Raw genomic sequence first — 225,995 nt, 5'->3', positions numbered from 1 at the left:
TCCGGCCGCCGCCCGTGGCCGGTCCGCCGTCCCAACTCGTCACGACCCCGCCGGCACCCTCGACGATGGGGATCAATGCGACGATGTCGTAGGGCTTCAATCCGGCCTCGACCACGAGGTCGATCTGGCCCGCCGCCAGCATGCAATAGGCGTAGCAGTCGGCGCCGTAGCGCGACATCTTCACGTCCGCCTCCACCGCCCGGAAGCGCTCGGCCTCCTCGCCCTCGGTGAACAGGCGCGGATCGGTGGTGGCGAGGATGGCCGCGCCGAGCGAGTCGAGGCGGCGGGTGTGTAGGCGGCGCTCGCCTTTCGCGGTGCGCACGCTCGCGGTCTTGCCGTCGCCGAGGAAGCGCTCGCCGAGATAGGGCTGGTGCATCAGCCCGCGCACCGCCGCGCCGTGATGGGTGAGCCCGATCAGGGTGCCCCAGGTCGGCAACCCGCTGATGAAGGCGCGGGTGCCGTCGATCGGGTCGAGCACCCAGACGCATTCCGCATCCGCCCGCTCGGAGCCGAACTCCTCGCCGAGGATGCCGTGGCTGGGCAGCCGGTCCTTGATCATCCGCCGCATCACCGCTTCCGCGGCGCGGTCGGCCTCGGTGACGGGGTCGAAGGCGCGGCCCGTCCCGTGGGACTTGTCGTCCAGGCCGAAATGCGCCCGGAAGAACGGCAGGATCGCCGCCCCGGACTGGGTGGCGAGGTCTTCCATGAACTGGGCGAGATCGACGACGCTCATCGAGGGGCAGCCTCCCGTTGCTCGCCCGAGACGAAGACGCCGGGAGGCCGTTCCGTCAAGCCGTCCTGTCAGGCCGGCTCGGGCAGGGCCTGACGCGGAGGGGTCGCCGCGTCGCGGCGCTCGGGTGCTCCCTCGGTGCCACCCTCATGACGGGCGATGGCGAGAATCGTCTCGATCAGGTCGCGCAGCGACGTGACGTGATCGTCCGCCCCGAGCTTGGCCCGCAGGGCCTCGTCGGAGAGCATCGGATCGTCGAGGCGCCACAACCCGGCGACGATCGGCACGGCATCGATCTTCTGGCGCAGCCGCGAGACGAGGCGGCGCAGATGGGTCGGCTCGCCCGAAAGCGCCAGCGAGATCACGCAGACGGCCTGGGCCGGGCCCGGCTCCCAGGCACCGATGCGCACCCGTGCCACCTCGGCGAAGGGTACCTGCCGCGTGCCGAAGCCGCGCTTGCGCAGGAGCTGGTCGGCGATGGCAGTCGCCGCGCCGTCGAGGAAGCCGCGGCCAGAGACGAGGAGCACCGCACCGTCGGCGCGCCACGCCTCGGGCAGGTCGTCGGGGTCGGGCTTGGGCATCGGATCGCTCTGGCAGGCGCTCTCTCCGTCGCCCGCTCCGTCGCCGAGCAGGCGGGAGGCTTTCGAGGTGGGATCGGGCACCGCGTCCTCGCGCGTCTCCAGATCCTCCACCAGCGCGGTGATCGAGGCGCGGATCTCGTCCTTCTGGTCGGGAGTGAGCACGCCGCGGGCGGCGTCGCGGGCGGCGAGTTCGAGGCCCCGCAGCACCACGTCGTCGTAATAGGCCGAGAGCGAGCATTCCCGCAGGATCAGATCGGCATGCTCCTGCGCCTCCTCAGGGTCGTCGGCGAGCATGCGCTGGTAGAAGTTCTCGACCGGGGTCAGCGCCGGTCGGTTGCTGAACAGGACGTCCAGGAATTCGAGCCGGTCGACGTGGCGCCCGAGCACGACGAGGCAGACGGTGAGCGGCGTCGAGAGCAGCAGCCCCACCGGTCCCCACAGCCAGGTCCAGAACAGGGCCGAGACCAGCACTGAGAAGGGCGAAAGACCGGTGGAATGGCCGTAGACCAACGGCTCGATGACATGCCCGACGATCGGCTCGACGAGGGCGAAGAGCAGGAAGGTCGCCAGCACCATGCTCCAGCCCGGATCGACGGCGGCCGCGAGCGCGATCGGCAGCACCGCCGAGAGCACGGCGCCGATATAGGGCACGAAGCGCATGACCAGCGCGAAGATGCCCCACAGCACCGGGCTCGGCACGCCGATGAACCAGAGCCCGACGCCGATGACGATTCCGAAGGCGGTGTTGAGAGCGAGCTGGCCCAGGAAGTAGCGCGAGAGGCGCCGCGCCGCGTCGTCCATCGCCACGGTGGTGCGGTGGAGGTCGCTCGAGCCGGCGAGCCGGATCAGGCGGTCGCGCAGATCCTCCCGCTGCATCAGGATGAAGAGAAGGACGACGATGACGATGCCGGCGGTGGCCAGCGGCTGCGCCACCGGCGAGAGAACGGTGGTGGCGAGTTCGAGCGGGCTCGGGCGCCGTTCCTCCACCTGCACCACCAAGGGCTTGGCCGGCTCCGGCTCGACCTTGCGGGCGTTGTCGCGGGCGGCCTGCTCGCGTTTGGCCCGCTCGGCGCTCTCCTTGTTCTCCTCGCCGCCCTGGTGGATCGCCCGGTTGATGTTGGCGATGTAGTCCATGGTCTGGCCGAGCGAGCCGTTGCGCAGGCCCTCGATCTTGCGCTCGACGGTGCGCTGGTAGCGCGGCACGTCCTGCGCGAGTTCGGCGACCTGCACCCCGATCACGGTCGACACTGCGCCGATGAGGCCGGCGGCGAACAGCACTGAGACCAGCACCGCCACCGCCCGCCCCAGCCGCAGCCGGCGCAGGAAGTTCACCAGCGGACCGAGCACGAAGGACAGGAGCACCGCGATCGCGATCGGGATCAGCACCTCGCGCGCGAAAAACAGACCCGCGACGATGATCGCGAACACGACGAGAGAGGAGGCGAGCGGACCCTTGGGCGTCTCGGCGGCGGCGACCCGCGTGGGGCGGGGCGGCACGATGAAGCCCTCACCGGGGGATATACGCTTCATGTCAGGCCGAACTTCTCTCTTACGCCACGCTTCGATCGAGGGCCCAACGGATCGCATCGCGATCGCGGGTCCTTCGTCCTGCTCAGGGGCCGCGCGGGCTCGCGCGGCAGGCGGCGCGCCAGGGCGCCTGAACTCAAGAAACCGTGAGCAGGCGGAATTCGATCCCGGAAACGTTGCCGTACCGGTGTGGTCGTCAGGACGCTGCGGATGATCGGGCGGAGGATTGAGCGAAGGGCCGGAGGCTAAAGCCCGCCCGCTCCAGCCCCGTGCGCACCGCGCGCGCCATCGCGATGGCCTCCGGGTTGTCGCCGTGGACGCAGACCGTGTCGATCGCGACCGGAATGCGGCGTCCGCCCAGCGTGAAGACCGCGCCCTCCCCGACCATGCGGACGACCCGCGCCGCCGCCTCCTGCGCCTCGTGGATCACCGCCCCCGGCGCGTCGCGGGGAGCGAGCGTGCCGCCCTCGGCATAGGCGCGGTCGGCGTAGATCTCGCGCACGAGGGTGAGCCCGGCCCGTTCTCCGGCGCGCTCGGCGGCGAGCCCCGGCATGACCACGAGGGTGAGGCCCGGATCGACGCCGGCCACGGCGCGGGCGAGCGCGTCGGCGACCGCCGCGTCCTCGTTCGAGAGGTTGGCGAGCGCGCCATGCGCCTTGACGTGGGTGATGCGGGCGCCCGCCAACGCAGCGCAGGCCTGGAGTGCGCCGATCTGGTAGGCGATGTCCCGCTCGATCCGTCGCGGACTCTCCTGGATGCGCAGGCGGCCGAAGCCGCGCAGATCCGAAAAGCCCGGATGGGCGCCAAGAGCGACACCTCGCGCCTTCGCAGCAGCCGCCGTCTCGACCATGATGTCGGGATCGCCTGCGTGGAAGCCGCAGGCGACATTGGCCGAAGTAACAATGTCGAGGAGCGCGGCGTCGTCGCCCATGCGCCAGGGACCGAAGCCCTCGCCGAGGTCGGCGTTGAGATCGATGCGGGCGCTCACCCGGCAGCCCGCATGGATCTCGACGTTTTCCCCTGAGGCGTCTCCGATGGATCAGGGCTCGCCGAGCTCGCGGCCCGCGGTCGCATCATCACGCCGAAGCCTTCCCTCTCGTCGCCGATGAAGCGGATGCCCTCCCCTTCGAGCACCGAGCGGATCGCGTCGAGAGTCTTGATCCGCGGGGCGACCTGATCGCTCTCGATCATGTTGAGCGTCACCGCCGAGATGCTGGCACGATGAGCCAGAACCCCTTGCGTCCATTTGAGAAGGCCGCGGCCGGCGCGGATCTGGGCGGGGGTGATGGCAGGCGGGTTGGCGGGGGTGAGCATAGGGCGGAGATGGTCGAAACTGAAAGAATTTTCAAGTTTCCGGTTGACGCACCCGCGGTACAACCTTAAGCACCAGCCCATCGGCTCAGCCGGGCCGGAGAAACGAGCGTTATCGCTTACCTGTACGGGAAAGCTTCGCTCCTTCGTACCCACACCCGGTTCTTGGCTCGAACAACATCACCGGCGCGGGCCGGTGGGCATCGGTTATCACCTGTCACGTGAAACCATCCGATCGCCCGTTCACATGTCCGCGTCTCCCATTGGCCCCGCCTCGACGGAGCAAGGCATGAAACACGACGATCTCTGCGTCGCCGCTTTCGCCCGTCTAGGGTCCGAGCGGCCAAGGTCGATCCGGTCGTATCCGGTCGCGCGAGATACGCTCGGCCACGCGGGCCGATAGCGGACGGTTATCTTAGGGAGTCGAACGCCTGACGCCTTCGGGCCGAGGGCTCGGTTGTCCGTAAGGACATTCCCGTCCGCACCACCATGCCCGCGTGGCCGCCGCTCCGGCTCGGCCCCTCATCCCTTCATCCCATCCCGGCGGCCCCTGCGGGCCGAACGGGGACGGTTACCGGTAGAGCGCCGCAGCCTGCGCTGCGGAGGTCGCGAATTCGACTTTCGCCGGGCATCACGCCCGTAGCTCAGCAAACCCGTCCCCGACACCCATGACCGCAGGGTCGCACACGGCTCAGTTGTAGGAAAAGATTCAAAAAGGCGCGGGCCGAAGAGGAATGGTTATCATTCTTAATGAGGTGGTCGCGGGTTCGAATCCCTCCGGGTCGAGAGGCCCGTAGCTCAGTTGGATAGAGCGCCCCGTTCCTCACCCCATGACCGCGCGACCCGGAGGCGGACGACCATCCGCCCGAGGGCGCAAATGACAGAAGATCGGCCGTGCGGGCCGATGGAGACTGGTGATCGTCGGCCGAAAGGCCGGGTTCGAATCCCACGGGCCGCGAGGTCCGATGCCCGGGTGGCGAACGGGCGACGCATGCCGCGCAAGCGGAGCCCTAGTCTCCCCACCATGCCCGCACGGCCGCTGACAAGACAAACGTATTCGGCCGCGCGGGCCGGATTGCGAGGGTGATCTGGTCCTGAGGTTCGAATCCTGAGCGCCGCGAGGCGCTGGAACCCCTTGCACGAATCACGACCGCGCGACCGCAACGAGCCTCGGGGACAATCCCAAAAGAACCCCGCGGAGAGAGGAGCGAGCAATGTTGAACTATGGAAAGCTGTTCTCGCTCCGGCGCACCCCGCAGTCGGAGCCCCTTCCCCGCACCGTGCCGAATTCGGCCGGCGGCCACGTCTTCGCGCTGAGCGATTGGGCGCGGCTCGACCGCTTCCTGGTGCTGGGCTCCGAGGGCGGCTCCTACTACGCGGGCGAGCGGGCGCTCTCGCGGGAGAACGCGGTCGCGGTGATGCTCTGCATTGCCGAGGACGGCCCGCGGGCGGTCGCGACCATCGTCGCGATGAGCGAGGCGGGCCGTGCTCCGAAGCAGGATCCGGCGATCTTCGCGCTGGCCCTCGCGGCCTCCGCGGAAGCGGAGGCGACCCGCCGGCTGGCGCTCGCCGCCCTGCCGCGGGTCTGCCGCACCGGCACGCACCTGTTCAAGTTCGCGGGCGCCGTCGAGGCGATGCGCGGCTGGGGCCGGGCGCTCCGGCGGGCGGTCGGCGACTGGTACCGGGTGCGTCCGGTGGAGGCGCTCGCCTACCAGGCGGTGAAGTACCGGGCTCGCCAGGGCTGGTCGCACCGCGACCTCCTGCGGCTGGCCCATCCGGAGACGGACGAGCCGGCGCGGAAGGCGCTGTTCGATTGGATCTGTCGCGGCACGCTGACCGAGGAGACCCCTGCCCTCGTCCACGCCTTCGCCTCGGTGCAGGCGGAGGGCGCCGACGGTGCCTTCGCGGCGGCCCAGGTGCGCACGCACAACCTGCCCTGGGAGGCGCTGCCGACGGGCCTGATGACGAGCCGCGCGGTGAACGAGGCCCTGATCGAGCGCATGCCGGTCGGTGCCCTCGTGCGCCAGCTCGGCCGGCTCACCGCGGCGGGGGCGCTCGCGCCCTTCACCGCGGCGACTGCGCACGTGGTCTCCGTGCTGTCGGACCGGGAGCGCCTGCTGAAGGCCCGCCTGCATCCGATGGCGCTGCTGGTGGCGCTGCGGACCTACGCGTCGGGCCGCGGCCAGCGCGGCCGGCTCTCCTGGGAGCCGGTGGCGGCAATCGTCGAGGCGCTGAACGCGGCGTTCTACACCGCGTTCGGAAACGTCGAGCCCACGGGCCGGCGTCTCGTGCTGGCGCTGGACGTCTCCGGCTCGATGAGCTGCGGCTCCGTCGCGAGCTCTTCGCTGACGCCCCGCGAGGCGGCCGCCGCGATGGCGCTCGTCACCGCGGCGACCGAGGAGCACTGGCAGGTTCTCGGCTTCACCGCCGAGCCCGGCCAGTCCTGGAGCCAGGGGGCGGCGCTGACTGCTCTCCCGATCGGGCCGTCGATGCGGCTCGACCAGGCGGTTGCGGCGACCGACGACCTGCCCTTCGGCGGGACGGACTGCTCGTTGCCGATGCGCTGGGCGCTGGAGCGGGGCGTCCGGGCCGACGCGTTCGTGGTCTACACGGACTCGGAGACCTGGGCCGGCCCGGTCCACCCGGCCGAGGCGCTGCGGGAATACCGGGAGAAGACCGGGATTCCGGCCAAGCTCGTGGTCGTGGGGCTCGTCTCCAACGGCTTCAGCATCGCCGATCCGGAGGATGCGGGCATGCTCGACGTGGTCGGCTTCGACACGGCGGCGCCCGCGCTGATCGCGGACTTCATCCGCGGATGACGCGAGGCATCGTTCCGAAAGGTGGCTTCCGGCTTTCGGACAGAGACGATGCACCATCGAGAGGGGCGGACGGCACCCTGCCGCCCGCCCCAATCCCGAAGATTTCAAGAAGCAAGACTTCACGAGGGCGGAGCGGCACCATGACCGCGATCAACGGACGCGACCTCATCGCCTGGGGCTTCCAGCCCGGCGAATGGTTCAAGCGGGCGGTTTCCATTGCCAACGCCCTGCGCCTCGAGGGCAGCGACGACGCGGCGATCCGCGCGCACCTGACTACCCACGACCCTGCCACCCACGCATTGCCGATGCGCACGAACAGCCTCGAATTCGGCGTCTTCCTCGACGCCGAGACGGAGGCCGAGCGGGCGAACGCGGCCGCGGTGATCACGCATATGGACGCGCTCATGCGGGTGCCGACCATCGTCAAGGGCGCGGTGATGCCGGATGCCTGCCCTTCGGGGCTGGCGGAGGGCACGATCCCCGTCGGCGGCGCGGTGGCCTGCGCGGACGCGATCCATCCGGGCTTCCACTCGGCCGACATCTGCTGCTCGGTGGCGATCACCGTGTTCCGCCGCGCCGACGACCCGAAGCGCGTGCTCGACGCGATGCAGGCGGTCACGCATTTCGGTCCTGGTGGCCGCAAGGGCGTGGTCCAACCGCCGGACGCGGTGATGGCGGGGGTCGCGGGCAACCGCTTCCTCGCCGAATTCGCGGGCATGGCGGTCGGGCACTTCGCCAGCCAAGGGGACGGCAACCACTTCGCCTCTGTCGGACACCTCGCCTCGACGGGGCAGGTGGCGCTCGTTACCCATCACGGCTCGCGGGGGCTTGGCGCCCAGCTCTACAAGAAGGGCATGGCGGTCGCGCGCCGCCACACGTCGATCGTCGCCCCGCGGGTTCCGGCGCACAACGCCTGGATCCGGGCGGAATCCGAGGACGGCCGGGCCTATTGGGAGGCTTTGCAGATCGTGCGGGACTGGACCAAGGCCAGCCACTTCGCGCTCCACGACCTCGTGGCGCGTCAAATCGGCAACGCGGTCGCGGACCGGTTCTGGAACGAGCACAACTTCGTCTTCCGCCGCGAGGACGGGCTCTACTACCACGGCAAGGGGGCGACCCCGTCCTGGGCAGGATTCTCGGCCGACGATGACGGGCGCACGCTGATCCCGCTCAACATGGCCGAGCCGATCCTGATCACCCGTCACCGCGATCACGCGGCTTCGCTCGGATTCGCCCCGCACGGGGCGGGCCGCAACATGAGCCGCAAGGCCTTCCTGCGGGAGCACGCGCCCGCCCTGCCCGAGGGCATCGACGTGCGCTTCTTCTGCGGGAAGCCGGACCTCTCGGAGCTGCCGGGCGCCTACAAGGATGCCGCGAGCGTGCGGGTTCAGATCGCCAAGTACGATCTGGCCGAGATCGTCGACACGGTGGAGCCCTACGGCTGCATCATGGCCGGCGACTGGGAGGCCGAGGCGCCCTGGCGGAAGAAGGCGGCGGCGAAGTGGGCGGCGAAGGCCGCCGCGGAACGTCAGTGAGGGCGGCGCCGGGTGGAGATCCGGCGCCGTCGTCCACGGCATGCCGACCCGTCGCGTTCATGATTGATCCGGCATGGAGGCCGGGTCGCGGGCGGCGTGCCGGATGCCGAGGATCACGACCTCCTCCTCGGTCGCCTCGTAGAAGACCAGGTAGGGGTAGGGTGTTGCTCCGATCCGGCGCATGGGCCGGAGGCTGGTCGGCCGCCCGCTCTGCGGATGCCGGAGGAGCAGGTCGATCACAGCCTGAATGCGGCGTTGGACGCGGCGGGCTCCTTGGAGCGATTCATCCGCGATCGACATCAAGACCGCGTCGAGTTCAGCGGCGGCGTCCGGCGTGAAGCGCAGTCTCACAGGCCATGCTTTGCCCAGATTGCCCGAACCTCCTCATCCGTCGCGAACTCGCGACGGGCAGCCTGGGCCCGAGACCGGACGAACGAGGCTTCCTCCTCCGGCGTCAGCGCAAGAGCCGCTTCCTCGTCCCCGGCAAGGCTGAAGAGGACGCGGGCCATGTTGTCCTGCGTTTCCGGCGGAAGCGCGCGGATACGCGCGATGGCCCTGTTGAGAAGCTCGGTCATGCGTCCATTATGCACGACTCAAGAGCGTTCGAAAGCCGGTTGAGCGAAGTCACTGCGATGGAGAACGGCCCGATTTCGGCAGCATGCGTCCAGGGAAATCTGGCTTACACCTCCACCGCCATCGCCGCCTGCTCGCCAACCCCGAACACCCGCTTGTAGCGCTCCACCTCCGCCGCCGGTCCCTGGGCCTTGCTCGGGTTGTCGGAGATCTTCACCGTCGGGCGGCCCTCGGCCTGCGTCACCTTGCAGACCACCGAGATCGGGTCGAGGCGGCCCTCCGGCACGAGACCCCGGAAGTCGTTGGTGAGCCGCGTGCCCCAGCCGTAGCCGATCCGCATGCGGCCGTGGAAATGGGCGTGGATCGCCTCGATGTCGTCGATGTCGAGCCCGTCCGAGAAGATTGCGAGCTTTTCGCGCGGGTCGCAGTCCCTTGATTGCCAGAAGGCGAGCGCCTCCTCGCCGCCCTCGATCGGTTCCTTCGAGTCGATGCGGATGCCGGTCCAGGCGGTGAGCCAGTCGGGCGCGTTGGCGAGAAATCCGGTGGTGCCGTAGGTGTCGGGCAAGGCCACCAGGAGGTTGCCGGCATAGTCCTGCTGCCAGTCGGCGAGCACCGCGTAGGGCGCCTGGGCGAGCGCCGCATCGTCGTCGCCACTGAGCGCGGCGTAGACCATCGGCAATTCGTGGGCGTTGGTGCCGACAGCCTCGACCTCGCGGCGCATGGCGATCAGGCAGTTCGAGGTGCCCAGAAAAGCCCGCTCGCCCAAGCCCTCGTTCATCGCCTGCACGCACCAATCCTGCCACAGGAAGCCGTGGCGGCGCCGGGTGCCGAAATCGGCGATGGAGAGATCGGGCAGGCGCTTCAGGCGCTCGATCTTCTCCCAGACGCGGGTCATGGCGCGGGCGTAGAGCACTTGGAGCTCGAACTTGCCCAGGCCGCGCAGCACCGCGCGGGAGCGCAGCTCGTTGAGGATGGCGAGTGCGGGCACCTCCCATAGCGTGGTCTCGACCCAGGGGCCGTGGAAGGTGAGCGCCACCTGCCCCTCGCGCACCTCGAGTTCGTAGTCCGGCAGGCGGAATTCCTCGAACCACGCCATGAAGTCGGAGGAGAGGATCTGGCGCTTGCCGTAGAAGGTGTTGCCGCGCAGCCAAGTGGATTCGCCCCGGCTCAAGCGAACCGTGCGGGCATGGTCGAGCTGCGCCCGCAACTCCCCGAGATCGATCTCGTCGGCCACGCGCACGCTCTTCGTGCGGTTCTGGATCGCGAAGGTGACGTCGACGTCGCGGTGACGGCGGAAGATCATCTGCGCCATCAGCAGCTTGTAGAAATCCGTATCGAGCAGCGAGCGCACGATCGGGTCGATGCGGAAGTTGTGGTCGTAGACCCGCTTCGCGAGGTCGATCATGGGCCGTCCGTGTTCGGGGAGCGTCGGCCGAGCTTGGGACGGATCGTTCCGGCGATCAACGGCGGCGGACGCGGGGCGTCATAACAAAAAAGGCGCCCCTGCCGCAGGCAGGGACGCCGAACATCCGTGGAGGGGCGCGAGGCCCACTCCCGAAAGGATCAGGCGAGGTTGACCTTCTTGGTCTCGGTCTTCGGGCTCTCGCCGGTGAGCGAGGCCTTCACGTAACCGTAGAGGTGGACCATCGTCGAGGACGGGCTGTCCCAGTACTCGCCCTGCTCAGGGTGAATGCGGATCAGGCCGACCTCGGGATCGTTCTTGCCGTTGGGGAACCACGTCTTGAGGCTCTCCTGCCACTTCTCGTCGATGAGCTTCTGGTCGCGGATCACCTCGGCCTTGCCGGCGATCGAGACGTAGGTCTGGCTCGACGGATCCGAGTAGGCGAGGTTGACCTGATTGTCGCGACCGATCTCGGCGGTCTTCGGGCTGTGCAGCTTGGTGAAGAACCAGATGTCGCCGTTCTCGTCGATCTCGTTGTTCCACATCGGGCGGCTGTTGAGCGTCCCGTTCTGGTCGGCCGTGGTCAGCATCGCGACCTTGACGTCCTTGGTCAGCTCAAAGAGCTTCTTCGCGCCCTCGTGGTCGCGATGGTTGCCCTGGTGCATGGAATGCGTACTCCGTCTGTCGTCAATGGCGCGAGCCGGGCTGAGCGGGCGACCCTGGTCGAGGGTTCGCCGCCCGGCGATTGCCTCGACAACGAGCGAAGCCGATCTTGGTTCAGGGGGCGCCCCCGAAGCTTTGCCGGAGAGTGGGATGAGGGTTGCGTTGCTTGCCTTGTTGCTGGTCACCCTGGCCGTGCCGGCCTCCGCCGAGGTGCGGTTCGGCCCCGGCGTGCGCATCGGCGGCCACGATTTCTCGAACCGGCGCTACCGAAGCGTCCATATCGAGCGGGTGAAGCGGCTGCGCGGCCCCGTCGGCTGCCGGCATGTCCGCCGAGGGGTCTACCGGCGCGGCGATGGTTCAGTCGTGCGCGGGCCGATGGAACAGTGCAACCTGATCGCGGTTCCGCCGGGACGGCGCTGAGACGGGTCGCCCGGGCTGGTGTTTCCCGCAGGCGCGGTTAGATGAACGGAAGCGGGCTCGATCCCGTCCCGGCGCCCGATGGAGTACGAGTTTTGGCGATCACGCGCGATGACGTGCTGAAGGCGCTCTCGACCGTCTCAGTGGACGACGGCAGCACCACCCTGCCCGGCTCCGGCCGGCTCTCGCAGGTGGTGATCGATCCGGGCAACCGGGTGATGTTCTCGATTCGGATCGATCCGAGCGAGGCCGAGCGGTTCGAGTCCGTGCGCCGCGAGGCGGAAGGGCGCGTGCTGGCCCTGCCCGGCGTGTCGAGCGTGCTGGCGAGCCTCACCGCCGAGCGCGGGTCGAACGTGCCGGCTCAGGGTGCTGCGCCGCGCCCGCCCGGACCCGGCGTGGCGCCGCCGCCGCGTCAGGGCAATGCGCTGCCGGGCGTGCGCCACATCGTGGCGGTGGCCTCCGGCAAGGGTGGCGTCGGCAAATCCACCACCGCCTGCAACCTCGCGCTCGCCCTCGGCGCGCAGGGGCTTAAGGTTGGCCTGCTCGATGCCGACATCTACGGCCCCTCGGTGCCCAAGCTGCTGGGGCTTTCCGGCAAGCCGCGGGTGATCGAGGGCAAGACCCTGGAGCCGCTGCAGGCCTACGGGCTGAAGGCGATGTCGATCGGCCTGCTGATCGAGCCCGAATCGGCGATGATCTGGCGCGGGCCGATGGTGCAGTCGGCCATCACCCAGATGCTGCGCGACGTGGCCTGGGGCGAGCTCGACGTGCTCGTGGTCGACATGCCGCCGGGCACGGGTGACGCCCAGCTCACCATGGCCCAGGCGACGCCGCTCTCGGGCGCCGTCATCGTCTCGACGCCGCAGGATCTGGCGCTGATCGATGCCCGCCGCGGCGTGACCATGTTCCGCAAGGTCTCGGTGCCGATCCTCGGCGTGATCGAGAACATGGCGACCTTCATTTGCCCGAATTGCGGACATGCCTCGGCGATCTTCGGCCATGGCGGCGCCCGCCACGAGGCCGAGCGGCTGGAGGTGCCGTTCCTCGGCGAGATCCCGCTCACCATGGCGATCCGCGAGACCTCGGATGCCGGCCGCCCGGTGGTGGCGACCGATCCGGACGGGCCGCAGGCCAAGGTCTACCGCGAGATCGCGCAAAAGCTCTGGGGCAACCTCACCGGCGCGCCCGCAGGCCGGGCGGCGCCCAAGATCGTCATCGAGTGAGTCTCCCCCCGGTCTCCGGGTCGCGTGTTTTGGGCCTGATCCTGGCCGGCGGCCTGTCGCGGCGGATGGGCGGGGGCGACAAGCCCCTGCGCCGTCTTGCCGGGCGCACCCTGCTGCAGCGCGTCGCCGAGCGCTTCGAGCCGCAATGCGCGGGCGGCCTCGCGCTCAGTGCCAACGGCGACCCGGCCCGCTTCCGCGACGTGTTCTCCGGCGCCATCCTGCCCGATACGATCCCGGATCATCCGGGGCCCCTCGCCGGTATCCTCGCCGGGATGGAGGCTGCCGCGGCTCTGCCGGGCGTCACTCATGTCGCGAGCGTGCCCGGCGACGCGCCGTTCCTGCCGCACGACTTCGTCGCCCGGCTCGTCGCCGCGGCGGCCGAGGGCAAGCCGATTGCGCTGGCGGCGTCGGGTGAGCGGTGCCACTTCACCTCCGCCCTCTGGCCGGTCGATCTGCGCCATGACCTGCGTGACTGGCTCGGGCGCGGCGAGCGGCGGGTCGGAGGCTTCATCGAGCGGCACGGGGCGGCCGTGGCGTCCTGGCCGGTGGAGCCGGTCGATCCCTTCCTCAACCTCAACGCGCCGGAGGATCTGGCGGCCGCCGAGGCGATGCTGGCGCGTGGGGGATAAGGGCGCGGCAAAGCGCGGTCCGCCGGCGCTCGGATGTTGTGCCGAAGCCTCGTAATTCATATTTAAGTAACTGAAACGACGGCCTTTGGCTGCTGGCGGGGTGTCCCGTCCGACGTCCTCCTCCTGAGGTGCCGCGAAGCGGCCTCGAAGGATCCTCCAGGTCCCGCGCGATGGCTGGATGATCCTTCGAGGCCCGCTGACGCGGGCACCTCAGGATGAGGGAGTGGATCGGAGGGGTCGCCCCGTGCTGGCCTTTCCGTCCGACCCGGTGGCGTTTGGCAGCGGGTGAACCGAACAGAAGAACGAGAGAACGACGTTGGCAGACGACAAGGACGCTCCCGGCGCCGGCACGCCCCCGCCGGCGACCGACATCAAGCCCGTCTCCATCACCGACGAGATGCGCCGCTCCTATCTCGATTACGCCATGAGCGTGATCGTGAGCCGGGCGCTGCCCGATGCCCGCGACGGACTCAAGCCCGTGCACCGGCGCATCCTCTACTCGGCCTTCGAGTCGGGGCATCTGCCGGAGCGCAAATACGTCAAGTCGGCCCGCATCGTCGGCGACGTGATCGGTAAGTACCACCCCCACGGCGACCAATCGATCTACGACGCCTTGGTCCGCATGGCGCAGGACTTCTCGATGCGCCTGATGCTCATCGACGGGCAGGGCAATTTCGGCTCGGTCGACGGCGATCCCGCCGCGGCCATGCGCTACACCGAATCGAGGCTCGCCAAGCCCGCCGTCGCGCTGCTGACCGACATCGACAAGAACACCGTCGATTTCCGACCCAACTACGACGAGGCCCACGAGGAGCCGACGGTCCTCCCCGCCCGCTTCCCCAACCTGCTGGTCAACGGCGCGGGCGGCATCGCGGTGGGCATGGCCACCAACATCCCGCCGCACAATCTCGGCGAACTGGTCGATGCCTGCGTGGCGCTGATCGACGATCCGGCCCTCACCATCGAGGCGCTCAACGAGATCGTGCCCGGCCCCGACTTCCCCACCGGCGGCATGATCCTGGGGCGCGCCGGGACGCGGCAGGCCTACACCACCGGCCGCGGCTCGATCATCATGCGCGCCCGCTCGCATGTGGAGGAGCTGCGGAAGGAGCGCGAGGCGCTGATCTTCACCGAGATCCCGTATCAGGTGAACAAGGCGACGCTGATCGAGAAGATCGCCGAGCTGGTCAAGGACAAGCGCATCGAGGGCATCTCGGACCTGCGCGACGAATCCGACCGCGACGGCATGCGCATCGTCGTCGAGATCAAGCGCGACGCCATGGCCGACGTCGTTCTGAACCAGCTCTACCGCTACACCCCGCTCCAGACCTCGTTCGGCGCCAACATGGTGGCGTTGAACGGCGGCCGGCCCGAGCTGATGAACCTGAAGGACCTGCTCCTGGCCTTCAACGACTTCCGCGAGGAGGTCGTCTCCCGGCGCACCAAGTTCCTGCTGAACAAGGCGCGCGAGCGCGCCCACGTCTTGTGCGGTCTGGCGATTGCGGTCGCCAACATCGACGAGGTGATCCGGCTGATCCGCACCTCGCCGGACCCGAACACCGCCCGCGAGCTCTTGATGGCCCGCGACTGGCCGGCGCACGACATCGCCCCGCTGATCGCGCTGGTGGACGATCCGCGCCACCGCGTCGCCGATGACGGCACCTACCGCCTGTCGGAAACACAGGCCCGCGCCATCCTCGATCTGCGCCTGCAGCGCCTCACCGCCCTCGGGCGCGACGAGATCGGCGACGAGCTGAAGAAGCTCGCCGACGAGATCGCCGACTACCTCGACATCCTGCGCTCGCGCGCCCGCATCCAGGCGATCGTCAAGGACGAGCTCGCCGAGGTGCGCGAACTCTTCGCGACGCCCCGCAAGACCGAGATCATCGATTCCGACTTCAGCGTCGAGGACGAGGATCTGATCGCCCGCGAGGACATGGTCGTGACCGTGTCGCACGCCGGCTACGTCAAGCGCGTGCCGCTCTCGACCTACCGGGCGCAGAAGCGCGGCGGCAAGGGCCGCTCCGGCATGGCCACCCGCGACGAGGATTTCGTCACGCGGCTGTTCGTGGCCAACACCCACACGCCGGTCCTGTTCTTCTCCGACCAGGGTCAAGCCTACAAGGAGAAGGTCTGGCGCCTGCCGGTGGCCGCGCCGAACGCGCGGGGCAAGGCGCTCGTCAACATCCTGCACCTGCAGAACGAGGGCGAGCGCATCACCACCATCATGCCGCTGCCCGAGGACGAGGCGTCCTGGGAGACGCTCGACGTGATGTTCGCCACCGCCTCCGGCAATGTCCGCCGCAACAAGCTGTCGGACTTCGTCCAGGTCAACCGCAACGGCAAGATCGCGATGAAGCTCGATCCGGGCGATCACATCGTCCATGTCGAGATCTGCCGCGCCGACCAGAACGTGCTGCTCACCACGGCACTCGGCCAGTGCATCCGCTTCCCCGTCGAGGATGTGCGCGTGTTCAAGGGCCGCGACTCGACCGGCGTGCGCGGCATCTCGCTGGCCAAGGACGACCGCGTCATCTCGATGGCGATCCTCAACGCCTTCGATGCCTCGCCCGAGGAGCGGGCCGGCTACCTGAAGATGCGCCGCGCCGTGATCGGCGATGCCGGCGACGAGGGGGATGCGGAGGCCGAGGAGAGCACGGCGGAAGCCGCGATCTCTCAGGAGCGCTACAGCGAGATGGGCGCTGCCGAGCAGTACGTGCTGACGCTATCCGAGCGCGGTTTCGGCAAGCGCTCCTCCTCCTACGAGTACCGCACCTCCGGCCGCGGCGGCAAAGGCATCACGGCGATGCGGGTCAACGCCCGCAACGGCCATCTCGTCGCCTCCTTCCCCGTGGAAGCCTCCGACCAGATCATGCTCGTCACCAATGCCGGCCAGCTCATCCGCGTGCCGGTGGACGACATCCGCATCGTCGGCCGCGCCTCGCAGGGCGTGACGGTGTTCAACACCGACAAGGCCGAGCGCGTCGTCTCGGTGGAGCACATCGAGGGCGAGGAGGAGAACGGCGAGGACGAGGCCTGAGGCCCGGCCCCTTCCGACGCCATGTCATCCCGGGGCCGCTTAGCGGAACCCGGAATGACGGCGGGATGTGACGAAGCGGCGCCGGCGGCGGTTCCGTTTGCGGGGAAAATGCTCTAGGCCCGTTCCCGTGACGACCCGCACCGCCCTCTACGCCGGTTCCTTCGATCCGGTCACCAACGGCCACCTCGACGTGGTGCGGCAGGCCTGCCGCCTCGTGCCGCGGCTGGTGCTCGCCATCGGCGTGCATCCGGGCAAGGCGCCGTTGTTCTCGGCCGAGGAACGCGCCGCCCTGCTCAGCGAGACCTGCGGGCCGCTGGCCGCCGCCGAAGGCGCGAGCCTGGAGGTCGTCACCTTCGACGACCTCGCGGTCTCGGCCGCCCGGCGCTGCGGTGCCCGCCTGTTCATCCGCGGCCTGCGCGACGGCACCGATCTGGACTACGAGATGCAGCTCGCCGGCATGAACGGCGCGATGGCCCCCGAGGTCCAGACCGTGTTCCTGCCCGCCTCCACCGGCGTGCGGCCGATCACGGCGACCCTGGTGCGCCAGATCGCGGCCATGGGCGGTGACGTCTCGCCCTTCGTGCCGCCGGTCGTGGCCGCGCAACTCGCCGCGCGTTTCGCGAAATCCTGATCCTCACCACGGAGCTTTTGCCCGCATGAATCGCCGCCACGCCGTCCTCGGCCTCGCCCTCTCCGCCATGCTCCTCGCCGCCCCGGCGCGGGCGGGCGAGAACACCGTCACCCTCGAGACCAGGGACGGTCGGGTCACGATCGAGCTGCGTCCGGAGATCGCGCCGAAGCACGTCAAGCAGCTCAAGACGCTGATCGGCCAAGGCTTCTACAACGGCCTGAAGTTCCACCGCGTCATCGACGGCTTCATGGTCCAGACGGGCGATCCCAAGGGCAACGGCACCGGCGGCTCCACCCTGCCCAATATCCCGGCCGAGTTCTCCTCGGCCCCGTTCAAGCGCGGCACCGTCGGCATGGCCCGTTCGGGTGATCCGAACTCGGCCAATTCGCAGTTCTTCATCTGCATCGGCGACGCCGAGTTCCTGAACAACAACTACACCGTCGTCGGCGTCGTCACCTCCGGGATGGACGTGGTCGACAAGATCAAGAAGGGCTCCAAGGCCAATAACGGCTCGGTGCAGGACCCCGACAAGATCGTGAAGATGACCCTTGGAGGCGGCCAATAGCGGCCGCACGCACCGGGCGTCGCCGGGCGGGCCAACTCGCCGGCCTCTTCACGGCCGGCTTCGCCCTGCTCGCACCGGGCAGGGCGTGTGCGTTCGAGGGCATTGAACCCTGGCACACGCTGCCCCAGACCTTGCGGGGCACGCAGCATGTGCCGCTGCCCGCGGCAGGGCCGGAGCCGGCCCCGGCCGACACCTTGCGAGCGCTCTATCCGGCGCTCGCTGCCTGCTGGCGGGTGCCGGAAGGCCTGAGCCGGTTCGAGCGGGCGGAAATCACGGCGCGTCTCTCGCTGCGCCGGGACGGTTCGGTGATCGGCACACCGCAGATCACCTTCGCCAAGGCGCCGGGCGACACGCGGACCCGGGACATCCTGATACGGGCGACGCTCGACGCGATCGCCCGCTGCACGCCGGTCCGGCTCACCCCGGCTCTCGGCGGAGCCATCGCGGGGCGCCCCCTGGCGCTGCGCTTCATCTACGACGGACCCAAAGGACAGGGAATTTAAGCCATGGCAGAGACGAACGAGACCATCGTCCTGGAGACCACGAAGGGCCGCGTCGTCATCGCGCTGCGCCCCGACCTCGCTCCCAACCACGTCGAGCGGATCAAGACCCTGGCCTCCCAGGGCTTCTACGACGGCGTGCCGTTCCACCGCGTCATCGACGGCTTCATGGCCCAGACCGGCGACCCGACCGGCACCGGTTCCGGCGGCTCCGAGCTGCCCGACCTGAACGCCGAGTTCAACGCCGAGCCGCATGTGCGCGGCACCTGCTCGATGGCGCGCACCAACTTCCCGCACTCGGCGAACTCGCAGTTCTTCATCTGCTTTTCCGACGCCCGCTTCCTCGACCGCCAGTACACGGTGTGGGGCAAGGTGATCGAGGGCATGGAAGTCGTCGACACGATCAAGCGCGGCGAGCCCGTGAACGACCCCGACCGGATCGTGAAGGCGACCGTCGCCGCGGCGTAAGCCCGCTTTTCCCCTCTCCCCGCTGTGCGGGGAGAGGCCCTCAGGCACCTTGTCGTGTCTGCGGGAAGCGTAGGCGCAGCCGGAGCGGCGGTGCGGGACGTCCGAGGATGAGCCTCCTCCGGCCAAGCCTTCTCACCGTCGGCTGCCGCCTCGCTTCATCCCCCGGCAGGGGGCATCTTGCAGTGAAGCTGACCTACCCCTCCGGAGGCTCCCGGAGCCCCGCGGCCTCTTCGAGCCACGTCAGAATCTCCGGTGCCCGCCAGGGCTTGGGCATGAAGGTCGCCGTGACGCGCAGGTCGCTCGGCTGGTCGCCCGCATCGCCCGAGGTCAGCAGCAGGCGGATGCGCGGCCAGGTCACGCCGATGATCCGGGCCAGCTCGAAACCGCCGATCGTGCCCGGCGTGCGCACGTCGGAGAACACCACGTCGATTCCGTCGCCCCGCTGGCGCAGGATGTCGAGGGCGCGCTCCGCCGTCTCGGCCTCGATCACCTCGAAGCCCTTCTCCTCCAGCAATTCGGCCGCGAGGTAGCGCTCGTCGGGCTCGTCCTCGACGACGAGGATGACGGGCCGGCGGTCGGTGGGTCGTGCGTCACTCATGACCGGTCACTCATGACCCTGGCTTATCTTGAGAGCTCGCGGGAGAAACGCAGATTGCGCATCCCACGCGACATCCTCCGGCAAAGTTCCCGGCAGACATTACGATAGAACGGCCGGGGCGAACGTCTGTCGTTCATCGGCAACAGCAGACAGTTTTGTTGCATCCGCCGCGGTGACGCATGCTGATTTGAGGTGGGGTAAGCCGTCGCACCCGCGTTGCGTGCAGGGCTTCAAGGCGAAAACCTCGTCGGTTTGGCGGTCAAGTCGAGAACCGGAATAAAATCCGCATTTTCAACAGGGATGGCAACGAACAAGCGGTTGACGGGTTACGGCTCAGGTGTGTTCACTCTTTGTTCTAAGAAGCGCCGTAGACCTCAACCCTCGAACCCGTAACCCATGCCCCCTCTCCGCTCCCCCGCTGCGCCGACCCTGGCCAAGCTTCGCCGGCTGACGGACTCTGTCGGGCTTGGCACGGGGCATGGCGCCGGGCCCGAAATCGTCCCCACCATGCCCTTCGGCGTCGCAGGGCTCGACGCGGCCCTGCCCGGCGGCGGGCTGGCGCTCGGTGCGCTCCACCAGATCCACGAGGGCGGGCCGCGTGGGCGCTACGCCGCCACCGCCGTGCTGTTCGCCGGCGGCATCCTCGCCCGGCTCGACGGGCCGGTGCTGTGGTGCCTGCACAGCCGCGACCTGTTCGCCCCGGCGCTCGCCCGCGTCGGCCTCCACCCGGATCGCGTCGTCTATTGCGAGACGTGGCGCGATGCCGAGGTGCTGCCGGCCATGGAAGAGGGCCTGCGCCACCGCGGGCTCGCCGGCGTCGTCGGCGAACTCACCCGCATGGCGCTCACGCCTTCCCGCCGGCTCCAGCTCGCCGCGGAGGGATCGGGCGTCACCGCACTCGTCGTGCATCGTCTCTGCGCGGGCGAGGCCGTCGAGCCGGAGCCCTCCGCCGCGCGAACCCGCTGGCGGGTGGCGCCCGCCCCGTCGGACGAAATCGGGCGTCGAATGGGCCGCCCGCGCTGGCGGCTCGAATTGCAGCGCAGCCGCGGCGGGGCGCCGGGAGCTTGGATCGTGGAGGCCTGCGATGCGCAGGGTCGTCTCGCTGTACCTGCCAGCCTGGCCGACCGACCGGCTGCGCCGGAGCGGGTCCCACGCCGCGCCGCCCGATGAGCCGCTCGTCACCGTGGCGCAGGACGGCGCGCGGCGCGTGCTGGCCGGCCTGGACGCCGCCGCCCGCCGCCTCGGCCTGTCGCCCGGCATGAGCGCCGCCCAGGCTCAGGCGATGATACCGGGCCTGCATCTCGTGCCGGCCGCGCCCGAGGCGGATGCGGCGGCGCTGGAGCGGCTCGGCCTGTGGTGCCAGCGCTACGCGCCGATCGTCGCCCTCGATCCGCCCGACGGTCTCCTGATCGACGTCACCGGCGCCGCGCATCTGTTCGGGGGCGAGGCGCCCCTGCTCGCCGACCTCTCCGCCCGTCTGGAGCGGACGGGCATCACGGCACGGCTCGCGCTCGCCGACACGCCGGGCTGTGCTTGGGGGCTGGCCCGCTTCGGCGCGGGCGGAATCGTGCCGCCGGGCGGTGCGACGCAGGCTTTGGCCCCTCTGCCGGTCGCGGCGCTGCGGCTCGGTGCCGAGGCGGTGCGGGCGCTTCAGGAGGTCGGACTGACCCGCATCGGCGGGCTGACGGACAAGCCGCGGGCCGCCCTGCGGCTGCGCTTCGGCGCCGAGATCCTGTTCCGCCTCGACCGGGCGCTCGGGCACGAGCCGGAACCGCTGACGGCGCTCGCCGCCCCGGAGACGCCGCTCGTGACCCTGCGCTTCGCCGAGCCGGTCGGCGCGCGCGAGAGCCTGGAGCGGGTCGTTGCCGATCTCTGCGCCCGGCTCGTGCCGGAGCTGGAGCGGCGCGGCCTCGGCGCGCGCCGGCTCGACCTCGTCTTCGCCCGTGTCGACCGCCTCGATCAGGCGGTCCGGATCGGTACGGCGCGGCCGAGCCGCGACGCCGCCCACCTCGCCCGGCTGCTGACGGAGCGTCTCGCCCTCGTCGATCCCGGCTTCGGCATCGAGGAGGCGTGGCTCGGCGCCTCCCGCGTCGAGCCCCTGGCCGAGAGCCAAGCGAGCCATCTCGCCGCCGGCCCGCAGGCGCCCGACCTCGCCGCCCTGGTCGATACCCTGCTGGTGCGCCTCGGGGCCGCCCGCGTCTACCGGCTGGCCCCCGTGGAGAGCGACCTGCCCGAGCGGGCGGTGCGCCGCGTGCCGGCGCTCGCCGCCCCCCTCGGCGCGGTCTGGCCCGCCGACCTGCCCCGCCCGGCCCGCCTACTGGCGCCGCCCGAGCCGGTCTCGGCCGTGGCCGAGATCCCCGACGCGCCGCCGCTTTTCTTCGTCTGGCGCAACACCCGCCACCGCATCGCCCGCGCCGACGGGCCGGAACGCATCCTCGGCGAGTGGTGGGTCGCGGAGGCCGAGGCCGACCTCACCCGCGATTATTACCGGGTCGAGACCGAGGCCGGCGAGCGCTTCTGGCTGTTTCGCGACGGGCCGATGGAAGCGCAAGGGCGCTGGTGGCTGCACGGGCTCGGCGAGGCGTGAGCACGCCCGAACTCCACGTCACGACGCACTTCTCCTTCCTGCGCGGCGCGTCGAGCCCGGAGGAGCTGTTTTCCGCAGCCAGCCTGCTCGGCATCCCTGCGCTCGGCGTGACCGATCACGGCTCGCTCGCCGGCATGGTGCGGGCGCATCAGGCGGCCAAGGCGACGGGCGTGCGCCTCGTCGTCGGTTGCCGGCTCGACCTCGACGATGGTGCCGCGCCGCTCCTCGTCTATCCGACCGACCGGCCCGCCTATGGCCGCCTTTGCCGTCTGCTCAGCCTCGGCAGGGCCCGGGGCGGCAAGGGCCGCTGCCGCCTGACCTGGCGCGATCTCGAAGCGTGGCAGGAGGGGCTATTTGCAATCCTGCTCCCGGACGCGACCGGGCCGTCGCTCGCCGAGAACCTCATCCGACTCAAACAAGAATTCGGCGCCCGCGCCTCCCTCGGGCTGACCCGCCGCTTCCGCCCCGACGACGCGGAACGGCTCGAGGCCCTGGCCGCCGCGGCGCGGGCCGCGCGGGTGCCGACCGTCGCCACCGGCGACATCCTCTACCACGTCGCGGGACGGCGCCGCCTGCAGGACGTCGTGACCTGTATCCGGCTCGGGCTCACCATCGACCGGGCCGGCTTTGCCAAGGAGCGCCACGCCGACCGCTTCCTGAAACCCCCGGAAGAGACCGCCCGCCTGTTCGCGCGCTTTCCCGAGGCGCTGGCGCGAGCGGGCGAGATCACGAACGCCTGCACTTTTTCGCTGGACGACCTCGCCTACACCTACCCGACGGAAGCCCGCGAGGATGGGCTCTCGCCGCAGGAGCGCTTGGAGGCGCTCACCTGGGCCGGTGCCGCAACGCGCTATCCGGCCGGCGTGCCGGAGACGGTGACGCGCCAGTTGCGCCACGAACTCGACCTGATCGGGCGGCTGGCCTACGCGCCCTACTTCCTCACGGTCGAATCGATCGTCCGCTTCGCCTCTGACAAGAAGATCCTGTGCCAGGGGCGCGGCTCGGCGGCCAATTCTGCGGTCTGCTTCTGCCTGCGCATCACCTCGATCGATCCGACGCAGCAGAACCTCCTGTTCGAGCGCTTCGTCTCCGAGGCGCGCCGCGAGCCGCCCGACATCGACGTCGATTTCGAGCACGAGCGTCGCGAGGAGGTGATCCAGTGGATCTTTGCGACCTACGGCCGCCACCGCTCGGCGCTCACCGCCATCGTCAGCCGCTTCCGCTCGCGCGGGGCACTTCGCGAGGTCGGCAAGGTGATGGGCCTGCCCGAGGACGTCACCGGCGCCCTCAACCGCATGACCTGGAGCTGGAGCAGCGAGGGCGTCGGCGAGCGCGAGCTGCGCGAACTCAACCTCAACCCCGAAGACCGGCGCCTGCGCCTGACGCTGGAGATCGCCCGCGAGCTGATCGGCACGCCGCGCCATCTCTCGCAGCATCCCGGCGGCTTCGTTCTGACGCTCGATCGGCTCGACGAACTGGTGCCGGTGGAGCCGGCGGCGATGGCCGACCGTCAGGTCATCGAGTGGGACAAGGACGACATCGACGCTCTGAAATTCATGAAGGTCGACGTGCTCGGGCTCGGCATGCTCGGCTGCCTGCGCCGCGCCTTCGATCTTTTGGCGGAGATCAAGAACGACCCGCACGATCTCGCCTCGATCCCGCGCGACGATCCGGCCACCTTCGCGATGATCCGGCGCGCCGACACGCTCGGCGTGTTCCAGATCGAGAGCCGCGCGCAGATGGCGATGCTGCCGCGGATGGCCCCGAAAGAGTTCTACGACCTCGTGATCGAGGTGGCGATCGTGCGTCCCGGCCCGATCCAGGGCGACATGGTTCACCCCTATCTGCGCCGCCGGCAGGGCCTCGAAGAGGTGACCTATCCGACGCCCGAACTGAAGGCGGTGCTGAGCAAGACGCTGGGCGTGCCGCTGTTCCAAGAGCAGGCGATGCAGGTGGCGATGGTCGGCGCCGGCTTCTCGGCGACCGAGGCCGACGAGCTGCGCCGCTCGATGGCGACCTTCAAGTTCACCGGCGGTGTCCACCGCTTCCAGGAGCGTCTCGTCGAGGGCATGGTCGCCAACGGTTACGCGCGCGACTTCGCCGAGCGCACCTTCCGCCAACTCGAAGGCTTCGGCTCCTACGGCTTTCCCGAGAGCCACGCCGCCTCCTTCGCGCTGCTCGCCTACGCCTCCTCCTGGATGAAGTGCCACCATCCCGACGTGTTCTGCGCCGCGCTGCTGAACGCGCAGCCGATGGGCTTTTATGCCCCCGCCCAGATCGTCCGCGACGCCCGCGCCCATGGCGTCGCGATCCGCCCGCTCGACGTGAACTTTTCCGACTGGGACTGCACCCTGGAGCCGCTCGGCGATGGCCGGACGCTGTTCGCGGTGCGGCTGGGCCTGCGTCTCGCCGGCGGCCTGCCCGAACGGGACGGTCGGCATCTGGCAAAGACGCGGGGCCGGCGCCCCTTCGCCTCCCTGCCCGAACTGGCGGACCGGGCCGGGCTCCCGGCGGCCAGTCTCACCTGTCTCGTGCGGGCCGACGCGTTCCGCTCCCTCGGCCTCAACCGGCGCGAGGCCGCCTGGGCGGTCCGGGCCCTCGGACCCGCCCCCCTGCCCCTCTTCGCCGCCCTCTCCGGGACGACGGGGGCCGAACCGGCGCAGGCGCCCGAACCCGCCGTGTCGCTGCCCGCGATGAGCGCGGGCGGCGAGGTGGTGGCCGATTACTGCGCCAAGGGCCTCAGCCTGCGCGCGCATCCCCTCGTCTTCCTGCGCGAGACGCTGGCCGGTCTCGGCGCGCGGCCCTGCGCCGCGCTGGAGCGGGCGCGCAACGGGGCGCAGATCGTCGTGGCTGGGGTCGTGCTGATGCGCCAGCGGCCGGGCTCGGCCAAGGGCACGATGTTCATGACCCTGGAGGACGAGACCGGCATCGCCAACCTGATCGTCCGCCCCGAATTGTTCGACCGGCAGCGCCGGGTCGTGCTCGGTGCCCGGCTGATGGCCTGCCGCGGCCGGGTGCAGCGGGTCGGCGACGTCGTTCACCTCGTGGCAGCGGAACTCTTCGATCGCTCCGGCCTGCTGCGGCGGATCGGCGAGGACGAGGCGGCCATCGCCCTGCGCACCGGCCGCGGCGACGAGACCGGCCAGAGCGTCCGACCCGATCCGCGCGCGTCGGCGCTGCCGGTCCGGGCGCGAAACTTTCGCTGACGGGCGGCGCTCCCTTTCAATGCATCGATCCTGCGTCCGCCGGGTTCCCGCACCGATGCCGGCCGCAGCTCCGCGGCATAGAGGAAGGGTCAGCCCACCGCATGCACACGACGTCTCCTAACCGCGACATCGCGCTCGTCTTCGGCGGCGGCAACGCGCTCGGCGCCTACCATGCCGGGGCCTTCGAGGTTCTGCAGGCCCGCGGCATCCGACCGGACTGGATGGTGGGGGCATCCATGGGAGCGATCACCGGCGCGATCATCGCCGGCAACGCGCCCGAGGAGCGGATCGAGCGGCTCCACCGATTCTGGAACGAGGCGACCCTGCACACCGGCTTCTCCGGCACCGATCTCCTCAAGCCGCGCCAGTACTACAACGCGCTGCACTCGCTCCTGACGCTGGCCTGGGGGCGGCCCAGCATTTTCACGCACCGCTATCCCGGCCTGTGGTCGGCGCTGCCCTGGGTGCCCAACGACGTTGCCCTGTTCGATCACCGGCCGCTCCTCGACACGCTCGGGCGGTTGGTCGATTTCGAGCGCCTGAACCGGGCCGAGATCCGGCTCACCATCGCCTGCATCGACGTGGCGACCGGCGAGGAGGTCTTTTTCGACAACACCCGCCAGACGATCCGGCCCGAGCACATCCTGGCGAGCGCGGCCCTGCTGCCGGCCTTCCCGCCGGTCGAGGTGGACGGGCGGCTTCTGTGCGATGCCGGCTACACCAACAACCTGCCCCTCGATCCGCTGTTCGAGCCCGAGCCGGCCCGCGATCTGCTCTGCATCGCCCTCGACCTGTTCTGCCTGCAGGCCGACCCGCCGCGCTCGCTCGACGCGGTGCTGGAACGGGCCAACGACCTCATCTTCGCCAGCGCCGCCCGGCGCGCGGTCTCGGGGCTCGCGCGCAACTACGCCCTGCGCGAGTGGCTCGACCCGGACGGGCCGGTGGCGACGCTGCTGCACCTCGTCTACCGGGCCGGTGCCGACCAGCTCGCGTCGAAAAGCTTCGACTTCTCGCCCTCCTCGATCCGCGACCGCTGGCAGGCGGGCGGGCGCGACATGGCGCGGGGCCTCGATCACCTCGCGGCCGCCCCGCCGGCATCGGGCCGCTTCCGCTACACCTGTCCATGATGCTCCGGGCCGACCACCCTATGCCAAGGGGCTTGATCGAAAAGATCGATGCCGGTTACCGCCCTGCCGCCCGGCGCATCCTTCCGAAGGTGTTCTAGATCTCGATCCGTCCGCCCCCCGGCGCGCCTCCTGCATCGAGTGCTACGCTCTTCACGATGGCGAAGACCGGGCGCCCGACCGTGAGACCCAGGTCGCGGGCGGACGCGCGGGTGAGGCGGGCGGCCAGCGTCGCCTCTCCGCAGGTCACCTCGACGAGGCAGGCCGTCCCCTCCTCCCGCATGGAGAGGATATGGCCCGGCAGGACGTTGCGTGCGCTCAAACCGTCCGGCCGCGCCAGCGCCAGCAGCACGTCGCGGGCGGGTACCCGCAGGTTGAGGCGGCGGCCCGCGGGGGCGTCGATCAACGGCAGGTCGAGCGGACCCGCCGGCCCGGTCAGGCGCGTCAGACCGGTCGCGGGGTCGTGGCGCTCGACCCGCATGGCGAGCACGCTGCCGGCTTCCGCGCCGTCGGGGATCAGGTCGGGCCGGCGCAGCACGGCATCGACCGGCCCGCTCGCCGCCACGCGGCCGGCCTCCAACACCACCACGGTGGAGGCGAGGCGCGCCACCTCCGCCACCGCGTGGCTGACATAGACGATCGGCAGGCCCGCCTCGTCGCGCAGCCGCTCGATATAGGGCAGGATCTCGCGCTTGCGGGCCTCGTCGAGAGCCGAGAGCGGCTCGTCCATCAGCAGCAGCCGCGGACGCGCCAGCAGAGCCCGGCCGATTGCCACCCGCTGCCGCTCGCCCCCCGACAGTCCGGCGGGCCGCCGCTCCAAAAGCGGGGCAATGCCGAGCAGATCCGCCACCGCCTCGAGGCTCGGTCCGCCCGGGCCGCGGGAGAAGAGGCGGCCGAAGCGTAGGTTCTGCCGTACGCTGAGATGCGGCATCAGCCGGGCTTCCTGGAACACGCAGCCGATCCGCCGCCGATGCACCGGCACGCGGATACCGTGCGCCGTGTCGAGCAGCACCGTGCCGTCGGCGACGATGCGTCCGCGCTGCGGCTGCGCCAGACCGGCGATCAGGTCGATCACCGTGGTCTTGCCCGAGCCCGAGCGCCCGAACAGGGCGGTGAGCCCGGCGCCCGCGCTGAAGGCGACGTCGAGCGCGAAGCCGCCGCGGCGGAGGGTGACGTCGACGTCGATGGTCATAGGGCCTCGACCAGGAAACCTTCTTGGAAACCGCTTTGGCGCTTCTCAGCAAAACCGCTGCCGAGACAAGGGGCGCGATGGGCGGACTGGCGCGTTGTCGGCGCAGGATCGAACAAGGCGCGCGATGATCACCGTCCACCATCTGGAGAACAGCCGCTCGCAGAGGGTGCTGTGGCTGCTCGAGGAACTCGGGCTCGACTACACCGTGAAGCGCTACGCGCGCGATGCCGCGACGATGCTGGCGCCGCGCGAGCTTCGGGCGGTGCATCCGCTGGGCAAGTCGCCGCTGATCGAAATCGACGGGCGAGTGGTGGCGGAGACCGGTGCCATCGTCGAATGCCTCACCGCCTATGCCGACGGCGCCCTGACCCCGGCGCCGGGCACGCCGGAGCGCGACCGCTACACCTACTTCCTGCACTACGCGGAGGGCTCGGCGATGCCGCCGCTCCTGCTGAAGCTCGTGTTCTCGCGGCTCGCACCCGGCAGCCCCGCGCTCCTGCGTCCGCTGGTGCGGGCGATCGCGGGGAAGGTGACCGGCGGCTTCGTCGATCCGGAGCTGCGCCGCCACGCCGCCTATTGGGAGAACGAGCTCGCCGAGCGGCCGTATTTCTGCGGCAAGGCCTTCACCGCCGCCGACATCATGATGAGCTTTCCCCTCGAAGCTTTCGCCGCCCGCGGGACGGGCACGGGGCCGCGGGTGACGGAGTGGCTGGCCCGCATCCACGCCCGGCCCGCCTACGGGCGGGCGCTGGAGCGGGGTGGGCCCTATGCCTACGCCTGAGGCGCGGAGAGCCGCTGATGCGGCGACCCGGCCCCTCGCCCGCGCCGTCGCGGTCACCCCTCCGACGACGGCGCGGGACACCGGACGCGCGAGCGGGTCCCCGCGGGATTGGCCTCATCCGGCTCGGCTCAACAGCCGACGCAGATACCCTTCATGAGAAAGCTGTCCTTGAACTGAGGGGTGAGCGTCTGCTCGGGCTCACCGCGCGTCTGTGAGTCCAAGGGGCGCGGGCGAGGCATGACCCTTCCCGTTGGTGCCACATGCGGGGCGGTGATCGTCGTCTCCGGGCCGCCACCCGTGCCGGTTTGGGCCGGGTGGTTCATGGCATTCGCCGCTGTGTTCGAGATCAGGCCGATCGATCCGGCCAGTGCGATCTTGGCCAGTGCGATCTTGGCCAGTGCGATCTTGGCGAGTGTAATCTTGGCGAGTGTGATCTTGGACAATCTTGTTCCGCTCACGCTTCGCCTCCCTTTTCGATGTGTGGTTTGTTTTCCGGAATTGATCGCGATGTCTGATGCGGTCGCGTCTTCAGCCGATGGGATCCCGAGCCGTGCTTTCAGCGGGTTCCGGGCAGATAGCAGATCAACGGGTTCGCTCGGCCGCCGCCACTTTGATGGCTCTTCGCGTGGCCGATGGAGCCGGTCATATCCTGCGTCGGGTTCCCGCCGGGACGTTTCACGACGATGTCGCAAGCGGTGCGGTTGGGATCGCCGGGGCCCTGGAGATCCAGCGTGCGCCGGGCCGCCGCCGATGTCGGCAGCAGGGCAGGTGTGACGGCTACGAGCAGGGTCAGGGCATAAATCCATCCGCGAGGCAAAGAATGTCTCCTGAATTGCAGGGCGTAGCCCAGGCATGAGGCATATTGCTGAAATATACGCCTAGTTTTATCGTCTAAGTGCGAAAGAACACATTCGAACAAATGCGATTAAATTGAGCATAGTTCAAATTTCAATCCGGATTAAATTACCTCATCACTCGTTGTAATAGATAAGTGTGTCGGATTTTATCGGAAAGATGGCTTCCGGTGCTCGGCCATGGATGAGCGGCGCAGCCTCTCACGCCCCGATCCTGCTTCTGGCCGCTCTCGGTTGATCGCTTCGGATCGATCCCACGCCGTCATCGCGCGGCCAGGCTGAAACGACGACCGGACGCCGTATGACGGAAACAGGAAGCGCGAAGATCGGGCGGAGGTCGGATCACACGGTGTCGTGCGCGTCGGGGGGCTTCAAAGCCTTGCCGGGAAGAGGGCGGCCCTTCGTTGCAGGCTGCCGCTCAGCGCCCTGCCCCAATCCGCCGGCTCATGCGCCGCGCCAGCGCCTCCGAGGCCACGAGCGCCAGCATCGAGACCCCGACCGAGATCAGCGTGAGGCGTAGCGCCCCCGCCTCCCCGCCCGGCACCTGGGTGAGCGTATAGATCGCCGACGGCAGGGTCTGGGTCTCGCCGGGGATGTTGGAGACGAAGGTGATGGTCGCGCCGAACTCGCCCATCGCCTTGGCGAAGGCGAGCACAGCGCCCGCGAGAATGCCGGGCAGGCTGAGCGGCAGGGTCACGCTGAGGAACACCAGCGGCGGCGGGGCGCCGAGCGTGGCCGCCGCCTGTTCAAGGCGCCGGTCCACCGCCTCGATCGACAGGCGTATCGCCCGCACCATCAGCGGGAACCCCATCACCGCGCAGGCGAGCGCCGCGCCGGTCCAGCGGAACGAGAAGACGATGCCGATCTCGGCGAGCCACGCCCCGAACACGCCGCGCCGGCCGAAGGCGAGCAGCAGCAGGTAGCCCGTCACCACCGGCGGCAGGATCAGCGGCAGGTGGACGAGGCCGTCGAGCAAGGCGTGACCGGGAAAGCGCCGACGCGCCAGCAGCCACGCCGCCAGCAGGCCCAGCGGCAGGCTCGCCAGCGTCGCCACCGTGGCGACGCGCAGGGACAACAGCAGCGCCGTCATCTCGTCGGGGCTGAGGCCGAGCCAGTCCGAAGGTCCGCTCACGGCGCCCTTCCCGGACGGGCCGACGGGGCGGGCGCGGCCATCCGGGCACGACCATCCGGCCGCACCCTCACGGACCCCGCCTCACAATCCGGCGGCGGCCTTGAGGGCGGCGTTGATGCGGTCCTGCCAGCCGGGGCCGTCCTTCTGGAAATGCTCCAGCACGGCCCGGTCGATGCGCAGCGATACGGTCTCGCGCGTGCCGGGGATCACCGGCGCCCTGGGCGCCTCGGGCGCGGCCTCGGGGGCCTTGCGCGTCACGGCACGAAAGGCGGCCTCGGCCGCTTGGCGCGGGTCGCTCGGGCGGCGGGTGCGGTCGATCGCCATGGGGCTCAGGCCGTCGCCTTCTTGCGGCCGCGCTTGGGCGCGGGCGGGTTGGCGGCCCGCTCCGCGGCCTCCTCGGCTTCCTTGGCGAGCCGCAGCGCCCGCAGGCGCACGGTGCGCTCGTCCACGGCTTTGACCGCGGCCAGATGCTCGGCCATCGCCTGCTGTCCCTCGCGGGCCATGCGCTCGGCCCGCTCGGCGCGCTCCGCGGCGCGGGTCTTGGCGTCGATGTCGTCGCTCATGAAAAATCTTTCGACGAGAACTCGCGCCGCATGAAATCCCGGCGGCGGCGCGCGGCGTCCCGACGCGGACAGGATCGGGCGTGGGACGGCAGAAGAACCCCGAGCGGGATCGTCAGGGATTCCTGCCTCAAGACTTAGCACGAAAGCGCCGGCAAAGACCAATTCAGCCCGAGCGGGGCAGGTTTTCCCCCGGTCTTCGCGGCCGGCTCAAGCAATCGCGGGGCCGCGGCGGCCTGCTTCCGCTCAATCCCGGTCCGCGCGCCGCAGGGACCAGTGCAGGATGCCCTGCGCATCGACGAGCCATAGGGCGTTCGCCCGCTCGTCCTTGGTCGAGAGATCCTGCGTATTGGCGAGGCGGACGGCGTCGGCCGGATTGTCGGCCGTGATCGCCTCCTCGAACAGCGTCGGCCCGATCTGACCATCGGCCGCGCGGTGGGCGCCCCTGAACACGAAAACCGGCATGCCTGCCCCCAGCTTCCTCTCGATCGACGCTGCATAGCCTCGGCGGCACCGTCGGTCACGATGAATCGATGTACGGACCGGACCCGCGCCCGCGGCGTCGGTTAGGAGGCCGCCGGCTCTGTGCTGCGTTGCCCCTGCAATCGGGCGAGGGCCGCGGTGGCCTGACCGGCCAGGGCTTCGAGGCGCGACACCGTGGCGGCGTCGAGCCAGACCATGGCGCACCAGTAGGCGCCGAGCGCGGCCACCGGCTCGGGCGTGCCGATCGGAACCATCACGAGGCTTCGGATCGCCTTGTAGGCGTAGGCGCTGGTCGGGATGCGGGGATCCGTGCCGATATCCGGAACCACGGCCGTCTCCCGGTTCTGCATCGCCCAGCCTGAGATGCAGGCATTGAGCGGGAAGCGGGATCCCTTCCACAGCGGCTCGATCGCGTCCTCGGCGACGTAGGCGCAGACGTCATTCTCGCGCAACACGACGGCAATCCCATCGGAGCCCGCGATGCGACGGCCCGTCCGCTCGAGGATGGACACGACGTCGTCGAGAGAGCTGGCCTCGGCCATGAGCTCGGCAGTCCGCATCAGGTGCGGGTCGGCCCTGGAACGCTCATCAAACATGAATGCAGCGTAAGGGTTTTGTCATGCCGCGTACAGGCGGCCCTCCACGGTCGCGCGCCGTTCCGAGCCCGGTTCGGGCGGCCGAGAGGGCGGCCATCGCCGCCGTATTGGCTCAGGATCGGGTCGGAAGCCGGGGCAAGCGTCCCCAGCGGGGAAATGCCGGGCCAACCGCGCATGATGACCGCCAAGCCGCGATCACGAGGTAGACGAGGGAGGCCAGGTGCCCGGCGCCCACCGCCGCCGCCGCGCCGCTGACACCGCCGGCGTGCATCAGCGGGACCACCACGGCGAGCGATACGACCATGCTCACGCAGAGCGACTCGAACAGCACGCGGGTGTTCTGCTTGGCGCGGAAGTAATTCGCGGTGAGGTCCCGGGCCAGAACGATCACGACGCTGACCGAGAGGATGCGCAGACAGGTCGCGTAGGCCGCGTACTCCGTCCCGAAGATCAGCCGCAGCCACATCTCGCCGGGAACGGCGAGAAGGGCCAGGATCGCGATGATCGGCACGCCGAGCTTCACGCCCGTGCGCAGCAGGTACGACCGAAGGGCTGCCTCTCCGCCCTCCGCATGGGCGCGTGCCGCGGCCACCGGCAGCACGTTCTCCGTGGCGGCCAGCAGCAGCAGCACCGTTCCGACGAGGTATTGCGCCGCCCGCAGGCCGCCGAGTTCCTCCAGGCCGAGCGTCGAACCGGCCATCAGCCAGATGAGCTGTTCCTGCACGAAGGTGATGAAGACGATGGGCAGGAGCCAGCGCGCGAGCGGGATGTGACGCCGCGTGACGGTGCCGGCCTAGACGCAGCCGGGCCGGCGCAGGATCGGCCGTCCGAACGCGACGACGAAGGGCAGGCAGGTGGCGAACGAGGTCGCGGCGAGCAGCCAGACGAAGCCGTTGCCGCCGACGACGTCGTGCCTCAGCCAGATCAGCAGGGCGACGAGGGGGAAGCTCGCGGCGCGGGCGGAATCCATGATCAGGGCCTGCACGCCCCGGCCCTTGGCAAACAGCAGGCGGCGCAGGGTGAACTGGAGGTTCTGCGCCAGCATCAGGGCGCAGGCCGCGAGCAGCGTCTCGCCCGACATCCCGGCGATCAAAAGGGCGGCCACCACGAAGACGGCGCCGGGCAGGCAGAGCAGGAAGGCGCCCGCGAGGATGGTCGCGCCGTAGGCCGTCGAGACGCCGCTGCGGGCACCGACGAGCGTCATCATCGGCGCGGTGATCAGCGCATTGTGCAGGGCTTGGGCGAAGCCGAGCACGATCAGGATCATCGCGAAATGCCCGAACTCGGCGATCCCGAGCAGCCGGGCGGCGGCGATGCCGCTGAGGAAGCCGAAACCGCTGACGACGCCCTGATCGGCCAGAGCCACGAGCGCGGCCGGCGGATGCCGGACGAGGCTGACGGACCGCCGAATGAAGCCCGTGGGCCGGGAGAACGCGGTCGGGGCGTCGGTCATCGCCGATCTCCTGCTCCTGGCCCTGTCACCGCGTGGCCAGGACGGCTGTCGCGGCGCGGCGCAGCAGCCGGGTCCGGCTGTAGAGCCAGAGCGGGTTGGCCGCGACGACGTTGCGGCTGACCCCGCGCTTGAACTCGTAGACGCCGGGATTGCCGGCCGGGTCGATACCGCCGAGATCGAGCACCGAAGCGCCCTCGCGCCGGGCCCGCTCGATCAGGCGCCACAGCGCGAGGCGGCCGGCCCCGGTCGCCTTGGCCCGCGCGTTCGAGGCGAGGTAGAAATCCGTCCAGCGTTTCGCCGTCCGGTGGACGATCCGCACCAGGATCGGTTCATTCCGCTCGCGCATCTCGAGAAAGAGAAGGTTCGGGTCGTTAGCGGCCAGATCGCGGAAGGCCTCGGTGTCGAGGCTGTTGCGGAAGCCCTTGCGCCGTTTCAGGGCGGCATAGAGGTGGCTGAAGGTCTCGAAGGCGGACTGCCGCTCCGCCGGGCCGGTCGGATAAAGGGTCACGAGGTCGGGATTGCTCTCGGCGGTCCTGAGTTCGTCGCGCCAGCGGCCCTCCATGCGGGCGCGGATCTGATCCAGGTCTCGGGTGAGATCGAGTTCGAGCGTATGCGTCCGCGTGGTCACGACCGGCGCAAATCCGTGGCCGAGCAGGGCCAGCAATGCGGCCTGCGACTGGAACTGCTGATAGTTCACGCCGAGCAGATCGAAGCGGCCGAGTTCGAGATGATCGAGGAGAACGCGGAACACGGCGTCCGCCCGCCTCTCTCCCAGCGGCGTCAGGATCGGGCAGCCCTGTGCCAGCACGATGTGGCCGAGCGTGCGGCGGCGGCGCTGAACCTGCGCGAAGGCGAGCGCCTGCCCGTCGCCGGTGCGGATCGAGAGCCGCCGCACGTCCCAGCCGATGAGCCGCTTGTACTCGCCCCAACGGCGCGAAGCGTAGATGTTGGCACTCGGCTGCTGCCAGATTGCCGCGTCCCATTCGGGATCGTCCGTCACATCGACGACCGTCGCCTGCCCCACCCTGATGCCCCTCGCGTGCCGGAATATCCCAGATCGGGACGATCCATGGCCTGCCCCGAGCCGCGGAGCAAGCGACGCGCCAGGCTGCCCTTATCAATAGTGAAACCAAGTTGGCTGATTAACCACGGTATTTGGGGACGATTTATACAGGTGCTGCCAGAACATTTTCGTGATAGGCGCCTGCTTCGAAGGATGGGGCCGGGATGAAACACTGGGTCAAGACGACGTTGCGCCGGGTGCCGGCTCTGCGTGCGCTCGCCCTGCGCGGCACGGCCCTGTTCACATCCCTGGCCCATGCCGAGGCCGGCCTCTACACCCTGTGCTACCATCAGGTGCCGGAAGCCGAGCAGGATCACTTCGCCGCGCAACTGCGCCATCTCGGCGGGCATGGCGACTTCATCGATGCCGACAGCGCCGCCGATCGTCTGGCCGCGGGATGGCCGGCCGGTGAGCGCGCCTTCCTGATCACGTTCGACGACGGCTACGCCGATACCTTCGAAGTAGCGCGCCCGGTTCTGAAAGCCCTGGGCGTTCCCGGCATCGTCTTCCTCGTCAGCGATTGGATCGATGCGCCGCCCTCGACCCCGCCCGGTCTCGATCGGGTGACGTCCCTGGCCCCGAGCGGACGCCTCTACATGAATCGGGCCGAGGTGGCGGCTTGGTGCGACGACGGGCTCGACATCGGATCGCACACCGCCACCCATCACCGCCTGAGCCGGCTCGGCCGTGATCGGGTGGCCGACGAGATCGCTCGCTCGCGCCGCGCGCTTGCCGCCCTCACCGGCCGGGAGATCCGCCATTTCGCCTGTCCCTGGGGCGTGGCCGGCCACGATTTCGACCCGGCCCTTGATCCGGCCCTGGCACTGGAGAGCGGCTACCGGACGTTCTTCACCACCCGGCGCGGCCGGGCGACCAGTGCCGCCGATCTTCCCATGCTGCCCCGCCACGTGGTCGAGCCGCATTGGCCGGTCTCACATTTCGAGGCCCTGATGGGTGGCCGCAGGACGGGATGGCGGGCGACGGGGCCGACCCGACGAAGAGCGGCAGGAACGGCTTGAGAAGATTTCGGAGCTATCACTGGTGACCGGCGCCGGACCCTTCACGCCCGCAGCGCCCGACCCGAGGTCCCCGCCCATGCGAGCCGGTGCCAGGCCGTCCGACATCGTTTCCGATGCGCCCGGTCCGCCCCCGGTCGTCGTCGTGACCGGGGCGCTCGCGCCCTACACCCATGTGCTCTACGAGCGTCTGGCGGAGCGGCTGGCCGGCCGGGACGGTCGGGCCCTGCATGTCCTGTCCTGCACACAGCGCGAGCGTGCGCGGCAATGGGTGATGCCGCCGCCCCTCCACTACCGGCACGCGGTGCTGCCGGGCCTGCGCTGGCACCGCTCCTCGATCCGTAACCTCTACGTCAACCCGGCGGTGGTGCCGCGGCTCGCCGCGCTCCGGCCGGCGGCCTTCGTCCTCAACGATTTCTCGCCGACCATGCTGATGGCGGCCGGCGCCGCGCGCCTGCGGCGCATCCCGACCCTGATCCGCACCGACTGCGTGCCCGAGACCGATCCCGGCCAGGGTTCCGCCCCGCATCGCTGGCTGCGCCGCGCCATCGTTTCCGGGGCCGCCGCCGGGATCGGGCCGAGCGCGGGCAGCGGTGCCGTGCTTGCCCGCTACGGGCTGCCACCCGAACGCTTCGTCCTCAGCCCGCTCTTCCCGGCCTGGACGCCGTCCGCCCCGCCGCCGGATTCTGCCCGGCCCTACGACCTCCTGTTCTGCGGCATGCTGAACGAGGAGGTGAAGGGCGCCCGCTTCTTCACCGACGTGGTGCTCGGCTGCCGCGCGCTGGGCCGGCCGCTGTCGGTCCGGGTCGCGGGCGACGGACCGCTGCGGGCCGAGATGGAGGCGCGTTTCGCCCAGGCCGGGCTCTCCGCCCGGTTCGACGGATTCCTCGGCCAGGAGGCGCTGCCCGAAGTCTACGCCTCGGCGCGGCTCTTCCTGTTCCCAAGCCGCGGCGACGTTTGGGGGATCGTGGTGCAGGAAGCGCTCCAGAGCGGCACGCCGGTGCTGGCCTCGCCCCATTCCGGCGCGGCCCGCGGCCTGCTCGAAGCCCATGGCTGCGGTGAGGTGCGGCCGATGATCGTAGCGGATTGGATCGCGGCGACCGTGAGACTCCTCGATGACGAGAGTCTCCGCCAGGGGCTGCGGCGCGCGGCGGAGCGCGCCCTCCCGCATTTCACGGCGGAAGCGGCCGTGACGGGCTACATCGATGCCCTTGAACCGGTCCTTGCGGGCTGCGCCTGATAACGATGCGGATGCCGCCTGCGGGGCACAAATCCAGTCGCCACCGGATGGGTTGAAGAAGCGGTTTTCACTCGGCGATCAAGTTAGCCGGCGCGAAAAATGTGAAATCGAGTAATCAGATAGTTGAGGCTGCGGACCCTGTACCAATAGAAAGGGGGTTGGTAGCCTCGCGTTGAGACGAACTTGCGCGCTGATATTCGAAATTTTTAAATAGGATCTGCCGATTTGCAAAAACAAGCATAGAGCAGATTTGTGATATTTTTACAACATCATGCTGTAAGGCAAACGTGGCTATTTTATCCTTAAAAAATTGACTTGCTTCGGCTGAATAACTTGAACGATTGTGTTTTTGCGGATCATACCTAGCCCGCATGTGTCCGCTGCGCCTCCATGTCTCGCTGGAAGCTTTTCAAAATGGATATTATCAAGAAGATGCGGTGGGAGCGTCCGCTTGATTTTGATCGCTCTGAGTCTCAAAATATGTCTATTGTATCTCAAGATCTGTCAAAGCCGGCCGATAGCCTGACGAGCATTCTGCGGCTCGTTCAGACGGATGCTGACGCGGGCATGTCCATCCCGGCCGCGGCGCCCTCGTCCTCGCAGGATTGGGCGAACCTGATCGATCGTGTGCGGGCGGCCGCTCACCGGACCCGCGAAGTCGAAGCGCAGGCCCAGGAGCAGGAGCAGCGGGTGCACGAGCTGCTGGAGCGCGTTCGCGAAGACATCAAGCTCGCCAGCGAGCGGGTCCGGACCGCCGAGACCAAGGCGGCCACCGTGCAGGCCCAGGCCGAGCAGCGCATCCGCGCGGCGGAGGAGCGGGCGGAGGCTGCCGAGGAGCGCGCGCGCATCGCCGAGGACTGGCTGAAGCAGGTCCACGAGGCCATCGTCAACGAGTTTTCCATTCTCACCGAGGCACCGTCCAAGGTTGCTTGAGCCCCTCTTGGACCGGCTGCCTCGGTATCAGCTCATCCCACTTTCCGCGCCTCGGAACGACGGATGTCTAACGGAGCCGATCAGCCGGAAACGGTGTGAGGCATTCGCGCAGAAGTCGGTCAGCGGCGCGCATCGGTGAACGGCGAGCCCGGCAACCCGTCGCGCCGCAGAACCCGCGGATCGAGCCCGAGCGTCACGCCGCGTCCGGCGGCGAAGCGGACCAGCGCATCGAGGTCGCCGGATGGCGGGGGCGGACCGTCGAGGCGGGTGTTGAACAGGATGATCTGCCGGCTCGCATCAGCCATGTCGGTGAGGGCGAGCCCGTCGCTGGCGATGGCGACGTTGTCGACGATCTGGTTGTTGCGGGCGACGCCCGGCTCGTCGGAAAGCGCCTGCGCAAGACTCGGATAGCGCATCCGCCAGGGCGGCGATGCGAGCGGCATCGCGGCAAACGCGGTGTGGAATTCCGAATCGGGCTCGTTCAGCGCCGGCTTCATCCAAGTAAGGCCTCGAGCATCGAGGGCCACCATCGGACTCGATGCGACGAAGACGTTGCGCGTGACGACGTTGTCGCTGCCGCCGCCGATGAAGACTGGCTGCTGGACATCGACGAACAGGTTGCGCCGAACGGTGAAGCCGCTCGCCATGTCGTCGAGGTAGACGCCCTTCACCTCCATCCCCGGCACGGTGCGGATGTCGTGGACGTAGTTGTCCTCAATGATCGAGCCGCGGGCGGTGAAGTCGCGGCCGGCATAGATCGCACCGGTGTCGCTCAGGCCGTGGATGAGCCGAGCCACCTCGTTGCGGCGGAAGACGTGATCGTTGCCGCGTAGGTAGACCGCGTAGCCGATCGCGTCGGTGATGAAGTTCCCGCTCGCCTCCGCGCCGACGCCGTCGAGTTCGATTGCCGAACTTTGGGTCTGGGCCAGCCGCGAGAAGCGGGTGAAGCGGGAATCGCGCACGAACAGGCCGCCCGGCCGCAAGGAGGCGCGATCGCCGCCGACGAGGCGGACCGCGCTTGCGCCGATGTCATGGATCGCGCTGCCTGAGACGCCGCCCCCGGCGACACCTTCGAACACCGCCGCGCGGCCCGCCGCCCAGGCCAGTGCGCTCGCCCGGATCTCGATATCTTCCCCGCCTCGCGCGACGAACAGGTCACCGCGGGCGCGCTCCAGTCTGAGACGCTCGATGCGCAGGTGGCGGGCGCCCTCCGCCCGAATCAGCGTCTCCGCGAGGCTCGCTTCCAGTTCGGCCGCGCCGGCAGAGGGCCAAGCGAGCAGCAGGCCGCTCTCGCTCTCGCGCCACCATTCGCCGGCCTCGTCGAGGGCGTCCAGCGCGTGGACCACCCGCATCCGCGCACCCTCGCGGATACCCTCGTAGGGCGGGACGTCGAGTTCGAGCCGGCGGCGGCGCTGATCGACCTGCGTGACGTGGATCGTCTCCAGAAGCCAGTCCCAGCGCCAGAAGCCCTCCACCCACAGGTCGCGCTCCTGCGACAGGTCGGGCAGGCCCGGCACGTCCCTTAGAATGAAGTCCAGGCCGCCGGCCGCGGCGCCGGCCACCGTCGTCCACCCGGTGTTCGGCCCGGGATCAGGACCGGGATTCGGCCACTGCGCCGGGCGCAGCGCCCCCCCGCATCGAAGATCTCGGTGACCCGCGGATGCGTCTCGCGCAAGGTACGCGGCGCGCGGAAGGCCGGCTCCCGGCGCAGGGCCTCGGGCAGGCGGTAGGCCCGCACCGCCGCGCGCGCGACCGCGGGCAGCCGCTCGCGCAGGCGCGGCGGCAACGCGGCAGGGACCAGGGGGGTACGCTGCCGACGAGCCGGCTCGATCCGTCGGCCGCGCCGCGCAGGGTCAGCGGCGCCCCGGCTGCACCGGAATGTTCGGGGCCGATCCGTACGGGCGCGGTAATCCGGTGCGTGCCGGGCTCCAGCTCCACGACGATCGCGCGCGCCTCCCCCTGCCGGCGCAGGGCCGCCACGCGGGCCAGGGCCTGCGGCAGATCGGCGAAGCGGTCCTTCCGGCCCGTTCCGGCTGCTCCCGTGGGCGCGACCTGCAGGACCACGGGCGCCTTCGCCTCGCCGGCCCGTCCCGGCGCGGCCGAGCCGAGGACGAGCACAGCGGTGAATAGGGCCGCGCGGAACGCCGCCACCGTCCGGTGCGGCTGAGGGCTCACGCCTCGGCCTCCGCGTCGGTGATCACGAGCTGTACCCGCCGGTCGCGGCCGGTGGCGTCGAGGGCCCGCTGCAGCCGGCTGACGGCGCTGCTCTTGGCACTCGCCGTCAGCAGCAGGGCGGGGAAGCGCTGGTCCTGGGCGAGGCGCTCGGCGGCAATGTCGGTGCCGATCAGCCCGATATCCACGAAGACCGTGTTGAAGGACGCCGCCGTTGCCAGGAGCGCGCCGGTATAGGCCGCGGTGCCGAGGCTCAGGGCCGCGTCGTCGAAGGGCAGGATCTTGACCCCGGTCGGGCCGTCCACCAGCGCGTCGCCGAGTCCCGATTGCGTCCGCAGCGCCTCGGCGACGCCGCGTTTGGCCGTCGCCCGCAGATCGCGCGAGATCATCGCTTCCGGATCGGCATCGACGAGCAGCACGCGCTGGCCGTCGAGGGCGGCCGAGGCGGCGAGGCTTCGCGCCAGTTCCGACTTGCCGGCCCGGTCGTCGGCGGAAGTGACGAGGACGAGCGTCGGACGCGCGGCGCCGAAGTCGCGCTGGAGTCGGCTGCCGAGGCGGGCCACGGCCAGGTCGTAGGCGGTGTCGGCCCGCAGCGCCCCGGTACCCCTGCCCTGCGTCCTGACTCGCGCCTGGGCCGGCAGGGCGGCGATGACCGGGACTCCCGCGATCTGCTGGAGCCGGCGGCGCGAGCCGATCCGTCCCGCGGCGGGCACGGCGAGGAGGGCGAGCGCGACGCCGAGGCCGAGGCCGGCCGCCGCCGCCGCGGCGAAGATCACCGGGATCGGCGGGCCGAGCCGGCGCTCCGGCAGCGAGGCCGGCGAGATGATGCGCGAGGTCGAGGTGTCGAGGCGCTGCTGCTCCTGAAGCTCGCGGGCACGGACGAGGAAGGCCTCGTAGACCGCGCGGCTCGCCTCCACCTGCCGCTCCAGCTCGCGCAGGCGCACGAAGCTCCTGTCGACGGACAGAGCCTCCTTCTTGCGGCTCTCCAGGGTGGCGGCGAGCGACGCCTCGTTGGCGAGCGCCGAGCGGTAGTCGTTGCGGGTGGCCGCGGCGATGCGCCGGATCTCGGCATTGATGTCGTTGCGCAGGGTCTGGACCTGCAACTCGCCGGTGCGCAGGGTCGGGTGGCGCGGCCCGAGCTGGGAGACCGTGTCGGCCCGGGCCGCCTCGATCTGGGCAAGCTGGGAGCGCAGCTGCGCGATGGTCGTGGACTGGACGATCTCGGTCACCGAGTTGAGGTCGGCCCGCCCGTTGGCGACCGCCTCGATCTGGGCAAGACGGCCGCGCAGCTCGCCGGCTCGGGCGCGGGCGGCGCCGAGCTGCTGGTTGAGCTGGGTCAACGCCTGTTCGCTGACGAGCTGGCCGCGGGTGCCGACGAGGTTGTTGGCCGCGCGGAACTTCTGCGCCTTGTCGTCGGCCGCGCGCAGGTCGTCCTGCAACTCGCCGAGCCGGCCTGCCACCGCATCGCCGGCCTTGCGCGTCACCTGTGCCTGCGCCTGCGAGACGGTCGCGAGGTAGGTCTCGGCAATCGCTCGGGCGAGATCGGCGGATTTCTGGCGCGCATCGGTGGTGACGGCGAGTTCGACCACGAAGCTGCGCTCCAGGCGGCGCGCCGCGGTGCGCTCACGCAGGGTGCGCAGGGCCGTGAGCCCGTCGTCGGAGGGACCGCCGGCGACACCGATCAGCGAGGACAGGCTCCCCTTGAGCCGATCCAGCAGCGAAGAGGGACGGACGAAGTCCGGGTCCTGATCGAGCTTGAAGCGGCTCACCACCTGCCGCAGCACGTCGTCGGAGACGAGGACGCGGATCTGGCTGTCCACGAGGAGCAGGCTCGCGTCGCTCGCCTGATCCGCGGGTGTCACGCCGTCCTTGACAACCTGAATACCGCGCGGGTCGATCAGGATCTGCGTCACGGCGGCGTAGAGCGGCGGCACCAGGGAGAGCCACGCCACCGCCGCCACCAGGAGCAGGACCGCCGGCGCCAGCACGAGCGCCCAGCGCGCGCGCAAAGCCCGCCCGATCTCCCGCGGATCGAGGAACCAGGGTTCCGGCGTCGCGTCGGGCTTGCCCGGCTCGGCGTCGACGAACAATCGCGAAGGCATCCGCTCGACCATCGTCATCGCAGGACTTTCGACCAAAGGGCGGATGCGGGCGCAACCGGCCCGCAGGGATCGATCCGGTCCGCAGCCTCCGTCCCGGAGCGGACCATTCGAAGATGATCCGTCCCGGTTCGGGACACCGGTCGCGGGCCGAGTGTCGAGTCAGGGCTCATGCTTCAAGATGCGCGCCATGCGGGCGCGAAGCGGAGGTCATGCGGCGGCAGCCCGGCGAAGATCGAAGGCGGCGGCCTCGGGCGCCGGCGCGGCCGCACCCGCCGGCCCACGGTGCAGGGCGCCGATGCGGGCATAGGCCAGCAGGGCCACGAAGGTCAGGACGTTGATGTTCCAGTCCTGGAAGATGCCCGGCGTGGTCATGCCGTTGAGGATCAGGAAGAACACGCAGGTGGCGATCAGGCGGCGCCCGGCGCGGTCGAGCTTCATCCCCCAGCGGAGCGCGGCTCCCAGCACCATCGCGCACAGGCCGATCCCGATCAGGCCGGTACCGGCCCAGGCGCTCAGCAGCATGTTGTGCGAACTCGAGATGAACACCGCGTCCCGCGCCAGCGTCTCGGCCAGCGCCGTGGTCGGGATCAGGAGCTGGATGAAGCGGTCGCCGGCCGCGTAGCCGGCACCCACGAAGCGGTCCTTGGTCGCCTCGATGAAGACCGGCCAGAAGGTGCCGCGGCCGGTGGCGTCGGCGAGTTCCTCCGGCGGCTTCTGCAGCACCACCGACACCACCTCGAGCAGGCCGGGGAAGGCGGAGAGGCCGACCATCAGCACGACGAACAGGACGAGATACACGGTGAAGGCGGTGTAGCCGAGGAGGCGCAGGCGGCGGTGGCGTGACGCCGCTATCAGGCCGGGCACCACCGCGATGAGCGAGGCGGTGCTCGTGGCCGAACCGGCGATGACGAAGCCGGCCAGGGCGAGCGCGAGGTGGGCGCCCCGGTGCCGGATGCGGTCGTCGAAGATGACGAGAAAGGCGTGCGCGGCTCACAGATAGGGCATCAGGTTGTGCTTGGCCGACGAGAAGACGATCCCGTGCGCGAGGTTGTCGAGGATGATCGGCGCGGTCGCGATCAGCCAGACGCAGGTGAACAGCGCGAAGAGGTTGGCCAGCCGCCGCTCGATGTCGCTGCGGTCGAAGATCAGGATCGAGACGAGGGTGAAGATCGCCAGTTCGAGCGTGCGGTAGGCGGTGTAGCTCGGCACGACCGACCAGGCGGTGCTGACGCCGTTGACGAGGATCATCAGCGTGAACGGCAGGTAGGGCATCGAGAAGGCAACCAGCAGCACGCGCCGGTCGACCGCGACGCGGACGGCGAGATAGAGCCCGGCCAAGCCGGTCATAACGACGAGGGCGATGTTGGAGGCGGTGAGGCCCTGATCCAGCACGGCGTTGCCGTCCTCTCGCGGGACGTTGAACACGAGCGGCAGCAGCGCGAAGATCGACATCAGCGCGAACGGAACCGCGACGGGACCGTCCAGTGGTCCCATCCGGGTCTCAAGGCGGTGGCGCGCCAGCGGATAGAGCAGCGCGAACCAGACCACCACGGCGACGACCAAGAGGAGGTTCAGCATTCCGGCGGTTCCATGGGGTGTTTCCTCAAATGGCGCCTCCGGTGGTCTCCTCGGTCCGGCCGGACCGGGAGTAAGCCGATCTCGTCCCGTGTCGATCCAATCTGCGCCAGGACTTCGTGGAGTCTTGGGAGTCTTGGTTTACGGCGTCATTCGGGCCGTCGGGGCCATGCGCGACCCCGTGACCCGGCGGCTCTAGGCCGATGGTTCGGTCGAAGCGCTCGCCCTGCGGGATGGCAGGTTTTTCGGGCGCCGAGACAGGCGGGCGGCGATGCGGTCGGGAAAGCCGTTCCGCAGCCGCCGCGACACGAAACCGGAGGTGCCCGCCTCGATGCTGCGGCCGCGGATCTCGATCGGCTCGGTCGGCTCCCCCTCCTCCAAGGACGGGACATCGACCAAGGCGTAATTCCCCCATCCATCGGCGGCCCCGTCGCCCCGTCCCGCGCACGGGAGGGAGCGAAATCAATGCCATTGAGCCAGTGCCGTCCTGAGACGTTTCCTCTGGTTTGATGGCCGATTGAGTGTCTCGCGCGAAGACTCTGCTGCGCTTTCCTCGCCAGAGCGAGAACGGTCGGCGTCCGAGAGTTGTGTGAGGCGCTCTTGAGGGATTCGTTTCGGCCGAGGCAGCTCGGGCGAAGACTGATTGAGAGGCATCAGTCAGAGATTGTCATCGTCTCTCGAAGGATGAATGCTTGTCGTCGACGCCGGAATGTAGCCTCGGTCGCCGGGGGCAGCGTTTCCCGGCTTCGCTGGTCGGAGGATGCCCCGAGAAACCCCTCGGTCAGGCCGGCTGGAGCCGGCCGACCGGCGTCGGAGCGGCTTTCAGCGCGCGCCGCAGCAGCCCGGCCAGGACGAGGCAGACCAGCACCTCCGCCGTGATCGCCACGGCGAGCAGGCCCTCGATGCCGAACCCGCGCACGGCCGGGTAGACTAGTGCGAGGTTGAGGGCGGCCGCCGCCGCCGTGGCGGCGAAGACTGCGCCGGTCCGCTCCAGGGCGCGGAAGGCGCAGATCTGCGCGAAGGAGACGAGCGAGACCGGGAACAGCAGGGAGTACCACGTCACGACCCAGGCATAGGCGGCCATTTCGGGCCCGAAGGCGGCCGCGAGCAGACTTGGTCCGGTCAGCGCCAGCAGTCCGGTGAAGCTCAAACCCCCGGCAAAACCGATGGCGGCGGTGACGCCGATCACCGGCCGCAATCCGTCGAGGCCGCGCGAGGCCAGCGCCCGGCCGGCGATCGGCGGAACGATGTTCTCCAGGGCGTCGCGGATCAGGTTGAGCACGCCGAGGATGCTCTGGGCCGCCCGCAGCACGCCGATCAACGTCACGCCGAGCAGCGCGCCGGCGATCAGCAGGCCGGCATACCCGCTCAGCCACTGCATCAGCCCGGTCAGCACCAGCCAGCGGCCGGAATGCCATTGCCGCCGGCTCGCGGAGCCGAATTCGCCGGCCCGCCGCGCCAGACGTCCGCGGAACGGGACCGCGCATAGGCAGGACAGGACGGCCGAGGCGGCGACGACCTCCAGGGCGCGGGCCGGCGACAGCATTCCGCTGCGGGCGAGCAGCACCAGCAGCGCGAGCTTGATCCCCTGATTGAGCGCGTCGATCCCGAGCACCACCGACGGGCGGCCGCGGGCAAACAGGTAGCGGCGGGAAAAGTCCTGGGCGAGGTGGGCGGCGCAGGCCATCCCCGCCGCAAGCGCAAGCGCGAGCGCCGGGTCGCCGAGGGTGAGCGCGAGTCCGATCGCGACGGCGCTGCCGGCAAGCAGCAGGAAGGCGGCCTCGTGGACGAGGACGATGGCGTAATAGGCATGCTCCGCCTCGCCGGGCAGGCCCGGCCCGATGCTGATCATCGGGCAGACGACGAGGCCGAGCTGCAGGCTGATGGTGAGCAGCACCGCGATCCAGGCTGTCGAGAACAGGCCGAAGGCCTCCAGGCCGAGGGCGTGCGCCAGCACGATGGTGGTGGCGAAGTTGCAGGCGCTCACCAGCGCCTGGTCGGCCACCGAGAGCACCGGACCGGCGGCCCCTCTCCCGATCGCCGCTCGCCCGGCAGCCGATCGGCAGGCGCCGGCCAGGGCACGGAAGTCGCGCGGGAGGGCAGGCATGCGGGTCCGGGTGAGGGAAAGGCGGCCGAAAGGATGGCGCGGCGAGCCTAGACGAGGCGGGCGGGTGCACCACGCGGACATCGGGAGAGGCGGACCGGATTCCTCGATCCTTCGGGGTACGTCGGAAGTACGGGCCGGCCCGCTCCCGATGCGCTGCCGGGCTCGATTGTCAGGAGGCGCCCTGCCCGCAAGACTTCTCCTCGCAAGACGTTCTCCCGCAACAACTCCCGTGAACCGGCCGGCGAGCGGCGGCCGACGGGCGGCTTTCGACAGGCGAGTGCTGATGGCGACGACGACGACCGTCCACGCTCTGCCGCGGGAGAGCCGGCTGCCGGACCTGTTCCTGGCCGCGCTCGGCATCGCGTTCGCCGGATACATGATCTTCGGCAAGAGCTTCGCCTATCTCGGCCTGCCGCCGCTCTATGCCGGCGAGCTGCTGTTCCTGCTGGGGCTGCTTGCCGTGGTCCTGACGCGCACGGGCCTCAACCTCGCCGCCGGGCTCGCCACCCCGCCCGCGCTCTGCGCCGCCGCGCTGATGGGCTGGGTGCTGCTGCGGACGCTCGCGGGTCTGCGCGAATACCGGGTCGATGCCCTGCGCGACGGGGCGGTCGCGCTCTATGCCGGCTACGCCTTCGTGCTGATCGCCCTGCTGCTCGACGATCCGCGGCAGCTCGGTGCGCTGCTGCGGATGTTCCGCTGGCTCGCGCGCTACGCCATCCCGTTCGCGATCATCGCGTTCATCCTCGGCGACGTGCCCTTCTTCGCGGCGCGGGCGGGCGAACTCTCGACCCACCTGACCGGCGCCGTCGTCCTGGCGCTTGTCGGCCTCGTCCGGGTCGGGCCGGGCTGGGTCGCCTTCGTCGGCCTCGGCGCGGTGCTGGCCGCCGCGCAGAACCGCGGCTCCATGCTGGCGATCGCGGTGCCGGTCTGCCTCGCTCTCGTGGCGATCGGCCAGTGGAAGCGGCTCGCGGCGACGCTGATCCTCGGCGCCGGCCTGCTCGGCGCGGCCGCCGCCCTCGATGTCGAAGTGGAACTGCCCAACAGCGACCGGCCCGTAAGTGCCGCGGCGGTGGTGAACAACATCGTCAGCATCGTTGCGCCGAGCAGCGGCGGCAATCTCGACGACACCAAGCAGTGGCGCTTGCGCTGGTGGAACACCATCGTCGGCTACACCGTGCACGGCCCCTATTTCTGGACCGGCAAGGGGTTCGGGCCGAACCTCGCCGAGACCGACGGCTACGTGGTCGGGCTCGAGAATGGCGGGCCGACCCTGCGCAGCCCGCACAGCATCCACATGACCTATCTCGCCCGCGCCGGCGTGCCGGGCCTCGCCCTGTGGCTCCTGACCTGCGCGGTCTGGATGGCGGCGATGCTCGCCGCTTTCTGGCGGGCGCGCCGGCTCGGCGAGCGCCGATGGGAGGGCTTCTTCCTGTTCATCGCCTGCTACGTCGCCTCGATCATCATCGATGCGAGCTTCGACGTCGCCCTGGAAGGGCCGATGCTGGCGGCGCCCTTCTGGACGCTGATCGGCATCGGCATCGGCGCCGCGATGATCTTCCGGGCGCAGGCCGCTCCCCTCCCGCCCGACACGCCGGTCCGGGCAAAACGGTGGCGCGGAGCCTCCTTGGGTGCGCTCGCCGCGCTCGTGCTCCTCGCCCCCTGGCCCGCGGCCCCCGCTCGTGCGGAAGAGACAGGCGCGAAGGCGGCGCGACGGACCCTCAGCAACCCGTCCGGTCCCTGCCTCGTCCTGTGCGAGGCTGTCGACCGGACGATCGAGAATCTCGACATCGGCCCCTGCGGCGGTGAGGGCGTGCGGGTCGAGCACGGACGCAACGTCACGATCCGGAACGTCACGATCCGCGACACCGGGAATGTCGGCATCTATGTCGAGGGAAGCGAGGGCGTACGCATCGAGGAGAACCGCATCGAGAACGCGCTGTCGGGTATCCGCGCCCTTTCCTCCACGGGCGTCGCGGTCGACTGCAACAGCGTGCGCAACGTGCGCGGGCCGATTCCCGCCGGTCAGTTCGTGCAGTTCGACAAGGTCACGGGACCCGGCAACGGCATCGCCTGCAACATCGGCGAGAACGAGCCCGGTCGCGGCGTGCCCGAGGACGCGATCAGCCTGTTCCAGTCGCGGGGCGAGCCGGGCTCGCCGATCCTGGTCGAGCGCAACCGTCTCGTCGGCGGCGGCCCGAGCCAGTCCGGCGGCGGCATCATGCTCGGCGATGGCGGTGGCGCCTATCTGGAGGCCCGCGACAACCTGCTGATCGATCCCGGTCAGTACGGGATCGCGGTGGCGAGCGGCACGCACATGACGATCACCGGCAACGTGGTGATCGCCCGGCCGCAGCCCTTCACCAATGTCGGCATTTCGGTCTGGAACCAGTACGCGGAGCCCTGCAACACGGTGACGGTGAGCGGCAACAGCGTCGATTGGCGCGCTCGCACCGGCCGGGCCAACCCCTGGTGGGATGGCAAAAACTGCCGCGGCACGGTCTGGACACTCAACCGGACGCTCCCGCTCGATCCCCAGCGCGAGATCGCGGGTCAGCCGGCCTGCACCTGCCGGAGCGCGGGACGCGTCGCGCCGCCCGAGACTCCACCGAAGACCCCGAAGGAAGCGGCGCGATGAACAACTCGATGAGCCCTGCGGTGAGCGAGGCGCGCCCCGACATCGCCGTGCTGGCGCTGACGCGCAACTGTGCCGCCACCCTGCCGGCCTTCCTGCGCTTCCTGGCTTCGCTGCGGGCGGCGGGACTCGCGTGCCGCGCCTTCGTCGGCGAGAACGATTCCCGCGACGGAACCGGAGCCTTGCTCGCGGCGGCGGAGGCGCGGGGCGAACTGCGTCACGTTCCCACCGGCTTCATGGCCGAGACGCGCGGCCGGCTCGCGCGGATGGCGCTCGGGCGCGAGCACCTGAAGCAGGTCCTCGACGCTCAGGGCCCGCCGCCGGCCTGCGTCTGCGTCGCCGACATCGACAACGTCATGGCCCGCCCGCCCGGGGCGGGGGCGGTGCTGGCAGCGCTGGAAAAGCTGGAGCGGCCGGGCCTGTTCGCGGTCTCGGCGGCCTCGCGACCGCACTATTACGACCTGCTCGCCTACGAAGACGAAACGGTGAGCTACGAGCACCTCCTCGACGACATCGCCCGCCACCGCCGCGGCGCGCTCGGCTACTACCGCTTCTTCTCCGGCACGGTCTATCCGGCCCAGAGCGCGCTGACGCGCGAGCGCGAGACCACCTGCTTCTCGGCCTTCAACGGACTGACGCTCTATCGCGGCGCCGATTACCGCCTCGGCTCCTACCGCGACGAGGCTTACGCGCGCTGCGAGCACCTCACCTTCAACCGCCGTGTCGCCGCCGCCACGGGCCGGCGCATGCTGGTCGATCCGGGTCTTGTCCTGTGCACCCCCGGCGACCATGCCCAGCGCGGATTCGTCTCGTTCTACGCCAGCCGTGTGCGCAAGCTGGCGGTGGCGCGGCTGCGGGGATGAAGGGCGCTGCGGACGGATCTGGGGGCAGCCGTCCGCTGCCAGTGAGGGAATTCAGTGGGTGGGGAGCAGTCATTCGCCTGACGCGATGGGCGGCCGGACATGACTCTTCTCGGACATTGTTCCCGCGAGTCTCGCCGAACACGATTCCGCCTGACAAACGCAGTCACTTGGAGGCATCTATAAAGCCCCCTAAGGTCTGTGTGGGCCGCCGCTTCGCGCCCATGCGAGTAGGCGAGGATGTCCGTGTCAGGAGCCCACGACAGCACCCTCGTCACCCTCTCGATCCTCATCGCGACGGTCGCCTCCTACACCGCTCTTGATCTTGCAGGCCGCATCCGTGCCGCGACGGGTTGGACGGCGCACGCATGGCTCGCGACCGCAGCCCTGGCCATGGGTGGTGGCATCTGGGCCATGCATTTCGTCGCCATGCTCGCCTTCAGCATGCCGGGCATGGAGGCGCATTACGACCTCAGCCTCACGCTCCTCTCGCTGATCGTGCCTGTCGCGGTCACCGGGATCGGCTTTGCCGTCGTGAACCGGCCCAGGAGGAGCCGCTTCGCTCTGGCTGCAAGCGGCCTTCTCATGGGGATCGGCATCGCGGCCATGCACTACACCGGCATGGCCGCGATGCATGTGCCCGCCTCCCTGCGCTACGACGCGCTGTGGGTTGCCGTCTCGATCCTGATCGCGGTCGGCGCCTCGACCATCGCGCTCTGGCTGGCCTTCAAGAACACGGGGCCGGTGCAGAAGCTCGTGGCCGCAGGTGTGATGGGCATTGCGGTCTCGGGCATGCACTACACCGCCATGTATGCCGCCTCCTTCACCGCTCACGGCGTGACCGACGGCGGCCATGGCTATGCAAGCATCGGCCAGACGAACCTCGCCCTTGCGGTCGCCGCCACCACGTTCCTGATCCTGTTCCTCTCGCTGATCGCGGCCATGTTCGACCGCCGCTTTGCTGTGCTCGCTGAACGAGAGGCTGTCGCCTTGCGCCGAAGCGAGGAGCAGTTCCGGGCGCTCTACCGCAAGACGCCGCTGCCGCTGCACGCCCTCGATGCCGAGGGCCGTGTCGAGGAGGTCAGCGACGCTTGGCTCAACCTTCTCGGCTACCCGCGCGAGAGCGTTGTGGGTCGCCCCTTGATCAACTTCATGAATGAGGAGTCAGCGCGCCGCCGTGTTCGGGAGGATTGGCCCAAGCTCCTGGCCAGCGGCGCGCTTCGCGACGCCGAGTACCGCTTCGTGACCCATCGCGGCGAGCCCCTTGACGTTCTCCTATCCTCGCAAGTCGAGCGCGACGCGCAGGGCGGGTTCCTGCGCGCGCTTGGCGGCATCGTCGATGTGACCGCCAGACGACGTGCGGAGGAGGCGCTGCGGCAGGCCCAGAAGATGGAGGCTGTCGGACGCCTCACCGGCGGCATCGCGCACGATTTCAACAACCTGCTTGCCGTGGTGATTGCCAATCTCGATCTGCTGCGCAAGCGCCTGCCCGACGACCCCAGGCTCACGCGCCTTGTCGAGCACGCGATCCAAGGGGCTGAGCGTGGAGCCTCGTTGACGCAGCGCATGCTGTCCTTTGCACGGCGGCAGAGTCTGAGGCCCGAGCCAGTCTGTCCCCCTGATCTCGTGCGAGGCATGGAGGACCTGCTTCGCCGCTCGATCGGCCCGCAGGTGCAGATCGAGACGCACTTCCCTCTGGGATTGCCCTACGCCTATGCGGACGCCAACCAGCTTGAACTGGCACTGTTGAACCTCGTCGTGAACGCGAGGGACGCCATGCCCAATGGCGGCACCATCACGATCGGCGCGCGCGAGCAGACGGTTGGAGCCGATCAGGTGCGGGGTCTCTCGCCGGGCAAGTACGTCTGCCTCTGGGTCTCGGACACGGGCACAGGCATGGACGAGACCACCCTGGGGCAAGCAATGGAGCCGTTCTTCACGACGAAGGGCGTGGGCCGGGGAACGGGCCTCGGGCTGTCCATGGTGCATGGCCTTGCCGAGCAGTCTGGCGGAGCCCTGGTCCTCAAGAGCCGCGTGGGCGCGGGTACGACCGCTGAGGTTTGGCTTCCCGTTGCCGAGACCAGAGAGAAGACCGTCGAGGTCGCCGCCGACTCGGTCCAGAAGGTCGGTGCAGCGACGCGCTCGCTGACCGTTCTGGCGGTCGATGATGACGCCCTTGTCCTGGCGAACACAGCCGCGATGCTGGACGATCTCGGACATATGGTACTCGAAGCCTCGTCCGGAGAAGAGGCGCTGACCATCTTGCGAAGGGGTCGCAAGGTCGATCTCGTAATCACAGATTACGCCATGCCGGGCATGACGGGCCAGCATCTCGCGGAGGCGATCAGGGCAGAGTGGCCGCGCATCCCGATCTTACTGGCGACGGGCTATGCGGAGGTGGAGCAGGACAGCCACCTTGCGCTGCCTCGGCTGAACAAGCCCTACCAACAGGCCGATCTCGCTAACGCGGTCGCGGACTGCCTCAAGCACGAGGACGGAGCGGATCGGGTTGTTGCGTTCCGGCCCGTGCGAGGCGGGTGAATATAACGACTTAAGGTTGAACGGGCGCGCTGGCTGGCTATCAAGAGCGCGACCGCTTCCAACTCACAGCCGGAGTTCGCTTTCCGGCGCGAAGCCCTGACAAGCCGGTCTTCCGCGGAGGGTCGAATGCGGGCCCTGTTCACCGGCACGAGCTACCGGGTCGCGGCCCTTCGTGAGGCTAGAGGCCGGGCGTTGACCCCCAAGCCCAGAACTCCCGGCTCCACAGGAATCACGGCTCCGGCGGCGCGCCCGGATTTTTCTCGGTGCGGTCGCGGTGGGCGGCGGCGCGGGAGAGCAGCAGCATCGTCACCGGCGTGGTGAGGGTGATGAACAGGCCGATCAGCGCGTCGCGCAGGACGATGTGGCCCTCGACCAGCGACAGCAGCAGCATCGAGCCGGTGAGGATCAGGAAGGCGCCCAGCGTCGCGCCGAGCGTCGGGGCGTGGACGCGCTCGTAGAAGGTCTTCAGGCGGATGAGCCCGAGCGCACCGGTCAGCGCGAAGCCGGCGCCGCCGAGCGTCAGGACCACGACGATCCAGGCCGCCCAGACGGGCAGGTCGGGGCCGTTCACTGGATCACCTCGCCCTGCATCAGGAACTTGGCCAGCGCGACGGTGGCGGTGAAACCGATCATGCCGAGGATCAGCGCAGCCTCGAAATACAGCCCGCTGCCGGTGCGCATTCCGTGGACGACGATCGCCAGCATGCCGTTGAGATAGAGCGTATCGAGGCCGAGGATGCGGTCCTGGGCGCGGGGGCCGCGCAGCATTCGCCACGCGGCCAGCGCCATCGCCAGCACCAGCATGCCTTGGGCGAGGCCGAGGCCCCAATCGAGGACGGTGGCGGTGCTCACGCGAAGATCTCCATCAGGGGGCGCTCGTAGCGGTCCTTGACGCGGCGGACCCAGCCCTCGCTGTCGGTATCGTCGATCAGGTGCATCAACAGGCGCCCGGTATGGGTATCGTACTGGACCCAGAGAGTGCCAGGCGTCGCGGTCAGGATGATCGACAGCACCGAGAGGCCGAACGGCGTCTGCATGTCGAGGGGGATCGAGACGAAGCCGGCGCGCCGCTCGCCGCGGCGCAGGCCGAGGATGATGCTGGCCACGTCGATGTTCGAGCGCAGCATGTCGTAGAGGACGATGAACAGCAGCCGGACGGCGAGACCGGGGCGGCGCACCCGAACCGGGGCGGGGCGCAGCGCCCGCATCACCGCCGGAACGATCAGTCCGATGAGGAGCGCCAGCACGATGTTGCCGGGGCTCGGCGGCGCGTTCAGCACCAGCCACATCAGCGCGAGGCCGGCGGAGAGGAAGGGATGGGGCAGCAAGAGGCTCATGATCCCGCTCCCGCCGCGCCATTGCCGGTGGCTTTGCTGGCACCTTTGCCCACGCCCGCATCGAGCACGGCGCGGACGTAGTCCTGCGGCTGGGACAGCCAGCGCACGGTGGCCTCGGTATAGGCGAGCGCAGGCCCGGCCCAGAGGGCGAGTGCCACGCAGGCCGCGAGCAGCACGGTGAGGCTCGCGAGTTCCGGCGAGCGCAGCACGGGCTGCGGGTCGTCGTGGGGCACCCAGAGGCTGAAGATGCCGAGCCGGACCAAGGGAATCAGGGTGCCGAGGCTCGACAGCGTGAGCACGGCGATCAGCCACCACGCCGCGGCGCTCATCGTGCCGGAGGCGAGGCCGGAGAACATCGCCAGCTTGCCGACGAAGCCGGCGAGCGGGGGAATGCCGGCGAGCATCAGCGTGCAGACGAGGAAGCCGCCGCCGAGGATCGCCACCGTGGCGGGGATCGCCCGGCCGATCTCGGTCGCGCCGGCATCGTCGAAGGGATCGCGGTACTCGTCGGCGAAGACGGGCTGCGCCACGTCCGCCGGGTCGCGGCTGCGCTGAAGGATCTCGGCCAGCAGGAACAGGGCGGCGGCGGCGAAGGTCGAGCCGACGAGGTAGTAGAGCGCGCCCGAGAGCGCCCCGTCGCTGCCGGTGCCGAGTGCGGCCAGCACGGTGCCCGAGGAGATCATCACCGCGTAGCCCGCCGCCCGCGTCAGTTCGCGCGCGGCGAAGATGCCGACCGTGCCGAAGGCGATTGTCGCGAGCCCGGTGGCGAGGATCCAGCTCTGGCCGAACCCTTCCGAAGAGCCGGCACCGAACAGGAGCAGGCTCAGGCGGATCACGACGTAGACGCCGACCTTGCTGAGGATCGCCAGGATTGCCGCCGCCGGAGCAGTGGCGGCGGCGTAGGTGGTCGGCAACCAGAAGCCGAGGGGCCATGCGCTGCATTTGATCAGGAAGGCGATGCCGAGCACTGCGCAGCCGACCTCGAACAGGCCGATCTCAGCCGGCGGACTCGTGAGCCGCCGGGCGAGGTCGGCCATGTTGAGCGTGCCCATCGTGCCGTAGATCAGGCTCACGCCGACGAGGAAGAACAGCGAGGCGACGAGGTTGACGGCGATGTAGCCGAGCCCCGCTCGGATCCGCGTCTCGCCCGAGCCGTGCAGCACGAGCCCATAGGAGGCGGCCAGCATCACCTCGAAGAACACGAACAGGTTGAACACGTCGCCGGTGAGGAAGGCGCCGTTCACCCCCATCAGCAACAGCAGGAACAGGCCGTGGAAGCGCGGCCCCGCACGGCCCCAGCGGGCGAAGGAGAAGACGAGGGCGGAGAGCCCCAACACACCGGCCAGCGTCAGCATCATCGCCGAGAGCCGGTCGGCCACCAGCACGATGCCGTAGGGCGCCGCCCAGTTGCCGAGCCGGTAGACCTCCGGCGCCTCGGTGACGCGGAAGACGAGAACGACGGCGGTGGCGAGCATCGCCAGCACCGTGGCGAGGCTGAGCACCGACTTCAGGCGGTGGCGCCGCTCGTCCATCAGGAACATCGCGCCGGCCACCGCGATCGGCAGCACGATCGGCAGGACGATGAGATGGTCGGACCACAGGACCGCGCCGGGTCCGCTCAGGAGGGGCGCGGTCATGGGTGCGGGTTCTCCGGGGTCGGTTCGGCGTGGTGCGGTTCGCGGCCGTCGACATGGTCGTTGCCGGTGACGCCGCGGGCGGCGAGCAGCACGACGAGGAACAGGGCGGTCAGCGCGAAGCTGATGACCAGCGCGGTGAGCACCAGCGCCTGCGGCACCGGATCGTCGACCGACACGGTTTCCGGCCCGGTCTTGAGCACCGGCGGCGCGCCGACGGTGAGCCGGCCCATGGCGAAGATGAACAGGTTGACGGCGTAGCTCAGCAGCGAGAGCCCGAGTGCCACCTGGAAGGTGCGCGGACGCAGCATCAGCCACACGCCGGAAGCGGCCAGGATGCCGATTCCCGCCGACAGCACGATTTCCATTACGCCGTCTCCTCGGCGGCCCGCTCGGCTTCCGCCTCCGTGCTGCGGGTGCGGCGAAGCGATTGGTGGGCGAGCGCGACCAGCATCAGGGCGCTCGCGCCGACCACCAGCACCATGATGCCGAGATCGAACACCAGGGCGCTCGCCGCCGGCACCTTGCCGATGAGCGGCAGCTCCCAATAGGCGAAATAAGCGGTGAGGAAGGGCCGCCCGAACACCCACGAGGCCGCGCCGGCCCCCGCCGCGATCAGCAGGCCGAGGCCGATCCAGGCGATCGGCTGGATCCGCAGCCGCTCCTCCACCCACTGCGCGCCGCAGGCCATGTATTGCAGGATGAAGGCGATGGTGAGCGCGATGCCCGCCGCGAAGCCGCCGCCGGGCAGGTCGTGCCCGCGCAGGAACAGGTGCAGCGACAGCAGAATGATGAAGGGGAACAGCCACGTCATCACCACCCGCGGCACAAGGAGCGCATCAGCAGCGGTGTCGCCGGGCTTGCGGCCCTCGCGGGCGCGGTCATAGGCGTCGTGACTGTGCTGCTGCTTGGGCCGCTCCAGGCTGTCGGGCGCCGGGCGGAAGCGGCGCAGCAGGGCGAACACCGTGAGCCCGACGATGCCGAGCACCGAGATCTCGCCCAGCGTGTCGAAGGCGCGGAAATCGACCAGCAGCACGTTGACGACGTTGCGCCCGCCGGCCTGCGGATAGGCCTCCTCGATGAACCAGCGGGCGATGCCGTCACCGGCCGGACGGGTCATCACGGCGTAGGCGAGTCCGGCCAGGCCGAGGCCGACGAAGGCGGCGATGCACAGGTCGATGATGCGGCGGCGGCGTGCCCGTGCCCGCTCCGCGGGAGGCGCCGGGATCGCCGCGTCGCGCTTCGGTAGCCAGCGCAGGCCGAGCAGCAGCATCACGGTGGTGACGATCTCGACGAGGATCTGCGTCACCGCGAGATCGGGCGCCGAGAGCCAGAGGAAGGTCAGACTGCTGACGAGACCCGCCCCGCCGACGAAAATAGTGGCCGAGAGGCGGTGATACTTCGCCCGCTCGGCGGCGCCGATCGCACAGGCCGCGCCGACGACCCACATCAGCGCGAAGGCGGGATCGAACGGCGTGAGCCGGCCCGGCGCGAGCAGGTCGAGACCGCGAGCGGTGCCCGCCGCGAGCGCGGCGAGCAGGGCGGCGAGGAACAGGATGCGCAATTGCGGCTGGAGCCGCTCGGCGCCGAACCACTGCTCCAGGCCGCGGGCGCCCTTGGTCAGGCCGGTCATCGTGCGCTCGAACAGCCGGCCGCCGTCGAGCCGGTCCATCAGCCAGGGACCGCCGCGGGGATTGGTGTCGATGCGCTTGCCGAACAGGACGTAGAGCAGCACGCCGCCGACGAGGGCGGTCATGCTGAGCACCAGCGGCAGGTTGAAGCCGTGCCAGATCGCCAGGCTGTAGGTCGGGGCGTCCGCGCCGAACACCGCGCTCACGGCACGCTCGAGCGCCGGGCCGATGGTCAGGTTCGGCACGAGGCCGATGGCGATGCAGGTGAGGACGAGCAGCTCGATCGGGATGCGCATCCACCGCACCGGTTCGTGCGGCTCGTGCGGCAGGTCGTGCGGCGGCGGGCCGAAGAAGGTCTGGCGGATGAAGCGCAGGGAGTAGAGCATGGTGAAGGCGCTGGCGAGCGTGGCCAGGACCGGCAGGGCGATGTGGATCGGGTGGTCGCCCATGTTGTCGACCGCCTCCGACAGGAACATCTCCTTGGAGAGGAAGCCGTTGAGCAGCGGCACGCCGGCCATCGCCGCGGCGGCGACCATGGCGAGCGTGCCGGTATAGGGCATCGCCCGCCACAGGCCGGAGAGGCGGCGCATGTCGCGCGTGCCCGTCTCGTGGTCGATGATGCCGACCGCCATGAACAGCGACGCCTTGAAGGTGGCGTGGTTCACGGTGTGGAAGATCGCGGCGACCACGGCGAGCGGCGAGTTGAGGCCCAGCAGCAGCGTGATCAGCCCGAGATGGCTGATGGTCGAGTAGGCGAGCAGACCCTTCAGGTCGTGCTGGAAGATCGCGCTCCATGAGCCGACCAGCAGGGTCGCCATGCCGGCGCTTCCGACCATCCAGTACCATTGCTCGGTACCCGAGAGCACCGGCCACAGGCGGATCATCAGGAAGATGCCGGCCTTCACCATCGTCGCCGAGTGCAGGTAGGCGCTGATCGGCGTCGGCGCCGCCATGGCGCGCGGCAGCCAGATGTGGAACGGGAACTGCGCCGACTTGGTGAGCGCGCCCGCCAGAACCAGCACCAGGGCCGGCAGGTAGAGCGGGCTGTTGCGGATCGTGTCACCCGAGGCCAGCACCGTGCCGAGGTCGTAGCTGCCGACGATGCGCCCGATCAGGATCGTTCCGACGAGAAGGCACAGGCCGCCCGCCGCGGTGATCGTGAGCGACATGCGCGCGCCGTCACGGGCCGCGGCGTTGTCGTACCAATAGCCGATCAGCAGGAACGAGACGATGCTCGTCAGTTCCCAGAACAGAACGAGTTGGATCAGGTTGCCGGAGAGAACGATGCCGAGCATCGCGCCGACGAAGGCGAGAAAATAGGAGAACAGCCGCGGCACCGGGTCGGCGGCGGCCATGTAGTAGCGCGCGTAGAGCACCACGAGCGCGCCGATGGCGAGCACCAGAACCGAGAAAAGCCAGGCGAGCCCGTCGAGCCGCAGGACGAAGTTGACGCCGAGGCTCGGCAGCCACTCAACCGCGTGGACGACGGTGCCGCCCCCGGCCAGTTGCGGCGTGAGGGCGAGGATGCAGCCGAGGCTGGCCAGCGTCACGAGCCCGGCGAGCCCGGCGGCAGCATTGCGCGCATGGCTGGGCAGGGCACCTGCGATCACGGAGCCCGCGAAGGGGAGGATCGCGGCGGCGGCGAGAAGGGCGTTGGACGACATCAACCCGGGCGAGGTGCAGGCTCGGGAGCGGCCTGAAGGACGAGAAGGGGCGGCGCGTGCGAGCGAGGCCGCCCGCCGTGGCGGACGCGTCACCCGTGCTTGCCGTTAAGGCATGCCCGAAGGGTCGACCGCAAGTGAAGCACGAGAAAAGACGAAATTGATCCGATGGTTGCGCGACGTGAGAAACCACACGTCGTTTCCCGGTTCGCCACAGACCCTTCCGACCGATTGGCGCGCACCCGTCATCGGGCCGACAAAGATCGGTCAACGGTTCCGGCCCGCTTCACTTGCCTCCCGACTCCCGGCCGGCGCCCGTCTGTCTTTCGCCCTCAGAGCGGGAACGCCGACAGCGCCTGTTCGAGTGCCCGACGCGCCATCTGCCGTGCGGCGGCCTCGGTCTGCGCCTCCGATTCGATGGCGGGCACCCGCACCGTCGCCGCGACCTCGACGACCTCCCGCCCCGCATCCGGCCGGCCGAAATGGACCCGCACCACGACCTGTCTCCGGCCGTCGATCACCTCCTGCGTTTCCTGGGTCATCCGAACCGGCATCCGCCTCTCCCATTTCGGCCGGCGGCGCCCGTTGCACCCGCCGTCTCCGGCAGAACGAACGACGCTCAGGGCGATGCGTTGCCTCGGCCCGGCGCGGAAGGGCTGAGGCTATGGGCCGCGCGAGATCCGCGGGATGAGGAATCCTCGGGGACGGCCGTCTTCCGACACCGCTCCGGAGCTCGACTAATCCTCCGGCCGACAAACGCCGATCCTCGACTGCGGGAAGTCCCGAAATCATCTGAAGCGGCGGATGAAGTGTCCGCGAACGGGCCGCTGATCCCGTTTTGATGCGGATTTCCCGAGGCACGCACCTTGCTGATCCGACGTAACGCAGTCGTCGTCGGTCCCGGTCGCCCGAGGGCCGGGGGATGATGCGGCGCCTGCCCCGCGCCGGATTTCAAGTCGGTTCAGAGACTCGCAAGATCGATCGCAAACGGGACCCCAACATGGACGTGAGAAAAGCTCCCAACGTCGTCATCATCGGTCTCGGATATGTCGGCCTGACCCTCTCCGTCGCGCTGGCTCGCCGCGGCGTGCAGGTCTACGGCATCGAGAAGCGGCCGGACGTCGTCGAGAAGACCAATGCCGGCGTCCCGCACTTCGCCGAGGTGGGGCTCCAGGCGGCGCTCGCCGACGTGGTGAAGAGTTGAAACGGCAAGAATCCCCCCGAGAGCTTGCGTAGGAACCCCCAAGACTGCCGTTCAGGCTCAGCAATTGATTGCACTGTAATGAGCAACTCTAAGAGTCTTTCCGATAAGTCACGGAGCGCGTCCGAGGCGTCGGACGAGGATCATGCGAGGATCATGGCAGCGGCGGCGTAGAGGAAGGCTTGGGCCGAGGCGAGAGTGGCCTCCGGATCCTTCCAGAGGCGGCGGTTGCGGCTGATCCAGGCGAAGAAGCGCTCGACGACCCAGTGGCGCGGTTGAACGGCGAAGCCGACCTGCCCGGGTGGCTTGCGCACGATCGCGACGGTGATGCTCGTGGCCGTGGCGGGTCGGTCTCCGGCATAGCCCGCATCGGCGAACGCCTTGATGATGAACGGGAAGGTGCGACGCGACAAACGCAGCACCGGCACCGCTCCGTCGCGATCCTGTACGTCGGCGGGCTGCGGATCGAGGACGAGGGCACGCCCGTCCGTGTCGACCAGAGCTTGGCGCTTACGGCCCTTCACCTTCTTGCCGGCATCGTAGCCGCGCGGCCCACCGCTCTCGGTGGTCTTGATGCCCTCATCCTGAGGCTCTCGAAGGATGGCTATCCAGAACCGCCGCCGACGGCGAAGCCTCGCGTCCGATCCGTTCACGGTCAGCCATGACGAGGTGGTGGTTGATCCGGCCGAACAGGCCGTCGTCGCGCCAGCGGCTGAAGTAGCTGTAGGTGGTCGAGCGGGGTGGCAGATCCTTGGGGATCAGCCGCCACGCGATCCCGCCGCGCAGCACGTAGAAGATCGCGTGCAGGATCTCCCGCATCGTCCAGACCGGCGGACGCCCGCACGGTGCAGGCTTGGGCATCAGCGGCTCGACCACAGCCCATTCGGCATCCGTTAGGTCGGTTTCGTAGCGCAGGCCCGAGCGGCTATGCTACCGCCGGGTGGTCGGGGTCCACATGGCACTTCCAGGTCAGGCTTCAGCACCCTTCTGGAAGCATCGCCATCCCGGCCACTCAACCCCAAACTCAACCCCAAACTCAACCCTTATCAGACGGGCTCTCAGAGCTGTTTCCGCTTACGTAGCGACGGCCAAGTCGTTGTCATAGCCGGCGGCGGCGAGGCCGTTGCGGCACTCGTCCGGGGTGAAGCGGGTGAAGGCCTGCCGGATGGCGTCCCAGAGGTCAGGCACGGTGCGGGCGGCTGCGCTCCGCAGCAGCGCTTTCAGCTTGGCGAAGATCTGCTCGATCGGGTTGAACTCGGGGCTGTAGGGCGGAAGGTAGAACAGCCGCGCGCCGGCCGCCTAGACCCGCTCGCGGATGCCGCTGACTTTGTGAGCTTGCAGGTTGTCGAGGATCACGGTGTCGCCGGGCCGCAGCACGGGGACGAGGTGGTTGGCGACGTAGTCGCGAAAGCGCTGGCCGTTGGTTGCGCCATCCGCGAGGTCGAGGGCGCACGGGCCGGTGGTGCGCAGAGCGGCGGTGACGGTGGTCGTTTTGTAATGGCCCTGCGGTACGAGGAGCTGGCAGCGCTTGCCGCGCGGGGCGCGGCCGTAGCGGCGGGCCATGTTGGTGGCAGCCGCCGTCTCATCGAGGAAAACGAGCTTGTCGGGGTCAAGGTCGGGCTGAGCCGCGAACTACGCCTCACGCTCCGCCTTCACGTCGGCCCGCTCCTGCTCAGCCGCGTACAGCGCCCCTTTTTACGGGTGATCCCGTGGCGAGCGAAGAAGCGTGACAGCCCGCTCGTGCTGGTCGGCACGCCCTGCTCGGCCAGGGCGTCGCGCAACTCGCCGAGCCAAGAGCTCGGGCTGGGCCTCGTCGAGGGAGGATCAGATCCGCATGCACCTCGATCGCCGGCAGGCTGTCGTCGCCGTAGGTCGGTTTGGGTAGGACGTGCCCCTGCTGCGCAAATCGTTGCGACCAGCGGCTGACGCTCGACACGCTCACCCCAAACCGCGCCGCCGCTCGATGGAAGGAGGCGCCCTCTGCCACGGCCGCCACGACGCGCTCGCGCAGATCGACAGACAACGGTGAAGGCATCGCGGACTCCTTTACCGGGTAACGCACCAGTCACTGTCCCGTCGCAACACCGCCGGGCACGACTCTAGCAGAGCCTGCCCCGCTGATTCCATTGAATGTTTTGGTGATGCGGGCGCTGCCATTTCCCGAGGGTCTGACGGGCAAGTCCTTCGTCCCCAGCACCACTGCATACAATAACAATATCTTACAATTAAGAGGCAATCATATAGCGGAAAATCTTTGCAATTTTTGGAAAGGCTGCGTGAAATAGCAACAAGATTACGATTAGGGCTAATAATATAATAAATTCGGGTAATTAAAATATGAAAATACAGCTAACTATAATATATAACAAAACTTTCACTATAGACTATTCCATCCTGTGGTCTTATATTTACAAAGATAAAATTTAATAATTATTAATATTTCTTATAATAGGAAACTTATCTCTCATCGACATTATTATAAGCAATACTGCTTGAAAAAGGCCCAATACTCTCACTAATATCTTATCATAATTCATAATCGCGGCTCAGACATCACGCGTTTCAGTTCCCTTCAAATTTTATTTAATATACTCTAATCCATATTCCAGATGACCAATTCGACTGTCGGTACAGATTACGTAAGAAACAATTGCATAATCACGACAATATGTCAAGCGGTTACTGATATAAACTGCAGCCCCAACCAATCCAAATATATGGTGAAGCTCTCGAGCATCAATATACCAAGAGGCAGATCTCACGCTCAAATTTGTCAGCCGTAGCCGCTTGATCGATCCATAGCCCTTGCCGTGCAATATTTCACCTAAACCAATCCTTGCAATACGATCAATTTTTAAGCATTAGCTGAGCAATATTATTATCGATATAAACAGCATGTACGAGCTCTGGCACATAATAATGTCTCTAATTAGCGAAATATAAACTTATTTATATCTCTTATAAGCTCATGAAAATTTCCCTGCTCACCACTATTGTGCCCAATACCTCAAAGACGGGCAGTGAAATTGCCACCCAGGCAATCTTGGCGGTACTCACGGAACTTGGCCACGATGTTACACTTTATGCATACGGGCGTGCACCATTTCGGGTGGCATCTCCTGTAGACAGTGTACTCTTGGGGACAATCCCGATTGAGACTGCAACGGCGCCCCCAGTCGATAAACTGTCCTGGGCATGGCGCAGCCTGCGCTCAGGTCATCCTATTTCCTCAGAAAAATTTAATTACCTGCCGGCCCATCGTCTTAAAGAGGAGATCATCCGTGCTAGGCCAGAATTGCTCATTGTAGATCACGTCAATCTTTATCCGTTCGTACGCGAACTCATTGGATCCATTCCTGTAGGGGTGATTTTCCACGATATCCAGGCGGCATCGTACGCCATGGTGGCCAAGGCGGCCCGACGCCTCTGGTGGCGGGCAATTTATGCACGGGAGGCCCGGCTCAACGCTGAACTCGAGCGGCATGCAGGGGCAGAGGGGTGTTTCGCGTGGTTCTTATCACAGGCTGACGCCGACCGCGCCAGACGCGACCTCGACATCACGCATGGGGCCGTGCTGCCTTTATTTTTCCCTCTTGGCTCCGATCCGGTGCGGGCGAGTGTTGACTACGACATCGGTCTCATCGGTACCTGGAGCTGGCCACCGGTGCGCGAGGGCATGACGTGGTTCCTCGAACATGTAGTGCCGCGCCTGCCGCCAGAAATGAGCATCGCGGTGGCGGGTGCAGGATCGGAGGCGTTACCGGAGGGGCGGATCCGGCGCCTCGGCCTCGTGCCGGACGCGCGCGCCTTTCTGGCCGGCGTGCGGGTCGCCGCTGTGCCGACCATCGCGGGTACTGGCATCCAGATCAAGACCCTGGAACTGGCCGCCACCGGCACGCCTGCCGTGTCCACCAGGCTTGGGGTCCGAGGACTCGACGTGGTGCCCGACAGCCTGCGGGTGGCCGAGACGCCCGAGAATTTTGCGGCTGCCCTAGTCGAGGCGGTGCGCCACCCGCGAACCCACAATCCGGAGGTGGGTTGGGCCTGGAACGAAGCACGGCGCCGCGCAGCCGTCACGATGATCGCTGACGCACTCGCTGGGCTCTGACGCCGTCCTACCCGGGAGGCGTCTTTGGCAGAGTTGTCTTGGCACGCGGGCCGCAGGCTCTAGCGAATCAATGGGTGGGCCTGTGCAGGATCGGTACGGGCTGACCCATTTCCACCCAGAGGAGCCCGATGCAGGACAGCCGGACAGACCTGCTGATCGACGAACCTAGCCGGATGCGCCGTCTGCTATTCCTTCGGCGGCTGCGCGCGGCCTGGGCCGGACTGGGGGAGCGCGGCCTTGTGCGAGGCTACGTCCACCTGCTCGGTGGCTCGGTAACCCGGCTCCTGCTCTCGCTCGTCTACTTTATCTCTTTAACGAGCGCGCTCGGCCTTGACGATTTCGGCCTGTTCGCCACCAGCGCTGCGGTCGGCATGGTGCTGTCGCGCCTCGCCGCTTTCGGGTACGGCGCTAACATGGTGGCGGTCTCGGCAACGCGCCCGCGGCTCCTCGGCCGCTATCTCGGATCCTATGCCGTCTGGCTCGCGGTCTCGCTGCCGTTCTGCCTTGGGCTGGCGCTGCTCGTCCACTGGGCCTTCTTCCCGGGCCAGCTCCTCGCCTACCTGACGGTCGTCGCGGTTGAGGTTGTGGTCTGGCGGCTCATCGACCTCGTGGCGGTGATCAACGGCGGCCTCGGCCGCTACGCCCGCTCCGCCGCGGCGTACAACATCGGCTTCCTCGCCCGAACCCTCGCGGCGCTCGCCTTCCTAGGATCGAGCGACCACAGCCTCGCAGCATGGGGGCTCGCCTACGCGGCGGCCAACCTCACCGCGCTCCTGGTCGTCGCCGCTACCCTGCTACCGCGAGCGCGCCTTCGCCTGCGCCGCCGCTCTCTGCTGCTGCGCGGTCGCAACGCCCTGGCGCTTGCGGGGGCCTACGTCGTATCAGCTGGCCAGGGGGAGAGCGACAAGGTGCTGGTCCTCGCCCTCGGGGGCGAGGCGAATGCTGGCCTCTTTGCCACCTGCATGCGCCTCGTCGACCTCACCGCGATGCCGGTGCGGGCGTTCAACGTGATCATGATTCGCGCCCTGTTGCGCGACCCAGCCGCGATGCGGGGGACCTGGGCCAAGCTAGTCACCGAGGTCGGCATCCTGATCGTCTCCACGGCGGTCTTCGCGGTCATCACCCTGGCGCTCCAAGTCTGGCCCAGCCTGCTCGGTCGCGAGGTCGCCAAGGCAGCCCCGATCTTGCCCCTGCTCTGGGCAGTGCCGGCCCTGCGCAACCTGATCGAGTACCAGGCCGAGCTGCTCTATGCTTGGCAGCGGATGTTCGGCCTGTTCTGGATCTCCAGTCTCTTGATCCTGCTGAAATCCACCTTGATCGCGGCCGTGTTCTGGCAGTTCCACGGTCCAGCGCAATGGGCCGGGATGATAAACGCCGTCTTCCTGGTCGCCTACTTGGCCTCCAGCCTCGGCACCTACGCCTTCGGCCGCCGGGGGCTGGGAGCGGCTGACCCTAGACCGCTGGCTTGAAACAGGAAACCGATTGTGACGCAGCCATCGCACATCGATCGCCGGGCGGCCCTGAAGGGCGTGGTCTTCGGCACCGCCGTCCTGGCAGCCGGTCCGGACTCATCCGCCGCCCCGGCAGCTCCAGCAAGCTCAAGTACCGGGAAGCCGGGTCCCGCGGCGCGAGCCCGGTCGGTGGCCCCGCTCGGCACACCGATTGGTTGCGCAGTCCAGGCTTCGCTCCTCGACCAGGACGCGGGCTACCGGCGGGCGATCCTGCGCGACTGCGACTTGGTAGTAACGGAGGATGCGCTGAAGTGGGACCGCCTGCGGCCGACCCGCGGCGCCTTCGACTTCACCGAGGGCGATGCCATCGTGCGCTTTGCCCGGAATGTCGGCCTCGCCGTGCGCGGCCACGCCCTCGTGTTCCACGGCCAAGTCCCGCCCTGGCTTGACACAGTGCGCAGCCGCGCCGAGGCCGAGGCCGAGCTGCGCAAGCACATCGCCAACGTGGTCGGGCATTACCGCGGCGCGATCACCTCCTGGGACGTGGTCAACGAGTTCACGGACGACGCGCCCGAGCGCGGTACCGGCTTGCGCAACACCCTCTGGCGGCGCCTGATTGGAGACGGATACATCGAGATGTCGCTGCGTGCTGCTGCGCAGGCCGACCCCGCCGCCCAGCTCCTACTGAGCGACTACTTCCTTGAATTCGAGGGCGAGCACTACGACTCCCGGCGCGCCGTGATGCTGCGCACGGTGCAGGGCCTGGTGGCGCGGGGCGTGCCGCTGCACGGGGTTGGGATGCAGGGCCACCTCTACTCGGACCGCGTGATCGACCGGGCCGCCGTGGCGCGCTTCGTCGCAGAGGTGCGGGCGCTCGGCCTCGTCGTGGTGGTGACCGAGCTCGACGTCATCGACCAGACCTTCCCGGCCGACCTACGCCAGCGCGACGAGCTCGTAGCGCAGCAGGCTTTCCAGCTCCTCGACGCTATCGCGGAAGGCGGCGGCGCCGACGCAGTGTTGACCTGGGGCCTGCGCGACCGCGACAGTTGGACTCGCTGGCACAAGCCGCGGCTGGACGGCCTGCCGACCCGCTCGCTCCCCCTCGACGATGACCTAAAGCCCAAGCCCCTGCACGAGGTGATGCAGCATTTCCGACGGCGGGTTCCCACAGAGGGGCGATCGCCCGGCCTTGGATGCTCTCAGGGTCGAGCGGGCGGCCTTGCGGGAACAACGCCTTGAGCACTGCACGGCGCAGATCTCGAACTTCATGCGGCACCCGACGTCGATCCGGTTCCGTCCAAATCCAGCGAGCGCGCCTGGCCGATCGTCTCAGGCGCGGTCTGATCGCTTTGAGACCAGGATGGTCACCATGACTGCATCGATGAACCACGGTGGAACCTGGCGAATGCCCTCCCGCCGGGACGAGTGTGCGGCAACGTATGAGGTCGTGCACCACGGCCCCGTCGAGGCGCCCGAGGTGGTCGTGTGCATACCAACCATGCGCCGGCCTCACCTTCTGACACGAACCCTGCAGTCGCTCGCAGCGCAAGATGTGAGGCTACCATTCGTCTGCCTTGTCGCAGACAATGACCCGTCCGGCCGCGAGGGTGCGGCGATCGCAAAGGCCTTCCTGCAAGGTTCCAGTCTCGCTGGCGCCGTCATCGTGGTGCCACGGGCCGGCAATTGCGAGGCCTGCAGCGCCGCATTCGCGGCTGCGCGCACACTCTATCCAAGCGCGCCCTTCATTGCGATGATCGACGATGACGAGGAGGCGGAGCCAGATTGGCTGCGCCACCTGCTCGAAGCCCAGGAACGCAGCGGCGCCGATCTCGTCGGCGGGCCGGTCGTCGCGAAGTTCGAGCGCAGCGATGCCGGCTTCTTCGCCGCTCATCCGGTCTTCTTGCCCTACTACAGCACCACCGGACCGGTCCCATTTCTCTATGGGAGCGGCAATGTTCTCATTCGGGCAACCGTCCTCGACAGGATAGGATATCCGAACTTCGATGACGCCTTCAACTTCGTCGGCGGAGGTGATATCGACTTTTTCAAGAGGTGCTGTGCCGCCGGATTTACGGCCTGGTTCGAGAACGGCGCCCGTGCGAGCGAGACGGTCCCAATCGCCCGCACCCAGCTTCGTTGGGTGCTAGCCCGCAGCCTGCGCTACGGTGCGATCAACTACATGATCGAGCGGAAACAGGTGCGGACGATCGGCGGCCAGGCGCGCATCCTGGCTAAGAGCATCGCTCTGCTCGGTCTCAGTCCCATCCGCGCCGCGCGCCGGCTCCTTGCCTCCCGCAACCCGCTGATCGCCAGCCATCCCATCGCAGAGGCAGTCGGCCGGATCGGAGCGCAGTTCCGCCTGCGTCCAGAGCAGTACCGGAAAGCGCGGTAAGCCTCGTGACCACTGCTTCTATCGCCTCCCAGGGTCGCGATACCGTCCAGCGAGCGGTCCTGTTCCTGGGCAGCCTCATGGTGTTCTGGATCACGCTCGACCCCTTGAGCGATCTTTCGCGACCGCCCGGCGACCTGAGTTCGGGCGACCTGCTGAACCAGGTCCTCTACGTGGCGCTCTACTGCCTCACGATGGCGAAGCTGATCGACCTCGGTTGGCGGGGCGCGCGGCCGCTGCTGCATCCGGCCTATCTTCTACTCCTTGCCTGGTTCGCAGTCTCAGCCGTTCTCGGGGTGAACCCGGGCACATCCGTGCGCCGGCTCGTTCTCTGCGCCATGGTGATGAGCATCGTCGGAGTGCTGCCAATCCTGCCTCGCACCCAGCGCGACCTCGAACTCTGGCTCGGCACAGCAGCCATGATCGTGGTCGTCCTGTGCTATCTCGCCGTTCTCCTGGTTCCGGCGCTCTCGGTCCATCAAGCCGATGCGCCGCGCGAGGCCGGTCTGGCGGGCGACTGGCGCGGCATATACGATCATAAGTCGACGGCCGGCCCGATGATGATCGTCTTTCTGTTTATCGGGGCCTTCCTGGCCGGACAGGGCAGGCATCTTTTCGGTGGCGTCCTCTTCGTCCTCTCGCTCGTCTTTCTGCTCTTCACCGGGACGAAGCAGCCGACAGCGCTGATGCCGGTCATCCTTCTGGTTTCGCGGCTCGCTCTTCGAACCCGCTCGCGGCTTCTCTTTCTGGCGCTCTGCCTGGGAGCACTTGCACTCTACAACTTGATGACCGTGGGATCGGCCGTCATTCCCTCCGTGTCCGATATTGTGGCCAAATTGATCTCGGATCCCACCTTCACCAATCGGACCGGTATCTGGAATTTCGCGATCGATCGTTTCCTGGAACGTCCGCTCACCGGTTACGGCTTCATGGGGTTCTGGAGCACCGATGCGGTTCTGCAGAGCGATCCGCTCGGACAACTCGCGTGGACGGCCGAGGCAACCGACTCGCACAACTCCTACCTGGACCTCGCTCTCACGACCGGGTTCCCTGGCCTCTGTCTCGCGCTGTGGGTGGTCGTCCTCATGCCGCTCCTGGATTTCATGCGAGCCCGTCTCGACCCAACCAAGCGCGGGCTCGCGCTCCTGTTCTTCAGGATCTGGCTGTTCTGCATTTTCGTAGCCGCTCTCGAGACGGTCTTCTTCCTGCGCGACAGCGCCGTCTGGGTCAGTTTCCTGATCGCGATCTTCGGCCTGCGCTATCTCGCCTGCTACCCGGTGAGGCCCTGACTGGTCCGCAGGATGTCCCGGACGGTTCCGATGCGGCAACCGCGGGCGCGGGCGCCCTCGATCGCGTAGGCGAGACGCTCCGGCGTGACGCCGAACAACGAAGGCTGAGCCGCCACGTCATGGGCGTAGAACACCAACCACGCCCGCCGCGCCACGGCGGCGTCGAGCCAGGCGTCGATCTCCACCTCGCCGAGGGCCGCGTTCTCCAGGGCGACTGCCTCTAGGCGACCGCGGTCGGCCGCGCCCGTGATCGGGCCGCCGTGGACGCCCCGGCAGGCGAGGAAACGCTCCTGAAGGCGCAGCTTGTGGGCGAGCCCGATGGCGCCGTACGGATAGGCGAAGGTCGAGAGCGGCCCGACGACCGGTTCCAAAATGCGCGCGTTGGCCTCGACGTCCCGCAGGTAGGCGCCCAGGCCCGTCCGGGCGGCGCTCGGATGCGTGGCCGTGTGACAGCCGATCTCGTGGCCGCGGCGGGCAAGATCCGCCACGGCGTCGAGGCTCGCCAGCGGGTAGAGTTCCGAGACGGTGCCGGCGATTCCGCCGCAGACGTAGAACGTGCCCCGCATGCCCCTCTCCTCCAGGATGCGTGCGCCGGTCCCGGCCGCCGAGACGGCGATGTCGTCGAAGGTGAAGCTCACGGCGGCGCGCGTATCCCGGAGGAGAGGGGCGAGGGGGATGCGGCGCGTCACCACCGCCCGTGCGAGACGCCGCCCGACTTTGTCGCGCAGCGTCTCGAAGGGTGCGAGCGTCTCCGACGAGGGCATGGATCTCAGACCTTGGCGAAGGTGAACCTACCGAGCCAGGCCCGCAGGCGCCGGTCGAGTTCGGGATGGGCGCGCAGGCGGCCGACGAGCCGGGCGCGCAGGGCCGGCGCGAGCCCCCGCCAGCCCAGCGGGGCGACGAGGTCGACGAGGGCGAGCGGCTCGGTGCCGAAGCGACGCTTGTAGTCGTAGTTGCCGATGCTGAAATCGACGCAGCGCACCCCCTCGGCGTGGAGGAACGCCATGGTGCGCTCGATAACGAGCCGGCCCGGCGAGCAGTTCGACCAGCGCCCGCCCGCCTGGCCGATGCGGATCATGATGTAGCGCTCGCCTAGGCGCAGACCGAGGAGCCCCGCCACGATCTCGCCGCCGGCCACGAGGGCGGTGACGACCGTGCTCCCGTCAGCGAGCCCGCGCTCCACGAGGCGGTGGTAGACCGCCGCCACGTCGGGCTCGTTGAGGAAGTACGTCGCCCCCAGCGCGTCCATCCGGCGCTTCTGCAGGTTCTCGATCGCCGCGAGCACCGCGCGGGCCCACGCAGGGTCGGTCACCCGCTCAAAGGCCGCGTCCGGATGCTTGGTGAAGACCCGCCAGATCCGCTCCAGCTCCTTGCGCGCCGTCCGCTCGAGCCCGGCATAGCGCCAGGCATCGTAATCCGGACCGAGGCGCACGAGGTTGCCGTTGAGGGCGCAGGCGATCGCCCCAGGCAGGAGAGCCAAGGGGTTCGGCGCTCCCCCGAAGGCCGTTTCCATCTTGGCGAGGCGCACGAGATCCGCGGGTGGCAGGGCGCGGCGCACCGCCCGCCACAGCCGCGCCGCCTCACGCCGGTCCCGGGGCGCGGCCGGCCCGATCAGCGGAGCGTTGTAGTCGGTCAGGTCGAGATCGGCGAACTCGATCAGCCGCAGCGATCCGATCCGCCGCAGCACCAGCGGCAGCACGAGGGCGAGCTCCCCCGTTCGGGCCTGGCGCACCGTGACGATGACCGGCGTCAGGCCGGCCCGGCCGGCCATGGCCTCGTACCAGCTCGCGAGCCAGTCGGCGCCCTGGAACGGCGTCGGCGCAGTGCCGCCCCGGAGGGCCGAGACCTCGAAACGGGTCGCAGTCTCGGCCCGATAATCCGTCGCGGAGGAGGCCCGGGCGGCCGCGAGCGGCCGGTCGAGGGCGGTCACGCGGTAGCCTGCGCGTCGATGATCTGGCCGGGATTGGCACCGTCCAGGCGGAAATCGATCCGGCGTCGGGCCCCGCGCTCGCGCCGGACCCAGCGGCTGTTGCGAAGGACCTTCTGGAGTACGGCCTTGGACCAGTAGGACGGGCCCGTGATCGCCCGGCTGCGTGGGGGCATGCCGAGGCGGTGGCGCAGGAGCCCGTTGGCGAGGTTGACAGTCTGGAGGCGGTGGATCTCCTCGTTGGTGAACGAGATCGTCATGGAGACGTTCAGGCAGTCCAGGTTCTCGACTCGGTGCGGGGCGTTGAGCGGCCAGCTGAGCATCTGGCCGGGCGCGAGATCGAGGATCTGTGCGTGCTCGTCGTACCAGGGCTCGTAGGGCATATCGACCTCGACCTCGAACAGGGCGATGTCCTCGAGGTGCCGCTCGGTCAGGAAGGGGGGTGAGTTCGGGTAGATGTAGACCCGCTTGTGGCCGATCAGCTGCCAGAGGTGCTGGCCGGGCAGGTCGGCGTGGTAATAGACCTGCGCCGAGGGCGACGAGATCAGGATGCCCGCGCTGTGGTGGCGGGTCGAGAAGCCCGGCAGGCGCTCGGCCATCTCGGCGAAGATGGCGTCCGCCACCTCGGCATAGCGCTTGTCGACCTTCAGCACGTTGCGCAGGTTGAGCCACATCCGGCCCTTGGCGATCGCATCGATCACCGCCTTGCCTGGCAGGCCGCCGATGTCGCCCTCGCGCCAGTAGCGGCGCTGACCGCTCGCGCCCATGTGGATTAGGCTGTACTGCTCGCGCGGGTAGGTATTGATCAGCTCCGCCAGAGCCGTGCGGGAGAACAGCGGCATAGTATGGAGCCGATGTTGCAGACGCAGGGGCTGATGGCTCCAGAGCGCGCCGTGCTTGTCGGCCCAGTCCGTAAAAATCGGATCGCGATCCATAGGTGTTCGACTCCCTGTAGCGGCCTGTGTCGTTTTGATACGGCGTAAGCGCCTGCTTCGGTACGCTTATGAGCCAAATGTAGAAGCTTATTCCCAGCGGCCTCCCGGCGGGATCTGCATAGCAGCTGCAGTGCCACAAAAGATCGCGCAAACATTAATTAAACCACTGACGAAGCGGCTGAATATTTCTGTCACAAATTATATCTAAGCCGCGTGCGTTCGTAGATAGCGGAGTTGGGATAAATCATCCGGCCGACGGGACATCAATGCATGCTACTGGCTGCGGCTGTCGCCGTGAAGAAAGCCTTACGCCTCCGGCGACCGCACCAACTCGCGCGCCGTGCCAGTTCTGACCGTGGCGCGAGGTTGGGCCGGCTCCCGGTCCCGTGCCAGGTAGCGCAGGAGGGCGATGCCGGCGCTGGCGATCATTCCAAGTAGAAGAGCCGCAGGTAGTACGATCCGCGGCCCGGGCGGCCATGTCCGCTGACGAGGCGCCACCGCTTCAGAGATGATACGCACGTTGAGGGTATTGAGGCGCTCCTGCTCGCTGGCCTCCCGGGATCGCCGCAAGACACTCTCGTACAGGGTACGCAGGGCCTCCCGCTCGCGTTCGAGTTCGCTGAGGTCGACGACGGCGCTTTCGTTGGTAACCATCTCGGATTTTGCCTGAGCTAGCTGGCGGCGGATGGCCGCCTCGCTCCCCACGGCACGCTCAGCGTCCTTGCGGGTAGAATCGACGATCCGGCGCTTCTCAGCTTCGATGCGCTGCTCTGCCTCCCGCAGTTGGGCGTTCAGCTCCACGATGGCGGGGTGACGCTCGCCAAGCCGGGTTGCCGTCTCGGCCTTGCTGCGGGAGATCGCCGCGTATTGCTGGCGCAGCGCCTGCATCTCTGGGGACTGCAGCATTTCCGGGAGGGCCGTGCCGGTTTCACGGGCACGCATCCGCTCGGCCTGAGCCAACCGTTCCCGAGCTTCGACGGCTCGGATCGAGGCTGTCACGAGCTGCCGGTTGAGGTCGCCAAGCTGCTGGTCGGTGAGCAGGCGGCCACTCGCCACCATGAGTCTATTGTCTTGGCGGTACTTAACCACTCGTCTGTCGGCCGCTTCGACCCCCCGGCGCAGAGCCTCGAGGCGAGCCGTGAGAGCGTCAGAGACGCGCTTCGCGGCTTCAGTACGAGCCGCACTCTCCTCAGCGAGGTAGGCGCTGCCAACCGCATTTGCGATATTGGCCGCAAGTTGCGGATCCGAAGCCTTTGCGGCAACCTCAAGCACGAAGGTCCGTTCTGGCCGCCGCACGCTGAGGACACTGCTCAGACTGTCGATCGCTACGTTGACTGGGTCGTTCGCGCTCGCGGATGGGGTCAGGCCGAGCAGGCCCTTAACCGCGACCACGATCGGATTCGTGGAGTTGGGTTTCGCAAAATCTGGATCTTGGTCGAGCCGGAGCTGCTCTACAACCCGCCGCAACACCGTACCAGACTGAATAACGCGCGCTTGGCTCTCGGCGAGAGAAACCCCCGAATCAGCCTGCGGCGTACGGGTAGTAACTTCGTTTTCCAGTACCCGCAGATCAGAAGGATCAAGCAGGATCTGGATCCCAGCCGTGTAGATGGGCCGCATTATCCCGAGGCTTGCCACAGCAAGGGCGAGGCACGCGAGACCGCCAAGGGCGATGAATCCGGCCGAGCGCCACAGCACGCCTAGCAGTGCGATGGTGTCAAAGCCCCGACCAGTTGTGCCGGATGCGAGCTTGGATCCGCCCGCTAAAGCGATCCGAACTGGTTCCGCGGGAGCGTGACTCTCGAACCTGAACATCTGCTCCGTCTCTTCGCTGCCCGAGCCCGTGTCCTTACCAAATTGGCACGTTGCGGAGGGCGTACAGGCTCGCGGCGCAAGAGTGATGCCGAGGACAGCATGAGGCTACAGACTGTAAATACGTGATTTCTGAACAAATACCACCACCAAACATGAACGAACACAACAGGCTGCTAGGCGCGCGTAACCCATTTATCGCAAACAGATCCAGGCCACAATCCGACTTGCACCTTTCTTGCTATCTTAAGCCGATCCCTTTGCCCGCTGTACCAATTTGGGCCATTGGTTTGCAGAAATAGCACTGAGGCTGTATCATGCGGCGCACAATAGATGATTCCGATGTTCTGGCACAAAATAATGGCGATCTACAATCTCATACAGAAGTCATCCAAGCTAATGACGGACTAGATCCGCCGTGTTTGCTCATCTTGGGCTGCCGCGGTATTCCGGCGGCTCATGGTGGCTTTGAAACCTTTGCGGAGCGTCTTGCCTTGTTCCTCGTTTCCCGGGGTTGGAAGGTCGGCGTCTACTGCCAGCGTGAGGTTCCAAAAATTGATCATCGGGTCTCAGTTGAGACATGGCGCGGAATCGAATTGATCCAGGTAGAGGTTGCATCCAAGGGGCCGCAGGCGACACTCGAGTTCGATGCCTACAGTGTATTGGACGCAGCCCGTCGCGAAGGTGTGTGCCTGGTACTGGGTTACAACGGAGCCATCTTCCTGCCCTACCTACGCCTACGTGGACGCAGGGTCGTCACTAATATGGATGGTATCGAGTGGAAGCGACCAAAATGGTCGTGGCCGGTGCAGGCGTGGTTCTGGATAAATGAGTGGATCGCCGCCTGGACCTCTCACCGTCTGATCGCCGATCATCCCCAAATCGCCAACCATCTTGCAACGCGCCGCCCCCGCCGCGCGATAGCGACGATTGCCTATGGCGGCGATCCGGTTCCCTTCGCAGATCCGGCGCCGCTCGCGAACATGGGCCTAACGCCAGACGGCTACCTCGTATCGATCGCTCGCATTGAGCCAGACAACAACATCTTAACTATGGTCGAGGCATTCTCACGCCGAAGGCGGGAATGTAAGTTTGTGGTGTTAGGCAGTTTTATCTTAGGCAATCGCTACCACGAAGCAGTTCTAGCGGCGGCGAGTGAAGAGGTAATATTTCCTGGTGCAATTTATGATCCAACTACCGTACGGTCATTGCGTTACTATGCTCGCGCTTACCTGCATGGTCACACAGTAGGCGGCACTAATCCTTCACTTGTTGAGGCCTTATGGGCGGGAAGCGTAGTCGTAGCACACGACAATCTCTTCAACCGGCACACAGCCGGAGAGGATCAAATCTATTTCTCTGATAATTTCTCTTGCGAAAGCGCTATTGAGTTGATCTTATCTGACGATGACCGGGTAACCCGAGCCCGCCGCGCCGCTCGCGTCCGGGCTGAGCAGAACTTTTCCTGGGACATAGTCCTACATGCCTACGAGCAGGAATGCCTTACTCTTATTGGCAAAAGGCAGTTCTGATGTTCTATTAAAAACTTGATGTACGCGTACGGGAGTGATTCATCGGTGATAACTACCCTGTGCGAGTAGCAACTCGTTTTGGACACAGGAGCTGCCGTCGAATAGCGCTGTATGGCTTGCTGCCGGTTTCACGGACACCCGGTTTAGGTGTGATGGTGAAGCCGGAGGTGCTCCATGTAGCGTCGCAAGTTTGGACGTGAGTTCAAGATCGAGGCGGTTCGACTGGTTCGGGAACGTGGTGTCAGTGTCGCGCAGGTCGCGCGCGATCTCGATGTTCATGAGACGATGCTGCACCAGTGGGTGAAGCAAGCGGCGGCCGATCCCCAACACGCTTTTCCCGGTAAGGGGCAGATGAAGCCCGAGCAGATCGAGATCGACCGTGACCTGACCGGTATTTTGGACCGAGCCAGTTGCGAGGCTACTGCATGGTGGTGGCCATGGGTAGCTGGAAGGCCAGATCCGGAAAGCTGACAGGCGCTTGCGGCCGGTAGCCCAAGGATGAGTACGGCCGGAGGCGGTTGTAGGTGTCCTGCCAGAGACCGATCACGATTTGTGCTTCACTCAGCGAGTAGAAAATCTCCTGGCGTAGGCACTCGTCACCCAGATTGCCGTTGAAGCTCTCGCAATACCCGTTCTCCCACGGCGAGCCCGGGGCGATGTACTGGATCTGAGAGCCCGTCATGGCGATCTATTTGCAGAGTGCCTTCGAGATCATCTCAGGACCATTGTGGAACCGGATATGCTCCGGGATGCCGTGTAGGCACATCGCGTCGGCCAGCGCCTCAATCACATCAAGGCTGTTGATGCGCCGTGCCACCTTCAACGCCAGGCACGCCCGGCTATGCTCGTCGATCAGCGTCAGGATGCGCAGGCTTCGCCCGTCGTGCGTCTGAGCCTGCACGAAGTCGAAGCTCCAGACGTGATTGCGGCGAAGCGGCCGTAGCCGAACGCACGAACCGTCGTTCAGCCACAAGCGGCTGCGGGGTCTCTGCCGGCTTGGGACCTTCAGCCCCTCGCGACGCCAGATACGCTGAACCCGGTCCTTGCCCACCTGCCAGCCGTCTGCTTGCAGCAGCGCGGTGACGCGGCGGTAGCCATAGCGCTCGTACTCGGCGCCAGGGCGACGATGGCACGGGTCAGCGCATCCTCGTCGGCCAGCACGGTCGGCACGTAGCGTTGCGTGTCGCGGTGGTAACCGACGATCCGGCAAACGTGACGTTCCGAGAGGCCGTACTTCTCCCGAATACCGTCGACCGCCTGCCGGCATCGCTCGGGGGCTAGATGGGGTATTCGGGGTGCCTGGCGCGGTGGAAGCGGCGGCAAGATGGCGCTTCGATTCAACCTTGGAGCCCCGCCATGGACCAGCAGCACCACGTCGGCCTCGATGTCTCCGTGAAGGAGACAGCGATTTGCGTCGTCGATACCCACGGCAAGGTCGTGCACCGCGCCACTGTCGAGAGCCACCCCGAGGTGATCGGCCGGCATCTGATCGATCTCGGCCATGCCTACGCGCGGGTCGGCCTGGAGGCGGGACCGCTCTCGCCGTGGCTCTACGCCGGCTTGGTCGAGGTCGGGCTGCTGGCGATCTGCGTCGAGACCCGTCACATGCACGCCGCCCTCTCGGCGCGCATCAACAAGACCGACCGCAACGACGCCCTGGGCATCGCGCAGATGATGCGGGTCGGGCCGTTCAAGCCGGTTCACGTCAAGACACCGGCCAGCCAGCAGCGCCGCCTACTCCTGACCTCGCGCAAGCTCCTGCAGCGCAAGGCCTACGACATCGAGAGCGACCAGCGCGGCCAGCTGCGCAACTTCGGCCTCAAGGTCGGCGTCGTCGGGGCGGTGGGCTTCGAGCAGCGCGTGCGCGACCTCGTGCTCAATCTGCCCTTCGTCGCCGCCGTGGTCCTACCGCTGCTGGAGGCGCGCGCGGCGCTTCGGACCCAAACTCGCCAAGCTGCACAAGATGCTGCTGGACCAGGTCCGCACCGACCCGGTCTGCCGGCGATTGATGACCGCGCCCGGAGTGGGGCCGGTCGTGGCGTTGACCTACCGCACCTGCGTCGACAACCCGGCCCGGTTTGGACGTTCGCAGTGCGTCGGGGCGCATTACGGTCTGACGCCGCGGCTCTACCAGTCCGGCGAGACGATGCGGGTCGGGCGGATCTCGAAGTGCGGCGATCGGATGATGCGCGCCGCACTCTACGAGGCCGCGCTCGTGCTGCTGACCGGCTCACGCGGCCGGTGGTCAGGGCTGAAGGTGTGGGGGTTGGCCGTCGCCAAGCGCCGGGGCATGCAGAAGGCCCTCGTGGCCGTTGCCCGCAAGCTGGCGATCGTGTTGCACCGCATGTGGCGCGACGGGACGGACTTCCGTTGGTCGGCTGCGGCCACGACAGCGGCCTGAGGTCCACCGACGCCACTACGTAACATCGAGCTCCTCCGGCGTGGAGGAGGTCCCTGCGGGGACGACGGGAGCGGGTGAGACCGAGGAAACTCGAGCGTCGGTTCTGCCGAGCGCGCGGCTTAGATGGCTCCGCCCACTCCCTCTGATCCCATCATGAGGCGGTACGCGCCGACCTCGGAGAGAAGCAAGAACTCCGCAGGACCGTTCACGCACTGGATAAGGATGAGCACGCGGGGAAATTGACCGATGAACCCCGAATAGAGAAGAAGTTTCCCGAGGCGCCTCCTGCAGGATCAACTTGTCGAGCGTGAGGTCGGCAATCGCCTTGCGCAGCCGCTGGTTCTCGACCTCCAAATCCTTCATCCGCCGGACCTGATCCGTCTCCAGGCCGCCGTACTCCTTGCGCCAGCGGTAATAGCTCTGCTCCGAGATCTCTGCCTCCTTGCACGCCAACGCCAAACTCTTGCCCTGGGCTGTCTGCACCTCGATCTGGCGCAGCTTCAGCACGACCTGCTCCGCGCTCGTCTTCTGACCTTGCTGCATGGCCGACTCCTTCAGTTCCGGCTGATCTCTAAATCAGCCCGGTCCAAAGCCAGCCGGTCAGGTCAGGCGGGCGGCAATGCCGGGTCGAGGGGGACGTAGGGAATGCCGGCGCGCAGCGCGCCGAGCATCGCCGTGACGAGTCCGGGCGAGCGGCGCATGAGGAGGCCGACGCGGGCCCCCTCGGGCAGCGCGCTGTCGAACAAGGCGGCGACGATCCGGTCGGCCCAGCGGTCGAGGGCACCGTAGGACACACGCTCCTCGCCGAAGCGGATCGCGATCCGGTCCGGGGCGCGCCGGGCGTGGAGCCGGAAGGCGCGCATCGCCCCGACATCGAGCGGGTGCGCCGTCTCGGTCGCGTTCCAGGCCACCAGCATGGTCTGGCGCTCGACCGGATCGAGCAGAGCAACCCGCCCGATCGGCTGCTCGGAATCGCGGGCGAGATGCCCGAGCAGGGTGAGATAGTGGCCGATCCAGCGATCGATCGTGGCGGGCTCGAACAGGGCGCGGTTGTAGGTGGCATCGACGGTCAGTCCATCGGCCGTCTCACTCAGGCTGAACGTCAGTTCGAAGGTCGAGAACCGTTTCGGGGCCGGCGCGAGCGCTCCGTGCAGGCCCGGCCCGAAATCGAGGGCGTCGGGGAAGCGCTGGAAATTGAACTGAACCTGCGCCAGCGGCGGGCGCGCCGGATCGTGCGACCGGTCGAGGTGGCGCAGCAGTCGCCCGAGGGTACAGTCGGCGTGGGCGGCGGCCTCGGCGAGCGCCGTGCTGGTGCGGGCGAGATGGGCGGCGAAGAGCTCGGCGGGGTCGAGCCGGGCCCGCAGCGGCAGGAGGTCGGCATGGTGGCCGACGAGTCCGGGCTCGCCGCGGCGCGGTTGCCCCGCCGCGGGCACGCCGACCACGAGGTCGTCCTGCCCCGAGAGCCGGGCGAGCAGCACCTGGAAAGCCGCGAGCAGCGTGGCGGTCAGCGTCTGCCCCTGCCCGGCCGCGAGGGCTCTCAACCCGGCGACGAGCGCCGGCGGCAGGGCGACACGGCGTGTATCGCCGGCAAAGCCGCGCAGCTTCGGCCGCGGATGATCGGTCGGAAGGTCGAGCGGCTCGGGCGGGCGCGCATGGAGCCCGGCCCAATAGGCCAGCGCCCGCTCCGCCTCCGAGGCGAGGCAGCCATCGGCCCTTTCGACCGGCGCCCGTTGCTCGGGACCGGAGCGGTAGGCGCTCGCGATCTCGTCGGCCAGGACGGCGAAGGACCAGCCGTCGCAGGCGATGTGGTGGGCCGAGAGGACGAGGACGTGATGCCGCTCGCCGAGGCGGACGAGGTCGGCCCGCGCCACCGGGCCGGCGACGGGATCGAACGACAGGCCGGCCAGCGCGTGAAGCTCGGCGCCGAGCGCGGCCTCCGGCTCGGCCTCGCGCGAGAAATCTTCCCAACGGACCGGGACCTCGCCCGCGGGATCGACCCGCACGCTCTCGCCGCTCGGGGAAAAGCGGCTGCGCAGGGCGCCGTGCCGACCGGGCACCGCGCGCACGGCGTCCAGCAGGCGCGCTGCGTCGAGAGGGCCATCGAGCCGGAGGGTGACGATCTCGGTCATCGCGGCGTTGGCATCCGCCCCGAATTGCGCGGCGAGCCAGATCTCGGCCTCGCCGTCGGTGAGAGGCCGCAGCGCCCCGCGATCCGCCGCCGGCGGCGCCAGCGAGGGCTGGGGCTCGGTCAACGGAGGCCGCGCGGCCGTGAAGGTCAGGGTGAGAGTGCGGAGCTGCTCCTCCACGACACGGCACACGGCATCGAGCTGGTGCCGGAAGACGTCCTGCAACTCCTCCGGCGACAGCGTTCCGGGCGGCACGGCCTGTCGCCTGTCCCTGCTTGCATCCGGCGCGGTGCGCCGGGCCGCTCGCGTCCCATCCAGGGTCACGGATCCGGGATGAGGCTCGATCGCCCGGAAACCAGCCTCGCCGTCGATGCAGGACATCCCGATCCTCGTCTGGCCGTGCGGCTCGTCGGCGAGGGTGGCGGATACGCGATCCGCCGGGCATGCCTCACCGGATTCCCGCCGCGCCGCCGGGCTCGAACCGGGCGCTTCCGACGATCGGGCTTCCGATGAGGCACGCCTGCCTTCGTCAAACGAGCAGGAGAGTCATCGCGTCGCCGGGAATGTGGTGGCCGGAGTTTCGGCCGGTCTCCGTCAAGCTCCCGGAAGACGTGGCCGCGACCATACCAGCGGGAGGACGACGATCATCTGCCTCCTTGGGAGTAGTGCTTCTCCGCTGCCGGTGGATCAGCCGTCTTTCGGAAGAGGCGATGCTTCATACCATGTCCGACTGATCCCTTCGGGATGGCGGACTTGGCCGTCGCTCAGGCGCCGCGCGGGCTGAGCGGTACGCTCCCCGCTCCGATCAAGCGGAGACCGTATCAGAGTGCGGAGTTCGGCCTCGCCTCCGTGGATGCGGTACCGGAGAGACGCGCCTCCAGCCGGTCGATCGCCGCACTGACCAGCGCCTTCGAGGCGTGCAGCGTGCCGAGTTCGACCGAGGACATCGCCAGCATCACCGGCAGGAGGTTGCCGGTTGGACGGCCGTCCTCGCGGAACAGGCGAAGGTCGTCGTCGGGCTTGAGGCCGACGCTGCCTGCGATCCGCGCCGCGTAGTTGCGGATGCGCGTCTCGTCGCTGGCGCAGACCGGGGCCGGAAGGCTCAGATCGAGCAGGCTGCCCTTCGGCAGCGAGGCGGCGATCGAGGGCAGCGCCGCCGCCTCCGCCGATAGCCGGTCGGGCGCCAGCAGCGCGGCGGGGTTGACCGCGCCCAAGGCGACGGACGAGCGGATTGCGGCAACCGGCGGCGTCGGAGACCGGGGGCCTGCGCCTTGCATGATCTTCGGCATCGCCACGGCGCTTGGCGAGGACGTCCCGCTCAGGCCCGTCGCGATGTCGGCGGCCGGCTTCGGCAGGGGGACGGCCGGTCGCGTCCCGGCCCGGGACGCGCGGCCGGGATGCCCGGCGAGGCGCGCGCGGGCCGACCAGGGTTGCACCCGCAAGCCCGCCGTGGCGGCGGGCGCCGCGCGCGCGACCCCGCCCCGCCCGTGCCGCGCCAGGAAGCGGGCGCGCAGCGTGCCGCCGATGCCTTGCGGTGCGATCGTGGTCGAGACGGCCGCCGCCTGCCGGGCCGGACGCCGCGGCTGGCCTGCGATCGGCGCCGCTGCCGCGACGCGGGGTGCGCCGCACTCGGCGGGTGCCCAGCGGCGCACGATGGCGAGCGCCGAGCGCCGTCCGTAGTCGCGCTGGTAGCGGCGCAAGAGCTGGGCGGCCGCATCCGCCCCGTCCGCGGCGGTGGCGAAGCCGGTATGGCCCTCCGCGTCACCGCCGAGTTCGCCGCTCCAGCCTGCCTGCTTGATGCACCAGTAATTGTTGAGCCGCACGCAGCGAGCGACGAAGCCGGGCTCGCTCGCCGCGTGCCGGACGACGAGGGCCAGCGTGCCCGGCGCAAGGTTCTCGCCGGCCTGTTCGCGCCAGTTGGAGACGGCCCGCGCCACTTGGCTGAAGCTCGGCGGCGGTGTCGGCGCCGCCTCGGCCGAACGCGGCAGAGCCGGCAGGCGCGCCCGCGCCGCGTCGAGCGCAGGTTCGATCCGCGGCATCAGAGCCGTCAGGGCGAGGAGCGTTTCGAGGAGCACGCCGGTCTTCCCTTACGCGGTGTCAGCTCGGCCGTTCTCGTCAGGGAACGATGCGAGGCGGCGAAGGGTTCGCTGAAGCCGATGGAAACCGCTCAATCGTCGTCCATCTCCGCCGCGAGCTGGCGCGGGCGCACGAACCGCAGAAGACGCCCGGTGCCGGGCGCGATGTCCTCCCAGCCCACCGCGTCGAATTCCAGCACGGCGAGCGCCGCGGTCGGGAATTTTTCGCGAAGGTCGTTTCTCAGCTCCTTCGGCCCCTCCCCGACGAGCCGGAGAGCGAGATCGCCGAGGCCGGGATTGTGGCCGATGACGAGCAGAGTCTGCGCCTCCGCCGGGGCGGAGCGGATCGCGTCGAGGATGCGGGAAGCGGGCGCCTCGTAGATCGAGGGCACCGTCTCCATCGGTGTCTCGGTCAGCTCGCCCCGCGCCGCCTCCCAGGTCTCCTGCGTGCGCCGGGCCGGCGACACCATGACGTGATCGGGTGCCAGGGATTCGCGGGCGATGTAGGCGCCCATCAGCGGCGCGGCCTCGCGCCCGCGGGGATTGAGCGGTCGGTCGATATCGCCCACGCCCTGCGGATAGGCGGATTTGGCGTGGCGCAGGAGGAGCAGGCGGCGCATCATTGGAAACCGACCACGGCATGCGGGACGTAAGGGGCTTCGAGTCGGGCGATCTCGTCCGGCGTCAGCGCGAGGTCGAGGGCAGCCGCCGCATCGTCGAGATGACCCGGCTTCGAGGCGCCGATGATCGGCGCGGCCACGCCCGGCCGCTGGATCACCCAGGCAAGCGCCACCTGCGCCCGCGGAACGCCGCGGTTCCGCGCCACCTCGGCCACCGCCTCGACCACCTCGCGGTCGGCCTCGACGGTGGCGTCGTAGAGCTTCTTGCCGACGAGATCGCTCTCCTGCCGGGCGCTACCCGCGTCGAAGTCGCGGGTGAGCCGGCCGCGGGCGAGCGGGCTCCAGGGCAGCAGCGGGATACCCTGGTCGGCGCAGAGCGGGATCATCTCGCGCTCCTCCTCGCGGTGGAGCAGGTTGAGGTGGTTCTGCATGGTGGCAAACCGCGTCCAGCCGTTGAGGTCGGCGGTGTAGAGTGCCTTCGCGAACTGCCACGCGAACATCGAGGACGCGCCGATATACCGGGCCTTGCCCGCCTTCACGACGTCGTGGAGCGCCTCCAGCGTCACCTCGATCGGCGTGGCGTAGTCCCAGCGGTGGATCTGGTAGAGGTCGACGTAGTCGGTGCCGAGCCGTTTGAGCGAGGCGTCGATCGCGGAAAAAATCGCCTTGCGCGAGAGGCCACCGGCATTGGGCCGATTCTTCAGCGGATAGTAGACCTTGGTCGCGAGCACGATGCTGTCACGGTCGGCATAGTCCCTGAGTGCGCGGCCGACGATCTCCTCGGAGGTGCCGTCGGAATAGTAGTTCGCGGTGTCGAAGAAGTTGATCCCGAGATCGAGCGCCCGCTTGATCAGCGGTCGGCTCTCCTCCTCTCGCATCGTCCATGGATGCGGTCCCCGCTCCGGCACGCCGTAGGTCATGCAGCCGAGGCAGAGCGGCGAGATGTCGAGGCCGGTGCGGCCGAGCTTTTTTGTCTGCATGGGGGCATCACGCGGGTGGACGACGCGCCCTTACATGGGGCGCCGCCGCCGATCGTCACCGCGGGATCGCGCGGTTCGCACCATCGGAGATCAATCAACGAATGACGACACCGTGACGGACATCGCGCTTGCAAAAGAGTTGCGCGCAACTCATGAAGAGGGGCCTTTTGCCTGGCGCGATTCTAAACTGAGAGAGTGTTCCATGATCCGGTTTCGCATGCTCCTCAGTTGCACCGCTGCCATCGGCTGTCTTCTAGGCCCGGCCGTTGCCGAGGAGGCCGATCCGGCCGCCATCGTCGCCGGGATGTTCGCCGCTGGCGGCAACCATACGGGTGTGCGCGCGAGCGGCGCCAAGGGCGTCTGCCTCAAGGGCGAGTTCACGCCCGCGCCCGGCGCCGCCGCCCTCTCCAAGGCACCCCAATTCCAGAAGGCAGCGCCGGTGACGGCCCGCTTCTCCATGGGCGGCAGCAACCCGAAAGTCTCCGACAAGGTCAAGCCGGTCACCCGCGGTTTCGCCATGCGGATGAACGATCCCGCCGGCGACATGGTGTTCGTTGTGATCTCCGCGCCGGTCTTCTCGACGCGCACGCCCGAGCAACTCCTCGCGGCCCTCCAGGCCCGCGCACCGGGGCCGGACGGCAAGCCGGATGCCGAGAAGGTCAAGGCGTTCGTGGCAGCCAATCCGGAGACGACGCGGCAGGCAGCCTGGCTCAACGCGCGGCCGGTGCCGGCGAGCTTCGCGGGCGTCGATTACTGGGGCGTCCACGCCTACACGCTGACCAATGCGAAGGGTGAGACCAAGACGGCGAAGCTGAAATTCGTGTCCGCCGACAAGGCCGGCCTCAGCGACGACGAGCTGAAGGCCAAGCCCGACAGCTTCTACGCCGACGAGTTGAAGGAGCGCCTGGGCCGCGGGCCGGCCCGGTTCGATCTCGTCGCGATCCTAGCCGAGCCGGGCGACCTGACGAACGACTCGACCGTCCAGTGGCCCGAGGAGCAGCGCAAGACCGAGACGCTCGGCACCCTCGCGGTCACGGCGATCGAGCCGGACGCCACCTGCGACGCGCGCACCTTCGACCCAGTGGTGGAACTGCCGGAGGGGATCGCCGGCCCGGCCGACGACCCGATGTTCGCGGTTCGCTCTCCGGCCTACGCCGTGTCGCTCTCCCGCCGGACGAACTGACCGGCCGCGGTCGGGGCGGCTCAGAGTGCCTCATGAAACTCCCGGTTATCGACCGTTCTTGCTCTGGCGAGGACCGTGCAGCGGGAGTTTCGTGAGAGACACTCAGCCGCCCCTGCCCTCGCGCCGCATCATGAAGGCGAGCTTCTCGAACAGGCCGACGTCCTGCTCGTTCTTGAGCAGCGCGCCGTGCAGCGGTGGGATCAGTTTGCAGCCGTCGCGCTCGCGCAGGGTCTCGGGCTGAACGTCCTCGGTGACGAGGAGCTTGAGCCAGTCGAGCAGCTCCGAGGTGGAGGGCTTCTTCTTGAGGCCGGGCACCTCGCGGGTCTCGAGGAACACCCGCAAGGCCTCCTCGACGAGGCGGTGCTTGATGCCCGGATAATGCACCTCGACGATGCGTTGCAGCGTCTCGGCGTCCGGAAATTTGATGTAGTGGAAGAAGCAGCGGCGCAGGAAGGCGTCCGGCAGTTCCTTCTCGTTGTTCGAGGTGATGATGACGATGGGGCGGTTTTCCGCGCGGACCGTCTCGCCGGTCTCGTAGACGTGGAACTCCATCCGGTCGAGTTCTGTCAGCAGGTCGTTGGGGAACTCGATATCCGCCTTGTCGATCTCGTCGATCAGCAGCACCGGCCGCTGCGGGGCCGTGAATGCCTCCCATAGCTTGCCGCGGCGGATGTAGTTGGCGATGTCCGAGACCCGCGGATCACCGAGCTGCGAGTCGCGCAGCCGCGAGACCGCGTCGTACTCGTAGAGGCCCTGCTGCGCCTTGGTCGTGGACTTGATGTTCCAGGTCAGCAGCGGCGCGCCGAGTCCGCGGGCGATTTCCTCCGCCAGCACCGTCTTGCCGGTGCCGGGCTCGCCCTTCACCAGCAGCGGGCGCTCCAGCACGATCGCGGCGTTGACCGCCGTGGTGAGATCGGGCGGCGCGACGTAGGACTCGGTTCCGGTGAAGCGCATGGGGTCTCGCGTCGGCATGGGGATCGCCCGCAGTAACCCGGCGCGAAGCGGATCGGCAACCGGTCGGGCGGCCGGTTCGAGGGGTCCCTGTCTACAGTGTCTTCCCGTCGTGCCACACGCAGTTGGTGGCGAGAATCCCGAGGTTCACGTCCGATTTCTGAGGCTGCGGCAGGGTCTTGCCGTCCATGGCGAGGTCGATCTTGATTTCGACCTGTCCCTTCGTCTCATTCGAGCGGCGGGAGAAGTAGCAATATTGCTGGAACGGCCGCTCCTCGTTGGCCTTGAAGTTCCAGCCGGTCACGATCTGCCCATCGAGATAGGGCACCTGCTTGAACACCGTGAAGGTCGTGTTCACCGGCGCCTGCGAGGCCGGGACGGCGTCGGCACCGAGCTGAGCCTTGGTCGGTGTCGGCACGCCGCTGGCCTTCTGGGTCGGTAGCCCTTCGAGCTTCAGAGTGTTGTCGGTCAGCGTCACCTCACCCTTGGTCTTCAGTGTCACGTCTGCGAGCGCCGCCTGCATCGCGCCGGCGATCTTCTCGGCGGCCGAGTCGAACTGGTTCATGTAGGCGTAGCCGTAGCAGGCCGCACCGATGCCGATCCCGGCGAGCGCCGAGAACGCGCCGGCGCCGATCGCTCGCAGCAGGAAGGCGCGGGCGAAATGCATCCGCGCCTCCGCCCGCAGGCGGCCGTTGACGTGTTGCGCGAGCACGATGTTCTCGTGCGTGCCCTCGGTGTGGATGCTCATGGCCGGGCGCTCGACTTGCGGGGCTTTACGCGGTCACGCCGGTCGGGGCGTTGCCGGAGGTGTTGGCGGGCGGCGGAGGCGGCGGCACCACGGGCGCGGTGCGTCGCTCCAGCGGGATCACCGAGGCGTCGCGCGTGACCGGTCTCGGCTGCGCCAGGGCCATCTCCTGGCGCACGCCCTCGGCGATGGAGGCGAGCAGGTAAGGCGTGGCCTCCGGGTTCACGGCAGCGCCAAGGTCGTCCTCGTCCATGAAGGTCCGGCGCACCGAAACGGCCGAGAGCGCCAGGATCGTCGAGGCGAAGGCCGCGCAGAGGGCCGGCACGAACACGAAGATGCGCAGGAAGGCGTGAACCTGCGCGTCGCTCACCTCGATCGGATCGACGCCGTAGACCATGGCGGTGAAGGAGTGGAGCTGCGAGCGGTTGACCGCGTTGCGGTAGGCCTGCTCGGCATCGGCGACCTTGCGGTCGGCCGCACCCCGGTCGAGGAGCCCCCGCGCCTTGCGCGCCTCCTCCAGCTCCTTGACGATGGCGCTGCGATCGGTGCCCGCCTTGGCCACCGCGGCGTTGAGGGTCGCGGTGCGCGGATCGGTGACGCATTTCAGGTTCGAGTAGCGCATGCCGCGGCTGTTGGTGCCGGTGACGCGCTCGCAGCGCTGCGCCGGGAGGCCGGCGAGCTGAGAGGCGTTCTCGGCCGAGCGCCGTTCGATCTGTTCCAGCTCATTCGTGTATTGCTCGACGCGGGCATTGGCGGCGGCAATCCGGGTATCGATGCTGTCGCGGTCGGCCTGTGCGTCCTTGAGCGCGGTCTTGGCCTTGGCCGCATCCATCAGGCGGGGATGAAACATCATCTCGCCGAGCTGCGACACCGACTTCGTGGTCACGCCCGCGGCGAAGATGATGCCGATGATCGCGAGCCCCTTCACGAACCACGAGCGCTGCGTGCGTGCCAGGATGCCGAGCGGCACGCGGCACAGCTCCACCGCGGCGTAGACCAGCGGCGCCAGCAGCATGAAGTAGAACGCCCGTTCGTCGCCGTCGCTGTAATAGCCCGCGAACAGCCACGCGCCCCACAGCGAGGCGCCGATCACCATGAATTCGACGAGGTAGGCGATGGCGACGTAGCCCCACTTGATGCGGTAGCCGCGCTCGATGTCGCGCTCGTGCTTCCACCGTTGCTGGTCGAGCACCCAGTCGCGCCGCTCGCGCTGCACGTCCCGGTTCGGAGGCTGTCTGCGGAAGAAATTCATGCGCTTCTTGGACTGCTGCGTGCCTTCGGAGGCGGCGAACCCACCACCTCCTAACAACGCGTTACCCGAGCGTAAGCGCGTATTGTGCCGAAGTTGTGCCGACTGAAGCGATAAGCGGTGGATGGCTGGATAGCCTAACCGCCTCCTAACATCGCGTTACCTGAGCGTAAGGGCGTATTGTGCCGAAGTCGTGCCGACTGAAGCGATGAGCGGTGGATGGCTGGATAGCCTGACCGCCACGGCCGAAGCGGCAACGCGAAAACCGCGCGCGGTCGCGGAAAACGATTGCTCCCCGACCGGCTCGCCGCCCATGATGCGGTTCGGTTCCCCCTGGCGGCATCGAGGCTGCAAGGCGCCGGGCCGCCGTCTTCTTCTTCCAGCACCAGCGTACACGCCCGATGACCGACCCCGTGCAGGCCGGAGCCCAGATTGCCGCGCAAGCTGGCGCGCATGCGGGCGCCTTTGCGGGCGGCTACCGGGAGGCGATCCTCTTTCTCGTGACCGCCGGCATCGTCGTGCCGCTGTTCCACCGCCTGCGGATCTCACCGGTGCTGGGCTTTCTCGGCGCCGGCGCGCTGCTCGGACCCTTCGGCCTCGGCCGCTTCGCCGACGCGCATCCGTGGCTGGCGCCCTTCACCATCGGCAACCGGTCGGAAATCGCGCATCTGGCCGAGTTCGGCGTTATCTTCCTGATGTTCATGATCGGGATCGAGTTGTCCTGGGAGCGCCTGCGGGTGCTGCGCCGCCTCGTGTTCGGCCTCGGCGTGATCCAAGTGGCAGCCTCCGCGAGCATCATCGCCGCGATCCTCGTCGCGCTCGCCCAGCCGGTCGCCGGGGCGGTGCTGGTCGGGCTCGCGCTCGCGCTTTCTTCCACGGCCGTCGTGCTGCCGGTGCTCGCCGAGCAGAAGCGGCTCGGCACGCCGGCCGGGCGCACCAGCTTCGCGATCCTGCTGTTCCAGGATTTGGCGGTCGCCCCGATCTTGTTCGCCATCGCCGTACTGGGCCGGAAGGACGGCGGCGATCTCGGCGGCGCGCTCGCCGTCGCCCTCGGTCAGGCGGCGATCGCCCTGGCGGTGATCGTGGTGGCCGGGCGCGTGGCCCTGCGACCGCTCTTCCACCTCGTGGCGCGCACCCGCTCGCCCGAACTGTTCATGGCCGCCTGCCTGCTCGTCATCGTGGCCACCGCGTTGGTGGCGGCCGGCAGCGGCCTGTCGATGACGCTCGGCGCCTTCGTCGCCGGCCTGTTGCTGGCCGAGACCGAGTATCGCCGGGCAATCGAGGCGACGATCGACCCGTTCAAGGGCCTCCTGCTCGGTGTGTTCTTCGTCTCGGTCGGCATGAACCTCGACCCGGCCCAACTCGTCGCCGCGCCCGGCGCCATTCTCGGCCTGTCGCTCGGGCTGCTCCTGATCAAGGGCGCGGTGGTGCTGGCGGGCGCCCGTGTGATGGGAATCTCCCGCGCGGTCGCCCTAGAGACGGCGCTGCTGATCGGCCCCGGCGGCGAGTTCGCCTTCGTGCTGATCGGTGGCGCCATGGTCGCCGGCCTCGTGCCGGAGCCGGTGGGCGGCGCGGCCCTCATCGTCACCTCCGTGACCATGATCGCGATCCCCGGCCTTGCGGCTCTGGGCCGCCGGGTCGGAAAGCAGGTGTCTAGGGAAGCGCTCGGCCGGGCAAGGGCCGAGCCGGTGCCGGACCCTCAGCAGAACCGGGTGATCGTGGCGGGCTATGGCCGGGTCGGGCGGCTGGTCGGCGAGATGCTCAAGCGCCACGCCATCCCCTACCTCGCCCTCGACTCGGACCCCGCCCGCGTCGCCGAACAGCGCCGCCTCGGCAGCCCTGTCTATTTCGGGGACTCGGCCAACACGGAGATGCTGCGCCGCTGCGACATCGCCACCGCCCGCGCCCTGGTCGTCACCCTCGACAATCCCCGCGCGGTGGAGGCTGTGGTGCAGGCTGCCCGCGCCGAGCGGCCGGACCTGACGATCGTCGCCCGCGCCCGCGACGCGCGCCACGCCACGCAGCTCTACGAGATGGGCGTCGATGACGCGGTGCCGGAGACGATCGAGGCCTCGCTGCAGCTCTCGGAAGCCGTGTTGGTCGATGTCGGCGTGCCGATGGGCCACGTCATCGCCTCGATCCACGAGCGGCGTGACGAGTTCCGCACCATGCTCAAGCGCAGGGAAGCGGAGGCGCGACCCGTCTTCCGCGCCCGCCGCACGGTCGGCAAGGGGCGTCCGACGGACACCGCATCCGAGGCCAAGGCCGCCGAACCTTCGGTCGAGGCGCGGCCGATTGGAAAGAGCGCCTGAGACGGTCTCCGCTCGATTCAAGCGGGGAGCGGATCGGCCAGCCCGCGCGGCGCTTGAGCGCCGGCCAAATCCGCCATCCCGAAGGGATCAACCGGATTTGGTATAAGACGCGACCCCCGATCGGTTTCGTTCCGCTCGCAATGACGGCGGGAGAAACCTGGGGCGATCAACCGGTGGCGGAATTACTCCACGCCGGCTTCCGGCAGCGCCGCGACAAGCGCGCGAAACCGGTCGCCGCGGACCTCGAAATTCGGGAACTGGTCGTAGGAGGCGCAGGCCGGCGACAGCAGCACGACGGGCGCCTCCGTTCCCGATGCGCGGGCAGCCTTCGCCGCCGCCGCCGTCGCGGCCTCGAGCGTGTCGCAACGGGTGAAGGGCAGGCGCCCGTCCAGCGTCGCGGCGAAGGCGTCGCTCGATGCGCCGATCAGATAGGCGTGAGTCACGCGGTCGAACAGCGGCGCCAGCGGCTCGATACCGCCCTCCTTCGCCTTGCCGCCGACGATCCAGTGGATGTCGCGGAAGGCCAGCAGCGCCTTCTCGGTGGAATCGGCGTTCGTCGCCTTGGAATCGTTGACGAACAGCGTCGCGCCGATGCGGCGCAGGGGTTCCATCCGGTGGGCGAGGCCGGGAAAGCTCTTGAGCCCCGCCGCGATCTCCGCCCCGGTGAGGCCGAGCCGGATCGCGGCGGCGACCGCGGCGGCGGCATTCTGGAGATTGTGGTCGCCGAGCAGCGCCTGGATGCCGGAGACTTCGGCGATCACGGCGCCGTCGGGCCCGCGCACCCTGCCGTCCGCGCCGACATAGTCGCCGGCCTCGTCACCGTGGCCCTCGACATGGAGGCGGATGCGCGCGCCCGCGCGGCGCTCGGCGATGGCGGCGCAATACGGATCGTCCACGCCGATTACCGCGAGGTCGGCGCCGGCCACCAGCCGCTCCTTGATGGCGGCGTAGTTCTCCATGGTGCCGTGACGGTCGAGATGGTCCGGCGTCAAGTTCAGCAGAATGCCGACGCTTGGCTTGAGCGAAGGCGTCAGGTCGATCTGGAACGAGGACAGTTCGACCACGTGGACGCGGTTCGCGGCCGGAGCCTCCAGAGACAGGATCGCGGTGCCGATATTGCCACCCATCTGCACGTCGCGGCCGGCATGGCGCAGCAGGTGGGCGGTGAGTGCCGTGGTGGTGGATTTGCCGTTGGTGCCGGTGATGGCCACGAACGGCGCCTCCGGCGCCAGCGCCGCGCGCTCGCGGCAGAAGATCTCGATATCGCCGATGATCTCGACGCCGGCCCCGCGGGCCAGCCCCACGGTCCAGTGCGGCTCAGGATGGGTCAGCGGCACGCCGGGTGCGAGCACCAGGGCTTCGAAGCCCGACCAGTCGGCCGCCTTGAGATCGGTGACGGTGATGCCCTGTTCGCGGGCGCGGTCGCGGCTGCCCGCGTTGTCGTCCCAGGCCAGCACGTCGGCGCCGCCCGCGAGCAGCGAGCGGACGGTCGCGAGACCGGACCCGCCGAGGCCGAACAGGGCGACCTTCCGGCCGGCGAAGGTGGTGGCTGGCGTCATGGTCTGTGTCTCTCGTCCCGGCTCAGCGCAGCTTCAGCGTGGCGAGGCCGACCAGCGCCAGGATGACGGCGATGATCCAGAACCGGATCACGACCTGCGGCTCCTTCCAGCCCTTCTGCTCGAAATGGTGATGGATCGGCGCCATGCGGAAGACGCGTTTGCCCGTGAGCTTGAACGACAGCACCTGGATGATCACCGACATGATCTCCAGCACAAACAGGCCGCCGACGATGGCCAGCACGATCTCGTGCTTGGCCGCAACCGCGATCGAGCCGAGCAGGCCGCCGAGCGCGAGTGAGCCGGTGTCGCCCATAAAGATCTGCGCCGGCGGCGCATTGAACCAGAGGAAGCCGAGCCCCGCGCCGATCACCGCGCCGCAGACCACGGCAAGTTCGCCGGTGTCGCGCACGTAGTTCACCTGCAGGTAGCCGGCATAGATGACGTTGCCGACGAGGTAGGCGATCACGCCGAAGGTGGCGCAGGCGATCATCACCGGCACGATGGCCAGACCGTCGAGACCATCGGTGATGTTGACCGCGTTGCCGGCGCCGACGATCACGAATGCGGCGAACGGCACCCAGAACCAGCCGAGGTTCAGCAGCGTGTCCTTGAGGACCGGGAAGGCGAGCTGGTTCTGCAGTGCGGGCGGCGAGTAGATCGAGATCAGCAGGCAGGCGGCGCCCGCGATCGCGAATTCGAGCAAAAGCCGGAAGCGGCCGGAAAACCCCTTATGCGACTGCTTCGTCACCTTGAGGTAGTCGTCGTAGAAGCCGATCGCGCCGAAGCCGAGGGTCACGGCCAGCGTCACCCAGACATAGTGGTTGTGCGGGTTGGTCCACAGCAGGATCGAGACCACGGCGCCGGCCAGGATCATCAGGCCGCCCATGGTCGGCGTGCCGCGCTTGGTCAGGTGCGTCGCCGGGCCGTCCTCGCGGATCGGCTGGCCCTTGCCCTGGCGCAGGCGCAGAAGCGAGATGATCCAGGGCCCGAACCAGAACACGAAGAAGCCGGCCGTGAACAGCGCGCCACCGGTACGGAAGGTGATGTAGCGGAACACGTTGAGGGGCGTGAGCGTGCCGCTCAGTTCCGACAGCAGATAGAGCATGCGTTCGTCCGCCCGCGGCAAGTCGTTGTTCGGCGTGCCCGGCGCCGCGCACGGAGCGCGGCCGGCTGAAACGGCCGGGCGCGAGGGCCTGGCCGGTGGATGAGGCTTATCGACCCGCGTTCAGTGCGACTTCGCGCGGGTCCGGGGCGACCGCGTAGCGGGCTTTGACCGCTTCGACAATGCGAACCATGCGCATGGAGTTGGAACCCTTCACCATCACCGCATCGCCCGGCCGCAGGGTCGCGAGAACGGCGTCGGTGACATCCTCCGCGGTGAGGCCGGCGGTGCCTCGCACCGGCATCGGGAGCGCCTCGAACAGATGCGCCATGAGCGGGCCGACGGCGAAGACGCGATCGATGCCGTTCGCGGCGACCGCGTCCGCCAGTTCGCGGTGCAGCGCCTCGCCGGCGGCGCCGAGTTCCTTCATGTCGCCGAGCACGGCGATGCGCCGGCCCTTGGGCCCGGTGTCGATGCCGGCGAGCGTTGCCAGGGCGGCGCGGATCGAGGCCGGGTTGGCGTTGTAGCTCTCGTCGATCAGGAAGGCCTCTCCGTCCTCGATCCGCAGCGCCGTGCGCTCGCCGCGCCCGACCGGCGGCTTGAGGCTCGCCAGCGACAGGGCGGCGCGGGCGAGGTCGGCGCCGAGCGCGTGGATGCAGGCCAGCACGCCGAGCGAGTTCATCGCGACGTGCCGGCCCGGCGTGCCGAGCTGGTAGGTCACGGGGACGCCCATCACCGTGGCATCGACCACCGAGACATCGGGCCGGAGCAGGATGCGGTGGGCGCACACATCCGCCGAAGCGTGCTCGCCGAAGGTGACGACGCGCCCGGCCCGCGAGGCATGAGCGTGGGCGAGCAATCGCTCGTAGTTCGGGTTGTCGCGGTTGATCACCGCGACGCCGCCCGGCTTCAACCCCGAAAAGATCTCGCCCTTGGCGTCGGCGATGGCGGACAGCGAGCGGAAATGCTCGATATGCACCGGCTCGACCGTGGTGATCAGCGCCACGTCCGGCCGCACCATGGCGGTGAGCGGCAGGATCTCGGCGCCGTGGTTCATGCCGATCTCGAACACACCGAAGCGGCTGTCTTCCGGCATCCGCGCCAGCGTCAGCGGAACGCCCCAATGGTTGTTGTAGGAGGCGACCGAGGCGTGCGTGGCGCCTTGCGCCGAGAGCACGTGGCGCAAAGCCTCCTTGGTGCCGGTCTTGCCGACGGAGCCGGTTACCGCGACGATCGCCGCCTCGGTGCGGGCGCGGGCGGCGAGGCCGAGGCGGCGCATCGCCTCCAGCACCGGATCGTCGCCCTCCCCCGGCACGGCGAGCACCGGGCCGGCGCCCTCGAATTCTTCTGCGCGCCCGGCCGTGACCACCGCGGCGCCAGCGCCCTTCCCGAGGGCGGCCGGCACGAAGTCGTGCCCGTCTCGCGCCTCGCCGCGGATGGCGAAGAACAGGTCTCCGGGCTCCAGGCTGCGGGTGTCGATCGAGGCGCCCGTGACGGCGCGCGGCGTGCCGATCAGGCGCCCGCCGGTGGCTGCTTCGAGGGCCGCGGGGGTCCAGAGGGGAGCGTCGCTCATCCGTTCAACTCCGCGATCGCGGCGCGCAGGGTGTCGTGATCCGAGAACGGGAGCACCCGTGGCCCGACGATCTGGCCGGTTTCATGACCTTTGCCGGCCACCACCAGCACGTCGCCGGCGCCCAGTGCTCGCACGCCGGCGCGGATCGCCTCGGCCCGGTCGCCGATCTCCTCCGCCCCCGGCGCCGCGGCGAGGATGGCGGCGCGGATCGCGGCGGGCTCCTCGTTGCGGGGATTGTCGTCGGTGACGATGACCCGGTCGGCGAGGCGTTCGGCGATGGAGCCCATGATCGGCCGCTTGCCGGCGTCACGGTTGCCGCCGCAGCCGAACACCACGACGAGGCGCGCGCTGGCGAAAGGGCGCAGTGCCGTGAGCACGTGTTCCAGCGCCTCCGGCTTGTGGGCATAATCGACGAGGCAGAGGCCCCCGTTCGCCTCGCCGATCCGTTCCATGCGGCCCGGTACGCCGGTGAGCCCTTCGAGCGCGGCGAAGACGCCGGCCGGATCGGCAGCACCCGCCGGTGTCGCCAGGGCGAGGCCGGCCGCGACCAGCGCGTTCTCGACCTGGAAGCCGCCGACGAGCGGCAGGCGAACCCGATATTCATTGCCGTCATGGGCGAGCGTCAGGCTCTGTGAGAAGCCTTCCGTGCCGGCTTCCATCAGGCGGATGAAGTCGCCGTTGCGCCCCGTGGTGAGGATCGTGTGCCCGGCGGCGTCGGCCGTGCCGATCACGCGCTCGGCATAGGCGCCGTCGGCGTTGACGATGGCCGGGCGTCCCTTCGGCAGCAGTGTCGTGAACAGCCGGAGCTTGGCTTCGAGATAGTCCTCGATCGTCGGATGATAGTCGAGGTGGTCGCGGCCGAGATTGGTGAAGGCGGCGGCCGTGAGTTCCACCCCGTCGAGGCGGCGCTGCTCGATGCCGTGCGACGAGGCCTCCATGGCGAGATCGGTGATGCCCTCATCCGCCAGCCGTGCCAGGGTCTCGTGCAGCGTCACGGGATCGGGCGTCGTCAGCGAGCCGTATTCCGCGCCTCGGTTCGTGACGATGCCGACGGTGCCGAGGCTCGCCGCATCTCGGCCGAGCCGCGACAGGATCTGGCGCACGAAGTCGGCGACCGAACTCTTGCCGCTGGTGCCGGTCACCGCCACCACCGTCTCCGGCTGGCGCCCAGACAGGCGGGCGGCGGCAAGCGCCAGGGCGCGACGGGCCTCCGCCACTTCGATCCAGGCCGTCGCATCGGGCAGGTCGTCCGGGCGCGTCCCCTCCCCGGCCACGGCGATCGCGCCGGCTCCGGCGGCGGCGGCGGCGAAGAGCCGGCCGTCGGCGGCATTGCCGGGTACCGCCACGAACACGCCGCCGGGCACGACCCGGCGGCTGTCGGCGGTGAGGCCGGCGACGGGGCGGGCGGCAATCGCCGCATCCGCCTCCGGGAACAGGTCGCCAAGCGTCGGCTGGCTCATCGGGACAAAACCTCGGAAGGGTCCGTGCGGGTCAGGCCGACGGGGTACAGGACACTGTCACTGCCCGTCCACCATGGTCGCGTGGTAGGCGCCGAGCTTCACCATCAGCGGGAACGGCTTAACCGGCGGGTCGAAGCGCGGCGCGAGCCCGAGGATCGGCGCGGCCCGCTCGATGATCTTGCCCGTCACCGTGCCCGAATTGTAGGCCGCTGTGGCGTAACCGCCGTTCTCGGGCAGGCCCTGCGGCTCGTCCATGATCGTCAGGAAGAGGTATTTCGGCTTGTCCATGGGGGCGGCCGCCATGAAGGTCGTGAACAGGCGGTTCTTGACGTAGCGCCCGTTGATGACCTTCTCCGCCGTGCCGGTCTTGCCGCCGACGTAGTAGAGTGGGATCGAGGCCTTCTTGGCCGAGCCCTCGGTGGCGTTGAGGCGCATGATGAAGCGCATCGCCTCGCTGGCCTCGGGTTTCAGCACGTGGCTGGCCTTGGCCCGCGCGGTCGGCTCGTCGGTCTTGAGGAAGGTCGGTGTCATCAGGTCGCCGCCGTTGACGATCGCCGCCACCGCCGCCGCCGCCTGGATCGGCGCTACCGCGATGCCGTGGCCGAAGGCGATGGTGATGGTGTTGATCTCGGCCCAGCGCGGCGGAAGGATCGGCGTGGCCGATTCCGGCAGCTCGGTCCGCATCCGGTCGAGCAGGCCCATCTTCTTCAGGAAGGCGCGGTGGCCGGGCACGCCGACGCCGAGCGCCATCTTGGCCGAGCCGATGTTGGAGGAGTGGGTGAACACCTCCGGCATGGTCAGCACGCGGCCGGTGGCGTGATAGTCGTGGATCTTCTGGCGGCCCCAGTGCATCACGCCGCCGCGGGTGTCGAAGGTCGAGTTGACGTTGTACTTGCCGGAATCGAGCGCCATGGCGAGCGTCATCGCCTTGAAGGTCGAACCCATCTCGTAGACGCCGACATTCATCCGGTTGATGCGGTCGTCGGCGAGCGCGTCCTTCGGCTCATTGGGGTCGAAATCCGGATAGGAGGCGAGCGCGACGACCTCGCCCGTGGTCACGTCGAGGATCATCGAGGCGCCGGCTTTGGCCCTGAACTTCTCCACGCCCTTCACGAGCTCGTCGCGCAAGGCGAACTGAGCGCGCAGGTCGAGAGAGAGCTGGATCGGCGAGAGGTCGGTCTGCTTGGCGATGAGGCCGAACTCGTTAAGCGCCTTGTTGCCGCGGTTGTCGATGTACTTCTCGATGCCGGCGATGCCGATATTGTCGAGGTTGGTCGCACCGATGATGTGCGCTGCCGCGACGCCGTTCGGGTAGACGCGCTTGTGGTCGGGCAGGAAGCCGACGCCCGGGATGCCGAGGCGGTGGACTTCGAGCTGCTGCTTCGGCGTGATCTCGCGCTTGATCCAGACGAAGCCCTTCTTCGAGGACAGCTTGGCGCGCAACTCCGCTGCGTTCAGCTCGGGCAGCACCGCGGTGAGGAGTTCGACCGCCTCGTCGGTGTCGAAGGTGCGCGCCATCCGCTTCGGCTCGGCGAAGACCGAGACGGTGCGGATGTCTGTGGCCAGGATCTCGCCGTTGCGGTCGATGATGTCCGGGCGGATCGCCGTGGTGGCCGCCGCCGCCACCCGGTGCTCGTCGCTGTTGTTGGCGGGCGTGGCCGCGATCACGATCAGCCGTACGCCGATCGTCGTGAACACCGCCGCGAAGGCGAGACCGACCAGGGCCACGCGGGCGTGGGAGCGTTCGATCGCGAGGCGGAACATCATCCGCGCGATGCGCGTGAGCGCCGAAGCCGGCGGCTCGCTCGTCACGACGCGCTCCGGAATCGGATCCGGCGCCGGCTGGGTCATATCCTGCGCGAACGCGTCCGATCCCTCCTGGGAAGGATCATGCGACAGAGCAGGCAGGGGATCGCGCGAAGGATCTTGCGACGGATCGTGAGACACGGGGACGCTACCTCGAAACCGCCGGCGGGCGGGTGGAGACGGTGCGGGTGGTGACCGAGCCGGTGGTGCGCGGCTCGTCGCGAACGCCTGCCGGCTTGTCCTTCGGCGTCACCGTCGGGGTCGCCGTGGAGGCGAGGAGGCGACCGATCTCGTCGCCCCGGTCGGGCCGGTTCGGCAGGTCGGTGAGGCGGGCGAGATGCCCGTCGCCGATGGGCTCGAGGGTGAGATGCCGCTCGACCGCCGCCTGGAGCCGGTCGGGCCGGGTCAGGAGCTGCCACTCGGCGCGCAGCACGGCGATGGCCTGCCGCTCCTTGTGCAGGGCGGTCTTCAGCTTGGAGACCTGCCCCGCCTGGTAGAGCGTATCGTACTTGATCGAGTAGGCGTAGACCGCCGAGCCGATCAGGCCGACGATCGCCAGCACGTTGAGAAGCCGGATCACCGCCGTGCCCCCCGTCCTTGTTGCGCCGGCAGGCTCGCCAGCGTTTCGATGGCGCTCAGCGGCGGCGGCGCAGGCGCGTCGGTCCGCTCCGCGGCGCGCAGCTTGGCCGAGCGCGCCCGCGGGTTGACGACGGTCTCCGCCTCCGAGGGCAGGACCGGCCCCTTGGTCACGAGCTGGAAGCTCTTGGGTGCCGGCCGCTCGACGCCCGGCAGATGGCGGGAGGCCTGCGCCGCCCGTCCGCTGCGGGCGGAGAAGAACTGCTTCACGATGCGGTCTTCCAGCGAATGAAAGGTCACTACGGCGAGCCGGCCGCCGGGCTTGAGCACCCGCTCGGCGGCGTGGAGGCCGCGCACGAGTTCGCCGAGTTCGTCGTTCACCGCGATCCGCAGGCCCTGGAAGCTGCGGGTCGCCGGATGGATCGGGGAACCGGGTTCGGGCCGCACCACGCCGGCGATGAGCTCGGCGAGCTGGGCCGTCGTCTCGATCGGGGCGCGCCGACGCGCCTCGACGATCGCGCGGGCCACCGCGCGCGAGCGGCGCTCCTCGCCGAAATGGTAGAGGATGTCGGCGAGCGTGCTTTCCTCCTCGCCGTTCACGAGATCGGCCGCGCTCGGGCCGTCGCCGCCCATGCGCATGTCGAGCGGCCCGTCCTGGCGGAACGAGAAGCCGCGATGCGCCTCGTCGAGCTGCATCGACGACACGCCGATATCGAGCACGACCCAGTCGGCCTGCTCCTCGCCCTGATCGGTGATCAGGGTGTCGAGATCCCCGAAGCGGCCCTGAACCAGCCGCAGGCGGCCGGCGGAGGCATCCACGAGGCCGGCGCCGGCCCGGATCGCGCTGGGATCGCGGTCGATGGCGATTACTCGGATCTCGGGCGCGGCCTCAAGGAGCGCGCTCGTGTAGCCGCCGGCACCGAAGGTGCCGTCCACGGCCAGACCCGGCCGGTCGAGGGCGAGCGCGGCGAGAACCTCGGCCAGGAGAACGGGAACGTGGCGGACGGCCTCGGCCGCCGAAGTCTCGGAACGCGCCCCGGCCTTCGACGTCCCGGACCTCGCCGGGCGCGGCGCCCGGCTCATCGGCCCCGCCCCGCGGCGCTCTCGCGGAATCCGGAGAAAGCTCGGGCGCCATCCGGCGAGGGAGGAGTCATGAGAGCCTGCTGAGTGGACGGACCGTCGGGCGGCCCGCTCGGAGGTGGCGACGCCGATCCGCGAACGGCTGTGGCCATGCGCGCGCAGTTCCGCGAGGCGACCTGAGCGAGTGTCGGCCGAACCAGAATAGGGCGTCAACGGGATGGCTCGGGGTAACATGGGCCCTCGAAACGCGTCAACGAGCTTGACCGTGCAGGCTGCCCTGATCTGACCGCATCAAGGTTAACCGAGCGTCAATGAGGCGGACGGTTTCTCGCGGTCTTCCAGTGAGGCGACCGCCAATTCATGCCCCTGCGCCCGTTTCGCGTCGGCGCGTTTTGCAAGATCCGGGAATCACTTCGCTGCGCCGGAGTTGGAAAGACGTTCATGGGAACGCGGGTGGATCAGCCGGCCTGTAAGCCGGGTTCTGTAGGGCCCGTGAGATGAACCCACGGACGTGGCAGCCATTCCTCTGGGACGGCCGTTGCCGGCCGCCTCGAGCAACCAACCCGGGCGACGAGCCTGGAGAGCGGGCCTGCCCTCCCCTCGCGGGAAAGGCGTGTCGCCCCTATTCGGTTTTGCTCCCGGTGGGGTTTGCCGTGCCGTCCGCGTTGCCGCGTCCGCGGTGCGCTCTTACCGCACCCTTTCACCCTGACCTTACGAAGGACAAGCCTCGGTAAGGCGGTCTGCTCTCTGTGGCACTTTCCCTGGGGTCGCCCCCGCCGGAGGTTATCCGGCACCGCCTCTCCATGGAGCCCGGACTTTCCTCCCCGTCTGACGACGGAGCGGCCGCCCGGCCGGCTGATCCGGGGCACGGCTTGCGCCTAAGGGAGGCGCGGGGTCAAGGCTGCAGCGCGAATTTACACCTCGGCCAGCATCGCCAGCCAATCGTCCTCCGAGACCACGCGCACCCCGTGCCGCTCGGCGTCCTTGAGCTTCGAACCGGCGCCGGGGCCGGCGACGACGAGGTCGGTCTTGGCCGAGACCGAGCCCGAGACCTTGGCGCCCAGGCGCTCGGCGGTGGCCTTGGCCTCGCTGCGGGTCATCTTCTCGAGGGTCCCTGTGAACACCACCGTCTTGCCGGCAAACGCCGCCGCCGAGGTGGTGGGGGTGGCCAGCGGTTCGGTGGTTACCTCTTCGAGCAGCGCCCGCACCGCCGCGTCGTTGTGCGGCTCGGAGAAGAACTGGATCAGCGAGTCCGTCGCCACGGGGCCGATCTCGCCGTCGTCAGCGAACAGGCGGTAGGCGTCGCCCGGCCGCTGCGAGGCGGCCCGCTCCAGGGCCGCGTCGGCCTCCGCCTCGCTGCCGTAATGGGCCAGCACCGCCTCGCGCTGGGAGGCTGTCAGCCGGCCGCGCAGGCGGGCGCCGAGGCTCAGATCCTGCATCGCCTCGCCCGGCAGCGGGTCGAGGGTCTCGAACAGCCGGTCGCGGGTGCCCGGTCCGATCCGGGGGAGCGCCGAGAGTTCGAGCCAGTCGCGGCCTGCCTGCGCCTTCGTCGCCGCGTCGAGCGCCGCCATCAGCGCCGGCATATCGGGGAAGCGCTTGGCCAAGGCCTTGGCGGTCGACTCGCCGATCTGCGGAATGCCGAGCGCGAACAGGAAGCGGTTGAGCGGGATCGTGCGGCGGGCGTCGAGCGAGGCGAGCAGGTTCTTGATCGCCTTGTCCTCCTCCTCGCCCTTCTTCTTCGTCGGCTTCTTCGGCGCCGCTTCGCCCTCGGCCCGGCGCTGGGCCGAGAGCGCCTCGCGCCGGGCGACGATCGCCGCTTTCAGCGGTTCGAATTGCAGGCGGAACAGGTCGGCGGGCTGCTTCACGACACCCGCCTCGAACAGCACCTCGATATAGGTCTGGCCGAAGCCTTCGAGGTCGAAGCCGTTGCGGGAGACGAAGTGCTTCAGCCGCTCGACCCCCTGCGCCGGGCAGATCAGCCCGCCGGTGCAGCGGCGGACCGCGTCGATCTTTTTCGTGCGCGGGTTGAGTTCGCGCACCGCCCGGCTGCCGCAGGCCGGGCAGGTCTCGGGGAAGACGAAAGGAACGGCGTCGGCCGGGCGCTTATCGAGCACCACGTCCATCACCTTCGGGATCACGTCGCCCGCGCGCACCACGATCACGGTGTCACCGACGCGGATGTCGCGGCCCTCGCGGATCGGCTCGCCGTCGGCGCCGACGCCCTGGACGTAGCCCTCGTTGTGCAGGGTGGCGTTCGAGACCACGACACCGCCGACGGTCACGGGCTTGAGTCGCGCCAGCGGATTGAGCGAGCCGGTGCGGCCGACATTGATGTCGATGGCCAGAAGTTCGGTGATCGCCTCCTGGGCCGCGAATTTGTGCGCCAGCGCCCAGCGCGGTGCCCGGCTGACGAAGCCGAGCCGGCGCTGGAAGCCGAGATCGTCCACCTTGTAGACGACGCCGTCGATGTCGTAGCCGAGGCCGGCCCGCTCCGCCTCGATGGCGCGATAATGCGCGATCATCTCCTCGGCCGAGCGGCACAGCTTGGTCCGCGGATTGACCGGCAGGCCCCAGCCCCGGAAGCGCTCCAGCACCGCCGATTGCGTGTCGGCGAAGGGCTCCGAGACCTCGCCCCAGGCATAGGCGAAGAAGCGCAGGGGGCGCGAGGCGGTGATCGCCGGATCGAGCTGACGCAGCGACCCGGCCGCGGCGTTGCGCGGGTTGGCGAAGAGCGGTTTGCCGGCCGCCTCCTGGCGCGCGTTGATGGCGGCGAAATCGGCGTGCGAGAGATAGACCTCACCGCGCACCTCCAGCACTTGGGGAATGCCCTCGCCCGACAGACGCTCGGGAATGTCGTCCACCGTCAGCGCATTGGCGGTGACGTTCTCGCCAACCTCACCGTCGCCGCGGGTGGCGGCAGTAACGAGTTTGCCCGCCTCATAGCGCAGCGACAGCGACAGGCCGTCGATCTTCGGCTCGGCGGTGAAGGCCACCGGCTCCTCGGCGGAAAGGTTGAGGAAGCGGCGCACGCGGGCGACGAATTCCTCCACATCCTCATCGGCGAAGGCGTTGCCGAGCGACAGCATCGGTACGGCGTGCCGGACCTTGGCGAACTTTTCCGAGGGCTTGGCGCCGACGCCCGCGCTCGCCTCGGTGGTGCCGGTGAGCGCGGGGAAGCGCGCCTCGATCGCCTCCAGCTCCTGGCGCAGGGCGTCGTACTCGGCATCCGTGAGTTCGGGCGCGTCCTCGTTGTAATAGAGGTGGTTCGCCCGCTCGATCGCCCGCGACAGCTCGGTATGGCGCGCCTGGGCGGCCTCCTCGCTCAGAGTTTCGACGGCGGCGGATTCTTGCGTGCGCGGCATGGACCGCGTTCTAGCCGATCTCGCACGACGGTGCGTTAACGCTGGCGCCTCCAACGCAGGTGTCCTCGCGTCCCATTCCCGCCACAACTCGACGGGCAGAACCGTCGCAGCACGGGCTTCAGGGACGGATCATGGCAGGACGCATCATCACGGCACTGGCGCTCGCCGGCCTCGCGGGACCCGTCGCCGCCGCCCCCTGCACCCCGCCGACGCCCCCACCGGCCGAGGCGCGGCCGGAAAAGCCGAAGCTGCCGGAAAAGCCCGCCTGCCTCGACAAGAAAGACGGCTGCCCCGGCTGGGAGGCCTACAGCTACAACGACGCGATCAAGGCCTACAACGCGCAGGCCCAGGCTTTCCAATCGATCGCAGGGGCTTACGTCCAGAAGCTCAACGCTTACGTCAAGGCGAGCTCGGATTACGCGCAGTGCGAGGTGAAGGCGCTGCAGCAGTAGGCTCCCGCCTTCGTGGCCACCCGCAACGATAATAGGCTCAGGCCTATGAGCGTGCCGCCCAAGGCCGGGCCGTCAGCCCGCATGAATTTCGACGAGTTCCTGGTCTGGGCCGAAGGCCGGCCGGGACGGTACGAACTCGTCGATGGCGAGGTCTTTGCCATCTCGCCGGAAGGCGTCCGGCACGCTGAAACCGAGCTCGCGACCTATCAAGCACTTGGAGCGGCGATTCACGCCACTGGCCTTCCATGCCGCGTCCTCCCGGACGGCGTCACCGTTCGAATCGATGCTTCCGCGAGCTTCGAGCCCGATGCTCTCGTCTATTGTGGGGGGGGCGCCTCGACCCGGATGCAACCGCAGTCCCTGAGCCGGTCATCATCGTCGAAGTTCTGTCGCCTCGCACCGAGCACGTCGATACCGGCGCCAAGCTCCTCGACTATTCTCCGCCTACCGAGCCTGCGGCACGACCTCATCCTCGACACCGAGCGGCGCACGGTCATCCACCACCGTCGCGGTGACGGCGAGTTGATCGAGACCCGCCTGATCTCGTCCGGCGACCTCTTCCTCGATCCGCCCGGCCTCACGCTGCCCGTCGCCGCCCTGTTCGCGGCGCCCTGAGCCGGCCCTTGCTTGACGCTTGTCGAGCAGGGTGCGACAGGCCCGGCCATCCCTCATGCGAGACCGGACGGCCCGATGTCCCAATCCCTCGACCTTCTCGTCCTCGGCAACGCCATCGTCGATGTCATCGCCCATGCCGACGAGGACTTCCTCGTCCAGCAGGGCGTGGCGAAGGGCGCGATGCAGCTCATCGACGAGCCGCGGGCCGAGAACCTCTTCGAGGTGATGGGCCCGGCCACCGTCGTCTCCGGCGGCTCGGGCGCCAACACCGCCGTCGGTGCGGCCCTGCTCGGCGCGAAGACCGGCTTTGTCGGCAAGGTGCACGAGGACGAGCTCGGCCGGCTGTTCAGCCACGACCTGAAGGCGACCGGCGTGCGCTTCGACGTGCCGCCGGCGACGGAAGGACCGGCCACCGCCCGCTGCTTCATCCTGGTGACGCCCGACGGCGAGCGCACCATGAACACCTATCTCGGCGCCTGCCAGGGCCTCTCCCCGGACGATGTGGACGAGGCGACCGTGCGCGCGGCCCGCGTCACCTATCTCGAAGGCTATCTGTGGGATCCGCCGGCCGCCAAGGACGCGTTCCGCAAGGCGGTCAAGGTGGCTCATTCGGCCGGCAATGCCGTGGCGCTGACCCTGTCGGACGCCTTCTGCGTCGGCCGCTACCGCGAGGAATTCCTCGAACTCATTCGCAACGGCAGCATCGACATCCTGTTCGCCAATATCGGCGAGCTGCAGAGCCTCTACCAGACCGACGATCCCGAAGCGGCGGTCGCGGCTTTGCGCGAGGAGCGCGGCGGACAGGGGCACCACCTGCTCGGCCTCGTCACCCGCTCGGCGGATGGTGCGCTCGTGGTGCGTGGCGGCGAGGTGCGGGCAGTGGAAGCCTTCCCTGCGCGCGAGGTGATCGACACCACGGGAGCGGGCGACCTGTTCGCGGCGGGCTTCCTGGCCGGCTACACCCGCGGCATCGACTACGCGACCTCGGCCCGTCTCGGCGCCCTGGCGGCGGCCGAGGTGATCGAGCATATCGGCGCCCGGCCGCAGCGCGATCTTATGGCGCTGGCGCGTGAGCACAAGCTCATCTGAAGCCGTCGCTGACGAGATCCGGCGCCCGCAGGGGCGCCGGAGGAACTATCGCGATCAGCGCGAGCCGATCAGCTCGACGTCGAAGATCAGCGTCGCGTTCGGCGGGATCACGCCGCCGGCGCCGCGGGCACCGTAGCCGAGCTCCGGCGGGATCGTCAGGATGCGGCGGCCGCCGGCCTTCATCGTGGCGACGCCCTCGTCCCAGCCGCGGATCACCTGGCCGGCGCCGATGGTGAAGGAGAAGGGCTGGCCACGGTCGCGCGAGGAGTCGAACTTCTTGCCCCGCTTGCCGCCGCCCTCGTCGAGCCAACCGGTGTAGTGGACGGTGACCTGCTGGCCGCTCTTCGGCTCGGCGCCGGTGCCGACCACCTCGTCGGTGTAGCTGAGGCCCGAAGGCAGCGTCACGGGCTGGGCGGCGGAAGCGGCACTGGTCATGGCGAGGACGATGGCTCCGGCAATGGGAAGAAACGAGCGCATGATGATGTCTCGGCACGTCGTCTGCGACGACGGGGCACGCGGGTTAGCACGCACCCGGCCGCATGGCTAATAGCGGGCGCTCAGCGCCGCGCGCTCCGCCGCCGGGCAGGCGCCGGCCTGCGGGCCGACGACGAGGTCGCCTTGGCGCGGGTTGTTGAGGGCGAGCGGCCCCGTCTCCTTCCGGCCGAGGAAACCGCCGCCGAGCTGATCCTCGAAGAAGCCGTCGCCGAAGCGGATGTAGCAGCGGTCGATGATCGCCACCGTGTCGTAGCTCGCCCGGTAGGCGGCCTGCTCCGGCAGGGCGCCGGGGCCGCAGGTCAGGGCCACATCGATGCGGCCGGACTGGTAGTAGTTGATCGTCTGCGAGCGGCCCGGCCGCACCGCCACCCAGGGGCCGCCGTCGCGGCTGACCAGGGCGACGTAGCCCGACTTGTTGATGATCCGACGGGCGCAGGACGCGTCCGCGGGTGCGATCCCCGCCGCCGTGACGGCCAGCGCCGCCGCAACTCCGAGTGCCGTGCTCAACCCGCGCATCGATCCCTCCGCTCGCCCGCGCCGGGCTGGAAGGGTACCATCCCGACGGCCACGCTTTCGCGACAACCGGGAGCGGGCCAAGGCGTTCCATCGGCCGGCTCGGATGAACCCGACTTCTTCCCCGCTCGTGAAAATCGCATGCAAAAGCGGTTGCCATTCCTTCTTGTGGGCTCATAAAACCGATTCAAAATGCGAGGGGCCGGAACGCGCTCGGCGGCTCGCCGGCGCCGTCTCGGAGCCGCTCGCGATCCAAGGGAGATTCGTCCAATGGGCCGGTGGCAGGCATCCGATCGACCGTTCGACTCGCTTCCTGCGTGCAGTCCTGATGCGCGGGTCGGCTGAGCGCGATGACGCAGGCTCGGAAGTCCGGTCCGCTGGCCGGGGTGAAGGTTGTCGAGCTCGCCCACATCATGGCCGGGCCGGTCTGCGGGCTGATGCTCGGCGACATGGGCGCCGAGGTCATCAAGGTCGAGAAGATTGAGGGCGGCGACGACACCCGCCGCTCGGTCCCGCCGGCCATTGAGGGCGAGAGCGCGGCCTACATGATGATGAACCGCGGCAAGCGCGGCATCGCTCTCGACCTCAAGAGCGCGGAGGGCAAAACGATCCTGCGCCGCCTGCTCACGGACGCGGACGTGCTCATCGAGAACTACCGCGCCGGCACGATGGAGCGCCTCGGCCTCGGCTGCGAGGTCCTGAGGCAGGAATTTCCGGGATTGGTCTACTGCTCGCTCTCGGGCTTCGGCCGATCGGGTCCTTACGCCGAGCGGGCGGGCTTCGATCTCGTGGCGCAGGGCATGAGCGGGCTGATGAGCATCACTGGCGAGGGGCCCGCCCGCCCGCCGATGAAGTGCGGGCCGCCGGTCACCGACATCACCGCCGGCATTCTGGCGGCGATGGGCGTGCTCGCCGCCCACGTCCACAAGCTGAAGACCGGCGAGGGTCAGGTGGTCGATACCTCGCTGTTCGAGGCGGGCGTCACCCTCACCTATTGGCAATCGGCCATCGCCATGGCGACCGGCGTCGCGCCGGGGCCCATGGGCTCGGCCCATCCGCTGAACGCCCCCTACGAGGCGTTCGAGACGGCCGACGGCTGGATCACGATCGGCGCGGCCAACCAGACCAACTGGCTGCGTCTCCTCGCGGTTCTCGGCGCCGAGGATCTGGCCGCCGATCCGCGCTTCTCGGCCAACCGCGACCGGATGGAGAACCGCGCGGCGCTCGCCGCGGCGCTCGCTCCGCATTTCCGAAACGCATCCTCCGCCGACTGGCTCGCGCGGCTGGAGTCCGGCGGCGTGCCGGCCGGGCCCGTCCTCGACGTGCTCGCCATGCAGGCCGATCCGCAGGCGCTGGCCCGCGAGATGGTGGTCGAGGTCGAGCATACCCGCGCCGGGCGAATGAGCACGCTCGGCCTGCCGGTCAAGTTCTCGGCAACGCCGGGACGGGTGCACGGGCCGGCGCCGCTGCTCGGCGAGCATAGCCGCGCCATCCTGGCGGAAGCCGGCTATGACGCGGCGGCGATCGACGATCTTGTCGCCCGGAATATCGTGCGCGAGACGGCGGCCTGAGACGAGATGAAGAGGGATGCCCGATGAACGCTGACGCCGAGACCGCCGCGACCGACGAATTGCTCTTCGCGGTGGATGCGGCGGGTATCGCCCGCATCACCCTCAACCGGCCGCAGGCGCGCAACGCGCTCACCTTCGCCATGTATCGCGGCTTGGTAACGCTCTGCGAGCGGATCGAGGCGGACCGCGCGATCAAGGCGGTGATCATCACCGGCGCCGGGGACAAGGCGTTTGCTGCAGGCACCGACATCGCCCAGTTCCGCAGCTTCAGCAATCCCGAGGACGCGATCGGCTACGAGCGCTTCATGGACCGGGTGCTCGGCGGGTTGGAGCGCTTGCGGGTGCCGACCATCGCGGCGATCGCCGGAGCCTGCACCGGCGGCGGCGCGGCCATTGCCGCCGCCTGCGACCTACGCATCGCCAGCCGCGACGCTCGCTTCGGCATCCCCATCGCCCGCACCCTCGGTAACTGCCTGTCGCAGAACACCCTGCGGCGGCTGGCGAACCTGATCGGTGCGCCGCGGGTGAAGGACATCCTGTTCACCGCCCGGCTCGTCGAGGCGCAGGAGGCGCTCGCCATCAGCCTCGTCAACGAGGTCGTGGAGGATGCGGCCGCCGTCGCCGCCCGGGCCGACGCGCTCGCCGCCCTGCTCGCGAGCCACGCACCCCTCACCCTGCAAGCGACGAAGGAAGGGCTTCGCCGCATCGCCGAGGAAGGCGCGGCGGCGGCTGGGGAGGGCGAACAGCCCGGCGACGACCTGATCCTGATGACCTACATGAGCGAGGATTTTCGCGAGGGCATGGAAGCCTTCCTCGGGAAGCGCCCGCCGTACTTCAAGGGGCGGTGACGGGCGCCTACCCGTCGTCGCTTTCGCCGAGCCTCGCGACGACCGCGGGTTCGACGCTGCGCCTCATATCAAATCCGGTTGATCGCTCGGGTTTTTGCCCGACGCCGTCATCGCGAGGCGAAGCCGAAGTAATCCAGAATGCGACATCTCCGAAAAGTGCGGAGCCCTGGATTGCCACGGCTTCGCCTCGCAATGACGAAGAGACACCGAAGCGATCAAGCGGACCCCGTATCATACCGATCCGGTTGATCCCTTCGTGATGGCGGATCTGGCCGTCGCTCAAGCGCCGCGCGGGCTGGTTGATCCGCTCCCCGCTCGGATCCGAGCGGAGACCGTCTCAGCTCTCCTCCTCGCCGTACATCGCTGCGATCACCGGCTTCTTGGCGCGGATGTGCCGCCGCATCAGCGTGGCCAGACCGTCACCGTCGCGAGCACGCAGCAGCGGGATCATGCTCTCGTGCTCCTCGACCGCCAGCGCCCACTGCGCCTCGGTCTGGTGGGCGCTGTAGCGGGAGCGCTGGATGCGGCCGGTGAGGCCGAGATAGAGGCTGCGCAGCTTGGAATTGCGGCTCGCCACCATGATGGCTTCGTGGATCTCACGGTTGAGGCGGAAATAGTTCGCCTCGTCGCGGGACTGCCACGCCGCCACCATGTCCCGATGCATCGCCTCGATCGTGTCCAGCTCGTCCTCGGTAATCGAGCGGCAGGCGAGTTCGCAGGCGGTCGCCTCCAGCCCGGCGATGATCTCGATCATCTCCTCGAGCTCGTTGCGCGAGATGCTGGCAACGCGGGCACCGCGGTTGGGAAGCAGCTCCAAGAGACCTTCGGTCGCCAGGATCTTGATCGCTTCGCGGAGCGGCGTGCGTGAAATCCCGAACCGCTCGGTCAACTCGCTCTCGTTGACGCGTGCACGGGGCTCCAGCTCGCCCTCATTGATCAATTCACGCATCCGGTCCGCGACCTCATCGTGAAGGTAGCGGCGGCTGATCCCGATACTGGGCTCAATTCTATTCATCGAGCTCTCAAAGAATTTTAAATGCGAAAATTCGCGTCGTAATTCCTAGACTTGCTGCTACCGCCTGTCGAGATACGTGACCGTTCCCACCTTCGTGAGCCACGTCGAATGTGCTGTGTTTCCGCGAGGGCGTCGGAGGCGCCGTGATCGGGCTTGCTTGCGGCCGATTGTATTCTTCATGCATTGAGCGATGCCGAGAAGGCCGGGCTCCGAGGATGATGCGACAGGACCCGACACCGGATGGATGCGCCATGATCGACCTGTTCAGCGACACCCAGACGCGGCCGACGCCGAGCATGCGCGAGGCCATGGCGCGAGCGCAGGTCGGCGATGAGCAGTCGAACTCCGATCCGACCACCAACGCCCTGTGCGAGCGGGTGGCCGCGATGCTGGGACAGGAGGCGGCCGTCTTCATGCCGTCGGGCACGATGTGCAACCTCGCTTCGATCCTCGTCCATTGTCGGGCCGGCGACGAGATCATCGTCGACGACCAGTCCCACATCTACAACACGGAAGCCGCGGGGGCGGCGGCGATCGGCGGCGTATCGGTGAAGGCGTTGCCGACGCGGGTCGGTCTGTTCTCCCTCGCCCAGGTTGAGGCGGCGATCCGGGTCCCGCAGCGCACGGCGCCGCGCTCACGGCTGGTCTCGATCGAGCAGACGACGAGCTTCTCCGGCGGGACGGTCTGGGACATCGGCGAGATGCGCCTGATCCGGGACTATGCCCAGGCGCGCGGTCTCAAGGCCCATATCGACGGGGCGCGGCTGCTCAACGCGGTGGTGGCCACGGGGCTCTCGGCGGCGGAGTACGCGGCCGGCTTCGACAGTGCCTGGATCGACCTGAGCAAGGGGCTCGGCTGCCCGGTCGGGGCGGTTCTGTGCGGCACGCGGGATTTCATCGAACAGGCGTGGCAGTGGAAATACCGGCTCGGCGGCGCCATGCGCCAGTCGGGCGTGCTGGCGGCGGCGGGCCTCTACGCGCTGGACCACCACATGACGCAGCTCGCCGAGGACAACGCCAATGCCGGCCGGCTGCATCGGCTGATCGCTGACGCGCCGGGCTTGGCCTTCGACCCGACGGCGGGGCAATCCAACATCCTGTGCTTCACGGTGGACGGCTTATGCATCACCGCCTCGACCTTCGCGAATGCCTGCCTTGAAGAAGGCGTGCGCGTGCGCGCGATCGGAACGCACCAGATCCGCGCCACCGCCAATCTCGATGTGGACCGCGCCGGCATCGACCGAGCGGCCGAGGTGATCCGGGCGAAGGCCGCGGCGTTCGCGGCGATGGCCGAATGACGGATTTGCCTCGATTTCGCTCGAGTGCCTGTTTGCGCGCAGTTACTGGGCGGCACCTCAGCATGAGGAGCGCTCAGGTTGCCAGGACAATCGCGTCCGACAGCCTCTTGCAGGACTGATCGTGAAACAGGCGGCGCTCGCCAAGGAACGCCGCCCAAAAACGCAAAAACTTACTTCTTGCTGGCGAGGTCCTGCGCCATCTTCAGGTGCTCGTCGAGATGCGGCTTGGTCTTGATGGCGAAGGCCTTCAAGGCCGCATTGTCGCCGCCCTCGGCGTAGCGCTTGTAGAGATCGGTGGCGTTCTTGTGCGCCGTCACCTGATCGTCGTGATACTGCTTGGTGAAGTCCTCGCCGCTCAGGCTCTTGAGCTTGTCGAGCTTGCTCTGGTGGCTCGAATCGAGCGCGGTGGGCAGCGTGAGCTTCATGTCACCGGTCTGGACCACGGATTTCAGCTCGTCCGAGGTCTTCTTGTGGTCCTCGATCATCTTCTTGGCGAAGGCCTTGGTCTTCTCGTCCGCCTTCTCCAGGGCGAGCTTGCTCGTCTGGTCCTCGAACATGTCGCTGATCACGGCCTGCGTGACAAAGTCCTGCGCCGTCGGGGCGACGCCGATCAGCGAATTCACGCCGGTCTTCTCGCCGACCGATTGGGCATGGGCCGGCATCCCCGCCGCGCCCAGCAGGAGCAGGCAGGCGGCAGCGGTGAGGGGCATTCTCATGGATGTCTCCTAAGGCAGAATCGGACCTGTCGGAGCAACCGGAGCGGGCGGGCGATGTTCCTGGTCGAGCCCGCCGGCGCCGTCACGCGTCGCAGTTCGCGGTCTCGCGGGCGAGCCAATCGATGACGCAGGAGAGCGCCTTGCGCTCGCTGCCGCCGGCCGCGAGTGACGCCTCGTAGGCGCGGATCTGTCCGTCGGCGCTGGAGCCGCACTCGGCGATGGTGAGCGCGTGGGCCACTTGCGCGGCGCAGCCCAGGGCCGCGGCGTCCTCCGCGACGAGATCGACCAGGCGCGCGACAAGGTGGCGGACCGGCACCGCCTCCTCCGCGGCCTCGTCGATGAGGGCCGCGTGGACGCCATCGCGCTGCGCCCGCCACAGGTTCTCCATCACGAAGCCGCGCGAGGCGCCCGTCGGCCCGGCGTTGAGATCGGGCCGGCGGACGCAGAGTCGCACGAGGCAGCGATAGAGCGCTGCGACGGCCAGCGTGTCCTTGAGCCGGGTGCAACTGTCGGCGACCCGCAATTCGAGGGTCGGATAGCGGATCGATGGGCGGATGTGCCACCAGAGATAGGTCGCATCCTCGATCGCCCCGGCCCGCGTCATCACCCGCACGTAGCGCTCGAAGTCACCGGCCCCGTCGAAGAGTTCGGGCAGGCCGGTGCGCGGCAATTCGGCGTAGGCGCGCAGGCGGTAGCCGGCGAGTCCGGTCCGGTGGCGCTCGTAGAAGGGCGAGGAGGTGGAGAGCGCGAGCAGCACCGGCAGAAACGGCATCAGCCGGTTGATCAGGGCGATGCGCTCGCTTGGTTCGGGCACCTCGACATGGACGTGCAGGCCGCTGACGATGGAGCGCCGCCCCACCATCTGCAGCGTCTCGATCATCTTGCGGTAGCGGACCTTGGCGGTCTCGCGCTGGTCGGTCCAGATCGCGGTCGGGTGGGTGCCGGCGGCGAAGATCTTCAGGCCGTGCTCGCGGCCGATGGCGCACAGGCCGGTGCGGAGCTTGGCCAGCGCCTCGTGGGTCTCGTCAAAGCTCGCCGAGGGCTTGGAGCAGATCTCGGTCTGGCTCTCCAGCATCTCGCGCTCGACGCCCTCCAGCCGGCTTCGCGCTGCCCTGTGGAAGTCCGAGACCGATTCGCGCGGCGCGGCCCGGGTCCGGCTGCTCGCCAGGAACAGCTCCTCCTCGATGCCGAACCGGTATTCGTGTGTCATCGTATGCCTCGCCTTCCCGGCCGGACCGGTCCGGATGGAAGCAAGCGTGGGCCCAATCGGTTCGCGCGTTAACGAACGATACGATCGAGGCGGTTGTTCACGAAGAAATACAGCTCCTTAGCGCCGGGCTCGGTGTAGAGCACCTGCACCTCGCGGCCGGACCGGCCCTCTCCGACCAGCACGTCGGTCGGCGGACGGCCCTTGAGCCGCACGAGGTCGCACTCGCCGATGCCAGTCTCGATGGCGGCGGCCGTTCCCGGCACCGGATCTGTGCAGGCACCGCTCCCATCGAGAACGGGGCCGAGCGCGGCGGCCGGCGCCCGCGGTGGCGCAGGCAGCACCGCGCTCGGCGGAGGCGGGGCCTGGATCGGTTCGCGGCGCTCGGCGCTGTTGCAGCCCGCCAGCAACAGGGCGGGCAGAAGTCCCAGAACGATTCTCAAGGTGTCGGTCTCTTCTCCGGCACGGTCCCGCTCAATCCGCTTCCTCCCTTCGCGCTTCCGTCGGAGCGCGTCTCCAGCGCCCGGGCGAACAGGTCGGCGGCGTCGGCGTGGAAGGCGTTGCGCGAGTCCGGCCGCGTGTAGAACATGTGGCCGCCGGGATAAACCGAGAGCTTGAGCCGGTCGGCCGAGCCGTAGACCGGCATCTGGTCGAGAAGCATCTTCGAGGTGAAGTACGGCGTGACCAGATCGGTGAACCCGTGGGCGACGAGCACCCGCATCCGCCCGTCGAGCGCCAGAGCGTCCTTCAGGGCGCCCATGGCTTCGGGGGGCGAACGGCCCGAGCCCCAGGTCCAGCCGCGGTTGACCGCGCTATTGAGCAACTCGTAGCGCATGTTCTCGACGCGCCAGTTCAGGCGGCTCTGATAGAGATGCACCATGGCGGTGGTGAGCGGGGCCTGCAGCGCGTCGAGCACCGGATCCTCGAAGCCCGATTGCGGCGCGGTCGGATCCGGGTCCCAGCCGGTCACGCCGGTATCGTAGGCCGAGAGCACGCGGCCGGCATCGCGGCCGATCTCGCGCTGATAGCTATGGGTGGTGAGCCGCCCGGCCTGACGCCGCACGGTTTCCGGATCGACCCCGGTCAGCGCCGAGACCCGCTCGGAGAGCCGCGCCACGGCTTCACCGTCGGCCGGGCCCTTGAGGAGGTCGGTGAGGTAGGCGCCCGACGCGTAGGTCTCGGCCTCCTTCACGAGTTCGCGGCTCGGCGTTGTGCCCGCGCGTTCCAGCGCCGCGGCGGCAAAGGAAGGAAGCCTGGTCACGAAGCCCCAGGGAGTCGTGCGGGGCTGCTGCAGCCAGCCGAAGTCGAGCACGGGGGAGAGCAGCACGAGGCCCGACAGGCCGACGCCGACATCCTGCTGGAGCTTCTGCGCGATCAGCGGTCCGCGGAACCCACCGTAGCTCTCGCCGACGAAGAATTTCGGCGAGGCGAGCCGGTCGTTCTGGCGCAGGTATCGGGCAATGGCGGCGGCCAGCACCGAGATGTCCGCATCGACGCTCCAGTACTTCTTGCCGTCGCCGTCCGCCGCCCGGCTGTAGCCGGTGCCGACGGGGTCGATGAAGACGAGATCGGTGAAGTCGAGCCAGGTCGCCGGGTTCGGCTGGAGCGCGATCGTCTGCGACGGGCTGATCGAGGCGCCGTCGGTCGGCAGGCGCCAGGGGCCGATCGCGCCGATGTTGAGGTAGGCAGAGGCCGCGCCGGGCCCGCCATTGACGCCGAAGGTGATCGGTCGCGCAGCGGCCTCCTCCGGCTTGCCCGCCTTGGCGTAGGCGATGAACGCGATCTCGGACTGGAGCTTGCCCTCCTCGTCCACCAGGGCGAGGCTGCCGGCGGTCGCGGTAAATTTGAGCGGCTGCCCGTTGGGTCCGTCGATGCTGTGCTCGGTGGTGGCATCCGGCGGCAGGCGGCGCCCTTCCGGCGCCTTGCGCGGCTGAGCCTGCCCCTTCGCTTGGCTCTGGCCATCCGCCGGCGGGCCGTGCTGGGCGAGCGCGGGCAACGGCCCCAGCCCGACCGACAGGGACAGCAGGCCAGCGAGGCAGAGCCGGGCCGTTCCGGTCCGGGCAGAGGGGAAGGCTTGCATCATCGGTGTCTCACGATCCTCGGCCGGTTGGTCGTGCGGATTATTTGCGCCTCGCCGCAGGACGACGCGTTGATCTCACGTCTCGATCTCATGCCTTCTTGGTCCAGCGTCCGCTCTCGTCCTGCTGCCAGTAGGCGACTGTGTGGCCGGCGGCCTTGGCGCCGCGCCACTGCTCGCGGGCATGCAGCAGCGCGTCGGTATCGGTGCCGTCGAACAGGATGCAGATCCGCTGGTAGCTCTCCGCATCCTCGGGCAGCCCGGCGCCCTCCACGAGGAAGCGGATCGAGGCGGCGTTGGGATTGGTCTCCCGCAGGGTCAGGACCACGGGCTGGGTCGCCGCGTCGGTGTCGCGGTCCGTGCCGTGGGGCAGGAAGCTCTCGTCGGTGTAGGTCCAGAGGCCATCGTCGAGGGCCTGGAGACGCTCCTCGCTCACCGCCTGGATGGCCGCCTGCCAGCCGCGCTCCAGCGACTTCTCGACGAGGCTCGGCAGCACCTTCTCGAGGGGCTGGCGCTGGAGGTGGTAGAACAGGATCTCAGTCACGGCATCGCTGCATATAGGGTCGCGCGGCGCTTCGGGAGGGCGGACGCAGCGTCGCGGCCGCTCGCCCCCGAAGCCGCAGGGGAAATCGATCGGCTCTGAACCATACGCCGAGCAGCGTGTTCGTTCTCGGCGAACGAAACCACGGAAGGAACGAGCCATGCCGATCAAAACCATCGCTCTGGCCGCCGCGCTGACCTTCGCCGTGTCCGGCGGGGCCTTCGCCCAGTCGAGCACCGGCAAGGGCGGGACCGGCGGTACCACGGACAGCGCGAGCCCAATGCGGAACAACACCGGCGACAGCATGCGGCCCACCACCGGCACGGGCGCCGGCTCGACCGGCACCATGGCTCCCGGTGCCACGACGGGCTCGACCACCGGCAAGGCGCCCGGCGGCACCATGGGCGGCGGCGCGGGCAGTGCCGGGGGCGGCAACAGCGCCGCCGGCCGCTGAGCGGCACACTGGCTATCATGGGAGGGGTCGGAGCCTATCCGGCCCCTCTTTTCACGACAAAGATCACGCTGGCTCGATCAGGTGCGGCACGAACAGCGCGCCGTCGCCGGTGATCGGACCGTCCGATTCGCGGATGCACAGCCCGGCCGGCGCGTCGCCGACGATCCAGGCGCCGATGAGCGGGCGGCGGCCGTCGAAGCACGGCAGTTCCGCCAAGCCCTGCCTAATGAAGCCCTCCGCACCGTAGGGGCCGGGCTCGCCGGCAAGGCGCGTGCCCTGAGCCGAGAATAGCTCGACATTGGCGCCCTCGCGCGAGAGCAGCGGCTTGCGTACGGACGCCCCCAGACTCGCGCAGGCGGGATCGCTCTCGAAAAAGGCCGGCAGCAGGTTCGGATGGCCGGGCTCGCGGGCCCAGAGATGGGCGAGAAGGCCCTTGTTCGAGAGAACCATCTTCCAGGGCGGCTCGATGAAGCGCGTCGGCGAGGCCGCGACCGCCGCGCCGAACGCGTCCTGAAACGCCCACTCCCAGGGGTAGAGCTTGAACAGGGCGGCAAACGCCCGCTCGTCCGGCCCGCAGAAGGCACCGTCCGCGCGCAAGCCGATCTGGGCGAGGTCGAGCAGGATCGTCTCGCAGCCGGCCTGGACGGCGCAATCCTGAAGATAGCCGGCGGTGCCGAGATCCTCCGGGCCGCTCGTGTCGGCGGCGAAGGCGAACAGGCCGGGCGGCGCGATCTCGGCGAGCCGCGCGATCAGCCGCTCGTGGACCGCGTTGAACTGGTCGCTGCCCGGTGGCAGGCGTCCCTCCCTTAGGCCCTGTTCGAGCCAGAGCCACTGGAACACCGCTGTTTCGTAGAGGGCGGTCGGCGTGTCGGCGTTGTATTCGAGGAGCTTGGCCGGCCCGGTCCCGCCGTAGGAGAAATCGAGGCGCCCGTAGAGGCTCGGATCGCCGCGGTGCCAGCTCGCCCGCACCGTGTCCCAGGCCGGCTCGGGAATGGCGAGCGAGGCGAGGATGCGCTCGTCCTCCACCGCGTCCCCGGCGAAGGCGAGGCAGAGCGCGTGCAGCTCGGCGCTCGGCGCCTCGATCGCCGCCTCGATCTCGGTCAGCGTGAAGGCGTAGGCGTGGCTCTCATCCCAGTAGGGCGCGCCGTCGATGGTGTGGAAGGCGAAGCCCGCCGCCCGCGCGATCTCCCGCCATCCGGGCCGCTCTCCGCAGGCGATGCGGCGCATCAGGTGCCACTGAACGAGGAGACGCTCTTGCCGCTGCCGCCGAAGCCGCCGAACTTGGTCGGTTGTGCGGCGGCCGACTTGAGCGTGGCCGAGGCGGCGTGCCCCCCGCTCCCGGTCGAGACCTTGCCACCCGATCCGGTGCAGTAAGCGCCGTGATGACCACCGTGACCCTGCCGATGCTCGTAAACGGGCTCGGGCGTCACCCAATCGGAGGCGCGGCGACCGAGCAGGTAGCCGGCCATCCGGGGAACGAATTGCGGCGGCGCATTCGGATCCGGCAGGCAGTGGGACGTTCCATGGTGCCCTTCGCATTCCGTCGATGAGGCGTAATGCGGCGCGGTCGAGGGATAGGCGGCGCGGGCGGTGATATAGTCGCTGCGGCACTCGTCGGCCGGGCGGATGCCGTCGGCGGCGCAGGCCTCCGCGTCGACGTAGACGAGGACGTCCCGCGAAGGTCCGGTCCGATCGAGACTGCCGAGGCCGAGCGCGACGAGACCCGCACTCGCCACCAGCACCGTGGAAACGGTTTGTGAGCGCTTGCTCGCGGCCCTGTCGGGCGGCGTCACGGCCGGAGCCGGCTCGACCGGCCTGCGCCGCCCGAAATTTTCCCGAGCCTCGCGGTCGTCCGCCACGGCGTCAGTAACTCATGCAGGCGGCGTTCACGAGCCCGCCCGCCAGGGAGGCGGCGCCGAGCAGCACGGCCGGCGCGGTTTGACCCTCGTCGATCCGCTTCGACAGGTTCGGCAGCAGCGGCCGCATCAGCCAGTAGATCGCGACCTGCACCACGAGGGCGACGAGGCCCCAGACGATGCAGTCGAGGAGCGAGCCGGCGTAGCGTACCGCCGCCGAGAGCGGGATCGAGTAGCCGAGCAGGCTCCCGCCCAGCGCCAGGGCGGCCGCGAGGTTACCCTCGCGCACGAGGGCGATCTCCCGATGCGCCGTCGCGGTGAGGTAGGTCACGAGGTAGAGGGCGGTCAGTCCCAGGGAGACGCCGAAGTAGGCAAGAAAGGCCGGAAGGCCCGAGATCGTCGTCAATGGCTCCCTCCAGCCTCAAGCGCCGGCGACCGCATCCGCGGCCTTGGCTCACGCTTCGCTCGACGCCTCGGCTGAGCCGAGGCCGCTCCGCGGGCGCTCTTCGCGCCTGGACAGCGATGCAATCGCTCTTCGAGGATCGCACCGCTTCCTGTCACACCAGCCGGCTCTGATCGATCGCGGCGGCGATGAACCCCTTGAACAGCGGGTGCGGCTCGAAGGGGCGCGACTTCAACTCCGGGTGGAACTGGACGCCGATGAACCACGGATGGCCCTCGTGTTCAACCGTCTCGGGCAGGAGACCGTCCGGCGAGGTTCCGGAGAAGCGCAGGCCCTTGGCCTCCAGGCACTCGCGATAGGCCATGTTGACCTCGTAGCGGTGCCGGTGGCGCTCCGAGATCTCGGTGTCGCCGTACATCTGCGCGATCTTGGTCTCCGGGCGGAGCGTCGCCTTGTAGGCGCCGAGCCGCATGGTGCCGCCGAGATCGCTCTCGGCCGCGCGCCGCTCCAGCTCGTTGCCGCGCATCCACTCGGTGAGCAGGCCGACGACCGGCTCCCTGGTTTCGCCGAACTCCGTGGAGTTGGCGTCCTTGATGCCCGCGAGCGAGCGCGCCGCCTCGATCACCGCCATCTGCATGCCGAAGCAGATGCCGAAATACGGGATGTTGCGCTCCCGCGCGTAGCGGGCCGCGCGGATCTTGCCCTCGGCGCCGCGCTGGCCGAAGCCGCCGGGCACGAGGATGCCGTGCAGACCCTCCAGGAACGGCGCCGGGTCCTCGCGCTCGAACACCTCCGCCTCGATCCATTCGAGGTTGACGCGGACGTTGTTGGCGATGCCGCCGTGGGTCAGCGCCTCGGTGAGCGATTTGTAGGCGTCCTTCAGGCCCGTGTACTTGCCGACGATGGCGATGGTGACCTCACCCTCGGGGTTGCGCACCCGCTCGAGGATGTTCTGCCAGCGGTCGAGCTTGGGCTCGCTCTCCGGCTCCATCTGGAAATGGGCCAGGATCTCCCGGTCGAGCCCCGCCTCGCGGTAAGAGAGCGGCACGGCGTAGATCGTGTCGACGTCGCGGGCCTCGATGACCGCGCTCTCCCGCACGTTGCAGAACAGGCCGAGCTTGCGCCGCTCGTCGACCGGGATCGGCCGGTCGCAGCGGCAGAGCAGGATGTCGGGCTGGATACCGATGGAGCGCAGCTCCTTCACGGAGTGCTGCGTCGGCTTGGTCTTCAGTTCGCCGGCGGAGGGGATGTAGGGCAGAAGCGTCAGGTGCAGGTAGCAGACGCTGCCCCGCGGGCGCTCCTGGCCGATCTGGCGGATCGCCTCGAAGAAGGGCAGACCCTCGATGTCGCCGACCGTGCCGCCGATCTCGACCAGCACGAAGTCGTAATCGTCATTGCCCTCGAGCACGAACGCCTTGATGGCGTTGGTGACGTGCGGGATCACCTGGATCGTGGCGCCGAGATAGTCGCCGCGCCGCTCCTTGGTGATAATGTCGAGGTAGATCCGCCCCGTGGTCACGTTGTCGGCGCGGGACGCCGGCAGGCCGGTGAAGCGCTCGTAGTGGCCCAGATCCAGGTCCGTCTCGGCGCCGTCGTCGGTGACGAACACCTCGCCGTGCTGGGTCGGGCTCATCGTGCCTGGATCGACGTTGAGGTAGGGGTCGAGCTTGCGCAGGCGCACCCGGTAGCCGCGCGCCTGAAGCAGCGCCGCGAGGGCGGCGGAGGCGAGACCCTTGCCGAGGGAGGAAACCACGCCGCCGGTGATGAAGACGTACCGCGTCATGGGGTTCGGTCCATAAAGGGGCTCAAGCGATTCGCCAAACCGCAACGGTTGCCGCACCCCGCTGGCCACACGGGAAGCGGCACGGGGCGATACCCCTCGTGCCGTTGAGGAATTCGTGGTTTCCATCCTTGCGGCCGATGCGCCGGCCGCAAGGGTCTTATCCGCAGACGGTGCGGCTCGACCGCGTCAGCGCGACTGCGGAGCTTCCGGCGTGGCCGGGGCAGCCGGCGGCGCGCTCGGAGCCGGAGCCGGCGTTGCCGGCTTGGCGGGTGCATCGGTCGGCACCGAGGCCGGCTGGCCGGAGGTGCCCTGGCCCGCGCCGCCGCGAAGCGTGTCGAGCAGGTTGTCCGCGTTCACCGGCTTGTCGGCCGGCTGGGTCTGGCCCGACTGCGTCCCGGCCTCGTCGAGGATCGAGCGGGGCGCGGCGCTGCGATGCGCCATGATCGCCAGCGCGATGCTGGTGGTGAAGAACAGGGCCGCGAGGATCGCGGTGGCACGGGTGAGCGCGTTGGCCTGACCCCGGCCGGTCATGAAGCCGGAGACGCCGCCGCTTCCGCCGCCGCCGAGCCCGAGCCCGCCCTCCGAGCGCTGCAGCAGCACCACGGCGATGAGCGCCAGCACGATGATGAGGTGGACGACGATGAGGACGGTCTGCATAGCGATTCCGGTGCCCGCTCGCGCGGACGCTGTCGGTGTGCCGAACAGGGGCGCGCGCCAAAGCGGCGCGCCCGCGTATCCGCTGCACGAAGTGGGGGCTCCTACACCGTTTGCCCACCCGCGCCAACCGGCCTTCGTGCCTCGCAGCGGGACAAAGCCCGTGCGCGCGGCCGAGAGCCCTGGGAAAACGCGGAGCGCGCATGGCCATGGGGGTACGGCCCGTGCAAGGAGTCGGAGATGACCGATTTCCAGACCGAAGCCGGGCGGCTCGCCGCCTTCATCGACCGCGCCGACCGCGAGGAGATGGCGGCCGTCCAGTCCGAGCTCCTGCGGATCGCCCTCGAACGGCCCGACCCGGCCGGGCGGGCGGGCGCCCTTGATGAAGTGCAGGCCGCTCTCTCCGACCGCATCCGCCCGGACGGGATGAGCCCGCTGCAGCAGGCCTTCTACGTCGCCGTGCTCGCGATGATCGAGCGGACCAAGGAGGCCGTGTCCAAGGCGCCGGCTCGCCAGGACTGATGGCGGAGCGGGCTACGCTCATGGCGCCGGAACGCCGCGCGCTCCTCGTCGTCGACGTGCAAGCGAGCTTCCGCGTGCCGGACGCGGTCGTCGTCGGCATCACCGCCCTGAGCCGGACGCTTCATATCGTCGTGACCGTCGAGCGGCACGACGAGGCGGTCACCCCGTTCTCGCAACAGCTCGGCTGGACCCCGCCGGCCGACGAGGCGCCGCTGGTCCCGGCCGACCAGGTCTTCGTGAAAAACGGCTACCTGCCGCCGCCGGCCCTGATCGAGCACTTCCGAGAACGTGCGATCGAGCGCGTCCTCGTCTGCGGCGTGCAGGCCGAGACCTGCTGCCTCGCCGCCGGCTTCATGCTGTTCGATGCCGGCCTGCGCCCCACCCTGCTCCGATGGCTGACCGTCGGGTCGTCTCTCGACCGTTCGGGCGGTCTCGGGGCCGAACTCTGGCGGCATCACTTCGGCAGCGTCCTGGACGATCCCGAGGCGCTGCACGGCGCGGCGTGAAAGAGGCCCGTTCGGGCCTCGGCGATGTCCTGCCGGCTCAACGAGGGTCGGCCCTTGCGCAGCGCGCTGCCGAGAGGGCCCGCCAGGCCGGTTCGAAATCCGGCTCGGCGCCGTCGTCCCGCTGTGTCCAGGCTTCGAGACGGATGGCGCCACCCGCCCCCGGCTTTTCGGCGACGAGCGTCGTTTCCTCGCCGCCCGACCCTTCCGTCAGGCGCGTCACACGGTAGCGGACGTAGGTCCCGCCGAGCGTGCGGATTTCGGACAGGGAGGCCGGGTCGCCGCCGGATTCCGGCGTCAAACTGATCTCGAAGACGGCGCGCCGGCCCGCCTGCCCTATGGGCCGCAGAACGACACCCTTCCCGCGCGGCTGCGCTGCGAACCCGTCGGGAACGTCCAGCGTCAGCCGGCACGCGCCCTTCTCCATCGTCGTGCCCTGGTCCGTCGCCCATGCGGTCGGAAGGCCCGGTATCGCGCCGGCCGCCAGCAGGATTGCCCTGAGGAGGCCCGGGACGCGGAGCGGTCCGGGGGCAATCACCCTTCGTAGGCGCGGCAGATCCCCAGAAAGTCCTCCGCCACGAGGCTGGCGCCGCCGACCAGGGCGCCGTCGACATTCTCCACCGCCATCAATTCACGGGCGTTGGCGGGCTTCACCGAGCCGCCGTAGAGGATGCGGATCTTGTGCGCCTCCTCGCCGACGAGCTTGTCGAGCATCTCGCGCAAGGAGGCGTGGACCTCGGCGATCTCCGTCGCCGTCGGCGTGCGGCCCGAGCCGATGGCCCAGACCGGCTCGTAGGCGATCACCGTGTCCTCGCCGGTGGCACCCTTCGGCAGGCCGATGGCGAGCTGCGCGCGCACGATGTCGAGGGCGCGGCCCTGCTGGCGCTCCTCCATGGTCTCGCCGACGCAGATGATGCCGCGCAGGCCCGCGCGGCGGGCGCCGAGCGCCTTGGCGTGGACGCCGTCATCGGTCTCGTAATGGTAGGCGCGCCGCTCGGAATGGCCGACGATGACGTAGGTGGCGCCGAGATCGGCGAACATCTCCGCGGAGATCGAGCCGGTGAAGGCACCGCTCGGACGGGCATGCAGGTTCTGGCCGCCGATGGCGACGGGCGAGCCGTAGACGGCGGCCACGCAGGAGGAGATCAGCGTCGCGGGCGGGCAGATCAGAACGTCGATATTATCCGTGAGCGCGGGCGAAAGCCCGTCGCGGATCGCCTCGACGATCGGCACCGAGGATCGCAGACCGTTCATCTTCCAGTTGCCGGCAACCAGCGGACGGCGTCCCTCGCTTGCCATGGCGTCCCGGTTCTCCGTGTCTCGTTCCAAGGGTTTCAACGTGTGGGCGGACCTATCAGAGCAAGCTTAGGCGCGCAAACGACCTTTGCGGCCGTTCCGCCCCGGATCGGGCACGCGGGATACATGCCCTTTGCGGCGCTGCCCTTTGCGCCGCCGCCCCGATCGTCTATCGCGTGGCTCGCATGTGTTCCCGGCCCTCGCAGGCCGGGCGTGATCGAGATCTAGGTCCGGGCGTCCGATGCTCCAGTCCATTCGCAGTGCCAGCCAGCATTGGCTCGGCAAGGTTGTGCTGTCGGTGATCTTCACCTTCCTGATCGCTGGCGTGGCGATCTTCGGTGTGGAGGAGTTCTTCCGCGGCGGGTCGAGCACGACCGTCGCCACGGTCGGCAAGACGCCGATCTCGGCCGAGGAGGTGCGCACCGCCTACCAGAACCAGCTTCAGCGCTATCAGGCTCAGCTCAAGCGGACGCTGACGCCGGACCAGGCACGGGCGATGGGCCTGGAGCGGCAGGTGCTGGCCCAGCTCATCACCGAGGCGGCGCTCGACCAGAAGACGCGGGATCTCGGGCTCGCCGTCTCCGACGCGGCCGTGCTGCGTGCGATCCAGGAGGAGCCGAGCTTCAAGAACGCAAACGGCAGCTTCGACCGGACCCTGTTCTTCCAGACGCTCCAGCGTGCGGGCCTGAACGAGGCGATGTTCGTGCGCGAGCAGCGCTCCGTCATCGCCCGCCTGCAATTGGCCGACGCCATCGTCGCCGATCCGCCGGTGCCGCAGGCCATGCGCGAGGCGGTGCACCGCTACAGCCTCGAGCGCCGCGACGCCGCCGTGCTGACGCTGGCGCCGTCCGCGGCCGGCGAGATCCCGGCCCCGACCGACGATGAGCTGAAGGCCTACTACGACAACAACAAGGCCTCGTTCCGCGCTCCCGAATATCGCAGCCTCAACCTGCTGGTGCTCGAACCGGCCGCGCTCGCCAAGCCCGACGAGGTCTCGGACGAGGAGGCACGCAAGGTCTACGACGCCAACCAGAGCCGCTTCGGCAAGGCGGAGCGGCGCACGATCCAGCAGATCAGCTTCCCCGACGAGGCGGCCGCGAGCGAGGCGCGGGCCAAGATCGAGAGCGGGCAGACGCCGTTCGAGGCGGTCGCCGCCGAGCGCGGGCTCGACCCGAAGCAGCTCGATCTCGGCACCCTGTCCAAGGCGGAGCTGTTCGATCCGGCGATCGGCAACGCCGCTTTCGCTCTGGAGCAAGGCAAGGTGAGCGAGCCGGTGAAGGGGCGCTTCGGCACCGTGCTCCTGCGCGTCACGGCGATCGAGCCCGGCACGGTCAAGCCGTTCGACGAGGTGAAGGACGAGATCCGCCGGGAGATCGCGCTGCGCCGAGTGCGCGAGGGCGGCTTCGACAAGGTTCAGGACGCGATCGAGGATGCCCGTTCGGCCGCCAAGCCGCTGGCCGAGATCGCCAAGGAACAGGGGCTGACGCTGCTCAGCATCCCGGCGGTGGACGCACAGGGCAACGACCCGTCCGGCCAGCCGGTCGCCGGTATTCCCGACAAGGAGACCACGCTGCCGGCCGCCTTCCGCGCCGATGTCGGCAACGACACCGAGGTTCTGCGCACCAAGACCGGCGGCGCGATCTGGTACGACGTCGTCAAGATCGACCCGTCGCACGAGAAGCCGCTGGCGGAAGTGCGTGACGAGGCGGTGAAGGGCTGGACCCGGGCCGAGATCGAGAAGCGCCTCGTGGCCAAGTCCAAGGAACTGACCGAGCGCCTGGACAAGGGCGAGGCGATCGAGACCGTGGCCCAGGAGGCGGGCCTTCCGCTGAAGACCGTCACCGACATCGCCCGCAACCAGAACAAGGACGACCTCTCCTCCGACATCATCGAGCGCATCTTCACGACGCCGGTGGGCAAGGCCGCCTCTGCTCCCTCCGGCGAAGGCCGCGCGGTGTTCAAGGTGACCGCCGCCACCGTGCCGGCCTTCGTCCCCGGTACGCCGAGCGACGGTCAGCTCGTCAATTCGCTGCGCACGGCGCTCGCGGACGACATGCTCGGCGAGTTCATCGCCGAGGTGCAGAAGAGCGCGGGCGTGAACGTGAACCAGACCGCCCTGCGCCGGGCGTTCGGCGGCGAGTACTGAGGCCGCTGATGACCGAGCCTGCGCACGAGGCGGTGGCGCGCGCCTACGAGGCCGGTCGGGCAAGTCTGCTCGGCCTGACCCTGGTGGCCGATCTGGAGACGCCGGTCGCCGCCTTCCTGAAGCTGAAGGCGACGCATGCCGGCCCCGGCTTCCTGCTCGAATCGGTCGAGGGCGGCGCGGTGCGCGGGCGCTACTCGATGATCGGGCTCGATCCCGACCTGATCTGGCGCTGCCGCGACGGGCGCCCGGAGATCGCCCGCGACGACAGCCTCACGGCCTTCGTGCCGGATGAACGGGCGCCGCTCGCCTCCTTGCGCGCGCTCATCGCCGAGAGTGCGGTGGGCGACGATGCCGAGAGCGCCGCGTTGCCGCCGATGGCGGCGGGTCTGTTCGGCTATCTCGGCTACGACATGGTTCGCGCCATGGAGCGGCTGCCCGAGCCGAACCCCGATCCGCTCGGCGTACCAGACGCGATTCTGATGCGGCCGCGGGTGATGGTGGTGTTCGACGCGGTGGCCGACGCGCTCACCGTCGTCACGCCGGTGCGCCCGGCCGCGGGTGTCAACGCGCGCGCCGCGCTCGAAGCGGCGCAGGCCCGGCTCGATCGGGTGGCGGAGGTGCTGGAAGGCCCGCTGCCGATCGAGGCGCGGGCGGATGCGGCGGGCCTCGCCCAGCCCGCCCCGGTCTCGAACACCGAGCCGGATGAGTTTCTGGGAATGGTGGCGAAGGCCAAGGAGTACATCGTCGCGGGCGACATCTTCCAGGTGGTGCTGTCGCAACGCTTCGAGGCGCCCTTCACCCTGCCGGCCTTCGCGCTCTACCGCAGCCTTCGCCGCACCAACCCGGCGCCGTTCCTGTGCTACCTCGATTTCGAGGCGTTTCAGGTCGTCTGCTCAAGCCCTGAAATCCTCGTGCGGGTGCGCGAGGGGAAGGTGACGATCCGCCCGATCGCCGGCACCCGCCGCCGCGGCGCCACGCCGGCCGAGGACCGGGCGCTGGCCGAGGAACTGCTCGCCGACCCGAAGGAGCGCTCCGAGCACCTGATGCTGCTCGACCTCGGCCGCAACGATGTCGGCCGCGTCTCGAAGATCGGCAGCGTCATCGTCACCGACTCGTTCTTCCTCGAGTACTATTCTCAGGTCATGCACATCGTCTCGAACGTCGAGGGCGACCTCGACCCGAAGCACGATGCGCTCTCTGCGCTGGCCGCGGGTTTTCCCGCCGGCACCGTCTCCGGCGCGCCGAAGGTGCGGGCAATGGAGATCATCGACGAATTGGAGCGCGAGAAGCGCGGACCATACGGCGGCTGCATCGGCTATTTCGGCGCGCGCGGCGAGATGGACACCTGCATCGTCCTGCGCACGGCGATCGTGAAGGACGGCCGCATGCACGTGCAGGCGGGTGCCGGCATCGTCTACGATTCCGATCCCGCCTCCGAGCAACAGGAATGCGTGAACAAGGCCAAGGCTTTGTTCCGGGCTGCGGAGGATGCGGTGCAGTTCGCGAGCCGGGCGAAGCGGGGGCAATAGTCAGCGGGCGCACGCCGCCTTGACTTGCCGGCTCCCCGTCGCCACCCCTTCCGCAAGGTTCATCCCATCCACCTCCTCATCCTGCGAGATCGCGAACGCGATCTCGCAGGATGAGGAGGTGGATGGGACGCAAAGCGCTACGGCTGAGTTCGATGTCCAACGTCCTCGTCATCGACAACTACGATTCCTTCACCTGGAATCTCGTCCACCTGATCGGCCCGCTCTGCGAGCGGATCGACGTGGTGCGCAACGATCAGATCGACGTCGCCGGCATCCGCGAACGGGCGCCGGATGCGCTCGTACTGTCGCCGGGGCCCTGCACCCCGAACGAGGCCGGCATCTGCCTCGAGGCGGTGAAGGAGCTGGGCGCCGAGATCCCGATCTTCGGTGTGTGTCTCGGGCTTCAGACCATCGGGCAGGCCTATGGCGGCGACGTGGTGCGTGCGCCCTCCCCCATGCACGGCAAGGTCTCGACCATCCGCCACGAGGCGAAGGGCGTGTTCCGCGGCATCAACGAGGGTTTTTCGGCCACCCGCTACCACTCGCTGGTGGTTGACCGTGCGAGCTGCCCCGACGATCTCGCGGTGACGGCCGAGGCCGACGGGCTCATCATGGGGCTGCAGCACCGCGCCCTGCCTGTACACGGCGTGCAGTTCCACCCCGAGAGCATCCTCTCGAACCACGGCACGCAGATCCTGCGCAACTTCCTCGACATCGCCGCCGCATGGCGCGGGGAGTCCGCGGCCTCAGCGTGACAAGGCCGGCCCCGGCGTGCATTGACGGCGCCACGCCCCCTCCCCCCTCGATCGAGGGAGTGAGGGCTCGAACAGAGCCACGACCCCGATGGATGCCTTCAAGACCCATCTCGCGACCGTCGCGTCCGGTGCCCCGCTGAGCCGCGAGCAGGCCCGCGCCGCCTTCGACGACCTGCTCTCGGGCGAGGTCACGCCGATCCAGGCCGGTGCCTTCCTGACGGCGCTCTCGGTCCGCGGCGAGAGCGAGGACGAGATCATCGGCGCGGTCTCGGCGATGCGGGCGCGGATGCTGCCCGTGGCGGCGCCCGAGGGAGCCATCGACATCGTCGGCACCGGCGGGGATCATTCGGGCAGCTACAACGTCTCGACGCTGGCCGCGATCCTCACCGCGGCCTGCGGCGTGCCGGTGGCCAAGCACGGCAACCGTGCCGCCACCTCGCGCTCCGGCGCCGCCGACGTGCTCGCCGCGCTCGGCGTGAAGATCGGCCTGCCCCCCGAGGCCCTGGCGCGCTGCCTCGGCCAAGCGGGGCTCTGCTTCATGTTCGCGCAGACGCATCACGGCGCCATGCGCCACGTCGCGCCGGTGCGCACCGAACTGCCGTTCCGCACCATCTTCAACATGCTCGGACCGCTCTCGAACCCGGCCGGCGTAACGGCGCAGGTGTTCGGCGTCTCGCGGCCCGCATGGGCCGAGCCGCTGACACGCGTGCTGGCGACGCTGGGCAGCCGCCGGGTCTGGACCGTGCACGGCTCGGACGGACTCGACGAGATCACCACCACCGGGCCGACCGCCGTGGTCGCACTGGAGGATGGCGCGCTGACGCACTTCACCATCGATCCGCGCGCGGTCGGCCTGCCGCTCGCGACTCTCGACGACCTGCGCGGCGGCGACCCCGAGCACAACGCCGCGGCGCTCGCCGCCGTGCTGGAGGGCGCCCGCAACGCCTACCGCGACATCGCCGTGCTGAATGCCGGCGCCGGCCTCGTCGTGGCCGGCGCTGCCGGCTCGCTTGCCGAGGGGGTGGCGCGGGCACAGGACGCGATCGATTCCGGCGCGGCGCGGGGCGCGCTCGCGCGCCTCGTCGCCGTGTCGAATGCGTGATAGACGGCTTCGAACGGTTCTAGAGCATCGTGCCGGATATCAGATCCAGGACCATGCTCTCTCCTCTTTTATGTGCATCGTCTTTTTCCGAAAGCCGGTGGCCACCTTTCGGGACGACGCTCTAAGGACAAGCCGATGGACGACATCGTGGCCGACGTGACCATCGGGCCTGCCGCCACCGCCCCGCAGCGGGCGAGCGTGCTGGCGCGGATCGAGGCCTACAAGCGCCGTGAGATCGCCGAGGCGAAGCTGCGCGTGCCGCTGGCCAAGCTGGAGAAGCAAGTCGCCAAGGCCGAACCGCCCCGCGGCTTCGCCGATGCCATCGCCCGGCATATCGGCGAGGGGCGTCCGGCGCTGATCGCCGAGATCAAGAAGGCGTCGCCCTCCAAGGGGCTGATCCGCGCCGATTTCAACCCCAAGACGCTGGCGAAAGCCTATGCTGCGGGCGGCGCCACCTGCCTCTCGGTTCTGACCGACACACCCTCCTTTCAGGGCGCTCCGGACTTCCTGACAGAGGCTCGCGCGGCCTGCGACCTGCCGGTCCTGCGCAAGGATTTCCTGTTCGAGCCGTATCAGGTCTACGAGGCCCGCGCCTGGGGCGCCGATTGCGTCCTCGTCATCATGGCCTGCCTCGACGACGCCGAGGCCGCCGCCATCACCGAAGCCGCGCACGATCTCGGCATGGATGTGCTGGTCGAGGTCCACGACGCCGAGGAACTGGAACGCGCCGTGCCGCTCGGCACCCGGATGGTCGGCGTCAACAACCGCAACCTCAAGACCTTCGAGGTCTCGTTCGAGACGGCGATCACTCTCAAGCCCGGCATTCCCGCCGACCGGATCGCAGTGGCCGAGAGCGGCATCGGCACCCACGCCGACGTGCTGCGGCTGAAAGAGCACGGTCTCGACACCATCCTCGTCGGCGAGAGCCTGATGCGGCAGGCCGACGTCACCGCCGCGACGCGGGCGCTGCTGTTCGGGGATTCCGGCCGGTGAGCGGCGCCACCCTCACCCATATCGACCGGACCGGCGCGGCCAACATGGTTGACGTCTCCGACAAGGCCGCGACCTCGCGCACGGCGATCGCCGAGGGCGTGGTGGTGATGCTACCCGAGACCCTGGCGCTGATCCGCGAGGGCGACGCCAAGAAGGGCGACGTCATCGGCACGGCGCGGCTTGCCGGCATCATGGCGGCCAAGCGCACGCATGAGCTGATCCCGCTCTGCCACCCGCTGCTGATCACCAAGGTGCGCCTCACCTGCGAGCCGGACGACGCCCTGCCGGGCCTGCGCCTCACTGCGGAGGTGAAGGTGCAGGGCCAGACCGGCGTCGAGATGGAGGCGCTCACCGCCGTCTCGGTCGCCTGTCTCACGGTCTACGACATGGTGAAGGCCGCCGATCGCGGCATGCGGATCGAGGGCATCCGCCTGCTGTCGAAGGAGGGCGGCAAGTCTGGTGCCTGGGCCGCCGACGCATGAGCCTGCTGTCGGTCACCGAGGCGCTCGAAAAGATCCTCGCTGCCATTCCCGAACCGGTGGCGGCGGAAGAGATCCTGATTGCTCAGGGCGCTGGCCGGACGCTGGCTGCCGACCTCACGGCACGGCGTACCCAGCCTCCCTTCCCCGCCTCCGCCATGGACGGCTACGCCGTGCGCGCTGCCGACGTCGCGGCGGTGCCGGCGCGGCTGCGTCGAGTCGGCACCAGCGCGGCCGGGCACGGCTTTGCCGGAACGCTGGGGCCGGGCGAGGCGGTGCGCATCTTTACCGGCGCACCGGTGCCCGAGGGCGCCGACGCGATCCTGATTCAGGAGAACGCCGAGACCGACGGCGACACCGTCACCGCCCGCGAACCGGTGGCGGCAGGCCGCTTCCTGCGTCGCGCCGGTCTCGATTTCCGTGAGGGCGAGACGCTGGTGCGGGCCGGCGAAACCCTCGACGCCCGCCGCCTCGCGCTGGCCGCCAGCGCCGGCCACGTCCTGCTGCCGGTTCGGCGCAAGCCGCGCGTGGCCGTGCTCGCCACCGGCGACGAACTCGTGCGACCGGGTGAGCCGGCGGCCTGGGACCAGATCGTCGCCTCGAACGGCCTTGCGCTCGGCGCGCTGAGCCTGGAGGCGGGCGCCGAGGTCGTCGATCTCGGCATCGTCACCGACGATCTCGGCGCCCTGCGCGAGGCGGTCGGCCGTGCGCGGGCGGCGGGGGCTGATCTGCTGGTGACACTCGGCGGCGCCTCCGTCGGCGACCACGACCTCGTCCAGGCGGCGCTCGGGGCCGAGGGGATGGAACTCGGCTTCTGGCGGGTGGCCTTGCGCCCCGGCAAGCCGCTGATGTTCGGGCGGCTCGGCGCCATGACGGTGATCGGCCTGCCGGGCAATCCCGTCTCCTCGATCGTCTGCGGCCTGCTCTTCGTGGTGCCGGCGGTCCGCGCCCTCCTCGGCGATCCGCGCGCGGGCGCGGACCGCAGTGAGCCGGCGATCCTCGGCCGCGACATGCCAGAAAACGACGCCCGCCAGGACTACCTGCGCGCCCGCCTCGACACCGCGCCGGACCAGCTGCCGGTCGTCCATCCCGAGACGCGCCAGGATTCCTCGATGCTTTCGGTTCTCGGCACCAGCGAGGCCCTGCTGGTTCGCTCTCCCCACGCGAGCCCGGCCAGGGCGGGCGATCCGTGCCGCATCATCCGGCTGGACCGACGGATTGTCTGAAGTCGCTCCGTTGCCCGTGCTTCCGCCCGTGCCGGATTGTGCAAAAGTCTTGCATCTGCCCGATTTTCTGACGAAGAGGACGGCCTTCACCGGATAGAGGCCACCGGCTAAGGGCACGGGAACGTGCGGCATATGCCGCCGGGCAAGCATGGGCGGGGAGCGTTGGGACCGATGAGCGAGACGCGGGAGCTGGGTTCGGCCGATATCCAGAAGGTGCTGGAACTGCTGCCCCATCGCTATCCCTTCCTGATGATCGACCGCATCATCGAGATCGACCGCGACGAGAGCTGCATCGGCATCAAGAACGTTACGGCGAACGAACCGCAATTCACCGGGCACTTCCCCGGCCTGCCGGTCTTCCCCGGCGTGCTGCTGATCGAGGGCATGGCCCAGACGGCGGGTGCGATCTGCTGCCGGCACATCATGAGCGATGAGCTGAAGACTAAGCAGGTCTTCTTCATGACCATCGACAAGTGCAAGTTCCGCAAGCCCGTCGTGCCCGGTGACCAGGTGCGCTTCCACATGACGAAGATCAACCACCGCAAGACCATGTGGTGGTTCCGCGGTGAGGCCCGCGTCGAAGGCACGCTCGTGGCCGAGGCTGAGATTGGTGCCATGCTGGTGACGGAGTGAGCGTGGTTCAGGAAGGCATTCACCCGAGCAGCGTCGTCGAGGATGGCGCCCGGCTCGGGGACGGGGTGCGGATCGGCCCGTTCTGCCATGTCGGGCCCGAGGTCGTGCTCGGTGACGGCTGCGAACTGATCAGCCACGTCGTCGTCGCCGGCCGCACCACGGTCGGCGCGCGGACCAAGATCTATCCCTTCGCCTCGATCGGCCACCCGCCGCAGGATCTGAAGTTCCGCGGCGAGCCCTCGACGCTGGCCGTCGGTTCCGATTGCCTGATCCGCGAAGGCGTGACGATGAACCCAGGCACCGCCGGCGGCGGCCTGGAGACCGTGGTCGGCAACGGCTGCGCCTTCCTCGCCAACAGCCATGTCGGCCACGATTGCCGGGTCGGCGACCACGTCGTTTTCTCCAACAACGTGATGCTCGCCGGTCATTGCACGGTCGGCAACTACGCCATCCTCGGCGGCGGCGCGGCGGTGATCCAGTTCGCCCGCGTCGGTGACCACGCCTTCGTCGGCGGCCTGTCGGGGCTTGAGAACGACTGCATCCCCTACGGCATGGTGCTCGGCAACCGCGCCTACCTGTCGGGGCTCAACATCATCGGGCTCCAGCGCCGCGGTTTCTCGCGCGAGGACATCCACGCGCTCCGCCGCGCCTACCGGCTGCTCTTCGCGCAGGAGGGCACGCTGATGGAGCGCGTCGAGGATGTGGCGGCCGAGTTCGATACCCATCCGGCGATCCACGAAATCCTGTCCTTCATCCGCGCGGGCGGCAAGCGCTCGATCTGCACCCCCCGCGCCGTCGCCGCGGCGGCCTGAGGCGACGGGCCGTGATCGATCCCGCCCGGCCCCTCGCCCTGGTGGCCGGTGCGGGCCACCTGCCGGAACTGGTCGCGGCCTCCCTCGACCGGGCGCGCCGGCCGTTCCGGATCCTGGCTGTCCGCGGCTTCACCGAGCGGGCGATGCGACGGCGCGCGGATGCGGTGGTCGATCTCCTCGACATTCCCGGCACTCTGCGCATCCTGAAGGAATGGGCACCCGCCGCTGTGGTCCCGGCCGGCGGCGTCACCCGCCCGAGCCCGGCCGCTCTGTTCAACGCGGCGCACGCGGTGCGCAACCGCGATATCCTGAAGAGCCTCGCGGGCGGCGACGACCGGTTGCTGCGGGCCGTGCTCTCGCTCCTGGAAGAGAACGGGCACCGGGTGCTCGGCGTCCACGAGGTCGCCCCCGACCTGCTCGGTCGGCTCGGTCGCCTCGGCCGTGTCCAGCCGGATTCCGATGCGACTCTCTCGATCGCCACGGGACGCGCGATGCTCGCGGCCTTGAGCCCCTTCGATGTCGGACAGGCGGCCGTGGTGGCGGGCGAACGGGTCATCGCCGTCGAAGGACCCGAGGGCACGGATCGCATGCTCGGCCGCGCCCGCGGACTTAACCGCAAGCCCTTCGGCCGCGGCACGCCCGCCAAGGGGACCGTGCTCGTTAAGCTGCCGAAGCTCGGCCAGGACCTACGCATCGACCTGCCGGCCATCGGCCCGCGCACCGTGCACCGGGCGGCGGAAGCGGGATGTGCCGGCATCGCCATCGGCGCCGGCCACACCCTGGTGATTGACACCGATCGCACGGTGGCAGCGGCGGATGCCGCGGGTCTGTTCCTGATCGGCGTGGAGGTCGCCCCATGACGCATCGGCGGATCTGGCTCGTTGCGGGCGAGGATTCCGGCGACCAGCTCGGCGCCAAGCTGATCCGGGCGCTGCGGGCGCTCTCGCCGGCCTCCCTGACGCTCGGCGGCGTCGGCGGCGAGGCGATGGAAGCGGAGGGGTTCCGCTCGCTCTTTCCCATCGATGACGTGGCGGTGATGGGCTACCTGCCGGTGCTCGCCCGCGCCCGCACCCTGTTGCGGCGCATCCGCGAGACGGTGGACGATGTCGTGGCGGCTCGGCCCGATGTGCTCGTCATCATCGACAGTCCCGGCTTTACCCACGCCGTGGCCACCCGCGTACGCAAGCGCCTGCCGGATTTGCCGATCGTCGACTACGTCTCGCCGAGCGTCTGGGCGTGGCGGCCGTGGCGGGCCAAGGGCATGGTGCCCTTCATCGACCATGTGCTCGCCCTCCTGCCCTTCGAACCGGAGGCGCATCGCCGCCTCGGCGGACCGCCCTGCTCCTATGTCGGCCACCCGTTGATCGAGCGTCTGGCCGAGTTGCGCCCCTCCCTCGAGGAGGCCGCGATCCGCGAGGGGCGCCCTCCGGTGCTCGCCGTGCTGCCGGGCTCCCGCCGCTCCGAAATCGAGCGGCTGATGCCGGTCTTCGGCCGCGCCATTGCCGAACTCAGCCAGCGGGTCGGTCCGTTCGAGGTCGAGCTGCCGGCCGTGAGCCGCCACCGCGCCCTGATCGAGCGCCTCGCCGCTGCCTGGGAACGGCATCCACGGATCGTCCACGGGGAGGCCGACAAATACGCCACCTTCCGCCGTGCGCGGGCGGCGCTCGCCGCCTCCGGTACCGTGACGCTCGAACTCGCGCTCGCCGGCGTGCCGATGGTGGTGGCCTACAAGGTCTCGCGGGTCGAGGAGGTGATCGCCCGGCGCCTGATCCAGGTGCCGACGATCGTGCTGCCGAACCTGATCCTGTCCGAGAACGCCATGCCGGAGTTCGTGCAAGGCGATTGCACGCCGGGGCAATTGGCCGGGACGCTGGCGCCGCTTCTCGCGGGCGGCCCCGCCCGGCGGACCCAGCTCGACGCGCTCGCCCGCATCGACGGCCGGATGCGGCTGCCCGGCGACGAGGAGCCGAGCCGGGCGGCGGCCCGGATCGTGCTGGAGGCGCGGCGGGCGGCATGAGCGACGACACGGCAAGGCCAAAGATCAGGATCTACGTCGATGCCGACGCCTGCCCGGTGAAGGACGAGGTGTACCGCGTCGCCGGGCGCTACGGCCTCCACGTCTTCGTCGTCTCGAACAGCTTTCTGAACCTGCCGCGCGAGCCCTGGATCGAGCGCGTCATCGTCGACGACAAGTTCGATGCGGCGGACGACTGGATTGCCGAACGGGCGAGTCCGGGCGCCATCGTCATCACGGCCGATGTGCCGCTGGCGAGCCGCTGCGTGAAGGCTGGCGCAGTCGCGCTCGCGCCGAACGGCAAGGCCTTCACGGACGCGTCTGTCGGCCTCGCACTCGCCACGCGCAATCTGATGCAGGATCTGCGGGAGGCCGGCGCCATCACCGGCGGGCCGAAGCCATTCTCGCCGAAGGACCGCTCGGCCTTCCTCGGCGCGCTGGACCGGGTGATCGTACGGCTGAAGCGCGACCTCAAGATCTGACGGCGTCACGCCTCCGGGCGGCGAGGCCCGGAGGCGGTGCTTGAGTCAGCTCCGCTGGCCGATCGGAACGTAGTCGCGCCGGTCGGGGCCGATATAGAGCTGGCGCGGACGGCCGATCTTCTGGGACGGATCCTCGATCATCTCGGCCCATTGCGCGATCCAGCCGACGGTGCGGGCCAGCGCGAACAGCACCGTGAACATCGAGGTCGGGAAGCCGAGCGCCTTCAGGGTGATGCCCGAGTAGAAGTCGATGTTCGGGTAGAGCTTCTTCTCGATGAAATACTCGTCCTTCAGCGCGATCTGTTCGAGCTGCACCGCGACCTCCAGCAGGTCATCCTTGAGGCCGAGTTCGTTCAGCACCTCGTGGGTGGTCTTCTGCATGATGCGCGCGCGCGGGTCGTAATTCTTGTAGACCCGGTGGCCGAAACCCATCAGGCGGAAGGGATCGTTCTTGTCCTTCGCCTTGGCGACGTATTTCTGCACGTTCTCGGGGTGGCCGATCTCCATCAGCATCTTCAGCGCCGCCTCGTTGGCGCCGCCATGCGCGGGCCCCCACAGGCAGGCAATGCCGGCGGCGATGCAGGCGAAGGGATTGGCACCCGAGGAACCGGCGAGCCGCACGGTCGAGGTCGAGGCGTTCTGCTCGTGATCCGCGTGCAGGATGAAGATCTTGTCGAGGGCGCGGGCGTAGATCGGATTGATCGCGTATTCCTCGCACGGCACCGCGAAGCACATCCGCAAGAAGTTCGACGTATAATCGAGGTCATTCTTCGGATACACGAACGGCTGGCCGATCGTGTACTTGTAGGCCATCGCCGCCAGCGTCGGCATCTTCGCGATCATGCGCAGGGAGGCGATCATCCGCTGCGACTCGTCCGAGATATCGGTCGAGTCGTGGTAGAACGCCGAGAGCGCGCCGACGCAGGCGACCATCACCGCCATCGGGTGGGCGTCGCGGCGGAAGCCCTGGAAGAAGCGGTTCATCTGGTCGTGCACCATGGTGTGGCGCGTGACCCGGTAATCGAAATCCGCCTTCTGAGCGGAGGACGGCAATTCGCCGAACAGCATCAGGTAGGCGGTCTCGAGAAAGTCGCCTTGCTCGGCGAGCTGTTCGATCGGGTAGCCGCGATAGAGCAGCACGCCCTCGTCGCCGTCGATGTAGGTGATCTTCGACTCGCACGAGGCCGTAGAGGTGAAGCCCGGGTCGAAGGTGAACTTGCCGGTCTGGGCGTAGAGTTTGCCGATATCGACCACGTCCGGGCCGATGGTTCCGGTCTTGATGGGCAATTCGACGTTCTTGTCGCCCACGATGATGGTGCTGGCGGAAGCGCTCATGGGATCGCGGACCCTTTCTCGCGACGGGAACAGCACTGGCGCGGAAGTCGTCGCCTTCCGCTCCGTTGTGGCGCCGCAGCAGAGCACTGCGCCCACTCACTGAGGCACCGGGTTAGCGGATCGATCGGCGGCCAGCAACGGCAGGCCGTTCCCCGCGTCTTCGCATATGCGAAAAACAGGCCGAGTCTGTCACTTTCCGAGCCGAATGAAACGCGATGCGACCGGACCTTGGACGCGAGTTTCGAGCTGTCTCAGCCTCTTGGCAGCGCAAAGGTGGATGAGAAATCGTCCTCGGACCAAGACCTTCCGGATTTTCATCAAACCAGCGCCTGAGACCGGAAGCTCCGGATGTCATTTGCCTCGCATTGTCATTCGGGTTGTTACGCGTGTCCGCGCTGCCGAACTCGTGGCCTGGCACATCGATCCGATCAACGCACCTCAAATACCGGATGCGTTGATCCGTCGCGTGGATCGCATTCAGGTCGGTAGGCGGTCCGCCAAGCGGGCGAGTGCCTCGTCGCGGCCGAGCACGGCCATCACGTCGAAGACTGGCGGCGAGGTGGCACGGCCCGTGAGCGCTGCCCGCAGGGGCTGGGCGACCTGACCGAGCTTGACGCCCTGGCTCTCGGCGAAGCCGCGCACGGCGGCTTCCGTCGTGGTGGCACTCCATTCCGGAAGGGCCTCCAGCGCCGGAAGAAGGGCGCGCAGCCGCTCCGGCGCGTCACCGGCAAGCAGGCCCTCCGCCTTGGCGTCGAGGGCGAGCGGGCGGGGGGCATAGAGGTAGTAGGCGCTGTCGAGGAGTTCGACGAGGGTCTTGGCGCGCTCCTTCAGGCCGGGCATCGCCGACAGGAGTTTTTCGCGCAGATCCGGCGTCAGCTTGGTCGGCAGGCCGCGCTCGGGCCCGCGGGCCGGCAGGATCGCATCGATGGCATCGACCAACTCCGCGTCGTCGCTGCCGCGGATGTAGAGCCCGTTGAGGCTCTCCAGCTTGGTGAAGTCGAACCGCGCCGCCGAGCGGCCGATCGCCTTCAGATCGAAGGCGGCGATCATCTCTTCGGTGGAGAAGACCTCTTGGTCGCCGTGGCTCCAGCCGAGGCGGACGAGATAGTTGCGCAGGGCCGCCGGCAGGTAGCCGCGGTCGCGGTACTCCTCGACGCCCAGCGCGCCGTGGCGCTTGGACAGCTTGGCGCCGTCCGCCCCGTGGATCAGCGGAATATGCGCCATCGCCGGCACGTCCCAGCCGAGCGCGCGGTAGATCTGGCTCTGGCGGGCGGCGTTGGTGAGATGATCGTCGCCGCGGATCACCTGCGTGATGCCCATGTCGTGGTCGTCCACCACGACGGCGAGCATGTAGGTCGGCGTGCCGTCGGAGCGCAGCAGCACGAGGTCGTCGAGGTCGCGGTTGGCCCAGGTCACGCGGCCCTGCACGGCGTCCTCGACCACGGTCTCACCCTCGGTCGGTGCGCGCAGGCGGATCACCGGCTTCACGCCCGCCGGCGCCTCGGACGGGTCGCGATCGCGCCAGCGGCCGTCGTAGCGCGGGGCGCGGCCCTCGGCGCGGGCGGTCTCGCGCATCTGCGCCAGCTCCTCGGCGCTGGCGTAGCAGTGGTAGGCGTTGCCCGAGGCGAGCAGGCTCTCGGCCACCGCGCGGTGCCGCTCGGCGCGGGCGAATTGGTAGATCACCTCGCCGTCCCAATCGAGGCCGAGCCAGCGCATCCCGTCGAGGATCGCGTCGATCGCGGCTTGCGTCGAGCGCTCCCGGTCGGTGTCCTCGATGCGCAGCAACATCCGACCGCCGAAGCGGCGGGCATAGAGCCAATTGAACAGGGCCGTGCGCGCTCCCCCGATATGCAGGAAGCCCGTGGGCGAGGGCGCAAAGCGCGTGACGACCGGTGACGACATCGGCGGCTGGGAGGCTTCTTCGGAAAAAAGTGCGGGATGGCGGGAGGGCGGCTGCGGCCGGTCTCGCCGGCCGTGTAGCACGAGCGAGCGGATGCGTTAAGAATTCGTCACGATTGCCCGTCACGCGGGCATCGCAGGTCTCGGGACGTGGCGGGGCATGGCGCAGGGCGGCGGCAGAGCGGTGGGCGGGGCGGTTCCGGCCCTCCTCGCCGGCCGCGTTCCCGCTCCCTCCCAGCTCTGGCAGGGCACGATCGAGGGATTGGGCGCGTGCCTGGCCCGCGAGGCCGAGCAGCGCCGGCTGTTCCCCTGGCTCGCTGTCGCCTTCGGGGCCGGCATCCTCGTCTTCTTCACGGCGACAGATGGGGCGCCCGCCCTCGCCGCTCCGCTGACCGCCGCTCCACTCTGCCTCGCGGTCACCTTCGCCCTGCGGGCGCGTCCAATCGCGCTCGCGCTGATGCTCGCCCTCGCCGCCCTCTTCCTCGGCTTCGCCGCCGGCGTCTGGCGCGTTTCGTCCGTCGCGGGGCCGGTGTTGAGCCGCATCACCATCGCGCCGCTCGCGGGCCTCGTCGAGGGCCTCGACGAGCGGGAGGGCGGTGCGCGGCTGATCGTGCGGGTCGCGAGCTTCGGCGACCTCGATGCGGAAAGCCGCCCGCGGCGGGTGCGGGTCTCCTACCGCGCGGCGCAGGCGGTGCGGCCGGGCGACACGATCCGCGCCACCGCCCGCCTTCTGCCGCCGCCGGAAGCGGTGCGGCCGGGCGGCTACGACTTCGCGCGGGACGCCTATTTCCGCGGGATCGGAGCGGTGGGCTCGCTGGTGGGCAAGGTCGAGGTCGGGGTCCCGGCCGAGCCGCTTCCCTGGCCCGTGCAGGTGGCGGCCAGCATCGATGCCGCCCGCAACGCCTTCACCCGGCGGATCACCGATGCGATCGGCGGACAGGCCGGCGCCGTCGCGGCTGCTCTCGTCACGGGAAAGCGCGGGCTGATCACGAACGAGACCAACGACATCTTGCGGGCGGCGGGCATCTACCACGTCGTCTCGATCTCGGGGCTCCACATGGTGCTCGCCGCCGGCGTGGTGTTCTGGCTGGTGCGGGCGGGGCTCGCCCTGGTGCCGGTGCTGGCACTCTCCTGGCCGATCAAGAAGATCGCGGCTGGCGCGGCGATGCTGGGCGTGACCGCCTACTGCGCCTTCTCGGGCTGGGACGTCGCCGCCGAGCGGGCGCTGATCATGACGCTGGTGATGCTCGGCGCGATCCTCGTCGATCGTCCAGCGCTCAGCATGCGCAATCTCGCGCTTGCCGCGATCCTGGCGCTCGCCCGCGAGCCGGAGGCGCTGCTTGGCCCGAGCTTCCAGATGTCGTTCGGGGCGGTGGCCGGTCTGATCGCCTGCGCTCCGCTCATCGACGGGCGCGTCTTCCGGACCGACAACCCGTCCCGCATCGCGCGGGCCGCCTCGTGGGTCGCGACGGCGGTGGTCGGCACGCTGGCGACGACTTTGGTGGCGCAGATCGCCACCGCCCCGTTCGCGACCTACCACTTCCAGACCGTGCAGCCCTTCGGCCTCGTCGGTAATGCGCTGACCCTGCCGCTCGTCTCGCTCGCGGTGATGCCCGCGGCGGTACTCGGGATGCTGGCCTATCCCTTCGCCCTCGATCGCCCTGTCTGGTGGCTGATGGGGCTCGCGGTGCGGGGCATGCTCGAAATCTCGGCTTGGATCGCCGGATTCGGACAGGCCAACATGGTGTTGCCCGCCTTCGGGACCGGCGCCCTGGTGCTCCTCGCCGCCGCCCTCCTCCTCGCGACCCTGCCGGTGTCGCGGCTGCGGCTGCTCGCCCTTGTGCCGGCCGGGCTCGGCGTTGCGATCGCCGCGAGTCCGACCCGCTACGACATCTACATCGATCGCGACGGGGCCGGCGCCGCAATCCGCGGCCAGGACGGGCGCCTCGTCGTCCTCGGGCGCCCGCCCGGCTTCGTGCTGGAACAATGGCTGAAGGCCGATGGAGACGGGCGGCGTCTGGACGCCGTCACCGGAGCTGCCGGGCCGCGCTGCGACCGTCTCGGCTGTACCCTCGCGGCCATCGACGGGCGCACCGTCGCCCTCGTCACCGACAAGCGTGCCTTTGCCGAGGATTGCGCCCGGGCCGACATCCTGATCACCCGCATGCGTGCCCCAGCGGGCTGCGCCGCGCCGCTCATCGCCGACCGCAGCTTCCTAGCGGCGCGGGGAGCCACCGCGATCCGCCTTGGTGCGGCCGGGCTGGATGTTGTCACTGTGCGCGGGATCGGGCCGCCGAAGCCTTGGCAGCCCAAACCTGTCAGCGAGACGACACCCGCGGCTCAGTCGCTGTCACCATCATCCGGTGATTCCGGTGCGGCGGATCCGTCGGACCCGCCGCCCGGCGAAACGCCTCAATAGCGGCGTACGAGGCTGACGAGCTTGCCCTGGATGCGCACCCGGTCGGGCCCGAGCACGCGGGTTTCGTAGGACGGGTTGGCGGCTTCGAGCGCGATCGAGGAGCCGCGGCGGCGCAGGCGCTTGAGAGTCGCCTCCTCGTCGTCGATCAGCGCCACGATGATGTCGCCGTTATTGGCGGTATCCTGCTTGTGGATCACCACGAGATCACCGTCGAGGATGCCGGCCTCGATCATCGAATCACCGCGCACTTCCAGCGCGTAGTGCTCGCCGCCCGAGAGGAAATCGGGGGACATCGAGATCGAGTGGCTCTGGCTCTCGATCGCCGAGATCGGCGTACCGGCGGCGATCCGGCCCATCACCGGCACCATCACCGACTGGCCGTTGCCGTCATGGGCCTGCAGCATCGGCGGCTTCGGTGCGGGCGGCTTGCCCGACAAACCACCCTCGACCACGCTCGGGGTGAAGCGGCGCGGCTCGGGGGCCGTTGCCGGCTTGGCGGCCGGCATGTCGGGCATGCGCAGGATCTCGATGGCCCGGGCCCGGTTCGGCAGACGACGCAGGAAGCCGCGCTCCTCCAGCGCCATGATCAGGCGGTGAATGCCGGACTTGGATTTGAGATCGAGCGCGTCCTTCATTTCGTCGAAGGACGGCGGCACGCCGCTCTCCTGCATCCTCTGCTGGATGAACTGGAGCAGTTCGAGTTGCTTGCGGGTCAGCATGCGGCACCTGCTGTCGACCGCGGCCGGGGGCGCCGCAGAATCATTGAAAACAAAGCACGAACAGCCTAGACGTTCCTCTCCTGTTCCGCAAGACGACCGCAAACACACGAAGGGCGGCGGCACCTTCGCGCCGCCGCCCCTCGTCGCCCCTCGTCGCCCCATGAGGGATTCGGATCAGGCCGGGATGACGTCCACGATCTCGTAGGTATCGGGATCGATGATGACGATATCGTCCCCGACCAGGATGAATTGGAGGCCGCGATAGGCCGGTACGAGCGAGAGGATCGCCGGCGGCAGCGGGTTCAGCGAAACCGAGCGCGGGATTGCCGTGCCGACGCGAACCGCGAAGTTCACATTCGTGACCGCCCGGACATTGGAGCGGGTGATCGATTGGCGGAATTCGGTGCGCTGGGTCGAACTCAGGCTTTTGGAGGCGCCGCGGGCTTCCGTGGCAGCCCCGCGGCCGCCCCGCTCGCCGGCTCCTTCGCGGGCACCGCGCTCTCCGGCCGCATCACGGCCACCCCGGCCGTCGCGCTCGCCGCTGCCGTCGCGGCCCGTTTCACGATTGCCGCGCTCGCCCGGCTCTCCGGCGCGGCCCGGGTCGCCGTCTCGACCGCCGCGCGTGCCGGCCCCTCCCGGCTCACCGCCGCGTCCCGGGGCGCCTGCCGCGCCGCCGGTCTCACCTCCGCGGGTGCCGCCGACCTCGCCGCCGCTGCGGACCCCTCCGGCACCACCTGCGTCACCGGCACCGCCGCGGGGGCCGCTCGCCGCTCCGCCGCCCGCGCCGCCGCCCGCGCCGCCTACGCCGCTTCCAGCACCTCCACCGGCACCTCCGCCAGCACCGCCCGCGCCGCCGGCTCCCATTCCGGCGCCACCGCCCGCGCCACTGCCGCCGCCCGCGCCTCCTCCGGCACCACCAGCGCCGCCGCCCTGGGCCAAGGCGGTCGCTGCGCCGAGCACGAGGATTGCGGCCGTCGCCGTACTGCGAAAGAACTTGGTCATGTTCCGTCCCTGTCTTCTGCCGGCCGGCGACGTGACGCCGACGCCCGGTTCGCAACGGCGATGTCGCGAAAACCGTTCCCGAAGGACGCGTGAGGAACAATTGTTCGGGCAGAGCGCCGCGAATGCGCGAGGGTTGCCCTGCATCGCTGCCAAGTTGCTTCAGATCGATGTGATGTGTGTTTGCAGTTAAGAATGTAGATCGAGATTTTTATTTGCGCGGCTGCGCCGTTGCCGGGGGTCGAGCCGCCGCCCGGACGGATACCCTACGGCGCCTTGGGCGCGGCATCCCCTCACCCTCCCCTGAGGCGTCCATTTCATCGGCACGGTCTGGTGTCTCGCCGACTGACATCTGCGAGGACCTGTGCCGCGCTGGCGGCTAGCCGCTCCCGATGCGGCGCTTAGCTTCACAACCCTCATCGCCGCCCGAGAGCTGAAGCGACAGGGGAAACGCATGTCGGACATCACCGCGACGGCGGCGACAGGGGACGATGCCGCCGACCGCCGCCGGCGTATCATGGCGATCGTCGGTTCCTCGTCGGGCAATCTCGTCGAGTGGTACGACTTCTACTGCTACGCCTTCTTCGCTCTCTATTTCGCCCCGGTCTTCTTTCCCGCGGGCGACAGCACCAGCCAATTGCTCAATACGGCGGCGGTGTTCGCAGTGGGCTTCTTCATGCGACCGATCGGCGGCTGGCTGTTCGGGCGCATCGCCGACCGGCTCGGGCGCAAGACCTCACTGATGATCTCGGTGCTGATGATGTGCAGCGGCTCGCTCGCCATCGCCGTGCTGCCGACCTACGCCGCCGTCGGCACGCTCGCGCCGGTGCTGCTCGTCCTCGCCCGCATGGTGCAGGGACTCTCCGTCGGTGGCGAGTACGGCACCAGTGCCACCTATATGAGCGAGGTCGCCGCCAAGGGGCAGCGCGGTTTCTACGCCTCGTTCCAGTACGTCACGCTGATCGGCGGCCAACTCCTCGCCTCGCTGGTGCTCGTCGTTCTGCAGGGCCTGCTCACGGCGGAGCAGCTCACCGCCTGGGGCTGGCGCGTCCCCTTCGTCATCGGGGCGCTGGCCGCGGTGGTCGCCCTGTTCCTGCGCCGCTCGCTCACCGAGACGATGAGCGAGGAAAACAAGGATTCGAAGGATTCGGGCACCCTCGCCGGGCTGTTCAAGCACTGGCGCGCCTTCGCCGTGGTGTTCGCCTTCACGGCCGGCGGCTCGCTCGCGTTCTACACGCTGACGACCTATATGCAGAAATACATCGTTAACACCGCCCATATGGACAAGGTGGTTGCCTCGCAGGTCACCACGGTAGCGCTGTTCGTCTACATGGTGATCCAGCCCTTTTTCGGCTGGCTCTCGGACCGGATCGGCCGGAAGACGAGCATGATCCTGTTCAGCGGGCTCGGCATGGTGATGATCGTGCCGCTGATGCTGGCGATCGGCGCCACCACCGACCCGGTCCTGTCCTTCGGGCTGATCATGGTCGGGCTCGTCGTCATCAGCTTCTACACCGGCATCAGCGGGATCGTGAAAGCCGAGCTGTTCCCGACGCAGGTGCGCGCGCTCGGCGTCGGCCTGTCCTACGCGGTTGCCAACTCGGTGTTCGGCGGTACGGCGGAGGCGGTCGCGCTCTGGCTCAAGCGGGCGGGCGCGGAGAGCAGCTTCTTCTGGTACGTCGCCGTGATGCTGGCGGTCGCCTTCGTCGCCTCGCTGCTGATGCCGAACCCCAAGCGCCACGGCTATCTCGACGGCGACGGCACCGTCGAGGAAGCGCTGGGGCGCAAGACGCGACCCGCCTTGGCCTGAGGGACGGGCCGCTGAGAGTGCCTCACAAAACTCCCGGTCATCGACCGTTCTCGCTCCGGCGAGGACAGCGCGGCGGGAGTTTTGTGAGAGACACTCAACCGAGGCGCAGCATCGCCCGCGCCTCGGCCGGCGTCGCCGGACGGGCTCCGTGCTCGGCGCAGATCTCCGCGGCCAGACGGACGAGATCGGCATTGCCGTCGGCGAGTTGCTCCTTCGAGCGGCGGATGTTGTCCTCCAGGCCGGTGCGAACGCCCTGCGCGCCCCGCGCCAGTGCCCAGCCCATCACCCGGCTCTGGAAGCGGCCGATGCCGAAGGCGCCCCAGGTCGCCCCCGGCAGCAGGCGCCGGGTCTCCGCCAGCAGGATGTCGAGGAGGTGTGGATCGGGCGGCAGGGCGTTGCGGATGCCCATCACGAACTGCAGGTGGGGCTCGGGGCCGATCACGCCCTCGTCCACGAGGCGGCGGGCGTTGTGGAGATGGGTGAGGTCGAACACCTCGATCTCCGGGGAGACCCCCTCCTCCCGCATCCGTCGCCCGAGCGCCGTGAAGGAGGCGGCCGGGTTCTCGTAGACCCCGTCGCCGAAATTGACCGACCCCGTGGTGAGCGAGGCCATGTCCGGCCGGTGGATCAGGCAGGCGCCCCGCTCGAGAGGGTCGGAGCCTGCCCCGCTCGTCGAGAACTGCACGATCATGTTCGGGCAGTGCCGGCGGATGCCGGCCTGCACGGCATGGAAGCGCTCGGCATCGAGCGACGGGCTCTCGTCGTCGTCGCGCACGTGGATGTGGGCCAGCGCCGCGCCCGCCTCGTAGGCGGCGTGGGTGGATTCGATCTGCTCGGCAGGGGTGATCGGCACGGTCGGGTTGTCGGCCTTGCGCGCGACCGAGCCGGTGATCGCCACGGTGACGACGACGGGTCTCATCGCTCTCGCCCCGTCAGCCCAGCGCCTGCTCGACCGCGCGGCCGCAGGTCTGCGTGTCGGCATGGCCGCCGAGGTCGCGCGTGCGCAGCGTCTGCTCGGAGAGCACCCGCTCGATGCCGGCGACGATCTCGGCCGCCGCCTCGCGCTCGCCGAGATGCTCCAGCATCATCGCCCCCGACCAGATCTGGCCGATCGGGTTGGCGATCCCCTGCCCGGCAATATCCGGGGCCGAGCCGTGCACCGGCTCGAACACCGAGGGAAAGAGCCGGTCCGGGTTGATGTTGCCCGACGGTGCGATGCCAATGGTGCCGGTACAGGCCGGCCCGAGGTCGGAGAGGATGTCACCGAACAGGTTCGAGGCCACCACCACGTCGAACCGGTCGGGGTTCAGCACGAAATGCGCGGTCAGGATGTCGATGTGGTACTGGTCCCATCGGACGTCGGGGTAGCTTTCCGAAACGGCCCGCACGCGCTCGTCCCAGTACGGCATGGTGATCGAGATGCCGTTCGACTTGGTCGCCGAGGTCAAATGCTTCTTCGGCCGGCTCTGCGCCAGGGCGAAGGCGAATTTCAGCACGCGATCGACGCCGTGGCGGGTGAAGATCGATTCCTGCACCGCGAACTCGCGCTCGGTGCCAGGAAACATCCGTCCGCCCGCGTTCGAATACTCGCCCTCGGTGTTCTCGCGGACCACCCAGAAGTCGATATCGCCGGGCTTGCGGCCGGCGAGCGGGCTGGCGACGCCCGGCATCAGCCGCACCGGCCGCAGGTTGACGTACTGGTCGAACTCACGCCGAAACTGGATCAGCGATCCCCACAGCGAGATGTGATCCGGAACGCGCTCGGGCATGCCGACAGCACCGAAGAAGATCGCGTCGTGGGAGCCGATTTGTGCCTTCCAGTCTTCGGGCATCATCCGCCCGTGCGCCTCATAGTAGTCGCAACTCGCGAAATCGAACCAGTCCTGCACGATCTCGAAGCCGTGGCGGGCAGCGGCCCGCTCCAGCACCCGCACGCCCTCCGGCACCACTTCCTTGCCGATGCCGTCGCCGGGAATCACCGCGATCCGGTAGCTGCGCTTCGTCCCGCCCATGCTCGTTGCCTCGTGTCGGCCCCCGCGCCTCACTCGCGCCGGGAGCCGGCGACGTCAATGGCAAGCGATGGTCGGCAAGGGACAATCGGCTGGCGACGGATCAGTTGATCGAGCCGGTCGTCTCGCCGGGGCAGGCTTGCCGAGCGCCGGTGCGCAGAACCCGCTTCAGGCGCAGCGGCTGCGCGCCGCCGGCGCTGTTCAGCGTACCGACGAGCGCGTCGGGTCCGGCCGTGCCGCGGAAGCTGACCGGGCCGGCGCTCGTTTCGATCTCGAACGCCACCGCCTTGGTGCCGTCATCGACCGTCACCGCCGTCTCGATCGGCGCGGGCAGGCCGGCGCCCTCGTAGACGAGGTTGTCGCTCCCGGGCCAGCGCTTGAGGGTGATGCGCCGACCGGTTTGCGCGCCGTCCTCCGGTATCGTGCAGAGGTCGGCGTAGATGTAGGTACCGGCGACCCAACGCGGCTGTGCCGAGACCGGAGCGGCGGAAGCGGCGAGGAGCGCGAGGCCGCCGAGGAAACCAGTACGGGTGAGCTGGCCGGCTGACGGCATGTCGATCCTCTCCTGCAGGTGGTCCGCGCCACGCCGCAGATGAAAGAATCGCGCCAGACCAAGTTCCTTCACGCCGACCGGCAGGTGTGCCGCAGCACGCGTGCCCTATCCCGCGCTCGTGCTCTGCCACGCCTCGCGCCCCGCGTGGTCGAGGATGACGAAATCCTCGTCGCTCAGGCGCAGGTCGGCGCCGGCCGCGTTCTGCGCGAGGTGGCCGGGATCGCCGGTGCCGGGGATCGGAAGCATGACCGGTGAGCGCTTCAGGAGCCAGGCCAGCGCCACCGCGCCGCCGCTGGCGCCCAGGCGCCCGGCAATCGCTTCCAGGGCGGAACCCGGACCGGTCAGCGATCCCTTGTCGAGGGGCGCCCAGGGAATGAAGCCGATGCCGTGCTGCTCGCAATGGGCCAGCACCGCCTCGCTGGTGCGATCGACGAGGTTGTAGCGGTTCTGCACGGTCGCGACCGGAAAGTACTTTTTGGCCGCCTCGATGTCCTCGACCGAAACCTCGGAGAGGCCGACATGGCGGATCAGCCCCTCCTCCCGCATCCGGGCGATCGCCTCGAACTGCACTTCGCGGGGACAGTCCGGCCCGATCCGGTGGAGCTGCCACAGGTCGATTCGCTCGAGCCCGAGGCGTCGCAGGCTCATCAACACGCATTGGCGCAGGTAGTCGGGATTGCCGACCGGCCGCCAGATATCGGGACCATGCCGGGTCAGGCCGCCTTTCGTGGCGACGACGAGTCCATCGTAGGGGTAAAGCGTCTCGCGGATCAGGTCTTCGCTGACGAAGGGGCCGTAGCTGTCGGCCGTGTCGATGAGATCGATCCCGAGGCCCGGTACCGCCCGCAGGGTCGCCTTCGCCCGTTCGCGGTCCGGCGGATCGCCCCAGATGCCCGCCCCCGTGGCGCGCATCGCGCCGAAGCCGAGACGGTGAACGATGAGATCCCCGCCGATTGCGAAGGTGCCGGATGCCTCGACGCTCGCCATGCCTGTCTACCTTTCAAAGCGCCCCTGTTGCGGGAGAACCCAAAAGGTTGCCGCAGGGTCCGCCGGAAGACCGCGCCGAAATCCTGCCCCCTCCGCGCCGGGGGCGTAGGCGGGGCGAGCCTCATTGACTTCGCGGCGGCGCCGGGTGGTCGGTCCCGACCCCGCCGCGAAGTCGGCCGCTCAGGCCGCCCGGATGGCGGCGAGGAAGTCCTCGACGTCGCGCCGCACGTTCTCGGATTGAACCGACAGTTCAGACGAGGCCATCATCACCTGTTGGGCCGCCGATCCGGTCTCGCTCGACAGGGCCTGCACCTGCGCCACGCTCATCGAGACGTCCTGAGTGCCGCGGGCCGCCTCGGCTGCATTGCGGGCGATCTCGTTGGTGGCGGCCGTCTGCTGGACGACGGTGGCCGCGATCGACCCCGTGATGTCGTTCACCGAGACGATGGTCCGGCCGATTTGCTGGATCGCGTCGAGAGCCTGCGCGGAGGCCGACTGGATCGCGGCGACCTGATCGGAGATCGCCTCCGTGGTGCGGGCGGTCTGCGCAGCGAGTTCTTTCACCTCGGTGGCGACGACCGCGAAGCCGCGTCCGGCTTCCCCGGCCCGCGCCGCCTCGATGGTGGCGTTGAGGGCGAGCAGATTCGTCTGGCTTGCAAGGCCCGAGATCATCGTCACCGCCTCGCCGATCTTCTCCGCCGCCCGGCTGAGATCGGTCATCGAGACGGTGGTCACGCCGGCCTCGTGGCTGGCATGGCTGGCGACATCGTTGGATTGCTGGACACGCCGTTCGATCTCGGTGAGCGAGGCGACCATCTCCTCGGCCGCGGCGGCGACCGTCTGCACGTTCATGGTGGCCTCCTCGGCCGCGGCGCTGGAGGAGACAGCGCGCCCGTTGGTGCTCTCGGCGACCTGCGTCATCGAGCGGGCGGTCGTGTCCAGTTCGGTCACGGCCGACGTCACGATCGCGATGGAGGCTGCGATCCTCTGCTCGAATCCGCGCACGAGTCCATCGACGCGATCGGCCCTGCGCTGGCGGTCGGAGGCCTGCGAGGCCTGCTCCGCTTCGAGCGCGATGCGCGCCACCGCGTTCTGGCGGAACACCTCCACGGCCTGGGCCATCCGGCCCATCTCGTCCGTCGCGTCCTGAGACGGCACCGCGACGGCGGTCTCGCCCGCCGCGAGGCGGCTCATGGCGGCGGTCATGCCGGCGATCGGGCGGATCAGGCTGCGCGCGATCAGGAAGGCCAGGGTGGCGCCCGCGGCCAGGATCAGGCCGAGCAGGGCGAGCTGAACGGTCTGGGCCCGCTGCATCAGGGCGTTGCTCTGCTCGACACCCTCCGTCAAGGCCGCTTCAAGCTTGCCACGCACGGAGAGGCCGACGGCGTTGATGCCGTCCACCTTCGGCTTCAGCTTCTCGTCGAAGAAGGCCTCGCTCTCGACGATGGCTCGGGACGCGGCGGCGAAACTCGTATTGAGACGGTTCAAAGCCTCGCCGACAAGTTTCAAGGTTTTCTGGTCGGCGGCGGTGAGGCTGAGCCCACTCAGCTTCGCCAGGGCCGCCTCGGCGTTGGCGAAGGCGCCGGCGGAAAGGCCGCGCCCCTTCGGGTCTTTGGTGGCGAGGAAGCGCCAGTTCATGATGCGGAAGAGGAGGATCGTGCGCTCGACCTCCACGGCCTGCGCGATCACCGCATCCTGGCCGGTGGCCCGCATCTGAGCCACGAGCGTGCCCGAGGCCTTGGTCAGCTCATCCCCATTCACGTAGACGCCGGCTCGGTTCTCGCGGATCTGGGCCCCGAGCTCGACCAATCTTGGCAGCGTCTGGCGGAGGTCGGTGGATTGATCCCGAAGCCGCTCGTAGGCCGCGCGGCGCTCAGGGCTCGGCGTGGTCGCGATCAGTTTCTCGGCGTTCTGCCGGATCGCATCGAGCGATGCGAACATCCCCGTCGTGTAATCCGGCTCCTGAGTGAGTCTGTACTGGGCTGCTTGGCCGATCAGCCGGTCCGATAGGCCGTTGATGGTGTAGAGGTTCCGGGCAGCCGACTCGAGCTGGGCCCGGCTCTCGAACATTTCGTCGAGACTATCGAGTTGCGTGTAAGCGAAGACACCCATGCCGCAGGATATCGCAACCAAAAACGAGAATCCGCCGTACAAACGCGTGCGAATACCTGTCTTCATCATCATGCCGCCAATCAATTGAGGTTGATTGGATTGTGTCCATCTCCGTCTTTCCGCCCGATTAACATATGACCATAAGGGCTGAAAAATGATGCAATCGCATGATAAAGATGCGGATAATACCTCAGGATGGCTGCGCAACCTGAGAGATTGCCAGAGACCCGAACGGCATTTTTCAATTGCGCTGACGATAGATTGCGCTGTGCAGGTCGGAAAGTCAGCTTAGCCTCCACCCCATTCGAGCCATCGAACGCGTTCGAGGCGAGGGTCTGTCGCCCGTGACACGCGAGGCGCGGGCGAGAACGAAAAAGCGCCCGCTCAAGGAGCGGGCGCGAAGTTGAGGGGATCGACTGAGGAAAGGCGGCGGAGCCGAAACGGTTCCGCCGGAACAAGCGAAAGGTCAGCCCTCCTTCTTATTGAGCGACACGGCGACGAAGCGGGTCTGGCCCTTGGCGCTCTTCACGCGCATCAGCACGGCCTTGCGGCCGTTCGACTCCGCGGCGCGGATCTGGGCCTGAACGTCGGAGGGCTTCGAGACGCTGGTCCCGGCAACATCCAGGATCACGTCGCCCTGCGCGATGCCCTTCGCCGCGGCCGGGCCGTCGGGATCGACATCCATCACCGCCACGCCCTCGTCGCCGAGGCCCGTTTCGCTGGCCGGCGCCAGGCTCAGGCCGAGCCGGGTCTGGCCGCCGGAGGAGCTGTCGCCGCGGCTCGCAACCTTGCCGTCGCTTGGCAGCGTGCCGAGTTCGACCGTTGCGGTGTCGCTCTTGCCCCCACGCAGGTAGGCGAGCTTCACCTCGGTGCCGGGCTTGAGGCCGGCGATGCGCCGCGACAGGTCGCGGGCATCGTTGACCGGCGCGCCGTTGACCGACTCGATCACGTCGCCCGACTTCAGCCCGGCCTTGGCGGCCGGCGTGCCGCTCTCGGCGTGATCGATCAGTGCGCCCTTGGCCTTGTCGAGGCCGAGCCCCTCAGCAATGTCCTTGGTCACCGGCTGGACCTGCACGCCGAGATAGCCGCGCACCACCTTGCCGTCGGTGCGGAGCTGATCGACCACCGTCTGCACCGTCTCGGCGGGGATCGCGAAGGCGAGGCCGACCGAGCCGCCGGACGGCGAGGCGATCGCCGTGTTCACGCCCACGACCTCGCCATTGACGTTGAAGGTCGGTCCACCGGAATTGCCCTTGTTGATCGGCGCATCGATCTGCAGGAAGTCGTCGTAGGGACCGGCGCCGATGTCGCGGCCGCGGGCCGAGACGATGCCCGCCGTCACGGTGCCGCCGAGGCCGAACGGATTGCCGATCGCCACGACCCAGTCGCCGACCCGCGGAGCGGCTTTGCCGAACTGGACATAGGGGTAGCTGCCGCTCTCGGTGATCTTCAGGAGCGCGATGTCGGTCTTGGGGTCCTTGCCGATCACCTTGGCGTCGAGGGTGCGGCTGTCGTCGAGGGTGACCTGCACGGTCTTGGCCTTGTCGACGACGTGGTTGTTGGTGACCACGTAGCCGTCCGCCGAGATGATGAAGCCGGAGCCGACCGCGCCGCGCTCACCGCGCTGCGGCATGCCGCGCCCGCCGGGTCCACCTTGTCCGCCGCCCTGGCCGAAGCGCTTGAAGAACTCGCGCAGTTGCGGCGGCACCTGCTGCATGTTGGGGCCGCCCGCGCTGTCGTCGTCATCGTCGAGGCTGTTGTCGAGCTTCACCTTCACGGCGACGACGCCGGGCTTCACCTTGTCGACGACGTTGGCGAAGGAGCCCGGCGGGTGCTCGGGGGCTTCGATCGGGGTCTTGGGCAGGGCCTGGGCATAGGCCGGCATGGCGGATTCGGTCAGGCCGAACCCGGCGGCGCCGCCCGCGACGAGGGCGGCCGCGGCGACCGAGGCGAAGGCGCGGCGACGGACGGTCATGGTCATGAGTTTCTCCGACGGACAAATCTTGGGGTCGTCTGCCCTTCGATGCCGAGGCATCGGGCAGCGATCCGTGGGATGAGTCCTAGAGACGCCAGCCTGACCGCCGGATGGCGTGAAGATTACGGTTTGGACAGGTCCGGCTCGGCGGGAGCACGCTCCATGATCTTCAGGCCGGCCCGCCAGCGCAGGTCTGAGAGCAGGCCGGCCGGGTGCGTGTCGAGCACCGGGGTGATCGGCAACCCCGCGGCGTTCAAGAGACCGGCCACCCAGTGATTGCAGACATTGCTGTACGAAAAGCGCTCCTCCCCCGCGTAGAACAGGCTCGGGCCGTAGAGCCCCGGTCCGAGGTCGGCAGGCTGGCCGTCAGCCAAGCGAAAGCCGCCGTCGAGGCGGGCGAGGAGCCGGGCGAATCCTTGTTGCGACAGCGAGACCGGGACGATGTCGGCTTGCGGGAAACTCGCGCGAACGGGCCTCGCGAGCCCGACAACCTGAATCACCCCGTCGCTCCCGCCGGGCGTGAACAGGGCCGAGAGGGCGAGCCGCCAATCGAAGGCGGCGAGGGTCGGCGTTGCCTGGTAGAAGCGCGCCTCGCCCCATCCGAACTCGACTGCATCGTAGGCGCGAAAGCGGATGGCGATGTTGCGCAGAGCCGCGCCCGCGCCCTCCCCCGTCAGGCTCTCGCGGCGCAGGACGAGGCCCGAATGCCAGCCGTGGCTGACAAGGAAGACCGCTTCCGTATTTGGGCCGGACGACGGGTAGAGGCTCGGATCGCTCGGTCGCGCCGTCCAGAGCGTGAGCGCGAGAAGGGCCGCAGCCAGCCCGGCAAGCGCCAGAGCGAGCCGCCGCAGCCCCTTCATGCGTCGCTGAGGCGGGCCAGGGCTTCCTCGATCTTGGCGAGCCGGGCGGCTTCCGCGTCGCGGCGCTCGCGCTGCTCGTCCACCACCTCTTCCGGGGCGCGGGCGAGGAAGTCGGCATTGCCGAGCTTGCCCTCGATCTTGCCGATCTCCGTCCGTGCCTTGCCCGCCTCCTTCTTCAGGCGTGCGACCTCGGCCGCGAGATCGACGATGCCCTCCAACGGAAGGGCCGCCACGCTGCCGCGCACGAGGAGCTGGACCGCGTTCTTCGGTGCGGCCTCGGCGAAGCCGATCTCGGAGAGCCGGGCAAGCCGGGTCAGGGTCTCGCTCCAGCGCTCGACCCGGGCGCGGACGCTCTCGTCGGCACCGACCAGCACGAGCGGAATCTGGGCGCCGGCGGGCACGTTGGTCTCGGAGCGGGCCGAGCGGATCTCGGAGATCAGATCGACGAGCCAGCCGATCTCGGCCTCGGCCTGCGCGTTCTGATAGGCCGACAGCTCCGGCCAGGATTCGAGCGCGAGCAGGCCGCGCTGGGTCGGCAGCGCCTCGCCCTTGATTGCCCACAGCTCCTCCGTGAGGAAGGGCATGAACGGGTGCAGCAGCTTGGCGATCTGGTCGATCAGGAAGGCGACCGTGGCTTGCGTCTCGGCCCGCGCCGCCGGATCGACGCCCTCGCCCTGGAGCACTGGCTTGGCGAGTTCGAGATACCAGTCGCAGAACACGTTCCAGACGAAGCGGTAGGCGGCGGCCGCCGCATCGTTGAAGCGGTAGACCGTGATGCCCTGCGCCACCTCCGCCACGGCCTTGGCGGCCTCGGTGAGCGCCCAGGCGTTGAGCGTCTCCTTGACCGTTTCGGGTCGGAAATCGGCCTTGAGCGCGCAGCCGTTCATCTCAGCAAAGCGCGCCGCGTTCCAGAGCTTGGTCGCGAAGTTGCGGTAGCTCTCGACCCGCTGGGGACCGAGCTTGATGTCGCGGCCGGGGGCGGCAAGCGCGGCGAGCGTGAAGCGCAGGGCATCCGCGCCGAAACGGTCGATCAGATCGACCGGATCGACCACGTTGCCCTTCGACTTCGACATCTTCGCACCCTTCTCGTCGCGGACGAGGGTGTGCAGGTAGACGGTGTCGAACGGCGCCTGATCGGTGAGGTGCAGGCCCATCATCATCATCCGGGCAACCCAGAAGAAGATGATGTCCTTGCCCGTCACCAGGGTGTTGGTGGGGTAGAAGCGGGCCAGATCCGGTGTCTTGTCCGGCCAGCCGAGCGTCGAGAACGGCCAGAGCGCGGAGGAGAACCACGTGTCGAGCACGTCGGGGTCGCGGGTCAGCGCGACCTCACGGCCGTGCTTGGCCTTGGCCTGCGCGAGCGCCTCCGCCTCGCTTTCGGCGACGAAGATGCCACCCTCCGCATCGTACCAGACCGGGATCTGGTGGCCCCACCAGAGCTGGCGCGAGACGCACCACGGCTCGATGTTCTCCAGCCACTGGAAGAAGATCTTTTCGTAGTTGTCCGGCACGAAGCGGGTCTTGCCGTCGCGCACCGCCTGGAGCGCGCGCTCGGCCAGCGGCTTGACGTTCACGTACCACTGATCAGTCAGGTAGGGCTCGATCACCGCGCCCGAGCGGTCGCCGTGCGGCACCGCGTGGGTGTTCGGCTCGACCGCACGCAGCAGGCCGCGCTCCTCCATCAGGGCAACGACCGTTTTGCGGGCCTCAAACCGGTCGAGGCCGTCGAGCGCCAGCGCGGCAGCCTCCGGGGCGGCGCCTTCCAGGAAGTCGGCATTGCCGGCGATCTGGATCCGCGCCTCGGCATCGAGCACGTTGATCGGCCGGCACCCGGCGCGGCGCCCGACCTCGAAGTCGTTGAAATCGTGGGCCGGGGTGATCTTGACCGCACCCGTCCCCTTCTCCGGATCGGAATACGCGTCGGCGACGATCGGGATCAGCCGATTGACCAGCGGCAGCCGAACGCGTTTCCCCACGAGGTCACGGTAGCGCTCATCGTCCGGATGGACCGCGACCGCCGTGTCGCCCAGCATCGTCTCGGGGCGCGTGGTGGCCACCGTGATGACCGCGCCCGTCTCGGCGCCAGCCTCGTCCACGACCGGATAGTCGAAGTGCCAGAGATGGCCCTTCACCTCGATCTGCTGGACTTCGAGGTCCGAGATCGCCGTCTGGAACTTCGGGTCCCAGTTCACGAGGCGCTTGTCGCGGTAGATCAGCCCCTGCGCGTGCAGGTCGACGAAGGTCTTGAGCACGGCGCGGCTCAAACCCTCATCCATGGTGAAGCGCTCGCGCGACCAGTCGCAGGAGGCGCCGAGCCGCTTGAGCTGGCCGATGATCGTCCCGCCCGACTCCTCCTTCCAGGCCCAGACCCGGCGCAGGAACTCTTCGCGGCCGAGTTCGCGTCGACCGGGCTGCTGCGTTTCTGCCAGCCGCCGCTCGACCACCATCTGCGTGGCGATGCCGGCGTGATCCGTGCCCGGCTGCCACAGCACGTCGCGCCCCCGCATCCGCTCGAAGCGGACGACGATGTCCTGGATCGTGTTGTTGAGGGCGTGGCCCATATGCAGCGAGCCCGTCACGTTCGGCGGCGGGATCACGATGCTGAAGGGCTCGGCGCCGGCCCGCTCGGGACGGCCGGCGCGGAAGGCCTGGCCCTCTTCCCAGGCCGTGGAGACGCGCGCCTCGACGGCGGCGGGGTCGAAGGTCTTGTCCATCATGGGCGGGCGGGCTTTTCGAGACGGCGTTCTGGAAACAATGTCGCCGTCGCTATCGGCCCGCCACGGTGCCGCCGTCAACCGTCGGCCCGTTTCGGCCGGGGTTCGTCCGCTCCGCCAGCGGCCGTGGAGAGGTCAGCGTCCGCGGGCGACCCGTTCGATCTCGACGCGCACCAGCCGCTCGACCATCAGCGGAAGGTTGTCGTCGAGCCAGCTCTTCAGCATCGGCCGCAGCATCTCCTGCACGAGATCCTCCAGCGTGCGGGCGTTCTGCGACAGCACCGTCTGAGCCAGGAGCTGGAAGTTCTGTCCGACGCTCTCGACCGTGCGCGACGAGACCAGCCGCTCCGTCGCTTCCTCCTCGACCGCCGCGCGGATCCGCTCGCTCACTTTCGGAGCGGGGACGGGCTCGGGCTCGAAGTCGAAGGGATCCGGCTTGGAGGCCTCGAAAACGGGCTCGGGTTCCGGCCCGAAGTCCGGCATCCGGAAATCGATCTCGGGGATATCGAAGCCCATGGGATCGGGCTTCGGCTCGGGCTTGCGCAGCGGCTCGGCGACCTCGGCAAGGTCGAGCACATCGTCCTCTTCCGGCGGCGGCGGAGCCCGCGGGGGCGGCGCCGGCTCGACTTCGGCCGGCTTCGGGGCCTGATCGTCGGCGATGATGCGGCGGATCGAAGCCAGGATCTCCTCCATGGAGGGTTCCTGCGTCTTGTCCTGAACCTTAGGGCTCGCTGCGCTCATCGGGACGATACTCGGTGACGATTGACAAGACGACGATGAGGTTAACGAACTATTTCATCGCCTCACCCGGCATCAACCTTGGTCCGCCGCCGGCCAACAGGAAAACGCCGCCCGCACGCGTCCGTCAGCGCCCGTCGGGCGTGCGCACGCCGAACCAGAGATCCCGAACCTGATCGAGGTGCTCGCGGGAGCTGTAGGGGGTGACCGGCAGGCTGGTGAAGCGCACGGTGAGACGGCCGACCGCCTGGACCACGTCGTAGGAATTGACCACGCGATCGCGTTGCGCGCGGATCAGGGCGACGCGGGCCGAGAGCAGTTCCTGCTGCGCGTTGAGCACGTCGAGGGTGGTGCGCTGGCCGACGCGGGCCTCCTCGCGCACGCCGTTCAGCGCCACCTCGTTGGCCTGGACCTGGGCCTGCGAGGCGATCACCTGCGCCTTCGAGGCTTCGAGGTTGCCCCAGGTCCGCACGATCGAGGCGCGGATGGTGTCGCGATCCTGATCGGCGATGAGACGGGCGCGCCCGACATTCTCCTTGGCCTGCCGGATCGCCGCGTACTCGCCGCCGCCCTGATAGAGCGGGATGTTCACCCGGCCGACGATCGAGGCGGTGACGCCGTTGTCGCCGGGGAATTGCTGATCGTAACGCTGCTGCACAGCGCCGGTGACCTGTGCCTGCGGGTAGAGGGCACCCTCGGCCACCTTCACCTGCAGCTCTGCCACGTCGACGGCGTGCAGCGAGGACAGGATCTGCGGGTGCTCCTTCAGACCGATCAGGATCGCCTGATCGAGCGAGCCGGGCACGTAGCGGTCGAGCGGTCGGCCGGGCGCGAGCTGGCGCGGCTCGACGCCGATGATCTGACGGAAGATGCCGATCGAGGCGCGGAGCGCCGCCTCCGCTGCGCTGACCTGCGAGCGCGCGCCGGCGAGGCGCGCCTCGGCCTGGGCGACGTCGGTGCGGGTCACCTCGCCGACGTTGAAGCGGTCGCGGGTCTGGCGGAGCTGCTCCTCGAGCACCTCGACGTTGTTGCGCTGCAGTTCGAGCGTCGCCGTGTCGCTCAGAACGTTCATGTAGGCCTGGGCCGCGTTGAACAGCGTGTTCATCTCGGTCTGGCGCAGGCCCTCGCGCGTCCCGAGCACGGTCGATTCGGCCGCCCGGACCCGGTTGTCCGTCTGAAAGCCGTCGAACAGGTTCTGGTTCACCGTCAGGCCGGCGCCGCCGGGCACGGTCAGTCCGCGGCGGCCGTTGATCTGCACGCCGGAGACCGAACCCTGGAATTGCTGAACGCCGATATCGGCGGAGATCGCCGCGTTGGGCCGGTAGCCGGCCTGGAACCGGTTCACATCCTCATCGGTCGCCCGCAGGTTCGCCCGCGCCGCGTTCAGCGCCGGGTTCGCCTGGTAGGCGCGCGACAGCGCGCTCTCAAGGGTCTCAGCGGCGGCCGGACAGGCCACGACCAGTACCGATGCAACGGCACCAGCCAGCCGGAGCGCGGACCGCGCCGCAGGGTTGCGTTCTTTCACGTCGATCAGCCCTTGCGGTTTCTCGATTTACCGTACCGTCGCACCGCCGTGCCCGCCCGGTCCGCCGCCGCCGCATCTGTCCTTCCGGACATCTGCGGGGCAGCCCTTTCCGTGAGGGTCGCGACAGGGGTGCCGCATGCACGCCCGTGCGTTGGAAGGGTCAGCCCGCCTCGTGCGACAGAGTAGCCGAGCTTGAGCGGTCAGCGACAGAGATTCCCGCAGCGCGGCGTCGGATTGGCGTCGGGTGCCTCAAAAAAGCGACACCTCCGCGGGCTTAATCCCTCATCGCCAACAGAGATGCGCGGGGGCGCAAGCCGGCCCCTCGCCGCGGCGCGCGGCCGGGCGTTTCGCGATGGCATGCGTAAGGGGCGTTTCGGGTACGAATCGCCCGATCTGCAGCGGCTCGGCAGGCGCGAGACGCTCCGGCTCAGAATGCGAAGCCGGGCTCGGTCGCGAAGCTTTTGAGGGCGGGCAGCGACGCGTCGAACAGCGCGCGCGACCCGAAGGCGTCACCGGCCCGCACGAACAGGGTCGCCTTGGCGTTCCGGTGAGGACCGAGCACGCAGACGAGGCGGCCGTCATCGGCCAGTTGGTCGAGCAGGGCCTGCGGCCGGACCTCGACGCGGCCCTCGACCAGGATCGCATCGAACGGCCCGCCCTTGACCGGGGCGGTCAGGGCACCCTGGACCAGATCGGCGCACTCGCCGAGGCGCTCACGGGCGGCGCCGGCGAGATCGGCGGCGGATTCGAGAGCGACGACTTCGGCGCCGAGGCGGGCGAGAATCGCCGCGCCGTAGCCATAGCCGGTGCCGACATCGAGGGCGCGGGTGCCGGGGCGGATCTTAAGAGCCTGGATCATGCGGGCCAGCACCATCGGGGCCGGCATGCTGCGGACGCCGTCCTCGCCCGCGTCGAAGGTGAGGGTCTGGTCGATATAGGCGAAATCCTCGCGGCCCGGCGGGACGAAGCGCTCACGGGGCACGGAGTCGAAGGCGTCGAGCACTGCGACGTCGTTCACGTCGAAGGTCCGGAGCTGACAATCGACCATGAGGCGCCGCGCCTGGGCATAATCGAGCATGAGCCGTCCATTCCCTGCCGCTGCGTCGGACGCTTCGCTTGCTCGCCCGTCGAGCGGCGCCGGTTCGAGCGGGTCGGGTTGTCGTGGATCGTTCCTGGAATTGCAAGGCTTGCGCGGGCGCTCTGCACCGCAGGGCACGAGCCGATTGTCAGGACGACCGAGAATTCTTGACGACTGAGAATTTTGGAGGCCTCGCCCGGAATCGAACCGGGGTGCAAGGATTTGCAGTCCTCTGCGTAACCACTCCGCCACGAGGCCTCGCCGCGTCGATGCGCGACGCTCCGGGCCGAGCGGCCGCTCCGGAGCGAGGCGTCTCTAGCAGAGGCTCGGCCCGCTCGGCAACGGTCTTATCGCGTGATCGATCGAATGGCCGCCCTTCGACCGCGACACGGTGGAAAAAGCGCCTCGCCGGCTCACAAGACGCAAAAAGCGCCGAAAGGACCCTTGCGCCCGCCTCCGACCAAGGCTAATGACCCGCCAGCGCCGCCAAGGCGGCCCGGTGATCCCCGATAGCTCAGTTGGTAGAGCAAGCGACTGTTAATCGCTTTGTCGCAGGTTCGAGTCCTGCTCGGGGAGCCAAATCTCCTAAATCGTTGAGATGGCAGCGATCTTCGCGCCTCGTCTGACGTTGATCCGATCGTTGTCGCGGTCGGGCGTCGCTCGGTTCTCTCCGCGAAATCCATGCATTCGGTGCTGTTGGCGATGCCAGCTCTCTGATGGGCTGCAGTCCGAGGCGGACCGGCGTCCGAGCGGATACCGGCCGCCATCGATGGTTGCCGCATTGCACGCGACAGGTCCGTCAGTGCGCCTCATCGACCACAGGGGCGAGGATGCGCGGAGTCTGCTGATGTTGCACCACCCGCCACTCCTCATGTGAGAGCCGGCGATAGGTCGAGGTGCAGTGCGCCTCGTAGGTCTCCTCGCTGCGTTTGGCCTTCACCGTGTAGGCGATGACGATGAGGCCCTCTTGAGGGCGTGCGATCCGACCGTCCTCGATCTCGACATCCGACCAGCGGGGTGTGTCCGAGACCGCTTCGATCGCTTGCGTGCCGCTGAAAACGTAGGGCGGCTGCGGCAGTGCCATCAGGCACTCGTCATCGACCAATTCCCGATAATGGTCAGACCCTCCGGTCCAGAGGCTTTTCTCGAACGACCAGACACGATCATCGTCCACGCGGCTCTCCTCAGGCTCTCGACGTGCCGAGACAAGATTCGCATGCGGTGATCGTTCCTGAGATGGTCGTCGCCTTTGCGGCAACCGACTCTTTCCGGACGGACGGGAGCGGGCCGAATGACGTCGCCGAGGTTCGAGGCCGCGGATGGGTTCAGAACGGCCAAGGCTCCGCGTCCGCCTCGACCGGCAGCCGTTCACCCGGTGAGATCAGCGGCACGATCTCGTCGAGCGGCTGCGGTACGCGGATCGTCCGGCCGGCCGCGGTGATGAAGGTCTCGTTCCGCATGAGATCGGTGTCGCTGACCGCCTGCACGCTGGAGACGCGTAGCAGATGGCGGCAGCCGTCACCGTCCTGGACCTGAAGGTAGGCGCCGACCCGGCGCACGGCTTCCATGGCGGGCTTTTCCGGAACTGCCGCGCGCTCAAGCGTCGGCGACCGTGAATTCCATCCCGCGTCCCGGCCCCTGATCGGCATAATCGATCAGCGTCAGCCCGCGCTCGGTCAGCGTCTCTTCGATGATGTCGCGGTGCTTTCGCACCATCTGCCCAATGGCCAGCGGCGTCAGGCGCGGGCTGGCTCGGCGCAGGGCATCCACGCCGACATGGGCCGGCATGCCTTCGCTCTCGGCGATGCGCGCCAGCGCCAGGCCCAGATCGCGGGCTTTCGTCTCCGCGGCCGATTTCGGCTTGAAGGCCATGTGATCCTCTTTCCTAAATCCTCTCGTCAGGCGGCCTGCAGCGTCTCGGCAAAATCATCGGGCACGTCGCCGAACCGGCCGAGAATCGTCGCGCTTTCCAACTCGCCCGTCTCGTCGTCGGCGACGATCTGGATGGCGGCCGTACCCGGCAGCCGCGCCGCCATCGCCTCGGCCCGCTTCAGTGCACCGCTCACTGTCGGCGACACCTGCTGATCGCCCGGACACAGCCGTTTGCGCTTCAGCACGAAGGTTTGCACGAGATAGGTCGTTCGCATCGTCACCCGCGTTCTCCCTCACCAAGGCCGGGTCGGCCGTCATACACGCTTGCGACGGGCGCTCGGACGGAACGCCGTGGCCACGCTCGTGCTCGCCGGAGAACGGCTGCCTGCTCGTTCTATTTTCGTTCTATCATAGAACGGGGCGGGGAGTGAGCCTATTTCGCGGCGACGATTCGACGAAAATTGCCTTACCGCGCTTCGGCGCGGCCCCTGCTGACGCGAGGTGCGTCCGGGCTGTTGTCCGACCGTGCTGATGAGGAGCGGAGGCAGCCACCGCGAAGCGGTTCGAGGCGCGCCGTCCTCGACCGTGATGGTCGACCTTCTGCAGAAGGCGGCGACGGACTCGATAACGTGGTCGGCCGGCCTCGACAGCGGAGCGTTAGCCGCCGCCGATTCCGGAGACGACCTTGCCGGTGCCTTTGCAGTCCGGGCAGCTTTCGGCTTCCAGGCGACCGCTGCCCCCGCACCGGGGGCACAGGTTCTCGCCTGTGCCGGGCGTGCCGGGCGGCGCATCGTCGCCGGGTTTCGTTGGCTCCGCCTGCGTCATGATCGCCCTCCCGGATGTGAGGTAGGGCAGAACCCTCGCGCTTACGGTCCTGTTCCCGGCCTCGCAACTCTTATAGGAGGGCCGGCCTCAAACCTCGCGCAGGATCGCAGGAACCTCGTCGGCGATCTCCCGCGCCAGGAACCCGACCGGCCCCACCCGCTCGGCGAGCCGCCGCCCCGCCTGCCCATGCAGGTAGACGCCCCAGAGAGCCGCTCTCATCGCCTCGGCGCCCCGTGCGAGAAGGCCGGCGATGATGCCGGATAGAACATCGCCCGAGCCGGAGGTGGCGAGCCCCACGCCGCCGCCGTCATAGAGCCACGCCGCTCCGCCGGGATCGACGATCCAGCTCTTTGCGCCCTTCATGATCACGACGCATCCGAGAAGGTCGGCAGCGCGGCGAGCCGCTGCCAGAGGGTCCGCCTCGACGGCCCCGCGCTCCATATCGAGAAGTTGGGCCATCTCGCCGGCATGCGGTGTGAGCACCGCGCGACCGCGGCAGGATCGAACCGCCTCGGCCTGCCGGCCGAGACCGGCGATCACCCCTGCATCGAGCACCAGCGCCGCTTTCGCCTCGGCTGCCAGAAAGGCATGGGAGAGAGCCTCCGCGGCCTTGCCGGCGCTCAGGCCCGGCCCGACCAGCACCGACTGGCAGCGTTCGGCCATGGCCGGCAGTCGGGTTTGCGCCCCCGCCGGATCGATCGAGCCCTCCTCCGTCTCAGCCAGCCCGATGACCCGTGCCTCGGGCACGGCGAGGGCCATGATCGCCGCGCTGCTCGCGATCGTCGCGATCCGCAGGCGTCCGGCTCCGGCACGGAGTGCGGCGACGCCGGCCAGGAGAACGGCGCCCGGGACCTCGACGGACCCACCGGCCACAAGGACGGTGCCGCGTTGCTCCTTGCTGCCCTCCTCCGGCACCGGAAGAGGCGATTGCCGAAGGCGATCAAGCGTCAGGCGGTTCTCGGTCATTGCGCGGCCGTGTTCGCGGTCGGGGCTGTCGAATGACGCGGCGCCCACCGCGATCTCGGGCGACGCCGGAGCGTAAATCCGACACCGGGACAACCGTTTCCTCCGGCCGATACGCATGCACGGTGACATTGAGCACGCAGGGCCGGCGATTGGATACAAAAGCGCAGCGCCGGGTTTCCCCGTGGATCAACCCTCGGGGTGCCCTATGAAGACCTTTCTGACGTTCGCAAGCGCGGCCGGATTCGCCGCCGCGTGCCTCGTGCCCCTCACGGCCAGTCCCGCCGATGCCCGCTCGCGTCACAAGAGCCGCAGCATCGTCACGAACGACGGCAGCGTGACCGGCGGACGCGGCCGCAGCCAAACGATCTCGCGTGGAGCGACCGGGGCCAGCAGCATCAACAGAAATTCCGCGGCCGGCGGCAACGCGAACCAACCCGAGCGAGCGGTCCCGCAGGGCAGCGGCGGCGGAGGAAGCGGCGGCGCCGGCGCTCAATGAGATCCCGAACGCGCGCATCGTCGTGACGGACGGCGCGAGCTGCGAAGTCGAGAGCAAGCGAGGCGTCTGATCGATGGCACTCCGTTCCGAGACACCGCCCCCGCCCGCTGATCGTGTGCCGGAGGCACCGCCCTCTTCCGGGCGGCCGACGACTGCGCAGTTGAAGGCCGAGATCGATGCCGGCCGGACCGGCGACAAGATCCCCGCTCAGGATCCCGGCCTGTCGCCGCTCGGCACCGATGACGAGGCGGCCGGCATGCCCTCGGACGCGTCCCGTGTTTCTCTGGCGCGAGAGGAAGAAACCCGGCCGCGTCGCCGGAGGGCCGCCAGGATGCAGACGGGACACGGCGCCAATCGGTGGGTCATGCCCGCCTATTATGGAGTGATCGCAGCCGCTGCCGTGACCGTTGGGTTTGTCGTCTGGTTCCTGAGGTGAGCAAGGCGTGACGCACTCCGCCGGATCGGGCCGGAAACACGTCCGTATTCCGTTCGCGTCGCGGGCCGCTGACACTTCATTGGCCGATCGTTCGAAATTTAAATGCCGGCTCAACGGCATCTTCGTCTGTGCAGGCCACGCTTCGGTGCTCACGCGAGGACATCGATGTCCGATCATTCAGGATTCCGGTTCGACCAAGCACAGATAGCCGGTGGGGCCGGCTTGATCGCGGTGGATGAACACACCTCGATCGGTTGCTGGGTGCACGGCATCTCGGCGCAGGATATCGAGATTACCGTTCCGGACACCTCGCTCATTCCCGACGTGTTCATGCTGACCTCCTCGCCTCTCGATCCCCTCAAGGTATGCTGCACCCTGTGGCGGACGGACGAGACGATCGGCGCGCGCTTTCGCTAGATCGCTATCCGATCGAGCGGATGCCGGCCGAGCCGCGCTCACGAGCGTTCACTTGCGAACCCTCGCGGCCCCTGCCCGGTTGACCAGGCCGGAGGTGCCTCATGGCCGAGACGAGAAAGCCCGACGAAGTCGAAGCCCCGGACCGACCGCGCCTGACGCCCCAGGGCCATAGCAGCGGCACGGCTTCGGGCGAGGACAGCACCGATCCGAACGGCGGCGCGAAACAGGGTCAGGGGGACAAAGCTGAGGGTGAACGCGACAAGCCGGAGCCCTGATCCGCCGCCGAGCGCCGCCGTGAGCGCGGGTTCGTGAGTTGGAAGGCGCGTGACGGGCCGGCTTTCCTGAGAAAGGCCGGCCCGTCTGTCGCCTGCGTACCGCATTGGGGGCGGGCAGCCCAACGACATTGAAGCAAACGGCGTCGGCGGGTGCGCTCATCCCGAGTGCCGGGACGTTCATCCGGGCGTGCTGAAGTGGCTAAAACCCTTCGGCGGTTCGATCTTCCGGCTTGATACGGATCCGCAGCGAAAGAATACCGCGTCGCTCAGGTGCGCTAGCGCACAAAGAACATCTCTGCGGCGGCTGCTCGGCAGAAGAATTTTTCTGCGGTCCGCGCCGTGCCCGCCCCGGCTGTCGCGGTCTTGCGCACGCGTCCGGGTGAGACGAGGAGCGAAGGAATTCGCCTGCCAAGGTCCTGCGCGGGCGGCCGAGCTGGCCATCACCGAACGTCAAAGTCATCCGTTCGCGCTAAGTCTTTGTTAACCATCCTCCTTCAATCTGAGCCACCATCGCTCCTCCTTGCCAGTTGCGATACGGTTCCTTCAGATTTGGCCTCGTCGGTTCATGGCACAACTCGTGACGGACTACCCCGCTGGATCGCTCATCGACGCCGCCATGCCCGCGCTGAACGGCGAGAGCCGTGACCGGATCGGGCAGGGACTGCGCGACGTGTATGTCGAGCGCTGCGACGCGCAGCCCATCACGGATGCGCAGGTCCAGCTGTTGCTGCGGCTTCGCCAGAAGGAGCGCGATCGCCGCCGCAGCGCCTGACCGTCCTCGGCTCAAGGCGGAGGAAAGTCCTGTTTTCGGCCTGGATTATTGCCAGCGTCGGGCGATCGGCTGTTGGCGTCGGATTTCGGCGGCGCGAATCAGAGTGAGCACACGGTCGAGATCCTTCAGAAGAGATGATTCCGTCGCCCGTGCCGAGGCGATGCCATGCTCGTCGCTGCCGAAGCGCTGAAGCTGTTGCTGACGGGTCAGTTCTTCCTCGAGCGCCGCCCGCTCGGCGTGGAGCGCCAGATACGCCGCCTCCTGAGGATCGGCCGGATCGAGCAGGATTTCCTTCTCGCGCGTTGAATGCGGCTCCGTCACGCTGACGGTCTCCTCGATTTCTCTCGTGCAGGTCCGCCGCTGTCCCGGTTCTCACGGGGACCGATCCCGCCGGGATCGTTCTCGCAAGGCGGCGCCCGCATGCACCTGAACGGATAACGCCGAAGCGCTCCAAGCGGTGCCATCCTCGATGAAAATCCGCCTCGTTGAGGTCTGTCATGTCAGCGTCATGTGGCCGTCATAGAGGCGGCGCGTCGGCGCACTAGATGGCAGCAGTGTCGCAGAGAGATCGATCCGAGATCAGGATCAGTCCCGGCAAATGCGCCCGACACTTACGGAGATGCTTGTGAAACCCTTCGCTTACGCCTTGGCGGTCGGCCTCGCTGCCGCTCAGCTCGCGACCTCGGCCCTGGCTGCCGATATCACCGGCGCCGGCGCCACCTTCCCCTTCCCCGTCTATTCGAAGTGGGCCGAAGCCTATCGTAAGGACACCGGCACCGGCCTCAACTATCAGTCGATCGGCTCGGGCGGCGGCATCAAGCAGATTCAGGCCAAGACCGTCGATTTCGGCGCAACCGACGCGCCCCTCAAGCCGGCTCAGCTCGAGAAGGACGGTCTCATTCAGTTCCCCACCGTGATGGGTGGCGTGGTTCCGGTCGTCAACATCGCCGGCCTTGAGCCCGGCAAGCTCAAACTGACCGGTGAGATCATCGCCGAGATCTACGCCGGCAAGATCCTGAAATGGTCCGACCCGAAGATCACCAAGCTCAACGAAGGCCTTAAGCTGCCCGAGGCGAACATCACCCCGGTCTACCGCTCGGACGCCTCCGGCACGACCAACATCTTCACCACCTATCTCTCCGCGGTGTCCGAGCCGTGGAAGAAGGAGTTCGGCGCCGCCACCACCGTGAGCTGGCCGGTCGGACAGGGCGGCAAGGGCAACGAGGGCGTCACCGCCACCGTCAAGCAGGTCCCGAACTCGATCGGATACGTCGAGTCGGCCTACGCCAAGCAGAACAAGCTCGCCTACGCCCTGATCGAGAACAAGGCCGGCAAGTTCCCGCAGCCCGACGACAAGGCCTTCCAGGCCGCCGCCGCCAGCGCCGACTGGAAGTCGACCCCCGGCTTCGGCATCGCCCTGACCAACCAGGCCGGTGCGGACGCTTGGCCGATCACCGCCGCGACCTTCATCCTCGTCTACAAGGAGCCGGCCGACGCGGCTAAGGCCGCCGACGTGCTGAAGTTCTTCGATTGGGCCTACAAGAACGGCGACAAGCTCGCGAGCGAACTCGATTACGTGCCGCTCCCCGACAACGTCGTCGGCCTCATCCACGAGGAGTGGAAGGCCGTGAAGGGCAAGGACGGCAAGCCCGTCTTCGCCGGTAACTAAATCCGAGACGAAGGGCCCTCTCCCGCGGCGGATGAGGGCCCTTTGCGATGTGGTCCGCTCGCCTCGCGCCTGACGGCGCGCTACACGCTCACCAGACGAAGAGCCTTCGCGGATGACCGCCTTGACCCAGACCCTCGCCGTCGACCGCCAGACCGCGGTGGCCCGCACCGCTCCGAGCAAGAGCGCCGACCGCCTCTTCCACGGAGCCGCCTACGCCTCCGCCCTGCTCGTGCTCCTGGTGCTGGCCGGAATTCTCGGCTCGATCATCTACGGTGCGTGGCCGGCCTTCTCGGAATTCGGCTTCGGCTTCCTCACTTCCAGCGCCTGGAACATCGGCACCGAGCAGTTCGGCGCTCTACCGGCCGTCGTCGGCACGGTCGCCGCCGCAATGCTGGCGCTGATCATCGGTGTGCCGGTCTCGCTCGGCATCGCCGTCTACCTCACGCAGCTCTGCCCCGGCTGGGCGCGCAAGCCGGTCGCCATGACCATCGAGCTGCTCGCCTCGGTGCCCAGCATCATCTACGGCATGTGGGGCCTGTTCGTCTTTGCCCCGCTCTTCGCCCGCTTCGTGCAGGTGCCGGTCTCGAACGTCGTCGAGGGCATGCCGATCCTCGGCACCATCCTCTACGCGCGCATCCCCTCGGGCGTCGGCGTGCTCACCGCCGGCATTATCCTCGCCATCATGATTGTGCCCTTCGTCGCCTCGATCACCCGCGACATGCTCGATCAGATCCCGACCGTCCTGCGCGAGAGCGCCTACGGCATCGGCTGCACCACCTGGGAGGTGGTGCGCCACGTCCTCGTGCCGCAGGCCTCGGTCTCGATCATCGGCGCGATTATGCTCGGCCTCGGCCGAGCGTTGGGCGAGACCATGGCGGTCACCTTCGTGATCGGCAACGCCAACCGCCTCTCCGCCTCGATCTTCGATCCGGGCTCGACCATCGCCTCGCGCATCGCCAACGAGTTCAACGAGGCCGATGGGCTTCAGCTCTCCTCGCTGATGGCGCTCGGTTGCCTGCTCTTCATCATCACCTTCTTCGTGCTGATCATCGCCCGTCTGCTGGTGCGGCGCGCCAAGGTCGCCTGATCCAAGGTCGCCTGACAACGTCGCGCCAGACCGCCCGAGCCCGAGGGACGCCGAACCATGGACGCCAGCAACCCCATCGCGACGGCCGAGCGCACGCCGATCGTCAGCCGTGTGCGCTCAGGCCGGCGGGTCGCCGACCGCGTGCTGATCCTCGCCAGCACGATCGCCACCCTACTGGGCATCGTTGTCCTCGGCTCGATCCTGCTCATGCTGATCGTCGAGGGTGTGAAGGGCTTCTCGCCCTCGCTGTTCACGGCGCCGACGCCTGGCCCCGGCTCCGAGGGCGGCGGCATCGCCAACGCCATCCTCGGCAGCCTCATCATGACGTTCCTGGGCATCCTCATCGCCACGCCGATCGGGCTGATGGCCGGCACGTACCTCGCCGAGTACGGCCGCACCTCGAAGCTCGCCGACATCATCCGCTTCCTCAATGACGTGCTGCTCTCCGCGCCGTCGATCCTGATCGGGTTGTTCGTCTACACGCTGATGGTCCGGCCGATGGGCACCTATTCCGGCTGGGCCGGCGCGGTGGCGCTTGCCATCATCGCCACGCCGGTGATCGTGCGCACCACCGAGGACATGCTGCGCCTCGTGCCGGGCCAGATGCGCGAGGCCGGCGCGGCGCTCGGCGCCCCCCGCTCCCTCGTCATCCGTGCGGTGACCTGGCGCGCGGCGAGCGCGGGCATCGTCACCGGCATCATCCTGGCGCTCGCCCGCATCGCCGGCGAGACCGCGCCGCTCCTGTTCACGGCGCTGAACAACAACAGTTGGTTCAACACCAACCTGCTCGGCGGCGTGCCGAACCTGCCGGTGATGATTTACCAGTTCGCCCTCTCGCCCTACCCGAACTGGCAGAGCCTCGCTTGGTCGGGCGCACTCCTCATCACTGTCACCATCCTTGCCCTGTCGGTGGTGGCCCGCTTCGTGATCAAGGACCAGCGGCCGCGCTGAAGGCCCCGGGACAGACCTCCTACCGACGAGAGATCCGATGAGCGCCTCCCCCGCGATCCGCAGCCAGTTCGAGGGCCGTAGCCCGGCCGACGTCAAAGCGCCCGTGCGCATCGCCGTGAAAGACCTGAACTTCTACTACGGCAGCTTTCACGGCCTGAAAGACATCAACCTCGATTTCCGCGACCGGCAGGTCACGGCGCTGATCGGCCCGTCCGGCTGCGGAAAATCGACGCTGCTGCGCACCTTCAACCGCATCTACAGCCTCTACCCGGAGCAGCGCGCCGAGGGTGAGATCCTGCTCGACGGGCAGAACGTTCTCGACTCCAGGGTCGATCTCAACGAATTGCGCTCGCGCATCGGCATGGTGTTCCAGAAGCCGACGCCCTTCCCGATGTCGATCTACGACAACGTTGCTTTCGGCCTGCGCCTCTACGAGAAGCTGCCCAAGTCGGAGCTGGATGGCCGCGTCGAGGAATCGCTGCGCAAGGCGGCCCTGTGGGACGAGGTGAAGGACAAGCTCAAGCAGCCCGGCACCGGCCTGTCGGGCGGCCAGCAGCAGCGCCTGTGCATCGCCCGCACCGTGGCCCAGCGCCCGGAAGTGATTCTGTTCGACGAGCCGACCTCGGCCCTCGACCCGATCTCGACCGGCCGCATCGAAGAGCTGATCGAGCAGTTGCGGGCTGATTTCACGATCGTCATCGTGACCCACAACATGCAGCAGGCCGCGCGCATCTCGCAGTTCACCGCCTTCATGTATCTCGGCGAGCTGATCGAGTTCGACGCCACCACGAAGATCTTCATGAATCCGGCCAAGCGGCAGACCCAGGACTACATCACCGGCCGCTTCGGTTAAGCCCGATCGCGACTGCAATGCCGTCGCGATCCACCCTGCGTCCTCGTTTCGAGGCTCTCACCGTCGCCGGACCCGCGTCCACGTCGATCCGAGAGCGCTCTCGTCCGACTGCCTGATCGGGAATGCGCGACATGGCCGAGCACATCGTCTCCTCTTACGACACCGACCTCGAGAACCTGCGCCGCTCCATCGCCGAGATGGGCGGCGTGGCCGAGAAGATGATGACGGATGCCACCGACGCCCTGGTGCGTCGGGATACGACGCTCGCCCAGGCGGTGATCGTCGCCGACAAGCGCCTCGACCTGCTGCAGCGGGAAATCGAGGAGCGCTCGGTTCTCCTGATCGCCCGGCGCCAGCCGCTGGCCATCGATCTGCGCGAGACGATCTCCGGTATTCGCGTCTCGGGCGACCTCGAGCGGATCGGTGATCTCGCCAAGAACATCGCCAAGCGCGTCGTGGCGATCAGCGATCAGGCGCAGCCGCAGAAGATCGTGCTCGGCGTCCAGCACATGAGCGACCTCGTGCAGGAACAGCTTAAGGACGTGCTCGATGCCTATGCCAGCCGCGACGTGACCGCCGCCCACGAGGTGTGGCAGCGCGACAGCGCCATCGACGCGCTGTACAATTCGCTGTTCCGCGAACTCCTGACCTACATGATGGAGGATCCGCGCAACATCTCGTTCTGTACCCACCTCCTGTTCTGCGCCAAGAACGTGGAGCGCATCGGCGATCACACCACCAACGTGGCGGAGACGATCGAGTACCTCGTCACCGGCGAGACGCCGACGGCTGAGCGGCCCAAGAACGACGCTTCGAACTACGCGACAGTGACGCCGGGCGCCTAACGAAGGTGCTCGAGACGCGCGGCGTCGAAGACGCGTCTCCGGCCTGCCCGATCGAGGGACCGGGCCGGACGCAACGGATGGAAAGACGGACGATGACGAGTGCGCGCATCCTGATCGTCGAGGACGAGGAATCGCTGACGACTCTGCTGCGCTACAACCTCGAAGCGGAAGGCTTCGCGGTCGATGTCGCGATCCGCGGTGATGAGGCGGACCTGCGTCTTCACGAGATGACGCCCGATCTCGTCCTGCTCGACTGGATGGTTCCGGGGCTCTCGGGGATCGAGCTGTGCCGCCGCATCCGGGCGCGGCGCGAGACGGAGCGGCTGCCCGTCATCATGCTGACCGCCCGCGGCGAAGAGACTGACCGCGTGCGTGGCCTCTCGACGGGGGCCGACGACTACGTCGTCAAGCCGTTCTCGGTGCCGGAGCTGCTCGCGCGCGTGCGCGCCCTGCTGCGCCGATCCAAGCCTGCTCATGTCGCCGACATGCTGGTGGCCGGGGACATCGAACTCGACCGCGTCAGTCACCGCATCCGCCGCCAGGGCCGCGAGATCCATCTCGGGCCCACCGAGTTCAAGCTGCTCGAATATCTGATGCAGAGCCCCGGCCGGGTTTTCTCGCGCGAGCAATTGCTCGACGGAGTGTGGGGCCACGACGTCTATATCGACGAGCGCACGGTCGACGTCCATGTCGGCCGCCTGCGCAAGGCGATCAACCGCCCGCGCCAGAGCGATCCGATCCGCACCGTGCGCGGCTCCGGCTACTCGTTCGACGAGATGTTTGCCGGCGCCGAGTGAAGGCGGGAGCGCTCGGGGACTGATCGACCGATTGGATCCGATCTCGGCGAAGGCACAGGAGGCCGGCGTCAGACCGCGCAGCCACCAGACTTGTGCGGTTTCCGGTCGATTGCCTCGGATCTCGCCGCACCTGTCACCACGAACGTCGGCGAAGCGATCAATTGGATTCGATTATCAGCCTGACGAGATTGTACGGCGCTGGCCGACTGGCTTTCGCGAGCTGGGCCTTAGAGATCAGGACACTGCGCGGTCCCCGGCGGAACCGCGCAACGCTCTTCGAATGACTCAGCGGAAGCCGGCGACACGACGGTCGCGCTTGCGCTCGGCCGCCGGCTGATAGGCGACCTGCGCGTGCTGGGTGCAGTAGGGCAGGCCCGTGATGGCGCGGGCGCCGCAGAAGCGGAATTCCGGCGACGTCGGATCGCCCATCGGCCAGCGGCACATGGAGTCGCGCAGATCCATGATCGTGACCCGCTCGGAGACAGCGAGCGCTACGGGCTCCGGAGCCGGCGTCGGAGGCAGCGGGAAGTTCGGAGCGGGGCGATGCGCCACGATCGCCGGCGGCTCCGGCAGCGTCGGCTCTTCGACGATCACCGCCTCGATCTCGACCTCGGCGGCCAAGTCATCCTTGCGACGCCCCTGGACCGCGGCCGGACCGATCGGCTTGACGCGACCTGCGAGCCCGAGGCGGTGGACCTTGCCGATGACGGCATTGCGGGAGACGCCGCCGAGCTGAAGGGCGATCTGGCTTGCGCTCAGGCCATCGTCCCACAGGCGGCGAAGCAGCTCGACGCGTTCATCCGTCCAGCTCGGGACCGCTTCCGTCATTGCCCCCTCCACGTCGACACGTCCTTTGTACGCAAAACCGACCGACCGCGCGGCGTCTCGGCCCCGCGGAGCGACAGCAGACCTCGCCAGGGCTCTTGATTCGGCCCTGCACATGTCGGTTAACAGACGCCAAAGCTGCCGTTGGCGACGCTGTGGAGACTACAGGACAGCTCGGCCGCGGAGCAAGGGTCGCAGCGTTCCACGAGCCGGTTTCCACTGCCATTCCGACTCGGCCGACGAGGCCCTTCAACGGTTCCGGCGCTCGAGTGGCCAAGTCTGGTGGGCGGCTTAACGCGTTGCGTAAAATTGCTCTTTTCCGGATCCGACAATCGCCGAAGGCGCGATGTGCCAACACTTTCGAGCGGGCGTGACGGCCATCACAGCGCCGCCGCCCTTGCTCGAACGACCGCCGAAAAAGATTGTCCCGGCAGGCACAATGCCTATGTCACGGGCGTCATCCGCCGGCCTGTCGACTGTGGACAACCCTTCTTGAGCGGATCTTGGGAGATCGCATGCGACTGCGCCTCGCGCCGGCCCTATTCCTTCTCGCCGTGTTGCCCGGACCCGCTGCGGCCGCCGGGCCGGCTGCGCCGGTTCCGGACGAGACCGCGATCCGGCTGACCAACCACCGGGCGGTCTACGACCTGTCGCTGGCCCGTTCCACCGGCACGCGGGCGGTCGAGGGTGTGCGCGGGCGTATCGTCATCGATTTCTCGGGCGATGCCTGCCGTGGCTACACCATGCAGACGCGGCAGGTAACAATGATCGATTCCGGCGAGTCCGGCGATCGCACCTCGGATTTGCGCAGCACGACCTTTGAGAACGGCGACGGCAAGAGCTTCCGCTTCCGCACCACGACCATCCTCAATAACGCGCCGTCGCCGGCGGTGGACGGGACGGCGGAGTCGGGCGACGCCCTCAAGGTGAAGCTCAAGGAGCCCAAGCGCGACCAGTTCCAGACGGACGGCGCGGTGATGTTCCCGATCCACCACATGATCCGCCTGATTCAGGCGGCCAAGGCGGGCGAGACCACTGTGGCGGCGAAGGTTTTCGACGGCTCGGACGATGGGCGCAAGGTCTACGATACGCTGGCGATCATCGGCCGCCCGAGCGCGGCGCCCGCTTCCGACACCGAGCGCGACAAGCCCCTGCGCGAGGGCGACCACGCCGGCATGCGGCGCTGGCCGGTGACCTTGAGCTACTTCACTCCCGGCGAGGGCGAGCGGACGCCGATCTATACCCTTACCTTCGACCTCTACGAGGACGGCGTCAGCGGGCGGTTGAACCTCGATTATGGGGATTTCGCCATCAACGGCACCATGAGCCGCCTCGACCTCGCCAAGGCGGACGCGAAATCCGGGGCCGATTGCAAGAAATAGCCTTGAAATAGCTTTGGGTCGTCGAAGCGACATCGTCGACGGATCGGGCTGACCCTGAGGAACGTTCATGCTGCCGGAGCCCCGAGCGGCGGCGGCAGCGTGTGGCGAGATGGCGGGCCTGAGGCAGAGTCTGCGGGAGCTCTACGAGGGAAGCAGTGACCGCGCGCATCGCTTCCGCTACGGCCTTCTCGCGTTCGATTTCGCCACCCTCCTGTTCATCATCGTCTCCTCGTTTCTTCCCCGGCCACCGCTGATCGAGGGAATCGACGTGTTGATCGGTGTGGCCGTTGCTGCCGACTTCGTCTCACGGCTGGCGATCTGCCCGCGGCCGGTACGCGAGTTCGTGCGGCCGACGACCTGGGCGGACGTGGCGGCGATCGCCTCCTTTCTCGCACCCATTGTCGGTGAGGGGGCCGGCTTCCTGCGCATCCTGCGCACGCTGCGGCTGCTGAGGACCTATCAACTGCTCGACAGGTTGCGGGCGGACCTTCCGTTCTTCCGTCGCAACGAGGAGGTGATCATCGCGGTGGTGAACCTCGCGGTGTTCATCTTCATCATGACGAGCCTCGTCTACGCGACGCAGCACGGCTCGAACCCGAACATCGGCAACTACGTCGATGCGCTGTACTTCACCGTCACCTCGCTCACGACGACGGGCTACGGCGATGTCACCCTGCAGGGCACGGGCGGCCGCCTGATCTCGGTCGTGGTGATGATCTGCGGCGTCACGCTGTTCCTGCGCCTCGCACAGGTCCTGTTCCGGCCCTACAAGGTACGCTTCCCCTGTCCCGCCTGCGGCTTGCAGCGGCACGAGCCGGACGCGGTGCACTGCAAGGCCTGCGGCACCCTGCTCAACATTCCCGACGAAGGGGCGGATTGAGCCGCATCGGCCCGAGACCCTGATGCGTTTCTCGTCGAATGACGGCCGTTCCCTGTGCGCGCAGCGACGCAACGGGCGCACGGTCGTCCGAGGCGGTTGAGCGAGGCGGAGGGGCGAATGCCCGATTGGCGAGCATTGTTCGTGCCGGAGCACTCCCTGCTGGAGATCGCCCTGCGCGGTACCGTCATGTACCTCGCGCTGTTCCTCGTCATGCGCTTCGTCATGCAGCGCCAGGCGGGCGCCGTGAGCCTTGCCGACCTGCTGGTCATCGTCCTGATCGCCGACGTCTCGCAGAACGCCTTCTCCAACGAGTACAAGTCGCTGACCGAGGGCATCCTGCTGGTGCTGACGATCGTCGGGTGGAACTACGCCATCGACTGGCTCGCTTTCCGCTTTCCCGCCTTCGAGCGCTTCATGACGCCGAAGCGGCTCCCCCTCGTCGTCGATGGTCGCATCTGCTGGCGGAACATGCGTCGCGAGATGATCACGCATTCCGAACTCATGACCCAGCTGCGCCTGCAGGGAGTCGACGATCCGGCCTTCGTGCGGCTCGCCTCGCTGGAGGGGGACGGCAGCATCAGCGTCATCCGCGGCGACGGCGAGGAGACCGCGCCAGGGCCGCAGGACCGCCGGGAGCCGGCCTGAGCCCCGCGACCTCAAGCCCTGGGCTTTGCCGGCTCCGTCCGGCGCCGCTCCGGTTCGCCGGTGAAGACGAGGCCGCGTTGGATCGCCCCGCTGCCGAACTTCTCGCGCAGCCGGTCGAGGGCCGCCTCCCGGCGGGCGACGCGCTCGATGCCCTGATCGGCGAGGTCGCCGCGGTCGGCGTGGATCGCGCCGCAGAGATCGCCGCCGCCGATGCCGATCAGCCGAAAGGCGGTGCCGTCGCAGGCGGCCCGCAGCATCGGCTCACCCTCGTGAAACAGCCGGTCGGCGAGCTGCGTGGGTTTGAGGCCGCCGCGGGTGCGGGTACGCAGCCGGAACCGCGCGTCCTTCAGCTTCAGCGTGACGCTGCCGGCGGCGAGTTCCGCCCGCTTCAGCCGGGCCGACACCTTCTCGCACAACCGCCACAGGATCGGGCGCAGATCCTCGAACCGGGTGAGATCGGTCGAGAAGGTCGTCTCGGCCGAGACGCTCTTGGCCTCGCGGGTCGGGCGCACCGGCCGCCGGTCACGGCCGGCCGCGAGATCGATCAGACGCAGGCCGTCACGGCCGAGCGAGGCCTGCAGGCGCACGGGATCGGCGCGCAGGATGTCGCCGACCCTGTGGATGTTGAGCGCGGCGAGCCGGTTGCGGGCGCTCTCGCCGATGCCGGGCAGGATGCCGACGGGCTTGTCGGCGAGGAAGGCGGCGGCCTCCTCGCCGCTGATGATCGAGAAGCCGCGGGGCTTGTCGAGGTCGGAGGCGATCTTGGCCAGGAACTTATTGACGGACAATCCCACCGAGACCGTGATGCCGACCTCCGTCTCGACCCGCGCGGCGAAGCGGGCGAGCGTCAGGGCCGGGCTGGTGCCGTGCAGGCGCTCGGTGCCGGACAGATCGAGGAACGCCTCGTCGATGGAGACGGGCTCGACCAGCGGGGTCAGCGCCAGCATCATCGCCCGCACCTCGCGCCCGACGCGGGCATATTTCTCCATGTCGGGCCGCAGCACGGTGGCGTCGGGGCAGCGCTTCAACGCCTCGAACATCGGCATGGCCGAGCGCACGCCGGAGATCCGCGCGAGGTAGCAGGCGGTCGAGACGACGCCGCGTTTCCCGCCGCCGATGATGAGCGGCTTGTCCCGCAGCGACGGGTCGTCGCGCTTCTCGATCGCCGCGTAGAACGCGTCACAATCGACATGGGCGATGGTGAGCCCGTCGCGGACGGGGTGAGCGAGCAGGCGCGGCGAGCCGCAGCCGCGGCACCGTAGGGCGCCCTCGGCTTGCATCGTCAGGCAATCGCGGCAGAAGGGTCTCACGTCGAAAACCTTGCCCGACTCGTGCCGGGCTGATCGCGGGCGAGACAGGTTGTACGAATGTCCGGAGCCGCCGACCAGGGTTCTCCCGCGCGCCATCCCAAGCCGATTCCCGCCCCTCCTCCGATGCGGGTGCTCGTGCTCGGCGGCACCACCGAGGCGAGCGCGCTCGTCGCCCGGCTCGCCCCCGAGACGGACTTCGCGGTGACGCTCTCCCTTGCCGGCCGCACGGCCGCGCCGCGGCCCGAGCCGGTGCCGATGCGCGTCGGCGGGTTCGGCGGGGCCGAGGGGTTGGCGCGATGGCTGACCGGAAACGGCATCGACGCGGTGATCGACGCGACCCATCCCTTCGCCGCGCGGATCTCGGCCAATGCCGCTGCGGCCTGCCGGGCCGCCGCCGTTCCGCTACTCGCCCTGCGCCGCCCGGCCTGGGAGCGGCAGCCCGGCGACGACTGGACCGAGGCCGCGAGCGTACCGGCCTGCCTCGACGCGCTCGGGCCGGCGCCACGAACGGTGTTCCTCACCATTGGCCGGCAGGAGCTGTCCGCCTTTGCTCCCGCCCCGCAGCACGCCTACGTCGTGCGCACCATCGAGCCGGTCGGCGATGCGCTGCCGGTGCCGAACCTCGTGACGGTGAGCGCCCGCGGCCCCTTCGCGCTCGCGGACGAGATCCGGTTCATGCGCGAGGCCCGGATCGAGGTGCTGGTGACGAAGAACTCGGGCGGCGCGGCGACCTATCCGAAGATCGAGGCGGCGCGCCGGCTCGGCTTGCCGGTGGTCATCGTCGCCCGCCCTGCCCTGCCCGACGTACCCGCCGTCTCCGACGCCGCGGGCGCGCTGCACTGGCTGAAGACCGAACGCGGGCGACACCGGCCCGCATAGATCCGGCTCGACGCTGGCCGGCGTCGGTGCCATGGCAGGATCATGCCCGCGCTCGACACGAAGAACCGCCGATGACCCGCGCCCTGATGATCCAGGGGACCGGGTCCGATGTCGGCAAGTCGCTGCTGGTGGCGGGGCTCGCCCGCGCCTTCACCCGGCGCGGCCTGACGGTGCGTCCATTCAAGCCGCAGAACATGTCGAACAACGCTGCCGTCACCGCGGATGGCGGCGAGATCGGCCGCGCCCAGGCGCTCCAGGCCCGCGCCGCGCGGGTCGCGCCCTCGGTCCACATGAACCCGGTGCTGCTCAAGCCCCAGAGCGAGGTCGGCGCGCAGGTGGTGGTGCAAGGGCGCATGATCGGCACCGCCAAGGCGCGCGAGTATCAGGCCTGGAAGCCGCGCCTGATGGAATCGGTGCTCGACAGTTTCGAGCGGCTGCGTGGTGAGGCCGACATCGTGCTCGTGGAGGGCGCGGGCTCGCCGGCCGAGGTGAACCTGCGCAAGGGCGACATCGCCAATATGGGCTTTGCCCGCGCCACGGGGACGCCGGTGGTGCTCGTCGGCGACATCGACCGGGGCGGCGTCATCGCCAGCCTCGTCGGCACGCAGGCCGTGCTGGAGCCGGACGATGCGGCGATGATCCGCGGCTTCATCGTCAACCGCTTCCGCGGCGACCCGACGCTCTTTGCCGACGGCATGGCCCTGATCGCCGCACGCACCGGCTGGTCGCCGTTCGGCCTCGTGCCGTTTTTCCCCGACGCCGCCCGCCTGCCGCCGGAGGATGCGGTGGCGCTCGATGCCCCTCAAGGTCGCCGCGACGGCGCCGGTCCGCTGATCGCGGTGCTGCGCTTTCCCCACATCGCCAATTTCGACGACCTCGACCCTCTGCGACAGGAGCCCGGCGTCGGTGTCGTCTTCGTACCGCCCGGCACGCCGGTCCCCGCGGAAGCCGACCTCCTCATCCTGCCGGGCTCGAAGACCACGATCGACGATCTCGAATGTCTGCGCGCGCAAGGGTGGGACATCGACATCCGCGCGCATCTGCGCCGCGGGCGGCGGGTGCTCGGGTTATGCGGCGGCTACCAGATGCTCGGTCGCTCCATCGCCGACCCGAAGGGCATCGAAGGGGCGCCGCGCACCCTGCCGGGCCTCGGCCTGCTCGATGTCGAGACGGTGATGACGGACGCCAAGCGCCTCGTCGCCGTCACCGGCACGACGCTGGCGGACGATGAACCGTTTGCCGGTTACGAGATGCATGTCGGCGACACGACCGGGCCGGACACCGCCCGGCCCCTGCTGCGCTTTTCCGACGGCCGGGCCGATGGGGCGGTCTCCCGCGACGGGCTCGTTGCCGGCACCTATGTCCACGGCCTGTTCGCCGACGACCGCCAACGGGCCGCCTGGCTCGCCCGGCTCGGCGCCGCGCCGGGCTCCAGCCGCTACGAGGCGGGCATCGAAGCGGTGCTCGACCGGTTTGCCGACCATCTCGAGGCGCATCTCGACTGCGACGGGCTGCTGCGCCTGAGCTGACAGCCGACTTCGTTACTCCTCGATCATCAGCTTGGCCGGCACCTTGTAGGCGCGCGCTCCGCCGTTCTTCAGGCTGTCGAACAGGATCAGGACCCGGTTCGATCCGATCACGGTGACCGCCTCGGGCTTGCCGGCGCGCTCGGCATCGTCGAGTTCGTCCAGTTCGCCGACGAGCTGCGGCTCGCCGCCCTTGCCGGGATCGAACAGGAAGAGCTTGTAGGCGACCTTGGGCTGCTCCTGGGCCGGTCCCGTGAGCACCAGCAGGCGCCCGTCGTCGAGGGCCGTGAGATCGCGGATCCCGGCATCCTGGCCGACCTTGATCGGGATCGTCCTCCGCTTCCCCTGATAGGCGCCGTGCCCGTCCGCGAACAGGCCATCGACATCGGCCTCGACGAGGAAGGCTTCCCCGTCGATCGAGGGCGCGCGTAGTCCGGCGTAGAGCCGGTCCTTCACCACCGCGATTCCCTCGATATTGAGGCCGTTCGCTTCGCTCAGACTCTCGAGGAAGGACGCGCCGACCCTGTCCGCCCCTGCCAGGACTTCGCCGAGGCGATAGGTGGTCTCGATGGCACCCTCCGGCTCATCCTCGTCCTCCACGTCCGGCTTGCCCTGCCCATCGACGCGGATGCGAGCGAGGATCATCGCCGAGGTGTTGAGCGTGTCCTTCTTGCGGCCGCATCCGTGCGAGCCGACGACGTAGAAGTACGGCTTGGCGTAGGCGACGCCCTCGCCGTCGAATTCCTTGAACTTGGCGGGGCTCTTGTCCGGGCATTGCTTGCCGGCGAACACCGTTCCGCGCGTCTTCGGGTCCGGCGCCTTGCCGATCAGGTCGATCGTCTTCTTGGGCTCGATGCTGCGCTCGTCGATCTTCAGGAACTGGGCCTTGCGCCCCTCGTCGTTCACGACGAGGCAGCGCCGCTTGCCCGAGTCGCGCAGGATGCAAGCGATACCGCTGACATCGTAGGCGCCCGCCGCATCGTCCTTCTTGCCCGCGCCCTTCAAGTCTTCCTTGAAGGTATAACGCCTGTTCTCGGGTTCCAGGATCGTGTCCTTGGCACCCGCCGCGGTCGCGCCCGATCCGAGGAGGAAAGCAAGACAGATGCTACTGGCGAGGCGCATGGCCGCGATCTCCTGTCTATTTCGGACAGCGTGAAACATATATTCGGAAATACTGCGTCGATCTCAGAGTGTTTATAAAACGTAGAGCCAGATCCCGGTCGCGGCAACGACTATTGTGAATTGCAACGCGCAGGCGGTCCGGTAGAGCTTCAACGCGCGAACGATGTCGTCGGCGTTAGCCTCCGCCCGTCCGTCGCCCATCCAGGCGTCCTCGACGCGCGTGGCCCCGTAGATGCGCGGGCCGGCGAGCCGCAGGCCGAGCGCGCCGGCCATGGCCGCCTCCGGCCAGCCGGCATTCGGCGAGCGGTGCTGGCCCGCGTCGCGGCGGATCGCCCGCCACGCACCCTTGGCGGAGACGTTCCGGCTCAGCGCTGCGGATACGACCAGCAGCAGCGCCGTGAGCCGCGAGGCCGGCAGGTTGACGAGGTCGTCGAGGCGGGCGGAGGCCCAGCCGAACGCCTCGTAGCGCGGTGTGCGGTGGCCGATCATGCTGTCGGCGGTATTGATCGCCTTGTAGAGCGCGCCGCCGGTAAGGCCGCCCGCGCCGATCCAGAAGGCCGGCGCGACGATGCCGTCAGAAAAGTTCTCCGCCAAGCTCTCGATCGCCGCCCGGCACACCGCCGCCTCGTCGAGGCTGTCGGGATTGCGCCCGACGATCATCGAGACGGCCGTGCGGCCGCCGGCAAGGCCCTCCGTTCGCAGGGCGGCGGAAACGCGCCGGACATGGACGAACAGGCTGCGCTGCGCCGGAAGGCTCGCGGCGAGAAGGGCGAGGACAATCAAGCCGGCGCCGTAGCCCGCGAGGGCGGCGATCGCGGTCAGGGCGAGGGCGACGGCGGTCGTGACCGTCAGCAGGAGCACGAGCGCCAGAACACCGCCGAGCCGGCGTGCGGCAGGAGCGCCCCGGTTCAGTCCGCGCTCCAGCGCGGCGATCAGCCGGCCGATCCAGGTGACAGGGTGGCCAAGCGCCCTGTAGAGGCGTTCGGGATAGCCCGCGACGGCCTCGATCAGCAGCGCGAGCGCCAGGATGCCGAGGGTGTCGGGCGGATGAGTTAGGGCGATCCAGGACATCGTTGGCAGGGTCGGTGCGGAGCGGAAGGGACGGAGGCGAGGTGCGGGAGGACGGTGAAAAGGATGCAATCGCGCATGGTGGCGATCTCGACGCCGCCCGCCGGCTGTTTCCGGACGCGCCCGAGCCGTGGCTCGACCTCTCGACCGGCATCAACCCGGTGCCCTATCCGCTGCCGCCGCTCGAAGCCAGTGCCCTGCACCGCCTGCCCTCCCCCGGCGACCTCGCCCGGCTCAAGGCGGCGGCGGCGGCGGCCTACGGCGCGCCGGGGCCCGACCATGTCGCGGCCGCGCCCGGCACGCAGATCCTGATCGAGACCCTTCCGCGGCTCCTGCCGCCCGCCCGCGTTGCGGTGGTCGGACCGACCTATGCCGAGCACGCCGCCGCCTGGACCCGCGCCGGCCATGATGTGCGGATGGTGGATGATCCGGCCGAGGCCGCCGAGGCCGACATTCTGGTCGCGGTAAGCCCCAACAATCCCGACGGGCGCGTGTTCTCGGTCGAGGCGCTGGCGCAGGCCGGCAGGGGCCTTGTGGTGCTCGATCAGGCCTTCGCCGATTTGGAGCCGGTGGAGGCGGCCTCTCCGCGGCCCGGCCTCGTAGTTTTGCGCTCCTTCGGCAAGACCTACGGGCTCGCCGGGTTGCGGCTCGGCTTCGCCCTCGCCGAGCCGGACCTGGCGCGGCGCATCGAGACCGCCTTGGGGCCATGGGCCGTCTCGGGTCCGGCCATCCTCGCCGGCCTCGCGGCGCTGCCGGACGCCGCGTGGCGCCGCGAGGCCGCCGCGGCGCGCGCGCAGGACGCGGCTCGCCTCGACCGGATGATCGCGCGGGCCGGAGGACGGATCGTCGGCGGCACCGCCCTGTTCCGCACGGCGGATTTTCCCGACGGGCCGGGCCTGTTCCGGGCGCTCGGCGCGGCGGGGATCTACGTGCGGCGGTTCAGGGAGGCGCCGGCGCGGCTGCGCTTCGGCCTGCCGCCCGACAAGGCGGCGTGGTGCCGCCTCTCGCGGGTGCTCAGGTAGGCCGCGACCGGCCGCCGCGCCAGGACACCGCCAGGGCAGCCAGTGCGAAGGCGCCGCCGACGGCGCAGACTCCGAGCCAGCCCGCCAGCAGGAAGGCCCGCGAGCCGAGGAAGGCGCCGGCTGCCCCGCCGATGAAGATTGCGGTAAACAGCACGGTGTTGATCCGGCCGCGGGCGCCCGGTGCGAGAGCGTAGGCGCGGGTCTGGTTGGCGATCAGCGCGCCGTTGATGCCGATGTCGAGCAGCAGCACGCCCGCGCCGATGGCGACGAGCGAGACCTGCCCGGCGAGCGCCAGCACGACGAAAGCTGCTGCCACGAAGAGGCTGCCCGCGATCACCACCGGCCGGGCGCCGCGCCGGTCGCTGTAGCGGCCGGAATAGGGGGCGATCAGCGCCCCCGCGACGCCGATGACGCCGAACAGTCCGGCGCCGGCCGCGGTGAGGTTGAAGGGCGGCGCCTCGACGAGAAGGGCCAGCGTCGCCCAGAAGGCGTTGAAGCTGGCAAACAGCAGCGCCTGCGACAGGCTGGCGTTGCGAAGGATCGGTTGGCTGCGCACGAGATGCAGCAGCGAGGTCATCAACGCGCGGTAGCGCAGGCGTCGGGTCGGCGCGCTGCGCGGCAGGGTGCGCAACGCCACCCCGGCCATGACCACGGCGAGGCCAGCGGCGGCGAAGAACACCGCGCGCCAGCCGAACTGCGCACCGACGAAGCCGCTCGCGGTGCGGGCCAGCAGGATGCCGGAGAGCAGGCCCGTCATCACGCCGCCGACGATCCGCCCCCGACTCGCATCGGGCGCGAGTTCGGCGGCGAAGGGCACCGCCTGCTGCGCTGCGCAGGCGAGCACGCCGATGACGAGGCTCGCCGCCGCGAGCACGGCGAGATTCGGGCTGAGTGCGGCGGCGACCAGCGCGGCGGCCAGACCGAGCAATTGCCAGACGATGAGGTCGCGCCGCGGCAAGGCGTCGCCCAGCGGCACGAGAAACAAGATGCCGAGTCCGTAGCCGACGAGGCTGGCGGTCGGCACGAGCAGCGCCGCTCGCTCGCCGAACTCGGTGACGAGGACCGCGAGCAGCGGCTGGTTGTAGTAGATGTTGGCGACCGCACCGCCTGCGATCAGGGTGAGTCCGATTCGCGTCGTGGTCGACAGGGCGCGTCCGTCGTTCGTGGCGCCGCTCATCGGTGAGGCGCCGGAAGCACGGGGAAACGGCCCCGTGGGGCGCTGAGAGGCGAAGCGGTTTGCATGGCCCGCCCCATACGGCAGGCTGCAGCCGGAAGACCAGCCCCGGACAGGCGGACAGCTCTGCAATTGCCGCGCGGCAGAGTGTCCGCTCCCGTTCAGATATCCAGTGGTAGCATGCCTCCGCCGTCACACCCATATAAAGGGCTGTATGGAAAAGGCACAGCCTTTGCAGCGGCTTGGCCGGGTAGACAGTTGCGGATGGGCGCGCGATGGCGCACATCTTCTGCAAGCGCCTGGCAGCCGCTTCAACAGAAGGAGTCGTGTATGCCGAACTACCGCGTCCACTTCGCGAAGCAGATCCTCGGAGTGCCCTTCACGGTCGGCTTCGTGGAGATCGCCCGCGCACGCGATCCGGAGCGCGCACTGAAGGCGGCGGAGATCCGCTTCGCCCGCGCGCGCGGCGTGACTGACTGGCGTGAGCGGGCCGATACGGTGGATCTTGCGGCCCCTGCGGAGGCGGAACTTTAGCGGCGCCGGCCGATCGACGGGGAACGCGTCGAGACTCGTCACGTCCGGCGGACTCGCATCATCGGCGCGGCTCGACGCGGGGTTGCCACACCCTGTACGTCTGGCGTCGACGCGATGCAGGCCCTAGGTTCTGGAAACAGCCGAGCCTGTGACGGGTCGGCTCGGCAGATCCAGGGGCTTGTTCGGTCATGGCGGCGATCTCGTTCCTCGGTGATCTCATCCAGACCATCAGCGACCGGGGCCGCGATCTTATCGGCCTGGCGCGCACCGACCTCGCGCGGACGGCCAATCCGGCCGACCTTGCGCGACTCTGCGAGGATCTGATCTCCCGAAGAGGTGAGGCCTCCGGGGTGGCGCTGGCCCGGTTGATCCTCGACCGCTACGCCGTCTTTCCCCTGGAAGAGCGGCTCGCCTTCCTCGAACACATCGCGACCGAGTTCGGCGCCGACCACGATTCGGTCGATGCGGCCATCGCGGCCTACCGCGCCGAGCCGACGCGGGCGCGTCTCGGGATGCTTCACGAGGCCGCCGAGCCCCGCTCTCAGGAGCTGATCCGGCGCCTGAACCTCGCCCGCGGCGGCACCCTGGCGCTGGTGCGCATGCGCGAAGATCTGTTCGCCCTGCGTAAGCGCCTGAAGGAGCGCGAGGCCGCGCCGGATACCATCGACGCGGCGGCGAGCCTCGACAGCGATTTCGAGCACCTGTTCGCCTCCTGGTTCAACCGGGGCTTCCTGGTGCTGCGCCCGATCGACTGGTCGACGCCGGCCCACATCCTGGAAAAGATCATCCGCTACGAGGCGGTCCACGAAATCGCCGATTGGGATGAACTGCGTCGGCGCATCCAGCCGACGGACCGGCGCTGCTTCGCCTTCTTCCACCCGGCCCTGCTCGATGAACCGCTGATCTTTGTCGAGGTGGCGCTCACCAACGCGATCGCGCCGGCGATCCAGCCGATCCTCGCCGACGGCCGCGAGCCGGTGCCCGCGCGGGGGGCCACGACCGCGATCTTCTATTCGATCTCGAACTGCCAGAAGGGTCTGGCCGGTGTCACCTTCGGCAACTTCCTCATCAAGCAGGTGGTCGAGGATCTCGCCCGCGAGATCCCCTCGCTGAAGACCTTCGTCACGCTCTCGCCGGTGCCGGGCTTCCGCACCTGGCTCGACCGCGAGCGCGGCGCGGACGCGCCGCAGGGCCTGACCCGAGAGGACGTCGAGACGCTGCGCCTGCTCGACACCGAGGATTGGCGAACCGACAAGGCCAAGTGCGAGGCCGTGCGGCGGGCGATGCTGCCGGCGGCGGCGGCCTATTTCCTGCGCGCCAAGAACGAGAAGGGCCGCCCGCTCGATCCGGTCGCCCGCTTCCATCTCGGCAACGGCGCCCGGCTGGAACGGGTGAACTTCTTGGGCGACACCTCGAAGAAGGGTCTCAAGCAGTCCTACGGGCTGATGGTGAACTACCTCTACGACCTCTCGGCGATCGAGAAGAATCACGAGACCTACGTCAATCTCGGCACCGTCGCGGCCTCCTCGGCGGTGAGCCGCGAGCTGCGCTCGAACCTGCCGCCGCCGCGGGCGGTCGCGCTCGCCGAGGCGGGCTAAAGCATCGTCCTGAAAGGTGGTCACCGGCTGTCGGAATAAGGCGACCCAGCAACAGGAAACGAGAGCATCGTTCCGAAAGGTGGCCACCAGCTCTCGGAAGGAGTCGATGCTCTCGTCGGCGACCCATTCAGCGCGTCGAGTCCCGCTTTTTCGCTGCGGCGCGGGACCGTTTCCGTCCTCGAACGTTCTCCTGACCGACGCCCGCCTAAACTCTCAAGGTAGCGGGCAGGGTTTGGACAACGAGGAGTACCGCCATGGTTGACACGGATCGCGTCGTCGGCGCTGCGAAGGATTTCGGTGGCCGGGCGCAAGGGGCGGTGGGCGACGCGCTCGGCTCGGACCGGGACTCGCTGGAGGGCCGCTATCGGGAGGCCGAGGGCCGGGCGCAGCGCATCTACGGTCAGGCCAAGGACACGGTGCGCGACATCGCCGACGATGTCGGCGGCTATGCCGAGGATGCCTACGACCGCGTCAGCCGCCACGGCGGCACCTATCTGCGCGACGGGCGCGAGCGGGTTCAGACCCAGGTCGGCGAGAACCCCTTCCTCGCCCTGCTGATCGCCGGCGCTGTCGGCTACGGCCTCGCGCTGCTGCTGCATTCGCGCCGCTGAACGAGGCATCGGAGCGCGGCACCGGCTGCGCTCCGGTTTCGGGCGGACGGCGCTACTGCGCCGTCCAGCCGCCGTCCATGGCGATGTTGGCGCCGGTAATCTGGCTGGCTCCATCCGAGCACAGGAACACGGCGAGCGCCGCCACCTGATCGACGGTCACGAATTCCTTGGTGGGCTGCGCCTTGAGCAGCACGTCCTCGATCACCTGTTCCTTGGTCAGGCCGCGCGCCTTCATCGTGTCCGGGATCTGGCTCTCGACTAGCGGCGTCCAGACGTAGCCCGGCGAGATGCAGTTCACGGTGATGCCGTGGGTGGCGAGTTCGAGGGCGGCGGTCTTGGTCAGCCCGACGATGCCGTGCTTGGCCGCGACATAGGCCGACTTAAAGGGCGAGGCGACCATCGAGTGCGCCGAGGCCGTGTTGATAACCCGGCCCCAGCCCTTCGCCTTCATGTGCGGCACGGCCGCGCGCAGGGTATGGAAGGCCGAGGAGAGGTTGAGGGCGATGATCTGGTCCCACTTCTCGACCGGAAATTCCTCGATCGGCGAGACGTACTGCACGCCCGCATTGTTCACGAGGATATCGATGCTGCCGAACGTCTCGACCGAGAGTTCGATCAGCCCGCCGATCGCGTCGGGCTTGGTGAGGTCGGCGGGTGAGTAGGCCGCTTTGACGCCGAACTCGCTCTCGATGCCGCTGCGCGTCCGCTCGATCTCCTCGGGCTTGCCGAAGCCGTTGAGGACCACGTTCGCGCCCTCTTTCGCGAAGCTGCGCGCGATGGCGAGGCCGATGCCGCTTGTCGAGCCGGTGACGACGGCGGCTTTCCCTTTCAGGCTCATGAATTCCCTCCGGTGCGCGGGCCGCGCGGACCCTCTCGCCCCATGGCTTGCCCCAACGCCTGCGCGAAGTCGATCTTGCTGCGCCGCACGCCCTGACGCAAAGCGGCGGTTGACACCCATGCCCGCTTCCCCGAACACCTCGCGCCAGCCGGCCGCAGGATGCCGGGCGAATGCACGGCTGCCGAACAAGAGTTGGACCGACGATCGATGGCGGTGATGCGCTCCTATCTCGACTTCGAGAAGCCCGTGGCGGAACTCGAAGCGAAGCTCGAGGAACTCAAGGCTCTGGGCCAGCGCGACGGCGCCGTCTCGATCAGCGAGGAAGTCGGCCGGCTCGAGGGCAAGGCGGCCCAGGCGCTCGTCGAGATCTACGCCGCGCTCACCCCCTGGCAGAAGACGCAGGTCGCCCGCCACCCCCAGCGGCCGCACTTCGTCGATTACTGCGCCGGGCTGATCGAGGAATTCACGCCGCTGGCCGGTGACCGCAGCTTCGGCGAGGACGAAGCGATCATCGGCGGCTTCGGGCGCTTCCGCGGCCGCCCGGTCTGCGTGATCGGCCAGGAGAAGGGCGCGACCACCGAGGCGCGCCTGCGGCATAATTTCGGCATGGCCCGCCCAGAGGGCTACCGCAAGGCGGTGCGCCTGATGGAAACCGCCGACCGCTTCGGCCTGCCGGTTCTCGCCTTCGTCGACACGGCCGGCGCCTTCCCCGGCATCGAAGCGGAGGAGCGGGGCCAGGCCGAGGCTATCGCCCGCTCCACCGAAGCCTGCCTCGCACTCGGCGTGCCGAACGTCGCCGTCGTCATCGGCGAGGGCGGCTCGGGCGGGGCCATTGCGATCGCCACCGCCAACACGGTTCTGATGCTGGAGCACGCCATCTACAGCGTGATCTCGCCCGAGGGCGCCGCCTCGATCCTGTGGCGCGACCAGGGCCGCGCGCACGACGCCGCCACCGCCATGAAGATCACCGCGCAGGATCTGCTGCGCCTCGGCATCATCGATGCGATCGTGCCGGAAGCCACCGGCGGTGCCCACCGTGACCGTCAGGCCGCTCTCGACGCGACCGGCGAGGCCATCGCGCGCTCGCTTTCGACGTTCGAGGGCCTGAGCCGCGACGAGATCCGCGACCGGCGCGCCCAGAAGTTTCTCGAGATCGGCCGCAAGCTGTGACGCGCGGCTTCGGCGCGGGCCTGCTCGACGGCCTGCGCCGCCTCGGCCGACGAGACACCCGAGAGCCCGGCCCCGTCAATCACATCTCGCTCGGCAGCCATTGCCACACCGCGCAGATTCTGAAGGGACTCGGCTTGCGGACCTGGTCGGCCCCGTTCGATTGGATCTTCTCGTCGCCGGGCATGGTCCGCGATTGCCTCGCCGACGATTTTGCGGCGCTTCTCGACCGGCGGCACTACGAGAGCACACCGCTCGCCGAGCGGCAGGCGCCGAATGAAACCCGCTGCCGCCATCTCCTCTACCGGGACCGTCACGCGATCCCGTTCGTGTTCAACCACCACGACCCGGCGACCAGCGACGAGGATTACCGCTTCCTGCAAGCCGGCGTGCGGCGGCTGCGCGCGGCTCTGGACCGGCCCGGCGCCCGAAACCGCTTCTATCTAATGACCGCTCTCCCCACCGAGGCGGCGATGGTGCATTTCATCCGCGACGCGCTCGTCGAGAGGGCGCAGGCGCGCGGTGCGGACAATCACCTCACGGTGCTTCAACTCCATCAGGGCGACGATCGGGCCGCGAGCACGCTCGAACAGGATCCTCATTTGGACTGGCTCAAGGTCGAGGTTTGTTCGGCCTCGGTCGGCCTCCGCTTCGCCGATCCAGCCGATGACGCCTTCGTGAAGGATCTGCTGCGGGTGCGCGATCACGTTTCCGCGGAACCGTGACCGCCCTGCAACGCCTGTCCACAAAGTGGATGACTGGATTGCGGTAAGCTCCGGGTAAGCTTAGCGAGTCTATTGGGTTCGGGGAGTGACGTCCGCAAAAGGGCCGGAAGGCGCCCTGCGGGCAAGGACACGTAAGGACGGGTTCCCCATGGCTGTGCGTCCGTTTGTGGCGGCTGCTGCCGTTGCCTTGGCGATGACCCTCGGCGCCTGTCAGGACAGCGCCATGCTCGGCGGTGCCTCGACACGCAGCCTGACACCCATCCCGCCGCAGACTCTCGCGCTCATGCAGACCAAGGGCATGAGCCAGTCCGACCCGATCCTGATCCGCGCCTTCAAGAAGGAAGCGGAGATGGAGGTGTGGAAGCGCGGCGCGAACGGCCAGTACGCGCTCCTGAAGACCTTCCCGATCTGCCGCTGGTCGGGCCAGCTCGGGCCCAAGCTGAAGCAGGGCGACCGGCAGGCCCCAGAAGGTTTCTATACGATCACGCCGGGCCAGATGAACCCGAACTCCAGCTACTACCTGTCCTTCGACGTCGGCTACCCCAACGCCATCGACCGGGCCAAGGGCAGCACCGGCAACTACATCATGGTGCACGGCACCTGCTCGTCGTCAGGCTGCTTTGCCATGACCGACGCCTCGATGTCGGAGATCTACGCGATCGCCCGCGAGGCCTTCAACGGCGGCCAGCGCGCCTTCCAGTTTCAATCCTATCCGTTTCGGATGACGGCTTCGAACATCGCCAAGTTCCGCAACGATCCCAACGCGCCCTTCTGGAAGAACCTCAAGGAGGGCTCGGACTACTTCGAGACCCTCAAGGAGGAGCCGCGGGTCGCGGCCTGCGGCACCCGGTACGTGTTCGGCGGCGCTGACGTGGCGGCTGGCAATTGCACGCCGCGGGTCGATCCGCTGGTCGCCGAGAAGCGCGACCGCGACAGCCACGAGGTCGCCGAGCTGATCGCCAAGGGCACGCCCGCCACTCGCGTCGTCTACGACGATGGCTTCCAGAACCCGGTCTTCCGTCCGCAGAAGCCGGAGAACCCGACCTTCGCCAGCCTGATCGAGAACGAGAAGGACAAGGAGAAGGAGCTCGCCTACACCGCCAAGGAGTATGGCCGCTACCATCTCGGCGAGGTCAGCCGCCCGGAGAGCCTCGCGCTCGGGCCGAACGAGTTCGAGGTCGACACCAAGGGCAAGCCCGTCCTCGTTGCGGCGGCCTCCACCGACGCACCCGGCCCGACCAAGGCCGCGGCCGCCCGTAAGGAGCGGGAGAAGCCGACGACGGTGGTGGCGGTGCGTGAACCGGCCAAGCCGGGTGAGACGACGCCGGGTTCCGCAAAGTCCAACCGCATCGCGGTCGCCGATGCCGACGGCGACCTGAGTGCCTTCAGCAAGGTGCTCGCCAAGAAGCCGGGCAAGGATGAGAAGTCGGGCAAGGACGAGAAGAGCGCCGATTCTTCGAAGCCCAAGCCTGCGACCGCCGGCACCGCCAAGTCCCATGTCTCGGTGACCACCACGGGCTCCGTCCGCAACTGAGGCGGACCGCTCGAACCCGAGATCCTGTGACGGGTCGGGTCGAAGCGCTTTCTGTAGGAGGGTGATCGGGTATGGCGCCGATCGGCGCTTTCGCGCGGGCGCGGCTCGACGGCAGACCGGCCTCCTTCGCCGCTGTGTCACATGAGGATGCTCTAAGGCGTCGGGTACGAGCCGACGACCGGACTGAGCCTCCATGCGCGACGACAGCCGCCCGAACCCCAGTGATTTCGACGCGATCCGCCGGGAGCTGGCCGACAGCTACGACGAGGAGCTGGAGCTCAGCTTCGACGAGGACCATGACGACGGCGAAGCGCCCTCCCGCCGCACCTATTTTCGCGAGCTGCTCCGGCTCCAGCACGAACTGGTCCGGCTTCAGGATTGGGTGAAGACCGAGGGCCTGCGGGTCGTCGTGATCTTCGAGGGCCGCGATTCGGCCGGTAAGGGCGGCGTGATCAAGCGCATCACCCAGCGCCTCAATCCCCGCATCTGCCGCGTGGCGGCTCTGCCCGCCCCGAACGAGCGCGAGCGCACGCAATGGTACTTCCAGCGCTACGTCGCCCACCTACCGGCGGCCGGCGAGATCCTGCTGTTCGACCGCTCCTGGTACAACCGCGCCGGCGTCGAGCGCGTCATGGGCTTCTGCACCGAGGCCGAGGTCGAGGAGTTCTTCCGCTCCGTGCCGGAATTCGAGCGCATGCTGGTGCGCTCAGGCATCCGGCTGGTGAAGTACTGGTTTTCGATCACCGACGCCGAGCAGGCCCTGCGCTTCCGGATGCGCATCGCCGATCCGCTCAAGCAGTGGAAGCTCTCGCCGATGGACGTCGAATCGCGCCGCCGCTGGGAGGACTACACCCGCGCCAAGGAGGATATGCTGGCGCGCACCCATATCCCCGAGGCGCCCTGGTGGGTGGTCGAGGCGGACAACAAGCGCCGCGCCCGCCTCAACTGCATCAGCCACCTGCTGGAGCAAATCCCCTACGGCCCCGTCGAGCACCCGCCGGTGCTGCTGCCGGACCGCGTGCGGCATGCCGACTACATCCGCGCGCCGATCTCGCCCGCGATGATCGTGCCCTCCCGCTACTGAGGCCTCCGGCCCGTCGAACCCATCGACAAAGCCGCGCGCATCGGGTACAGGCCCGGCCAACTCACAACAGGATGCCGAAATCCTGACGCCCGGACTTTACCGGACGGGCGCTAACGGCCGGAGCGTTTCCAATGAACATCATCGAGCAGCTCGAGCGGGAAGAAGTCGCCCGCCTCGCCAAGACCATCCCGGATTTCCAGCCGGGCGACACGGTCATCGTCAACGTCCGCGTCAAGGAAGGCGAGCGCACCCGCGTCCAGGCTTACGAGGGCGTCTGCATCGCCCGCAACGGCGGCGGCCTCAACGAGAGCTTCACCGTCCGCAAGATCTCCTACGGCGAGGGCGTGGAGCGCGTCTTCCCCGTTCACTCCCCGATGATCGATTCGATCAAGGTGGCCCGCCGCGGCAAGGTCCGCCGCGCCAAGCTCTACTACCTGCGCGACCGTCGCGGTAAGTCCGCCCGTATCGTCGAGCGCAACGACCGTCCGGCCAAGGCCGAAAAGGCTCCCGCCGCCGCGGAGTGATTTTTGGATGAGGGCGGCTCTGCGGAGCCGCTTTCGCCGACGCGCCCGTCCCGAGATGCTCGGGGCGGGTTTTTTGTTGTCTCGGCCGTGCCGTCCTTGCGGACGGCAGCAAAGCGCGTCCGTTGGTCGAATCTCGCAAATTGAAAAGGCCGCGGATGACCCGTGCGACGGAGCGCACGGACACCACGCGGCCCGCGATCGAGCAATGAAGCGCGGCGCTATCCCCGCCGCAGCGCCTCCAGCACCTTCCCTCCCGGCCGGCCCGTGGCCGGCATGCCGAGCTGGCGCTCGACGTCCTTGATCGCCTCGCGGGTCTTGGAGCCGACCTTGCCGTCCGGCTCGCCGACATCGTAGCCGCGGGCGATCAGGCGACTCTGGAGGTCGCGGCGCTCGGCGCGCGAGAGCGGCGGGTCGTCGGTCGGCCAATCGGCCTGGACGCCGGGGCGCCCGCGCAGGCGGTCCGAGAGGACGGCGATGGCCAGTCCGTAGGATTCGGCGGCGTTGTAGGAGTAGATCGCGTCGAAGTTTCTGGTGACGAGGAAGGCCGGGCCGTTGATGCCGGCGGGGGCCAGGATGCCGGCGGGTCCCTCCCCCGTCAGCGGCCGGCCGTCGACGCGGGTGACGCCGAGCGAGGCCCAGTGGCCGACGGGGTGCTTGTTTTTGCGACCCGCGGCCGCGACGTTGAAGCCGCGCGGCAGCCGCACCTCGTAGCCCCAGGGCTGGCCGTTCGACCATTTGGCGGCGCGCAGAAAGTTGGCGGTGGAGGCAACCGCATCGGCGACCGAATCGACCACGTCGCGCCGACCGTCGCCGTCCCCGTCCACGGCGAGGCGCTGATAGGTGGTGGGCATGAACTGCGTCTGGCCGAACGCGCCGGCCCAGGAGCCGGTGAGGCGCGAGGCCTCGATGTCGCCGCGCTCGATGATCTTCAGGGTGGCGATCAACTCGGTGCGGAAGAAGTCGCGGCGGCGGTTGTTCGAGCAGGCGAGCGTGGCCAGCGACTGCACCAGCGGCATCTTGCCGAGATTCTTGCCGAAATTCGACTCGACGCCCCACACCGCGGCGATGGTGTGGCGATCGACGCCGTAGCGCGCCTCGGCATTCGCCAGCGCCTGCGCATGCTGGCGCATGGCCGCGCGCCCGTCCTCGACCCGCTCTTCGTCCACCAGCGCCGACATGTAATCCCAGATCGGCGTCTTGAATTCGGGCTGTGCCTGGGACAGCTCGATCACCTTGTCGTCGTAGGCGATATTGGCCGTCGCCGATCGGAAGGTCTGCGCCGAGACACCGGCAGCGGCGGCCTGCGCCTGGATGCCGGCAAGGCAGGACTGGAAATCCGCGCGGGCCGGGCTGGCGAGAAGGCTGCCGGCGAGGCTGGTGGTCAGCGCGAGACCGAGAAGGCTGGCACGGGTTGTTGGCGTCGGCATGGGTCGGCGCTCCGTAAAATCTGGGGGATTCTCTCGCGCGATTCAGGCGATACCAGGGTTAACGAAGGGTTGAGCTTCGGGGTGCAGCGGCGTCGCGGTCCGCTCGCGGCATTGACGGTCCCGGCGTTCTCGTCTAGGCACCCGCTCGTGTACGGGGCTCCGGTTTGGGGCCCCGTCGCATTTAATGCGCACCCGTGGGCGGTAACAGCCGCCCTGTCGCCCTCACCGCTCCGGCGAAGAGGGAGAGGAGGGCGCGTTCCTCAAAAATTTGTTCCAGAGGAACAGCGATGTCAAAACGCGTCCAGGCGAAGCACAAGCTCGATCGCCGCATGGGCCAGAACATCTGGGGCCGCCCGAAGAGCCCCGTGAACCGCCGCGAATACGGCCCCGGCCAGCACGGCCAGCGCCGCAAGGGCAAGATGAGCGACTTCGGCACGCAGCTGCGCGCCAAGCAGAAGCTCAAGGGCTACTACGGCAACATCACCGAGAAGCAGTTCCGCCGCTACTACGCCGAGGCGATCCGCCTGCGCGGTGACTCCGGCGAGAACCTGATCGGCCTGCTCGAGCGCCGCCTCGATGCCGTGGTGTACCGTTCGAAGTTCGTCGCGACCCCGTTCGCCGCGCGCCAGTTCGTCAACCACGGGCACATCAAGGTCAACGGCCGCCGGGTCAACATCCCGAGCTACCAGGTTAAGGCCGGTGACGTGATCGAGGTGAAGGAAGCCTCTCGCCAGCTCGAGATCGTGGTCGTGGCCTCGCAGCTCGCCGAGCGCGACGTGCCGGACTACATCGAGGTCGATCATCAGAAGATGACCGCCCGTGTCACCCGGATCCCGGGCCTCTCCGAGGTGCCCTACCCGGTGCAGATGGAGCCGAACCTCGTCATCGAGTTCTACTCCCGCTAATTTATAATCCGGAGCTTCTTCGGAAACCGAAAGGGCCGCCCCTCGGGGCGGCCCTTTTTTGTTGTCAGAGGCTCGGCACGCCGGTCGCCAGCAGGCGGGTCAGTTCGGCCGCCGGCCGTTCCCGCGAAAGCCCGACGGCCTGGCCCGACCAGAGCGGTGAGAAATCGCCCGAGCCTTGCGCCTCGGCAGCCGTGCGAAGGGGCTGGAGCGCAACCGCGGCGCCGGGAAAGGCCGGAGCCGCCGCGCTGAGCGGGCCGAGTTCCCGCACGACACGGTTCAGGAGGCCACGGGCCGGACGGCCGGTGAGCACGTTCGTGAGCGCCGTATCCTCGTCCCGCGCGGCGTTCAGGGCGGCGCGGTAGGGCGCGGAAATGCCGGCCTCGGGGCAGCGCAGATAGGCGGTCCCGACCTGGACCGCGCCGGCACCGAGGGCGAAGGCCGCCGCCACGCCACGGGGTTCGGCGATCCCGCCAGCGGCGATCACCGGCACGTCCACGGCGTCCACGATCTGCGGCACCAGGGCAATGGTGCCGACCTGCGAGGCCGGTGCGTCGGTGAGGAACATGCCGCGGTGACCGCCGGCCTCCGCGCCCTGTGCGATCACCGCATCGACGCCACGCTCAGCGAGCCAGCGCGCCTCCCGGACGGTCGTCGCCGAGGACAGGATCAGGCAGCCCGCCTCCCGCACCCGCCGTAGCAATGGCTCGGCCGGCAAGCCGAAATGGAAGCTGACCACGCGCGGGCGCAGCTCGGCCACCACCTCCGCCATGGCGTCATCGAAGGGGGCACGGTTGGCCATCGTGACCGGCGCCGCCGGATCGAGACCGAGCTCTTCGTAGTAGGGAGTGAGCGCCGACCGCCACGCCGCTTCGCGCCCCGCATCGGCAGCGGCGGGCGCGTGGCAGAAGAAGTTCAGGTTGAACGGCGCGTCCGTCGCGACCCGGATCTGCGCAACCTCGGCGCGGATCTGATCGGGCGTGAGCGCGGCGCAGGCAAGCGAGCCCAGGCCCCCCGCGCCGCTGACGGCGGCGGCGAGCCTCGCTTTCGGCCCAACCATCGGCGCTTGGACGATTGGAAGGGCGATGCCGACGAGGCCCGCGAAAACGCTCGGTCCCGCTGTCGGTCCGGTCACAACGGCCTCCTCGATCCTGTTGGCCGGTACGGGATAGCCACGACCGACTCGCCCGCATCCTTAACCCGATCATCGAATCGGCCGTGAAGGGCGGATCCTGGATACTCCGGGTTATGGCTTGGACATCACGAGCTTTGAAAGCCGGCGTCCCCTTTTCGGGATGGTGCTAAACCTTCGGAGCGGACGGGCTGTTCTGAGTCGGCACGACCGGCGCGCTCGCCTCCTGCTTCAGCCGCTTGCGATACTGTGCGGCGCCGAAGGGAAGGCCCGCGAGATAAGCGACGCTGACCGCCGCCATCGCCTCGAACGGGAAGCTGATGACGAGGCCGAAGCCCACCACCACGACGAGGAAGATCGGCACCACGAGGTCGCGCGGCACCCGCTTGCCCCAGGTCTTGCCGGAGAAGGTCGGTACGGTCGAGACGACGAGGAGCGCGATGACCAGCACGTAGACGAGGATCACCGGCCGGCCCCAGGCGCTGAAATCGAGGCCGAGGAAGTGCAGGTAGAGCGGCAGCATGCCGGTGATGGCACCGGCCGGTGCCGGCATGCCGACGAAGAAGTCCTTCTTCCATTCGGGGCGATTGGGATCGTCGAGCATCGCGTTGAAGCGCGCGAGCCGCAGGCACATGGCGATGGCGAAGACGAGCGCCACGATCCAGCCGACGGATTTCAGGTTGTGAAGGGTGAAGCTGTAGAGGATCAGCGCCGGGGCGCAGCCGAAATTGACGAAGTCGGCGAGCGAATCGAGCTCGGCGCCGAAGCGCGAGGTCCCCTTCAGAAGGCGCGCCACGCGGCCGTCGATGCCGTCGAGGCCGGCGGCGACGATGACCGCGATCACCGCTGGCTCGAACCGACCCTCGAAGGCGAGCCGAATTGCGGTCAGCCCGAGGCAGAGCGCGAGCAGGGTGATCATGTTCGGTGCGATCAGGCGGAACGGCACCGGCCGGAACCGGCGCGGCCGATCGTTCACGTCCGGCGCGAAGGGCGGGAACAGATCGTCCATGTCGTCCCTCGACTCGTCTCTCGACGTGTCTCTCGGCTCGTCGCTTCTGCCCATGGCGCCCTTCTGCACGAAAGATCAGATGCGGCGGAAGGCCCGCTCGGCCCCGCCGCCGAGATCGGCCAGCACGGTCTCGCCGGCCACCGCCTTCTGGCCGAGGCCGACCATCACGCGGGTGCCGACCGGCAGGTAGACATCGACCCGCGAGCCGAAGCGGATGAGGCCGAAGCGCTCGCCGACCTGCTTGGTGTCGCCCGCCGAGACGAACCCGACGATGCGCCGCGCCACGAGCCCGGCGATCTGCACCACGCCGATGCGCACCGGCTGGCCGCGATGGGTCGTCTCCATGACGAGGCCGTTGCGCTCGTTGTCCTCGCTCGCCTTGTCGAGCTCGGCATTGAGGAACAGGCCCGGCGTATAATGGATTTGGCCGATCTTGCCCGAGACCGGCACCCGGTTCACGTGACAGTCGAACACGTTCATGAACACCGAGATCCGCAGCATCGGCTCGTGCGAGAGGTCGAGTTCCGGCGGCGGCAGCACGGTCGAGATCAGGTTCACGCGCCCGTCGGCGGGCGAGACGATGAGTCCGTCGCCGACCGGCACCACCCGCTCGGGGTCGCGGAAGAAGTAGCAGACCCAGAGGGTGAGGATCAGGAAGATCCAGCCGAAGAACTGCGAGAAGTAGCCGAGCACCACGGTGAGCACGATGCCGATCAGGATGAAGGGGTAGCCTTCCTTGTGGATCGGCACGAGCGTCCGGCGGATCGTCTCGATGAGGTCGGTCATGGGCTCCCGTTGGACTCCGGCGGGGCGAATCGTCCCCGCCGGATGGCAGGGGGGCGCGGTTCCGTCAACCGCTGGTCAGGGCACCGGCACCGGCTCCGGCCGGACGGATTCGGCCAGCGAGCGCTCGTCCTCGGCGCGCTTGAGCGCCTCGCGGGCGGCGTCCGCCTCGCGCTGGCGGTTCCACAGGGCGGCGTAGACGCCGCCGCGGGCGAGCAGGCTGGTATGGTCGCCGCGCTCGACGACGCGGCCCTGATCGAGCACCAGGATCTCGTCAGCGTTGATCACGGTCGAGAGCCGGTGGGCGATCACGAGCGTGGTGCGGCCCTGGCTGACCCGGTCGAGGGCGGCCTGGATCTCGCGCTCGGTGAACGAATCGAGCGCCGAGGTTGCCTCGTCGAGGACGAGGATCGGCGGACCCTTCAGGATGGTGCGGGCGATCGCCACGCGCTGCTTCTCGCCGCCCGAGAGCTTCAGGCCGCGCTCACCCACCGGCGTGTCGTAGCCCTCCGGCAGGCTCTCGATGAAGCGGTCGATCTGGGCGAGGCGCGCGGCCTCGCGCACCTCGGCCTCGGACGCGTCCCAGCGGCCATAGCGGATGTTGTAGCCGATGGTGTCGTTGAACAGCACCGTGTCCTGCGGGACCATGCCGATCGCCGCGCGCAATCTGTCCTGGCGCACGCTGGCGATGTCCTGCCCATCAATGGTGATGCGCCCTGCATTCGGCTCGTAGAAGCGAAACAACAGGCGCGAGAGCGTCGACTTGCCCGCCCCCGAGGGGCCGACGATGGCCACCGTGCGGCCCGCCGGCACCTCGAACGAGATTCCGCGCAGGATCGGCCGCTCCGGGATGTAGGCGAAGCGCACGTCCTCGAAGCGGACGGTGCCGGCCTCGACCTTCAGCGGTGGTGCGCCCGGCCGGTCGGCGATCTCGGGATTGCGCTGGAGGATCAGGAACATGTCGTCGATGTCGATCAGCGCCTGTTTGATCTCGCGGTAGATCATCCCCATGAAGTTGAGCGGCATCGAGAGCTGCACCAGCATCGTGTTGACGAGCACGAAGCCGCCGATCGTGGTGCGTCCGGCCATGATGTCGCGGGCGGCGAGCCACATCACCGCCGTCATACCGAGGGTGAAGATCACCGCCTGGCCGGCGTTGAGCACGGCGAGGGAGACGTAGGTCTGGGTCGAGGCCTTCTCGTAGCGCTCCATCGAGGCGTCGTAGCGAGCAGTCTCGCGGTTCTCCGCGCCAAAATACTTCACCGTCTCGAAGTTCAGCAGCGAGTCGACCGCTTTGGTGTTGGCCTCCGTGTCGGAGTTGTTCATCCGGCGGCGGATGCCGATGCGCCACTCGGTCGCCTTCCAGGTGAAGCCGAGATAGGCGGCGATCATGCTCGCCACGACCACCGAGTAGAGCCAGTCGAACTCGTAGGCGAGGATGCCGAGCACGAGCACCAGCTCGACGATGGTCGGCACCAGGGTCAGCACCATCAGGCGCGACAGTTCCTCGATGCCCGAGCGGCCGCGCTCCAGCACGCGAGTGAGGCCGCCGGTCTTGCGCTCCAGATGGAAGCGGAGCGACAGCCGGTGCATATGCTCGAAGGTCTGCAGCGCGAGCTTGCGCACCGCGTGCATCGCGACCTTGGCGAACAGGCCGTCGCGCACCTGCGTCAGCCCGGCCATGGCGATGCGCGACAGACCGTAGAGTCCAATCAAGAGGAAGGGCGCCGAGACGAGGCCCGCCGGCACGGCTGCCGCGGCACCCTTCTCGCCCACCGCCGCGACCAGCGCGTCGGTCGCCCATTTGAAGGTGAACGGCATCACCATCGTCGCGGCCTTGGCGACGAAGAGCAGACCGAAGGCGATGAACACCCGGCGCTGGAGGTCGGCGCGGCCGTGCGGCCAGAGATAGGGCCAGAGCCGGCGATAGGTTGTCAGGAGGCCGGGGCGTTCGAGGGGCGCGGACGCACCCTCCCCCGCCGGCGCGGGTGCTTTTGCCATCGTGAGGTTCGGAAAATTCTCTCGGCGCGAGGCGGCCGTCGCGTGGCGCATATAGGCGCTTGCGAAGGATCGCGCACCCTCTGCGGTGCCGGAGCCTCCGTCCCTTCCGTCAGGTGCGGCGATCCGAGCCGCTTCGCGCCGAGGGTGCGTCCTTCGCGGGGGCGTCTTTCGGCAGCACGAACATCTGGCCGGGATAGATTCGGTTCGGGTCGCGGATCTGATCCTGGTTCGCGTCGTAGATCACGGTGTAGCGGTTGCCGCGCCCGTAAGCGCGCCGGCTGATCTGCCACAGGCTGTCGCCGCGGGTGATCCGGGCGGTGTTGATCTCGGGCACGAACACGGCGCCTGCTTCGGGTGCGGGGGGCGTTCCGCCCGGAAGGCTTGGCGCGAGGGCGGTGGCAGCCCTGCGATCCGCCCCCGGCGTCGGCGCCGTGGCCCCCGAGGACGCGGCCAGCGACGGCGTGCCCGATGCCATGGGACGATCCGGCGCGGTGCCGGCCGCCCTGGGCGAGGCGGCCGCGAGGCTCGGCGCGGGACTGACCTCCGCCGTCTTGGTTTTCGCTGCCGGCGCCGCCGGGCGGTTTGCGCCGTCGGGCTCCGGTGCCCTGGAGCGCGGTTCGGCCGCCGCCTGCTCCCGGTTCGGAGCCGCCGGCACACCTTCGGGCTTCGCGGTGCCGGCTGAGCCCGCATCCGCATAGCGCGTCGGCGGCACGCTGTCGGGATAGGCGAAGGCGACTTCGGCGCGGGCCTTCACCTTCCCGCCGGCCGGATCGACGGAATCGACGCGGATCCGGTAGGCGCCCGGCTTCACGCCACGCCCGATGGTGAAGGCGACCCGCCCGTCGGCCCCTGACTGGCCCGAGGCCACCATGGTGTCGTTGAGGTAGAGACGCAGGCTGCTCCACGCCGTCGCCTGACCGGTGACGTGAAGGCGCCCGCCCTCCTGCGCGTCCACGCTGACGATGCGGACGGGACCCGCCGCCTTGTCACCCTCGCGCGGCCCCGCGGCCGGTGCGGATGCGGCCGGGCCGGGCGTTCCCGCGAGTGCCTTCGCGGGCTGCCGGCCGGCAGACTCGGGCGCGTCGGGCTGGGACAGCACCCGCGTCGGCGCGTCGGGGGCGCTCAGGGCGATCAGCGGCTTGGTATCGCGCTTCTCCGCCACCACGACCGTCACGCTCTCGCGCCCCGGCAGCGGCTTGCCGTCGGCGCCGGTGGCGCGCAAGGCGATCTCGCTCGTGCCCGTCGGCAGGTCGGGCGGCGTCAAGGCAAACTGTCCGGCCGCATCCGCTTGCGCCGTGGCGAAGGCTCTTCCGTCGCGCAGAAGCTCGACGCGGCTGTTGGGGGCCGCACGCCCCGCGATGACGCTCGCCCCGTCCGGCTCGACCCGCACGATGTCGAAGCTCGGTGTCCCGTCGTCCTGGCGCGGCTGTGCCTCACGTGCCGGGGACGCGTCCGCCCCTGCGCCCTCTTGCGATAGGGCTCCGAGGGCGGCATGAGGGGAGCTCGTGGAAGGAGCCTTCGAGGGGCCCTCGCTCGCGCGGTCGCCGGTCTCCGCTCCGGCCGAAGGTTGTTCCGGCTTGGCCGGTGTTTCGGCAGAAGGATTGACCGCCGCGTTGCGCTTGAGAAGCTCCCCGGTCCCGAACAGCGCGACCACCATGGCGAAGCCGCCGAGCAGCCCCGCTGTCGCGAGGACGATGCTTCGCCGCACCTCAGCCGTCATGGCCGGTCACTCCCGTACGCCTCGGGCTGCCGCGGGCGAGACCACTGCGCCGCCGATTGTCGACAACCCGTCTAAAACCGGTGACATATTAACGAACATGAGAAGAACACCAAAGCTCGATCACGCGCCTACCCATTTTTGCCGCGCGACCTCAGCAGTCTTTCGCTTGGACGGGCGCAGGAAGCCGGGGCTGGACGCATCCCTCGATCGCCGCCGGGGAGACGCGTGATGGCCCAGCTCACCTCCGTCTGTGTCTATTGCGGATCCGGCTTCGGCGGCGATCCGGCCTTCGCCGACGCCGCGCGCCGGCTCGGCACCGCGCTCGCCCGCGCGGGCGTCAAGCTCGTCTATGGCGGCGGCAATGTCGGCCTGATGGGCACCGTCGCGGGCGCGACGCTCGATGCGGGCGGCACCGTCACCGGCATCATCCCCGACTTCCTGAAATCGCGCGAGCGCATGCTCGACGCGGTGCAGGAGACCATCGTCGTCTCCGACATGCATACCCGCAAGCGGCTGATGTTCGACCGGGCCGACGCCTTCGTCGCCCTGCCCGGCGGCATCGGCACGCTGGAGGAACTGGTCGAGCAGCTCACCTGGGCGCAGCTCGGCCAGCACCGCAAGCCGATCCTGCTGCTCTCGGTGAACGGCTTCTGGGACCCGCTGATCACTCTGATCGACCATATGCGCACCCACGGTTTCATCCGCGAGGGCCTCGACCTGAACTACCTCGTCGGCGAAGATCCCGACCGTGTGGTGGAGACGCTGAGCGAGGTTCTGGCCCGGTCGGAGCCGGCGCCGCTGGCGGACGAACTGATCGAGAAGCGCTTCTGATGACGGCATTGGTCGAGCCCGGACACACCATCGCCGGCGAGCACCGGGGTGAGCATTACGGGTCGGTGCTGGCCAAGCTCTCCCGCAACGCCGCGGTTCGGCGCTACCTGGAGATCGGCGTCGCCTTCGGCGACATCTTCTCCGGCATCGCCTGCCGACACGGCGTTGCCGTCGATCCGGAGTTCCAGCTCAAGACCAACATCGCGGCCAACAAGGCTCGGGTCTCGCTGTTCCAGGTGATGAGCGACGTTTTCTTCGCGAACCTGAACCTGCGCCGCCACGTCGGCGGCCGGATCGATCTGGCCTTCCTCGACGGCATGCACCTGTTCGAGTTCCTGCTGCGCGACTTCTACAACACCGAGGCGATCTGCCGGCGCGACTCGATCATCGTGATGCACGATTGCCTACCGGTGGCCGCGCCGATGGCCGACCGCGACCCGATGCAGGCCGGCATCCGCGGACGCGGCACCCCGTTCGAGAACTGGTGGACCGGCGACGTCTGGAAGGTGATCCCGATCCTGAAGCGCTACCGGCCGGATCTCGACGTAATGCTGGTGGACGCCGCGCCCACCGGCCTCGTCATCGTCACCGGGCTCGATCCCGCCTCGCGCACGCTCAAGACCCACTACGAGGCGATCGTCGAGGAGTTCTCGCGGCTGCCCAACACGGCCGAGGAGATCGGGCAGGTCTATGCCGAGCACCCGCTCACCTCGACGGAGGAGGCGCTGCGCCGGCTAAGCGGGCGTTCCTACGCCCATGGCGGCGGGTGGCTGCAGCGGTTGAGGGGCTGAGGCCCAGGTTGAGGCCCCAGGACCAGCCCACTCATCTTGGCTCTGTGAAAGGGCCGTGTGCCACCTGACGCGGCCCTCGGGACGGTCCGCATCTGCTCGAGATCGAGCAAGAAGCGGACCTGTGGGTGGTGGTCGATTCGTATCGCGAGCGATAACTCCGAGGAGCGCAGGTCAGGCGGCGCGGACGGTGGCGAGGAAGCGGGCGACCTCCACGCCGAGATGTTCGGACTGCCGTGACAGTTCGGACGCTGCCGACAGGACTTGGCTCGCCGCCGCTCCCGTCTCCTCGGAGGCCTGCGCGACGCTGGTGATGCTGCTGGTCACCGCATTCGTGCCCGTCGAGGCTTGGCTCACATTGCGGACGATCTCCTGAGTCGCCGCGCCCTGTTGCTCCACCGCCGCGGCGATCGAGGTCGCTACGTTGTCGATCTCGCGGATCCGGGTGGTGATGCCGCCGATCGCCGTCACGGCCTGCCCGGTTACACCCTGCACCTCGCCGATCTGACGGGCGATTTCCTCGGTGGCCTTGGCGGTCTGCTCGGCCAAGGCTTTCACTTCCGATGCCACCACGGCAAAGCCGCGACCGGCGCTGCCGGCGCGCGCCGCCTCGATCGTCGCGTTGAGCGCCAGCAGGTTGGTTTGGCTGGCGATGGAGGAGATCATCCCGACCATGTCGCCGATGCGCGACGCGTTCTGACTCAGCGCCCGAACCAAGGTGGCGGTCTCGCCGGCCTCGCCGACCGCCGATTGGGCGAGTTGGGCCGAGCCGGAGACCTGTCGCCCGATCTCTTCGACGGACGAACCCAGCTCCTCGGCCGCGGCCGCGACGGTCTGCACGTTGGCGGCGGCCTCCTCGGCGGCGGCGGCCACGGTGTTGGATTGCGAGGCGGTCTCGGTGGCCGTGGCTGTCATCTGCTGGGCGGTGGCCTGCAACTCAGTGGCGGAGGACGAGACCATCCCGACGATCCCGCCGACCGCCCGCTCGAAGCCGTCGGCGAGCTCGATCATCGTGCGCTTGCGCTCCTGCGCGGCGGCGGCTTCGGCGATCTGCTTGACCTCGGCTTCCTCGGCGGCCTTCCGCGCCACCATGGCCTTGATGCCCTCGACCGCCTTTCCGACCGCGCCGATCTCGTCGCCGCGGGACGCTTCCTTGATGTCCGCATCGGTCTCGCCCTTGGCCATCGTCTCGAGTGCGCCGACCAGACGTCCGAGCGGGCGCGTGAGGAGAACCTTGGCCGATGCGAAGATCACGCCCAGAACCACAATGAGAATGACGACGCCGCCGAGGGCTGTTTCCAGAACACGGGTAAAGATCGGCTGAGAGAACGCCTTGGCCGGCACGTCGAGCAGAAGGGCCCAGGTCGTGTTCATGCCGGGCGCGGCAAAGGGATACACCAACCGGACCGCGCCGTCCGAGCCGTCGGTTAGCACCTGCATCCGGCCGTCGCCGATGGCCGCCTGGATCTCCTGCTCGCCGACGCCGGCATAGGTCTTCATCCGCAGATCGGCTTGGGGAGGGACGATCCATCGGCCCGCGTTCGAGAGGAGCATCACCCGCCCGCCTTCGAACGGGCGCATCGCCGCGACCATGTCGGCCATCTTTTGCAGGCTGATATCGACACCTGCGGCACCGACGGTCGTACCCTTGATCCTGAGAGGCACGGTGATCGAGGTCACGACATCGCCCATACCGGTCGTATAGGGTTCGATGAGCACACTCATGCCGGATGTAATCGACGCGGCGTACCATTGCTTGGCGGGGTCGACGGTGAATGTCGACAGCTCCAGGTTTCCCGAGTCCGCTCGGGTCCAGTACGGGGCGAAGAGACCTTTGTCGTTGGTGCTGTCCGTTCCGGCAAACCGCTTTCCGGCGCGACCATCGACGGTGTCGGAGATCCAGGCTCCGAACAAATTGGGATAGTCAGCGAGGAGCGCCCTGGTCGCCACGATGACATCGGATCTTTTGGCGTTGCCGCCTTCTGCATAACCCGCGAGCGTGGCTGCCAGCGATCTGCCGGCCGACATCGCCTCGGTAAGGTGGACCGAAACCTGCCCGGCTGTGCTCGCGGCCTTCTCGCTCGCGAGCGTCAGAATTTCCGTGTTCGTGCGTTCAGCAGCTTTCCATCCGGCAAAGCCTGTAAAGCCGATAAGCGTCAGGCTGACGGCAGATCCTGCGATCGCCATAAGTTTGTTGGACAGGCGGCGAGTTATAATATTCGGGATCATCAAATTTGCCCAGGAGCCAAATCCGCATCTGACATTTGGTGATCTAAATTAAGTTTGTGTAAAAAATGAATTGGGACGGACGAATATTAAGTCGTGCCGATGGTTGCTTTTCAGACATAAAAGGTCGTTTTTGGACAAGCATACGGTATCCGGAGTGCCGTTCGCGCGATGTGCGGCACGCCATCGACTGACTCAAGCCTACGGCTTTTCGAAAGAGACTTCCCGGCATCGGCGAAGACGGCGACCGTGCGAGGGCCTATGGTGGGTCGAAGACCAAACTTACGTTTGTAGGATGAGCACCGAAGTTCCGTCGCCGACCCTCAGCCGAGTTCCAGATGGTCGAGACAACGGGGTGGGGTCCGTCGAGACGTGCCCGGCCTGATCAATCAGGTCGGGCAAGGCTCTAGCCCGCCACCGTCCAAGTGGTGCTGCCGTCCTTGTTGTCCTTCACGCTCACGCCCATCGCGGTGAGCGCGTCGCGCACCCGGTCGGAGGCCGCCCAGTCCTTGGCGGCTCGGGCCGCCTTGCGCTCGGCGATCAGCGCCTCGACCCGCGCCACGTCGATGCCGGCCGCGCCGACCCGCTCCGCTTCGCGTTGCGCCTTCGTTGCCGGAAGAAAGCCCATCAGTCCCGCGCCGGCCTTGAGCGCACCCGCGTCCGTGCCGGCCAACCGGTGCAACTCGCCGATGGCGGCCGGCGTGTTCAGGTCGTCGCCGAGCGCCTCGACCACGCCGCCGGGGGCCTGCGCGTCGGGCGCCGCCTCGCCCGCCGCCTCGTACCAGCGGTCGAGCATCCGGTTCGATTCCTCAAGCCCCCGCAGGGTCCAGTCGATCGGCTGCCGATAGTGGGTCTTGAGCATGTTGAGGCGCACGACCTCGCCCGGCCAGTCGTCGAGCACCTGGCGGATGGTGATGAAGTTGCCGAGCGACTTCGACATCTTCTCTCCCTCCACCTGCAGGAAGCCGTTGTGGAGCCAGACATTGGCCATCACGTCGGTGCCGAAGCAGCAGCGGGACTGCGCCACCTCGTTCTCGTGGTGGGGGAAGATCAGGTCGATGCCACCGGCATGGATGTCGAAGGTTTTCCCGAGGTGCTTCCACGACATGGCCGAGCACTCGATGTGCCAGCCGGGCCGGCCGGGTACATCGATCCCGCAAGGGGAAGGCCAGGAGGGTTCGCCCGCCTTCGAGGGCTTCCACAGCACGAAATCTAGCGGCGAGCGCTTGTAGGGCGCAACCTCGACGCGCGCTCCCGCCTCCATCTCGTCGAGCGGACGCTTCGAGAGCGCGCCGTAATCGGGCATGGACGGCACGTCGAAGAGGACATGCCCTTCCGCCACATAGGCGTGGCCGGCCGCGACCAGACCCTCGATCAGCCGGTGCATCTCGGCGATGTGGTCGGTCGCCCGCGGCTCGATGAAGCGTGCCGGGGCGCCCGCCCGGTTCACGTCCTCGGCCATCAGCACGCCGAGGTCGCGGATATCCCGGTGGAACTGCGCCAGCGTGCCGTCGGTAAGCTCGCGGATGGAGATTCCGCGCTCCAGCGCGCGAGCGTTGATCTTGTCGTCCACGTCCGTGACGTTGCGGGCGTAGGTGACGTGCGCCTCGCCGTAGAGATGGCGCAGCAGCCGGAACAGCAGGTCGAAGACGATGATCGGCCGCGCGTTGCCGATATGCGCCGCGTCGTAGACGGTGGGCCCGCAGGCATACATCCGCACCTTCGCCGGATCGATCGGCGCGAAGGCCGTCTTCTCGCGGGTCAGCGTGTTGTAGAGGCGCAACATCGGCGTCATCGACTGCGTTCTGCCGGGATCGCCCGGCCTCCCCTGCGGCGCACGCCGCCCTCGTCGTTTGTCGTTGCGGCGCAGCGCTTTCCGCCGGCCGGCTTGTGGCCGCGAACAGTGGCGCTGCCACAGTCTCGTCCAAGCCGCCGGCCGCCGCTGTTGCGCCGCCGCGACGGTCGCCGCCACGAGGTTGGGCTACCCCAAAACGGTGATGAATTCGAGAAGGGCGGAGAACCTGCCGCCTCTCAATCGACCGTGGGCGGACCGGCAAGGGTTTGTTTACCGCGCCGTCCGAACACTCCGCACTCGAACGAACCCGTTCACAAGGTCTTCACCATGCGCCGACCGGTCGCCGTCCTTCTCGCCCTCGTTGTCGCCACCGCTGCCCTGCCCGCGCGCGCCGGCACCGAAGCGGCCACGCGCAAATCCGTCGAGAAGACGTTCCTGATCCCGGCCGAGGACGGCTACGGAGTTGGTGAGTGCCTGAGCGGCGGTCCGAGCGAGTGCGGACAGGTCGTCGCCAACGCGTGGTGCGAATCGCAGGGCTTCGCCAGCGCCGCCAATTACGGCGTCGCCGCACAGGACGAGTATACCGGTGCCATCGGCGACGCCGCCCCGGTGAAGAGCGCGCCGCGCCCGCTGCGCATCACCTGCCAGGACTGACGCCGGTCGGGGGCCGAACCGCGGTCGCTCTACTTCACGAAATCCGCGCATTTCGCCGGCGGCTCGGTCCCCCACGGGGCGAGCGGGACGGCGGAGGTGGAGTTCTTGGGCGAGCCCTGGATCACCTTGTCCGAATAGACCATGTAGATCAGGGTGTTGCGCTTGACGTCGCAGCCGCGCACGATCTGCATCGACTTGAAGATCAGCGAGCGGCGCTCGCTGAACACAACCTCGCCCTGCTTGAACTTGTCCTTGAACTGGACCGGGCCGACCTGCCGGCAGGCGAGCGAGATGTCCGAGACATCTTCCGCCATCCCGAGCGTGCCCTTGATGCCGCCCTTCTCGGGCTGTGTGTACCAGCAGGCGATTCCGGCCACCGCCGGGTCGTCGATGCCGTAGACCACGAGCTTGTCGTTGGGGGTCAGCGGCCGCCACACCGTGGACTTGTCGAAGATCCGGTCGGGCTCCTGCGCCAGGGCCGGCGCGGCCGAGCCGAGGCAGAGGATGATGCCTGCCGCCAATCCGGCCGCCGCCTTCCGACCGCGATCCCCATTGGTGCCCGTGAGCCACATCATCGACGCAATCCCCTCAAAGCTTGGCCGCAGAGACATGGTGTCTCTGTCCCGAAAGGGCGAGGGGCTTTAACACATGTCGACGATCGCTTGTGCCGCAACGTGCGGCCCGGCATCCTCTCCGTCCTCCCCCGCGACCTCCTGCCCGAAATCCCCAGCATCCGCACCATGCCGATGATCGGAACGCAGTTTCGCCGCGTGCTCGCGCTCGCCGCGCTCATTCTGGCTACGGCGTCGCCGGCCGCGGCCGCGCCCGATGTGTGGGCCTGCCAGCGCTATCGCACGGAGCTCGCCAACCTCAACGCGAGCGCCTCGACCGCCTCCGCGCTGCAGAGCGAGGTCGCGCGGCTGCAGACCTACTATCGCAGCCTCAATTGCGAGGGCGGCAAGTTCCTGTTCTTCGATACGCGCCCCCCGCAATGCGGGGCCGTCGAAGCGCGGATCCGCTCGCTCAACGCCACCTATGGCGGGGGCGACGGCGAGGTGGTGGCCGCCCGCCGGAGGCAGCTCATTGCAGCGGTGTCGAGCGCCTGCACCGGCCTGATCCCCGGCGAGGGCCAGGAGGGACAGGTCGCCGGCAACCAGACCGCCCGCGGCGGCGCGCAGGTGATCTGCGTGAAGACCTGCGACGGATCCTACTTCCCGATGGCGAACCTGCCCGACGGGCGCGGGGGGGCCGACGAGATGTGCCAGGCGCTCTGCCCCGGCACCGAGGCGGTGGCCTACTCGATGCCGCACGGCGACGAGGCGCTGAAGTACGCCGCCACGATCAAGGGCAACCGCGCCTACACGGCGTTGCCGGCCGCCTTCAAGTTCCGCAAGAGCTTCACGGCGGACTGCTCCTGCAAGCGGGAGGGCCAGAGCTGGGCGCAATCGCTCGCCAAGGCCGAGAGCATGCTGGTGCGGCACAAGGGCGACATCTTCGTCACACCGATGACGGCCGAGAGGCTCTCGCGGGCGCCAAAGGTGCGCCTCACCCTCGTCGGGCGGGCCGACCGGACGGCGGCGAGCCTCGCGGCCGACGCGGCCAACCGTGAAAGCGCGGTGCAGCTTTCGAAGGAGTCTGATGAGCAGACCGGCTCGGCCAGCGAGACGCGCAGCGGCATCCGCGTCATCGTCCCGAGCCTCCTCCCGCCTCCGCCGCTGACACCCGTCCCGTAGGCGACGCCGCGGCGGTTGGGCAGGCTTATCGGCCGGGAAAGAGCATAGAAAATCCCTCTGTCTCGACCAGTCTCCGTCGCTCTTCGACGGGAATGGAAAGGGAACCAATCCGGTCCAACCGTGTTCGGAACCGCCGATTGCGTTTCACGAGGCTGACTTCATGCGGATGACCCGCTCACTGCTCCTGGCCGGCACGATGCTGCCGGCGCTCGTCCTGTCCGACCTGTCTCTGGCGCGGTCGCTCGGCGACGGTGGGCGGATCGAGCTTGCACAGCGCGAGAACGACGGTGAGGGACCACGCGGTGGCGGCCGCGGACCCGGCGGTCCGGGTGCGCCGGGCGGCGCTGGTCCGGCCGAGCGGGGTGGCGTGGAGCGCGGCGGACCGCCGGCACGGGAGCGGCCGGATCGACCCGAGCGGCCGGAGAGGCCGGAGCCGCGTCAGGCGCCCGCCGGCCGTGAGCGACCGGAGCCCGCTGAACGTCCGGCCCGTCCCGAGCGGCCGGCGCCTCAGGAACGACAGGAGCGTCCCGAGCGTCAGGAGCGCCCCGAGCGCCCGCCGGCGCCCGCTCAGAGGCCGGATCGATCCGACGAGCGCCCAACCCCGCCCGCTGCCCGCGAGCGGACTCCCGATCGCGAGGCGCCCGCCCGCCGCGAAGCGCCCGAGCGCGAGGCACCGGCCCGACGCGATGCGCCGGATCGGCCGGACCGTGATGGCGCCGACCGTCCGGCCCGGCCCGCCGGCCGCGATCGCGACACCGACCGCCCCGACGCCGCGCCGAGCCAGCGCCGAGCCCCGGAGGCGCCGACGCCACCCTCGTCGGAGCGCCCAACCCGTCCGACGCCGCCTTCCGTCCCGAACCCATCCGCTCCCGAGACGGCACCGAACCAGAGGCCCGGCGTTCCCGGGCGCCCAGTGGCGCCGAACGCGCAGCAGCCCGCCCGTCCGGATCAGCCAACGCCGCCGACGGCGGCCCAACCCGATGCTGCCCGCGAGGCTCCCGGTGGGCGCACAGCGCCGAACCAGCAGCCGGGTGTTCCCGGTCGTCCGGTTCAGCCCCCCGGCACGCCCACCGATTCTACGGCGCCGACCCAGCTCGACAGAGGCTCGGATCAGCGCGGCCTCGATGATCGCCGCGACGGTGAGCGGCGCGATGGCGACCGGCGTGGCGACCGGTTCGATCGCCGTGACGACGATCGTCGCGATGATCGGCGTGATGACCGCAGGGACGATGACCGGCGCGGCGACCGCACCGATCGCCGCGACCGCTTCAACGTTCCCGGCACGCCCGCCTACGTGCCTGGCGGCTTCCGTGACGACGATTATCGCGTGCGCGACTACGACACGATCCGCCGCGATCGCCGCGAGTACGACGTCGGTGGCCGCACCTATTACCGCGAGCCGGGCCGCATCATCGTGCGCGACCGCGACACGACCTACATCCGCCACGATGAGAACGAGCGCTTCCGCACGATCTACGGTGAGCGCGGCTACCGCAGCGAGCGCCGCGGCGGCGAGATCTACAGCTACGTCGACAGCCCGGCGGGCGGCCAGATCATAACCGTGGTGGACGACGACGGCCGGCTGCTGCGCCGGTCCCGCCGCACCCGCGACGGGCGCGAGGTGATCCTCATCAACAACGCCTATGGCGGCGCGCCCCGTCCGATCTACGAGGACGTGGTGGAACTGCCGCCGCCCGACATCCGCATCCCGCGCGACCGTTACGTGGTCGATTACGATGGGGCCGACGCGCGCACCGTCTACGAGACCTTATCCGCGCCGCCCGTGCAGAAGCTCGACCGGCGCTACACCCTGGATCAGGTGCGCTACAGCCCGCAGCTTCGGGCACGGATGCCGTCGGTGGACATCAACACCATCACCTTCGACACCGGCTCGTTCACGGTCACGCCCGATCAGGCCAAGCGCCTCTCCACCATCGCCGAGGCGATCAACCGGACGATCAAGGACAACCCGCAGGAGGTCTTCCTGATCGAGGGCTACACCGACGCGGTCGGCTCAGACATCGACAACCTCTCACTGTCCGATCGCCGGGCCCAGTCGGTGGCCGCGGTTCTCACGCAAAACTTCCAGGTGCCGCCGGAGAACCTGACCACGCAGGGCTACGGCGAGCAGTATCTGAAGGTGAACACGCAGGAGGCCAACCGCGAGAACCGCCGCGTCACCGTCCGCCGCATCACCCCGCTGCTGCAGCAGCAGGCGGAGGGGCAACAGCCCGCGGCGCCGCGTTAACGGACGCTCTTGACCCTCCCCCACCTGCGGCGCAGGTGGGGGATGTTACGCGTGGGCTTGAGAGCACGGGACGGCGATGGCGGACGACAGCGACCGGTTCATCGAGGCCGGGACGCCGACCTTCCGCCGGGCGACACTCGCCCTGTTCGCGGCGGGCTTCTCCACCTTCGCGGTGCTCTACGGCGTCCAGCCTTTGCTGCCGGTCTTTCACGACACGTTCGATGTCTCCCCGGCCGAGAGCAGCCTCGCGCTGTCATTGCCCTGCGCCACGCTCGCGGTCTCGCTCCTGATCGTCAGCCCGCTGTCCGAGGTCTGGGGACGCAAGCGGGTGATGGCGGCCTCGCTGTTCGCCTCTGCGCTCCTCACCATCGGCGCCGTCCTGATGCCGAGCTGGCACGGCTTCCTCGTGCTGCGGGCGCTCACCGGCATCGCCGCGAGCGGCCTGCCGGCCGTGGCCATGGCCTATCTCAGCGAGGAGATGCACGGGCGGGCCATCGGCCTGTCGATGGGGCTCCTCATCGGCGGCAACGCGCTCGGCGGGATGGTCGGGCGGCTGCTCGCGGGCGTGATCGCCGACCACGCCTCCTGGCGCTGGGGCCTCGGGATCATCGGCGTGCTGGCGCTGTTCGCAGCCCTCGCCTTCCAGTTCGCCCTGCCGGCCTCCCGCCACTTCCTTGCCCACCGCATGCGCTGGCGCGAGGTGCCCGGCACCTTCACCCACCATTTCCGCGATGCCGGCCTGCCCTGGCTGTTCGTCGAGCCGTTCCTGCTGATGGGCGGCTTCGTCTGCGTCTACAACTATATCGGCTTCCGCCTGCTCGAACCGCCCTTCTCGCTGAGCCAGACGGTGATCGGCCTGATCTTCGTGGTCTACCTCGCGGGCACGGCGAGTTCCGCCATCACCGGCCACGTCGCCGGAGTGCTGGGGCGGCGCAAGGTGCTGTGGCTGGCGATTCTGTTCGGCATTGGCGGCATTGCGCTCACGCTCGCCGACAACCTCGTCCTCATCATCTCTGGCATCGTCGTCGTCACGGTCAGCTTCTTCGGCGCGCATTCGGTGGCGTCGAGCTGGGTCGGGCGACGGGCCTTCAGCGACCGGGCGCAGGCCTCGGCGATCTATCTCTGCATGTACTATCTCGGCTCGTCCCTACTCGGCACGGCGGGCGGCTGGTTCTTCCAGCATTACGGCTGGCCTGGCGTTGCGGGGTTCTTCGGCAGCCTCTACGTGGCTGCGCTCCTCATCGCGCTGCGCCTGACGCGGCTCGCGCCGCTCCCACCCGCCGGCGGGCCGGCCGTGTGATCCGGCTTCCGGCGAATTGATCGATTCAATCCCACTTCCGTCATCTCGGACACCGGTCAGCGAATCCGAAGGGCGGCGAGAAGGGACCGGAGGGCGTTCATCGAATGGTCCGGCGGCGGTCGGAGCCCCGCGAGCGAGCACGCCGACGATTGAATTTCGGCGACTGCGGCCGTTATCCTGCCGGCGGAGAGGGAGAGCCCGGCATGGCCCACGTCAGCACCTGTCTCTGGTTCGGCAAGGACGCGGAAGCGGCCGTACGCCTTTATGTGTCTCTCGTGCCCGATTCGCGCATCGTCCACGTCCAGCCTGCGCCGGGGCCCTGGCCAGGCGGCGAGGCCGGCGAGCCAATTCTGATCGTCTTCACCCTCGGCGGTCAGAGTTTTCAGGCGCTGAACGGCGGCGCGCCGGCCGATTATGGGACCGCGGCGTCGATCTCGGTCACCTGCCGGGATCAGGCCGAGGTCGACCGCCTGTGGTCGGCGCTCACCGCCGAGGGCGGTGCCGAGATCGCTTGCGGCTGGCTGCGCGACCGCTGGGGCGTGCCCTGGCAGATCGTGCCGGAGAGGCTGCCGCGCCTCCTCGCCGATCCCGATCCGGAGGTGGCGGCCCGCGTCTTCACCGCCATGCAGGGCATGGTGAAGCTCGATGTCGCGGCGCTCGAACGCGCCGCCGAGGGAGGAGCGTTGCCGTGACCGCCGCTTTGAGCCACGACGCCCATACGGAAAAGCAGTTCGGAGCCCGCGCCGCCGATTACGTTGCGAGCGCGGTCCATGCCGCGGGAGAGGACCTCGCGGCACTGGCCCGCTTCGGTGCCCTCCCCCATTCCGCCGTGCTCGATCTCGGCTGCGGTGGCGGCCACGTCACCTACGCGGTGGCTCCGCATGTCCGCGCCGTCACCGCTCTCGACCTGTCGCAGGCGATGCTCGACGCCGTCTCCGCCGAGGCGCGGCGCCGTGGACTGACGAATGTCACCACGCGGCAGGCCAGCGTCGAGGCGCTCCCCTTCGCCGATGCGAGTCTCGACTGCGTGCTGTCGCGCTACAGCGCTCACCATTGGGCCGACGTGACGGCTGCCCTGCGGGAGGCGCACCGGGTGCTCGCACCCGGCGGCCGCCTCGGCCTCGTCGATGTCGTGCATCCGGGGCCGCCGCTGCTCGACACCCATCTCCAGGCTTGGGAATTGCTGCGCGATCCGTCCCACGTGCGCGATTACGGCGAGGCGGAGTGGCGCGCGATGCTGGCGCAGGCGGGTTTCGTGCCCGGCGCCGACCGGCGCTGGCGGGTGCGCATGGATTTTCCGTCCTGGGTCGCGCGCATGGGTACGCCCGGGCCGAGCATCGCGGCGATCCGCGCACTTCAGTCCGGCGCCCCCGAGCCGGTGCGGTCGCATTTCGCGATCGAGGAGGACGGCAGCTTCACGCTCGACGTGATGATGATCGAGGCCGAGCCCGACGGCGTCTCGGATTAGAGCATCGTCCCGAAAGGTCGTCGCCGGCTTTCGGAAAAAGATGATGCAAAAACAAATGCCTAAGGCTCTGCCCTCGCTCGGATATCCAGGATGAAGCTCTAGGCAGCTTCGCCGCTCAGCCGCCGTACCGCTCGTGCCCGTCCGATCAGCGGGAGCAATCCGGCGAGATCCGGCCCGTGGTCGAGGCCGGTCAGCGCGAGGCGCAGCGGCATGAACAGGGCGCGGCCCTTGGCGCCGGTCTCGGCCTTCACCGCATCGGTCCAGGCCTTCCACGTCCCGGCGCCGAAGGGCGCTTCCGGCAGCAGGCGGGCGGCCGTCGCGATGAAATCAGGCTCGGCGATGACGGGCGTCACCGGTCCGTTCACCACCCGCCACCATTCGGCGGCGTCCGAGACGCGGCCGAGATTGGCCCGCACCGCGAGCCAGAAGGCTTCCGCCTGATCGGCCGGGACACCGAGGGCAGCGAGCCGCGCGCGGACGTCGTCGAACGGCATGTCGTGAACGAGGCGGGCATTCATCCCGTCGAGTTCGGCCGGGTCGAACCGGGCCGGCGCGCGCGAGAGGTGGGCGAGATCGACGAGCCCCGCCAATTCGTCGAGCGAAGCGATCGGGCGTACGGCCTCGGCCGAGCCGGTCAGCACCGCGAGCGAGCGCACGGCGGCGGCCTCGTAACCGGCCTCGCGCAGGGAGCGCAGAGAGAGGTGGCCAAGGCGTTTCGACAGCCCCTCCCCGTCCGCGGTGGTCAGCAGGTTGTGGTGGCCGAAGGCCGGCACCGACGCGCCGAGCGCCTCGAAGAGCTGCACCTGCACGCCGGTATTCGTGACGTGATCCTCGCCGCGGATCACGTGGGTGACGCCGACCTCCGCGTCGTCCACGACGGAGGGGAGCGTGTAGAGATAGCTCCCGTCGGCCCGCACCAGCACGGGATCGGAGAGCGAGGCGCAATCGACGTGGCTCTCGCCGCGGACGAGGTCGTCCCAGGCGACGACACGATGATCGAGCTTGAAGCGCCAGTGTGGGCGCCGGCCCTCGGCCTCCAGGGCGGCGCGCTCGGCCTCGGTCAGGGCGAGCGCTGCGCGGTCGTAGATCGGTGGCAGGCCGCGGCCGAGCTGGCGCTTGCGGCGGCGGTCCAGCTCCTCCGGCGTCTCGTAGCAGGGGTAGAGCCGGCCCGCCGCCTTCAGCCGCTCCGCCGCCGCGTCGTAGAGCGCGGTGCGATCGCTCTGGCGGAAGAACAGGTCCGGTTCGATGCCGAGCCAGCCGAGATCCTCGGACGCGGCGGTGGCGAATTCCTCCGTCGAGCGTTCCCGGTCGGTGTCGTCGAGCCGCAGCAGGAACCGACCGCCCTCGCGGCGGGCGAACAGCGCGTTCAGCAGTGCCGGCCGGGCATTGCCGATATGCAGGAAGCCGGTCGGCGAGGGGGCGAAGCGGACGAGGGGAGAGGCGGCCATGCCGCCGCCTTACCCAATTTTTTCGGGTATCGCACCGTCCGCGCGCCGCCGTGGCCTCAGTTCTTGCCCTCGGTGCCGGGCTGCGCCCCGTCCGCTCGGCCGAAGAGCCAGCCGCGCAGCGACGCGACCCAGTCCGGCTGGCCCCCACGCCCGTCGCCGACGACCACGGTCGCGGTCATGCCCGCGACCAGGGTCACCTCCGGCGGCACGTGGTCGATGCGGATGCGCACCGGGACCCGTTGAGCGAGCCGTACCCAGGTGTAAACCGGATCGACGTTCGGCAGCCCCTGCGTGCTCGTCGCGGCGTTGGCGGTCGAGATGCCGAGCGTCAGGCTCTCCACCGTGCCCCGCAGCGGCGCGCCGTAGCCCATCAGCGCCATCTCGGCGGGGGCTCCGGGGCGGATATGGGCCATCTTCGTCTCTTCGAAATAGCCGTCGACCCAGAAAGAATCGGTGTCGATCACCCGGATGTTGGCGGTGCCGGTCTGGGCGTAGTCGCCGACCCGCAAGAGCAGGTTGGTCACGCGGCCGTTGACCGTCGAGCGCACCTGCGTGCGCTCTAGATTCTTCTTCGCCTGTGAGAGCTGCGACCGGGCTGTTTCCAGTGCGGCCTCCGCGATCTTGGCGGTGCCGGCAAACTGCTGTTTCTCCTCGACCGAGGTCGAGACGGTGGAGAGCGCCGCGCGCCGGGCCGATTGCGCCTGCTTCACCGAGAGGTCGGCCTCGCGGTTCTTGATCTCAGCCTCGGCCGAGACCACGGCCTCCTGATAGTCGAACGGATCGATGACGTAGAGGACGTCGCCCTTCTTGACCTCTTGGTTGTCGGTGACCCGCAACTCGACGACGGTACCGGCCACCTGCGGAGCGAGGTTGACCACCTGCACCCGCACCCGCCCGTCGCGGGTCCAGGGGGCGGTCACGTAGAACTGCCACACCACGTAAGCCGCCACCGCGGCGAAGGCGAGGATGAGGCCGGTGGCCGCCAGCCGCAGAAGGCGGCCCCCGTACCGGCGTCGGCCGGAAACGGACTTGGCGCCGGCCCTTGGCCCGCGCTGCGGCTCGTCGGAGAGTGCGTCATCGGGCGGGAGTTGCCCCCGGTTCCGGTCGTCGGCGCCTGCTTCGTCCTCGCGCTTCACAGCAGCACCACCACGATTGCGAGCAGGCAGACATAGATCCCGGCTTCCGCCAACGGCGCGTTGGCGACGTAGCGCCCGAACCGGATCCGGCGAAACACGACCCGCAGCCCCACGAGCAACGCGAAGGCGATCAGTGCGTAGGCGACGAAGGGCGAGACCAGGATCCCGCCGATGGTGAGTTCGTGTTGCATGGCTGCGGTCAGGAATTGAGAACGAAGAGACGGCGGAAGAAGCGTCCGTGCCCCCGCATAACGCGCGAAGCGGTCGCGAGGTCGGTCACGGCGCGGGCGAGCTGCAGGCGGATCGCGCGGTCGTGGCGCTTCGCCTCGCCGATCAGAGCGTGCGCCGTGCGGTCGAGGTCAGCCGGGCGGCCCGAGGCGAGCGCCTTTCGTGTCTCAGCGACCAGAGGGACGAGGCCGCCGATCTCGCTCAGGGTGCGCAGTTGCGCGTGGGCCCGCGCGGCGGCGGCTTCCAACTGCGCCACGGCGAAGGCGTGGTGCAAGCTCGCCCGGCGCACCGCGCCGCTGCCGGAATTCCAGGCTGAGAACTGAAACAGTCGGTCGGCATTGAGGCTGGTGCGGGTGGTGGCGTCGCCGCCTGCCCCCGTCAGCGCCTCGGCGAGGTCGCGGCGGGCTTCCTCGAGGGCGAAGGCACGGTGCTGCGATGCCGAGATCGGCAGGACGAGGCGGATCGTCAGGAACAGGATCACCGCGGCGGCGACGACCAGCAGCGCGTTCATGAGGAAGGTCTGCGGATCGTAGGATTGCGGGTTGTCCGGCGCCATCAGGACCGGCGTGAACACCAGGGTGATGAAGCCGATGGTGAAGCTCGGCGGGTGCAGCGAGACGAGGCAGCCGAAGAAGACGACCGGGGCCATGGCGATCGCGAGCAGCGGGAAGCCCTGATTGCCGTTGAGCATCACGAACAGGACGAACCCGGCACAGAGGGCGGCGAGGGGCATCCCGATCAGCACCCCGAGCGCGAATTTGCGCGGATCGGGCGTCACGGAGGACAGGGCGCAGGTCGCCGCCACTTGGACGAGCGCGAAGGTGGCTTGCGGCAGCCCGAGCAGGATGAAGAGCCCCGCCGTGAGGCCGAAGGCGATCATCACCCGCAACGCCGCCCGTAGGGCGACCTGGAAGTCGCGGTGGGTCGGCAGGGCGATATCGCGCAGAGGCGCGTGGCCGTCGGCCAGTGCCCGCGCACCGTCTTCGGCGAAGGTCGCAGCCTCGACGACGTCCAGCGCGCGCTGAAGCGCCATGATCTCGTTGAGCGACGCGCCGGGATCGCGCATCGCCTCGTCCACGAGATCGCGCAGCCTGCCGCCGTCGCGGGCGAGCGCCTCGGCACGAGGCTCCTCGCCTTCCGAGACCGAGCGCAGAGCCAGCGCGTGCGCCTCGCGCACCCGCGGGCCGGTCTCGTCGACACGCGTCAGCGCCGCCGCCAGCGCGCGGCTGGCCGCGGCCAGGACGTAGAGCGCGGCGATGGCGCTGCGGGCGCCCGCGGCCCGGTGGAGGCCGTCGTCGAGTTCGCCGGCGATGGCGCTCGCATCCGCCCGCATCGGCGCGACCTTTCGGATCAGCGCGGCGGTCCGTTCCGGGCCGGGATCGCCCCGGGTCAGGCTCTCGCGGGCGAAGGCCCTGGCCGCCGCATGAGCGTCGGCGAGGCGCGGCAGAAGGGCCTGCCACGTGCTCGGCGAGGCGAGCGCGTCGTTGATGAAGGTGATCGCGACGATGCCGACGGCGATCGCGGCGACGCGACCGATGGCGGCATCGAACACCGTCTGCGGCGCGTCGATATGGGCGATCGCGACGATCGCCACGGTGTAGCCGGCGAGCATCGCCCCGTAGGCGCGGGTATCCTGCAGGAACTGCGCGACGAAGACGCAGAGGCCGAGCCAGCAGGCGAAGCCGAGGAGCAGGAGCACCCGATCCTGCCCGAACAGGCCCATCAGGCCGATGCCGACGATGCCGCCGACGACGGTGCCGAGGAAGCGGTAGCCGGCCTTCGAGAGCGCTTGGCCGCGCTTCGGCTGGGCCAGGATCGCGACGCAGACGGCCGCCGAGGATGCGCTGTCGAGCTGGAGCCAGAACGCGGCGTAGAGCGCCAGCATCATGGCCAGCCAGATCCGGACGGCGAAGGCCCAGGCCGCAGGCTTCGGCACCCAGCTTTCGAGGGTTCCGAGCAGGCGCTCGACCGGAGCCGCCCCGCCGGCGCGCTGCGCCGCTCCCCTCACCCGACGACCTCGGTGCCCGTCACCAGAGCCTGCCTCTCATCACGGGCGAGACGCGCGACCCGCAACTGCCACAGGCAGAGCAGCGGCGTGACGACGAGTTCGAGGGCGAGCGCCGCCAGCATGGTCAGTGACGGAACGCCCGTGAGAGAGAGGCCGAGCAGCCGCGCCAGTCCGCCGAGCACCACCACAAGGGTGAGGAAGCGGAACAGTCTCGACTTGTCCTCGATCCCCGGGACGCAGGTGAAGAACAGGATGCCGATGCCGGTCAGCAGGCCCGATAGATAGCGGAAATGGCTGTCGGCCGAGACGTTGACCGGTGTGCCGCCGCCGATGCCGTCGATGCCGAACAGCACGCCGTAAAGGCCCGCCAGGACCGGGACGACCGCGACGACCGCCACCGTGCGCTGCAGGATGCGCCGTTCACGCTCCATGTCGGTGAGGCTTTCAGTCTACGCTTCGATGCGCTCCCGTGCGGAACCGGCCTTCGCTTCGGCTCGGGAGCGGTTCAGAACAGATCGGCGGGGCAACCCGCACGCCGCCGATCGGTTCACGGGGCGACCTGTCCCGTTAGAGCATCGTCCCGAAAGGCGGCCACCGGTTTTCGGAAAAAAGACGATGCACACACAAGAGGATAGAGCATCGTGCCGGATCTGATATCCAGCACGCTGCTCTCGCGATGCGAGCGGGTGTTGAAGCCCGTCAGGCCTTCTGCTCCTTCAGGCGCTTGACGCACTTGCTGTAAGACTGAAGCTGACACGCTTCAATCCTTTTCGCGATTGAGATATAAGGAGAAATCCGGACCGCGTCCCACCACAGAGCGTTATACAGCCATGCCAGCGGTGTGCCGAACTAGGGCAAAATACCTTGGCCGAAAGGACTCCTCATTCGAGCAGTTCAACGGCCGGGTGCCGGCTGACGTTCGCGAAAAATTGAAAGGCGAGAAGGTCACCATCGTCCTTCCTGCCAGCGGTCTCGACCCTGAGCGTGTCATCACCTTTACCCTTGGTATGTTCGCGAAGGTGAGCCTTCACACGCGGGACCGCAACTCAGGAGACGTTCGCCGGGCAGTCGTTCGTGCCGAGCTTGCCAAGATCTATGACGTGGCGCGGCGTGAGCCGACGCGACTCAGTCAAAGGCAGCGGGTTGCGCTCTCGGGTGAAGCGTACCGGATGATCGTGAAAACATATCGCGATGAACCGGGCACGCCGGAGATGTGGGAGGGATGGAAAGCTCTGACGCGAGCGGCGCTTGAAGGTCGAATCGCCGGGGCTCCGGCTATTCCGACTCATGCTCGCAGCGATGACAGAGCTGCTGCTGCCCTGCTGTTCGGACCGAACTTGACCGAAGGCGTCAACGCGATGGCATCGGCCCCGGCATGGGAGGCCGTAGCTTTGCAACAGCGCTGCGGGATGATCGCCCTTCACGTCCTCCGGCTCAAAGGCATCGAGATCGCCTCGAATCAGCAACTCGACCTGTTGAAGGAGGTCGCTCGCGCTGCCCTTGAGGCAGGTTGGTACTGCAAGCGCATGGCGGGGGGCGACTACCGGCCCGATCCTAACGCCGAACGCTTCCCTGTCTTCGAGGAAACGCCAACCAGGGTGATGGGGGCGGTAACATTCGAGTCGGTCGTCGATCACTGGTTGGAGCACGAGAAGGGTCGCCCATCCTCCGGTGCGAATCGGAAGGTGGCGCTGCAATCCCTCGCGAAGAAACTCGGCCATGACGACATGCTGCGTGTCACGGGTGATGACGTGATGGGGTGGCGCTCCGATCTCATGAACGGCGGTAAACTCGCACCCGGCACGATCAAGACCCGCCTTGCGGATGTACGCGCAAGCTTCTCCTACGCTGCCAAGCGCAAGCTGATTCCGTCGAATCCGTTCGATGGGATCGAAATCGGCTTCAAGGCCGAACGGGTCGGCACGGTCGAGGCACGTCGGCCCTACAGCCCCGATCAGGTGGCGCGGCTTCTCTCCATCTGTGAGCGGGAAACCAAGGCTTATCGGCGGTGGATTCCCCTACTGGCGGCAACGACGGGCGCGCGTGTGGCTGAGATCGCCCAGCTTTGGGGAAAACGGGTTCGACAGGTCGAAGGCGTGTGGCTCTTGGAGATCCGCGCTGCAGAGGACGGCGGATCGTTGAAGACCGCCGAGAGCCGGCGCGACGTGCCACTTCACCCCGAGGTAATCGAACGCGGGTTCCTCCACTTCGTCCGCTCAGTCGGTGAAGGGCCTCTCTTCTACCGCAAGCGCCCCAGCAAGCCGCCCACGAACTCAACTCACCCGAGTCGCTTCATCGGCTCAACGCTCGGAAAGTGGATTCGCTCTCAGGGCTTCACTGATAGAACCCAAGATCCGAACCACGCGTTCAGACACTATTGGAAGACACAAGCGCACCGGCACGGAGTGGATGTGCCGACTGCCGATTATCTGACGGGACACAAATCGCCGGGCATTGGGGCGCAGTATCGGCATATCGCGGAGGATCGAGCGGCACTCGCGGCGGCGATAGCCAAGGTGCCTGTCCCTGTCCTTCCGGTTCGAGCGCGGGCTCCAGTCGAGGAAACGGTGATGGAGGAGCCGATGCCTACGGTGACGCCAACGGTTGGCTGAACGGCAGGAACGCATCCTCGGGCTACGGCACGTCGTTGGCGGTCGATGACTCGATGTAGTCGCAAGCGAGGTCGATCATGCGCCTCACGGTTTCCGCCCGTAAGTCGTGTTCAAGAGCGTAGGCGGTGAGGCTGTTCAGCCATTCAAGCTGATCCTCCCGCATCACGTTCGAGACAGCACAGAGAACGTCGGTCAGGCGGATATGCATATAACCACGGCTTATGATGCCCTCGCCGTCGAGAGGACGCTCATCAGACCAACCAGAACGAGGTCTGTGACGGTATCCGACAAGCGGGCGTTGCCCCATTGTTCGGAGATGTTGCGAATCTGAGCCGCTACAGCCGGGTCGAGGATGATCGGGAGGATGAGATCACCGGAGGGATGCCAAGTCACTTCGGGGTCTATGGTGAGTTGATGTGCAAAGGCTGTCATCACGTATCCTGTTGGAGATGGCGGCATAGCTTGGCCGCGAAGTGCAATTCTCGGCCAGTGAAAGGGCTCACAGGGTCTAGACCAGGCTGAAGCGTCGTAGCCGTTCTCGCGCATCATTCGCCTTGCTGGGCCGATTTGGTTGGGTAGATGCCATAGAGCCGGATGAAGCGACTGTGCCCGGATCGGAATATGCGCGTGGGTGCGTTTGCGCTGCTGATGCCATATCTGGCGCCCGTCTCCGCCGCCGGCATCCACGCTGATGGGACGATCGCTTAGATCTCAATCCAAGACAGTGACTAGTGTCGCTCGGAGGAGTGGCGAACCAGCGAATCAGGCTGCTCTGCCCATTGGTCCGGGCTGCCCGCTCATGGTTGCCGGTAAGATCCCGACAGGATGAGGATAATCTGGACCCCAATCACCTCTCACCTCGATTCGTACTTTGTCTGAAAGCCGGCCTCTCCACCCACAGGAGACGTCGAAGATGCGAAAGGTGCGCGCAAAAAAGGGGTGTGAAAGGAGAAGGAGAGAGAAAAGTCAGTGGGGTTCTTCTTCATATGTAAGACGCTGGCGAAAATACTTGTTTCCCAGCAATCACTTACACGGAAATTATAGCAGTTACTATAATCCGGATCGGTATCTCGGCGACGCCAAAGCTGCCCTATCCGATCAGCCCCGTTTTATAACCGGATCGGCTCCCGTGCGCATGCGCCACGCGTCATTCATGAGTTCGATAATCCGGCTCTCGTGCCGGGCCTTAGCGATGATTTCATCATGAACGGGAAGCGTAACAATGCCCTCCCGACGCGCCTGTCGCGCAACATCCGCCAGGATGACCGCCTTAGTCCGCTGGCAGGTAAGGCCAGTGGAGCGGTAAAAGTGGTCCTGAATCGGCTTGTGACGCTCTTCGAGGGCAGAGAGTAGAGCCGCCGCAGTCGCGCGATCCCGGCCTGTTACTTTGGCTTCGGCCAATTTGTGCGCCATGGCCTCCACCCCTTGCTGCCGAGAGATCGCATTCAAGACGACGAGGAGGCCGACCTTCGCGATATCTCGTTCGAAGCCCGGCAGCTCATACGGATCTCCCTCTAGAGGGATACTGGCCTGTGCGTAGAGCATCCGTGGATGCGAGGCCGAAAAGTCGAGTAGGGCGACCGGTTCGGCGTCGATCGTGATCTGCGCCCGTCGCGCTTTCGGGAGGCTCTGCGACCAATGCCCGTAGGCTCGGCCGCCCTGAGCAAACGAGGCATTGTTGAAGACCCTGTAGAAGACGAAGTCTCCCGTGGTGATCTTGATGGTGATCGGATCCCCGTCGTTGGTTCTATGTGGGACTGATACGAGGCCGTTCTCAGACCAGTCGATGTCGGGTGCTTCAACGCGGATCTCAGATCCTTTGACCGACTCAGTCCACCCCGAGAGATCCGACATCATGCGGCGAGCATCCCTGGTGAGTCGGTACGGAATCAACCGCTTCGCCCCATCCTTCATGATGAGATTCGTGGGTGAACGAACGAGGATGCGCGGAACCACATCGCCCAGAGCCGCGAGCTCGGCCGTCGCGGCGAAGGTGCTCTGCCGACCGCTACCGTCTGAGCGCCAGAAGCCCGGATGAAGCTCCAGAAGCCCGAGACCGGCGACATGATCGACAGCCCGCATCACGTTGGCATAGGTGAAGTCCCGGCCGCCGTACTGGGTCAATCCCGTGTACGAACTGCGATTGCGCGAGTAGGACGTGAGCTGCCCCGCCCGCTGCGCCAGTATTGCTTCGGCGACGACGGACAGAGCAACGCGGTCGACCCCATCATAGCCGGTGGAGGTGAGGCCAACTAGAGCGTCGACGCCCCGCTCCACGTGGCTACGCATGAGGAACGGCCGGTCCCTCATCATGTCACAGTCCCCTTGCGAGGAGCGATGACTCGTATTGATAGCAGGCATTGATCTTGTTCTTCTTTGTTGTGGGGGTGGATAGACTCGAGTGAAAATTAGTTTTCGAAAAAGAGCGAACCCAAATGTGCAGAATAGCTGCAAGAAAAAGGCAGGCAGCTAGACTGAAATTCGAACGAAAAATGGCATGTGGTGTGAAGGGCTTCGCCACCGACCCGGCCTGCTGGCCAAAAAAAATGGGTGGGGTGTCTTTGCGTCACCGTGTGGATCATCTGCGCGTTGGCAGGCCCTGGGCTCGTACCTCGACAGGGGCCGCAGCAACCGGCGCTCGTTGGCGACGACAGGCTTTGCTAGAGCGCTTGGGCTATGCTCCCTGCCCTCGCATCCGGGCTGGTGACTTCACCTGCTCAGCCGTCCACCCTGGCCAAGTCGTTCCAATAGCCCCTGCCCCTGCGGATCGTTCCAACACCCACGAAACTTGGTTCCACAAGAACTGTCTTGCGTTTTGGAACGGCTCAGGCTTCCATTTGTAACAACCTTGTGGAACGACTCGACAGGACCGACGCCATGCTCATTGGCTACGCCCGCACCTCGACCCTGGAACAAGAGGCCGGCTTTGAAGCGCAGGTTCGAGAGCTGACGACTCTCGGGTGCGATCGCATATTCCGGGAGCAGGTTTCGTCTGTTGCGCACCGCGCCCAGCTTGAAGCCGCTCTTGAGTTCGCCCGGCAAGGTGACACCCTCGTGGTGACGAAGCTCGACCGCCTTGCCCGTAGCGTCGTTCACATGGGCAAGATCCTTGAGACCCTAGAGGCGAAAGGCGTGTCCCTCCGCATCGTGGACATGGGCGTAGATAGCTCGACTCCCACCGGACGGCTCATGCTCAACGTGCTCGGAGGCGTGGCTCAGTTCGAGCGTGAGATGATGCTGGAGCGCCAGCGGGAGGGCATCGCCAAGGCCAAGTCAGAGGGCGCCTACAAAGGCCGCAAGCCGACCGCTCGCGCTAAGGCTGATGAGATCAAGGCTCTTGCAGAGCAGGGCCTGAGCATGGGAGCCATCGCGGCCAAGCTGGGCATCGGCAAGGGATCGGTCCACCGCGCCTTGAGTGCACCGAAGGCGGCTTGAACCGTCCAGCCGGTATCCCCACGTCACTTTGATACGACACACGCCCCTGTTGGCGTCCAGATCGATCTGAGAACATCATAGCCCTGCCCTCTTACGGGGGTGGGGTGTTTTGGCATGTCTAGAGCAAACCAGAAGGATCGAGCCGAGAGTAGAGACATAAGGAAATCCTTATATGTCTTTTTGTCTCTGAGGGAGGCAGGATCGACAGGTTTTCCAATCCGAGGACCGAAACATCGTGGATCGCCATAGGCTTGGATGAGACGCCCCCAGATCTGGATCGATCTTCCTCACGTCTCTTGTCCCTGGAGCCGTGCCCGTCTTGAACGCTCCCGATAACTGCCGTCTCCACTCACTGGTTTGTCTTTACCCCTAGTAGGGTTCGAACCAGATGAACTTGAGGATGATCGGCGGCCCGCCAGGATCGTCCTTCCCATATTAAAGCGCCGGCCGGCAGCGGATAAGGCGTTGCCGGACAGCGCTCCGCGACGGACTTCATCCTGGGATGAGGAGAGCCCCGCGTCGCGATCTCAGAATTTAGTCGCCGAGTTCGATCAATGCGCCATCATCAGTGAAGCTATTGCTATTGATCGGCTTTTTGATCTGAGAAGGCGTTGTTGTCGCAGTCTCAGCGGATGCAACCGGGCTCGGATGAGCTAGTCCCAGAGATACCTTGGGTCCATGCGTATGCACGGCCTCGCCGCGTGCAATCCGAGCAAGGTTCGCTAGAACCATGGCGTCGGGCTTGCTGTCCCTGGGCAGGCGTTCGAGAGCGCGGTAAACAAGCTCAGCCATTTCGGCGGTCACTCGTCCCTCTCCCCGGCAGCATGGGCAGGCGAGCTTCGCAGCCCGATTCTCTGCCTCAAAACGTGCCATCTCTGCCGCGTCACGCTCGGCTTGGTGGACCGCTAACTGAGCGCGTTGGACGCGAATGTCCGCCATATCGGCGCGGGCCGCCTGTTTTTCGCGGGTCCGCTTGGTGCGCTCAAGCCATCCGCCCGGGGAACTGAAACTCATGTGAAAATCCTATTTAAATAGCTGATATATCAGCGCAAGGGTGTGATCTTGAGGCCGGCCTCGTTGGTGAGGTATTCGGCTCGTTCAGGATCGGTTCTCCAGAGGATCATCTGGGCAGTTACGTTGTGACCGGGGCCGGAGGCGAACGGATTGGAGTGATCTACGCCCTGCGGGTTGCCGGGCGGCGGTGCGGACTTGAACAGCGTCGGGTTCGAGCGCTGCACATCATCGAGCGCGTCGGAGAGGACGAGGCCGGGAAGGACGGAGCCGCCGCGATCCACCACAGCGAAATCACCATAGCCATCGAGGCGAAGGCAGGGTGCCACTAGAGCTTCGACCTTCTCTGGCTCCTTAGCGCCACGAGACGCAAGTTCAGCGATGACGAGACGTCGGGCGAGAGAGGCCAAGGCCGGATTGCTAACATTACTCATTGCCAGCATCCTTGACGGCCTTAACCTTGCGGAGTTGGGTGACGACGAGTGAACGAGCGTAGGTTGAGGGCTCAAGAGCGTAGGTTTCTGCAATCTCAACCAGCAGTGCATGAAGTTCCTCAGACAGAAGAAGATCGATCTTTTTTGTTTTAGCGTTGCCATACAGCTTATGACGCATTTGCGGTTTCTTTCTTGATGCGGTGGATATTGACTGGATTTCCGATGTTCGATGCCAGTTGGGAGCGAATGTAGGCTCCGACAGGCATCCCGCGCTCGGCGGCTTGGCGCGCCAGCTCCTGGAAAAGCGCCAGGGGCATTCGGAGGTTGAAGTGGCGCTCCATGAAATCTCCCTGTGAAATGCGAAAAGCCGCCCGGTTTCCCAGAGCGGCTTCTGATGTAGTTTTGGCAGTGTGTCAGAGTTCTAGCACAAATCTATCATATTGTCAACTTACATCACCGGACTATACCTCGGATCCGGAGTCGATGTCTCGATTGTACTGCAGCGTGGCATTCGAGGACTCGGGAGCAGGCGTACGAAGCTGGTCGAGAGCCCGGCTGCAGGCGGCCACGGTCGCGTCGTCGCCGTCAACGAGGATGAGCCGCACGAAGTCAAAGAAGTCATCGGACGCTTCCAGTTTTGATCTCAAGCTTGATCTGTCGTGACACGAAATGGTGCCAGTCGAACGATGAGTCAACAGTCAAAAAGCGGCGTTCTATAAGTACACGATCCGATCGCCTGGCTTGCTTTCACGCAAACACTATTGATTTCAGTCGCTAGCGATCCGACATGGGCGCGTGACAGGAGGGACACATGACGAGACAGCGAGAGAAGCCGACGACGAACGCGGCTGAGCGTAGGGCGGTGGAGGTGGTGTTGAATGGCTCTGTTCGCGACCGGCATTCGAACCGGCAAGCGGCAGCGCTGGCAGGCGTCTCGCACCACCTCGTTCAGATCGTGAGGCGGGAACGGGCCATGGAGCGTTGAGCACAAGCGAGAGCGTGCCGGGCAGGTTCGCGATGGGTAACATCCCACAGCCGAAACAGGCTGGACCCAGTTTACGGCTCCGGCGTTAAGCCTCAACAGGAGGCGCCAATGGCCGTTCGAGACCCTTTATCATGGGCTTTGCTGCTGGGCCTTCTCATGACGGGAGGCGCGACCGCACAGGGCATGGCGCTCACAACGCCTCCGGCATCGGACCCGTCGAAGGCTGCGGAGCCTCCAGCCCAACGACCGTGGGCGCTCACCAGCCATGGCGCAATCAGAGACCCCGGCGGCCTGCTGCCCCATCAGGCGACAGGGCCGAAGCGTGAGCGTGTAGTGCGCGATATCTGCATCGGCTGCTAGGCACGATAGGCACTATCAGTCGCTGTCTACGAGCCCGTTCTTCCTTCAGTTTCGTGGTTAGTCGGCAGGCATACACCTTTGAGGCAGAGCCTGATGCTACGCTCTGAGTCCGCATCGGGCGGTGAGCGGAAATCGGGGTCGTGCCTAGGGCCTGTCGTCACCTGAGCCAGTCGAGTGTTGCGGCGAGGCAGAGGACACCGGTGAAGCTGACGGCGGTCTTCTCGTAGCGGGTGGCGACGGCGCGCCACTCTTTGAGGCGCGCCCATAACCGCTCGACGATGTTGCGGTTGTTGTAAGCCCAGTCCGGGCAGGC

Annotated in this window: 207 protein-coding genes, 2 tRNA genes, 1 other RNA gene and 7 pseudogenes (1 of these 217 running past the window's edge); 95 read left to right on the top strand and 122 right to left on the bottom strand. The window is 68.4% G+C overall.

All coding sequences use genetic code 11. The features are described 5' to 3' along the window. From hisN to MFF24_RS08950, 4 genes are all read right to left on the bottom strand, one after another. A protein-coding gene (gene hisN, locus MFF24_RS08965) for a histidinol-phosphatase (protein WP_238224045.1) crosses the window boundary here: on the bottom strand, window positions 1–733 show its 5' portion. The gene continues 59 nt to the left of window position 1, outside the view; the window shows 733 of its 792 coding nt (coding positions 1–733); the start codon lies at window positions 731–733; its stop codon lies beyond the left edge, outside the window. Between the two features lie 68 nt (window positions 734–801). Next, window positions 802–2,841, bottom strand: a complete 2,040-nt coding sequence (locus MFF24_RS08960; RefSeq protein WP_238224044.1) for an AI-2E family transporter — start codon at window positions 2,839–2,841, stop codon at window positions 802–804. A 193-nt stretch (window positions 2,842–3,034) separates the two neighbouring features. Beyond that, window positions 3,035–3,826 carry a LamB/YcsF family protein gene (locus MFF24_RS08955; RefSeq protein ID WP_283214487.1) on the bottom strand — a complete coding sequence of 264 codons (792 nt, stop codon included), beginning with the start codon at window positions 3,824–3,826 and terminating at the stop codon, window positions 3,035–3,037. Beyond that, a complete protein-coding gene (locus tag MFF24_RS08950) occupies window positions 3,823–4,152 on the bottom strand; it encodes a helix-turn-helix domain-containing protein (RefSeq protein WP_238224043.1) in 330 nt (109 codons plus the stop codon). Before MFF24_RS08950 ends, MFF24_RS08955 begins: the two co-directional genes overlap by 4 nt. A gap of 1,211 nt (window positions 4,153–5,363) precedes the next feature. Here MFF24_RS08950 and MFF24_RS08945 point away from each other — a divergent pair. Continuing rightward, window positions 5,364–6,968, top strand: coding sequence for a TROVE domain-containing protein (locus tag MFF24_RS08945; protein WP_238224042.1), 1,605 nt, complete (start codon window positions 5,364–5,366; stop codon window positions 6,966–6,968). 140 nt (window positions 6,969–7,108) lie between these two features. Next, window positions 7,109–8,503, top strand: coding sequence for an RtcB family protein (locus tag MFF24_RS08940; protein WP_238224041.1), 1,395 nt, complete (start codon window positions 7,109–7,111; stop codon window positions 8,501–8,503). Window positions 8,504–8,560: 57 nt separating this feature from the next. On the opposite strand, the gene MFF24_RS08935 is transcribed toward MFF24_RS08940, so the two are convergent. The 4 genes from MFF24_RS08935 to MFF24_RS08920 all read right to left on the bottom strand — a co-directional run bounded on the left by MFF24_RS08935 (window position 8,561) and on the right by MFF24_RS08920 (window position 11,143). Continuing rightward, window positions 8,561–8,854: a type II toxin-antitoxin system RelE/ParE family toxin gene (locus tag MFF24_RS08935; RefSeq protein ID WP_238224040.1), complete on the bottom strand. Its 294-nt coding sequence runs from the start codon at window positions 8,852–8,854 to the stop codon at window positions 8,561–8,563. After that, the gene (locus MFF24_RS08930; RefSeq protein ID WP_238224039.1) at window positions 8,851–9,078 is read right to left on the bottom strand and encodes a hypothetical protein; all 228 of its coding nucleotides are present in this window, start codon (window positions 9,076–9,078) and stop codon (window positions 8,851–8,853) included. The genes MFF24_RS08935 and MFF24_RS08930 overlap by 4 nt, the downstream gene beginning before the upstream one ends. Window positions 9,079–9,182: 104 nt before the next feature. Then, window positions 9,183–10,481: a nicotinate phosphoribosyltransferase gene (locus tag MFF24_RS08925; RefSeq protein WP_238224037.1), complete on the bottom strand. Its 1,299-nt coding sequence runs from the start codon at window positions 10,479–10,481 to the stop codon at window positions 9,183–9,185. Between the two features lie 158 nt (window positions 10,482–10,639). After that, on the bottom strand, window positions 10,640–11,143 hold the full coding sequence (locus MFF24_RS08920; protein WP_108942319.1) for a pyridoxamine 5'-phosphate oxidase family protein: 504 nt from the start codon (window positions 11,141–11,143) through the stop codon (window positions 10,640–10,642). 148 nt (window positions 11,144–11,291) lie between these two features. Between MFF24_RS08920 and MFF24_RS08915 the strand changes: the two genes are divergently transcribed. The 8 genes from MFF24_RS08915 to MFF24_RS08880 all read left to right on the top strand — a co-directional run bounded on the left by MFF24_RS08915 (window position 11,292) and on the right by MFF24_RS08880 (window position 18,614). Beyond that, a complete protein-coding gene (locus MFF24_RS08915; RefSeq protein WP_238224036.1) occupies window positions 11,292–11,561 on the top strand; it encodes a hypothetical protein in 270 nt (89 codons plus the stop codon). A 92-nt stretch (window positions 11,562–11,653) separates the two neighbouring features. Next, window positions 11,654–12,781, top strand: coding sequence for an Mrp/NBP35 family ATP-binding protein (locus tag MFF24_RS08910; RefSeq protein ID WP_238224033.1), 1,128 nt, complete (start codon window positions 11,654–11,656; stop codon window positions 12,779–12,781). Beyond that, complete coding sequence (mobA, locus tag MFF24_RS08905) at window positions 12,778–13,410, top strand: molybdenum cofactor guanylyltransferase MobA (protein ID WP_373322676.1); 633 nt, start codon at window positions 12,778–12,780, stop codon at window positions 13,408–13,410. Before MFF24_RS08910 ends, mobA begins: the two co-directional genes overlap by 4 nt. A gap of 316 nt (window positions 13,411–13,726) precedes the next feature. Beyond that, window positions 13,727–16,450: a DNA gyrase subunit A gene (gene gyrA / locus MFF24_RS08900; RefSeq protein WP_238224032.1), complete on the top strand. Its 2,724-nt coding sequence runs from the start codon at window positions 13,727–13,729 to the stop codon at window positions 16,448–16,450. A 127-nt stretch (window positions 16,451–16,577) separates the two neighbouring features. After that, a complete protein-coding gene (coaD, locus tag MFF24_RS08895) occupies window positions 16,578–17,081 on the top strand; it encodes a pantetheine-phosphate adenylyltransferase (protein WP_133089038.1) in 504 nt (167 codons plus the stop codon). A gap of 25 nt (window positions 17,082–17,106) precedes the next feature. Continuing rightward, a complete protein-coding gene (locus tag MFF24_RS08890; protein ID WP_238224030.1) occupies window positions 17,107–17,646 on the top strand; it encodes a peptidylprolyl isomerase in 540 nt (179 codons plus the stop codon). Between the two features lie 65 nt (window positions 17,647–17,711). Then, window positions 17,712–18,149, top strand: coding sequence for a UCP034077 family protein (locus tag MFF24_RS08885; RefSeq protein WP_238224116.1), 438 nt, complete (start codon window positions 17,712–17,714; stop codon window positions 18,147–18,149). Between the two features lie 3 nt (window positions 18,150–18,152). Next, window positions 18,153–18,614: a peptidylprolyl isomerase gene (locus MFF24_RS08880; RefSeq protein WP_108942335.1), complete on the top strand. Its 462-nt coding sequence runs from the start codon at window positions 18,153–18,155 to the stop codon at window positions 18,612–18,614. 193 nt (window positions 18,615–18,807) lie between these two features. Here MFF24_RS08880 and MFF24_RS08875 read toward each other — a convergent pair whose 3' ends face one another. After that, a complete protein-coding gene (locus tag MFF24_RS08875) occupies window positions 18,808–19,212 on the bottom strand; it encodes a response regulator (RefSeq protein WP_012456783.1) in 405 nt (134 codons plus the stop codon). Window positions 19,213–19,608: 396 nt separating this feature from the next. On the opposite strand from MFF24_RS08875, the gene MFF24_RS08870 reads away from it, so the two are divergent. The 4 genes from MFF24_RS08870 (at window position 19,609) to MFF24_RS08855 (ending at window position 26,132) form a co-directional block, all read left to right on the top strand. Then, window positions 19,609–20,382 carry an ImuA family protein gene (locus tag MFF24_RS08870; RefSeq protein WP_238224029.1) on the top strand — a complete coding sequence of 258 codons (774 nt, stop codon included), beginning with the start codon at window positions 19,609–19,611 and terminating at the stop codon, window positions 20,380–20,382. Continuing rightward, window positions 20,297–21,799 (top strand): DUF6504 family protein, encoded by a 1,503-nt coding sequence (locus MFF24_RS08865; protein ID WP_238224028.1) that lies wholly within the window; start codon window positions 20,297–20,299, stop codon window positions 21,797–21,799. Before MFF24_RS08870 ends, MFF24_RS08865 begins: the two co-directional genes overlap by 86 nt. Then, a complete protein-coding gene (locus MFF24_RS08860) occupies window positions 21,796–25,005 on the top strand; it encodes an error-prone DNA polymerase (protein WP_238224026.1) in 3,210 nt (1,069 codons plus the stop codon). Before MFF24_RS08865 ends, MFF24_RS08860 begins: the two co-directional genes overlap by 4 nt. Before the next feature lie 101 nt (window positions 25,006–25,106). Next, window positions 25,107–26,132 carry a patatin-like phospholipase family protein gene (locus tag MFF24_RS08855; protein WP_238224024.1) on the top strand — a complete coding sequence of 342 codons (1,026 nt, stop codon included), beginning with the start codon at window positions 25,107–25,109 and terminating at the stop codon, window positions 26,130–26,132. 94 nt (window positions 26,133–26,226) lie between these two features. On the opposite strand, the gene modC is transcribed toward MFF24_RS08855, so the two are convergent. After that, the gene (gene modC / locus MFF24_RS08850) at window positions 26,227–27,321 is read right to left on the bottom strand and encodes a molybdenum ABC transporter ATP-binding protein (protein ID WP_238224023.1); all 1,095 of its coding nucleotides are present in this window, start codon (window positions 27,319–27,321) and stop codon (window positions 26,227–26,229) included. A 124-nt stretch (window positions 27,322–27,445) separates the two neighbouring features. Here modC and MFF24_RS08845 point away from each other — a divergent pair, with 124 nt between their 5' ends. Continuing rightward, on the top strand, window positions 27,446–28,102 hold the full coding sequence (locus MFF24_RS08845; protein ID WP_238224021.1) for a glutathione S-transferase: 657 nt from the start codon (window positions 27,446–27,448) through the stop codon (window positions 28,100–28,102). A gap of 128 nt (window positions 28,103–28,230) precedes the next feature. On the opposite strand, the gene MFF24_RS08840 is transcribed toward MFF24_RS08845, so the two are convergent. The 10 genes from MFF24_RS08840 to MFF24_RS08795 form a co-directional block, all read right to left on the bottom strand. Continuing rightward, entirely contained in the window at window positions 28,231–28,560 is a 330-nt protein-coding gene (locus tag MFF24_RS08840; RefSeq protein WP_238224018.1) for a hypothetical protein, read from the bottom strand. A 98-nt stretch (window positions 28,561–28,658) separates the two neighbouring features. After that, window positions 28,659–28,919: a hypothetical protein gene (locus MFF24_RS08835; protein ID WP_108942351.1), complete on the bottom strand. Its 261-nt coding sequence runs from the start codon at window positions 28,917–28,919 to the stop codon at window positions 28,659–28,661. A gap of 455 nt (window positions 28,920–29,374) precedes the next feature. Then, window positions 29,375–30,088, bottom strand: a complete 714-nt coding sequence (gene modB, locus MFF24_RS08830; protein ID WP_283214486.1) for a molybdate ABC transporter permease subunit — start codon at window positions 30,086–30,088, stop codon at window positions 29,375–29,377. 81 nt (window positions 30,089–30,169) lie between these two features. Beyond that, complete coding sequence (locus MFF24_RS08825) at window positions 30,170–30,412, bottom strand: BrnA antitoxin family protein (protein WP_108942353.1); 243 nt, start codon at window positions 30,410–30,412, stop codon at window positions 30,170–30,172. Window positions 30,413–30,417: 5 nt separating this feature from the next. Next, on the bottom strand, window positions 30,418–30,651 hold the full coding sequence (locus MFF24_RS08820) for a hypothetical protein (RefSeq protein ID WP_003605770.1): 234 nt from the start codon (window positions 30,649–30,651) through the stop codon (window positions 30,418–30,420). A 243-nt stretch (window positions 30,652–30,894) separates the two neighbouring features. After that, window positions 30,895–31,113 (bottom strand): hypothetical protein, encoded by a 219-nt coding sequence (locus MFF24_RS08815; RefSeq protein WP_238224016.1) that lies wholly within the window; start codon window positions 31,111–31,113, stop codon window positions 30,895–30,897. Window positions 31,114–31,214: 101 nt separating this feature from the next. After that, window positions 31,215–31,727: a GAF domain-containing protein gene (locus MFF24_RS08810; protein ID WP_238224014.1), complete on the bottom strand. Its 513-nt coding sequence runs from the start codon at window positions 31,725–31,727 to the stop codon at window positions 31,215–31,217. A 112-nt stretch (window positions 31,728–31,839) separates the two neighbouring features. Further along, a complete protein-coding gene (locus tag MFF24_RS08805; protein WP_238224012.1) occupies window positions 31,840–32,427 on the bottom strand; it encodes a lipopolysaccharide biosynthesis protein in 588 nt (195 codons plus the stop codon). Window positions 32,428–32,520: 93 nt separating this feature from the next. Continuing rightward, window positions 32,521–33,180: an MATE family efflux transporter gene (locus MFF24_RS08800; RefSeq protein ID WP_238224010.1), complete on the bottom strand. Its 660-nt coding sequence runs from the start codon at window positions 33,178–33,180 to the stop codon at window positions 32,521–32,523. Window positions 33,181–33,205: 25 nt separating this feature from the next. Next, the gene (locus MFF24_RS08795) at window positions 33,206–34,204 is read right to left on the bottom strand and encodes a lipid II:glycine glycyltransferase FemX (RefSeq protein ID WP_238224007.1); all 999 of its coding nucleotides are present in this window, start codon (window positions 34,202–34,204) and stop codon (window positions 33,206–33,208) included. 203 nt (window positions 34,205–34,407) lie between these two features. On the opposite strand from MFF24_RS08795, the gene MFF24_RS08790 reads away from it, so the two are divergent. The 3 genes from MFF24_RS08790 (at window position 34,408) to MFF24_RS08780 (ending at window position 37,432) form a co-directional block, all read left to right on the top strand. Continuing rightward, window positions 34,408–35,262, top strand: a complete 855-nt coding sequence (locus tag MFF24_RS08790) for a polysaccharide deacetylase family protein (RefSeq protein ID WP_238224006.1) — start codon at window positions 34,408–34,410, stop codon at window positions 35,260–35,262. 76 nt (window positions 35,263–35,338) lie between these two features. Then, window positions 35,339–36,499 (top strand): glycosyltransferase family 4 protein, encoded by a 1,161-nt coding sequence (locus MFF24_RS08785; protein ID WP_238224004.1) that lies wholly within the window; start codon window positions 35,339–35,341, stop codon window positions 36,497–36,499. A 567-nt stretch (window positions 36,500–37,066) separates the two neighbouring features. Further along, window positions 37,067–37,432 carry a hypothetical protein gene (locus tag MFF24_RS08780; protein ID WP_238224002.1) on the top strand — a complete coding sequence of 122 codons (366 nt, stop codon included), beginning with the start codon at window positions 37,067–37,069 and terminating at the stop codon, window positions 37,430–37,432. Window positions 37,433–37,551: 119 nt separating this feature from the next. Here MFF24_RS08780 and MFF24_RS08775 read toward each other — a convergent pair whose 3' ends face one another. Then, on the bottom strand, window positions 37,552–38,994 hold the full coding sequence (locus MFF24_RS08775; RefSeq protein WP_238224001.1) for a right-handed parallel beta-helix repeat-containing protein: 1,443 nt from the start codon (window positions 38,992–38,994) through the stop codon (window positions 37,552–37,554). A 316-nt stretch (window positions 38,995–39,310) separates the two neighbouring features. On the opposite strand from MFF24_RS08775, the gene MFF24_RS08770 reads away from it, so the two are divergent. After that, window positions 39,311–39,562, top strand: a complete 252-nt coding sequence (locus tag MFF24_RS08770) for a hypothetical protein (RefSeq protein WP_238223998.1) — start codon at window positions 39,311–39,313, stop codon at window positions 39,560–39,562. A 41-nt stretch (window positions 39,563–39,603) separates the two neighbouring features. On the opposite strand, the gene MFF24_RS08765 is transcribed toward MFF24_RS08770, so the two are convergent. From MFF24_RS08765 to MFF24_RS08755, 3 genes are all read right to left on the bottom strand, one after another. Then, the gene (locus tag MFF24_RS08765; RefSeq protein WP_238223989.1) at window positions 39,604–41,706 is read right to left on the bottom strand and encodes a GumC family protein; all 2,103 of its coding nucleotides are present in this window, start codon (window positions 41,704–41,706) and stop codon (window positions 39,604–39,606) included. Between the two features lie 207 nt (window positions 41,707–41,913). Further along, window positions 41,914–42,627, bottom strand: a complete 714-nt coding sequence (locus tag MFF24_RS08760) for an O-antigen ligase family protein (protein ID WP_283214489.1) — start codon at window positions 42,625–42,627, stop codon at window positions 41,914–41,916. 69 nt (window positions 42,628–42,696) lie between these two features. After that, complete coding sequence (locus MFF24_RS08755) at window positions 42,697–43,284, bottom strand: hypothetical protein (protein ID WP_238223987.1); 588 nt, start codon at window positions 43,282–43,284, stop codon at window positions 42,697–42,699. A 268-nt stretch (window positions 43,285–43,552) separates the two neighbouring features. On the opposite strand from MFF24_RS08755, the gene MFF24_RS28815 reads away from it, so the two are divergent. Further along, a complete protein-coding gene (locus MFF24_RS28815; RefSeq protein ID WP_283214485.1) occupies window positions 43,553–43,687 on the top strand; it encodes a hypothetical protein in 135 nt (44 codons plus the stop codon). A 375-nt stretch (window positions 43,688–44,062) separates the two neighbouring features. Here the strand turns inward: MFF24_RS28815 and MFF24_RS08750 are convergent, their stop codons facing one another. Next, the gene (locus MFF24_RS08750; RefSeq protein ID WP_238223985.1) at window positions 44,063–45,388 is read right to left on the bottom strand and encodes a lipopolysaccharide biosynthesis protein; all 1,326 of its coding nucleotides are present in this window, start codon (window positions 45,386–45,388) and stop codon (window positions 44,063–44,065) included. A gap of 283 nt (window positions 45,389–45,671) precedes the next feature. Here MFF24_RS08750 and MFF24_RS08745 point away from each other — a divergent pair, with 283 nt between their 5' ends. From MFF24_RS08745 to MFF24_RS08735, 3 genes are all read left to right on the top strand, one after another. Further along, a complete protein-coding gene (locus tag MFF24_RS08745) occupies window positions 45,672–48,023 on the top strand; it encodes a right-handed parallel beta-helix repeat-containing protein (protein WP_238223983.1) in 2,352 nt (783 codons plus the stop codon). After that, window positions 48,020–48,883: a glycosyltransferase family 2 protein gene (locus MFF24_RS08740; RefSeq protein ID WP_238223981.1), complete on the top strand. Its 864-nt coding sequence runs from the start codon at window positions 48,020–48,022 to the stop codon at window positions 48,881–48,883. The genes MFF24_RS08745 and MFF24_RS08740 overlap by 4 nt, the downstream gene beginning before the upstream one ends. A 237-nt stretch (window positions 48,884–49,120) precedes the next feature. Beyond that, the gene (locus MFF24_RS08735; RefSeq protein ID WP_238223979.1) at window positions 49,121–51,421 is read left to right on the top strand and encodes an MHYT domain-containing protein; all 2,301 of its coding nucleotides are present in this window, start codon (window positions 49,121–49,123) and stop codon (window positions 51,419–51,421) included. Between the two features lie 229 nt (window positions 51,422–51,650). Here the strand turns inward: MFF24_RS08735 and mnhG are convergent, their stop codons facing one another. From mnhG to MFF24_RS08700, 7 genes are all read right to left on the bottom strand, one after another. Continuing rightward, the gene (gene mnhG, locus MFF24_RS08730; RefSeq protein WP_108942377.1) at window positions 51,651–51,992 is read right to left on the bottom strand and encodes a monovalent cation/H(+) antiporter subunit G; all 342 of its coding nucleotides are present in this window, start codon (window positions 51,990–51,992) and stop codon (window positions 51,651–51,653) included. Continuing rightward, a complete protein-coding gene (locus MFF24_RS08725) occupies window positions 51,989–52,273 on the bottom strand; it encodes a K+/H+ antiporter subunit F (protein WP_108942379.1) in 285 nt (94 codons plus the stop codon). The genes mnhG and MFF24_RS08725 overlap by 4 nt, the downstream gene beginning before the upstream one ends. After that, window positions 52,270–52,758, bottom strand: a complete 489-nt coding sequence (locus MFF24_RS08720; protein WP_133089013.1) for a Na+/H+ antiporter subunit E — start codon at window positions 52,756–52,758, stop codon at window positions 52,270–52,272. The genes MFF24_RS08725 and MFF24_RS08720 overlap by 4 nt, the downstream gene beginning before the upstream one ends. Continuing rightward, window positions 52,755–54,395, bottom strand: a complete 1,641-nt coding sequence (locus tag MFF24_RS08715; protein WP_238223976.1) for a monovalent cation/H+ antiporter subunit D — start codon at window positions 54,393–54,395, stop codon at window positions 52,755–52,757. The genes MFF24_RS08720 and MFF24_RS08715 overlap by 4 nt, the downstream gene beginning before the upstream one ends. Further along, window positions 54,392–54,760 (bottom strand): Na+/H+ antiporter subunit C, encoded by a 369-nt coding sequence (locus MFF24_RS08710; RefSeq protein WP_108942385.1) that lies wholly within the window; start codon window positions 54,758–54,760, stop codon window positions 54,392–54,394. Before MFF24_RS08710 ends, MFF24_RS08715 begins: the two co-directional genes overlap by 4 nt. After that, complete coding sequence (locus tag MFF24_RS08705) at window positions 54,760–57,687, bottom strand: monovalent cation/H+ antiporter subunit A (RefSeq protein ID WP_238223975.1); 2,928 nt, start codon at window positions 57,685–57,687, stop codon at window positions 54,760–54,762. The genes MFF24_RS08710 and MFF24_RS08705 overlap by 1 nt, the downstream gene beginning before the upstream one ends. Window positions 57,688–58,016: 329 nt before the next feature. Continuing rightward, window positions 58,017–58,226 carry a hypothetical protein gene (locus MFF24_RS08700; protein WP_238223974.1) on the bottom strand — a complete coding sequence of 70 codons (210 nt, stop codon included), beginning with the start codon at window positions 58,224–58,226 and terminating at the stop codon, window positions 58,017–58,019. Window positions 58,227–58,684: 458 nt separating this feature from the next. Between MFF24_RS08700 and MFF24_RS08695 the strand changes: the two genes are divergently transcribed. Then, window positions 58,685–58,888 carry an FAD-dependent monooxygenase gene (locus MFF24_RS08695; RefSeq protein ID WP_238223972.1) on the top strand — a complete coding sequence of 68 codons (204 nt, stop codon included), beginning with the start codon at window positions 58,685–58,687 and terminating at the stop codon, window positions 58,886–58,888. Between the two features lie 140 nt (window positions 58,889–59,028). Here MFF24_RS08695 and MFF24_RS08690 read toward each other — a convergent pair. Beyond that, window positions 59,029–59,800: pseudogene (locus MFF24_RS08690) on the bottom strand (IS5 family transposase). A gap of 159 nt (window positions 59,801–59,959) precedes the next feature. Beyond that, a pseudogene (locus tag MFF24_RS08685) lies at window positions 59,960–60,920 on the bottom strand (IS630 family transposase). A 933-nt stretch (window positions 60,921–61,853) separates the two neighbouring features. On the opposite strand from MFF24_RS08685, the gene MFF24_RS08680 reads away from it, so the two are divergent. The 5 genes from MFF24_RS08680 to MFF24_RS08660 all read left to right on the top strand — a co-directional run bounded on the left by MFF24_RS08680 (window position 61,854) and on the right by MFF24_RS08660 (window position 68,122). Next, on the top strand, window positions 61,854–62,993 hold the full coding sequence (locus tag MFF24_RS08680; protein WP_238223971.1) for a glycosyltransferase: 1,140 nt from the start codon (window positions 61,854–61,856) through the stop codon (window positions 62,991–62,993). Between the two features lie 128 nt (window positions 62,994–63,121). Beyond that, complete coding sequence (locus tag MFF24_RS08675; protein ID WP_238223962.1) at window positions 63,122–64,462, top strand: lipopolysaccharide biosynthesis protein; 1,341 nt, start codon at window positions 63,122–63,124, stop codon at window positions 64,460–64,462. 15 nt (window positions 64,463–64,477) lie between these two features. Continuing rightward, the gene (locus MFF24_RS08670) at window positions 64,478–65,683 is read left to right on the top strand and encodes an endo-1,4-beta-xylanase (protein ID WP_238223961.1); all 1,206 of its coding nucleotides are present in this window, start codon (window positions 64,478–64,480) and stop codon (window positions 65,681–65,683) included. A 130-nt stretch (window positions 65,684–65,813) separates the two neighbouring features. After that, window positions 65,814–66,836, top strand: coding sequence for a glycosyltransferase family 2 protein (locus MFF24_RS08665; RefSeq protein ID WP_238223959.1), 1,023 nt, complete (start codon window positions 65,814–65,816; stop codon window positions 66,834–66,836). Window positions 66,837–66,841: 5 nt separating this feature from the next. Next, on the top strand, window positions 66,842–68,122 hold the full coding sequence (locus MFF24_RS08660) for an O-antigen ligase family protein (protein ID WP_238223957.1): 1,281 nt from the start codon (window positions 66,842–66,844) through the stop codon (window positions 68,120–68,122). Here MFF24_RS08660 and MFF24_RS08655 read toward each other — a convergent pair. The 4 genes from MFF24_RS08655 to MFF24_RS08640 all read right to left on the bottom strand — a co-directional run bounded on the left by MFF24_RS08655 (window position 68,104) and on the right by MFF24_RS08640 (window position 72,799). Beyond that, complete coding sequence (locus MFF24_RS08655; protein WP_238223955.1) at window positions 68,104–68,886, bottom strand: polysaccharide deacetylase family protein; 783 nt, start codon at window positions 68,884–68,886, stop codon at window positions 68,104–68,106. The genes MFF24_RS08660 and MFF24_RS08655 overlap by 19 nt on opposite strands. A gap of 5 nt (window positions 68,887–68,891) precedes the next feature. Further along, window positions 68,892–70,052, bottom strand: coding sequence for a GNAT family N-acetyltransferase (locus MFF24_RS08650; RefSeq protein WP_238223953.1), 1,161 nt, complete (start codon window positions 70,050–70,052; stop codon window positions 68,892–68,894). Further along, on the bottom strand, window positions 70,049–70,984 hold the full coding sequence (locus tag MFF24_RS08645; RefSeq protein ID WP_238223951.1) for a hypothetical protein: 936 nt from the start codon (window positions 70,982–70,984) through the stop codon (window positions 70,049–70,051). The genes MFF24_RS08650 and MFF24_RS08645 overlap by 4 nt, the downstream gene beginning before the upstream one ends. A 306-nt stretch (window positions 70,985–71,290) precedes the next feature. Then, entirely contained in the window at window positions 71,291–72,799 is a 1,509-nt protein-coding gene (locus MFF24_RS08640) for a GumC family protein (protein WP_238223949.1), read from the bottom strand. A gap of 314 nt (window positions 72,800–73,113) precedes the next feature. On the opposite strand from MFF24_RS08640, the gene MFF24_RS08635 reads away from it, so the two are divergent. Both MFF24_RS08635 and MFF24_RS08630 read left to right on the top strand, forming a co-directional pair. Further along, on the top strand, window positions 73,114–74,328 hold the full coding sequence (locus MFF24_RS08635; protein WP_238223947.1) for a DUF1972 domain-containing protein: 1,215 nt from the start codon (window positions 73,114–73,116) through the stop codon (window positions 74,326–74,328). A gap of 180 nt (window positions 74,329–74,508) precedes the next feature. Beyond that, window positions 74,509–74,709: pseudogene (locus MFF24_RS08630) on the top strand (transposase); the annotation flags it as partial. A 37-nt stretch (window positions 74,710–74,746) separates the two neighbouring features. Here the strand turns inward: MFF24_RS08630 and MFF24_RS08625 are convergent. Next, window positions 74,747–75,609 (bottom strand): annotated as a pseudogene (locus MFF24_RS08625) (IS3 family transposase); the annotation flags it as partial. Window positions 75,610–75,684: 75 nt separating this feature from the next. On the opposite strand from MFF24_RS08625, the pseudogene MFF24_RS08620 reads away from it, so the two are divergent. Continuing rightward, window positions 75,685–76,729: pseudogene (locus MFF24_RS08620) on the top strand (IS110 family RNA-guided transposase). A 282-nt stretch (window positions 76,730–77,011) separates the two neighbouring features. On the opposite strand, the pseudogene MFF24_RS08615 reads toward MFF24_RS08620, so the two are convergent. From MFF24_RS08615 to MFF24_RS08595, 5 genes and pseudogenes are all read right to left on the bottom strand, one after another. Then, window positions 77,012–77,272, bottom strand: a pseudogene (locus MFF24_RS08615) (transposase); the annotation flags it as partial. Between the two features lie 62 nt (window positions 77,273–77,334). Then, window positions 77,335–79,236, bottom strand: a complete 1,902-nt coding sequence (locus MFF24_RS08610) for a condensation domain-containing protein (RefSeq protein WP_238223946.1) — start codon at window positions 79,234–79,236, stop codon at window positions 77,335–77,337. A 440-nt stretch (window positions 79,237–79,676) separates the two neighbouring features. Next, the gene (locus tag MFF24_RS08605; RefSeq protein ID WP_238223944.1) at window positions 79,677–80,930 is read right to left on the bottom strand and encodes a hypothetical protein; all 1,254 of its coding nucleotides are present in this window, start codon (window positions 80,928–80,930) and stop codon (window positions 79,677–79,679) included. A 92-nt stretch (window positions 80,931–81,022) separates the two neighbouring features. Beyond that, entirely contained in the window at window positions 81,023–81,553 is a 531-nt protein-coding gene (locus MFF24_RS08600) for a SixA phosphatase family protein (RefSeq protein WP_238223942.1), read from the bottom strand. Beyond that, window positions 81,550–82,530 (bottom strand): aldo/keto reductase, encoded by a 981-nt coding sequence (locus MFF24_RS08595; protein ID WP_238223941.1) that lies wholly within the window; start codon window positions 82,528–82,530, stop codon window positions 81,550–81,552. Before MFF24_RS08595 ends, MFF24_RS08600 begins: the two co-directional genes overlap by 4 nt. Window positions 82,531–82,732: 202 nt before the next feature. On the opposite strand from MFF24_RS08595, the gene MFF24_RS08590 reads away from it, so the two are divergent. Beyond that, on the top strand, window positions 82,733–83,713 hold the full coding sequence (locus MFF24_RS08590) for a catalase family peroxidase (RefSeq protein WP_238223940.1): 981 nt from the start codon (window positions 82,733–82,735) through the stop codon (window positions 83,711–83,713). Window positions 83,714–83,815: 102 nt separating this feature from the next. Here the strand turns inward: MFF24_RS08590 and MFF24_RS08585 are convergent, their stop codons facing one another. The 3 genes from MFF24_RS08585 to MFF24_RS08575 all read right to left on the bottom strand — a co-directional run bounded on the left by MFF24_RS08585 (window position 83,816) and on the right by MFF24_RS08575 (window position 86,661). Beyond that, the gene (locus tag MFF24_RS08585; protein ID WP_238223939.1) at window positions 83,816–84,667 is read right to left on the bottom strand and encodes an AAA family ATPase; all 852 of its coding nucleotides are present in this window, start codon (window positions 84,665–84,667) and stop codon (window positions 83,816–83,818) included. Between the two features lie 91 nt (window positions 84,668–84,758). Continuing rightward, window positions 84,759–85,412, bottom strand: coding sequence for a glycoside hydrolase family 25 domain-containing protein (locus MFF24_RS08580; protein ID WP_238223938.1), 654 nt, complete (start codon window positions 85,410–85,412; stop codon window positions 84,759–84,761). 25 nt (window positions 85,413–85,437) lie between these two features. Next, the gene (locus MFF24_RS08575) at window positions 85,438–86,661 is read right to left on the bottom strand and encodes an ATPase (protein ID WP_238223937.1); all 1,224 of its coding nucleotides are present in this window, start codon (window positions 86,659–86,661) and stop codon (window positions 85,438–85,440) included. A gap of 398 nt (window positions 86,662–87,059) precedes the next feature. Between MFF24_RS08575 and MFF24_RS08570 the strand changes: the two genes are divergently transcribed. Beyond that, entirely contained in the window at window positions 87,060–88,970 is a 1,911-nt protein-coding gene (locus MFF24_RS08570; RefSeq protein WP_238223936.1) for a cation:proton antiporter domain-containing protein, read from the top strand. A 182-nt stretch (window positions 88,971–89,152) separates the two neighbouring features. Here the strand turns inward: MFF24_RS08570 and murD are convergent, their stop codons facing one another. The 9 genes from murD to ligA all read right to left on the bottom strand — a co-directional run bounded on the left by murD (window position 89,153) and on the right by ligA (window position 101,488). Further along, entirely contained in the window at window positions 89,153–90,529 is a 1,377-nt protein-coding gene (gene murD / locus MFF24_RS08565) for a UDP-N-acetylmuramoyl-L-alanine--D-glutamate ligase (RefSeq protein WP_238223934.1), read from the bottom strand. A 22-nt stretch (window positions 90,530–90,551) separates the two neighbouring features. Continuing rightward, on the bottom strand, window positions 90,552–91,634 hold the full coding sequence (mraY, locus tag MFF24_RS08560) for a phospho-N-acetylmuramoyl-pentapeptide-transferase (protein ID WP_238223933.1): 1,083 nt from the start codon (window positions 91,632–91,634) through the stop codon (window positions 90,552–90,554). Window positions 91,635–91,740: 106 nt separating this feature from the next. Beyond that, complete coding sequence (locus tag MFF24_RS08555; RefSeq protein ID WP_238223931.1) at window positions 91,741–93,204, bottom strand: UDP-N-acetylmuramoylalanyl-D-glutamyl-2,6-diaminopimelate--D-alanyl-D-alanine ligase; 1,464 nt, start codon at window positions 93,202–93,204, stop codon at window positions 91,741–91,743. Then, entirely contained in the window at window positions 93,201–94,664 is a 1,464-nt protein-coding gene (locus tag MFF24_RS08550) for a UDP-N-acetylmuramoyl-L-alanyl-D-glutamate--2,6-diaminopimelate ligase (RefSeq protein WP_238223929.1), read from the bottom strand. The genes MFF24_RS08555 and MFF24_RS08550 overlap by 4 nt, the downstream gene beginning before the upstream one ends. Before the next feature lie 57 nt (window positions 94,665–94,721). Then, window positions 94,722–96,611: a peptidoglycan D,D-transpeptidase FtsI family protein gene (locus MFF24_RS08545; protein ID WP_238223928.1), complete on the bottom strand. Its 1,890-nt coding sequence runs from the start codon at window positions 96,609–96,611 to the stop codon at window positions 94,722–94,724. 7 nt (window positions 96,612–96,618) lie between these two features. After that, a complete protein-coding gene (ftsL, locus tag MFF24_RS08540) occupies window positions 96,619–97,050 on the bottom strand; it encodes a cell division protein FtsL (protein ID WP_231344660.1) in 432 nt (143 codons plus the stop codon). Further along, window positions 97,047–98,129 carry a 16S rRNA (cytosine(1402)-N(4))-methyltransferase RsmH gene (gene rsmH / locus MFF24_RS08535; RefSeq protein ID WP_238223926.1) on the bottom strand — a complete coding sequence of 361 codons (1,083 nt, stop codon included), beginning with the start codon at window positions 98,127–98,129 and terminating at the stop codon, window positions 97,047–97,049. The genes ftsL and rsmH overlap by 4 nt, the downstream gene beginning before the upstream one ends. Window positions 98,130–98,580: 451 nt before the next feature. Further along, window positions 98,581–98,985: RNase P RNA component class A (gene rnpB, locus MFF24_RS08530), an RNA gene on the bottom strand. A gap of 55 nt (window positions 98,986–99,040) precedes the next feature. Beyond that, window positions 99,041–101,488 carry an NAD-dependent DNA ligase LigA gene (gene ligA / locus MFF24_RS08525; protein WP_238223919.1) on the bottom strand — a complete coding sequence of 816 codons (2,448 nt, stop codon included), beginning with the start codon at window positions 101,486–101,488 and terminating at the stop codon, window positions 99,041–99,043. A 131-nt stretch (window positions 101,489–101,619) separates the two neighbouring features. On the opposite strand from ligA, the gene MFF24_RS08520 reads away from it, so the two are divergent. The 3 genes from MFF24_RS08520 (at window position 101,620) to MFF24_RS08510 (ending at window position 103,644) form a co-directional block, all read left to right on the top strand. Then, window positions 101,620–101,940, top strand: coding sequence for a hypothetical protein (locus MFF24_RS08520; RefSeq protein ID WP_108942464.1), 321 nt, complete (start codon window positions 101,620–101,622; stop codon window positions 101,938–101,940). Between the two features lie 45 nt (window positions 101,941–101,985). Further along, a complete protein-coding gene (locus MFF24_RS08515; RefSeq protein ID WP_343898696.1) occupies window positions 101,986–102,555 on the top strand; it encodes a Uma2 family endonuclease in 570 nt (189 codons plus the stop codon). Between the two features lie 75 nt (window positions 102,556–102,630). Next, on the top strand, window positions 102,631–103,644 hold the full coding sequence (locus MFF24_RS08510; protein ID WP_133088987.1) for an adenosine kinase: 1,014 nt from the start codon (window positions 102,631–102,633) through the stop codon (window positions 103,642–103,644). 54 nt (window positions 103,645–103,698) lie between these two features. Here MFF24_RS08510 and MFF24_RS08505 read toward each other — a convergent pair whose 3' ends face one another. Next, the gene (locus MFF24_RS08505; protein WP_133088986.1) at window positions 103,699–104,121 is read right to left on the bottom strand and encodes an FKBP-type peptidyl-prolyl cis-trans isomerase; all 423 of its coding nucleotides are present in this window, start codon (window positions 104,119–104,121) and stop codon (window positions 103,699–103,701) included. A 66-nt stretch (window positions 104,122–104,187) separates the two neighbouring features. Then, a complete protein-coding gene (locus tag MFF24_RS08500; protein ID WP_108942470.1) occupies window positions 104,188–104,655 on the bottom strand; it encodes a hypothetical protein in 468 nt (155 codons plus the stop codon). 347 nt (window positions 104,656–105,002) lie between these two features. On the opposite strand from MFF24_RS08500, the gene MFF24_RS08495 reads away from it, so the two are divergent. Together MFF24_RS08495 and MFF24_RS08490 are read left to right on the top strand one after the other, a co-directional pair. Then, window positions 105,003–106,223, top strand: a complete 1,221-nt coding sequence (locus MFF24_RS08495) for a CaiB/BaiF CoA transferase family protein (RefSeq protein ID WP_238223917.1) — start codon at window positions 105,003–105,005, stop codon at window positions 106,221–106,223. A 23-nt stretch (window positions 106,224–106,246) separates the two neighbouring features. Then, window positions 106,247–107,071: an enoyl-CoA hydratase gene (locus MFF24_RS08490; RefSeq protein WP_238223916.1), complete on the top strand. Its 825-nt coding sequence runs from the start codon at window positions 106,247–106,249 to the stop codon at window positions 107,069–107,071. Window positions 107,072–107,408: 337 nt separating this feature from the next. Here the strand turns inward: MFF24_RS08490 and MFF24_RS08485 are convergent, their stop codons facing one another. Then, window positions 107,409–108,086, bottom strand: coding sequence for a GntR family transcriptional regulator (locus MFF24_RS08485; RefSeq protein WP_108942476.1), 678 nt, complete (start codon window positions 108,084–108,086; stop codon window positions 107,409–107,411). Window positions 108,087–108,337: 251 nt separating this feature from the next. Here MFF24_RS08485 and MFF24_RS08480 point away from each other — a divergent pair, with 251 nt between their 5' ends. Next, window positions 108,338–109,384: a threonine aldolase family protein gene (locus MFF24_RS08480; protein ID WP_238223915.1), complete on the top strand. Its 1,047-nt coding sequence runs from the start codon at window positions 108,338–108,340 to the stop codon at window positions 109,382–109,384. A 170-nt stretch (window positions 109,385–109,554) separates the two neighbouring features. Here MFF24_RS08480 and MFF24_RS08475 read toward each other — a convergent pair whose 3' ends face one another. The 5 genes from MFF24_RS08475 to MFF24_RS08455 all read right to left on the bottom strand — a co-directional run bounded on the left by MFF24_RS08475 (window position 109,555) and on the right by MFF24_RS08455 (window position 113,928). Beyond that, window positions 109,555–110,100, bottom strand: a complete 546-nt coding sequence (locus MFF24_RS08475) for a DUF4142 domain-containing protein (protein ID WP_108942480.1) — start codon at window positions 110,098–110,100, stop codon at window positions 109,555–109,557. 82 nt (window positions 110,101–110,182) lie between these two features. Beyond that, window positions 110,183–111,310 (bottom strand): carboxylate-amine ligase, encoded by a 1,128-nt coding sequence (locus MFF24_RS08470; RefSeq protein WP_133088981.1) that lies wholly within the window; start codon window positions 111,308–111,310, stop codon window positions 110,183–110,185. A 68-nt stretch (window positions 111,311–111,378) separates the two neighbouring features. Then, on the bottom strand, window positions 111,379–111,750 hold the full coding sequence (locus tag MFF24_RS08465) for a hypothetical protein (protein ID WP_238223914.1): 372 nt from the start codon (window positions 111,748–111,750) through the stop codon (window positions 111,379–111,381). Continuing rightward, window positions 111,747–113,390, bottom strand: coding sequence for a S10 family peptidase (locus tag MFF24_RS08460; protein ID WP_238223913.1), 1,644 nt, complete (start codon window positions 113,388–113,390; stop codon window positions 111,747–111,749). Before MFF24_RS08460 ends, MFF24_RS08465 begins: the two co-directional genes overlap by 4 nt. 85 nt (window positions 113,391–113,475) lie before the next feature. After that, complete coding sequence (locus MFF24_RS08455) at window positions 113,476–113,928, bottom strand: DNA polymerase III subunit chi (RefSeq protein WP_238223908.1); 453 nt, start codon at window positions 113,926–113,928, stop codon at window positions 113,476–113,478. A 157-nt stretch (window positions 113,929–114,085) separates the two neighbouring features. On the opposite strand from MFF24_RS08455, the gene MFF24_RS08450 reads away from it, so the two are divergent. Further along, entirely contained in the window at window positions 114,086–114,379 is a 294-nt protein-coding gene (locus MFF24_RS08450) for a hypothetical protein (RefSeq protein WP_238223907.1), read from the top strand. 63 nt (window positions 114,380–114,442) lie between these two features. Here the strand turns inward: MFF24_RS08450 and MFF24_RS08445 are convergent, their stop codons facing one another. From MFF24_RS08445 to secG, 5 genes are all read right to left on the bottom strand, one after another. Continuing rightward, on the bottom strand, window positions 114,443–115,606 hold the full coding sequence (locus tag MFF24_RS08445) for a glutathionylspermidine synthase family protein (protein WP_238223906.1): 1,164 nt from the start codon (window positions 115,604–115,606) through the stop codon (window positions 114,443–114,445). Then, the gene (locus MFF24_RS08440; RefSeq protein WP_238223905.1) at window positions 115,606–116,238 is read right to left on the bottom strand and encodes a DUF1190 domain-containing protein; all 633 of its coding nucleotides are present in this window, start codon (window positions 116,236–116,238) and stop codon (window positions 115,606–115,608) included. Before MFF24_RS08440 ends, MFF24_RS08445 begins: the two co-directional genes overlap by 1 nt. Before the next feature lie 4 nt (window positions 116,239–116,242). Beyond that, on the bottom strand, window positions 116,243–116,641 hold the full coding sequence (locus MFF24_RS08435; RefSeq protein WP_238223903.1) for a DUF350 domain-containing protein: 399 nt from the start codon (window positions 116,639–116,641) through the stop codon (window positions 116,243–116,245). 151 nt (window positions 116,642–116,792) lie between these two features. Beyond that, window positions 116,793–118,421 carry a CTP synthase gene (gene pyrG / locus MFF24_RS08430; protein ID WP_238223902.1) on the bottom strand — a complete coding sequence of 543 codons (1,629 nt, stop codon included), beginning with the start codon at window positions 118,419–118,421 and terminating at the stop codon, window positions 116,793–116,795. A gap of 186 nt (window positions 118,422–118,607) precedes the next feature. Continuing rightward, entirely contained in the window at window positions 118,608–119,078 is a 471-nt protein-coding gene (gene secG, locus MFF24_RS08425) for a preprotein translocase subunit SecG (RefSeq protein WP_238223900.1), read from the bottom strand. A gap of 237 nt (window positions 119,079–119,315) precedes the next feature. Between secG and MFF24_RS08420 the strand changes: the two genes are divergently transcribed. Both MFF24_RS08420 and MFF24_RS08415 read left to right on the top strand, forming a co-directional pair. After that, a complete protein-coding gene (locus tag MFF24_RS08420; protein ID WP_238223898.1) occupies window positions 119,316–119,597 on the top strand; it encodes a hypothetical protein in 282 nt (93 codons plus the stop codon). A 20-nt stretch (window positions 119,598–119,617) separates the two neighbouring features. Next, window positions 119,618–120,103, top strand: coding sequence for a cysteine hydrolase family protein (locus MFF24_RS08415; RefSeq protein WP_238223896.1), 486 nt, complete (start codon window positions 119,618–119,620; stop codon window positions 120,101–120,103). A 37-nt stretch (window positions 120,104–120,140) separates the two neighbouring features. Here MFF24_RS08415 and MFF24_RS08410 read toward each other — a convergent pair whose 3' ends face one another. Beyond that, entirely contained in the window at window positions 120,141–120,527 is a 387-nt protein-coding gene (locus tag MFF24_RS08410) for a Tsi3 family protein (protein WP_238223894.1), read from the bottom strand. A 107-nt stretch (window positions 120,528–120,634) separates the two neighbouring features. Further along, window positions 120,635–121,399: a triose-phosphate isomerase gene (gene tpiA / locus MFF24_RS08405; protein WP_238223892.1), complete on the bottom strand. Its 765-nt coding sequence runs from the start codon at window positions 121,397–121,399 to the stop codon at window positions 120,635–120,637. Between the two features lie 238 nt (window positions 121,400–121,637). Here tpiA and MFF24_RS08400 point away from each other — a divergent pair, with 238 nt between their 5' ends. The 12 genes from MFF24_RS08400 to MFF24_RS08345 all read left to right on the top strand — a co-directional run bounded on the left by MFF24_RS08400 (window position 121,638) and on the right by MFF24_RS08345 (window position 133,567). Beyond that, complete coding sequence (locus MFF24_RS08400) at window positions 121,638–123,542, top strand: SurA N-terminal domain-containing protein (protein WP_238223890.1); 1,905 nt, start codon at window positions 121,638–121,640, stop codon at window positions 123,540–123,542. A gap of 8 nt (window positions 123,543–123,550) precedes the next feature. Next, window positions 123,551–125,071 (top strand): anthranilate synthase component I, encoded by a 1,521-nt coding sequence (gene trpE, locus MFF24_RS08395; RefSeq protein ID WP_238223886.1) that lies wholly within the window; start codon window positions 123,551–123,553, stop codon window positions 125,069–125,071. A 152-nt stretch (window positions 125,072–125,223) separates the two neighbouring features. Further along, on the top strand, window positions 125,224–125,826 hold the full coding sequence (locus MFF24_RS08390; RefSeq protein ID WP_238224111.1) for an anthranilate synthase component II: 603 nt from the start codon (window positions 125,224–125,226) through the stop codon (window positions 125,824–125,826). Between the two features lie 88 nt (window positions 125,827–125,914). After that, window positions 125,915–126,928, top strand: a complete 1,014-nt coding sequence (trpD, locus tag MFF24_RS08385) for an anthranilate phosphoribosyltransferase (protein WP_238223878.1) — start codon at window positions 125,915–125,917, stop codon at window positions 126,926–126,928. Window positions 126,929–127,063: 135 nt separating this feature from the next. After that, window positions 127,064–127,921, top strand: a complete 858-nt coding sequence (gene trpC, locus MFF24_RS08380) for an indole-3-glycerol phosphate synthase TrpC (RefSeq protein ID WP_166061081.1) — start codon at window positions 127,064–127,066, stop codon at window positions 127,919–127,921. Then, window positions 127,918–128,403, top strand: a complete 486-nt coding sequence (gene moaC / locus MFF24_RS08375) for a cyclic pyranopterin monophosphate synthase MoaC (protein ID WP_108942517.1) — start codon at window positions 127,918–127,920, stop codon at window positions 128,401–128,403. The genes trpC and moaC overlap by 4 nt, the downstream gene beginning before the upstream one ends. Then, a complete protein-coding gene (locus tag MFF24_RS08370; RefSeq protein WP_238223877.1) occupies window positions 128,400–129,626 on the top strand; it encodes a molybdopterin molybdotransferase MoeA in 1,227 nt (408 codons plus the stop codon). The genes moaC and MFF24_RS08370 overlap by 4 nt, the downstream gene beginning before the upstream one ends. A gap of 171 nt (window positions 129,627–129,797) precedes the next feature. Next, window positions 129,798–130,259, top strand: coding sequence for a 3-hydroxyacyl-ACP dehydratase FabZ (gene fabZ, locus MFF24_RS08365; RefSeq protein WP_108942521.1), 462 nt, complete (start codon window positions 129,798–129,800; stop codon window positions 130,257–130,259). A gap of 2 nt (window positions 130,260–130,261) precedes the next feature. Then, the gene (gene lpxA / locus MFF24_RS08360) at window positions 130,262–131,071 is read left to right on the top strand and encodes an acyl-ACP--UDP-N-acetylglucosamine O-acyltransferase (protein ID WP_373322674.1); all 810 of its coding nucleotides are present in this window, start codon (window positions 130,262–130,264) and stop codon (window positions 131,069–131,071) included. An 11-nt stretch (window positions 131,072–131,082) separates the two neighbouring features. Then, window positions 131,083–131,931, top strand: coding sequence for an LpxI family protein (locus MFF24_RS08355; protein ID WP_238223874.1), 849 nt, complete (start codon window positions 131,083–131,085; stop codon window positions 131,929–131,931). Beyond that, window positions 131,928–133,088, top strand: a complete 1,161-nt coding sequence (lpxB, locus tag MFF24_RS08350; RefSeq protein WP_238223873.1) for a lipid-A-disaccharide synthase — start codon at window positions 131,928–131,930, stop codon at window positions 133,086–133,088. Before MFF24_RS08355 ends, lpxB begins: the two co-directional genes overlap by 4 nt. Further along, the gene (locus tag MFF24_RS08345) at window positions 133,085–133,567 is read left to right on the top strand and encodes a YaiI/YqxD family protein (protein ID WP_238223872.1); all 483 of its coding nucleotides are present in this window, start codon (window positions 133,085–133,087) and stop codon (window positions 133,565–133,567) included. Before lpxB ends, MFF24_RS08345 begins: the two co-directional genes overlap by 4 nt. A gap of 45 nt (window positions 133,568–133,612) precedes the next feature. Here MFF24_RS08345 and gltA read toward each other — a convergent pair whose 3' ends face one another. Together gltA and gltX (MFF24_RS08335) are read right to left on the bottom strand one after the other, a co-directional pair. Further along, the gene (gene gltA, locus MFF24_RS08340; protein WP_108942529.1) at window positions 133,613–134,902 is read right to left on the bottom strand and encodes a citrate synthase; all 1,290 of its coding nucleotides are present in this window, start codon (window positions 134,900–134,902) and stop codon (window positions 133,613–133,615) included. 477 nt (window positions 134,903–135,379) lie between these two features. After that, window positions 135,380–136,804: a glutamate--tRNA ligase gene (gene gltX / locus MFF24_RS08335; RefSeq protein WP_238223871.1), complete on the bottom strand. Its 1,425-nt coding sequence runs from the start codon at window positions 136,802–136,804 to the stop codon at window positions 135,380–135,382. Between the two features lie 157 nt (window positions 136,805–136,961). Here gltX (MFF24_RS08335) and MFF24_RS08330 point away from each other — a divergent pair, with 157 nt between their 5' ends. Continuing rightward, window positions 136,962–139,220, top strand: coding sequence for a ComEC/Rec2 family competence protein (locus MFF24_RS08330; protein WP_238223870.1), 2,259 nt, complete (start codon window positions 136,962–136,964; stop codon window positions 139,218–139,220). On the opposite strand, the gene lexA is transcribed toward MFF24_RS08330, so the two are convergent. After that, complete coding sequence (lexA, locus tag MFF24_RS08325; protein WP_108942535.1) at window positions 139,214–139,939, bottom strand: transcriptional repressor LexA; 726 nt, start codon at window positions 139,937–139,939, stop codon at window positions 139,214–139,216. The genes MFF24_RS08330 and lexA overlap by 7 nt on opposite strands. Before the next feature lie 174 nt (window positions 139,940–140,113). Continuing rightward, on the bottom strand, window positions 140,114–140,326 hold the full coding sequence (locus MFF24_RS08320; RefSeq protein WP_283214488.1) for a DUF1236 domain-containing protein: 213 nt from the start codon (window positions 140,324–140,326) through the stop codon (window positions 140,114–140,116). 3 nt (window positions 140,327–140,329) lie between these two features. Here MFF24_RS08320 and MFF24_RS08315 point away from each other — a divergent pair, with 3 nt between their 5' ends. Next, entirely contained in the window at window positions 140,330–141,034 is a 705-nt protein-coding gene (locus MFF24_RS08315; protein WP_238223868.1) for a hypothetical protein, read from the top strand. A gap of 358 nt (window positions 141,035–141,392) precedes the next feature. Next, window positions 141,393–142,748, top strand: coding sequence for an MFS family transporter (locus tag MFF24_RS08310; protein ID WP_238223867.1), 1,356 nt, complete (start codon window positions 141,393–141,395; stop codon window positions 142,746–142,748). A 94-nt stretch (window positions 142,749–142,842) separates the two neighbouring features. Here MFF24_RS08310 and MFF24_RS08305 read toward each other — a convergent pair whose 3' ends face one another. From MFF24_RS08305 to MFF24_RS08250, 12 genes and pseudogenes are all read right to left on the bottom strand, one after another. After that, window positions 142,843–143,667, bottom strand: coding sequence for a 3-oxoadipate:acetyl-CoA acetyltransferase (locus MFF24_RS08305; protein ID WP_238223866.1), 825 nt, complete (start codon window positions 143,665–143,667; stop codon window positions 142,843–142,845). 13 nt (window positions 143,668–143,680) lie between these two features. Then, window positions 143,681–144,760, bottom strand: coding sequence for a tartrate dehydrogenase (locus tag MFF24_RS08300; RefSeq protein WP_166061093.1), 1,080 nt, complete (start codon window positions 144,758–144,760; stop codon window positions 143,681–143,683). A gap of 100 nt (window positions 144,761–144,860) precedes the next feature. Continuing rightward, window positions 144,861–145,310, bottom strand: a complete 450-nt coding sequence (locus tag MFF24_RS08295; RefSeq protein ID WP_238223863.1) for a hypothetical protein — start codon at window positions 145,308–145,310, stop codon at window positions 144,861–144,863. 105 nt (window positions 145,311–145,415) lie between these two features. Continuing rightward, window positions 145,416–146,297, bottom strand: a complete 882-nt coding sequence (locus tag MFF24_RS08290) for an aldo/keto reductase (protein WP_238223861.1) — start codon at window positions 146,295–146,297, stop codon at window positions 145,416–145,418. A 180-nt stretch (window positions 146,298–146,477) separates the two neighbouring features. Continuing rightward, entirely contained in the window at window positions 146,478–148,409 is a 1,932-nt protein-coding gene (locus tag MFF24_RS08285) for a methyl-accepting chemotaxis protein (RefSeq protein ID WP_238223860.1), read from the bottom strand. Between the two features lie 466 nt (window positions 148,410–148,875). After that, window positions 148,876–150,390, bottom strand: a complete 1,515-nt coding sequence (locus MFF24_RS08280; protein WP_238223858.1) for a Do family serine endopeptidase — start codon at window positions 150,388–150,390, stop codon at window positions 148,876–148,878. 116 nt (window positions 150,391–150,506) lie between these two features. Beyond that, window positions 150,507–151,244, bottom strand: coding sequence for a DUF2459 domain-containing protein (locus MFF24_RS08275; RefSeq protein ID WP_238223856.1), 738 nt, complete (start codon window positions 151,242–151,244; stop codon window positions 150,507–150,509). Continuing rightward, a complete protein-coding gene (locus tag MFF24_RS08270) occupies window positions 151,241–153,961 on the bottom strand; it encodes a valine--tRNA ligase (protein WP_238223854.1) in 2,721 nt (906 codons plus the stop codon). The genes MFF24_RS08275 and MFF24_RS08270 overlap by 4 nt, the downstream gene beginning before the upstream one ends. A gap of 132 nt (window positions 153,962–154,093) precedes the next feature. Further along, window positions 154,094–154,651: a PopZ family protein gene (locus MFF24_RS29165; RefSeq protein ID WP_486291383.1), complete on the bottom strand. Its 558-nt coding sequence runs from the start codon at window positions 154,649–154,651 to the stop codon at window positions 154,094–154,096. A gap of 172 nt (window positions 154,652–154,823) precedes the next feature. Beyond that, window positions 154,824–156,313, bottom strand: a pseudogene (locus tag MFF24_RS08260) (TolC family outer membrane protein). 335 nt (window positions 156,314–156,648) lie between these two features. Continuing rightward, window positions 156,649–157,299: a protein-L-isoaspartate O-methyltransferase family protein gene (locus tag MFF24_RS08255; protein WP_238223842.1), complete on the bottom strand. Its 651-nt coding sequence runs from the start codon at window positions 157,297–157,299 to the stop codon at window positions 156,649–156,651. Between the two features lie 184 nt (window positions 157,300–157,483). Further along, window positions 157,484–157,557 (bottom strand) — tRNA-Cys (locus tag MFF24_RS08250). Between the two features lie 245 nt (window positions 157,558–157,802). On the opposite strand from MFF24_RS08250, the gene MFF24_RS08245 reads away from it, so the two are divergent. Next, window positions 157,803–157,878: transfer RNA gene (locus tag MFF24_RS08245), tRNA-Asn, on the top strand. A 220-nt stretch (window positions 157,879–158,098) separates the two neighbouring features. Here the strand turns inward: MFF24_RS08245 and MFF24_RS08240 are convergent. The 6 genes from MFF24_RS08240 to MFF24_RS08215 all read right to left on the bottom strand — a co-directional run bounded on the left by MFF24_RS08240 (window position 158,099) and on the right by MFF24_RS08215 (window position 160,962). Further along, window positions 158,099–158,473 (bottom strand): DUF4440 domain-containing protein, encoded by a 375-nt coding sequence (locus MFF24_RS08240; protein ID WP_238223840.1) that lies wholly within the window; start codon window positions 158,471–158,473, stop codon window positions 158,099–158,101. A gap of 151 nt (window positions 158,474–158,624) precedes the next feature. Continuing rightward, the gene (locus MFF24_RS08235; RefSeq protein WP_108942570.1) at window positions 158,625–158,867 is read right to left on the bottom strand and encodes a hypothetical protein; all 243 of its coding nucleotides are present in this window, start codon (window positions 158,865–158,867) and stop codon (window positions 158,625–158,627) included. Window positions 158,868–158,895: 28 nt separating this feature from the next. Further along, window positions 158,896–159,171: an adenylosuccinate synthase gene (locus tag MFF24_RS08230; protein ID WP_108942572.1), complete on the bottom strand. Its 276-nt coding sequence runs from the start codon at window positions 159,169–159,171 to the stop codon at window positions 158,896–158,898. Window positions 159,172–159,197: 26 nt separating this feature from the next. After that, complete coding sequence (locus MFF24_RS08225; RefSeq protein WP_108942574.1) at window positions 159,198–159,452, bottom strand: hypothetical protein; 255 nt, start codon at window positions 159,450–159,452, stop codon at window positions 159,198–159,200. Between the two features lie 376 nt (window positions 159,453–159,828). Next, window positions 159,829–159,996, bottom strand: a complete 168-nt coding sequence (locus tag MFF24_RS08220; protein WP_238223838.1) for a hypothetical protein — start codon at window positions 159,994–159,996, stop codon at window positions 159,829–159,831. Window positions 159,997–160,083: 87 nt separating this feature from the next. Then, window positions 160,084–160,962 carry an NAD(P)H-hydrate dehydratase gene (locus MFF24_RS08215; protein ID WP_238224109.1) on the bottom strand — a complete coding sequence of 293 codons (879 nt, stop codon included), beginning with the start codon at window positions 160,960–160,962 and terminating at the stop codon, window positions 160,084–160,086. Between the two features lie 205 nt (window positions 160,963–161,167). Here MFF24_RS08215 and MFF24_RS08210 point away from each other — a divergent pair, with 205 nt between their 5' ends. The 5 genes from MFF24_RS08210 (at window position 161,168) to MFF24_RS08190 (ending at window position 163,358) form a co-directional block, all read left to right on the top strand. Then, a complete protein-coding gene (locus MFF24_RS08210) occupies window positions 161,168–161,458 on the top strand; it encodes a hypothetical protein (protein WP_238223836.1) in 291 nt (96 codons plus the stop codon). A 73-nt stretch (window positions 161,459–161,531) separates the two neighbouring features. Further along, window positions 161,532–161,894, top strand: coding sequence for a hypothetical protein (locus MFF24_RS08205; protein ID WP_238223834.1), 363 nt, complete (start codon window positions 161,532–161,534; stop codon window positions 161,892–161,894). Between the two features lie 165 nt (window positions 161,895–162,059). Further along, entirely contained in the window at window positions 162,060–162,311 is a 252-nt protein-coding gene (locus MFF24_RS08200) for a PilZ domain-containing protein (protein WP_133088941.1), read from the top strand. 101 nt (window positions 162,312–162,412) lie between these two features. Further along, window positions 162,413–162,586: a hypothetical protein gene (locus tag MFF24_RS08195; RefSeq protein ID WP_238223832.1), complete on the top strand. Its 174-nt coding sequence runs from the start codon at window positions 162,413–162,415 to the stop codon at window positions 162,584–162,586. A 565-nt stretch (window positions 162,587–163,151) separates the two neighbouring features. Next, entirely contained in the window at window positions 163,152–163,358 is a 207-nt protein-coding gene (locus MFF24_RS08190) for a hypothetical protein (protein ID WP_108942579.1), read from the top strand. Between the two features lie 45 nt (window positions 163,359–163,403). Here the strand turns inward: MFF24_RS08190 and MFF24_RS08185 are convergent, their stop codons facing one another. Beyond that, window positions 163,404–163,679: a hypothetical protein gene (locus tag MFF24_RS08185; protein WP_108942580.1), complete on the bottom strand. Its 276-nt coding sequence runs from the start codon at window positions 163,677–163,679 to the stop codon at window positions 163,404–163,406. Between the two features lie 304 nt (window positions 163,680–163,983). On the opposite strand from MFF24_RS08185, the gene pstS reads away from it, so the two are divergent. The 6 genes from pstS (at window position 163,984) to phoB (ending at window position 169,560) form a co-directional block, all read left to right on the top strand. Then, a complete protein-coding gene (pstS, locus tag MFF24_RS08180) occupies window positions 163,984–165,027 on the top strand; it encodes a phosphate ABC transporter substrate-binding protein PstS (protein WP_108943114.1) in 1,044 nt (347 codons plus the stop codon). Window positions 165,028–165,139: 112 nt separating this feature from the next. Next, window positions 165,140–166,114, top strand: coding sequence for a phosphate ABC transporter permease subunit PstC (pstC, locus tag MFF24_RS08175; protein WP_133088940.1), 975 nt, complete (start codon window positions 165,140–165,142; stop codon window positions 166,112–166,114). A gap of 57 nt (window positions 166,115–166,171) precedes the next feature. Then, window positions 166,172–167,065, top strand: coding sequence for a phosphate ABC transporter permease PstA (pstA, locus tag MFF24_RS08170; protein WP_108942582.1), 894 nt, complete (start codon window positions 166,172–166,174; stop codon window positions 167,063–167,065). Between the two features lie 37 nt (window positions 167,066–167,102). Next, on the top strand, window positions 167,103–167,918 hold the full coding sequence (gene pstB, locus MFF24_RS08165; RefSeq protein ID WP_133088939.1) for a phosphate ABC transporter ATP-binding protein PstB: 816 nt from the start codon (window positions 167,103–167,105) through the stop codon (window positions 167,916–167,918). Between the two features lie 131 nt (window positions 167,919–168,049). Continuing rightward, entirely contained in the window at window positions 168,050–168,763 is a 714-nt protein-coding gene (gene phoU / locus MFF24_RS08160; RefSeq protein ID WP_133088938.1) for a phosphate signaling complex protein PhoU, read from the top strand. Window positions 168,764–168,855: 92 nt separating this feature from the next. Further along, the gene (gene phoB, locus MFF24_RS08155) at window positions 168,856–169,560 is read left to right on the top strand and encodes a phosphate regulon transcriptional regulator PhoB (protein ID WP_108942584.1); all 705 of its coding nucleotides are present in this window, start codon (window positions 168,856–168,858) and stop codon (window positions 169,558–169,560) included. Window positions 169,561–169,845: 285 nt separating this feature from the next. Here the strand turns inward: phoB and MFF24_RS08150 are convergent, their stop codons facing one another. After that, window positions 169,846–170,388 carry a GcrA family cell cycle regulator gene (locus tag MFF24_RS08150; protein ID WP_108942585.1) on the bottom strand — a complete coding sequence of 181 codons (543 nt, stop codon included), beginning with the start codon at window positions 170,386–170,388 and terminating at the stop codon, window positions 169,846–169,848. Between the two features lie 512 nt (window positions 170,389–170,900). Here MFF24_RS08150 and MFF24_RS08145 point away from each other — a divergent pair. The 3 genes from MFF24_RS08145 to MFF24_RS08135 all read left to right on the top strand — a co-directional run bounded on the left by MFF24_RS08145 (window position 170,901) and on the right by MFF24_RS08135 (window position 173,292). After that, window positions 170,901–171,767, top strand: coding sequence for a cell envelope integrity EipB family protein (locus MFF24_RS08145; RefSeq protein WP_238223825.1), 867 nt, complete (start codon window positions 170,901–170,903; stop codon window positions 171,765–171,767). A gap of 109 nt (window positions 171,768–171,876) precedes the next feature. Then, window positions 171,877–172,647, top strand: coding sequence for a potassium channel family protein (locus MFF24_RS08140; protein WP_162940661.1), 771 nt, complete (start codon window positions 171,877–171,879; stop codon window positions 172,645–172,647). 117 nt (window positions 172,648–172,764) lie between these two features. Next, entirely contained in the window at window positions 172,765–173,292 is a 528-nt protein-coding gene (locus tag MFF24_RS08135) for a DUF421 domain-containing protein (protein WP_238223823.1), read from the top strand. Between the two features lie 11 nt (window positions 173,293–173,303). On the opposite strand, the gene MFF24_RS08130 is transcribed toward MFF24_RS08135, so the two are convergent. Further along, window positions 173,304–174,602, bottom strand: coding sequence for a DNA polymerase IV (locus tag MFF24_RS08130; protein ID WP_283214484.1), 1,299 nt, complete (start codon window positions 174,600–174,602; stop codon window positions 173,304–173,306). Window positions 174,603–174,659: 57 nt separating this feature from the next. On the opposite strand from MFF24_RS08130, the gene MFF24_RS08125 reads away from it, so the two are divergent. Together MFF24_RS08125 and MFF24_RS08120 are read left to right on the top strand one after the other, a co-directional pair. After that, window positions 174,660–175,481, top strand: coding sequence for a cobalt-precorrin-6A reductase (locus MFF24_RS08125; protein WP_238223821.1), 822 nt, complete (start codon window positions 174,660–174,662; stop codon window positions 175,479–175,481). A gap of 71 nt (window positions 175,482–175,552) precedes the next feature. Further along, complete coding sequence (locus MFF24_RS08120; RefSeq protein WP_238223819.1) at window positions 175,553–177,010, top strand: cobyric acid synthase; 1,458 nt, start codon at window positions 175,553–175,555, stop codon at window positions 177,008–177,010. A 12-nt stretch (window positions 177,011–177,022) separates the two neighbouring features. Here the strand turns inward: MFF24_RS08120 and MFF24_RS08115 are convergent, their stop codons facing one another. Together MFF24_RS08115 and cbiB are read right to left on the bottom strand one after the other, a co-directional pair. Beyond that, a complete protein-coding gene (locus MFF24_RS08115; protein WP_238223818.1) occupies window positions 177,023–178,129 on the bottom strand; it encodes a DUF3616 domain-containing protein in 1,107 nt (368 codons plus the stop codon). Between the two features lie 72 nt (window positions 178,130–178,201). Further along, window positions 178,202–179,200, bottom strand: a complete 999-nt coding sequence (gene cbiB / locus MFF24_RS08110) for an adenosylcobinamide-phosphate synthase CbiB (RefSeq protein WP_238223817.1) — start codon at window positions 179,198–179,200, stop codon at window positions 178,202–178,204. Window positions 179,201–179,241: 41 nt separating this feature from the next. Here cbiB and cobD point away from each other — a divergent pair, with 41 nt between their 5' ends. After that, window positions 179,242–180,219 carry a threonine-phosphate decarboxylase CobD gene (gene cobD, locus MFF24_RS08105; protein WP_238223815.1) on the top strand — a complete coding sequence of 326 codons (978 nt, stop codon included), beginning with the start codon at window positions 179,242–179,244 and terminating at the stop codon, window positions 180,217–180,219. Here the strand turns inward: cobD and MFF24_RS08100 are convergent. Continuing rightward, window positions 180,212–181,396 (bottom strand): MFS transporter, encoded by a 1,185-nt coding sequence (locus MFF24_RS08100; RefSeq protein WP_238223813.1) that lies wholly within the window; start codon window positions 181,394–181,396, stop codon window positions 180,212–180,214. The two genes, cobD and MFF24_RS08100, sit on opposite strands and share 8 nt — an antisense overlap. Window positions 181,397–181,723: 327 nt before the next feature. Here MFF24_RS08100 and MFF24_RS08095 point away from each other — a divergent pair, with 327 nt between their 5' ends. The 3 genes from MFF24_RS08095 (at window position 181,724) to MFF24_RS08085 (ending at window position 184,136) form a co-directional block, all read left to right on the top strand. After that, a complete protein-coding gene (locus tag MFF24_RS08095) occupies window positions 181,724–181,927 on the top strand; it encodes a hypothetical protein (RefSeq protein ID WP_108942594.1) in 204 nt (67 codons plus the stop codon). A 188-nt stretch (window positions 181,928–182,115) separates the two neighbouring features. Beyond that, window positions 182,116–183,525: a malonyl-CoA decarboxylase gene (locus tag MFF24_RS08090; protein ID WP_133088927.1), complete on the top strand. Its 1,410-nt coding sequence runs from the start codon at window positions 182,116–182,118 to the stop codon at window positions 183,523–183,525. A gap of 254 nt (window positions 183,526–183,779) precedes the next feature. Beyond that, window positions 183,780–184,136 carry a CsbD family protein gene (locus tag MFF24_RS08085; protein ID WP_108942596.1) on the top strand — a complete coding sequence of 119 codons (357 nt, stop codon included), beginning with the start codon at window positions 183,780–183,782 and terminating at the stop codon, window positions 184,134–184,136. Window positions 184,137–184,188: 52 nt separating this feature from the next. On the opposite strand, the gene MFF24_RS08080 is transcribed toward MFF24_RS08085, so the two are convergent. Continuing rightward, complete coding sequence (locus tag MFF24_RS08080; protein WP_238223812.1) at window positions 184,189–184,974, bottom strand: 3-hydroxybutyrate dehydrogenase; 786 nt, start codon at window positions 184,972–184,974, stop codon at window positions 184,189–184,191. 216 nt (window positions 184,975–185,190) lie between these two features. Here MFF24_RS08080 and MFF24_RS08075 point away from each other — a divergent pair, with 216 nt between their 5' ends. The 5 genes from MFF24_RS08075 to rplS all read left to right on the top strand — a co-directional run bounded on the left by MFF24_RS08075 (window position 185,191) and on the right by rplS (window position 190,008). Next, on the top strand, window positions 185,191–186,144 hold the full coding sequence (locus tag MFF24_RS08075) for an acetyl-CoA carboxylase carboxyltransferase subunit alpha (protein ID WP_197711661.1): 954 nt from the start codon (window positions 185,191–185,193) through the stop codon (window positions 186,142–186,144). Beyond that, window positions 186,141–186,866, top strand: coding sequence for a DUF1796 family putative cysteine peptidase (locus tag MFF24_RS08070; RefSeq protein ID WP_238223810.1), 726 nt, complete (start codon window positions 186,141–186,143; stop codon window positions 186,864–186,866). Before MFF24_RS08075 ends, MFF24_RS08070 begins: the two co-directional genes overlap by 4 nt. 148 nt (window positions 186,867–187,014) lie before the next feature. Beyond that, complete coding sequence (locus tag MFF24_RS08065; RefSeq protein WP_238223808.1) at window positions 187,015–188,400, top strand: L,D-transpeptidase family protein; 1,386 nt, start codon at window positions 187,015–187,017, stop codon at window positions 188,398–188,400. A 193-nt stretch (window positions 188,401–188,593) separates the two neighbouring features. Then, window positions 188,594–189,484, top strand: a complete 891-nt coding sequence (gene ppk2, locus MFF24_RS08060) for a polyphosphate kinase 2 (protein ID WP_238223806.1) — start codon at window positions 188,594–188,596, stop codon at window positions 189,482–189,484. A 131-nt stretch (window positions 189,485–189,615) separates the two neighbouring features. After that, window positions 189,616–190,008: a 50S ribosomal protein L19 gene (gene rplS, locus MFF24_RS08055; protein ID WP_108942602.1), complete on the top strand. Its 393-nt coding sequence runs from the start codon at window positions 189,616–189,618 to the stop codon at window positions 190,006–190,008. A gap of 218 nt (window positions 190,009–190,226) precedes the next feature. Here the strand turns inward: rplS and MFF24_RS08050 are convergent, their stop codons facing one another. Beyond that, on the bottom strand, window positions 190,227–191,435 hold the full coding sequence (locus MFF24_RS08050; protein ID WP_238223804.1) for a lytic murein transglycosylase: 1,209 nt from the start codon (window positions 191,433–191,435) through the stop codon (window positions 190,227–190,229). Window positions 191,436–191,722: 287 nt separating this feature from the next. Here MFF24_RS08050 and rpsD point away from each other — a divergent pair, with 287 nt between their 5' ends. Next, window positions 191,723–192,340 carry a 30S ribosomal protein S4 gene (rpsD, locus tag MFF24_RS08045; protein ID WP_017483343.1) on the top strand — a complete coding sequence of 206 codons (618 nt, stop codon included), beginning with the start codon at window positions 191,723–191,725 and terminating at the stop codon, window positions 192,338–192,340. Window positions 192,341–192,404: 64 nt separating this feature from the next. On the opposite strand, the gene MFF24_RS08040 is transcribed toward rpsD, so the two are convergent. The 5 genes from MFF24_RS08040 to MFF24_RS08020 all read right to left on the bottom strand — a co-directional run bounded on the left by MFF24_RS08040 (window position 192,405) and on the right by MFF24_RS08020 (window position 198,982). Beyond that, complete coding sequence (locus tag MFF24_RS08040; protein ID WP_238223802.1) at window positions 192,405–193,472, bottom strand: NAD(P)H-dependent flavin oxidoreductase; 1,068 nt, start codon at window positions 193,470–193,472, stop codon at window positions 192,405–192,407. Window positions 193,473–193,638: 166 nt separating this feature from the next. After that, window positions 193,639–194,478 carry a CDP-alcohol phosphatidyltransferase family protein gene (locus MFF24_RS08035; RefSeq protein ID WP_238223800.1) on the bottom strand — a complete coding sequence of 280 codons (840 nt, stop codon included), beginning with the start codon at window positions 194,476–194,478 and terminating at the stop codon, window positions 193,639–193,641. Window positions 194,479–194,553: 75 nt separating this feature from the next. Continuing rightward, on the bottom strand, window positions 194,554–195,264 hold the full coding sequence (locus MFF24_RS08030) for a phosphatidylserine decarboxylase (RefSeq protein ID WP_108942605.1): 711 nt from the start codon (window positions 195,262–195,264) through the stop codon (window positions 194,554–194,556). Window positions 195,265–195,339: 75 nt separating this feature from the next. Further along, complete coding sequence (locus MFF24_RS08025; RefSeq protein ID WP_238223798.1) at window positions 195,340–197,262, bottom strand: ABCB family ABC transporter ATP-binding protein/permease; 1,923 nt, start codon at window positions 197,260–197,262, stop codon at window positions 195,340–195,342. A gap of 109 nt (window positions 197,263–197,371) precedes the next feature. Further along, window positions 197,372–198,982, bottom strand: a complete 1,611-nt coding sequence (locus tag MFF24_RS08020; RefSeq protein WP_238223797.1) for a LysM peptidoglycan-binding domain-containing protein — start codon at window positions 198,980–198,982, stop codon at window positions 197,372–197,374. A gap of 228 nt (window positions 198,983–199,210) precedes the next feature. Here MFF24_RS08020 and MFF24_RS08015 point away from each other — a divergent pair, with 228 nt between their 5' ends. Both MFF24_RS08015 and MFF24_RS08010 read left to right on the top strand, forming a co-directional pair. Next, window positions 199,211–199,813: an LOG family protein gene (locus tag MFF24_RS08015; RefSeq protein ID WP_166061131.1), complete on the top strand. Its 603-nt coding sequence runs from the start codon at window positions 199,211–199,213 to the stop codon at window positions 199,811–199,813. Continuing rightward, a complete protein-coding gene (locus tag MFF24_RS08010) occupies window positions 199,813–200,604 on the top strand; it encodes a class I SAM-dependent methyltransferase (protein WP_238223795.1) in 792 nt (263 codons plus the stop codon). Before MFF24_RS08015 ends, MFF24_RS08010 begins: the two co-directional genes overlap by 1 nt. Window positions 200,605–200,775: 171 nt before the next feature. Here the strand turns inward: MFF24_RS08010 and MFF24_RS08005 are convergent, their stop codons facing one another. Both MFF24_RS08005 and cysS read right to left on the bottom strand, forming a co-directional pair. After that, window positions 200,776–202,551, bottom strand: a complete 1,776-nt coding sequence (locus MFF24_RS08005; protein ID WP_238223793.1) for a methyl-accepting chemotaxis protein — start codon at window positions 202,549–202,551, stop codon at window positions 200,776–200,778. 682 nt (window positions 202,552–203,233) lie between these two features. After that, on the bottom strand, window positions 203,234–204,622 hold the full coding sequence (gene cysS, locus MFF24_RS08000) for a cysteine--tRNA ligase (RefSeq protein WP_238223791.1): 1,389 nt from the start codon (window positions 204,620–204,622) through the stop codon (window positions 203,234–203,236). 327 nt (window positions 204,623–204,949) lie between these two features. On the opposite strand from cysS, the gene MFF24_RS07995 reads away from it, so the two are divergent. Next, window positions 204,950–205,276: a hypothetical protein gene (locus tag MFF24_RS07995; RefSeq protein WP_108942611.1), complete on the top strand. Its 327-nt coding sequence runs from the start codon at window positions 204,950–204,952 to the stop codon at window positions 205,274–205,276. A 29-nt stretch (window positions 205,277–205,305) separates the two neighbouring features. Here MFF24_RS07995 and MFF24_RS07990 read toward each other — a convergent pair whose 3' ends face one another. Next, window positions 205,306–205,851, bottom strand: coding sequence for a CreA family protein (locus tag MFF24_RS07990; protein ID WP_133088913.1), 546 nt, complete (start codon window positions 205,849–205,851; stop codon window positions 205,306–205,308). A gap of 165 nt (window positions 205,852–206,016) precedes the next feature. On the opposite strand from MFF24_RS07990, the gene MFF24_RS07985 reads away from it, so the two are divergent. The 5 genes from MFF24_RS07985 (at window position 206,017) to MFF24_RS07965 (ending at window position 212,025) form a co-directional block, all read left to right on the top strand. Beyond that, window positions 206,017–207,009, top strand: a complete 993-nt coding sequence (locus MFF24_RS07985) for a DUF2865 domain-containing protein (RefSeq protein WP_238224107.1) — start codon at window positions 206,017–206,019, stop codon at window positions 207,007–207,009. 160 nt (window positions 207,010–207,169) lie between these two features. Beyond that, on the top strand, window positions 207,170–209,257 hold the full coding sequence (locus MFF24_RS07980) for an OmpA family protein (protein WP_238223790.1): 2,088 nt from the start codon (window positions 207,170–207,172) through the stop codon (window positions 209,255–209,257). 76 nt (window positions 209,258–209,333) lie between these two features. Beyond that, window positions 209,334–210,557, top strand: a complete 1,224-nt coding sequence (locus MFF24_RS07975) for an MFS transporter (protein ID WP_238223788.1) — start codon at window positions 209,334–209,336, stop codon at window positions 210,555–210,557. A 203-nt stretch (window positions 210,558–210,760) separates the two neighbouring features. Then, the gene (locus MFF24_RS07970) at window positions 210,761–211,249 is read left to right on the top strand and encodes a VOC family protein (RefSeq protein WP_238223785.1); all 489 of its coding nucleotides are present in this window, start codon (window positions 210,761–210,763) and stop codon (window positions 211,247–211,249) included. Further along, a complete protein-coding gene (locus MFF24_RS07965; protein WP_238223784.1) occupies window positions 211,246–212,025 on the top strand; it encodes a class I SAM-dependent methyltransferase in 780 nt (259 codons plus the stop codon). Before MFF24_RS07970 ends, MFF24_RS07965 begins: the two co-directional genes overlap by 4 nt. Before the next feature lie 98 nt (window positions 212,026–212,123). Here the strand turns inward: MFF24_RS07965 and gltX (MFF24_RS07960) are convergent, their stop codons facing one another. The 5 genes from gltX (MFF24_RS07960) to MFF24_RS07940 are packed head-to-tail and all read right to left on the bottom strand — an operon-like array spanning window position 212,124 to window position 217,276. Beyond that, entirely contained in the window at window positions 212,124–213,473 is a 1,350-nt protein-coding gene (gene gltX / locus MFF24_RS07960) for a glutamate--tRNA ligase (RefSeq protein WP_238223782.1), read from the bottom strand. A 56-nt stretch (window positions 213,474–213,529) separates the two neighbouring features. Further along, entirely contained in the window at window positions 213,530–214,609 is a 1,080-nt protein-coding gene (locus MFF24_RS07955; RefSeq protein WP_238223780.1) for an efflux RND transporter periplasmic adaptor subunit, read from the bottom strand. After that, window positions 214,606–214,800 (bottom strand): DUF1656 domain-containing protein, encoded by a 195-nt coding sequence (locus tag MFF24_RS07950; protein ID WP_108942619.1) that lies wholly within the window; start codon window positions 214,798–214,800, stop codon window positions 214,606–214,608. The genes MFF24_RS07955 and MFF24_RS07950 overlap by 4 nt, the downstream gene beginning before the upstream one ends. Window positions 214,801–214,808: 8 nt before the next feature. Beyond that, window positions 214,809–216,845 carry an FUSC family protein gene (locus MFF24_RS07945; protein ID WP_238223779.1) on the bottom strand — a complete coding sequence of 679 codons (2,037 nt, stop codon included), beginning with the start codon at window positions 216,843–216,845 and terminating at the stop codon, window positions 214,809–214,811. Beyond that, window positions 216,842–217,276 (bottom strand): DUF4345 domain-containing protein, encoded by a 435-nt coding sequence (locus MFF24_RS07940; protein WP_108942621.1) that lies wholly within the window; start codon window positions 217,274–217,276, stop codon window positions 216,842–216,844. Before MFF24_RS07940 ends, MFF24_RS07945 begins: the two co-directional genes overlap by 4 nt. 399 nt (window positions 217,277–217,675) lie before the next feature. On the opposite strand from MFF24_RS07940, the gene MFF24_RS07935 reads away from it, so the two are divergent. Then, window positions 217,676–219,457, top strand: a complete 1,782-nt coding sequence (locus tag MFF24_RS07935) for a tyrosine-type recombinase/integrase (RefSeq protein ID WP_238223778.1) — start codon at window positions 217,676–217,678, stop codon at window positions 219,455–219,457. A gap of 22 nt (window positions 219,458–219,479) precedes the next feature. Here MFF24_RS07935 and MFF24_RS07930 read toward each other — a convergent pair whose 3' ends face one another. The 3 genes from MFF24_RS07930 to MFF24_RS07920 all read right to left on the bottom strand — a co-directional run bounded on the left by MFF24_RS07930 (window position 219,480) and on the right by MFF24_RS07920 (window position 221,746). Then, on the bottom strand, window positions 219,480–219,665 hold the full coding sequence (locus MFF24_RS07930; RefSeq protein WP_238223777.1) for a hypothetical protein: 186 nt from the start codon (window positions 219,663–219,665) through the stop codon (window positions 219,480–219,482). 11 nt (window positions 219,666–219,676) lie between these two features. After that, window positions 219,677–219,889: a hypothetical protein gene (locus MFF24_RS07925; RefSeq protein WP_238223776.1), complete on the bottom strand. Its 213-nt coding sequence runs from the start codon at window positions 219,887–219,889 to the stop codon at window positions 219,677–219,679. 666 nt (window positions 219,890–220,555) lie between these two features. After that, window positions 220,556–221,746 (bottom strand): hypothetical protein, encoded by a 1,191-nt coding sequence (locus MFF24_RS07920; protein ID WP_238223775.1) that lies wholly within the window; start codon window positions 221,744–221,746, stop codon window positions 220,556–220,558. A 588-nt stretch (window positions 221,747–222,334) separates the two neighbouring features. Between MFF24_RS07920 and MFF24_RS07915 the strand changes: the two genes are divergently transcribed. Then, the gene (locus MFF24_RS07915) at window positions 222,335–222,892 is read left to right on the top strand and encodes a recombinase family protein (RefSeq protein ID WP_238223773.1); all 558 of its coding nucleotides are present in this window, start codon (window positions 222,335–222,337) and stop codon (window positions 222,890–222,892) included. A 534-nt stretch (window positions 222,893–223,426) separates the two neighbouring features. Here MFF24_RS07915 and MFF24_RS07910 read toward each other — a convergent pair. From MFF24_RS07910 to MFF24_RS07890, 5 genes are all read right to left on the bottom strand, one after another. Continuing rightward, window positions 223,427–223,906, bottom strand: a complete 480-nt coding sequence (locus tag MFF24_RS07910) for a hypothetical protein (RefSeq protein WP_238223771.1) — start codon at window positions 223,904–223,906, stop codon at window positions 223,427–223,429. Window positions 223,907–223,935: 29 nt separating this feature from the next. Continuing rightward, window positions 223,936–224,232 carry a hypothetical protein gene (locus tag MFF24_RS07905; protein WP_238223769.1) on the bottom strand — a complete coding sequence of 99 codons (297 nt, stop codon included), beginning with the start codon at window positions 224,230–224,232 and terminating at the stop codon, window positions 223,936–223,938. Between the two features lie 97 nt (window positions 224,233–224,329). Continuing rightward, window positions 224,330–224,515 (bottom strand): hypothetical protein, encoded by a 186-nt coding sequence (locus tag MFF24_RS07900; protein WP_238223762.1) that lies wholly within the window; start codon window positions 224,513–224,515, stop codon window positions 224,330–224,332. Further along, entirely contained in the window at window positions 224,505–224,678 is a 174-nt protein-coding gene (locus MFF24_RS07895) for a hypothetical protein (RefSeq protein WP_238223761.1), read from the bottom strand. Before MFF24_RS07895 ends, MFF24_RS07900 begins: the two co-directional genes overlap by 11 nt. Before the next feature lie 1,161 nt (window positions 224,679–225,839). Next, window positions 225,840–225,995: transposase (locus tag MFF24_RS07890; protein ID WP_238224102.1), on the bottom strand; the 156-nt coding region annotated here is incomplete at its 5' end.

Origin of the sequence: Methylorubrum aminovorans (assembly GCF_022179725.1) — a bacterium.
GTDB classification, from domain to species: domain Bacteria; phylum Pseudomonadota; class Alphaproteobacteria; order Rhizobiales; family Beijerinckiaceae; genus Methylobacterium; species Methylobacterium aminovorans.
This window is presented reverse-complemented; position numbering and strand designations above follow the sequence as displayed.

Coding starts and splice junctions, on each gene's coding strand:
- MFF24_RS08960 (WP_238224044.1), bottom strand. CDS start 2,841: ATGAAGCGTATATCCCCCGGTGAGGGCTTCATCGTGCCGCCCCGCCCC.
- MFF24_RS08950 (WP_238224043.1), bottom strand. CDS start 4,152: ATGCTCACCCCCGCCAACCCGCCTGCCATCACCCCCGCCCAGATCCGC.
- MFF24_RS08945 (WP_238224042.1), top strand. CDS start 5,364: ATGTTGAACTATGGAAAGCTGTTCTCGCTCCGGCGCACCCCGCAGTCG.
- MFF24_RS08940 (WP_238224041.1), top strand. CDS start 7,109: ATGACCGCGATCAACGGACGCGACCTCATCGCCTGGGGCTTCCAGCCC.
- MFF24_RS08930 (WP_238224039.1), bottom strand. CDS start 9,078: ATGACCGAGCTTCTCAACAGGGCCATCGCGCGTATCCGCGCGCTTCCG.
- MFF24_RS08925 (WP_238224037.1), bottom strand. CDS start 10,481: ATGATCGACCTCGCGAAGCGGGTCTACGACCACAACTTCCGCATCGAC.
- MFF24_RS08920 (WP_108942319.1), bottom strand. CDS start 11,143: ATGCACCAGGGCAACCATCGCGACCACGAGGGCGCGAAGAAGCTCTTT.
- MFF24_RS08915 (WP_238224036.1), top strand. CDS start 11,292: ATGAGGGTTGCGTTGCTTGCCTTGTTGCTGGTCACCCTGGCCGTGCCG.
- MFF24_RS08890 (WP_238224030.1), top strand. CDS start 17,107: ATGAATCGCCGCCACGCCGTCCTCGGCCTCGCCCTCTCCGCCATGCTC.
- MFF24_RS08880 (WP_108942335.1), top strand. CDS start 18,153: ATGGCAGAGACGAACGAGACCATCGTCCTGGAGACCACGAAGGGCCGC.
- MFF24_RS08875 (WP_012456783.1), bottom strand. CDS start 19,212: ATGAGTGACGCACGACCCACCGACCGCCGGCCCGTCATCCTCGTCGTC.
- MFF24_RS08870 (WP_238224029.1), top strand. CDS start 19,609: ATGCCCCCTCTCCGCTCCCCCGCTGCGCCGACCCTGGCCAAGCTTCGC.
- MFF24_RS08865 (WP_238224028.1), top strand. CDS start 20,297: ATGCGCAGGGTCGTCTCGCTGTACCTGCCAGCCTGGCCGACCGACCGG.
- MFF24_RS08855 (WP_238224024.1), top strand. CDS start 25,107: ATGCACACGACGTCTCCTAACCGCGACATCGCGCTCGTCTTCGGCGGC.
- modC (WP_238224023.1), bottom strand. CDS start 27,321: ATGACCATCGACGTCGACGTCACCCTCCGCCGCGGCGGCTTCGCGCTC.
- MFF24_RS08845 (WP_238224021.1), top strand. CDS start 27,446: ATGATCACCGTCCACCATCTGGAGAACAGCCGCTCGCAGAGGGTGCTG.
- MFF24_RS08825 (WP_108942353.1), bottom strand. CDS start 30,412: ATGGCGATCGACCGCACCCGCCGCCCGAGCGACCCGCGCCAAGCGGCC.
- MFF24_RS08820 (WP_003605770.1), bottom strand. CDS start 30,651: ATGAGCGACGACATCGACGCCAAGACCCGCGCCGCGGAGCGCGCCGAG.
- MFF24_RS08815 (WP_238224016.1), bottom strand. CDS start 31,113: ATGCCGGTTTTCGTGTTCAGGGGCGCCCACCGCGCGGCCGATGGTCAG.
- MFF24_RS08810 (WP_238224014.1), bottom strand. CDS start 31,727: ATGTTTGATGAGCGTTCCAGGGCCGACCCGCACCTGATGCGGACTGCC.
- MFF24_RS08805 (WP_238224012.1), bottom strand. CDS start 32,427: ATGGCCGGTTCGACGCTCGGCCTGGAGGAACTCGGCGGCCTGCGGGCG.
- MFF24_RS08800 (WP_238224010.1), bottom strand. CDS start 33,180: ATGACCGACGCCCCGACCGCGTTCTCCCGGCCCACGGGCTTCATTCGG.
- MFF24_RS08790 (WP_238224006.1), top strand. CDS start 34,408: ATGAAACACTGGGTCAAGACGACGTTGCGCCGGGTGCCGGCTCTGCGT.
- MFF24_RS08785 (WP_238224004.1), top strand. CDS start 35,339: ATGCGAGCCGGTGCCAGGCCGTCCGACATCGTTTCCGATGCGCCCGGT.
- MFF24_RS08780 (WP_238224002.1), top strand. CDS start 37,067: ATGTCCATCCCGGCCGCGGCGCCCTCGTCCTCGCAGGATTGGGCGAAC.
- MFF24_RS08770 (WP_238223998.1), top strand. CDS start 39,311: ATGTTCGGGGCCGATCCGTACGGGCGCGGTAATCCGGTGCGTGCCGGG.
- MFF24_RS08765 (WP_238223989.1), bottom strand. CDS start 41,706: ATGCCTTCGCGATTGTTCGTCGACGCCGAGCCGGGCAAGCCCGACGCG.
- MFF24_RS08755 (WP_238223987.1), bottom strand. CDS start 43,284: ATGCTGAACCTCCTCTTGGTCGTCGCCGTGGTGGTCTGGTTCGCGCTG.
- MFF24_RS28815 (WP_283214485.1), top strand. CDS start 43,553: ATGCGGTCGGGAAAGCCGTTCCGCAGCCGCCGCGACACGAAACCGGAG.
- MFF24_RS08750 (WP_238223985.1), bottom strand. CDS start 45,388: ATGCCTGCCCTCCCGCGCGACTTCCGTGCCCTGGCCGGCGCCTGCCGA.
- MFF24_RS08745 (WP_238223983.1), top strand. CDS start 45,672: ATGGCGACGACGACGACCGTCCACGCTCTGCCGCGGGAGAGCCGGCTG.
- MFF24_RS08740 (WP_238223981.1), top strand. CDS start 48,020: ATGAACAACTCGATGAGCCCTGCGGTGAGCGAGGCGCGCCCCGACATC.
- MFF24_RS08735 (WP_238223979.1), top strand. CDS start 49,121: ATGTCCGTGTCAGGAGCCCACGACAGCACCCTCGTCACCCTCTCGATC.
- MFF24_RS08720 (WP_133089013.1), bottom strand. CDS start 52,758: ATGAGCCTCTTGCTGCCCCATCCCTTCCTCTCCGCCGGCCTCGCGCTG.
- MFF24_RS08715 (WP_238223976.1), bottom strand. CDS start 54,395: ATGACCGCGCCCCTCCTGAGCGGACCCGGCGCGGTCCTGTGGTCCGAC.
- MFF24_RS08710 (WP_108942385.1), bottom strand. CDS start 54,760: ATGGAAATCGTGCTGTCGGCGGGAATCGGCATCCTGGCCGCTTCCGGC.
- MFF24_RS08705 (WP_238223975.1), bottom strand. CDS start 57,687: ATGTCGTCCAACGCCCTTCTCGCCGCCGCCGCGATCCTCCCCTTCGCG.
- MFF24_RS08700 (WP_238223974.1), bottom strand. CDS start 58,226: ATGACCCAGGAAACGCAGGAGGTGATCGACGGCCGGAGACAGGTCGTG.
- MFF24_RS08695 (WP_238223972.1), top strand. CDS start 58,685: ATGGACGTGAGAAAAGCTCCCAACGTCGTCATCATCGGTCTCGGATAT.
- MFF24_RS08680 (WP_238223971.1), top strand. CDS start 61,854: ATGAAAATTTCCCTGCTCACCACTATTGTGCCCAATACCTCAAAGACG.
- MFF24_RS08675 (WP_238223962.1), top strand. CDS start 63,122: ATGCAGGACAGCCGGACAGACCTGCTGATCGACGAACCTAGCCGGATG.
- MFF24_RS08665 (WP_238223959.1), top strand. CDS start 65,814: ATGACTGCATCGATGAACCACGGTGGAACCTGGCGAATGCCCTCCCGC.
- MFF24_RS08655 (WP_238223955.1), bottom strand. CDS start 68,886: ATGCCCTCGTCGGAGACGCTCGCACCCTTCGAGACGCTGCGCGACAAA.
- MFF24_RS08645 (WP_238223951.1), bottom strand. CDS start 70,984: ATGGATCGCGATCCGATTTTTACGGACTGGGCCGACAAGCACGGCGCG.
- MFF24_RS08640 (WP_238223949.1), bottom strand. CDS start 72,799: ATGTTCAGGTTCGAGAGTCACGCTCCCGCGGAACCAGTTCGGATCGCT.
- MFF24_RS08635 (WP_238223947.1), top strand. CDS start 73,114: ATGCGGCGCACAATAGATGATTCCGATGTTCTGGCACAAAATAATGGC.
- MFF24_RS08610 (WP_238223946.1), bottom strand. CDS start 79,236: ATGTCCTGCATCGACGGCGAGGCTGGTTTCCGGGCGATCGAGCCTCAT.
- MFF24_RS08600 (WP_238223942.1), bottom strand. CDS start 81,553: ATGATGCGCCGCCTGCTCCTCCTGCGCCACGCCAAATCCGCCTATCCG.
- MFF24_RS08595 (WP_238223941.1), bottom strand. CDS start 82,530: ATGCAGACAAAAAAGCTCGGCCGCACCGGCCTCGACATCTCGCCGCTC.
- MFF24_RS08590 (WP_238223940.1), top strand. CDS start 82,733: ATGATCCGGTTTCGCATGCTCCTCAGTTGCACCGCTGCCATCGGCTGT.
- MFF24_RS08585 (WP_238223939.1), bottom strand. CDS start 84,667: ATGCGCTTCACCGGAACCGAGTCCTACGTCGCGCCGCCCGATCTCACC.
- MFF24_RS08580 (WP_238223938.1), bottom strand. CDS start 85,412: ATGAGCATCCACACCGAGGGCACGCACGAGAACATCGTGCTCGCGCAA.
- MFF24_RS08575 (WP_238223937.1), bottom strand. CDS start 86,661: ATGAATTTCTTCCGCAGACAGCCTCCGAACCGGGACGTGCAGCGCGAG.
- MFF24_RS08570 (WP_238223936.1), top strand. CDS start 87,060: ATGACCGACCCCGTGCAGGCCGGAGCCCAGATTGCCGCGCAAGCTGGC.
- murD (WP_238223934.1), bottom strand. CDS start 90,529: ATGACGCCAGCCACCACCTTCGCCGGCCGGAAGGTCGCCCTGTTCGGC.
- mraY (WP_238223933.1), bottom strand. CDS start 91,634: ATGCTCTATCTGCTGTCGGAACTGAGCGGCACGCTCACGCCCCTCAAC.
- MFF24_RS08555 (WP_238223931.1), bottom strand. CDS start 93,204: ATGAGCGACGCTCCCCTCTGGACCCCCGCGGCCCTCGAAGCAGCCACC.
- MFF24_RS08550 (WP_238223929.1), bottom strand. CDS start 94,664: ATGAGCCAGCCGACGCTTGGCGACCTGTTCCCGGAGGCGGATGCGGCG.
- rsmH (WP_238223926.1), bottom strand. CDS start 98,129: ATGAGCCGGGCGCCGCGCCCGGCGAGGTCCGGGACGTCGAAGGCCGGG.
- ligA (WP_238223919.1), bottom strand. CDS start 101,488: ATGCCGCGCACGCAAGAATCCGCCGCCGTCGAAACTCTGAGCGAGGAG.
- MFF24_RS08520 (WP_108942464.1), top strand. CDS start 101,620: ATGGCAGGACGCATCATCACGGCACTGGCGCTCGCCGGCCTCGCGGGA.
- MFF24_RS08515 (WP_343898696.1), top strand. CDS start 101,986: ATGAGCGTGCCGCCCAAGGCCGGGCCGTCAGCCCGCATGAATTTCGAC.
- MFF24_RS08510 (WP_133088987.1), top strand. CDS start 102,631: ATGTCCCAATCCCTCGACCTTCTCGTCCTCGGCAACGCCATCGTCGAT.
- MFF24_RS08505 (WP_133088986.1), bottom strand. CDS start 104,121: ATGCGCTCGTTTCTTCCCATTGCCGGAGCCATCGTCCTCGCCATGACC.
- MFF24_RS08500 (WP_108942470.1), bottom strand. CDS start 104,655: ATGCGCGGGTTGAGCACGGCACTCGGAGTTGCGGCGGCGCTGGCCGTC.
- MFF24_RS08495 (WP_238223917.1), top strand. CDS start 105,003: ATGACGCAGGCTCGGAAGTCCGGTCCGCTGGCCGGGGTGAAGGTTGTC.
- MFF24_RS08490 (WP_238223916.1), top strand. CDS start 106,247: ATGAACGCTGACGCCGAGACCGCCGCGACCGACGAATTGCTCTTCGCG.
- MFF24_RS08485 (WP_108942476.1), bottom strand. CDS start 108,086: ATGAATAGAATTGAGCCCAGTATCGGGATCAGCCGCCGCTACCTTCAC.
- MFF24_RS08480 (WP_238223915.1), top strand. CDS start 108,338: ATGATCGACCTGTTCAGCGACACCCAGACGCGGCCGACGCCGAGCATG.
- MFF24_RS08475 (WP_108942480.1), bottom strand. CDS start 110,100: ATGAGAATGCCCCTCACCGCTGCCGCCTGCCTGCTCCTGCTGGGCGCG.
- MFF24_RS08470 (WP_133088981.1), bottom strand. CDS start 111,310: ATGACACACGAATACCGGTTCGGCATCGAGGAGGAGCTGTTCCTGGCG.
- MFF24_RS08460 (WP_238223913.1), bottom strand. CDS start 113,390: ATGATGCAAGCCTTCCCCTCTGCCCGGACCGGAACGGCCCGGCTCTGC.
- MFF24_RS08450 (WP_238223907.1), top strand. CDS start 114,086: ATGCCGATCAAAACCATCGCTCTGGCCGCCGCGCTGACCTTCGCCGTG.
- MFF24_RS08445 (WP_238223906.1), bottom strand. CDS start 115,606: ATGCGCCGCATCGCCTGCGGAGAGCGGCCCGGATGGCGGGAGATCGCG.
- pyrG (WP_238223902.1), bottom strand. CDS start 118,421: ATGACGCGGTACGTCTTCATCACCGGCGGCGTGGTTTCCTCCCTCGGC.
- secG (WP_238223900.1), bottom strand. CDS start 119,078: ATGCAGACCGTCCTCATCGTCGTCCACCTCATCATCGTGCTGGCGCTC.
- MFF24_RS08420 (WP_238223898.1), top strand. CDS start 119,316: ATGACCGATTTCCAGACCGAAGCCGGGCGGCTCGCCGCCTTCATCGAC.
- MFF24_RS08415 (WP_238223896.1), top strand. CDS start 119,618: ATGGCGCCGGAACGCCGCGCGCTCCTCGTCGTCGACGTGCAAGCGAGC.
- MFF24_RS08410 (WP_238223894.1), bottom strand. CDS start 120,527: ATGGAGAAGGGCGCGTGCCGGCTGACGCTGGACGTTCCCGACGGGTTC.
- tpiA (WP_238223892.1), bottom strand. CDS start 121,399: ATGGCAAGCGAGGGACGCCGTCCGCTGGTTGCCGGCAACTGGAAGATG.
- MFF24_RS08400 (WP_238223890.1), top strand. CDS start 121,638: ATGCTCCAGTCCATTCGCAGTGCCAGCCAGCATTGGCTCGGCAAGGTT.
- trpE (WP_238223886.1), top strand. CDS start 123,551: ATGACCGAGCCTGCGCACGAGGCGGTGGCGCGCGCCTACGAGGCCGGT.
- MFF24_RS08390 (WP_238224111.1), top strand. CDS start 125,224: ATGTCCAACGTCCTCGTCATCGACAACTACGATTCCTTCACCTGGAAT.
- trpD (WP_238223878.1), top strand. CDS start 125,915: ATGGATGCCTTCAAGACCCATCTCGCGACCGTCGCGTCCGGTGCCCCG.
- trpC (WP_166061081.1), top strand. CDS start 127,064: ATGGACGACATCGTGGCCGACGTGACCATCGGGCCTGCCGCCACCGCC.
- MFF24_RS08370 (WP_238223877.1), top strand. CDS start 128,400: ATGAGCCTGCTGTCGGTCACCGAGGCGCTCGAAAAGATCCTCGCTGCC.
- fabZ (WP_108942521.1), top strand. CDS start 129,798: ATGAGCGAGACGCGGGAGCTGGGTTCGGCCGATATCCAGAAGGTGCTG.
- lpxB (WP_238223873.1), top strand. CDS start 131,928: ATGACGCATCGGCGGATCTGGCTCGTTGCGGGCGAGGATTCCGGCGAC.
- MFF24_RS08345 (WP_238223872.1), top strand. CDS start 133,085: ATGAGCGACGACACGGCAAGGCCAAAGATCAGGATCTACGTCGATGCC.
- gltA (WP_108942529.1), bottom strand. CDS start 134,902: ATGAGCGCTTCCGCCAGCACCATCATCGTGGGCGACAAGAACGTCGAA.
- gltX (WP_238223871.1), bottom strand. CDS start 136,804: ATGTCGTCACCGGTCGTCACGCGCTTTGCGCCCTCGCCCACGGGCTTC.
- MFF24_RS08330 (WP_238223870.1), top strand. CDS start 136,962: ATGGCGCAGGGCGGCGGCAGAGCGGTGGGCGGGGCGGTTCCGGCCCTC.
- lexA (WP_108942535.1), bottom strand. CDS start 139,939: ATGCTGACCCGCAAGCAACTCGAACTGCTCCAGTTCATCCAGCAGAGG.
- MFF24_RS08310 (WP_238223867.1), top strand. CDS start 141,393: ATGTCGGACATCACCGCGACGGCGGCGACAGGGGACGATGCCGCCGAC.
- MFF24_RS08305 (WP_238223866.1), bottom strand. CDS start 143,667: ATGAGACCCGTCGTCGTCACCGTGGCGATCACCGGCTCGGTCGCGCGC.
- MFF24_RS08300 (WP_166061093.1), bottom strand. CDS start 144,760: ATGGGCGGGACGAAGCGCAGCTACCGGATCGCGGTGATTCCCGGCGAC.
- MFF24_RS08295 (WP_238223863.1), bottom strand. CDS start 145,310: ATGCCGTCAGCCGGCCAGCTCACCCGTACTGGTTTCCTCGGCGGCCTC.
- MFF24_RS08290 (WP_238223861.1), bottom strand. CDS start 146,297: ATGGCGAGCGTCGAGGCATCCGGCACCTTCGCAATCGGCGGGGATCTC.
- MFF24_RS08285 (WP_238223860.1), bottom strand. CDS start 148,409: ATGGGTGTCTTCGCTTACACGCAACTCGATAGTCTCGACGAAATGTTC.
- MFF24_RS08280 (WP_238223858.1), bottom strand. CDS start 150,390: ATGACCATGACCGTCCGTCGCCGCGCCTTCGCCTCGGTCGCCGCGGCC.
- MFF24_RS08275 (WP_238223856.1), bottom strand. CDS start 151,244: ATGAAGGGGCTGCGGCGGCTCGCTCTGGCGCTTGCCGGGCTGGCTGCG.
- MFF24_RS08270 (WP_238223854.1), bottom strand. CDS start 153,961: ATGATGGACAAGACCTTCGACCCCGCCGCCGTCGAGGCGCGCGTCTCC.
- MFF24_RS29165 (WP_486291383.1), bottom strand. CDS start 154,651: ATGGAGGAGATCCTGGCTTCGATCCGCCGCATCATCGCCGACGATCAG.
- MFF24_RS08255 (WP_238223842.1), bottom strand. CDS start 157,299: ATGCTCGATTATGCCCAGGCGCGGCGCCTCATGGTCGATTGTCAGCTC.
- MFF24_RS08235 (WP_108942570.1), bottom strand. CDS start 158,867: ATGGAAGCCGTGCGCCGGGTCGGCGCCTACCTTCAGGTCCAGGACGGT.
- MFF24_RS08230 (WP_108942572.1), bottom strand. CDS start 159,171: ATGGCCTTCAAGCCGAAATCGGCCGCGGAGACGAAAGCCCGCGATCTG.
- MFF24_RS08220 (WP_238223838.1), bottom strand. CDS start 159,996: ATGACGCAGGCGGAGCCAACGAAACCCGGCGACGATGCGCCGCCCGGC.
- MFF24_RS08215 (WP_238224109.1), bottom strand. CDS start 160,962: ATGACCGAGAACCGCCTGACGCTTGATCGCCTTCGGCAATCGCCTCTT.
- MFF24_RS08210 (WP_238223836.1), top strand. CDS start 161,168: ATGAAGACCTTTCTGACGTTCGCAAGCGCGGCCGGATTCGCCGCCGCG.
- MFF24_RS08205 (WP_238223834.1), top strand. CDS start 161,532: ATGGCACTCCGTTCCGAGACACCGCCCCCGCCCGCTGATCGTGTGCCG.
- MFF24_RS08200 (WP_133088941.1), top strand. CDS start 162,060: ATGTCCGATCATTCAGGATTCCGGTTCGACCAAGCACAGATAGCCGGT.
- MFF24_RS08195 (WP_238223832.1), top strand. CDS start 162,413: ATGGCCGAGACGAGAAAGCCCGACGAAGTCGAAGCCCCGGACCGACCG.
- MFF24_RS08190 (WP_108942579.1), top strand. CDS start 163,152: ATGGCACAACTCGTGACGGACTACCCCGCTGGATCGCTCATCGACGCC.
- pstC (WP_133088940.1), top strand. CDS start 165,140: ATGACCGCCTTGACCCAGACCCTCGCCGTCGACCGCCAGACCGCGGTG.
- pstA (WP_108942582.1), top strand. CDS start 166,172: ATGGACGCCAGCAACCCCATCGCGACGGCCGAGCGCACGCCGATCGTC.
- pstB (WP_133088939.1), top strand. CDS start 167,103: ATGAGCGCCTCCCCCGCGATCCGCAGCCAGTTCGAGGGCCGTAGCCCG.
- phoU (WP_133088938.1), top strand. CDS start 168,050: ATGGCCGAGCACATCGTCTCCTCTTACGACACCGACCTCGAGAACCTG.
- phoB (WP_108942584.1), top strand. CDS start 168,856: ATGACGAGTGCGCGCATCCTGATCGTCGAGGACGAGGAATCGCTGACG.
- MFF24_RS08150 (WP_108942585.1), bottom strand. CDS start 170,388: ATGACGGAAGCGGTCCCGAGCTGGACGGATGAACGCGTCGAGCTGCTT.
- MFF24_RS08145 (WP_238223825.1), top strand. CDS start 170,901: ATGCGACTGCGCCTCGCGCCGGCCCTATTCCTTCTCGCCGTGTTGCCC.
- MFF24_RS08140 (WP_162940661.1), top strand. CDS start 171,877: ATGGCGGGCCTGAGGCAGAGTCTGCGGGAGCTCTACGAGGGAAGCAGT.
- MFF24_RS08135 (WP_238223823.1), top strand. CDS start 172,765: ATGCCCGATTGGCGAGCATTGTTCGTGCCGGAGCACTCCCTGCTGGAG.
- MFF24_RS08125 (WP_238223821.1), top strand. CDS start 174,660: ATGTCCGGAGCCGCCGACCAGGGTTCTCCCGCGCGCCATCCCAAGCCG.
- MFF24_RS08120 (WP_238223819.1), top strand. CDS start 175,553: ATGACCCGCGCCCTGATGATCCAGGGGACCGGGTCCGATGTCGGCAAG.
- MFF24_RS08115 (WP_238223818.1), bottom strand. CDS start 178,129: ATGCGCCTCGCCAGTAGCATCTGTCTTGCTTTCCTCCTCGGATCGGGC.
- cbiB (WP_238223817.1), bottom strand. CDS start 179,200: ATGTCCTGGATCGCCCTAACTCATCCGCCCGACACCCTCGGCATCCTG.
- MFF24_RS08100 (WP_238223813.1), bottom strand. CDS start 181,396: ATGAGCGGCGCCACGAACGACGGACGCGCCCTGTCGACCACGACGCGA.
- MFF24_RS08095 (WP_108942594.1), top strand. CDS start 181,724: ATGCCGAACTACCGCGTCCACTTCGCGAAGCAGATCCTCGGAGTGCCC.
- MFF24_RS08090 (WP_133088927.1), top strand. CDS start 182,116: ATGGCGGCGATCTCGTTCCTCGGTGATCTCATCCAGACCATCAGCGAC.
- MFF24_RS08085 (WP_108942596.1), top strand. CDS start 183,780: ATGGTTGACACGGATCGCGTCGTCGGCGCTGCGAAGGATTTCGGTGGC.
- MFF24_RS08080 (WP_238223812.1), bottom strand. CDS start 184,974: ATGAGCCTGAAAGGGAAAGCCGCCGTCGTCACCGGCTCGACAAGCGGC.
- MFF24_RS08075 (WP_197711661.1), top strand. CDS start 185,191: ATGCGCTCCTATCTCGACTTCGAGAAGCCCGTGGCGGAACTCGAAGCG.
- MFF24_RS08065 (WP_238223808.1), top strand. CDS start 187,015: ATGGCTGTGCGTCCGTTTGTGGCGGCTGCTGCCGTTGCCTTGGCGATG.
- ppk2 (WP_238223806.1), top strand. CDS start 188,594: ATGCGCGACGACAGCCGCCCGAACCCCAGTGATTTCGACGCGATCCGC.
- rplS (WP_108942602.1), top strand. CDS start 189,616: ATGAACATCATCGAGCAGCTCGAGCGGGAAGAAGTCGCCCGCCTCGCC.
- MFF24_RS08050 (WP_238223804.1), bottom strand. CDS start 191,435: ATGCCGACGCCAACAACCCGTGCCAGCCTTCTCGGTCTCGCGCTGACC.
- rpsD (WP_017483343.1), top strand. CDS start 191,723: ATGTCAAAACGCGTCCAGGCGAAGCACAAGCTCGATCGCCGCATGGGC.
- MFF24_RS08035 (WP_238223800.1), bottom strand. CDS start 194,478: ATGGACGATCTGTTCCCGCCCTTCGCGCCGGACGTGAACGATCGGCCG.
- MFF24_RS08030 (WP_108942605.1), bottom strand. CDS start 195,264: ATGACCGACCTCATCGAGACGATCCGCCGGACGCTCGTGCCGATCCAC.
- MFF24_RS08025 (WP_238223798.1), bottom strand. CDS start 197,262: ATGGCAAAAGCACCCGCGCCGGCGGGGGAGGGTGCGTCCGCGCCCCTC.
- MFF24_RS08020 (WP_238223797.1), bottom strand. CDS start 198,982: ATGACGGCTGAGGTGCGGCGAAGCATCGTCCTCGCGACAGCGGGGCTG.
- MFF24_RS08015 (WP_166061131.1), top strand. CDS start 199,211: ATGGCCCAGCTCACCTCCGTCTGTGTCTATTGCGGATCCGGCTTCGGC.
- MFF24_RS08010 (WP_238223795.1), top strand. CDS start 199,813: ATGACGGCATTGGTCGAGCCCGGACACACCATCGCCGGCGAGCACCGG.
- cysS (WP_238223791.1), bottom strand. CDS start 204,622: ATGACGCCGATGTTGCGCCTCTACAACACGCTGACCCGCGAGAAGACG.
- MFF24_RS07995 (WP_108942611.1), top strand. CDS start 204,950: ATGCGCCGACCGGTCGCCGTCCTTCTCGCCCTCGTTGTCGCCACCGCT.
- MFF24_RS07990 (WP_133088913.1), bottom strand. CDS start 205,851: ATGATGTGGCTCACGGGCACCAATGGGGATCGCGGTCGGAAGGCGGCG.
- MFF24_RS07985 (WP_238224107.1), top strand. CDS start 206,017: ATGCCGATGATCGGAACGCAGTTTCGCCGCGTGCTCGCGCTCGCCGCG.
- MFF24_RS07980 (WP_238223790.1), top strand. CDS start 207,170: ATGCGGATGACCCGCTCACTGCTCCTGGCCGGCACGATGCTGCCGGCG.
- MFF24_RS07975 (WP_238223788.1), top strand. CDS start 209,334: ATGGCGGACGACAGCGACCGGTTCATCGAGGCCGGGACGCCGACCTTC.
- MFF24_RS07970 (WP_238223785.1), top strand. CDS start 210,761: ATGGCCCACGTCAGCACCTGTCTCTGGTTCGGCAAGGACGCGGAAGCG.
- gltX (WP_238223782.1), bottom strand. CDS start 213,473: ATGGCCGCCTCTCCCCTCGTCCGCTTCGCCCCCTCGCCGACCGGCTTC.
- MFF24_RS07950 (WP_108942619.1), bottom strand. CDS start 214,800: ATGCAACACGAACTCACCATCGGCGGGATCCTGGTCTCGCCCTTCGTC.
- MFF24_RS07940 (WP_108942621.1), bottom strand. CDS start 217,276: ATGGAGCGTGAACGGCGCATCCTGCAGCGCACGGTGGCGGTCGTCGCG.
- MFF24_RS07935 (WP_238223778.1), top strand. CDS start 217,676: ATGCCAGCGGTGTGCCGAACTAGGGCAAAATACCTTGGCCGAAAGGAC.
- MFF24_RS07930 (WP_238223777.1), bottom strand. CDS start 219,665: ATGCATATCCGCCTGACCGACGTTCTCTGTGCTGTCTCGAACGTGATG.
- MFF24_RS07925 (WP_238223776.1), bottom strand. CDS start 219,889: ATGACAGCCTTTGCACATCAACTCACCATAGACCCCGAAGTGACTTGG.
- MFF24_RS07920 (WP_238223775.1), bottom strand. CDS start 221,746: ATGCGTAGCCACGTGGAGCGGGGCGTCGACGCTCTAGTTGGCCTCACC.
- MFF24_RS07915 (WP_238223773.1), top strand. CDS start 222,335: ATGCTCATTGGCTACGCCCGCACCTCGACCCTGGAACAAGAGGCCGGC.
- MFF24_RS07910 (WP_238223771.1), bottom strand. CDS start 223,906: ATGAGTTTCAGTTCCCCGGGCGGATGGCTTGAGCGCACCAAGCGGACC.
- MFF24_RS07900 (WP_238223762.1), bottom strand. CDS start 224,515: ATGCGTCATAAGCTGTATGGCAACGCTAAAACAAAAAAGATCGATCTT.
- MFF24_RS07895 (WP_238223761.1), bottom strand. CDS start 224,678: ATGGAGCGCCACTTCAACCTCCGAATGCCCCTGGCGCTTTTCCAGGAG.